Raw genomic sequence first — 223,251 nt, forward strand, 5'->3', positions numbered from 1 at the left:
TAGATAAATGGAGTGATTTTCTTATCCTTTTTGACATAGAGAAAACCAGAGCCTTTTGGCCCATGAAACTTGTGTCCCCCAGCAACTATTGCATCTACGGGTAAGTTCTTGAGATCATGCACATAATGTCCCATGGTCTGCACGGTGTCAGAATGAAAAAACGCATCATACTCCCTTGCGAGATTACCGATTGCTGTGAGGTCATTGATGTTCCCGATTTCATTATTGGCATGCATGACAGATACCAAGCTTTTTGGGTTCGCTCTGAGAAGGTCTTGTAAGTGATCCAGGTTGATTTCTCCTTGATCATTTACTTCTAGTAGACTGAGTTTGACCATGCCTTTTTTGGCACATTCTTCAAGTGTATGCAATACAGCATGATGCTCAAGTGGAGAGGTAATCGCATGCTGAATCCCATGAGTCTGAATACCGCAAACGATGGCCGTATTATCTGCTTCCGTTCCACCAGAAGTGAAAAAAATCTCAGCAGGCGTAGTATTCAAAAGCTCCGCTACCTTTTTCCTCGATCGCTCAATGGCGGTACGAACTTCACGTCCATGACTGTGTACGGAAGATGGATTACCATAATGCTCTTTCATAAATGGCAACATGGCTGCTATCACCCTGTCATCCATCGCCGTAGTGGCCGCATTGTCGAAGTAAACTCTCATGATCTTTGTTAATATTTGGGCTGGGTTTGAAAATATAAATAGGCTCAGTCAGGACTGAGCCTAGATTTAGGAAGCAGTCACTACTTCTTTGATATCTGTGATGAGCTTATTAGCCAAATGCTCAGCAGTAGCCAAGCTTTCAGATTCAGAATAGATTCTGATGATCGGTTCTGTATTTGACTTGCGCAGGTGAACCCACTCTTTATCAAATTCAATCTTTACTCCATCAATGTCATTGATAGGCTGCTTGGCGTATTTCTTTTTGATAGCCTCCAGGACCTGATCCACATTGATATCCGGGGTAAGCTCAATTTTATTTTTGGAAATATGATAGTTGGGATAGGTAGCTCTCAACATAGAGATAGACTTCCCGAATTTAGCCAAATGTGTCAAAAACAAGCCTATACCCACCAAAGCATCTCTTCCATAATGTGACTCAGGATAGATTACCCCTCCATTTCCTTCTCCTCCAATGACAGCATTGGTCTCCTTCATCTTGTTGACGACATTCACCTCTCCCACTGCTGCTGCTTGATATTGTCCTTTGCGTTTTTCTGTCACATCTCTCAATGCTCTCGTAGAGCTGAGGTTGGATACTGTATTACCTGGAGTCTTCGAAAGCACATAGTCTGCTACTGCCACCAAAGTGTACTCTTCACCAAATGGAGAACCATCCTCGTTCATAAAACAAAGTCTATCTACATCTGGATCTACTACGATTCCAAGGTCAAATTTACCTTTCTTGAGCTTTTCGGAGATATCTCTCAAATTCTCAGGAAGTGGTTCTGGGTTGTGAGGAAAATGTCCATCAGGTGTACAATACATTTCCTCAATCTGATTCACTCCCAATGCTCTCAAAAGCTTCGGCAGTGCAATTCCACCTGTAGAATTGACACAATCAATCACTACCTTGAAGTCCCTAGCTGCAATGGCTGCTCTATCTACCAAATCTAGCCCCAAGACATGCTCCACATGCCTATCAATGTAATCATCGATCACAGTATAAGAGCCGAGCTTCTTGACCTCTGCAAAGCTGTAGTCATCATTTTCGGCACGAGTAAGTACGTCCTTGCCCTCCGCATCAGAGATGAATTCACCTTTGCTATTGAGTAACTTCAAAGCATTCCACTGAATAGGATTGTGGCTAGCCGTGAGGATAATTCCTCCACCAGCTTGCTCCAATGGAACAGCCAACTCTACGGTAGGTGTCGTGCTCAAACCTAGATCAATAACGTCAATACCCAGACCTTGCAAAGTAGCTGAAACCAATTTGGACACCATCTCCCCTGAGATTCTAGCGTCTCTACCGATGATGATTTTTGGATTACCCGTATTTTGCAATACCCAGGCACCGTAAGCAGAAGTGAATTTGACAACATCTAGTGGGGTCAAGCCCTCGCCTGGTTTGCCTCCGATGGTACCTCGAATACCAGAAATTGATTTTATTAAAGCCACTGGGAATTATTTAAGTTAGCATATAAAAATCCCGGCTAAACCGGGAATGAAAAACCTGAATGAAAGTTTATTTGAACTTGGCAAGTACCTTATCGACTTCATTGTCTGGATTGCCACAGCTGCTATTAGCATCTACGGTTTTGCCACAATAGGTACATGTTCCACCATCTTTGTTAAGGTAAGGATTTTGCGAAGCACAGGTGCCTTTGAATTCGCCATTTTTTAGAAATATCAGCCTCACAGACATCATGATAAAGAATAATGCGATGAAACCTAATGTTAAATACAGAGTTGCCATATCAAATTAATTTGCACAAATTTACAGATTACTTTCCAAACGTCCACACATTCCAATTAGTTTCCCAGACATGTCTGAATCACCGAATAGAAAAGCCCAGTTAGATGCATTTGATCGACTTTTGACCATCATGGATGAATTGCGTGAGCAGTGCCCTTGGGACAGAAAACAGACCATCGAAAGCCTCAGGCACCTGACTATTGAGGAGACCTTTGAACTCTCGGATGCCATCTTGGAAAATGACATGGAAGAAATCAAAAAAGAACTCGGTGATATCCTGCTCCATATTGTTTTTTACGCCAAAATCGGCTCGGAAAAAGAGGCTTTTGACATCAGTACTGTTATCGATAGCTTATGTGAGAAATTGATCAGGAGACATCCTCACATCTATGGAGACACCGTAGCGGATGACGAAGAAGCTGTCAAGCAAAATTGGGAGAAAATCAAACTCCAAGAAAAAGGCAATTCTTCTGTCTTGGGAGGTGTGCCCAAGTCTCTGCCTGCATTGATCAAAGCCATGCGTATTCAGGAAAAAGCCAGAGGAGTGGGTTTTGACTGGGAAGAAAAGCAGCAGGTATGGGAAAAGGTAGAAGAAGAGATGCAAGAATTCAAAGCTGAATTTAATGCAAGTAGTGAGGAAAGTATTGACAAAGAGAAGGCCACTGGAGAGTTTGGTGATCTGTTGTTTTCGCTGATCAATTACGCTCGATTCATCGATATCAATCCTGAGGAAGCTCTAGAGCGCACCAATATCAAATTCATCAAACGATTCCAATACTTGGAAACTGCTGCCAAAAAAGCAGGCAAGAAAATCGAAGATATGAGTTTGACCGAAATGGATGTGTATTGGGAAGAAGCTAAAAAACTATGATTTTTTACCGTTCATAGAAAAGTCTAGACCTAGATTAAACACTTGTGTCATAAAGAGGTCTATAACATAAATCACAAATCCAAATATTATGAAAATAATGATCCTAGTAAGCCTATTGGCAATGATGTGGACTGGCCAACCTTCCGAATCAGAGCTTGCCCTTCTAAATATCAATAAGACCGAAAGTACAGTAAGCTGGAAAGCGGCAAAGGTCACAGGAGAGCATTACGGAAAAGTGGCTATTTCCGATGCAAAATTAGATTATGAAAATGGCAGGATACAAGGCGGCAGCTTTGAGATCAACATGACTACCATCACGGTGGAAGACATCAAAGATGCCAACTCAAACAAAAGGCTTGTTGACCACTTGAAATCAGACGATTTCTTCTCAGTAGAGAAATTTAACAAATCATCCATGACCATCACTGAAGCAAAAACCAGCAATGGCAAGGATTACGAAATCAAAGCCAATCTGATCATCAAGGGTATCAGCAACCCTGTCGCATTCCCTGTGACTGTGTCAGAAGAGGGAAATAAAGTCATTGCGACTGGCAAGATTACTTTTGATAGAACCAAATACGATATCAAATACCGTTCAGGAAACTACTTTGAGAATCTAGCCGATAGATTGATTTACGATGAAGTGACTTTGGATGTGAAATTGGTTGGGATGAAGTAGGGGAATTGATATTGAAGATATTAAATCAAATAGAAGCTGTCTTGATTAGGCAGCTTTTTTATTTATTATGGATATTCAGACATTTGCCAATAGTATTACAAAATGCTGTTTTATCTAACTTCGGATCCGCCTCACCGGACAAGTTATTAATTGATACCTACCCAACGCAGGCGGGTATGATACTTATGGATAACTTGTTCCGATTTTTCGGAATTGACCGTTAGCAACCTAAAGAGCCAATGGATTGAGGTTACTGACAAAGAAGCGTAAAATCAGATTATTTATTATTTTTCAATAGAATAATCTATTAAAAATTGGTCTTATAGGTTAAATTTCTGCCTCAATCACCAACTAAATCCTTTAAAATTCTCCAAAGCTTACCCTTAAAGAGGGGGCTATCCACAAAAAAACCACAAACTTTTCAGCTTGTGGTTTTCAAAATATTAAATGACTTACTGCACTATAGTTTGGTCACCAATCACTCAATAACTGATAACTAAATAACTTTTTTTACTTCCCTCCAAGTGCATTCGCACCAGCAACGATCTCAAGGATTTCGTTGGTGATGGCTGCTTGACGAGTTCTATTGTACATCAACCTTAGCTCTTTCAGCAATTCTCCAGCATTCTCAGTTGCTTTGTCCATCGCAGTCATCCTCGCACCATGCTCAGAAGCATTGGATTCAAGAATCGCTTTGTAGAATTGGATTTTCAAGGATGTAGGTACAAGCTCCTCTATGATATAAGCTCTAGATGGCTCTAGGATATAATCTGTCTCAGACTTCTTTGCTCCATTTTCAAGCTCTTCTGATGCCATTGGAAGGAATTGTTCTGTCATCACTTCCTGAGTAGCTACATTCTTAAACTGATTGTAGACGAGTACTACCTTATCAAAGGTGCCATCTACAAAGGCATTCATTGCGAATTCAGCAGCAAATTTGACATTGTCAAAGCTTACATCAGAGAAAACTTGGTAATAATCAGCAATAACATTTTGTTCTCTCTTCTTGAAAAACTCGTAGGCTTTCTTACCCAACGGAAGTACAGTCACATTCAATCCAGCAAAGTCATTTGCAATAGCATGACTAGCTGCCTTCAGCACATTGGTATTGAAAGCACCACAAAGCCCTTTGTCAGAAGTAACAGCTACGACCAGGACATGCTTCACCTCACGTTTTTCTGCAAATACGATATCAGCTTGTCCTTCACTAGCAGCAGATACATTGTTCAAAATTGTAGTCAGCTTCTGAGAATAAGGACGCATCTGCGTGATTTTGTCCTGCGCTCTTCTCAACTTCGCCGCAGCCACCATTTTCATGGCTTTGGTGATTTGCTGCGTAGAGACAACCGAGTTGATTCTTTCCTTTACTTCCTTTAAGTTAGCCATACTTGAGATTGATATGGAGGGGTATTATTTATAAGCACAATCTTGGAGGCTTTGCCTCCAAGATTGATGATAAATCAATAATTATTTAGCGTATTTAGGAGACAGTTCCTTAGCTGCTGCTTCTAGCAATTTACCAGCTGTGTCTAGATCACCTTTCTTGATCGCTGTAAGCGCCTCAGGGTAGCTAGCTGCAAGTAGTAGGTAGAATTCTTTTTCAAACTCCCTGGCTCTTTCTACAGGAACAGCATCCATCAAACCTTTGGTAGAAGCATAGATGATTGCTACTTGGTTTTCTACTGCTACAGGAGCATACTGCGCTTGCTTCAAGATTTCCTGATTTCTTCTACCTCTTTCGATCGTTCTTTTAGTAGAAGCATCTAGGTCAGAACCGAATTTAGAGAAAGCCTCCAATTCACGGAACTGAGCTTGGTCAAGCTTCAAAGTACCAGCAACCTTCTTCATAGATTTGATCTGTGCAGATCCACCTACTCTAGATACCGAGATACCCACGTTGATCGCAGGTCTGATACCTGAGTTGAATAGGTTAGTCTCCAAGAAGATCTGACCATCCGTAATAGAAATCACGTTAGTCGGAATATAAGCAGAAACGTCAGATGCTTGTGTCTCGATAATAGGAAGTGCCGTCAATGAACCACCACCTTTTACCAAATGCTTGATAGACTCAGGAAGGTCATTCATCTCACTAGCAATCTTGTCTGAAGCATTGATTTTAGCTGCTCTTTCTAGCAATCTGGAGTGCAAGTAGAATACATCACCTGGATAAGCTTCACGTCCTGGAGGTCTTCTCAAAAGAAGTGAAACCTCACGATATGCTACAGCCTGCTTAGACAAATCATCATAAACAACCAAAGCAGGACGTCCGGTATCACGGAAAAATTCACCAATCGCTGCACCGGTAAATGGGGCGAAGAATTGCATTGGCGCAGGATCAGCAGCAGAAGCAGATACCACAACAGTGTATGGCAATGCACCACCTTTTTCCAAAGCAGCAACAACACCAGCCACAGTAGAAGCTTTCTGTCCGATCGCTACATAGATACAGAATACAGGCTCACCTCTATCGTAAAATTCTTTTTGATTGATAATCGTATCAATTACAACAGCAGTCTTTCCAGTCTGACGGTCACCGATCACCAATTCACGCTGACCTCTACCGATTGGAATCATGGAGTCGATAGACTTGATACCTGTTTGAAGTGGTTCGTTTACAGGCTGTCTGTAGATTACACCTGGAGCTTTTCTTTCCAATGGCATATCATATAGCTCACCAGCTAAAGGACCCTTACCATCGATTGGATTACCCAAAGTATCCACTACTCGACCAAGCATACCCTCACCTACTTTGATAGACGCAATTTGCTTAGTTCTTTTAACAGTGTCACCTTCCTTGACCTCTTTAGAGTCACCGAACAATACGGCACCCACATTATCTTCTTCCAGGTTAAGTACCATTGCTTTGAGTCCGTTTTCGAACGCAAGCAATTCCCCAGCCTGAGCTTTGGAAAGTCCATAGATACGGGCTACACCATCACCTACTTGAAGGACGGTACCCACTTCTTCCAGTTCAGCCTCAGTTCTAGCGCCAGAGAGTTGTTCTCTCAATATTGCCGAAACTTCATCAGGTCTTACTTCTGCCATTATTGAATATGATTAAATGTTATTGCTATGATTTAGATTTTACTTTCGTAGTGATTTTGAGAAAACTCAAGCCTCAAAGCTCTCAACTTGCTGCTCAATGATTCGTCTAATTGTCTGTCGTTTACTTTCAAAACAAACCCACCAATCAGATCAGCATTGATTTTCTCGTTCAATTCTACTTTTTCCAAGCCTGAGATTTCCTTTACAGTAGCAATGAATTTAGCTCTAAGCTCTTCCGTAATTGGAAAAGTAGTAGTCAAATCAGCTACTTGAATTCCCATATGGAGATTGTATTGCTTCTGAAATTCTCTGGAAATGTCCAAAAGAAGATCCGCTCTATTCTTACGCGCTACGATATCGAAGAAAGCCAGTGTAATGGCATTGCCAGTTGTTTCAAACAAAGCCTTCAATACTTTTAATTTTTTATCAAAAGTGATAATGGGGCTTTTCAGGCAAAGTCCAAGTTCTCTATTCACATTGGCTATTGCATCCAGTTGCTTCATATCAGCAAGGACACCTTCCAAAGCGTTTTTTTCTATAGAAAGCTCCAATAAGGATTTAGCATATCTGCTGGAAACTCTGAATTCAGACATCTTAGTTCAGGTTAATATCTTTTACCATATCTTCTACCAGCTCTTTCTGAGCAGCATCAGATGATAGATTTTTTCTCAATAGTTTGTCAGTTACTTCTAAAGTAAGCTGTGCTACTTGATTTTTGACTTCAGACAATGCTGCTTTCTTTTCATTCTCGATCACTGCTTTGGCAGCTTCGATCATTTTTGCTCCTTCAGTAGAAGCTGCTGTTTTAGCGTCTTCTATCATTTTGGTGGCAGCATCATTGGCAGTTTTCAAGATATTGTCTCTCTCTAATCTTGCCTCTTGAAGTAATTTCTCGTTCTCAGCTTTCAAGTTAGCCATTTCAGCTTTCGCTTGCTCGGCAGCCTTGAGCGCATTTTCAATACTATTTTCTCTTTCTTCCAAAGAGCTTAGAATTGGCTTCCAAGCAAATTTGATCAAGATATACAACAAGGCAAGGAATCCGATCAATTGCCAAAATATAAGCCCAGAACTAGGTAATATAAGATCCATTATATGTAGGTGTTATAATTTCGTGTTTGTTCAAATCAAGAGAAGGGATTGGCCTAGCGCCAATCCCTCTTTTCTTTTGTTCTTAGAAAGTAAGACCACCTGCGTTCAATGCAATAAGTAGACAAACTACTACCGCAAACAGGGATACTACCTCAATAAGAGCTGCAATGATCAACATGGCAGTCTGAACTTTACCAGCAGCCTCAGGCTGACGAGCAATAGATTCCATAGCCTGACCACCAATTCTACCGATACCTAGACCTGCGCCAATCGCTACAATTCCAGCACCGATACCTGCACCCATAAGTGCTAATCCAGCAGACAATAATAATGAAGTTAACATACGTGTGTATTATTTATAAATTGAACAAAGAAATTTCAAATTAATGATGCTCGTGCTCCGCTACAGCTCCACCGATATACATCGCAGTGAAGAGTGTAAAAACATAAGCTTGAATAGTAGCTACCAAGAGTTCGATTACATTCAGAAATGTCACCATCAAGGTACTCACTACGCCAATCGCATAAGATTCAAAGATGAACACCAATGCTATGAATGCCAAGATCACAATGTGACCTGCTGTGATTGCCACAAAAAGACGGACCATCAAAGCAAATGGCTTTGTAAACAAACCAATAATCTCTACTGGAACAATTACTAGAAGCAATGGCACAGGCACACCTGGCGTCATGAATACGTGCTTCCAGTATTCTTTATTTCCATTGACATTGACAATGATGAATGTCAATACAGCAAGTGTAGCAGTTACAGCAATGTTACCAGTCAAGTTGGCTGCACCTGGCAACAAGCCCATCAAGTTGCCTATCCAAATGAAAAAGAATAGCGTCAACAAATAAGGGACAAATTTCTTGTATTTAGGACCAATGGATTTATGCGCTATTTCGTCTCTCACAAATATTACGATTGGTTCCAAGAAAGATGCGATACCTTTTGGAGCACTTACACCATTCTTTTTGTAGTGAGAAGCAGCAGAAAGCACCAAGTAACCCATCACTATGACAACCAAAAATAGCATGGCTACGTTTTTGGTGATGGAAAAGTCAATGAAACTTCCCCCATCTGCTCTGTGTAGGTGTTCGTGATCATCGATGAAATACACATCTTGACCATAAGCCTCGCCAAATTTGTGCGTCTCAGGATCTTGAAAGTCTGATGACATGAAAAATTCCAGCCCTCTATCAGATGAATATAAAATCACCGGCAAAGGAAGCGTCACATGCGTATGACCCATCGTAGCAAAATGCCACTCGTATGAATCCTTTATGTGATGCATGATAAAACCAGTCTTATCTTCTTCATCACCTGCTGCGAAAGTAGGAGTGGAGAAAGTCAGCAAAAACGCTGAAAATAAAACACTTAAGCAAAGAAACTTACGGAACATCAAATCGTATTTTTAAGACCTATTTTGAATGCGGGCGCAAATTAGCTATTAACCCGTATATATCAAATATTAAGTAGAACAAATAAATGATAAAGAAATTAATTACAAACAGAATTATATTCTCGACATCTAGGAAGAGATAGATGACTATAAAGCCTAGGCTTGCCAAAAATCTAATGGCAGTAGCCCCCAAAAGGATATTCGGCGAATTTTCTTTGCTCAATTTTATTAAATAATGCACAAAAGTTCCTGTAACCCAGGTCAACAAAGCGAAAAATGAAAGAATCTTCCAAATGGAATCATGGATCCATGCAGGTTGAATATAATTTTGAAAGGCATAGATAATACCACCCAAAATTAAGGTTAGAAGAAGAATTCTTATCGTAAATATTTTTATGCTGGACATGCCTTTCAAATGAAGGCGCAAAATTAAGTCTTTTTTCTTTTATCTTCTATCTTCTCGTCATTTTTAAGTGATTGGAAAAGTTGATAAAAAGCTAAAACGATGGACAAAAAGCAAAAAAGCAAAAGCCAAACTGGAAATTTCAATTGGCTTTTGCTTTGAATATACCATCCTAACCAAGTTCCTAAGCCAATGACAGCAAAGAGCTGGAAGGATAATCCAATGTATTTGATAAATGTAGGATAACTATCCTGCGATGATTTCTTCTTCAGGTGTTGCACTTTTCGCTTTCCCGTTCAATGCCTTCGATTGTTCTCCCATCTGACATCTACCATTGAAGGTAGCTCCATTTTCCACGACCAGCTTTTGAGTGAAGATATCTCCATTGACAATTGCTGATTTTTTTAGGAATAGTACTCCAGAACAATGCACCTCCCCTTCTATCTTTCCCGAGATCTCAGCTTCTACCGCCTTGAGATTCCCAATCAATAGCGCGGAATCTCCGATGACTATTTTATTCTTTGAATCTACAGTACCTTCTACACTACCTTCGATTCTGATATTGCCTTGTGCTCTGATATCGCCTTTGATGACAGTTTCTTTTGAAATCACATTGCTGGAATTGACCATTTCCACAACTGACTTGTCGTCTTGTTTTTTGAACATACTAATTAAACGTTATAAATTCTTGGGGATTGAGTGGGCTACCTTTATACCAAAGCTCAAAATGTAAATGTTGACCTGTGGTTAATTCTCCAGTATTGCCAATGATTGATATGATCTCACCTCCTCTGATCAGATCTCCCACACTTTTCAATAATACGGAATTATGCTTGTAAAAGGAAACTAATTCATTGGAATGCTGTATCCCTATTACATAACCAGTCTCAAGTGTCCATGATGACATGATGACTGTGCCATCAGCGATAGCCTTGACTGGTTCATTCTCTATAGCTACTATATCTACACCGAAATGGTTGGCTTGGGGCTCAAATGCAGCTACCACTATTCCCTTGATGGGTGGGAAAAAGTAGGTTTCTGTAAAGGTGTTTGACATCATAATAGGTGAGCTGGAAAAATCCATCGGTACTCCTCTAAACTCCTCCTCTATGGCTCTGGTGGATTCACTTTTTTTGAACAAGTCTATCTCCTTGCCAGATCCGCTTTCCAAAGAAACAGAGTCGCCGAGTATTACCCCACTCTCCGTTTCACCGGCTATGACCATTTGAATATTACGAACATATAGGTCCCTTTGCCTGACTTCCATCAACAGTGAATCTATGCTATCCGATAATTCAAGTATCCTTGCTGTATTTTCAGTCTCTAGATACTCTGGATCAAACCATGCCTTTAGAAAGGTCCTCGAAGCAAATAAAGAAAGTGCAAAACATAAAAACAGAAACAAAACGAAAATCAAGCCCACCTTCAGCTTGGTAATACTCAGGGAAGTGATCACAGAGAAATCTTCCTCTTTTCTGATTACAAAAAGAAATTTTGTGTCAACCCAACTTTTTGCTTTTTCTCTAAGTCCCAACTTACGTGTATTAAAGTGATTGAATATTGACCCCCAAATGGATGGTGTTTGAGCAGGAATTGTCTGCAATGTCAGAATTGCTCAGGCTAATTTGAAGTAATTCGAATTCTCAAAAATATAATATTAATCCAAACCGTTTAATAAATTGATCCAAATCCTTTATTTTGGACACTTATATTTGAGACCTCAGCAATGAAAACGCAATTCGCCTGCATTATTTTATTTTTGCCCCTGCTTTTTTCGGCATGCTCCTCTGAAAAAAACACTTTTACCAATAGACTCTATCACAATACCACGTCGAGATACAATGCTTATTATCTCTCTAACCAAAAGATTCAAGAATTAGAAAATATCATCAAGAAAAACCACAAAGAGGATTTCAGCCAAGTGCTACCAGTATTTTATCCCATCGATAGTGCGACCATTGATCAGCATAGAGAACTTTTAAAAGACGCCAGGGAGCTCTCCTCAAAAGCTATTGATTGGCACAGGATCAGCAAATGGGTAGATGACAACTATTACTTGATCGGCATGGTGGATTATTACCAAGCTGATTTTGATGATGCTATCAATACTTTCAAATATCTCAACGTCAATAGTAAGGACAGAAACTTAAGACATCGAAGTTTGATCCAATTGATGCGGATCTTTATCGATCTCAAAAGCTATGATGATGTGGTATTCGTGATCGATTACCTTTCCAAAGAATCAAGAATCAACAAAGAAAATAGATTCCATCTTTTCAAAACTCTGGCATATTACTATGATAGTCAACAAGACGTGGAAGGAAAAATTGGTGCTTTGGATAGGGCTTTGAATTATACCAAAGACAAGAAAGAAAAATCTAGAATCAATTTTATCCTTGCGCAACTTTATCAAAGAGAAGGCTTGGATGCTCAAGCATATAACCTCTACAATGAAGCTCAAAAAGGCAATCCACCTTATGAAAGAAGTTTCTTTGCGCAATTATACGCACAACAAGTAGCCGAACTCAACCGCTCGAAAGATGTACGAAGGGTGAGAAGCTATTATGATGACCTCTACAAAGACAGCAAAAATAAAGAACTCAAAGACGTTGTACTTTATGAAAAAGCTTTGTTTGAGTTGAAACAAGATGAAAAGGAAGAAGCTGTCAATTTATTGATTAGAGCAGCACAAGAGCAAGGAAATAACCCCATACAGAAAGGCTACATCTATCAGAAATTGGCCGAGATCAGCTTAGACTTTGACAAGGATTACAGAGCGGCCAAATACTATCTAGATAGTGCCTTGATGAATTTCAGGCCCATAGATCCTGCTTTTGACCAAATTCAAGCTCAGAAAGGTATTTTGGATGATTACGTCACCCATTTTGAGACCATTAGCAAAAATGACAGCCTAATCAGAATCAGCAAACTGAGCCCTGAAGAACAAGAACTGGTCGCAACCAACTTTATCAAATCAGAAGAAGAAAGACTGATGAGAGAAGCCGCAGCAAAAGAAAAAAACAAAAGTAATAGCGGTATTTTTGATAATTTATTGGCTTTTGGCGGTCGAGGAAGTGGAGAGAGCTTCTACTTTGACAATGCTGTGGCAATGCAACAAGGGGCAATTGACTTTACCCGAAACTGGGGCAATCGTCCACTTCAGGATAACTGGAGGAGGAGTAACCAAAGTTTTGCTACAAGCAGCGGTGAAGTAGAAGAAGAGCGTGAAATAGCTGAAGAGGAAAGTAATGAAGAAAGCATCTTTGAGCAAATCCCTACCAAAGAGTCATTACTCAGTCAAATTCCAAATTCTGAAGAAGACGTTAACCGACTCAACAATCAGCTGGAAATAGCTTATTTCGAGCTTGGCAAACTACTGTTTTTTGATTTCAAGGAACCTGAATTATCTATAGATAACCTCGAAAGTCTAATTACCAGCTATCCCAATACGATCAAAAAGCCTGAGGCCTATTATATACTTTACTTGGCACAAAAAGAACGAGGGGGAAATGCCGACCTATATAGCCAAAGACTCAACCGTGAATTCCCAGAGTCACCCTTCACTTTCTCGGTCAATAACCCCGACCGAGTATCAGGAAACAGGGCCTATATAGCTTCTTCCAATCAGTACAAAATCGCATATGAATTGTATCAGAATAGAAATTATACTGAAGCTAGAAAAATACTCCGCAGTACATTAGAAGAATACCCGCTTACTAGGAATACTGATAAGTTGCTACTGTTGGATGTGATGATCTCGGGAAAACTTGATGATCGAGATAGATACAAAACCAGACTTGAAACCTATATTCAAAATACAGAAAATCCAGAGCTGTTAAAAATGGCAAGAAATATGCTAATAGCACTAACTGGAGAAAAACCTGAGATAGAAAAAGTAGCAGAAGAACTTCCTATAGAAGCTAAAACCGATACGGAGGCAGATTTGGAAGATGATGAAGAGGTCGAGGAATCACCTTACAAAGAAAATCCTAACCAAACACATATCTTTGTCATCGTCTTAGAGCCAGAAAAGTCTCGAGATGCTAAGAGCCTCCTCGGTGATTTAGAAAGCTTCCACAATGCGAACTTCTCCAACTCAAGACTTCGAACAGGCAATATGAACTTGAATAGAGAAAATGCGATTTATATTGTCAGCCCATTCAATAATGCCGAGAAAGCGCTTGAATATAGAAATAAGTTCATGGAGAGCTTCACTACTGAATCCATCAGTGGTGAGGATAAAGCAAATAGCTTCTTGATTTCAATAGAAAACTTTCAAGAGCTCAACAAAAGGAAAAACATAGAAGAATACAGAAACTTCTACAAGAAAACGTACAAATAAAATTAAACACCTTCACCTCATTGAATAATGACCCAAAAATTAATTAAGTATATCTGGATCATATTTGCAGCTGGCCTGTTGGGCTTTATCATTTTTGTCTGGTCCGTAAGTATCAATTTCTTGGGGCTATATGGCGAACTCCCAAATTTCAAATCACTTGAAAATCCTCAAAGCGAACTTGCCTCAGAGCTATATTCAGCTGATGGGGTGCTTCTCGGAACATACTTCAGAGAAAACAGGAGCCCAGTGACCTACAATGATCTAGCACCAAGCTTGATCAATGCCCTGATCGCTACAGAAGATATTCGATTCAAAGAGCATTCAGGTATCGATTTCCAGAGTATGGGCAGAGTACTATTCAAATCCTTGATCCTAAGACAAGGCGCCGGAGGAGGAAGTACACTATCCCAACAGACTGCAAAAAACTTATTTAAAACTAGGACTTCGGAGTCTCAAGGGCTACTGAGTAAGGTTCCTGGCTTACGCATGCTGATTATCAAAACCAAAGAGTGGATTGTCGCGGCCAAGCTAGAAAAAGCCTACACAAAAAATGAAATCCTAACCCTATACCTCAATACCTCTGAATTTGGAAGTAATGCATACGGGATAAAAACTGCCGCGAAGACATTTTTTGATAAAACACCGAATGATCTCGACATCCAAGAGTCAGCCGTTTTGGTCGGGCTTTTCAAAGCGCCTACCTATTACAGTCCGGTATTTAACCCAGAAAACTCCTTAAGAAGAAGAAATACTGTTTTGGCACAGATGGAAAAGTACGATTTCATCACCAAAGCCGAGTTTGATTCCTTAAAAGCGCTACCTATTGAATTGAACTACAAAGTCCAAAGCCACAATGAAGGCCTAGCTCAGTATTTCAGAGAAGTTGCCAAAGCTGAATTGATCAAATGGACCAAAGAAAACCTCAAGCCAGACGGAACTAGCTATGACCTCTATGGAGATGGCTTGAAAATCTATGTAACCATTGATAGCCGGATGCAGCGCTACGCAGAAGAGGCAGTAGACGAACATATGCGAGATCTTCAGAAGAGATTCGAACAAGAAATGGGCAATAGAGACCCTTGGATCGATGAAAATGGTCGAGTAATTCCAAACTTCTTGGAGACACAAGTAAAAAGGACAGAAGCATATAGAAATCTCGCTCGCCGATTTGAATCTCATCCAGATTCGATACAGATCAAGCTCAATGAAAAGAAAAGGATGAGGATTTTCTCATGGGATAAAGGCGAAATAGACACCCTGATGAGCACCATGGATTCCCTTAGACATTACAAGAAACACCTGCAAACTGGTTTCGTATCCATGGATCCAGAGACAGGACATATCAAAGCATGGGTTGGTGGCATCAATCAGAAATACTTCAAATATGACCACGTAAGACAGGGGAAAAGACAGCCTGGATCTACTTTCAAACCATTCGTGTATGCAGCTGCAATAGAAAATGGATACAGCCCATGCTATTCAGTCATCGATCAACCTGTAGAAATCAATATCCCAGGACAGCCTACTTGGAGCCCTAAGAATGCTGATGGTAAATTCACCTATGAAAAGATGACGATCCGTCTAGCTATGGCTCAATCCATCAACTCAGTCACAGCTTACATGATGAAAAAGCTCAGTCCAAAAGTGGTGGTAGAAACTGCTAGAAGACTTGGAATCACCAGTGATCTAGAAGAAGTACCTGCATTAGCCTTAGGGACCAATGATGTTTCTATTTATGAAATGATTGGAGCATTTGGCACATTTGTAAACAAAGGAGAGCATATCACTCCATTCTTCATTGATAGAATTGAGGACAAAAATGGCAATCTACTTCATCAATTCACTCCAAGAAAACGACCAGCCATGTCTGAAGAACATGCTTATCTAATGGTCTACATGCTCAGAGGTGGATTTGAAGAAGAGCGAGGCACCTCTCAGGGTGTGCCTTATGCGCTACGTGAAGGAAATGAACTAGGTGGTAAAACAGGTACCACCCAAAATGCATCCGATGGCTGGTACATGGGAATCAGCAAAGACTTGGTGTCTGGTGTATGGGTCGGTGGTGATGATCGAGCCATTCATTTTAGAAGCTGGGTCAATGGCCAAGGTGGTAGGACCGCTAGGCCAATTTGGGTGAAGTACATGGAAAAAGTCTATGCTGATCAATCTTTGGGAATTACCAAGGGACCTTTCCCAAGACCCGAACGACCGCTGAGCATAGAAATCGACTGTGATCAATATGAAAGACAAAGCAATAGATTCAGTGACTTTGACTACGATGCTAAAAAGAATGATTTCTAAAAATAAATAATCCAGCAATTCAAATTAACAGCCTCTAGTGAGGCTGTTTTTTTATATTTGTAAACCTATGGAAGCATCTTTTTACACTCCTGAAGAATACAATTTACTCCCTGATCAACCGGGAGTATACAAATATTACAATGAATCCAAAGAGCTCATCTATGTAGGGAAAGCAAAAAGTCTAAAGAAAAGAGTTGCCAGTTACTTTGTCAAAAACACAGGTGTCAATCACAAGACCCGTAGAATGGTCAGAGAGATTCGACAGATAGAAATCACCCTGGTAAACTCTGAGTTTGATGCGCTTCTTTTGGAAAATAACTTAATCAAAAAGACGCAACCCAAGTACAATATCTTACTCAGAGATGATAAGACCTACCCTTACTTGCTACTGACACAAGAGAATTTCCCTCAAATCTTTCCCACTAGAAAAATGATCAAAGGCCGAGGAACGTACTTTGGCCCCTTTGCAAGCGTCAAGGCTATGAACAATGTCCTTGATTTGATCAGAGGACTTTTCACTATCCGTACTTGTAAGCTAGATCTAAGCCCCTACAAAATTGCAGAACAGAAATATAAGGTTTGTTTAGAGTATCACATTGGTAACTGTCTTGGGCCATGTGAGGGGTTACAAGGTGAGCCTGCCTATATGAAAGACATAGAACAAGCCAAGCATATTCTCAAGGGTAATCTGGGCATTGCAAAAAGCTATTTCAAGCAAAGAATGCAAGAAGCTGCAGAAAAGTACGAGTTTGAGATGGCTCAAAGATTTAAAGATAAATTGGACCTATTGGAAAAATACCAAGCAAAGTCAATGGTCGTCAATCCAAGCATCAGAGATTTGGATGTATTTACCATTGTGACAGATGATAAATTGGCCTTTGTAAACTTCCTGAAAATCAAAAATGGCAGCATCAACCTAACAAAGACCGTCGAGCTAAAGAAAAAACTAGATGAAACAGAATCCGAATTGCTTCTCACAGCTATCGTCAGGCTGAGAGATCAATTCAATAGTGAGTCCCCAGAAATTCTGGTAAATATTGAACTAGAGGAAGCCATAGAAGGACTCAATATTTTAGTCCCAAAAATTGGAGATAAAAGGCATCTAGTAGACCTTTCCTTGAAAAATGCCAAATACTATAAAAAGGAGAAGGCCTTGGCCGCCGGAGATGTTCAGGACAAAAAGTTCAGGGTACTCAAACAACTCCAATCAGACCTATCACTCAAGGAGCTTCCCGACCACATCGAATGTTTTGATAATTCCAATATTCAAGGGACAAATCCGGTAGCCTCTATGGTATGTTATATCAATGGCAAGCCAGCAAACAAAGAATATAGGCATTATCATATCAAAACAGTCGAAGGACCCAATGATTTTGCTTCCATGACAGAAGTAGTAGGAAGAAGGTATAAAAGACTCTTAGAAGAAGAAAAACCATTACCCAAACTGATTGTCATCGATGGCGGTAAAGGCCAGCTATCCTCTTCTGTGGAAGCCTTAAAGAATTTAGGTATTTATGGGCAAGTTCCCATCATTGGCATAGCCAAAAGGCTTGAGGAAATCTATTTCCCAGAGGACTCCTACCCAATTCATATCGATAAGAAATCAGAGTCTTTGAGGTTACTTCAGAGAATCAGGGACGAGGCACACCGCTTTGCTATTACCTTCCATAGAGATGTTCGAAGCAAAAATGCCTTTGGGACTCAGCTTACCGAAATCGAAGGAATTGGATCAGGCACTGCAGAGAAACTCTTGAAACATTTCAAATCTCTAAAAAAAATCAAGGAAGCTAAGTCAGAAGAAATCGAGCAGGTAATCGGAAAAAATAAAACAGCAATTTTGCTAGAGGGACTAAATAAAAAAAGCGGCGATTGAAATCAATCGCCGCTTTTTTTATTACCATTCCCAAAGGGCATTTTCCCAATCGAGAAGTCTATATTCGAAATCTAGAGCATCTAAGAAGGCCTGTAATTCTTGATTTGGATGATTTGGATTAACCATATCCACAATCAAAGCATCATCTTTATTAGCATACTTTCTAACTACTGATCTGAACAATCTCAAATCAAAGGCTTGATCATATCCCAGTTCCTTTGACGCATTTTGAAAGTTGATCCACTTGGCTTCAGGATGATCTTGGAAATGATTGTAGAAATCCTTGAATCTAATGAAAGCAATAGTCTTCTGACCTGCATTGGAATTAGTCTCTGAAGGCATGACTAGTTCAATATACTTCACATCAAATTTCGTCTGGGAATGATGCCTATCAAATAGAAAATCTTCTCTGAAATCTAAATAATACAAGTTCTTCATGAAGATACTATCTCCATTTGCTGCTATCCAGAAATTATTCTGAAACTCAGCAATAGAAAGTGGCTTAGTGAAGTCCTCATCAGCAAATACTTCCAAAGCATTGTCTTCAACTACAGCTTTGTAAATATTGGTCATGATTCCGTTGGACTTCGCATCTCCAGAACCATAGAGCGGCAAATTGTATTTTTCTCTTAGATCTATTCTTCTCCAAACCGCAATCTGATACAATTTATCATCTTCACGAATTGGTCTAATAGAAAATACAGTATCTTTCTTGAATTGCCTATCTCCTCCACCTGATGGGTTCATGCTCGTAGGCACTTGAGCCATCAAATCTGTATTAAGATAAAATCCCAAGAAGATTAACAGTCCGATTAATTTAGCATGCTTTTTCATATGCTGTATGTTTCACGCCGTAGCGTATGTTTACTTGATAATAACATTTGAAATCTGTGGAGATGACAAAGGCATTTTAATTTTTCTATTCTGGAAGTTTGTTCTGGTAATTTCTGTTACTCTGATCACCAAACGATCTCCAGGTCTTGCTTGCTCTGCTAAGTTTCTAATGCTTACAGATTCTCCTGAGATACTTACAGAACCTCTAGGCACCTCACTTCTCACTAGCGTAATTTCTCCACCAGTCACCTCGAATTTCGCATCTCTAGCCATAGTTCTTGCGAATGTAGGCTCAGCTTCTGCTTTGATCAAAATACTCTGAATCGGAGAAATACCCTGACTCATGTCTATCGGACCTTGTGTAGTAGAAGGCACGATGGTAGGCATAGGTACAGGCTTGATATCATAGCTCACATCATCGATTTTATTGCCACCACTACTTACTCCGATCACTGTCTTTCCAGAAGGACCAGGTATGATAGTCACTTGGCCTGGTCTAGCACCAGCGATAGCAGTACCATTAGATACAGAGAATGATGGTGAATAGCTATTACCTAATGCAGGAACATCAATAAATAGATCGTTAGCACAATCAGCATATAGCTGGTTTACTACCTCAGAAGTCACTTTAACCACAGGCTGAGCTACGAAATATTCGTATTCAATATCCAATACTTGATCCTCTCCACCTACATTGGTGATGATTTCACCCTTGATTACTCTTCGAGATAAGCCTCTATCATCGTATGAACCAGGACTAGCTGTAAATTCAATCTTACCAAAACCATTTGTTACTGGTACTTCTCTACCGTCCACGAGCATTTTTGGGACATCTGATGAAGAACTTGAAGCGATGAACATATCGGCTTCAAATTTAGTCCCAGCGGCTACTACATTAGACAATGCGGCTATTCTTGCTTGAACGATATCTGCTTTGTAATAGAACGAACCAATGGTGTTAGTAATTGCAACCAATGACTCACTTTCTACATTCAATACCTCATTCTGAAATTGAGATATCAATGTCAGAACTGCACCTATTGGAGATTTGACAAATGTCAAATTCACAAAATCTTTGGTTCTAACATCGGGATTATTCTTAAACAAGTCTATCTCTTTGGCATCTTTAGCGATCGGCTGAAAATTCATATCAATGCCAATTTCTCTTAGCATTGCTGACACTTCTTCTGGATACTTGTTTAGGATTTCCTGCATTTCATAACCTTTGCGGTTATTATTGAAGATGTTGCCTGGGATATCTACGTTCTTCAATGCTGAAGTTTTGAACTGACCTTGATCATCCACAGCATTGGAAGCTGTGATCAATTCTTGCTTCATAGACTCCAAGTAAGTGAATACTTCAGCAGACTTCTTACGAATTTCCTGAGCTACTTTTACTTTTGGAACATCCTTCTCATTATTACCTTGCTGCTCTACAGTACCAGCTATAGACTGCACTGCAAATTCATTCTTCTGTATATAATTCTTTGATGTTCTTTCTAGTCCATCATTGATCAATACAAATTTTTGTAGGATTTGATTGGATACCTGAAGTGCTAACAATGCCGTCAACACAAGGTACATCATCCCAATCATCCGTTGTCTAGGGGTTTCTTTACCTCCGGCCATATTATTTCTCTAAAAGATTAAACATTTTGCTACAAAATGGGGCTTAACCTTTCATGGCTGATAACATACCACCATATATTTTATTCAATGAACTTACGTTGGCGTTCAACTTAGCCAATTCATTTTTGAATGCTTCAGTTTCCTTACCAGCTTCATTCAATCCTTCTAAAGCAGAAGTCATATTAGAGTAGAACTTATTTAAAGTCTTCACATGAGAATTTGCATCCTGCAATTCCATTTCATACACATTATTCAGTGCTGCCAAATTCTTGGTCACTGCTACTACTTGCGTATGGTATTCTTTAGCATCTGTAGAAGCGGAAGACATTTCAGTCAAAGCTGCAGCAGTCTTTCCATAGGATTGATTGATATCAACCAAGGTTTTAGAAGCTGTTTTTACATTTTCTGCATATTCATTAGTTGCAACCGCTGCGTCAGATAACTTACCCATTTTTTCAGCTGAGGAAGCAAGATTTTGCATCCCTTTTCCTAAGCTCTCAATCAATTCAGGGCCAATTTTAGCTTTCTCAAGCATTTCGTCTAATTGCTGGGTAGAACTAGGGCCTGCTGCAACTTTAGCGGCTGCTCTTCTCTCAGCTGGAGTGTCTCCCGCTAATTCGGGATAAACCTTCGTCCAGTCTAATTCTTCATGCTTTGGCTCAAATGCAGAAAGAAAAAATATAACTGCTTCTGTTGAAAGGCCGACACCGATCATCAAACTAGCAAAAGGCCAATCTAAGATTTTGAACATCGCACCAAGGATAACGACCGCTGCACCGATACCATAAATCTTTGGCATGATAGAGCCATAAAATTTATACTTAAATGATTGTTTGTTCTGTTCCATTTTAATTAAAAGTGTAATTGTACGTGATTAAGTTATTTTTAGAGTTGTTTATTATCGTTGTCTTCTTCTATTGTTGTTGACATTCATAGAACCTGATCTTCCAATGAAGGTCATTGTAGTTCTAAATCCAATGTGTGCTGTTTTCACATCCTGGTATTCATAAGTTCTAGTACTTGTCTCAAGGTAGTGTGCGATATCTTTCCAGGACCCACCTCTTACTACTTTTCTAGATTCACCTTCTTTGGTAAACTTAGGGTCCAAGTCCCATGTCAATGCTGTACCAACCTCACTGTAATCATCTAGTACCCATTCAGAAACATTACCAGCCATATTGTACAATCCAAAGCCATTTGGAGCATATACATCTACAGGTGCTGTGTAGGAGAATCCATCATCGATATAGTTACCTCTACCTGGTTTGAAATTTGCCATCAAGCATCCTCTCTTGTTTTTCAAGTAAGGACCTCCCCATGGATACTTGGCCACATCCTTTCCTCCTTTGGCAGCATATTCCCACTCTGCTTCTGTAGGCAATCTGAAAGGAGGCATCTCGTAGTTAGATTTATCATTGGCATTCATGTGATAAGTTCTCCAGGTGCAGTACATATTAGCCTGCTCCCAACTTACACCTACTACAGGATAATTGTCAAATGCAGGATGGTCAAAATAAAACTCCATCAATGGATCACCATAATGATAAGAGAAACTCGAAGTCCAAACAGTTGTGTCAGGAAGCACTTCGTCCAAATTGAACTGTGGTGGATCCTTCAATGTAGTAGGTGTAGAATAGGAATATTCTCCAAGTCTAACCGCTTCTACAAATTGTCTGTACTTATTGTTGGACACTTCATATTTGTCCATGTAAAATTCCGAAATGGTAACCTGCCTATTGAAGGCTGATTGAGTGGTGGCGATATCTTCATCCGCCTGCCCCATCCAGAATGTACCTGCCTTGACAGCCACCATATCGATTGGAAGATTCTGTTGCCAACCGACACGCTTGGCGACACCGGTTACTTCCCCTCTTCTGTTATCCTTTTCACTTGCAGATCCTTTCTTCCCAAAAAGTCCACAACCTTGTAAAAACGAGGCTGTTAAAAGCATCGCAATCACTGGAAAAAACCTTGAAATCATTTTTTTATACATAAATGACAGTAATTAAGTTATGTAAATAACTGATAATTTTCTATTTACAACGAAAGCGAAATTTAAACGAAAATTTGACAAAAACACTAATCATTTGTCAAATTTTACGCATTTTCTTTAGAACCTATATCTAGGTGTCCGCTGTATTGCTCTTTGAAATTCCCTAGAAACCTGTGGCAAATTGTAGGTCAACATGAACTCGTGACTCGTAGGAGATTTGGCTTCGAGCCCTCCTACTACCAAGTCAAATGCATAACCTATTCTCAATGAATTGTCTCTCAAAAGACTATATCCTACTAGTAACGATACCGATTCTTCCCCTCTATAGGCTAGACCTGCACTTACTTTTTGATTATGTGTGGCTATAACGCTCAGGTCATATGAAAAATTATTAAATGAAACCGTTTTTAAAAGAAAACTTGGCTCAAAAGTCCAAAATGCAAATGTTCTTATTCTGTATCCTGCATTCAAATAAGAATGATTCCTCAACTGATTCCCTATTGCTCCTTCTCCGAAATCAAAGCCTGGCTCATTCAAATGACGTGAGCTGATACCCACGTAGAAATTTCTTTGATCATAAATTGCTCCAAAACCCACGTTGAAATTCATTTGGGTTTCTCTTCCTCCAGCAGGTACTGCTCTATCTGGGTTGACTAAGTTCCATTCATCATATTTGAGCGTACTGGAAAAAACCCCAGCAGAAGCACCCAAACTTAACACCCCTCTACGTAGCCTCAAGTGATATCCCAAAGAAAGGTTGATTTCCTGATTGGTGGTTGGCCCAATATTTTCATTGACAAATGACAAACCATAACCCAGGTTGGTATTATCTAAAGAACCTGATGCTGTTAGTAATTGTGTAATAGGTGCAGGGCCATTTGCTCCTGAATAGTTGGCCCATTGTGTTCTGTGTAAAGCTGAAAAATTGTAACCTTTTTCTTTTCCTGCAAAGGCAGGATTATAAAAAAGCCCATTATACATATATTGTGTAAACTGGGCATCTTGTTGAGCATTGGTCTCAGGGCTATATAAAACAACCAAAACCAAAAATGGTAAAAATCTAAGTGTGAAGTCTTTCAGCTTAACCATGTATTAAAAGATTTTATCTTTTGAATTCCTATTCTACACATTTAAACTGAAAAACCCCACAAAAGATTAAAAAGATGTTATAAATTATTTGCCTTCTTAATATATAACTCTAATGCACCGGTCATACTTGGCGCATTTGGCATAGGTGCTTCGATATCCAAAATCAAGTTTTGCTCTCTCACAGCCTCTGCTGTAGTCGGTCCAAATGCAGCAATTCTGGTATTGTTCTGCTTGAAGTCAGGGAAGTTGGTCATCAATGACTTAATTCCTGAGGGGCTGAAGAAAGCTAAAATATCGTATTTAATGTCTTTCAAATCAGACAAGTCAGCCGCTACGGTATGATAGATGATTGCTTCTGTATACTCTATGTTATTTTTAGCCAAGTAAGCAGGAATCTCATCTTTTCTAATGTCTGAGCATGGGAAAAGATATTTTTCGGATTTGTGCTTTTTGAAGTAATCAAACAAATCAGAGGCTGTCTTAGTCCCTACGAATAACTTCCTTTTTCTGATGACAATGTATTTCTGTAAGTAATGTGCGGTTTGATCAGAAATACAGAAATACTTCATATCAGCTGGCATTTCTATTTTGAGCTCTTTACAAATCGTAAAAAAATGATCAATGGCATTTCTACTTGTAAAAATTACAGCTGTATGTTTTAAAATTTCAATTTTTTGTTTTCTAAAATCCTTGATAGAAACTGGCTCTACTTGGATGAAAGGCCTAAAGTCTATTTTGAGATGGTATTTTTCAGCCAATTGAAAATAGGGTGATTTTTCATCACTCGGCTTGGGTTGAGAAACTAAAATACTTTTTACCGGGCTGAACCTGTCTTTAGTAGATTTACTCATCTTTTATAATTCTTTATTTATCCGAACTTGAATATTACTACCCTATGATAAATTTCGAAATTATCAAAAAAGGCACTAATTCCGCGGTGCAAATGTAAGCAAATAAATGGTAATTATTAAAAGACACGCGATTCATCATAATGAGCATCAGGAAAAAAATACCTATCAAGTATGCCCAGAAAAAACCTGAAAATGTAAGAGATATAATATATGTCAGATTTTCAGGGCTATTTAAAGCATAAATTGAGATAAGCAATACTATCACAACTAGTAAAATAGACACTATCCGCAGCAAATAAAAAAAGTGTGAAAATTCATTTTTCCCCAAATCATATACAAAAGTCATAAACTTGATAAAAAGGAATTTTAAAATCGTCACTACAAACAAAATTAAAGTCAAAACCAGCCAATAAAAGAAAAGTGAATTGAGTCCGCCAGAAACCATCGGCATTAACAATTCAAACTCAAATTCTTTGACTCCGACCAATACAATCAATGATGAAAGTAAATTGATGATAATCACATAAAAAATCACATCCAGTGAAAAAAACTTCTGTAGCGCATTAGTCTCTGAAAAGTCTTCGGCAGTAAGCAATGACTGTGGATCTATAATGTAATAGAGTACAAGTGGATAAATCAACTTATACAATCCTATCAAAAACAAGATCACAACGAGTGCTACAAAGAAAAATTCATAAAATCGGCTAATCTCGCGTTTCTCAAACCCTGTCAATTCCTTTTCTACGCTAGAGTAGTCAACGACTCCATTAAAATAACCTTTATAAATGCTTACATCTGAGGTCTGAATCCCCTTTTTCAACACTGATATAAGAACTTTTTTCTTATCCCCCAACGAGAATCGATTCTTTAAATCTGATATTTCCATGGTCGTTAGGGTGTCTTGAGATGCATAAAACCAAAGAATATCATCTATAAAAACCGTAGCTCCCTCGGGTAACCCAATTTGGAAACTTGAGTTTGGGAATAAAGAAATATCCAAAGAGACCTGAATCATTTCTGACGACCTGAACCATCCCCGTTGCTTAGCAAATGCTAATTCATTTTGATAGTTTTCTAATACCTGAGCATTACTGGAAAGATTATAACCCAATAAAAAAATCTGAAATAAAACAACCTGAAAATAAATCTTCATAACTCTAAAATCTTCCTGTATAGCCAAAATGGATTTTTGATAGGTTCAGCGCAAAATCTTGTCCATTTGCACCTCCCATAGCGTAGATAAAATTGAATATCCCACTTCCTGTCTCTAAACTAAATCCTAGTCCCGCAGCATAAGGATAATCTATGCTCAAACCTTGAACACTGTTTTCTAATCTTCCACCATCGACAAAAATCATAAAATATGAATAGGTATCAAAATAGAATCTAGGTTCTACGTTGAAATAGACATAATTATTTGCAAAAAAGAAATTCTCATTGAATCCACGGATACTTTTCAAACCTCCCAATCTATAAAGATCATTGACCAATAAATTTTTGTTTTCCATCAAGCCCCCCGACAACTTCGCCATCAATCCCCAATTTGAATTGAAGTAGACATGCTTCATCAGCTCGCCTCTGATGTAAAACTGGATTGTCCTTAGGTCTATCCCTTCGTAAATACTGGGGGGCAATCCAGTGTTCTCTAGAATGACCTTGTTCCCAATAGCAAACTCCAGTTCTCCAAAATGCCCTCTTCGAGGTAAAAAGATATCATCTAATTTGAACAGTTGATATTGAACTCCATAATTATTAAACCTGAAATCGGCTGTAGGGGGCAAAGCCTCTACTTCTCTAAAACTAGCAGTAGCCAAGAGGTCTCCAGCCTGCCTTCTCCCAAAAAACTTTAAATAATTATCCGACTTAAACCTATACCCAAAGTCTAGTCTGAAGTCTCTATTCAAGAAAGTAGTATCTTCTTTGAGTAAGAAAAAACTCGCTCCAACATCTATCATGGAACCTAACACCATTGGTTCTAAGGCAGATACCCTTAAATTTTGAGAATACTGGCTCAATCGCTGCCAATTGAGTTGATAATTCCGCCCTTTTCCACCGACATTAAAGAGTCCTAGATCAAATTGTCCGGTAACCAAAAGCCTATTTTCTTCAAATTCATTCGGCAAGAATCCAATGATACCATCTAATGTGTTGATTTTTCGATCATTGATAGGCAAATAAAGTGTGGCTTCTTCATTCTGAAAACTGATCTCTGGCTCTCCAGACCATCTCAAGTAGGGAAGGTTCTTGATTTGCCTGACAGCTTGCTCGACTTTTTTTTGTGAAAAAGGCTCTCCTGGCAGTATCTGAAGGAATCGAGCTAGGTAAAGTCTATTTGTTTTGGAGTTGCCACTGATTTTTAATGTATCAAAGGTGATTTTTGGGCCTAGGTCCATCTTCAATACTCCTGAAAAATCATTTTCTACCCTTTCTATACTATCCAATTTGATAGAAGCAAAGGGAAACCCTTCATTTTCAGCCTGTGAAATCAATTGATCAAAAAGTCTTGCGACTTCTTCATACTGAAAAGGTTTATTCTGAAACCTCCGTTGATCAAATCCCGCTTTTAATAAAAGTACTGGATCAACGTTCCCAGTATTCAAGGCCAGCCAATTGAACTTTGTTCCAGTCGCGATTTGCACATGAAGTGTATCGCTTGAATATGCACGATCATAGATGGTAGCACCCAAAAAACCTTCTCTGTACAATTCCGCAACTACAGCCTTGAGCTGCACTTCTCTTGTCAAACTATCTTGAAAGAATTGCACAGCAGATTTATTGATTTCTCCTATTACTCGATATGACAAAGTCATACCGCTTTCTTGCCCAAAACTCTGGAAACAAGCAAAAAACAAACAGGAATAGATCAATATGAAACTTTTATGTCGCGTCAATACTTTAGGTTATAGTCAGCTAAAATTAAGGTAGTTTTTGAAACTTCTTGACATCTCTTCTATCTTTATCCATTCAAATAGCATCCATTGGCAGGTATTTATATTCATATTCCATTTTGCAAGCAGGCTTGCCACTATTGTGATTTCCATTTTAGTACCAATTTGAGTCGCTCAGAGGATATGGTACAGATGATCAATAAAGAACTCTCTCTCCGAAAAGATTATCTCCAAGGAAATACACAAATCAAAACGATTTACTTTGGTGGTGGGACGCCCTCTTTGCTATCAGATTCACAGCTTGATTCGATATTGAATACCATTCATCGTAATTACAATTTAGCTATTGAGGAGCTTACCATTGAAACTAATCCCGATGATCTGAGTCAGAAAAAGCTCAAATCATTGAAGCGATTGGGATTTGACAGATTGAGCATTGGTATTCAAAGTTTTCAAGAAGATATTTTAAAATTTTACAATCGAGCACATCAAGCTAGTGAATCCCTACAGGCAATAAGCTTAGCAAAAGATGCTGGCTTTTCTAAATTGTCTATAGACTTAATCTATGGGTTTCCAAACCCAGACCACAGAAAGTGGGAACAAGATTTAGCAATAGCAATCGCCCAAGATCCTGGTCATATCAGCTCATATTGCCTGACTATAGAACCAAAAACTGCGCTAGGTAATTGGGCTGATAAGGGGAAATTTCAACCTGCATCGGAGGATTTTGGGGCAGAACAGTTTGAAATCTTGCAAACTGCTATGCAAACCTCGGGTTACATACAGTACGAAATTTCAAATTTTGGCAAAGAAGGACATTTCGCCATACACAATACCAACTATTGGAGAGGGATTCCTTATTTGGGTATAGGTCCAAGTGCCCATTCCTTTGATGGAAATGAACGCGGAGCCAACATTTCAAACAACAATAAGTACATAGAGAGTCTCAAAGCAGACAAACTTTCTTTTGAAGTTGATCATCTGACTCCAGAAGATCTGGTCAATGAGTACATTCTTACCTCTTTGAGGACAATTTGGGGAACAGATCTCCATTACTTATTACAAACTTACCAGATTGACTTGTTACAAGACAAATCATACATGATTCAAAAGTTGAACGAAGAAAAGCTTCTTGAAATTGATTATACAAGTTTGAAACTTACAACAAAAGGAAAGCTATTGGCGGATAGTATTGCAAGTGCTCTGTTTATTTGATGAAAAGGCTTACTTTTGAATCAGGATGGAAAAATACAGAGACAATTCGGGAAGAAAAAAGGAGATTGCGCCTCTACAAGAGGCATTTGAGGAATTGCTCAAGGCATATCGATTAAAAGACAAGTATGACGAGCGCATGCTGATCCAAGCTTGGCCCGAAATGATGGGGAAAACCGTGGCCAGTAGAACTACTTCTGTCTATATTAAAGAAAAGAAACTTTTTGTAAAAGTCACTTCTGGAGCCATTAAGAATGAAATGTCGATGAATCGCTCAAAAATCATCGAAATCATCGAGCAAAAATTTGAAAAAGGTGTGATTACAGATATTGTCTTTCTGTAATCACACCTTTATGCATTTTAATAAAACCGAATTAATCCTGAGCTCCAAACACTCTACGCATCAAAGCACTTGTTCTAGCTACGGGATCTTTTCTGATGTTTTGTTCTTCTTCTGCGATTAGTTTGAAGAGTCCGTCTATAGCCCTGCTGGTCACATAAGCATTCAAATCAGGATCAATTTTTCTATTAGTTAGGGGAATGGCATTATAAGTACTTGCGATGTCTCCATAGTATTTTGTTGCACCTACTTCATTGAGAGATTCTTGTATTCGTGGCTGAAACAATTCGACAAGTTGAGTTTCAGTAGTTCTCCTCAAAAACTGTGTGGCGGCATCCGGTTCTCCTCTCAAGATATTGAAGGCATCTTGGATGGTAAGTTGTCGAATCGCACTGATGAAAATTGGTTTTGCCTCCTGAGCTGCTCTCTCAGCACCTCTATTGATTGCCAATAGCGCTCGATCTACCTCTGATCCAAGTCCAATCTGCCTCAATGTAGACTCCACTCTTCTCGCATCCTCAGGAAGCAAAATCTTGATCAGCTCATTTTTAAAAAACCCATCAGTCATAGAGGCTTGGTCTGCACCCTTGCTAATCCCTTGGATCAAAGCTTCTTTGAGTCCTGCTGATACCTCCGTTTGTGTTAGTGGTCCTTGGCCACCGGCAGTTTGCAATATCCTGTTGACGTCGGCTGCTGTACATGAAGAAAGGATGATCAGCATGATCAATGAAATGCGGAGCGTGAATCGAATCATATTCTTTAAAGATTTTAACATTTATTTATACTTATACAGGTAATGCCTATCAGGAAATTTGCATTGTATTGTGTATACTTGTGTCCTACAAAACAAAATGTTCAAACTCCCGAACTTAAATATCGGCAAGATAAGTCTTTTGGTCGCGATAATGACCTGGCTATCCTTACTTTTCGTTGATATTACCAGACTTTTTGGCACAGTCAATCAAATGGAGTCAGGAATAGCACCTGAGATTTCTTACATACTTCAGGTATTATTTTTTATCATGGTCTATCTTTTCTATAATTATTCTATCAATAATAGTGAAAAGAGTAACTTCCTTGATCTGATTTGGAGAGGTGCAAGTACAGGCATAGTAGCGACCAGTGTTTCCATTTTTATTTCAATTTTCTACTACCTTTTGGGAGAAAGTAGGTTGGCATCAGATCCTATTTTGAGAAACGTATTCTACCATGTAGATTTTGCCTTTATCACATTGTTCTTAGTTTCCTCCACACTTTTATGGAAGCATTTGATACTCTACCAAAGGACTAAGCGCGTAGTCAATCAGTGGCAAGGATTCGAAATCGGGCTTTTAATCAGTATGTTTTTTGTGTTTTTCAATCAGAATACGCTAGACTATAGTTTTTTGTTCGGACTTTCTGTGTTGATAATTTTCGGAGCATCTCTTTCAGTCAACCTAAAGTGGATTCCTTATTTGACATTCAAGGAGAAATGGAAATCAATTCTTTTTCTCGTAATTATTCAAATTTCCTCTGCTTACCTATTTATACAAGTGCTCTCTTATAGCGGTAGCATCACCCCCTATCTTAACTTAACGGATAATCTATTTCTACTTTCCTTGTTTGGGTTTGTATTTATCTATTCGATATTCAGTTTCTTGGTGACGCTTTTCAATCTACCAACCTCCTCTGTATTTGAGCAAAAGCTGGTAGAGGCCATCAATTTCCAACGCCTCAGCCAATCCATAAAACCTGGAGAAAATGAAAATCAGGTATTAGATATTTTAATGGATTCCTGCATGAGTGCAGCTTATGTGGATGCAGCTTGGCTAGAACTGAAAGACACTGAGGGTAACAAAAATATCATTCACCAAAGATTCATCAGTAACAAAGAGCGTAAGATCGTTCAAGAAATCATCCAAGACAGCAAGCCTTTTTCAGATTTTACATGGGAGAGTAATACCAATGACAACAAAACATTTGTAGGTAAGCTTCAAGATTTCAAGTACAAATCTGCCATGGTCATTCCTTTGGTTGTCAATAAAGAAACTGTAGGAAGGATTTTTCTTCTTAAAGAAGTCAAAGATGGGTTCAACAAAGAAATGACCAACATCATTTCCACTTTTGTAGGTCAGGCATGTATCTCTGTTGAAAATTATCGCTTACTCAACGAGGCCATCAAAAATGAACGATATAAAGAAGAGCTTCAAATCGCCCAAAGAGTACAAAGAAGTCTCCTTCCATCCATGCTCCACAAGGATAATACATTTCAAATCCATGGATTCTCAGAAGCTGCTGATGAAGTTGGGGGCGACTATTATGAGACTCAAGCACTTGGTGACAGCCAGTTTGCCATTATCATAGGCGATGTGTCTGGAAAAGGCACCTCCGCGGCATTCAACATGTCTCAGATGAAAGGTGTATTCCATAGCTTGGTACAACTCAATCCCAGTCCACGAGACTTTTTGATCAAAGCTAACGCTGCCTTGAGCCATTGTTTGGAAAAAAATCACTTCATCACCACCTCTTATTTTGTCCTCAATACCAAATCAAGAACCTTTAAGTATTCTCGAGCGGGCCATTGTCCTACGCTATTTTTCAATGCTGAGAAAAACAATTCTGAGTACTTAAGTATTGATGGAATGGGGCTAGGTATCTTGAGGAATAAGCTATATGAAAAATATGTCCATGAGAAAGAAGTCAGCTACTCAGTAGGAGATATTTTGATTCTTTTTACAGATGGAATAGTAGAAGCCAAAAATGATCAAAATGAGGAATTTGGTTATGAACGATTGAAAAAAACAGTCAACAAATACAAGGATCTCAATGCAGAGCAACTTCAACAAAAAATTATTGAAGAGCTATACAGTTATATTGGTAAGTCTACACTGCCTGATGATGACTATTCATTGCTCGTAATCAAATTTATACAATAACCCACAATGCTTTAAAAGCGTATATTAAAACATGCTTAAAATCGAAACTACAAAAGAGTCAAATCACATAACACTTCACCTTATAGGGGAGGTGGATGCTAGTAATTCCGTGGAACTAGACGAAAGCATTATTGCTCTGATGGAAGGTGGTGAGAAAAATATCCTAGTAGATGGTACTGATCTTCAGTATATTTCGTCTGCGGGATTGGGGGTTTTCATGTCCTACATTGAGGATTTTCAAGAGAAAAATATTTCCTTGGTCATCTATGGACTGAACGAAAGAGTCTATCAAGTATTTAGAATTTTAGGATTGGATCAATTAATCATAATCAAATCCAATAAAGAAGATGCCTTGCAAGAAATATGATGAAGCACGAGCTGAAACTATATTGTGATACCACAAGGCTTACAGACCTGAGGGTTTTTTTGAATGATATTCTGAGAGATACCTCTCTATCTGATATCGAACAACATCAAGTCACCTTGGCCGTAGATGAAGTCTGTGCCAATCTTATCATCCATTCTCATGGCTGTAATCCCCAAGAGTATATCCAAGTGGAAGTAGAAAAACAAAATGGCATCTTGAAAATCGAAATTAAAGATCAAGGTGAAGGCTTCAATATCATCGAATACAAAGAACCAGAAATCACACAAGTGAAAAAGGCCAAAAGAAAAGGAGGCTTAGGTATCATTTTGGTCAAAAGAATCATGGACAAAATTGAATTTGAAAAAATCGGTTCTCAAAACACTTGTAGACTTTTCAAAAATCTCAAATCCAAATAATTGTTAATTTGTCATTCTTTAATGCCTCTAGCCGAATATTTGTTCCTATAAATTTGTAACATTGCATTGTAATTTTCGGCATGCCATCAATATGAATATCAAATATTTCTACTTCTGCTGCTTGGCTTTTGCATTTGCGTGTAGTCCCAAACCAATCATTCAGCCTGCGGACAAAGAGCCCTCCGCTCCTGTACCTCTGATGACTATCGGAAATGAAGAAGTCTTTGCAGACGAATTTCTTCATATTCTTTCCAAAAACAGGGCTTTTCAAGAAAAGGAAGCCATCATGGATCAAGCGATATTTGAAGAGAATTTTGAGCTTTTTGTCAACTTCAAGCTGAAAGTGAAAGAAGCTGAAAATAGAGGACTAGATCAGACTGAAGAGTTTGAAAGAGAATTTTCTATATTCAAAGAAGATCTGATTAGACCTTTTTTGATCAAAAATTCCCTGCAAGAAGGTGAGCTGATGAAAGCATACAACCGCATGCAGGAAATCGTAAAAGCTAGCCATATCCTGCTCCAATTCCCTGCGAATGCAAGTAGGGAAGATACGATAGCAGTCTTTCGCATGGCTCAAAAACTCAAAACTCAATCTGAAGAAGGAGCTGATTTCAATGAATTAGCATTGGAATATTCTGATGACCCTTCTGCACAAGAGAACAAGGGTAGTCTAGGCTACTTCACCGCATTGCAAATGGTTCATCAATTTGAAGATGCTGCATTTGGAATAGAAGTAGGAGAAATTTCTGAGCCTATTTTGACCAATTATGGCTATCACATCATCAAACTTGAAGACAGAAAACCCAATCCAGGAGAAATCAGAGTCTCACACATTCTTGTCAGGTCTCAATCAGGGGATCCGGTAGCAGAAGAAAGAGCTCTAAGAAGAGTAGGCGACATTTATACAGAGCTACAGAAAGAAGAAAGTGTTTGGGAGGAAGTTTGTGCACAATACTCAGAAGATCAAGGAACAAAAAATTCTGGTGGTCTACTTCCTTTTATAAGTATTGGTTCCGTGATTCCAGATTTTGAGAAAGTTGCTTTTAGCTTGACTGAAATTGGGGAGATCTCTCCACCTGTCAAAACCCCTTACGGCTACCATATCATCAGACTTGAAGATAAAAAACCTTTTGCCACATTTGAAGAAATGGAGCCTATGATCAAGTCGAAGATTCTTAGAGATAGTAGGTCCACGCTAATCCAATCTCAAGTCACCTCTATTCAGAAATCAAGATTTAATTTTGAGGAAAATGAAGCGCTAGTTGATTCATTGATCAGCAAATTCGAAAATCAGTCCAGAGCCATGATAGAGCAGGAGCTTGAAAATCCAAATTTAGAAAACCAACAGTTGTTTTCTATCAATGGAGTGCCTACTGAATTGTCAGATCTCAGAGAATTCATACAGTCCAATACTCAAACCATCCGACCAGGTACGCGCAATTACTTCGCAACATGGTATGACAAGTTTGTAGAAGTCAGTCTCAATCAATCAGAAGAAAAATACCTAGAGGAAAATAACAAGGAATATCAACTCACGCTCAAAGAGTATAGAGATGGTATATTGCTCTTCACATTGATGAATGAAAATGTATGGCAAAAAGCACTGGAAGATAGTCTTGGGCAGGTTTCATTCTACGAGAAAAATGTAGACCGCTATCAATGGAAAGAAAGAACTGAGGCCCTTATCGTCAAGATGGCCAAAGACAATGTAAGTGCTGGGGTTAGAAGATTTCTTAGTGATAAGTCCTATCAAAAAAATCTAGTGAGTAGATTGGAGAATACGTTTTTGAATGACGATCCACTTGCATTCACCATTGATAACAATATTTACGAGTTTGATTCTCACCCAATCCTTAGTAGAGTAATGGATAAAAAATCCCTCCAAGAGATTAAAATTGACAATAAAACCCATTTTATTCTGTTGGGTAATAAGATACCTGCAGGCCCGAAGAAATTTGATGAAACTAGAGGAAAAGTCATTCAGGATTATCAAGAATACCTCGATAAGTCTTTGCTAGAAACCTTGAAAGCAAATTATATTATCAGAATAAACGAAGAAGAAAAAAATAGAGTCTACGAATTTGTCACCAATCAGTAAGATCATATTCCCTGCTATCATTTGCCTCTTGCTTAGTTCTTGTGATTTCTTCAAGTTCAAGTCAAGTGCTGAAGATGAAGATGATGAAGTCGTAGCTTCTGTAGGCAATCAAATGCTGAAAAAATCAGACTTGAACTTCCTCTCTGCTCAAAATAATTCGGAGCAAGATAGTATTAGCATCACCAATCGCTACATTCAAAGCTGGGTTAGAAAACAATTGATGATCAAAGAGGCTGGAAAAACAATGAGCTTTGATGAGGCAGAGCTTAATAGGAAATTACTCGATTATCGATATGCACTGATGGTCTATGAATTCGAAAAGGCCTATGTGGAAGCCAATACCGACAGAAATATTAGTGACGTTGAAATTCAGGAATATTACGATCAGAATAAGGAAAACTTCAGCTTGAAAGAAATCATTGTGAGAACAAACTTTTTCAAACTGGAAAAATCGAGCAATCAAAATAGAGGGTTGGAAAGACTACTCAATTCAAACAAAACAGGTAGTGATTCGGATATCCGACAGATAGCGCTCAACCATGCTTCCAATTATTTCCTAGAAGATTCGACATGGGTCAGATTTGAAGACATCATCATCAACACGCCCATTGCAAGCAACAACAATAAAGTCCAGCTCCTAAGAAATAATAAATTGATCAAAGCAGATGATGATGCTTACACCTATTATTTCAAAATATTGGAATATAAATTGCAGGATCAAACTCCTCCACTAGACTTTGTTAAAGAGGAAATTTCTAAAATACTCCTCAACAAAAAGAAAATTGCTTTGGTGGAACAATTACAAAAAGACATTTACAATAGAGCACTAGAAAATAATGAGTTTAAAATATATGAGTAAATTCAAAGTACTTCTCGCATTCTCTTGCATGATGATGACAGCAAGTCTTCTATTTGCACAAGAAGAAGAAAAGAAAACCACACCAGCCACGGGACAGGTTCTAGATAGGATTGTTGCTAAGGTGAATAACTATATCCTTCTAGAGTCTGACGTACAAAAAACTTATCTAGAAGCAATCGCTAGCTCACAGCAAGGATTTGAAGCGCCTACTAGATGCGATATCTTTGAGTCTATGCTTATCAACAAATTAATGGTGGCAAAAGCGGAGATAGATTCAGTCGTCGTAAGCGATGCAGAAGTGATGATTCAAGCAGATCAAAGGTTCAACATGATGATGGCTCAGCTTGGAGGTGATGAAAATACACTTGTAGAAGTATATGGAAAAACCAGTGAACAGTTGAAATCAGAAATCACTGATGCACTTCGTGAACAGATGATTGTACAGCGTATGCAAGGCAAAATCACGGAAGGCTTGACCGTTTCTCCAGCAGAAGTCAGAAGGTTCTTCAATTCAATTCCCAAAGATTCTCTTCCTTTCTTCTCAGCAGAAGTGACGGTAGGGCAAATTGTGAGAAAACCTGAAGTAAATGAAAAAGCAAAAACAGAAGTAGCCAACTTTCTGTCTGGCTTAAAGCAACAGCTCATGGATGGTACTTCGGATTTTGCTACATTGGCAAGACAGTATTCACAAGATCCAGGATCAGCGATCCAAGGTGGTGAATTAGGTTTTTTTAGAAGAGGTGAACTTGCTCCTGAATATGAAGCGACTTCTTTGGCCCTAAAACCTGGAGAAATATCAGACCCAGTAGAAACAATGTTTGGCTTCCACATGATTCAGCTTCTTGAAAGAAGGGGTAATACATTCAATACCCGTCACATCTTGATCAAACCAGAGCCTAGCGAAGATGATATCAAGAGAACTGAACGCTACTTGGACAGCTTGAGAAATGTCATTTTGGATGGGAAGATTGAGTTTGCAAAAGCTGCTAAAGAATATTCTGAAGACAGAGAAACTTCTGATAATGGTGGGTTCTTTGCTGATCCAGGATCGGGGTCAAACAGACTAACTTTAAGAACACTTGATGATCCGGTTCTGTATTTCACGCTTGATTCTATGAAAATTGGCAGCATCACGCCTCCGATGAGGTTTGAAGATCCTAGAGAGGGAACAAAGGTCAGAGTATTGTTCTATAAGGAAAGATTCCCTGCACATAGAGCAAACTTAAACGATGACTATGAAAAGCTTAAAGCTGCCACCAGAAGAAAGAAAGAAGACGAACTCCTTGGCAAATGGTTTGTCACAGCCAAAGAAGATGTCTACATCGACATTGATCCAGCATATGATAGGTGCAATGTACTTCAGGATAAATAAAGCCTAAAGAAGGAAATCGAAAGCCCCATGAAATTGAATTTCATGGGGCTTTCGTATTTTAAAATTGATGATTAGAATTTACAGAATGTATTTGAAACAATCAATTTCAATCTTTGATCTCTTCATAATCCACATATTCACCACTTTTACCTAGGTCTTTGGATTTGCGTTTATGTTTTTCAGGAATATGATCAACCCTGATTTCTCCATTTGGATTTGTCTGATGATACTGCTGACGTTGTTGCTCTTTTGCTGCTTCATTTACCTGCTGTACAAATTTCGCGAGCTTCGTCCGCAAGAAGTACCTCACCAACTGACCCAACAACCAACCAATTCCTAAAATGATGATAATATATTTCACGCAACAAATCTATTTGTAAAGTAGCCGGCAATTGCGTCACCGACTACCTTAAATCCAAACTTTTATCTACTCAAGTAAAGGTTTCTCTCTGAATAAATCTTTAAGAAATAATCATCCATCAAATCTTCAATAAAATAGATGGCCTCTCCTGTGGATTTCATTTCAGGACCCAATTCCTTATTTACATTCGGGAACTTGTGGAAAGAGAATACTGGAACCTTGATAGCATAACCATTTTTTGTCGGATTGAATTCAAAGTCAGTGACCTTTTTCTCACCCAACATCACTTTAGTGGCATAATTCACATAAGGCTCCTGATAAGCTTTACAAATGAATGGTACGGTTCTAGAAGCTCTAGGGTTAGCTTCAATGATGTACACCTTGTCGTTTTTGATCGCAAACTGAATATTAATCAGACCTTTGGTTTTCAAAGCCAGTGCGATCTTTTTGGTATAAGTCTCAATCTGCCTGATCACCAAATCTCCCAAATTGTATGGAGGAAGTACTGCATAAGAATCTCCCGAATGAATCCCAGCTGGTTCTATGTGCTGCATAATACCGATGATATAGACATTTTCTCCATCGCAGATTGCATCCGCCTCCGCTTCGATTGCTCCCTCTAGGAAGTGATCAAGCAAAATTTCATTATTTGGAATATCGCGAAGCACATTTACTACATGCTCTTCCAGTTCTTTCTCGTTGATGACAATCTTCATACCTTGACCACCCAGCACATAAGAAGGTCTCACCAAAAGAGGGAAGCCTATTCTCTTACATAGCTCAAGCGCTTCATCTGTGTTATGGATTGTACCAAACTCAGGATAAGGCACATCGTTTTCTTGGAGTAAAGTAGAAAACCTACCTCTGTCCTCTGCCAAATCTAAAGCTTCAAAACTTGTCCCAATGATCTTGATTCCGTACTTATCTAATTTTTCAGCAAGCTTCAGCGCCGTCTGACCACCTAGCTGAACGATGACACCTTCTGGCTTTTCTTGAAGGATGATTTCATAGATATGCTCCCAAAACACCGGCTCGAAGTATAATTTATCAGAAATATCAAAATCTGTGGAGACCGTCTCAGGGTTACAATTAATCATGATGGTTTCATAGCCACATTCCTTAGCAGCAAGTACCCCATGCACACAAGAGTAGTCAAACTCTATCCCTTGTCCTACTCTGTTTGGTCCCGAACCTAGGACTACCACCTTCTTTTTGTTGGTAGCAATTGATTCATTTTCTTCACCAAATGTTGAGTAATAGTAAGGTGTCTGCGCTTCAAATTCAGCTGCACAAGTATCTACAAGCTTATAAACTCGCTTGATACCCATCTCTTGGTATCTTTTATCAAAAACCTCACTTTCCAAGCATCCTAACAAATGCGCGAGCTGCCGATCTGCATATCCTTTTCTTTTGGCCAACTCCATCAAGTCTCTTGGAATGGAGTTCAGATCATGCTTTTCAATTTCTTTCTCAAGCTGAATCAATTCCTCAATCTGCTTCAAAAACCACTTGTCGATTTTAGTAAGGTCTTGAATAGTTCTAAAGGAAATTCCTAACTTGAATGCGTCATATACATGGAAAAGTCTATTCCAGCTGGGGTTAGCCAGGCTATAGAGAATCTCCTCTTGATTTTTTAGCTCCTTACCATCAGCTCCTAAGCCATTACGCTTGATTTCTAGGGATTGACAGGCTTTTTGCAATGCCTCTTGGAAATTTCTACCGATCCCCATCACCTCACCTACAGCTTTCATAGAAAGTCCCAGTCTTCTGTCTGAGCCTTTAAATTTATCAAAATTCCATCTTGGGATTTTGACAATTACATAGTCAATGGTTGGTTCAAAAAATGCTGAAGTGGTACCAGTAATAGAATTAGAGAGCTCATCCAAATTATACCCTATCGCTAACTTGGCAGCTACTTTGGCAATTGGGTACCCTGTTGCTTTGGAAGCAAGAGCCGAAGACCTAGATACCCTTGGATTTATTTCAATTCCTACAATATCCTTATTATCTGGGCTGACTGCAAACTGCACATTACATCCCCCAGCGAAATTCCCTATGCTATTCATCATTGTGATCGCATAGTTTCTCATTCTTTGATAAACTGTATCTGGAAGGGTCATCGCTGGAGCTACCGTGATAGAATCTCCTGTATGTACACCCATTGGGTCAAAATTTTCGATGGAACAGATTACAATCATGTTCCCAATATTATCACGCATGACTTCCAGCTCGTATTCTTTCCAACCAAGAATACTCTGCTCTATCAAAACTTCATGTACAGGAGAAGCTTCAAGTCCTGCCATCAAAAGCTTCTCGAAATCTTCTGCCTTCTCCACAAATGCACCACCTGCTCCACCAAGCGTATAAGATGCTCTGATGATCAATGGGAAGCCGATTTCCTGGGCTATTTCTTTACCTTGTAAAAATGAGGTTGCTGTATCTCCTTTACAAACACCCACACCAATTTTTTCCATCAAGGCTTTGAATTTTTCCCTGTTTTCAGCGGTCTCAATGGCATCGATATCTACACCGATCATTCTGACACCAAACTTCTTCCAAATACCAGCTACATCACAGTCAATTGCCAAATTGAGCGCAGTTTGACCTCCCATAGTAGGAAGTACACAGTCAATTGTTGGATGTTCTTTGAGGATTTGAACGATAGATTTTTTCTCGAGGGGGAGCAAATACACATTATCTGCTGTCACTGGATCCGTCATGATAGTGGCCGGATTGGAATTGATCAAAGTGACTGTGATTCCTTCTTCCCTAAGCGATCTGGCTGCTTGAGAACCTGAATAGTCAAATTCACAAGCTTGTCCGATGACGATGGGACCTGAACCGATGATGAGAACGTGTTTAATGCTGCTGTCCTTAGGCATTACAAGTGAGGGTTTAAGAGGATTAAATACTTATGGCTAAATTGGTGCAAATTTAGACAAATTATTTAAAGTAGCCCGATGATATCAGAAATGCTTGGGAATAAACAGTAATAAAATAATCAACCTTTCCAACGAAAACTCTTATCATCTATAGCGCGCATGGTACAAAGCACACCATCCAAGTGATCATATTCGTGTTGAACCAATTCAGAAATGGCACCATTGACATCCCAGGATTGCTTTTCCCAGTTTTCATCTAAGTATTCCAAAGTAAGCGATTGATGTCTTTTGACTTTAACTAATAGATTTGGGAAACTCATGCAATCATCCCATAATTCAAACATTTCTTTACTCTGATTTTTTAAAAATGGATTGATGATGATATAAGGCCTATCGAGATTCAAGTAAAACAAACGCTTCATGATACCAAGCTGAGGTGCCGCGATTCCCCTACCAAAACCATACACCTTACGAATATCCTCCATAGCTTCATGCATATCCTTTACCCAATCCTTAACAAGATGAAGCTCCTCCTTCAGTACTGGTTCACAAACTTGATACAATCTTGGATCTCCAAGCTTCACAATATCATCTATTGTCTTCATGCTTTGATTTTTGTTGAAGAACTAACTAACATTTATCTTTAATTTAATCTAATTATCTAAAATCCATTATTTCCACATCTACTTTTATACTGGGCCTACCCATGACGGAATTCCATTCTCCCAAACTACTTTCTCTGGACAAATATTTCCCTAAAGGAAACTTGACTGGTAAAGTTACTATCCCTCGTACATTTTCACCATGAAAATCTACAAACTCTATTGTAACCCAAGATTTTTCGCTCAAAATTATGTTCTCACTTTTAAGTGATACAGAATGAACACCATTACCTTTTTCTGTCACTTCATAAATTTTTTCCGAAACCTTTTCGCCCGGTTTATCCTTAAGAATTGCATCTTCTTTATAAATATTAACCCTGTAAGTTATATGTCCAATTTGATTACTTTGTATTGCAAAACTAACCTCATTCACTCTCATTTCTTTACCATCGGGATCAATCTCAATTCCCAACTCTCTTCCTAAATTTGCCCTTGCATCTGATTTCATTGGATTAAAAGCAAATGCAAATCGAGATTTTAAAGGCAAAATACCGAATGACTTCTGACCTTCAATATAATCCTCATTTACAGTGAATTCATTCAAGTCTATCATGTTTTGTTTGATGGAGATTATAATAGGTTCTGAATCCGAAAATCCGAAAGCAGCAATAGGCGCTTTTATTTTTTCATAACCAATCCTTGAAATTTCGATTGTATCTGAATTTGTAGATTCTGATAATTCAATTGAAAAATAGCCTTGATGATCTGAGACAGTCCCAATAAATTTATTTTTGATTCCAATATTGGTATAAGGAATTGGCATTTGTGTGTCTCTATCGATGATCAATCCCGAAAGCTTCAAACTTTGTTGAGAGCTGGCATTGTTTGAAATGGAAACAATGAGAAATATTAAAAGTGTCAGCGAATTTGATACTAAGTTCATATTTCGCCAATATCGTGATTTTTAGAGACTCACAAAGAATGGCAGTTTTTAAAATTGATAAATATAAAAAATATTAGCTTTTTTTAACTTTCATTCCAACCTTTTTTAAACAAGATGACTCTTTAATTTGAATATGGGAAAAATATACCTCACTGAAAAAGACTTGATCAATGCTTGTATATCGCAAGATAGCCAAGCACAATTCGAGCTTTTTGAAAGGTATAAGGTAGCGATGTTCAATTTGGTGTATCGAATAAGCAACGATTATGATGAAGCCAATGATCTACTTCAAGAAGGTTTTATAGAAATCTTCAGACATATCAAAAACTTCCGTCAAGATTCCACTTTGGGCGCTTGGATCAAAACCATCATGGTGAGAAAGGCCTTGAAAGGCATCAGGACACAACAAATTTATGAAGATTTAAATGAAGCAATAGTATCCGATGAACTCCTACTCGATCAGTGGATTGATGCTGAAATGCTCGATCAGGCTATTCGAAGTTTGCCTGAATCTAGCAGAGCGATTTTTGTACTCTATGAAATAGAAGGCTACAGTCATGAAGAAATCTCAAAGCTCTTGAATATCCACAAGGGGACTTCAAAATCTCAACTGCATTACGCCAAGAAATTATTGCAAAAGAAACTCTCTAAAGACTATCTATCAAAATGAAAAATCCTGAAAACAGTAGGTGGAACAAGCGCTTACCAGAGCATCTTCCAGATGAAAGTCTTTGGGGCAAAATTTCATCAGAAAAATCGTTGGAGTCACAAATCAAAAATCTAAAAGGAAACCTACCTGTAAAACATCCAAAAGAAAATCTTTGGATGGGCATTGAAAAAGGCTTGAAGAAAAGAAAAATCATTGCCCTTTGGAGTAGGATCGCTTCGACAGCAGCTATATTTCTGATTGGAATTTGGGGAATTATCTTACTTGATTTTTCGCCCTCTGAACCAGAAACACGCTATTTACAAACCAATATTTCGCAGGAATTAGAAATAGATATTTCAAATATCGAGCTCGTCTTCATCTCGGCAAATGAGGATAAGTCGGTAAAGGATATAATACCAGAATTAGAAAATTTATCTACTCAGGTGATTAAGACTGATTCACCTGTTGATATGAAAATCCAAATTGACATCCCAGTAGAAGAAATATTCATAGCTGAGGTGATTAGTAATAAAGACTCCATTCATGAAATTTCAATAATTCCTTACGAAAGCAAAAAAACCATTGCAGTCAAGTGGGATAAACCAGATCGAAGAATCAAAATTGATGGGTTCAATGTGGAACTTTCTGAAAAGGAATTAGAAGCAATAAACGACTTAAACAATAGAAAGAAAGGCAGACTCAGACTTCAAATCAATGAACTGACAGCCCGACTTTATGAACAATAAAATCAGCTGAATACCTAAAATCCTGTGCACAGGGATTATTCAACCAAAACACACAAACCAATGAAAAAACTGATCATTCTCATCTTCTTATGTAGCTTCAGCTACCTTGCACAGGCACAGTTGAAAGATAATACGCCGAGGTATATTTCTTCTTTTAAAAATTTTGCAAAGAATAATCCAGAATTCTTTACAGATACCCTGGTATTCATCATGCCTAATAAAAGTAAGGTAGAGGCCATATTCAATAATAAGGACTATCAAAAGGAGCAAATAGAAGAAAAAATATTCAATACTTTAAAATCAGCGAAAAACATCAAAGAAAATGAAGTCAGAACATATTATCTGCATTCTGATTGGGTAGAAAACACAATTATGGCAGCTTTGAGAGATATCTATATCCAATATGTCCCTTACAAGCCTGATTTTACACTTGGTATTCCTTTCGGGCTCGATTTCATAGGTGGAAAGTTTACTCCTGAGATGGGGTTTAGGGCTGTAGTTAATTTAAAAAAAGTAGGCTTAGGAGCCTCAATTACAAATTCGGTTTTCTTCTCTGACAAACCAGATGGCGGAGTCAATGTGTTCCATAATCCATTTATAAATGCTGAAATTGTACTTAGCCCCAGTAAAGCTCCATGGGACACCATTCAAATTGGTTATCTGTTGAATGATTCAGGGCCTGTTTTCCAAGGCACTACACTTAGAGCTTCCTACAGGTACAATATAAAGGGTAATTTCCAGCTAAACGCAGGCTTTATTTTCACTGATGATGTCAAAACGATAATCCCAACAATTGGAGTTAGGTTGTTTTAAAAAAATCTACCTACTCTAATTTACCAAGTGAACTTTGATCATCTTTCTCTTTTTTTATCGGTGTATATTTCGTTAAAGATATAGAGATTCAACCCTTTTAGGGTTTTTCCTTCCCCCCTTTACTTAGTTCATTGTACTTCGTACTTCGTACCCCCTCATCCTTTCTCTTTGTCATATATTATGTATTTTTAGACACTAAGTAATGTAAATGAAGCAAGAACTACTCAATCAAATCTTCAAAGAACTTCATCGCGAGGCTTATCTCTGGTCTCGGCAATGTTGTAGTTTTGATGATGAGCTTGCCAAAGATGTGCTCCAACAGGTTTATCTGAAGATTTGGGAGGAAAAGGCGAAATACAATTCCGAATCAAAAATCAAAACTTGGTTGTTTTCTGTCATCAGGTTTACAGCATTAGAATGGTTGCGAAAAAATCAGCAAGTGGTACCACTACACGCTGATTTTGATTTGGTAGAAGAAGAAAGAATCCCTGAGACAGCCTCGCATGAAGATCTGATTCAATTACTCCCAGAACGGCAAAAAGAGGTAGTACTGTTGGTCTTTTACCATCAAATGACACTGGAAAAAGCCGCAGAAGTAATGGAAGTCAGCATAGGAACAGCACGAACTCATTATGATAGGGGAAAGAAAAAATTGAAAGAACTCATCCTAATAAAACAGACTTATGAAGCTACAAAATGATATCAATGACAAGGAGCTCGACATCTTTTTTGCGGAGCTCAGAAGTCAAGACAATCACATACCTATACCAGCATTCAATCTACCTAAGAAAAACGCTACCAAGATTTGGAAACTCTTACCAATAGGTATAGCCGCTTCCCTATTGTTGGGATTTTGGATATGGAATCATGGAGAAATTGAAACGCCATTATATCAGGACTTGATCATCATTTCTTTGGTAGAAGATGAAAACCAAGAACAGAGATTTGTAATAGAACAGACTTCTTCCATGGATGTATGGGAATCGCCTACAGCATCCTTATTAGATACTTACTAAACCAATTATACGATGATGAAAAAATTATTCACAGTTTATTTATTGCTCTTTGCCTGCATGGTACAGGGACAGGATTTGTTCCAAGGAAGTTTGTTCTCTGCTGATTTGGTGATGAAAAACAGGGATAAGATCTCTCTTTCTGATCAACAAGCAGATAAGATCAAGGCTATTCATAGCAAGAATGCAGGGGAATTCAGTACCCTCAAATGGGATTTGGATGCAGAGCATGAAAAGCTCAAAAAAATACTCCAAGAACCAAAGATCAATACAGATGCTGCAATCAAGCAAATGGACAAGGTCCTAAATCTTGAAAACCAATTGAAGAAGAAGCAATTCAGCAATTTGTTGGCGATACGAGCGGAGCTAAGTGAGGACCAAGCAAAAACTTTAGCAAATTATTCCAAAACAGTAAGTCCTTTTGTAGTTACCACGAGAGGAAATGCCAATAATTCTACCGTAGTAGCTGGGTCAAGTGATACCAAAAGCACATCTATCAAATTGACAGGGAAAAGTACCCTGTCAGGAGATAAACAACCGCTATATATTCTCAAACAAAATGGCAAGGATGTCATTTTAAAGGGCTTTGAGGATATCAAGCCAGATGATATCGATAGCATTACTGTTCTAAAAGATGCAGCCGCAGTCAATACCTATGGCGTAAAGGGCGAAAATGGTGTAATTATTATCACCTTGAAAAAGGATAATAACCCTGATTTAGAGAATTAAGAATTAAAAAAGCCCTTCAAGCTAATGTAATGCTTGAAGGGCTTTTTTAAGTAGGTTTTATTTTAAGATTTGACTAATATCTTGTCTTCCTACAATGGTCATTATTAAAACATTTGATGCCAATTTACATCACTATCGAACCAATGTAAATTAAAATTTTCAACCAAATTCAAATTTTCAAATCTCAACCAGCAGCTGTAGATGACACATCTGGATAATCTTTGGGATATTGTTTTCTTCTAAAATCATCTAAAAATAAAGTGAGTCTCTCAGTTTAACCTTTTTGATAGTATCATTTGATACTATCAATCCTCTTTCAGTGTCATAACTTCCAAAAAATAATAATCCATCAAATCCTCACTGCTTTGTGATTTGGCTTTGATCAAGAGTTTCCCAGTGAGCGGAATCGTAAAATTGCTGACATTCGGATTGATTGCTGACAAGTTTACTTCGTCTGTTTTCTCCAAGTTTTCATCAAACATTTCCAAATAGACATCAAAGTCCTGCAGTTTTTCGCTTTTCATCGGACCTTTTACAGTTCTATAAAAACAGCCACAAGATTCCCATTGTTGCAATTCCCCAAAAGCAACTTCTCCCTCTCTTTCATTGCTTAGCTCCCATGCTTGTCTGATTGTAGCACCTAGTGGAAATACAGGTTTGATCATTTTCCGATTGGGATAATTAGCAGTTTGGGATTCATACACAAATGATTTTTGGGTATTCAAATCCAAAACCTCAATCTTAGCATCATAATCAATATGAGATGATAAGTCTATTGTTATCAAAAAGAATAAAAGGAAGATGATCTAAGCTGAAGCCTTGATATTGGATTTTTTGACTTTTTATAAGCGCCTTATCATAAAAAGTAGGCAATGCTTCTAGTCTTCCATTCGCTACATCATAGGAAAATAAACCTATCGAGTCATCTAGGGTATCAGTAGCAAACAGATATAGCCTATCACTAGAGTTATCAATGCCATTAAAAGCCAAACCAATTTGGAAGCTATTTGGTCCTTTGAAGTATGGGGAGTCATATTCTTTGATGATGTCCAATTCATTATGGCTTACTTTCTTCAATAATGCCAGCTTATTGTCATAGAAATTAACTTTTTGTGAATTCCAAATGCCAATATGATTTTTGGAAATAGTCAAGAAAAAAGGTGTCCCATTTACACTTTCGCCAAACTCTTCAAAGGCTCCAATTTCATCATACCTGAAGTCGTCTTTCACCAGTTTAAGACTAGCTAACCCTAATGTAAATGAATTATAAAAAACGATGGAATCACTTTTTTGAAATACTTGATAAGGAGGAAAGGGATATCCTGGCACCAATGAGAGTTGATCCAGAACAATCGACTTCTTTTCAGAAAGCTTGTAAGAAAAGTGCGGGTCTTCCTTTTGAGGAGCGGAGCAGGAAAAGAGGGTTAAGATGAAAAGAATATTTTTGACCATGAATCGAATTTTACAAAGAAAAGCTCAATTCATCAAACTTGCTGAAAATTAAACTATCATATTGAGCGTATTTATTGAATAAACTAGAAAAAACCCCGATAATCTCCTATAGATATTCCCGGGGTTTTCAAAACTCAAATTTTCTCTGCGTCTCGGCGTGAACAAAATTTCCGCGCCCTCTGCACCTTAGCTTTACTTCGCGAGAGCCAGACTTATATCATCCCAACAGAACGCTTCACAAATTCCGTCAAGTCCTTTCCTGTTAGCAAGCCTTGGGCAAGGAGTGCCAAGTCGAAAGATTGCTTGGCAAGCTTGGTTTGTTCTTCTTCGCTTTCGGCTTTGAGGATTTTGTCGATGACGCTATGATTTCCGTTGATCGCTACTTTGTAGCTATCAGGGAGTGAACCGTAGAAGCCCATTCCGCCGCCTGTTGCAGCCATGTCTTTCATTCTGCGCATAAACTCATCCATCGTCACAGTCACCGGAAGTTCCTCAGGATTTAAGCCCTCCACTTCTACACTGTAAGATTTGTTGTCGATCGCTTTTTCGAAGATTTCCTTCACTTTGGTAGATTGCTCTTCTGAAAGCAAGTTCGCATAAGCATCGTCCTTTTGAATCAACTTTTCTATCACATCAGCATCTACACGCTTCAGTTGTGTTTTCTCTTCCTTGCCTTCCAAATGTTGGATAAAGTGGCTATCGATTGGTGAATCCATCACCAAGACATCATAATCTTTCTTATTGGCAGACTGTATGAAAGCATCTTGCTTATTGACATCCGTAGCATATAGATAGATCGTCTGCTCGTTTTTGTCCGTTTGGATAGCTTGTACTTTTTCTTTGTACTCAGGAAGTGTGTAGAATTCCCCTTTGGTGTTTTTCAACAAGACGAAATCCTTTCCTTTTTCGGCAAATTTCTCCTCAGAGATCATTCCGTACTTTACAAATAGACCGATATCGTTCCATTTCTCTTCATAGACTTTTCTGTCCTTCTTGTAAAGCTCCGCCAACTTATCAGCAACTTTCTTGGTGATGTAGTTGTTGATTTTCTTTACGTTGCCATCAGCCTGCAAGAAGCTTCTAGAAACGTTCAATGGAATATCTGGAGAATCGATCACCCCATGTAGTAGCATCAAGAATTCAGGGACAATGTCCTTCACTTCGTCCGTGATAAATACCTGTCTGCTGTAAAGCTTGATCTTGTTTTTCTGGAAATCGAAGTCATTTTTCACTTTTGGGAAATACAAGACTCCGGTCAAGTTGAATGGATAATCCACATTCAGGTGAATCCAGAAAAGCGGATCTTCACTCATTGGATAAAGCTCCTTGTAGAAAGCAAGGTAATCTTCATCTTTCAGATCATTTGGCGACTTGGTCCAGATCGGTGAAGTAGTATTGATGATGTTGTCAACTTCTACCGACTTCCACTTTTTCTTGCCTTCTTCATCCACACCATCTTCCACACTTTCGGTCTTTGTTCCGAACTTGATCGTAACAGGAAGGAATTTGCAGTATTTGTCCAAGATTCCCTGAAGCTTCCATTTGTCTAGAAATTCTTCAGACTCTTCGTTGATGTGAAGGATGATATCTGTTCCTCTCTTAGTTCTACTACCTTCGGAAATCTCAAAGGATGTACTGCCATCACAGGTCCATTTGGCAGGCGCAGCACCTTCTCGATAAGAAAGGGAATTGATCTCCACCGTATGGGCTACCATAAATGCTGAGTAGAAACCCAAACCAAACTTTCCGATGATTTCATTGGCATCTTTGGCGTCTTTGAATTTCTCCACAAACTCCGTAGCACCAGAGAAAGCAATCTGATTGATGTACTTTTTGATTTCTTCGGCCGTCATTCCAAGACCTCTATCAGAAATAGTGATGGTCTTTTTGTCTTTGTCAAAAGACACTTCGACGGTGGTATCACCTAGTTCTCCAGTGTATTGACCTAGTGTGGCCAATCTTTTGATTTTTTGGGTGGCATCTACCGCATTGGAAACCAATTCGCGGAGGAAAATCTCATTGTCTGAGTATAAGAACTTTTTGATGATCGGGAAAATATTCTCAGTATGAATCGAGATGGTTCCTTTTTCCTGCATAGCTATATAGATTTTTAATTATTGATAAACATTTTTGACAATACAGCCTTATCAATGCCTGTTCCAAAGGGTAAAAAATGTCATTTTGGCAGTTTTATAGAAAAGATACTCTTGGATATTTACTTCGTGATACTGATTGATATTTGGGGAGTTTAGTTGAATGATGGAGGAAATACGATTGAATTATACTTTGTGAAATATAATAGAAATATGCCTCTTCCTATCGATAGTCAGGTATGGCGAAAAAATATTGAAGTATGGAATAAAAGATACTGGTAGATATTTACTTTGTGATGTTAGTTGATACTAGGGATTTATTGTTGAAATACCTATTATACAAGTCCTTTAACTTTTAAGATGCCTAGTGTAACTCCTACTGTGAACATTAGGAAGATTAATAGAAAAGTTAAGCAACCTCCTTTTTCCGCTTCTATGATGGGTTTGTCATTTTTGTAGAAGTCATAGATAACTCCATTGATTCCCAAGGAAAACTTGAATTGATAGTGATTTAATTCCTCTTCTTCTTTTAAAGAAAAATGATGATCAGCACCGAAAATGGAGTACTTTGATGAAACAATTTGATCATCTACTTTTATGGTTTCTTTTCCTAAAAGAGAGTTGAAAATTTCTATTTTCTTATTGTCGAGATAGATTGTTGTGTATTTCATTAAATTAAAGAATCTTCGTTTTCTTCTTTTTTAGGTAAAAATCCAGCGATAATTAATGGCGTAACAATACAGATGATGCCTATGATTGATTTGATTTCAAAGTCATGCAGAAAGTTCATAATGAACACGTAAACCCCACAACTAAGAAAGGTGAGTTTCAGCGCAGGTTTGTCAAAAGCCCAAGCCATTGTTAGATGGAGGATACCTATCAAACAAAACATGATCGTCCACAAGATATCAATGAACTTTTTATTAAAATCTATAAAGTGTCTTGAAAAAAGAACTATCAAAACCAAGAATAAGGTTGCCCTATAAATTTGTATAATGTGTTTTTTAAAGAAATCCATAAATATACTTTTCGTGGATCAACTAAATAAAGACTTCAATATAAAAGATTCAAACTAAATTCAAAAGAATTTCTTTGCTCAAATATTTCAAAGTTTTTCTGCCATATTTCTATTTATTTCCATGTTTATCAAGATCTTGAAAAATATCCCAATATCCAGTTATATCCAATAATATCCCCAATATATTTCTACCCTATTTCTAATTATTTCTACCATATTTCATTGAATATCAAATTCTTGATAAATATCTCAATATCTATGAATATCAAAAAATATCTCCACCATTTCATCACCTCAATATCTTCTCCATTTTCTTTCCTTTAGCCAATTCATCGACCAATTTATCCAGATATCTAACTTGCTTGGTGAGTGGGTTATCAATCTCTTGGATCTTGTAGCCGCAGATGGTTCCTGTGATCAATTCAGCATTGGGATGAAGCTTTGCTTGCGCAAAAAACTGCTCAAAAGTAACCTTTTCATCGATCAAGGTCTGAATCTTCTTATCATCAAATCCTGTCAGCCAGGTGATCACTTCATGCAGTTCTTCTTTGGTTCTGTCTTTCTTTTCCACTTTGGCAACATAATGTGGATAGACTGAAGCAAAGGTCATTTTTGCCATTCTTTCATTGTGCTCTGAGGTAGGGATCATAATCTACATTACTTTTTCATGGAGTATAAATTTAGGATTCTTTGAAATAAAGTGGAAATATAACCTCCAAAAATGCAGGGAGGTTCGTGAAATATGGTTGAAACATGTTCTGGTTTAGGGAGAAAAGAAGTTCTAAGTTCTTTATTCACGAAATGGACGCAAAGGCATAAGCCAAGAATCCGCTGCGCTCGTTGCGCATTTCGTAGCGCTCGTCGCGTGAACTAACAAGCTCAAATCTTATTTCAATCTTATTTCTACCTTGTTTCTATAAATTTCTATTTTTCAAACCTTAACTTTGAACTTCAATTGATCCACATGCTTCGACAGATTCGGACTTTAATGCTAAAAGAATTCACCCTTGAATGGCGTCAGAAATATGCCCTGAATGGGATTTTGCTGTATGTGGTCTCAGCTGTATTTATCACTTACCTAAGCGTAGGTGCCAAGCAAGGTAATATAGGAGCACCCACTTGGAATGCATTGTATTGGATTATTATTCTTTTTTCGGCAGTGAATGCAGTGGCCAAAAGCTTTGTACAAGAGCATCAGGGTCGGCAGTTGTATTATTATATGATTGCTTCTCCAGAGGCGATTATCGTTTCTAAGATCATTTATAATTCAATATTGACACTGGTTTTGGCACTTTTGGGCTATTTGGTCTTCAGCGTCATTTTGGGGAATCCTGTTCAGGATCAAGGCCTATTTGTATTGAACTTGGTGCTTGGTGCTTTAGGTTTTTCAGGTTGTCTGACCATGGTATCAGGTATCGCTTCCAAAGCCAGCAACAATGCTACTCTCATGGCGATATTGAGTTTTCCTGTGATCATCCCCATACTCTTGATGGCAATCCGAGTTTCCAAAAATGCAATAGATGGATTGGACTGGAGCGTCAGCGTAGACAAAATCATCACCTTATTGGCTATCAACGCCATCATTTCTGCCACAGCTTATATTTTGTTTCCGTATTTGTGGAGGAGTTGATATCGTAAAACTATCTTTTCATCCACATTCCTTTGGCACTGCTCAAATAAGTAACAAAAAGCACAGGAATCAGGAACTTATGCCTTATTTTTGCCCCTGAATTGTGAAATTCTTACCTCATATGGCTCAGTAAATCACATCATAAAACAGAAAGTGATCCTGCTGAGGATGGACTTCAAATCAAACTGCCTACTTACACAAGCATGATTGAGTCTAAGGTAATTACCATCAAAATACAAACGAAATAAAGATGAAATCAAGCTGGTGGAAAATTCTCACTATCGCATTGCTGGCTTATACCCTCATCGCAGGTCTCCTGCTAGACGTCCCTAGACTTCCTATCCTCAATGAGACGATCCGAGCTTTGTATTTCCATGTCACCATGTGGTTTGGAATGATCATCATGTTGGTCGTGGCAGTGATCTACAGCATCAAGTATCTTAAGAGCAATGACCTCCGCCATGATGATGTCGCCATTGAATTTACCAATTCGGCCATTCTTTTTGGGGTATTGGGAATCGTGACGGGGATGCTATGGGCGAGATATACGTGGGGGGATTACTGGTCAGGTGATCCCAAGCAAAATGCCTCTGCCATTGGCCTATTGATGTATTTTGCTTATTTGATTTTGAGAAACTCACTTACAGATGTACATCAGAGAGCCAGAATTGGCGCAGTATACAACATCTTTGCCTTTGCAGCATTTATCCCCTTGATATTTGTACTGCCAAGGCTTACCGACAGCTTGCACCCTGGCAATGGAGGGAACCCTGGATTCAATGCTTACGATTTGGATAGTAACTTAAGAAAGGTGTTTTATCCTGCAATCATTGCTTGGACCCTGCTTGGGACTTGGCTCAGTGTAGTCAGGGTAAGATTGAAACGTGTGGAAAGAAAAATTGAAGACAAGTTAATCAATCAGGTCTCTTAAATAGCATTACAAATAATATCATGGTGCATCAAGTCTCACAGCGATAGGTGCGCTATCATCAACTGAAAATATTATGAAAAAGTGGTTTGTTATTTTATTTCTCCTTGTGAGTTTACGTGGTATCGCACAGGATAAAATTGCCATTACAGATGAAGATTATCAAAATACGAAAGTAGAGATGGCCGACTTGATGCGGTCTGAAGGCAAAATTTATGTCTTGGTAGGTATTATCGGGATTGTTTTTGCCGGAATCTTGGTTTATGTAATCAGTACAGATCGCAAAGCTGCTCGATTGGAGCAATTGATCAAAGAAAAATAGTATCCAATAACTTCAAATTTGCGTAAGCAATTGCTAGTGATAAATAAATAGAAAATGAAAAAAGGACATATTCTAGGCTTGGGGATCATCGCCATCGCGATCGTCATCATCGTTTCCATGTTGGGAGATGCGAGTACGTATGAAAGCTTTGCTACAGCAAAAGCGATGAAGGAAAGAGGAGAAGATAAAGCTATTCACGTAGTAGGTCAGTTGAAAAAGACAGATTCAGGCCAAGTGGTGGGCATAGAAGTCAATGAGGATAAGACCTCTTTTTACTTTATGATGGTAGATAATGATGGTACAGAGCAGCGAGTTTTTTACAACGAGCCTGTCCCAGCCGATTTTCATAGATCAGAGCAGGTTGTTGTGATTGGTGGCTACAAAAGTGATGAGCTATTTATGGCAGATAAGATCCTGATGAAATGTCCATCCAAGTATCAGGAGAACGAGGTGAATACTGCCGGAATGTAAACCCGAATTCAATTAAGTTATGATCAATACCTTTGTGGGTAATCTAGGCCATTTCGCCACTATTCTTGCTTTTGTGAGTGCAGTGCTGACGGCCTTTTCCTATTATAAATATCATCAAGCCAATGAGCTTGAGAAGTCCAATTGGAGGAATTTCAGCAGAGTACTTTTCTATATTCATGCTGTCGCCTCGGTAGTCATTGCGGCGACTCTTTTTGAGATCATCTACAATCACCGATTTGAATATTTCTACGCCTATTCTCATTCCTCCATGGCACTTCCTGTGCATTACATGGTGTCGAGTTTTTGGGAAGGACAAGAAGGTGCATTTATCTTGTGGATAGTTTGGAATGTTGTACTCGGTCTAGTCATCATACATACCAATAAAACATGGGAAGCACCCGTGATGGTAGTATTCGCATTGGTTCAGGCATTCTTGGTTTCTATGATTCTGGGAGTGGTGATTGGAGATTTGAAGATAGGTAGTTCACCATTTATTCTCCTGAGGGACGCCGTATCGGCTCCTATTTTCCAGATCAATCCTGACTTTGTACCAGAAGACGGTACAGGGTTGAATCCGCTACTACAGAATATTTGGATGGTGATTCATCCGCCTACTTTATTCTTGGGCTATGCCAGTACCTTGGTGCCTTTTGCTTTTTTGATGGCGGGTCTTGCTTCCAAGAGGTATTCAGAGTGGATTCGTCCAGCATTACCATGGGCAATATTTTCTGCCATGGTATTGGGTATGGGCATTATCATGGGCGCTTACTGGGCTTATGTGACTTTGAACTTTGGGGGCTACTGGAACTGGGATCCTGTTGAGAATGCAGTCTATGTCCCTTGGCTGATCTTAGTGGCAGGTATACATACCATGATCACGTACAAGAAGAGTGCAACTGCACTCAAGACTTCTATAGTCTTGATCATTGCTTCATTTATTCTGGTGCTATATGCCACCTTCCTGGTGAGAAGTGGGGTATTGGGAGATTCTTCTGTGCATTCATTTACTGATTTGGGGCTGTCAGGACAATTGTTGATATATATGCTTTTCTTCTTGTTCGCTGCTATTTTCTTATCCGCTAGGGCATGGAAGCATATCCCTAGTTCTGAAAGAGAAGCTTCAGTGTATTCTAGGGAGTTTTGGATTTTTATAGGAGCGACGACTTTGGGTCTGATGGCATTTCAAGTGATCCTGCCTACCTCTATTCCTGTGTGGAATGCAATTGTTGAAAGTTTTGGTGGAATTTCTAATATGGCTCCTCCGGCTGATCAAGTTGGTTTTTATACCAAATTTCAGCTTTGGTTTGCTGTAGCATTGGCGTTATTGACAGCGGTAGGGCAGTTTTTCTGGTGGAATAAGATGGATTCTAAGACGCTGAAAGACACCTTGACTGTTCCCTATGTAGTTTCTGTTTTGATTTCTGCTGCAATTATTGTTATGGGCAAAGTCTATGATATCAGTTATATCGTCGTGGTTCTTGCTGGGACATTTACCATTGTTGCAAATGCTACTATTTTGACCAAATTGATTAGAAAATCCACTTTCAAACTTGCAGGAGGATCTTTGGCACATATTGGTCTTGGGATGATTTTGATCGGGGTGATGTTCTCATCAGGATATTCAGAGGTGATTTCTTATAACCTTTCTGGCTTGACTTATAGCAATAGCTTCGAAGACGAGATCAACAAAGAACACGTTTTACTTTGGATCAACAAGCCTACGCAGATCAAAGATTATACTGCCATCTACAGAGGAAGACAGAAAAAAGTAGTGGGTGTGCCAGGGCTCGTTGAAGCCAAATTGCTCAAATCCACTGGAGAGGTCAACCAAGCAATTGCCCTTGCAGATATCGTTGTCAATGGCAAAACATATCATAGAGAAGGAGAATTTGTCAATATTGTTTTGGAGGAGAATGACTACTTCAAAATAGACTACTACCAAGAAGATGATTTCAAATTTTCCCTGAGCCCGATGGCCCAGTACAATACTTCTATGGGGCTGATTTCTTCTCCTGATTCTAGAAGATTTCTAAACAAGGATTTGTACACCTTTGTCTCAGTCATCAACGATTTTGATGACCCTGAGTGGCGGGAAGACGAGCTTTTCGAAGTGGCACCTGGAGATACTTTCTATCTCGCTGATATGGTGACCAAGTTTGAAAGCGCTGATGTGGTCAAGGAGCTGGACGGAATGCAATTGTTTGATGGAGACGTAGCTGTCAAAGCAAAATTGACAGTACAGGATTATGATGTAGAGAAGATACTAGAGCCAATATTCATCATAAGGAACAATCAAGTAGGGCGTGTTCCTGTGATAGAAAATGAATTGGGGCTCAAGGTAGAGTTGACCAATATCCTGCCTGAGGAGAATAAATTCGTATTTACCGTCAACAGAAATCAGAAAGATTATGTAGTGCTCAAAGCGATGGTCAAGCCACAGATCAATATCCTTTGGGCTGGTACCATCATCATGTTGATCGGATTCTGTGTAGCGATTTACAGAAGGTACGATGAATTTTCAAAAATGAGGGATAAAGGATTAGAATAAAAAAATGGTATTGGAACCCTCTTATGGTTTCAATACCAGTTATGATTATACATTACTTTATCAGTAAAATAAAATACAAAAATAATGTTTGCATTTGTTCAATGTCAACAAGTATCTAAACATCAAATCATATCTAAATAAATCAATGACCAGCTATAAATCATCCTACTGGTATCATTCCATACACACATTATACCAAATATTAAAGAGCCTAAAGTCGAGAGTTAATCGAGACTTTAGGCTTTTTTGATGACTTTTTTCCAATACATGTACCCTAAGCCAACTGTGGATAGAAAGAAAATAAAAGAAGTCCACTCATAGGTTCTTTTACTGCTTTTTCTTTCAACGATATTTTGCTCCTTTTCCTGTAATGCTCGTTTTAGTGTAGCAATTTCACGCTCCTGTTTTCTTGAGATGAATTTGTAATCATTTTTTTCGTAGGTGATTTCTGTCTTTTCAATCTCGCTGAGCATCTTAAGCTCCTCCATGATCTGATTGTCTTTATTGATGATGCGTTCCATCCAGTTGTTGGTTTCGATCATGTCCTTTTTTGTTCTATTGCCAAAGATGCCCGATTTCTTACTTTCGGAATTTTGCCATTGCTGATGAAGGGCTTGTCTTTCCTCCATGAGTTTTTCTAATTTGGCTTGTGAAAAAGCGAGAATGGGTGCAAAAAAGAAAAGAAGGAATAAAGTCTTTTTCATAAATAGAAGATTTTATTCCTTCAAAAAACAAATAATGTGCCGAGTATCTTAATCGACTCAATAGCCTAAAAGATTAACGCATCTTCATATTCTTACCTGCTCTTCTCTTAAATGCTCCTTGTTTCCTTTTGTTGTTTGTATAAAAGTTGTACAAAAAGTTTACTGCAAATACAGTGATGGTCAATGGAATGAAAAATCCTGCCGCCATAGTCTTGATACCCAATAGAATCAAAAGCGAGGCGATGATGCCCATCTTGAATGAAGTATGACTCTCTGGATAAATTTTACCCACCAAATAAAGGCTTAGAGATTCTATAAAAGCAACTAAAATGATAAGGTAGAAAAGCATCTGAGCCATAGTAGTGTCGGCAGACCATACCACCCATGCAAGTCCAGCTGCAACCAATATTAAGCTGAGGGATTGAATTGATGTGTTTAATCTTTCTTTCATAGGTTTTAATTTCGGGGTTATGCCAAATAAGTTATACATAATACCCCAAATAAAAAAACATACTTCTATGAAAAGAAAAGCCCCATTTGAAATTCAAATGGGGCTACATGAGTTTTTAAAGCTTTCTCGTGATGAAATCTGTCATCATATTGTATAGATGCCAGCTGGTATTTCCACCTGAGATCCCATGATTTCTATTGGGATAATAGAAAGATTCAAATTGCTTATCTGCCTTGATCAATGCATCTACAAGGTCGACAGCATTTTGAAAATGTACATTGTCATCTCCTGTACCATGGATCAACAACAAGTTGCCCTTCAATTTGTCGACATGGGTGATGGGGGAATTGTCGTCATAACCTGATGGGTTTAGTTGTGGAGTTTGTAGATAGCGCTCAGTGTAGATCGTGTCATAGTATCTCCAAGTGGTCACTGGTGCCACAGAAATAGCAGCCTTGAACACATCATTGCCGATCATCAATGCCAATGATGACATGTAGCCGCCATAGGACCAACCCCATATACCAATTCGGGATTTATCTACAAATGGGAGCGTGCCCAAATGTCTTGCACCAGCAATCTGGTCTTCAGTTTCGATTTTTCCTAAGTTGGCATAGGTGCTATGCTTGAAGTCTCTGCCTCTAGCGCCTGTACCTCTATTGTCTACACAAACCACAATATAGCCTTCTGCGGCCAGGTGGTGATGCCAAAAGTCCCTAGTTCCTCCCCAACTATTGGTAACATTCTGGGAGCCGGGACCGCCATATACGTACATCAATACAGGATATTTTTTTGCTGGATCGAAATCCGCAGGTTTGATCATGTAAGCATTGAGCGAAGTGCCGTCCACAGTTTTGAAATCGAAGAATTCCTTTTCAGCCAAGGCAAAATTCTTCAATTTATCTCTCAGCTCTTGGTTATCTTCCAATACTTGCAATTCTTTCCCTGCTGCAGTATTCAAAGTAATTCTTGCAGGACTATTTGCTTGTGTATGGGTAGCGATGTAGTATTTGAAATCCTTACTCATGTTGATGCTATGCGTACCGCTAGCAGGGGTTAGGATCTTTTTATTTTTGCCATCCATGTTGATGACGTAGAGGTTTCTTTCAAGTGGGGAAGCTTCCGTAGAAATGAAATAGATTTTTTTGCCTTTTTCATCTACACCGATTAAGCTACTTACTTCCCAGCTGCCGCTTGTGATTTGCTTGATCAGCTTACCAGACATGTCATGGTGGTAGATATGCTTAAATCCATCCTGCTCGGAGGTTCGAATGAAACCTTTATCTCCTGCCAAGAAGTAGAAGTTGTCATTGTAGTTGAGATCAACGTAGGTTTTTGATTTTTCCTGTAGGATCAAATTGCTTTCTCCAGTAGCAGTATTGGCAGCAAAAAAATCAAGCTGGTTTTGAAGTCGGTTGAGTCTAATATACGCTAAGATATTTGAAGTAGCAGTCCAGTAGATTCTAGGTAAGTAGATGTCTTTTTCTGTACCAGTGTCTACTTTGATGGTGTTTTGAGAAGCCAAATCATAGACGTGGATACTCACCTCAGCATTTTTTTCCCCTGCTTTAGGATATTTGAACCTATAATCTTGCGGGTAAAGCTCGCCCCATGTTTGCATATTGAATTCAGGAACATCGGTTTCATCAAATCGGATAAAGGCAAGTTTCTTCCCATCTGGAGACCACTCAAATGCTTTGGACATGGAAAACTCCTCTTCATAAACCCAATCAGCAGCCCCATTGAGGATGTGGTTCCATTTACCATCCTCGGTTACTTGAGTGATCTGGTTATTATCAAGCCTTACAATAAAAAGGTTATTATCCTTTACGTAAGCGACTTTGTCATTATCTGGAGATAAGGTAGCGTACATGATTTTTTCACCATTCACGAGCAGTTGTGCCTCGCCTGTCTGTAGGTCTACCACATGGTTGACTGCCATGCTAGATCTTCTGTAAATACGCTCAATGTTAGAGGATAGTAGCGCTTTGGTTTCATCTGCATTGAAACTGTAGCTGGAAAAGTTGACGCCGATTTTTGTGCCATCGATCAGAGTAGCTTCTTGTTTTCCAGTAGCCACGTTGATTTTTACCACAGATGGGCCAGATGCAGATCTTACAAGTGAACTATAATATTGCCCATCTTTCATCCAATTGATACCATAGACTCCCTTCGCAGAGAATGAATTGGACTTGAATACGTCCTCTAAGCTTACTTTTTTCTTTTGTTGGGCAAGAGCCGAAAAGCACAGCATAAGCAATGCAAACAGTGCCCAAGTTTTTTTGATTTGGTACATATTTATATTTGAGTTTATGATTTTCGGGAAAATTATCTGAACGTAAAAAAAGTCAATTATTAACAATTAACCCAAACTTTTACAGCAGAGGTTTTTATTTCAAATTCAAGCCAATCAAACCAGCTCAAACATAGCCTCAATTTCTACGGGAATATTATCTGGAAGTGAATTGAAACCCACTGCACTTCGAGTTCCGATACCATTTTCCTCACCCCATACTGCTGCAAAAAGTTCACTACAGCCATTGATGACATAGGGATGCTTTTCAAATCCATCAACACAATTGACCATTCCTAGGACCTTGATGACTCGCTTGACCCTATTTAGAGAACCAAGATTTGATTTGATAGTAGCCAGCATAGCAAGTCCCACTTGGCGGGCAGCCATCTTTCCACTTAATATATCCAAGTCTTTACCCACTTTGCCAATGATCAAACTCCCATCTTCCTTGAATGAACCATGACCTGACAAATAGAGATACTTACCGTCGACAAGGCACGGTCGGTATACGCCAATTGGCTTAGGTGGTGGAGGTAGGACTAATCCCAAAGCTTCGAAATTGGATTCTGGACTATTCATCATTTGATTTTTTTAAATTGATCAAAAGATAGTTAAAAAATTAAAAAGCAGTTAATTTTTGATCAGTTTCAATACTTCAAAATGCTTGCCGTCAAAAGCATGGATCAGATACATGCCGGCTTGTAGTGAATGTCCTTCGAAACTCAAGTTAAATTTTTCGAGACTGAGTTCATCAATTAAGGTTCCTTTTGAGTCATAGATTTGGATGGTGGAAGATGCTGGATCAAAATAGTTAGGCAGGCTCAGGTGTAATTGTTCCGTTTTGACTGGGTTGGGATAGATGCTCGCTTTGGAACTGTACTCGCTTACTCCCTCTAGTCTGAAAATACGACTGTAAATACGCTTGCCCTCAAGGTTGGTGAATTTGATTCTAAAGAATGTCCTTCCTGTGGGTTCTTTCCAAGCATAGAGATAGTGATTAGATAATTTGTTTGTCTCAGCAGGTAGCTTTACGATACTTTTGAAATTTGCTACCTGATCTATGGACTTTTCAATTTCATAGATTCCTTGCTCTTCGTTTGCTGCGACTTCCCAAGTGATGTTTACCTCACCTGATTCCCAGATTGCTTTTTGATTGATAAAGTTAATTGGGAGTATGGAGAGGTATCGGTAGCTACCTATGGTAAATGTCCGATTATTCAGCTGATCATAAGTAAGGCTTCTCCTCGCCCATAGGGTATCTGCATCTACCCCTGGCAAATGTAAACCTGGAGCTGGGGTACCATTGCTTACAATCCTCAAATCGTCCACTGCATCTACAATCAAATTATCAGCTGCAAGTTCCATTTCGATAGCATCTGATCCAGCAGATAGACCTTCGATTTCGAAGTAAGAATTGAGTTGATAGAGAATGGGAGTTCCGTCGGTATCATCGAAGCCTGGTTCCCAATTTGATCCTGGTATCTCAATGTATCGCACTTGGAAGTCACCACCAGGAGATGTCCCAGATAGTCGTAGTCTCCTCACTCCACCCTGATAGACATCTTCAAAAGGAAAATGTGCATTTTCTTTGGTCAATACTGTAGGGAAATTAGTATAAAAGAACCTGTGAATATTTCTCCAAGAGCCCCCTGTGTACTGAAAAGTCCCTATGCCATCTGTATTGATATATAGGTCGTAGCCATTGAAGTCTATTTGCCCGCTTTCCATGATCCAGTTGCCAAGACTTCGAAGATCATTGAAAGTGACAATTCTGCCGCTAGGTTTGGCCACATGTATTTGACTTAAATCCAGCTCCCAGTTGACAATTTGTTGCTCCGCGGTACCCTGAAACCTGAGCATTGAAGGGCCGTCATTTGGAGTTGGCCCAGTTAGTCTTCCAATATCTCCAGTGAGAAAAACTGAGTCGGGAAGAAGTTTTACGGCAGCATTTTCGAATATTAAATTGTGATATGTTTTTGGATTGCCAGAACTGGCAAAAGTAGTGCTGACCAAGCGTTGTGTACCTGCATTGGAGCGGTAGTAAGTATTGCCTTCAAACCGAAATTCAGCCACATCCATTTGCGGGTTATTGCCAAGCAGTACGAGATTAGCCCCTGGTTTCAGGTGAAAAAGTGCAGCGGGGATCGTATTCGTTCGTCTGATTATCTGCTCTTGAGGAGGTCCCGGGCATTGAGAGACAAAAGTAGCGCCGGGTTCTATGATAAAGTCTCCATAAGGGCCTGTACCATTGAACATCGCTTGTACATTGTAAGAAAAAGTAGAGCAAGCTGGAATACCATCTGTGTTAAGTGTTTGAACTACTGTTCCCGATTCAATAACGAAAGCATTGGCTTTGAAACCTGAATTGACGGTGAGTGTTTGTCCAGGATTTGCCCTGAATCGAACTTGGAATCTACTGTTCAATGTATTCGCACTCCAAGATTCTCTATCTACTACATTTCTATTGTTTCCTATGAAAACAATACTTCCTGTTTGTGGATAAATCCAATCCGTAGTGGCATTGGAGACATTGTTGATTGTGAATTGCCCTAATTCCAATCTAAAAGCTCTCAGGGCTCCATTAACTCTAAGTTCAAAAGTTTGTAAGTTCAAAAGCCTTCCTGGGCTAGCGGCACTGAAAAGATAAAGGTTGTTGACTGATTCATTTGCTCTTATTCTGACTTCATTACCTTGTTGAAAAAACACATTATTCCCAATTTCAGGCTTAGTAGCTGCGGGTAGCCATGCTGTCCCGTCCCACCTTTCCCAAATGGCAGGATTATCAAAGTCTCCAGAACTGATTGTTCTGTAATCTCCTATTTCTAAGGCTATCTGAGAAAAGCTAACGTAGGAATAACCCATCTCTAAAAAAATAAACAAGATAATCCTGTAAATTCGTGCTGAATTTAAGGTCAATTGCATGCCATATTTTCTTTTCAAAAAGTTCATGTTTTAAAAAATAGTCAGACTCATAAAGTTCGTTATATGAAAAACCTTTTGAAAAAAGTTCTGCTCAGTTATTCGTTTATTTATTCGACTATTTTATTTGCCAATGCAGAGCAGTATCAAATCAGTCTACTTACCTGTGATCCGGGAGATCAGATCTATTCTGTCTTCGGTCATAGCGCCATTCGAGTTCTCAATCAAGAAACTGGTGAAGACTTGGTTTACAATTACGGCACATTTGATTTTGATGCCCCATTTTTTGTGGTCAAGTTTACCCAACGGACTCTAGATTACATGTTGACCGTTACCACTTTTGATAGGTTTCTATACGAGTATCAGTACTTTCAAAGAAATGTTAGAGAACAGATTTTGGATTTGAATCCAAAACAAACAGATGAGGTGATTCACTTTTTGAAAATCAACCTTTTACCAGAAAATAGATTTTATCGCTATGATTTCTTCTTTGATAATTGTGCTACTAGAATTAGAGATTTGTTTGAAGATATTCTTGGAAAACAGCTAGTTTGGTATGACCCTGCCGAACCACAGGATCAAACCTTCAGAGAGTTGATTGACGAATATGTCTACCCACTTCCCTGGTATGATTTGGGGATTGACTTGGCCTTGGGTTCTGTCATCGACGCCAAGGCATCAGAGCGGGAAAAGCAATTTTTGCCAGATTACATGGAGGCGGCTTTTGCTCGAGCAGAGATAGAAGGAGATGGACCCACAAGACCTTTAGTCAAAGATGCTAGAACTGTTTTGCAGTTTCCTGACAGGCCATCCGAAGGGAGCCTTTTCAACCCTTATGCGGTGATGTGGCTTGTGGCAATTGTCTTTATGGTAATTACTTTTTTGGGATATAAGCGAAGGCGTTTATACGTGGGATTTGACGCGGTGCTCTTTACAGTACTTGGTTTAGTAGGTTTATTGGTTTTCGTGCTTTGGTTTTTGACTTTTCACTCGCAAACCAAATGGAATTGGAACTTACTCTGGGCTTTCCCTATGCATTTGGCTTTGGTTTATGGCTTGTTAAAAGAAAAGATTCTGCCTTGGGTAAGAAGGTATTTGATGTTTGCTTTGATCATGGCTGATGCAGCAGTTATCTTTTGGATTTTGGGTTGGCAGTCATTCCACCCTAGTTTGATTCCTATTTTACTGGTGGTGATTCTGCGAACTAATTTTCTTTACTATAATTTCGAGACATTTAAGCAGGCTAGGCAAATAGGAAATTCGTGATTTGATAAACTATTATGCAGTCTGAGGGTGTTATCTTAAGCTAGTCAAGAAAAAAATGGATTTCAATTTACAATCAGAATACAAACCTACTGGAGATCAGCCAGAAGCAATCAAACAGCTTGTTCACGGACTCAATGAAGGAGATCCTGCACAAGTGCTTTTGGGGGTGACGGGCTCAGGAAAAACTTTTACCATTGCAAATGTGATCCAGCAGGTACAAAAACCTACCTTGGTTTTGAGTCACAATAAGACCCTTGCCGCACAGCTTTATGGGGAGTTCAAGCAGTTTTTTCCTGACAATGCCGTGGAGTATTTCATATCTTACTATGACTACTACCAGCCAGAGGCTTTTATTCCCACAAGTGGGACTTACATAGAAAAGGACCTTTCTATCAACGAAGAAATAGAAAAACTCCGACTCAGCGCTACCTCTGCCTTGCTTTCAGGAAGACGAGATGTCATCGTAGTAGCTTCTGTTTCCTGTATTTATGGTATAGGAAATCCTGAGGAGTTTGGGAAAAATGTCATCCGACTTCAGGAAGGTGACCGAATCCCAAGAAATCAATTGCTTTTCAAATTGGTAGATATTCTTTATTCTCGGACCAATCATGACCTGACGCATGGCACCTTTAGAGTGAAGGGAGATACTGTGGATATTTTCGTGGCCTATGCGGATTTTGCTTATCGCATTTTCTTCTGGGGAGATGAGATCGAGGCGATTCAGCGGGTAGACCCTGCTACAGGTAAGAAGATTTCTGATGAGAAGCTCATTTCCATCTTTCCTGCTAACCTCTTTGTGACAGGTAGAGATGTGATAGATACAGCGATTCACGAGATCCAGGATGACTTGATGGCACAAGTTTCTTTTTTTGAAAAAGATATGAAGCTGATCGAAGCCAAGCGATTGAGAGAGCGGACTGAGTTTGATTTGGAGATGATTCGTGAGCTTGGCTATTGCTCTGGGGTGGAGAATTACTCACGGTATTTTGACAGAAGAAATCCAGGAACAAGGCCATTCTGTCTTTTGGATTATTTCCCTGATGACTATTTATTAGTGATCGATGAAAGCCATGTGACAGTACCACAGGTGAGAGCGATGTGGGGAGGAGATAGGTCTCGAAAGGTGAATTTAGTGGATTATGGCTTTAGGTTACCATCTGCCCTAGATAATAGACCATTGAAATTTGAGGAATTTGAGGATCTCACCAATCAAGTGATCTATGTGAGTGCCACACCAGCAGATTATGAGCTGGCCCAGACGGAAGGTGTTGTTGTAGAACAGATCATCAGGCCAACAGGACTCTTGGATCCATTGATCGATGTGAGGCCTAGTGCCAATCAAATTGATGATTTGTTGGAGGAAATAGATCAAACCATCAAGTCTGACGCAAGGGTTTTGGTGACTACTTTGACCAAAAGGATGGCGGAAGAATTACAGAAATACTTGGAGCGTGCTGGTGTCAAAAGCCGCTACATCCACTCTGAAGTCAAGCCACTGGATCGAGTTGAAATCCTTAGAGAGCTGAGATTGGGTGTTTTTGATGTATTAGTTGGGGTGAACTTGCTAAGAGAAGGATTGGACTTACCTGAGGTTTCTCTTGTTGCCATCTTGGATGCGGATAAAGAAGGCTTCTTGAGAAATGAAAGGAGTTTGGTGCAGACCATTGGTCGTGCAGCACGTAATTCAGAAGGTCGGGTGATCATGTATGCAGACACTACCACCCATTCGATGCAGCTGGCAATTGACGAGACTCTCAGAAGAAGAGCGCTTCAGATTGCGTATAATGAAAAGCATGGCATCACTCCTAAGACGGTGATTAAATCCAGAGAGAAGATCATGGGGCAAACTAAGGTGGCAGACAGTAAGAAAAATGCAAAAACTTATGCCGAACAACAGGATCAAGAAGCATTGGTAGCGGCGGATCCAATCGTGCAATATCTGAGCAAGGACAAATTGGAGAAATTGATTGCTTCCACACAGAAGCAAATGGAAAAAGCTGCCAAAGAACTCAACTTCATGGAGGCAGCTAGGCTGAGAGACGAGTGGCAAGGCATGAAAAATAGACTTGCTGAATTGAATAGAGGCGTTTAGAATATGACACTTCAGGATATTCATAAGTATGCACAACAAGGTGAAGGCTTGACTGTAGAGTTCAAGAAAAAGGCTGCCTACCCTGACAAAATCGTCAGGGAGATGATTGCTTTGGCCAATACCGAAGGAGGTGTACTGCTTATCGGTGTGGATGATGATGGGACGGTATCGGGTCAGCGCTTTATTGAAGAAGAGGTTTTTGTGATGGAAAAAGCCATCAAAGACTTCATTTTTCCTGATTTGAACTATGAAGTGGAGGTTTTCAAATTAAATCCCAAGAAGGGCGTTGCTGTATTCTCTATTCCAAAGTCAGCAAATCGTCCACATTATATCAAGGAAGAAAAACAAAGACGTGCATTTATTCGAGTAAAGGATAAGACCGTAAAAGCCAGCAAAGAAGTATGGGAAATCCTTCGAAGGGGAAAGCATCCAAAAGACATGGTTTTTACCTATGGAGACAAGGAAACCGTATTGATGCAGGCGCTTGCCGAAAAAGGTGTATTGACACTTAAAGAATATGCTTCACGAGCAAAGTTGCCTAGATTTTTAGCTTCCAAGACTCTTGTACGTTTGGTGTTAGCCAATGTTTTGGAAATCATCCCACAGGAAATCGAGGATCAGTATAGGTTGAAAGAGTGAATTTTTTAAAGACCTCTTTAATAGGTATTAATGGTTTATTTGATTTGGAAGCCTTTTAGATGAATTAGAGTAGAAATACTTTGAAATATGGTTGAAATACAAATGAAATATAGGGATGTGGCTATACGGAACTTTGCAAGTAAATCATATAGCTTAGCATAGATATCAATAGGTATTGGATACTTGTAGATATTGGTTGATCATACCGGCGAATTGAAATGATTGGCAAGGAAACGTTTAATCAGATATAAGGATGTATTGTCAGAGAGGTAGAGAAGTACCGAATCTTTGGTTGAAGCCAGCGAGGCCTTGGAGTCCGCCAGTGTGGAGGATTAGGATTTTGGAACCTTTGGGGAAGTCTCCATTTTTGATTTTTTCGAATACGCCATAGCACATTTTGCCTGTGTATATAGGCTCTAGTACGATTTGAAATTCACCGTAAAACCAACGAATAAAGGCTAGCAAATCAGCATTGGTTTTGCCATAGCCACCAAAATGATATTGATTCTCTATTTCTATTTTGCCTTTCGGGGCAATCTGATGATAGCTGAATAGATCGGCCATCTCTTGATAAATAAAATCTCCTTTGAGCGAAGAGAAGCCAAGAAGTACTTGGTGGGGGCCCAAGCTTGCTGATATGCCTGCAAAAGTGCCTCCTGTTCCGATTGAAGTACAGATATAGCTATATTCATTGTCCTGAACAGACAAGATTTCAGAAGTTCCTTTGATAGCTAGGCTATTGGTCCCTCCTTCAGGCACCTGATAGAAGTCCCCATGTGTTTTCCGAAGCTCGTTTAGAAATTCCTCCTCTTTTTTGTTCCTGTAATCTCCTCTAGACACATAATGCAGCTCCATTCCTTTTTCTCGAGCAGCAACTAAAGTAGGGTTGAGTGGTAGTGTTTCCTCACCTCTTATTATCCCTATTGATTCAAATCCAGCCGCATGACAGGCAGAGGCTGTGGCATAGATGTGATTGGAATAAGCTCCTCCAAAGGTTAAAATTTTCTTTTTGCCCTCCCGCTTAGCTTGCACCAAGTTATATTTAAGCTTGAAAAATTTATTACCTGATGCAAGGGGGTGTACTCGATCTAGTCTTTTGATAGCCACACTAACACCTAGCCTCTCCCATAAAGGATGGTGAAGGGTGTCATTAGATATTTCTTGTGGAATAAGCATGAAACTTAGTTTTAATTCTTTACCGTTAATTTTCCAGTCTAATTATTCGCCTCTTTCCAATATTTTCTTTGATCGCAATTGGTCAATATCAATAAGTATCTAATATCATATTTAAGTTTTATGTGTATCTGCTTACTAACAAGTAGAACCTAAATAATGGAACAAACCTGTGATTTATAGCCAATATCAATGAATATCCAATATCAATTAGTATCGGATTTATTCCTTATTTAAATTGGTTAGTTGTATAATTGCGGATAATCATATTAAGTTTTATGTGTATCCGCTTTCGCACCAGTAACCATAATTTATTACGCACACACCTTAACTTCAGCTGTTGTAGACTATCAACTGTCGTCCGTCGACGATTATCCGCTTGATCCTTTTGTTTTATTGAATTACTGGTGTCATTGCGGATAATCATTTTATCTCTTCAAATATCCGAAATATTATGAAACTAGCCTTACTTTTGTTCCATGGCAGAGGATTTAGATATTGATCAGTTTGACGACGAAGAAGTAACGCTTTTTGAGCATCACCACATGGTGATAGATAAGAAGCAATCTATGGTGCGAATCGATAAGTACCTGACGGATAAATTAGCCAATGCTACAAGAAACAAAGTGCAGACTGCTATTGACAATGGGCACATTACTGTAAATGGGAAGACTGTCAAGTCCAACTATAAAATCAAGCCCGGTGATGAAATCAAAGTGTTTTTAGAAAAGCCTGTGATGCATACTGAGGTGATTCCTGAGGAATTGCCTTTAGACATCATATATGAAGATGACTATTTGTTGATCATCAACAAGCCCCCAGGCATGGTCGTGCATCCTGCGCATGGTAACTGGACGGGCACTTTGGTCAATGGGCTGGTGCATTATTTTAATCAACTGCCGGAGCTACCGGGTAATAGTGGTAGGCCAGGATTGGTACATAGAATAGACAAGGACACTTCTGGCTTGCTTGTGATAGCTAAGTCAGAGGCTGCGATGACCGATTTGGCCAATCAATTTTTTCATCATACCATAGATAGAACTTACATAGCGCTGGTGTGGGGTGAGCCTGAAGCTGATGAAGGTACCATCAATGCCCATGTTGGTAGAAGTGCAAAAGATAGAAAGGTTATGATGGCTTTTCCTGATGGTAGTCAAGGTAAGCATGCCATCACACATTACAAAGTTCTCAAGAGACTCAGGTATGTATCATTGATTCAGTGCAACTTGGAAACGGGTCGGACGCATCAAATCAGAGCACACATGAAGCATATAGGCCACCCACTGTTCAATGATACCATGTATGGAGGTGATAAAATCAGGAAAGGAACGCAGTTCTCAAAGTATAAATCCTTTGTTCAAAACTGCTTTGACTTGATGCCAAGACAGGCTCTTCACGCCAAATCTTTGGGCTTTGTTCACCCAATTACCAAGAAACACGTGTATTTTGAGGTGCCCCTGCCTGAGGATTTCTCTAGTGTCCTTGAAAAATGGGAGCAGTATGTTGTTTTTGAAAAATAGAGATTGGCCAAATTTTCATTCAAATAATAGTTTGATGGCCTTTCAATGCATCTGTTTTTAAATATCATAAAAAATCAAGTAGTAATTATTGATGATTTTTAAAAATTAGCCAAAAAATTGATGATTCTTCAATAGGAAACCAATATATCATTATCAAGTTTTCAAAATTTGAATTTTCGCAATCGTTATAATTTTTGATCAAGAAAATAATAAGGTATGATTTTAAAAATAATGTAAATTTTTAGCTATTTTGTTATATTATTTTCAAGAATAAAATTTGGTGCGTACATTTGTAAAAGAAATCAGAGGTAAAAAGTGCTTTTGAAATGTTTGAAGCGAGTCGGTCGTGATTCTGAAAAGAAAAGAGGTTCGAATCCTTATCAATCATCAGGTTATTTTGGGTTTATTGTTAATTGACTAAGCTATGAAATTATATTTCATAGCTTTTTTTTATGGAATCAGTTTAAAAATTTGTTCCTCCTTGAGTTCTTCGTACTTCTAGGCTTCTATTATCTTGTATTGACTAATCACCCCTCCTTTACTCCACTAATAATTTACATTAAAATGAAAAAATGATTTTACGTGTAAACACCTATTGTTATTTTATTGTAAAATATCCATCTTGTATTCACATAGAATGAAAATGTGTGCTACAATTGATTAGTCATTTACTTCATCACTTTTTCATCTGGTAACCGTAACTAACCACAAATGAATAATATCAATGAATTTGAAGCCATCCTATTGGTGGATGATGATCCGGTGATCAATATTCTAAACTCAAAATTCTTGAGACGTACCGGGTATCTTCATAAGATCTGGAAGTTTGAGAATGGCTTGGAAGCATTTTATTATTTGGGACAGATCATCAAATTGCAGGAGAGCATGGTGACTAAAAATCCAATCTTGGTACTCTTGGACCTGAATATGCCAGATTTCAACGGATGGGATTTCTTAAGGCTTTACAATGACCTGGAAGAGCACATAAAAGATTCATTTAGAATCGTAGTACTATCTAGTTCATGTAATCCAGCTGACATAGACCGAGCTAATGCAGATCCGAATGTCCATGGGTATATCATCAAGCCCTTCTCCATAGAGTCAATCGATGCTATAGAGAAGTTTTTTAGTTATTCTTAAAATAATTCCATATCCCCCAAACTATATTTCCACTGATCTATAAATTCAGACTCAGCTGCAGCTGTCATATTCAATTGCTTAAAGGTAAGCACTGGCCCAATTCGATCATTTTTGATCACCCAGAAACTTTTAAAATATTCGGAAGCTTGCCTGATGCTATAGGTAGTAATATTCGTTTTTTGCTGGAGCGACTGTATTTGCATGCTAAGTGATTGCTGATCAATTTTTTGACTCTGATCAATATGTAGCAAATCGACAATTCTAAGTTCTACACCAAACCTCATGCTCCGCTTTCTGTAGATTAAAAAATAAGTCCGATAGTCTGTCAAAAATCCATAACGTAGAATTGGATTAATTGCATACCGCCAAAAAAGATATGTTTTTGAAATTTGGGTCTGGAAACCCTTGCTACATCTAAATTCCAATCCTTTTAAGCATGACTCCCAATCCTCCGTCGTTGGTAAATCTCCTTTACTTTCTGACTTAGGAATTAGGCTATTAATTTCAAAGCCAACTCCCACTTTGCCAAGTTTCTTCCATCCCAGCTTCAAGTAACCAGGGAGACTTTTTTCATTGGGTGTATTGAAAATGAAATGATATCTTCTAATTCGCGCTTCTTCAGCGAGTGCAGCAGTCAATTTAGAAAAAATCCCCTTGCCTTGATGGTTTGGGTGTACTGCTGTGTCCACTGCTCTCAAGGCTTGGAATTCTTTGTCTTCATTCACCCAGCTCCATTGTAAAAATGCCCTTACACCTAGAAGTTCTCCATGCTCTTCTGCGACAAACACCAAAGAAGGACCAAAAGGATTTTCCAAATGCTTCCATCTCCAAAGAGTTGTTGACTTTGGAATTTTCCCCTCACCTAGTGCCAATTGAAGTAAGGCTACAATCTTTGGAATATCTCCGACTTCTGCTTTTCTGATGATCATAAATAAGGATTAAAAACACATGTACAATTATCGCTTTAAAAAATTACTAATAAAATAAATATAACTCCTTTTGATTTCTGTGTCTAACTTTTAATGCAATTTTAGAGTTTCAAATTATGTTACAGTTTGGCATTAATCAATCTGCCTAGGCTTTTTCCTAAATCAACTATCCCCTTTTTGTCCCGAGGTCAATTCTTTCCCTCACTCCACAGGATACCCCTTTGCAGCCCACCAAATGCCTCCAAGGATGTGTTTCATAAAATTATCGTCTTGAAAAGCCCAATCTGTATGACCTAGGGCAGTATAAAAAATGCGCCCACCATCATACTCATGGGTCCATGCAATCGGATGGAATTCTCCCATACCTTCTTTCGCATCATAAGTGTTTTCGTCAGCTGTGATCAGCACATTCACATTTTCGTTGAAATTTTTGAAGGCATAAATCTCGTCAGACCATACCCATTTTTCAGGTAGGTGGTAAGTCGCTGGATGATTCCTATCGACTACATTGAGCTTGAGCGTCTGCTGATGGGGATGGTTGAGAAATTGCGCTCCAATCAGCTTGGTGTACCAGCCCCATTCGTATTCTGTATCTGTTGCACTATGAATACCTACTATTCCCTTTCCGCTTTGGACAAATTTCTCAATACTTTTTTTCTGCTCAGAGTTGAAAATAGTCCCAGTTGTACTCATCAAAATGATCACGTCAAAGCTTGCTAGGTTTTTGTCGGTGATAAAATCCTCATCTTCGGTAGTATAAATCTGGAATGCATTATCCCTAGCCAATTTTTTCAAGGCGACTACTCCATCTGGTATGGATTGATGACGGAATCCCTTTGTTTTGCTAAAGACCAAAGCCTTGAACTGATTCTGGGAAAAGCCCTCTGAACTCGAAACCACGATCAGAAATAAGGACATAAATGGGATGATAAGGTTTTTCAATTTCATAATAGGTTTGGGTTAATTTTAGATTGTAGATCTTAGATTATTCCTCTCGCAAAGGTTGCTAAGGTGCTGAGAGCGCTAAGATTTTGAATTGATATTTAATCCAGTGTCCATCCGTGTTTATCTGTGGTAAAATAAAATCCGTGAAATCTGCGAGCTCTACTTTACCATGCCGAATTTTTCAGCAGCTTCCTTCCTGGAAAAAGCATTGAAATGCCACCACTCAGATCCAATGCCCGTGAACCCACCATGCTTCATCACTTTCCTGAGAATTTCTCTATTTGCAATATGCTCTTGTGTGATTTTTCCTTCTCTGAGCATCTGACCTTCTCTATCAGGATAGGCGGGATATCCAAAATAATCATAACCAGTGCCCATATCCAAAGCCTCACCTGTTTCAGAATAGGCCAATGTCAAATCCACGGCAACTCCGAAATTATGCAATCCCCCGACTTTGGGATCAGCAACGTAAAGTGGCTTGATGCTATCAGGCTTATCCAAATTATCCCATAAGATCTGCTGTACTGATTGTGGTCTGACACCATCATAGATCAGGAAAGTCAATTCAGGATGTGATGCTTTTAATGCCTCATAAGATTTTTTTAACATTTCAGCTACAACAGGCTGAAGGTAGCAGCGCTCCAAATCTCCATAGACATCTTGTCCGAAGAAATTATCCGTCGTAGAATACTTCAACTCGACGAATACATCTGAGATAACCTGCTCAATATTCACCAGCCCCGCATCAATCAAACTTTGCTCCAACTCACCAACCAGTCTTTCTTCCTCCCTTTCAATTCCGACTTCTACCTCTTGGCCTAAATCCTCCAATTCTAATTCATAGTTGGACTCATACTTTTTTACACAGGAAATTATAAGTAAAAAGCTCAAAACAAAAATCAATAAGTGGTATATGCGTATCATAAGAGGTTCTTTTTGACTAAAGTAGCAGAAGCTTGGGCAGTAGGTAATATGACAATATCAGCCAAGACTACATGCTTGGGCCTGCTCACAGCAAAGGCAATGGTATCTGCAATATCATCAGCCAAAAGTGGCTCGTACCCTTGATATACGGTCTCTGACCTTTCGGCATCACCTTTGAATCTCACCAGAGAAAACTCAGTAGCAACAAGACCTGGATGAATCCCAATAACTCTTACACCATGCGGATTCAAGTCCATCCGCATACCCTTGGTGATCGCATCTACGGCATGCTTGGAACCACAATAGACATTTCCATTAGGATATACCTCTTTGCCTGCGATGGAACCAATGTTGACAATTGTCCCAGAATTTCGAGCAACCATCCCTGGTATGATTTCATGGGAGACGTACAATAGACCTTTGACATTGATATCTATCATGGCATCCCAGTCTTCAAGAGAACCACGCTGTATAGGATCTAAGCCATGTGCATTCCCTGCGTTATTGACAAGGACATCAATGTTTTTCCAATCATCAGGAAGGGAAGAGAGCTTAGATTTCACGGCATCTTTATCTCTGACATCAAATGTCAAAGTAAGTAATTCTACATCAGAAGAAAGCTCGGATCTCAAAGCTTGAAGCCTTTCTGTCCTTCTTCCCGTAGCAATGATATGATAACCTAGCTGAGCAAGTGCTATTGCCGTAGCTTTACCAATACCAGAAGTAGCCCCAGTGATTAGCGCAATTTTTCTTTCCATGCCCTAAGCTAAAAATATTTCTTCAGGATAGAAAAGTAAATCGCCCTCGCTTATTGATGAAGTGGATTTTCTGGGAAACTATCGATGACATTACCATCTGAGTCTACGGAAATCAGACTGAACTGCCTTCCTTCTATGGTCAAAAGTGTGAATGCATTGATAGATTGAGCTTTTTTGAGGTACCAAGTACCAGCTACATCATGGATTGGTCTGGGTTCTGTCCCCCAAGAGCCATCTCCTACATAAACTATCCCAGACTGATCTACTTGTCCAGCTCTGATCGGAAAGGTTCTCTTATATGCATGATCATGATTCTCGAAAGCAATCTTGATGTTATACTTTTCAAAAATCGGTACCCAGTGATCTCTTACCAATGATTGGGTTTTTCCATCATATTCTCTTACAGATGGATAAGCAGGCACATGGTAGATAGGAATGGTATGTAAAAAATCTATTTTAGCTTCCAAGGTTTTTTCCAACCACTCGGTCTGTTCTCCCGCAATGGGGTTGGAATGCTCAGTATCCAAAATAATCAAGCTGAGATATGTTCCAAAATCCAAAGCTTGATATCCCGGTTGTCCTGGAAAAGGAAATAAAGCGTAAAAGTAAGGCGCAATCCTATTTCTAAAGGAATTGGTCTGCTCGTACCCTTCATTTCTGCCATAATATCCTCCCACTACCTCGTGATTGCCAATAGCTACTATACATGGTAAAATTCTACCATCTTCTGTGACTAGGGTATTTTTGTAACTATCAAAAAAGTCATAAATCCTATTTAGGTTTTCAGCTAAGCCATTTTCATAGGCCATATCGCCTCCTATAATGATAAAATCAGGATCGTAAGAGGCGACTACCTTGTTGGTCTTTTCTAGCCATTCTTTTTTGTGCATGGAGTCACCACCTATTGCGATTTTGATAGGCTGCTCATTGATGTTTTCAGGCATAGTCCTGAAATAATAAATCTTATCTGAACCTGGAAATTTGATTTCATAAGCTGTATTTGATCGGAGCATTTGAAGGCTTACACGGTGTACTGTACGATCTGAAAATGGATAAGGCAAAACATCACTTTCCATGGCAGCCCAATTCTCTGTTCCCTTTCTCCTGATCTCCAATGCTGATGGTTGGGCATCATCGCTATGCCAATCTACAGTCATCGTACTTGTAGGATCCTCCACCCATGTCAGATAAAAAGCATGGGGGGCTGATTGGGATACTCCCCAAAAACTGATTAAAAAGAAAGAAAAGGTTAAAATAATTTTAAGATTATTATTTTTCATGTCAGTGCAAATTTTATAGGTATTCTAAATCGTACATTTACTGGCTTCCCTTTTACCATTGCTGGATACCATTTATCTAGTGTTTTTATTACTCGAACTGCTTCATTATCGGTATTTCTAGAGATCGACTTCAGAACCTCAACATCAGACAATTCCCCATTTTGATTAACGATGAAACTAACTAAAACTGTGCCTTCAATCCCCAACAACCGTTCTGTTCTAGGATACTGGATTTCTTCACTAATTTCTTTAAATATTTGTTCCATGCCTCCAATGTACATCACATACCTTAATGGTTTATCCTTCCTCGTAGGGTTAGTAATGAAAGAGCCTTCAAGCTCTACGTATCCTAGCTTTTTCAATTCTCTATTGCTTGATACATCTTGAGAAGCCGCACAAGCACTAAAAGTAAGTACTATCAGAATTATAAAAACTTTTTTCATCTCAAAATATCTAATTCTTTTTCAACCAAGCCTTCATCGCTAAGTATACTCCATTACTCCAACCAAAGCCGTCTTGAATCGGATATTCTCCACCGCCTGCATCTAAGCTTAGGTCTTCTACATTGTACTTTTCCATCATCTTTCCAGTTCTGGCAAATACGTCTTCGTTTAGCTTTGTCCATCGCTCAGCCAAAGATCTGGCCAAGTCCCCCCTACCATAATTCAGCATAGCCTGAAATCCAATCCACTGTAATGGAGCCCAGCCATTAGGAGCATCCCATTGCTGACCAGAATTGATCAAGGTAGTGACTAATCCACCGGGTTTAAGGAAATTTTTTTCTACAAAATCGAGTACTCGATTTCCTTGTTCTTTAGTTGCTGTTTTTGCCCACAGTGGATAAAGCATAGCCAAGGTTGGCCTGTCATTTTTTTCCTTGAACTTGATATGATAATCCAAAAAGATGCCTCTTTCTTCATCCCAACAGTAGCGCTCAATACCTTCGATTCTGTTTTTACGGAAATTTTTCATCCGATTGATGATAAAATCATCCTCTCCAAATTTCTCCATGGACTCAATGATGATGCGCTCCGTCTCAGAAATTAACACATTCAAGTCCACCGGTATCAAAGCGATGGTCTGTATAGTTTTAAGCTCTGTTGGTTCGTACAGCCATCTGGAGCTAAAATCCCAACCAGATTCACAGGCAGCCCGGATATTTCTGAATATCTTTTCTGGGTATCTACGACTTTTTTCAGAAACCTCCACATCTTCTATGTAGGATTCTGCGCGTGGTTCATTTTCATCATCCCAATACCTGTTCAGAGAAGTGTCATCATCCATTCGTACTACGCGATGGTAATATTTCCCTGGCAGAGGAATTTCTTGCTCACCTTCTATCCAATATAGGTATTCTACCCAAAGTTCAGGAAGATAGGTTTCATATACTCTATCATCTCCTTTGGCCTCTGCGAGCAATTCAACCATTTTTCCAAAAAAAGGGGGCTGGGATCGAGAAATGAAATAGGTACGATTCCCATTGGGGATATGCCCTAGAGTCCTGATCAAGTAGGCAAAATTCTCCACCATGGATTCAATCAGATCAATCTTCCCAGACTCCTTGAGCCCAAGCATGGTGAAGTAACTGTCCCAATAATAAATTTCGCGGAATCTACCCCCAGGAACCACATAGGGATTGGGTAACGGAATCAGGCTCGAACCCTCCAATTCTTCATCAGCATCCCTTCTTAGCACATCCCATTGCAGTTTCAATCGCTCTTCCAAACTGATGTCAGCTGGAAAATCAATTTTGACGACATCCGCTTCCTTAGGGATTATGAAGTTTTGAGCCAGAAATCCTTTAAGGTTAAGCCTCCCCGACCTCACTGACCTGTAGAAATCTGTGATGATATCCTTTGGATCTCTCTTGGGGATGGCATCTACAAAAGTCTTGGAGTCAGGAAAAAGTCCACTGCCCTGAACCAATTCGAAAAGTCCTGGATATATATATTCTGGTTGTTCGTAATATTTCATGCTACTTGCATTTTGACTTGTCTATTCAATAATATCAACACCAAACATAGGGCTAATATGGGAATCAATGAAAAATAAAAAGCATTGGTTCCACCATAAGCCTCAAAGATATGCCCTGTCACTATCGAGCCTGTGGTGCCTCCCAAGGCAGAAAATACCACAATCAATCCTGACATAGAGCTCTGCATATATCGAGGTAGCGCGCTGAGCACTACTGAGTTGATTGTAGGATAAATAGGTGCTAGAAAAACTCCTAAAATCGGAAAAAGGTAAACCACAAAAGGTGCATTGAACCATGTGATGGCCTCTGTAAGTTCGGGCTGATTGGCCGTCAGTGGCAAAGTCAACAAAACACAAACACCCACTAAAACTGTACATACCAGTGTAAATGTCAACCAATGAATCCGCCTTAAGACAAACCCCGCCAAAAGCCTGCCAATTGCTAATGCCCCAGCTAAGACTGCTCCTGCTTGGATTCCCATGCTAGCAGGTACTTGTAGTACATCTTGATAGAAGGTAGGCGTCCATGTCATAAAACTCTGCTCTATCAATACAAATAAAAACGCCGATGCAGCAAATACCAATACCAATGGCTTGATCACCAAACGCAACATGTCAAGAAATTCCTCTTTGGCATTCGTATCTTCTCTTTTGGATTCTGATTCATTGATCTGTGCAAAAAACAATAATCCGGCTGCCAATAATGTCATCGCTCCCAAGTACCAATAGATGTTCAGCCAAGTCCTTGAACTTGGATCTGCGTCATTGACAAATAGGCTAAAAAACACATTGCCTAGCAAGACTCCTACCATAAAGAAACCTTCTATCGTACTCATCAAACTACTATGTTCCTTCGTATTTTCAGTCACTAAGCCGATCGTAGCAAAAACCGATACCTTGATCACTGCAAAAGATATCCCCACCACAGTAAAGAGCATCTTGAAATACCAAAATTCATCAGCCACCACAGGCATCAAAAAACACAAACCAGCAACTGCAAACAAGGCAATCAGCATTCCCTTTCGGATGCCTACTTTTGGTAAAAAAGAAGCTACGATGAAAGAAAATATAGCAATAGGCAAGTCCTTGAAACCTTCTAAGACTGAAGCTTCAGCCTTGCTCACATCAAAAGTTCGCTGTACCTGAAGAATCACTGCTCCTACCGAGTTGAGAAGGACAGCGAAGACCATATAATTGAAAATCAATGAAAGTCTAACGAGTAATTTTGAATTCATACAATAGGGTTTATCGAGATGCTAAGTTTCAATTTGAGAAAATAATTGGGAAATTGAAATCATTTGAAAAAATAAGATCAAAAGGTGTCTTTGATTTCAGGTAGCGTGATTATATTTAGACTGATGAATAAGGATCAAAAATTCTACGAAGCTTTTAAAAAACACCTCCCTGAAGGAGCTGTCAACTATTGTTTTGATCTTTGGAAAGCTGATCCTTTTAATTTTTATATTACAAGAGAAAGGCAGACCAAATTGGGAGATTTCAGATACAGGAGTGATCAAAAAGTCCAAACCATCACCATCAATCACAACCTCAATCCCTATCAATTTCTGATCACTTATGTGCATGAAGTCGCCCACTACAGGGCCTTCACTAAATATGGAACTAAAATCAAGCCGCATGGCATAGAATGGAAGCGCGCATTTCAAGAGCTGCTGGATCCACTACTAGACCCGCAAATTTTTCCCAGAGATATACTTATCCCTCTCAAGAGATACATCATCAATCCTAAAGCAAGTACAGGCGCGGACCCATGGCTCATGATGGAGTTGAGGAAATTTGATGAAAACAATGGAAATACAGGCCTACAGTTTCTACAACAAATTAAAGTAGGTTCCCAATTTGAGATAAAGGGTAGAATATTTGAAAAGCTGGAGGTAAAAAGAACCAGGGTGCTTTGTTTGGAAATCGATTCTGGAAGAAAGTTTTTGATCTCAGGACATGCTGAGGTAAAGTTGAAAAAAAATTAATCTTTTGCCTCGCCTATTTGATTTTCTTCAGTATTGAAATCTTTTGGTTGTGGCAGGTCAGAGATGGCATTGATACCAAAATACTCCATAAACTTTTCACTAGTTCCATAAAGTATGGGTCTGCCTATGCTGTCTGATTTACCTTTGATAGTAATCAATTCCTTTTCGAGCAGTTTTTGAATAGAATAATCGCAACTTACGCCTCTAATTTGTTCAACTTCAGTTTTTGTGACAGGTTGCTTGTAAGCTATGATAGAAAGTGTTTCAAGCTGAGCAGTAGAGAGTCTTTTTTGTGATTGTTGCTTGAGCAATATTGAAATACTGCTCTGATAGGCTGGTTTTGTCAAAAACTGATAACCTCCAGCAATTTGCTCTAAGGCAAAAGAAAAATCATCAGCTTCATATTTTGACTGCAACTCAGTGATTGCGGTCAAAATATGATCTGTAGGGACTTCTGACTCAAACATCTCGGATAAGCACTTTTGAATCTCATCTACCGATATAGGTGATGGAGAGCAAAATACCAGCGCCTCAATATGTCTATGTAAGAAATCCAATTTATTTTTTAGCCAATTTAGCCTCTATGGAATGCATAGTATGAGGCACAGCTCTCAATCTTTCCTTGGCAATCAATTTCCCAGTATCAACACACACACCATAAGTGCCATTTTTGATTCTTACCAAAGCATTCTCAAGGTTGATGATAAACTTCTGCTGTCTCCCAGCCAATTGGCTTAAGCTTTCTCTTTCTAATGTATCAGCACCATCTTCCAATAATTTTGAAGTTGAAGCTGTATTGTCTGTACCACTATCGTTACTCTTACTCAGTGTTTGCTTCAATGAATTCAACTCTTCTTTAGCCACACTCAATTTCTGTAGGATGATCTCTTCAAACTCCTTCAATTCATCAGGAGAATAAGCTGTTTTTTCTTCTGCACTCATAGCTTTCTAATTTATTAGTGGTATACTAGATAAACCCACCCCGGGTTTTAAAAGCCCCTAAAATACAGCTAGGTTTTGGATTTCCAAAAATAAAAAAACCGCCAATTTGGCGGTTCTTAATTCACTGACAGATTCTGTAATCTCTTTTCTAATAACTTTTCATCCATGATTAGATGATACTTCATGCGTAAGTATCTCTGTATCAATTTGATGGTCTTTCCTTTTTCGAGAAAATAAGTTCTCAAGGTTTGGGCGATTATGTCGTGGTTCATTTTGGATAGGTTTTTACGGTTAGAGCAATGAAAATAAGGAGAATATTCCATTGATAAAAATTTTTACCTGATTTTTGTACCAACAATAACAGTTTTCTTTGTTTGAGATACATTTCCAGTTAGGTCAAACACATCCGCGATCAAGATGTAATAGCCCGTTCTGACTTTTCTCCCTGAGGAATCTGTTCCATCCCAAATGTAAAAACCTGAAGTACCCCAAATTTCATTTTGACAAATCTCTCTGACCAAGGAACCATTTGTAGCAAAGATCCTCAGCGTAGCCAAACACCCAGGCTGATCAACTTGATAGCTGATCGTAGTAAAATTCTGCTCTCCAGCAGCATCAGGCACAAATACTTTAGGATAGATTTCAATTCCAAACCTTTCTGAACCTTCAAAGGTGTTGGAATTTTTGAAGCCTGGGCTAGCAAATCCTACCGCTGCTGAGGCCGATTGCCAATTATCTACTTGGTCTACTGGTGCTGTCCCACTCAATCGCTCTAAAGACACCCCTCTAGGTTCGCGCAGCAATCGATGGTGCATGCGCTCCGAATAGGTGAAAATCTCTGGAAAATTCTCTTCTGGATCTAGCCAAACCACATTGCCTTGAGATTGAGGATAGCTGGGAAGCGTATTGAGCTGTATAAAGTTTGTCTTTTCTCCTTTTGGATATTCACTCAAAAGTCTGTCTGAGTCAGTAGTAAAAACTAAAAAGCCAAAAGGCTCCATAATCAAATCAACCGTAGCAACAATCCTTCTATTGGCAATTTCACCATCGCTATTTAAGTTAGCCAGTTTCCAATCTTTCAGATTGATGAATTTATTGGATTGATTGTATACCTCAACAAATTTTGGCCCTCCCGTTCTAGCATTGAATAGCACCTCATTGATCACGATATCACCAGCCTCGGGTGCTGACGGGATGGTGAAGAAGAATGTCTCTTGACCTGCCTTGATCTCGTTTCCTACACAATCTCTAAGTCCCTTGATTTTCCCTTCATACTTGATACCTTCTTTTAGCTCGGCATCAAAAGATAATAGTATTGTCAATTGATCTGGACTCAATTCAATACTCCTTAAACCAAGGTTTGATGAAAATTCAAAATCCAATATTTGCAGATTTGGACTTAGCACTTTAGAAAAAATAATTGCTACTCGATTATTTTCCAATACTCTCGCGCCAATAATTTCTGGCGAAGTCTGGTCAGGAGATTCATCAAATACCGCATTTACCCGACCAGGCGTTCCCCTTGCTGAACTGGTTGATGACTTTAGATTAGTACTGAGGTTGCAATCAAGATAAGGGTTGACAATTTCTAGACTGTATCCGCCTGAAGCAAAAGAACTCCCTCCAAAGCTGGCTGTTGTATAATTCAAGCTATCGATAATTTGTTCGGTCGCATCCCAAAGCTTTATTTGATCTGCACTATTGAGAAGCGTTGGCCAATTTGTCAAGCCTATGACTCTACCATACGGAGCAAATTCAGCTGCCCTAGTCCTCGGACAAAGAATTACATACTCATCAGGAAGCAAAATTTCATTTGGAATAGTAGTAGTCCTCCTAGAATTTGCCAATTGAAACCCACCCAGATTGACAGCGGCACTACTTCTATTGTACAATTCTACGTACTCTACATTGGGCAGTGAGTTTCCAGCTCGGGGAGCCGGCATGATTTCATTGATTATGATGGACTTAAAACCAATCTGAGGGGGTAATTCAAAGGTAAAATCAAGGTTGAGTACCTCTGAAAAATTTCCTACAAGGTCTGCTATTTGGTTGGCTGAAATATAGTAGGTTTGACCTTCATTGAAATCAAAATCCCAAGAAAGTAAAACAGCAGAGCCACTTTCTTGTAATTCCGCTTGGATTGGCTGATGATTTTCGATGGCATAATTTCCTAATATGCCAGCATAAATAGGATCTAGAGGCTCTGAGAACAATAGTATTAGCTCTCGCCTGCCCACTATCAGTACTTGAATCAGTTCAGGTGCAGTGGCGTCCCATACAAAGTCTCTGTAGCTCCCATGCAATAGTTTCCCCCGAGTTGTCCACCTAGGTGGAATAGCCAATGTATAATTGATGTTTTCCTCAAATACTTCATTTGGAATTAAAACAACTTGATTACTTTCTTGACCTTGTGCTTCCGAAAAAGTAATCTCAGATTCAAGTAATATAAAATCAGAAATTGAAAAAGTGTTTCGATTCAGGGACTCTGAGTGACCTATCAATAGTCTTGAGTCTGTTAAAGCAAAAATTTCTGCAATGCCATCTTCGTAGAAAAGCCGAAATTCTGACGGCTCCCCCATCAGCTGATTTTTATTTTGAATAGCCTCAGATTCTACCTTGATTTCTTGTGCAAGACTTAAAGCTTGAGACAATTCCAAACTCATTGAAAAACCATCATCTGAAAGGGTCAATCCAGAGGGTATAGCTCCGTTGACGCGAAATTTGCTCGCTTGACTGACAGATGATGCATCGTAAGACTGAGAAAAACTCAGCTCAATCAATTCAGGGTTTTTAATCAAAACATCGCCCAATCTGATGAATCGATGATCAAGTTCAATATCGATAGCCGTTGTCATTTGACCACTCAGAGCTTCTATGTCAACCAACTGTAAATTGAATTTCTCAGCTGGAACCTCTGATTCAAACTCAATCACTGCTTCATGATCCTGAGGAAAATAAAGCCCACTAATTCTCGGACTTGAGAAACTGATTTGACGCTGTTCAAAGGGTCTGATTGGCCGATCAAAAGACAGGTTTAGTTCAAATGGATTGCGCATGCTTGCGTTTAAGACTTTGATGGGGTCTACCTGCTCGTCTATCTCATAAAAACCAAAATCATCCAAAAAAAATCTAGCAGCAGAGCCTGTTCCAGGCCCATATTTGACTTCGATTTTAATAAATACCCGCTTATTCCAAAACTCTACAGGCACCTCCAGGTCAAAGAGCTTATAATCAGTATGCTGATTAGGAAAAGTGTTATTATCACCAATTTGTACTGCTTGCCCATAACCGCCCAATTCTACCCCAAAGGAAACAAAAACAGTAGCAGGTCTATTTCCAGAGCCATTTTGATGAGTTTTTGCAAAAAATGCGATTTTGGGTATTTCAAATCCACTAAGGTCAAAGCTAGTATAAATCTCCCCATCAAAAGTGGAAATGGGTTGTACACCTAGCGCTTTAGAACCATTTCTTCCTTCGTCGTTGGCTTGAAAGACACGTGCAGCCGTACTTCTCACCTCATTTGCAGACCAAAATGGCAAAAACTCATCAGGATGATTGACGATCTCAAAATTGCTTTCGAAGTCCTGAACTTGGGCAAAAATCTCAGCCGAATACAAACAGCTGAAACCTAGTATGGAAAAAGCAAAGAAACTCCATACATCTTGGAATATCCTCATGCCATTAAATTAAAACTCAGCCAATAAATAAACGGTAATTGAAACGACTAATTGACATTTGTTTTAAAAATGGCAAAACTCTGGACATTTATTTGATGTTTAGCTAATTGTAAAGGTAAAAAGCATTCATTTTGAAAATTCTTACCTTACCTTTGCCTTTCATTTCAAAAAATTAATTCTAAAACTTTAAAAATGAAACTAGCCGTTGTAGGAGCTACCGGATTGGTAGGCTCAGAAATCCTAGAAGTGCTGGCAGAGCACAATTTCCAATTTGATGAATTACTCTTGGTCGCAAGCGAAAGATCCGCAGGGAAAAAGATGACTTTCAAGGGTAAGGAATATACGGTAATTGGACTCAAACAGGCTGTTTCTGAGAAGCCTGACATCGCTATTTTTTCGGCTGGAGGTGATACATCTAAAGAGTGGGCACCACAATTTGCCGCAGCAGGTACTATTGTAATTGATAATTCTTCTGCTTGGAGAATGGACCCAACCAAAAAATTGGTCGTACCTGAGATCAATGCCAAAGATCTAAGAATAGATGATAGAATCATCGCTAATCCTAACTGCTCTACCATACAGATGGTATTGGCATTGGAGCCATTGAGAGCTAAATATGGTATCAAGAGAATCGTGGTATCCACTTATCAATCCGTGACAGGCACTGGCAAAGCTGCTGTGGATCAAATGATGGCAGAGCGTGCAGGGGAGCAAGCCGAAATGGTCTATCCACACAAAATTGACTTGAACGTACTCCCTCATATCGATGTGTTTCAGCCTAATGGCTACACCAAAGAAGAGATGAAGATGATCAATGAAACCAAGAAAATCTTCAACGATGATAGTATACAAGTAACGGCTACTACAGTAAGAATACCAACCATGGGTGGTCATTCTGAGTCAGTCAATGTGGAATTCCACAAAGATTTCGATCTTGAAGAAGTGAAAAGTCTACTTGCAGCAGCACCAGGAGTGATTGTACAAGACGATCCTGCCAACAATGTGTATCCTATGCCATTGACTGCTCATAAGAGAGATGAAGTGTTTGTAGGAAGGCTGAGAAGAGACGAGTCCCAGGCAAACACACTCAATATGTGGATAGTCGCTGACAACCTCAGAAAAGGAGCTGCTACCAATGCGGTGCAGATTGCGACATACTTGGTAGAACACAATTTGGTTTAATTTGGATTTAAGCCAATTCGATACTGAAACCTTTAAACAATTTGTGCAGGATCATCTTCATGAAGATCCTGCACAATTGCTTTTAAAATATGCTGATAAGACTGATTTTGACCTCAGATTTGCAGTGCAGCAGATTCATGCGAGGCAAAAAGCAAAGCATAAAATTCCCTCGTGGGCTTCAAATTTCAATTTACTTTTTCCTGCATCTATTTCTATGGAACAAGCATCTTCCGAAGAGACGGCACTTTTCAAAGCGGACTTGGTTTGTGGTAAATCCATGATTGACCTCACAGGAGGCTTGGGTGTAGATACTTACTATCTAGCTAGTAACTTCGAACATGCCACTTATTGTGAACGACAAGAAGTATTAGCAAAATTAGCTGAGCACAATTTCAAGCACCTGTCTCCTGATAAATTCACCATTATGAATGGTGACAGCTTGGATTTTCTATCCAAAACCTCTTCAAACTTTGACCTGATCTATGTCGATCCAGCTCGTCGAGGTGGGCATAATCAAAAGCTCTACAAATTAGCAGACTGCGAGCCTGACATAGTAAAACACTGGAACTTGCTGAAATCCAAGGCTAAAACCCTATTAATCAAAGCTTCTCCAATGCTTGATATCAAGCAAGCGTTGGTAGAAATCCCCGAAATTCAACAAATATGGGTAGTTTCCCTTCGCAACGATGTAAAAGAAGTTTTGCTGTTGTGGCAGGAGGAATCCGTTGTAACACAAAGGATAATTCACTGTGTAGACCTACATCCAGCTGGTAGTCGATCTTTTACTTTTACTTTTGAAGCTGAGGAGTCTTTTGAGAGTGAGTTTGGTAAGCATAGCAATTATCTGATTGAACCCATGGCTAGTATACTCAAAGCTGGAGCTTTTAAGTCATTTGGCAACAAGTATGGACTGAAAAAGCTGCATCCCAATAGCCATCTTTTTACTTGTGATTCTTTACCAGAAGTACAGATTCCAGGACGGATTTTTAAAATTTTACAAGAAGTCCAAAACCCCAAAAAGGAATTGAAACAGCTAGTTCCTTCTGGAAAAGTCAATATCATCACGAGAAATTATATACTCTCCCCAGACGAGTTTAAGAAGAAATATAAATTGAAGGATGGTGGTACACAGTTCTTAATTGGGACCAAGTCAGGGGAAAGACAAGTCTTATTTTTAGCTGAATTGGTGTTTCAATAATCTAAAAAGGACTTAGATTTTGTCAAAATCTAAGTCCTTTTATTATCAATATTACTTGTACTTCAATTTAAATAACCAATCAAAGCATCGGCCTAAACTGCCTCAGGAATCTGACATCATTCTCAGTGAAGAGTCTTAAATCTTTGATTTGATACTTGAGCATGGCAATTCGCTCGATTCCCATACCAAAGGCAAAACCAGTGTATTTTTTGGAATCTATCCCGCAATTTTCAAGGACATTAGGATCTACCATGCCTGAGCCACCGATTTCTACCCAGCCGGTACCTTTACATACATTGCAGCCTGATCCTCCACAGAGTTGGCAAGAAATATCAATCTCTGCGCTTGGCTCAGTAAATGGGAAGTAGGAAGGTCTGAACCTTACTTTGGTCTCTTTTCCAAACATCTCCTTGGCGAAGTGATAAAGGGTATTTTTCAAATCAGCAAAACCTACATTCTCGTCCACATATAGTCCTTCTACTTGATGAAAAATACAATGTGCTCTTGCTGAAATAGCCTCATTTCTATATACCCTTCCTGGAGAAAGTGTTCTGATAGGTGGCTTTTGATTTTCCATCACCCTCACCTGTACGGAGGAAGTATGCGTTCTTAGCGCTATATCAGGATTTTTTTCGATGAAGAAGGTATCCTGCATCTCTCTAGCTGGATGATTCTCCGGAAAATTAAGGGCTGTGAAATTGTGCCAATCATCTTCTATCTCAGGACCCTCAGAAAGATTGAAGCCAATTCTTTCAAATATTTCAATGATTCGCTGACGAGTAGCTGTCAGAGGATGAATCCCACCCACAGAGATATTTGTAGGAGGTAATGTTAAGTCGATGTCTTGAGATTTTGATTGTTTCTGGCTGTTGTTGACCTTATCGATCAATGCTTGAAACTTCTCTTCAGCAAGTACCTTGACCTCGTTGATCAGCTGCCCATAAGCTTTTTTATCTTCATTGGGGATATTTCGCATTTCAGCAAAAAGCTCTCCCACGACACTCTTTTTACTTATATATTTCATTCTGAAAGCCTCAAGCTCTTCTGCATTGTTTGCATCAGCTGCTGCTAGTTCAGATTTTATCGCATCTATTTTCTCTTGTTGCATTGGATCAAGATTTATTGAAAACACAAATCTAAAATTTTCTGATAGAAAGGGAGGGACTTTAATAAAGAAAAAGCGCCCTAATCCTTCTTTTTGAGTTTGGCGATATAGAAGCCATCAAAACCACTTTCTTGTGCCAGTACCTTTTGATCTTCGATCAGCTCAAAGGTTTTACCTTTTTCTGAAGTCAAGAATTTTTCTATCTGATGTTGATTTTCGCTAGGAAGGATGCTACAAGTCGCATAAACCATGATTCCACCGGGTTTCAGCATGACAGCATAGTTTTGGAGAATTTCCTGTTGAATTTCTTGCACCTTGGCAACTGATTCTGGAGAGATTTTCCATTTGGTATCAGGATTTCTCCTCAATACTCCAAGACCAGTACATGGTACATCGAGTAGCAATCTATCAGCAGATTCTTTGAGTCTTTTGATGGTTTTGTTACCTTCAATAGGTCTTGGTTCGATGATGCTGATACCGTTTCTTCTTGCCCTTAATTTCGTGTTCTGAAGTTTCCAGCCCTCTACATCCATGGATATGATTCGGCCTTTGTTTTCCATCAAAGCAGCCAAGTGTAGGGATTTGCCACCTGCACCTGCACAAGCATCGATCACTCGCATTCCGGGTTCTACCTCTAGGGCTTGGGCTACAAGCTGAGAAGAGGCGTCTTGAACTTCAAATAGCCCCTCTTTGAATGCTGCGTTTTTGAAAATATTCTGCCTTCTTCCAAGTACAAGGGCATCTTTGTAGCCTTTTGGTGCATAAGTGTCAATATCGTCTTTAGCCAATCTATTCATCAGGTCTTCACGACTGATTTTTAGGGTATTGACTCTGAGTACTACATCAGCTTGGGTATTGAGGGTGCTGAGTTCTTCTTCCCATTTTTCTCCAAGAAGCTCTTCCCCCATTTTGTCTAACCATTCTGGGATCGACTGCAAAGTAGCCCTATCTGTGATCCTTTTGTATTTTCGCTCAACTACCTCGGCATTGATTCCTTTAAACTCCCTCCATTCTGGTAGTTCTTTGCCTTGCAATAGCCAATATGTTCCGAAAAGATGAAAAGTATCGGAAGATGGGCTGACAGCATTGATTAATTTCCACCAGCGAACCATATCATAAACAGATTCTGCAATAAAGCCTCGATCTCTTGCTCCCCATTTGGGATTTGATTTAAGCGTACGCTCGATAACCTTGTCGGCATATCTATTATTTTTGAATATTTCGTCAATTGCTGTGACTACGCCATTGACAGTACTGGTATGGAGTTTCATAATTCTGATTTTGAACTCGCAAAGATAGGAAGAATTGAAAGGATAAAGGTGAAATTCAAAAATTCCAAATAAAATACTGAGCCTTGGTTTGATATTTGAAGCTATTTGGATAGGTATTGGACAGTACTTTTAAATCAAAAAACTTAATTTTGAATTATGGGAGAGAAAAAATGCCCTCATTGCGGGGAATGGTCCAAATGGACAACTGATGTAAATGATACCTGTGAACACTGCGGTAAACCACTTGGTGGTCGTGATTTGGAATATAAGGAAAAGAGAGAGCGTGACACCAAAGCCAATGAAGAGCAGTGGATTTTCTACATCAAAGAGACAGATTCTGATTTTGTCAAAGGAATGAAAAAAGTCGGAAACTTTTTTTACACCATCTATATGGCCATTATCACCTTTTTGGCTTGGGTTGTAGCTGCACTTCCAGGATAAATGTCAGTCATCAGTAATCCATTCTTCCTTTTCTGTTGTCTATTGTTTTGGGTCAACCAAGCCATAGAGCGCCTTTGGGGAATATTTATTCCATGGATTCATGCTTATTTGGATGATTTGCTTGCCATGCCTGTGATATTTGGCATCACACTTCAAATATTCAGATGGATTCATCCTTTAAGAAATCAATTTGTATTCACTAAGGTACAGTTGCTTGTTGGTTGGTTTTATTTCTCCTTGATATTTGAAGTATTCTTGCCGAGAAGGTCAGATATTTACACAGCAGATCCTTGGGATGTCTTATGTTATGCCATTGGTACCCTATTATTTTACAAATTGATCAACTTTCCAATTTCAGATCCTAAATGACAACATTGAGACAGTTATATCGACATTGTGTGGAGCAGCTTGAAACTATCTATGATCCTCAAGAAGCTGAAAGTCTCAGTATGTGGCTGCTAGAGGAATTACTCTCAGTGAAACGTTTCGATATATTGAAGGATATTGAAATACAGCATCTTCCCGATAACTTTGATCAAGTCTTAGAACAATTATTACAGAAAAAGCCAATCCAATATATTTTTGAGAAGGCGCCATTCTATGGAAGAGATTTTTATGTCAATGAAAATGTTTTGATCCCGAGAAATGAAACCGAAGAATTGGTCCATCTGATCATTCAAGAAAATAAGGAACTCAATTTGCGGGTTTTAGACATTGGCACTGGCTCGGGTTGTATTCCTATAAGTTTGGCATTAGAAATCCCTTCGTCCAAGGTCTTTGCATTAGATATCAGTGAGCTTGCTCTTGAGGTGGCTCAAAGAAATGCCAATACACTGGAAGCCAATATTGAATTACACAAAATAGACATATTAGCCGAAGACATACCAGTCAGGGACTTGGATATCATTGTAAGTAACCCTCCTTATGTCTGTGAATCAGAGAAAAACCTGATGCATGACAATGTGCTCCAATATGAGCCACATTTGGCCTTGTTCGTTACAGATCAGGATCCGCTTCAATTTTATAGGATAATTGCGACAAAAGCAAAATCAAATCTAAAACCAGGTGGAAAGCTTTATTTTGAAATCAATGAAGCGCTAGGGATAGCTACCAGGAACCTTTTAGAAAGCTTGGGTTACCAAGATGTAAAAGTACTCCAAGACCTCAACGGGAAAGATCGCATGGTAAAGGCAAATATAAAAAGTTGAAATTTTTACAAAAAAACACTTATCTTCATTTTCACTTCATTTACAGTCATTTACTTTGAATTGTAAATTATAAGTAAAGTCATGAAAACGACAGCAATCATCCTATCTATCTTTCTCTTTGTAGGTTTGGCAAAGGCTCAAACTGAAGAGAAGGTGGAAACTAAACCAACTAAGACGGAACTTCCTGAAAAAGCAGAAAAGGGTTCTGATATAAGCGAAATGGCTACCACACTTGAAGGTGGTAAAGAAAAAGGACTTAGCATTTCAAGTGCTGCAAGAAGAAGTTCTTTGCTACGTGAAAGAGCAGCAAGAGGAGCTGAAAATGCGGAGGCCGGTAAAGAAAGAGCTGAAATGGGAGCTGCAAACTCAGAAAAAGGTAAAGAAATTTCTAATAAGGCAAGGACTGGTCAAATGAGACCTGATAGACCGGCCAATGGTGCTAGACCTAATATAACAGTACCACAAGCTAGACCAAATCTGCCTATAGTTCGCCCAGGCAAGCCTGCTACGCCTCCAGGTAGACCTGCCACACCTCCAGGTAGACCGGGCGGGGTTCCAGGAGGAATTTAAAAGCATAATCAATTAATCATCCTTATATTAATTCCAACAGGTGCCTTTTTATAATTGGCACCTGTTTTTATAATTTAGCTTAGATTTAAAGTAGTATTTCAATTTACCTCTATGAAAAACCACTTATTAGTATTCCTACTTGTTGTTTTTTCTTTTGGCTTTCCTTCAATGGCACAAGAAAACGACACAACTGAGCAAGAATCAAAAAAAGAGGTATATGATTTTATTCTACTAAGCTCAAGGTATCAAAATGCCTTTAACTTTTTAGGAAGAGACTTCGGAGCAGACATTGATCTAGTTTCTACAGATTTGATGTATTATTTCAACTCTGGAATTTATTTCAATATATCTGCGATCAAGTTTCTACAAGAAGGTCTACCTTGGCAATATGGTGGTACCTTGGGTTTCAATAAAGATCTAGGAGCAAAAACAGATATTAACTTAAGCTATTCTCAATTTTTGATCGATGGGCAAAGTGAAGTTACCGGTATACAAGATTTAGGCTTTGCTCAAGCTACTTTTGGATGTGAATGGGGATTCTTATATAGCACCATCCAATTTCAGACACTCTTCAATGAAAGGACTGATTACTTCATCAACTCAAGTCACTCTAGATACTTTGAATTTGATCAAAAATTATTCAAAAAAATCACGATCTCCTTTGAGCCCAAATTTACTTTGATGTCGGGTACATCTGAATTCTATAGAATGGGAGGATTTGACTTGACTGTCGAAGACACGTCTAGTTTTCAGAATTTCCAATTATTAAACTGGGAAGCCATGCTTCCTATCACTTTTGGAATAGGGTACTGGGATCTAGAATTCCAAGCTAGGTATATCAATCCCCTGAATCTTCCAAATTTTGACGAGTCAAATAACCGGTTCATTTTTGGTTTTCAATTGTCTTATGCTATTCCAATCAAAAAAACCAAATCAAAATGAGAGTATTACTGATAGAAGATGAAAACTCTTTAGGTAAAGAAGTCAAGAGATTTCTAGAAGAAGAGAGCTTCTTATGTGATTGGGCATCATCCTTAGCGGATGCATCGGAAAATATTGCGATCAACCCTTATGATTTCATCTTATTAGATCTTGGGCTTCCAGATGGTGATGGATTAGATTTGATGGAAGAAATTCAAGAAAATCAAAAAGAAAGCTCAGTAATCATTCTTACTGCAAGATCAGAAATCAACGATAGAGTAAAGGGACTAGAAAGAGGTGCTGACGACTACCTATCCAAACCTTTTTCACTTCTTGAGCTGAAAGCAAGGATGCAGGCAATCTCTAGAAGAAAAGGTGGATGGAATACAAATACACTAGAAATAGGCGATTTTCAGCTTGACCTAAGCGCAAAGACAATTCAGTTTGAAGATCAAGAAATCCCCCTGACAGCAAAAGAATACAAACTGCTACATTTCATGCTGATCAATAAAGGTAGAGTTCTCAACCGCTTTCAGCTTGCCGAACATTTATGGGGGGATCATTTGGATGATGACCACCAATCCAACTATATTGATGTACATATCAAAAACATCAGAAAGAAATTAGGAGATTTTGCTCCTACTGACTGGCTACAAACAGTAAGGGGATTGGGCTACAAGATTCAAAAATAAAGCTATGCGGCTATCGGCAAAACTGCTTATTTATAATTTGTTAGCAAAAGGACTTATCCTTTTGATTTTTATTTCTGCCGCACCTTTTGTTCTCAAATATTTCGCCGTCAAAAACACAGACAATCAACTTCGTGAAAAAAGAGATGAAGTAATCTCTATCATAATTGAAGATGGGATGGAGAAATTTATATCTTCTGAAAACCCTGAAATTGGTTTTGGTTCTTATAATATTCTCAAGGAAGAATATATCTTACTCGAGCTATGGGAACAAGGCTTAGTCGTAGATACAATCTTCGTAGAAGATAGGATTCTAGAGCGGGAGACGGTCACCTACCGTGTCTATTCAAATACTTTCGAATACGAAGGAGATACCTATATCCTTGAAATCGGACGAAGTCTAGAGACAATCAAAGCAATAGAAAGGATTATTTACAACATCCTGATTGGGACTTTGATCATTTTCCTAGCCCTCACATTCTTTTTGGACACCGCTTTTACCGAGAAAATATTACAACCATTCAAGAAAATCATCAATCAAAAGATATCTCAAATCAATGAGCCTCAGCAGTTCTCATATAAACCTATCAAAACTAATACTGAAGAATTTAGGCTATTAGATCATGCCATTTCAGATATGATGCGAAGAATCCAGAAAGCTTTTAATCAGGAAAGGATCTTCATTTCTCATGCATCGCATGAATTAAAAACCCCGATTTCAGTTCTTCAAAGTAAGGTGGAAGCGCTCTTTTCGAGCGAGGAAATTAGTGATTTGGAAATGGAAAAATTGCTGGATATGCAAGTAACTATTCAGCAAATGAAAAAGACCGTCAATGCTCTACTTTTGATTTCTAAGGTAAACAATGCACAATTTATCAAAACAGAAAGTGTGCAGGTCAATCAACTGATTGACGAAATGATGGAAGAATGGAAGGATTATGCAGAGGATAAGGAGATTGTTTTGACAATAGAGCGAAATGACCCTTTTACCTTTGAATCATCTAATGAATCATTGTGCCGAATGATGATCCAAAATGCCCTCATCAATGCACTTAAATACACTCCAAAAGGAGGTAAGATTAGCGTCATTAGTACTTCAACAAATTCACATCATCAGGTGATCATCAAAGATACTGGGCCAGGAATCAGCGATGACTTACTGAATCAAGTGAAAGATGGGATCGTCTTTTTAAAAGATGCAGAAAAAGACAAATCTGGTTTTGGGCTACAAATCATGCTTAAGGTTGCACTCTATCTGGACGTCATGGTTGATATCAAGAGTAGTACAGATGGCACAGCGATTACTTTTACTTGTCCGATTCAGCAAGACTAGGCTTCTGCAACAAACTCACCAATCCAGAAAACCTGATTAGATTTTAAAGTCAACAATCCTTCTTCGACTTCGATAAAGGTGGCATAAGAAATTTGATGGATTTGGTTTTGATCTTCTGCTAATACTTCCACAAAAGTACCCTCAGGCGCATGAATTTGGATTGAACAAGTAGTAAACCACTTTTTGAACTGGCCATTTTTTACAGGAAAGTACCGAAGGGGAGCATCCCAAACCACCAAATCAATAAACTCCAGCTTTTGCTCCAAAGTGAATACTTCCTGATGTGGAAAACCAATAATATTGACTGCTCCATGCTTGGTAGCTACTAGATATTGAAGTGCCTCTTCTAAATAAGCACCCTCTGTTACCCCAATAAATTTGACGGGGTACTGCTCTTCCAAAAGCCTATAATTTGCCTGCTGAAAATTCAAATCAGCTAAAATGAAATCTATCTTAATCCCCCATGAAATCACTTTATAAACTTCTTCTTGTGCAACCATCACAGTCGGAGACCATTCCAAGAGAGAGGCAATCGTATCGTATTCAAAGCCCTCGGTGCTCAATATCAATAGTGCTGGTTCCTGCTGTTCTTTGACAAAATGATGTGAAGACATATTTGCTTAATTTACAAATGGTCAAGCCCAAGTTTTAAGGAAAAATGACTGTGCATTTTGATATGCAAGTTTTTCCAATTGTTCCTTCGATAGTTTTTCAGCCAAATTTTCCAATAAAGAAGGATACTTGCTGGCATTTTCTACAATTGGAAAATAAAATGGATGTCTACTCTTATCAGGAAAATCCTTTGTGTAGAAAAAATCAGCCCCGAAGCAGATTTGATCTCCAAAACCTCTTTCAAAAGCGTAAAGAATATGATCTAAAATTCGCTTAGGTCTATCATTATCCAAGAATGCCCTTAAGAAATTTACACCAATGATTCCCCCTCTCTGCATGATTTCTTGAGCAAATTCATCACTCAAGTTACGCTTATGATCCCAAACCCCTCTAAAATTAGAATGACTGGCAATCACTGGGATATCCAAGTGTTCGAGATCGATATGGTTTAGAATTCCTTCAGCCAATAGATCTGAGGTATGGGAAAGGTCAATGGCTATCTTTTTTCCTGACATGTAGTCCAAAAGCTTTTTTCCATCTTCTTTTAATCCAATCCCTTCTGTATAATTCCCCCCTCCAAATCTATTCTCCGTATGATGGGTCAAGCTGATATACGCTATTCTTCCTGTCTCTTTGATCAAAACATCAAGATTTTCGACAGCTGCTTGAATAGGAGCATCTTCTGAAGCCAAGCCCGCAGCATTTTCTATAGCAGCCACTACTGATATCCTATCTTCTTCATTTATGCGCTGGAGGAACTCTACATTTGCATGACAAAGCTCTTCTTTAAACTCTTCTAGCAATTGTTTGAATTTTTGCCCTTGTATACTAGCTATATCCATACTTCCTGGAAATACATCGGTATAAATCGCCAACACTTGCATTTTTACATTTCCTTGCTGCAACAAAGGCAAAGCACAGGCAATGTCCTCTGCATGATCAGCCCTAGCATCAGGCACCTTAGCAAGGTAGGAAAGTAAATCACAGTGAGTATCAATGATGGGAAGCTTCATGGGAATAAATCTTTTGACAATTCAAAGAAACTCAAAAAATGAGAGTTTTTTCATACTTTTAGGCTTCTTTTGAGTTAGTAAGATAGAAATACAACAAATCACAAACCACGACATCATGTCAATCACTAAGCCTATCAATTTTACCAAGTGGATCGAAGACAATCGGCACCTACTCAAACCACCCATCGGCAATCAGCAAATATTCAAAGACAATGAAGACTTTATCGTCATGGTGGTAGGTGGACCTAACGCTAGAAAGGATTATCACTACAACGAAGGGGAAGAGTTCTTCTATCAAATCGAAGGAGACATCACGCTTAAAGTCATCGAGAATGGCAAACCAACTGATGTGTCGATCAAAGAGGGAGAGATTTTTCTATTACCCCCTCGTACTCCCCACAGCCCAAGAAGGCCTGCAAATACCATTGGATTGGTTTTTGAACGTTACCGAAGAAAAGGTGAAAAGGATGGTTTCATCTGGCATTGTGAAAATTGCGGCAATAAACTCTATGAAGAGTATGCCGAAGTCTCAGATATTGTCAACCAACTCCCTCCAATCATGGAACGCTTTTGGTCCAACCCAGCCAATACTACTTGCAAAAGCTGTGGCACAGTCATGACTAAATAGAAGCTAAAGCAACAATAACCCACCCCAAATTCATGAGTACTTCTACAAATTTTGAATTTAGCTACTCCTTTGCAAAAAGTATGGATGAAGCAGACCCGCTTCGATCATTTCGCCAAAAATTCATTTTCCCAAAAGTTGATGGAAAAGAAGCGATTTATTTTTGCGGTAATTCCTTAGGACTACAGCCCAAATCGACACAAAATTATATTCAAAAGGAGCTGAATAACTGGGCTGATAAAGCCGTAGATGGTCATTTTCATGGTGAAGATGCTTGGTATCATATCAGGAAAAAATCAAAGCCAGCCCTTGCCGCAATAGTTGGAGCTCACGAGCATGAAGTAGTGGCTATGAACAACCTTACTTCAAACCTACATTTCTTGATGGTCTCTTTTTATCAACCAACAGATAATAGGTTTAAGATCATCACAGAAGCTGGAGCATTTCCTTCGGATATGTACATGCTAGAGACACAGGTTAAATTTAGAGGCTTGAACCCTGATGAAGTTATTATAGAACTTTCGCCTAGAGCAGGTGAGCATACGCTTAAAACAGAAGATATCATAGCAGCCATTCAGGAAGCAGGAGACAGCCTTGCCCTTGTTATGATGGCTGGATTGCAGTATTACACAGGGCAGGTTTTTGATATGAAGGCCATTACTGATGCTGCTCATCAAGTTGGAGCAAAAGCAGGTTTTGACTTAGCTCATGCCGCTGGCAATGTGAAATTAGCCCTACATGACTGGGAGGTTGATTTTGCTACTTGGTGTAGTTATAAGTATATGAATTCAGGCCCTGGAAATGTTTCAGGCATATTCGTTCATGAGCGACATGCTGAAAGGCCTGATTTGGTTCGTTTTGCTGGTTGGTGGGGACATGACGAAGGGGAGCGCTTCAAAATGGAAAAAGGATTCAAGCCGATGTACGGTGCTGACGGTTGGCAGCTCGCCAATTCTAATGTCCTTGCTTTGGCAGCACATCAGGCAAGCTTGGATATTTTTCAAGAAGCAGGAATGGACAGTCTAAGGGCCAAAAGCGAAAAACTAACTGCATATTTGGAGTTTTTGATTCAAGAAATCAGTGGAGATAGTGGTGTTTTAGAAATAATTACCCCTAATCACAAGGATGAAAGAGGCTGTCAGTTATCTTTGCTGGTTCATAAAGGAGGGAAAGCTGTCTTTGATGAGTTTTATAGAAATGGAATTGTTGGAGATTGGAGACATCCAAATGTCATTCGCATAGCTCCAACACCCCTGTACAATAGCTTCATGGATGTCTATCAATTTGCGGAAATCCTGAAACAATCCCTCCAAAAATTCGCTTAAACTTTAAGTGGAATCTGAATAAGATACAATGAAAAAAAATGAAATAAGCATCCTTGGTGCTGGGCTGATAGGTTCTCTTTTGAGTATTTATCTCAAAAAACGTGGGTTGGATGTAACCATATATGAAAAAAGGGCTGACAATAGAAAAACCTTCTACAAAGAAGAGGGTCGATCTATCAACATGGCCTTGAGTGACCGTGGATGGAAAGCGCTTGAAAAAATCGGCTTGAAAGAAAAAGTCATGCCATTAGCAATCCCCATGTATGGCAGAAAGGTTCATGACGAGCATGGTAATACTACTTTTATTCCATATGGAAAAGATAATCAGGCCATTTACTCGATTTCAAGAGGGAATTTCAATAGAATATTGATAGACGAAGCGGAAAAAGTTGGCGTAAAGCTAGAGTTTTCTCATAAATGCGAAGACGTCAATCTTCAAAAAAGCAGCATCAAATTCCTCAACGGAGAATCAAAGCAGGAGGTAGAGTCAGAGGTAATCATCGGCTCGGACGGTGCGTACAGTTCCCTGCGCATGGCTATGCAAAAGCAAGTAAGGTTCAATTACCTTCAAGAGTATATTTCTCATGGATATAAGGAATTGACCATTCCTGCAACAGCAAATGGGGAATTTGCAATGGATCCTAATGCACTTCATATTTGGCCAAGAGGAAAATTCATGCTAATTGCTTTACCTAATCCAGACAAGTCTTTTACATGTACTTTGTTCTTACCTTTTGAGGGAACAAAAGTATGTTTTGATAAAATCAATGATAAAAAAGATATTGAAGGTGTATTCAGAACTTATTTTGATGATGCCTTTCAATTGATGCCAAATTTGGTAAATGAATTCCAAAACAACCCTACTTCAGCTCTTATAAACATTGAATGTTATCCTTGGGTACAAAACAAAGCCTTATTAATTGGTGATGCTTCTCATGCCATGGTTCCTTTCTATGGACAAGGTATGAATTGTGGATTCGAAGATGTCTTTATCTTGGATAGCTTGATTGACAAATTAGGAACCAATGTATGGGATTTGGTTTTCGCTAAGTTCCAAAAAATCAGAAAACCTGATACAGATGCCATTTGTCAATTAGCCTTAGAGAATTTTGTGGAGATGAGAGATTCTGTGGCAGATCCAAAGTTTATGCTCAGAAAAAAAATTGAAGCCAAACTTCACGATCTCTATCCAAAAGATTGGATTCCCCTTTACACCATGGTTACATTCTCGAACATGCCTTACTCTGAAGCGCTTGCTCAAGGAAAACTTCAGGAAAAAATCATGGATAGAATTATGTCCAACCCCCTGATTACTCAAAACTGGGACAAGCTGGATTACGAGGATATTATAGATCAATTAGATGCTGCTAAAGCGGTATAAAAAAAGGGCTGATTTGAAGATAAATTAGCCCTTTTTTATTTTTTCATTAGTCAGCTTTGGTCCATTTGATAGTACAACCGATAGCCTTGGTTGTTTCTTGTGCTATCTTATTTCCTGAAAGCAAAGCATCCATTGCATCCTCTACATATTTTTCTGTCACAGCTGAGGCATCCTGGTAGTTGTTGTCAATAGCTCCAATATATTTCACTACAAAATCATTCCCTTCTTTATTTAAAAGATAAACATGCGGGGTTCTAGATCCTCCGTAAGCTTTGATGATGTCTTGAGATTTGTCATAGACATAAGGGAATGGAAAACCTTTTTCCTTAGCCCTTTCCTGCATTTTCTCGAAGCTATCACCTGGACTGACTTTGTCATCATTGGAGTTGATTGCAATGACAGGATACCCTTTTGCTGCATACTTGTTATGTAAGTCGATCATTCTGTCTTCGTACGCCACTACATAAGGGCAGGTGTTGCATGAGAAGATGACAATGGCTCCTTTGGCTCCATTGATTCCTGCCAAAGATACCCATGATTCATCTACACTTTTAAGATTAAAATCCGTGGCTTTGTCTCCGACTTGATAGCCTTGAGTTTGCGCATTGACCAATGGTGTTAAGGCAAACATGAACATCAGTGCTAATAATGTGTTTGATAATTTTTTCATGATTTAGATGTTTATGGTTTATTTTATTTAATACCTGCAATTAAGGCTTTGAGTTCTGATTCATTGACTTCTCCTTCATGGAAAACTTTACTTCCATCGGATTTGATAAAAAGCGTAGCTGGAATGGCGCCCGACCAATCTTCGCTGATTTTATCAATCCATTTATTGTAATCTACATCGTTGAGTAAATATACAGGAGCTTTTACATTTCTTTTTTCTATAAAATTGGTAACTCTTTCTGGCTTGCGACCATCATCCATAGATATAAAAATAAGTTCGATCTCAGCATCATCGGCAGCTACCTTTTCAAAATACGGCATTTCCTTCACACATGGAGCACACCAAGTCGCCCAAAAATTAAAAACTCGTAGCTTATCTGATTTTTGATTCATCATCTGCTCAAACTCCTCAAAAGTGATAATCTCAAATATTTTCAGATGTGGCTTTTCATCAATTGTAAATGAAGATAGGCCTAGTATTAACGAAAAGGTAATGATGACCTTGAACAAGCCGCGAAATTTGATTTTAAAATCCATATTTGTACTATTTCAACTATGATATAGATATTTTAAACTTGATTTTTATGAATTTGCTAATCAAATTCAGGACCTTAAAATGATCATGTTTTTCAAACAAAATTTTATTCTATTTGAAATTCGAATAATTGATTGCAATTATGCTACGCTTTAATCGAATAATTGTTTAGCCACTCATCAAAAACCTGTATTCTAGCCCGTATTTAATGATGTTAAAAAGCAAGCTTTTTTTATCCACATTTATCCACACTTATCCACACACCTGTGACAAAACCTATTTAACTGCTGATTATCAAGTACTTATGTCCAAGAACAAAAAGCAGGATTTGTGGATAAAATACTGTAAATGAGTTTTTTACTTTTTAAAAAAAATTCAAACAAGTGGACAAATGAGAGAAACAAAATTTTATTTCACGTCAGTCAATCTTGATTTTGTCTAATTTCAAGATACTCACTTTTTCAAGTAATATACACCAGTATCTTTCTCTTGATAGATTTCCGCTAGTAGTGGTATCCTCACTAATAGGTTAGCAAATAATCCTTCTTGATCAATTACCAATTCGGGTTTTTCGATCAAAAACTGTTGGTAGACAGACGCCATATCAGCATAATCATCAAAATCTGTTAAAATCCTAGCAGAAAGCTTATGATTCAAATATGATGTCGCTAAAGATGCATGCTTGTAATAGGCAATATCATCACCTAAGACAACAATTGATTTCCCTTTGGAGATCTCGTGTTCAGAATTTGTTTCTACAATGTAAGTGGAAAGTTGTTCAGTTTGCAAACCCAAAATTAACCATGAATAACCAGCTATTGGAACGCCGACAAATAAAAGCACAGAGAAAATAGCTAGGGCTCTTTTATTACTCAAATAGATGAAAATCTGTGTTATAAAATATGTCAATGCTGGTAAAATAATCAAAAACTGATAAGGTGTCTGCCTGTTAGTGAGCAGAATCGAAAAAAGTGCAAATATCAAATAAAGGAAGATTAACTGCCTTTGCTTTTGTTGGTTGACTGTAATCATCTTGAACAAAAGGCCTACAAAATACCCAATCATCGCCAATACTAAAGGCAATGCAAAGGCAATAAGAATATAAAATAGACTCACATGGGCATAAACATCCACAATCCTAGTGGCAAAGAGGTATTCAAGCACAAACTCAGGCAAGCTGTCTATCCAAAAATAATAAAGTGCACACAGAAAAATGGGTAAGAAATAGCCAAACAAGGAAAGTATAAACTGTCTGAAAGTAAATCCACTAATAGTAATACCAGCTACTATCAAAAAAGGTAAAAACACAATCAGAGGAAAATGAAAAAGAACAGCAATCCCTCCAAACATCCCTACTAATAAAACGGAGTCTGAGCCTTCTTTTTGTAGTACTGTTTGCGAAAAAAGCTGACCCAAAGCCATGATCAAAAATGTACCTCCCATCAACGAGGGTGACAATGTCAATAAATCAAAAGAAAGATGAAATAGCACCAACATGACTACAGCTGGGATGTATGTATTTTCTTCAAATGACTTATATCGAATGAACAAAGCATTGATATAGATAACTTGGAAAACAATCAAAATAGCAGCGAGGAATTTATAAATGAATAAGCTCCTACCAAAAATCAGGTGTATGATCCAATATGTACCAACAGATAGAGGTCCTGTATCATCAACAATATCTTTGTACATATGAAGACCTTCACTAAGCCTCTCACCTGCCAGCATCCAAATCAATTCTGGCTGTATCATGGGAGCTTGCAAGATAAAATAATAAATTCCACTGTATACCAACAGTAGTACAAGAATTCCAATCAGTCTGAAAGGGTCGTTGATCTTAAAAAAACGTAGCAAAATATATTATTATTGAGAGGTGGGACAATCGTAACTCACGAAATTAAAGGTAACTCATTTAATTCACTAAATTTGTACCAACAATTATTGATATGGAAAGTAAAAGACAACAGAAATACTCCAAACTCATACAAAAAGAACTGGGAGAAATTTTTCAAAAAGAAGCAAAACACATGGTGGGTAATGCCATGGTAACTGTAGTAAGGGTATTGATGAGCCCAGATTTAAGTGTGGCTAAGGTGAATTTGAGTTTTTTATTAGCCAATAACGAAGTGCTCTTTGAGAAAATCAATGAAAATAAAAAGGAGATCAGAAAGCATCTTGGTTTGAGAATTGGGAAAAGTGTAAGGATAGTACCAGAATTAGCATTTTTTATGGATGAATCAGCTTCTTATGCACAGCATATGGATAAGATCATCTCATCTTTGGACATTCCCGAAGCTTCTGACGAAGATGAGGAAGAAGAAGATTAATTGCACTTTATTTGAATCTTTCATTTTTCATAGCGTCCCGGTATTTCCGAAGTAAGAAAAAGCGGAATTTCATCACCATTCTGTCTCGCATTTCAATGATCGGGGTGGCAGTGGGTACGATGGCCTTGGTGATTGTTCTCTCCGTATTCAATGGTCTTGAAGATTTGGTCAGAGGTCTCTATGCTTCTTTTGACGCCGAACTCAAGATTGAAGCTTCACAGGGCAAGTCTTTCCAAGTGGATGAAGTTTGGCTCAATAAAATCAAAGATACAGAAGGAGTGGCAGTATTGACAGAAGTGATTGAGGACAACGCGCTTTTCAAATACAGAGACTACCAACACTTAGCCAAAATCAAAGGAGTAAGTGATAATTATCTTGACCAAGGAAGATTTCAGCAAGGCTATGTTTGGGGAGATTTAAGCTTGGGTACAAGCACTCAACCTCAAGCTATTATTGGCCGAGGCGTAGGTTTTTTTCTTTCCATAGATCTTGACAATGAGTTCGAACTCCTTCAAGTTTTCTATCCCAAGGCACCTAGAAATGCGGGTACTTTAGATCCTAGACAACTTTATTCTAGGGAAGTTATCAAGCCAACCGCTTTTTTCAGCATTGAAAAAGAATTCGATGACAACTATATCATCGCTCCTCTTAGTTTTGTCCAAGGTCTTTTGAATTATAGCAATAAAAGAACATCCCTAGAGGTGAAGGTGCAGGAGGGAACCAAGATTTCCACTGTCAAAAAAAGGCTCAATGCACTCCTAGGTGAGGAATTTACGGTAAAGGATACAGATGAGCAGCATGCTAGCTTGCTCAGGACTATTAAAATAGAAAAGCTTTTTGTGTTTATCACGCTTAGTTTTATTCTCGCAGTGGCTTCATTCAATATTTTCTTTTCGCTTTCAATGATGGCCATTGAAAAGAAAAAAGATACCGCCGTATTATTTGCCATGGGCGCAACAGAAAAGCTAATACGCCAGATCTACATCAAGCAGGGCGCTATTATCGCATTCTCAGGAGCCATTATTGGCTTAGTATTGGGTTATATGATTTGTTGGATTCAGGACAACTATGGCTTGGTTACTTTGGGAATCAGCTCCTCAGTGATAGATAGCTATCCTGTCAAAATGATCTGGACAGATTTTTTATGGACGAGCATTGCAGTAATCACCATTACATTTCTTGCTTCGTACAGACCTGCTGTGATCGCCGCCAAAGTCAAATTGACAGAGCTTTAAATTATAAAAAGTTATCAAATCAATTTCAGCACTTCATCTAGGTGCTCACGGGTGTTGGAAAGTCTGGGAACTTTATTCTGACCACCTAGCTTACCACGGGAGCGCATCCAAGTTTCAAAAACTCCTTCTGATACCAAATGAACCTTGGGCTTAGTCAGTGCCATATCCTTGTATCGCTTGGCATCATAATCAGAATTGATCTTTCTGAGAGTTTCATCTAGACATTGAACAAAAAAATCTTGGTCTTCTGGCATTTTTCTAAACTCTATGACCCATTCATGCGCACCCTTTGACTTGGAATCGCCGAAATAAACTGGAGCCGCTGTGAAATTGGTAATCGTAGCGCCAGTAGCATCAGCAGCTTCTTGAACTGCCTTTTCTGCATTTTCGACAATCACCTCTTCTCCAAATGCATTGATAAAATGCTTAGTTCTACCAGAAATCTTTATCCTGTAAGGCTCAATACTGGTAAACTTCACAGTATCACCGATTTTGTATCTCCACAAACCTGCATTCGTTGTTATCAAAATCGCATAATTCTTACCTAATTCTACTTGACTCAGAGGGACTACCTTTGGATTTTCACGCTCCCATTCTTCCATTGGAATAAACTCATAAAAAATTCCATAATCCAACATCAGAAGCAATTCATCAGAATCTCTTTGATCCTGAATACCAAAAAAGCCCTCCGAAGCATTGTAAGTTTCCATATATCGCATCTTCTCAGAAGGAATCAACTCTTTGAAAAGACTTTTGTACGGGCCAAAAGCCACAGCTCCATGGAAAAAAACTTCAATATTGGGCCATACTTCTAGGATGTTGTTGGCCTTTTTCAATTCTAGGATACGCTGAAGCAATACGATCGTCCATGTGGGAACCCCTGAAATACTGGTGACGTTTTCATCCATTACCTCGCGTGCCATTTTATCAATTTTGGTCTCCCATTCATCCATCAAGGCCGTTTCCAAACTTGGAGTGCGAGCCATCTGAACCCAAATCGGCAAGTTGTGGGTTATCACGGCTGAAATATCACCGACCTTACTTTTGGATCTTGAAGCAAGGGGATTTTCTGACAAGCTTCCTCCGATCGTCAGCGCCTTTCCTGAAAATAACTTGCTGTCTGGGTAATTATTGACGTAGAGGGATATCATATCTTTCCCTCCTTTGAAATGGCATTCTTCTAAAGCTTCTTGAGACACAGGAATATACTTACTCCTACTAGAAGTTGTTCCGGAAGATTTGGAAAACCACTCAATCTCCGTTGGCCAGATGATATTCTGCCTCCCTTTCATAGTCTCTTCAATGTAGGGCTTCATCTGTTCGTAATCATGAATAGGAACTTGCCTAGCAAAATCAGCATATGTTACTATATCAGCAAATCCATACTTTTTCCCAAAATCCGTTCTTCTTGCTTCTTGGATGAGTTCAAAAAGTATCTCATTTTGTATGGCTATAGGGTTTTCCTTAAAATTTTCGATTTGACCTATACGGTTTTTGAAAATCCAGGTCATAAAAGTGTTGACTACCTCCATCAGTTAAAGATTTTTCGTTTGAGTTCAAAATGCTGACCTAGATATACTCTTCTCACTTGTTCATCTGCTGCCAAATCTTCTGCTGTACCTGCCTTGAGCAGCTTTCCTTCAAACATCAAATAGGCCCTATCAGTGATTGAAAGTGTCTCGTTCACGTTGTGGTCAGTGATCAAGATACCTATGTTTTTGTTTTTGAGCTTGGCTACAATCGTTTGGATTTCCTCTACTGCAATAGGGTCAACTCCAGCGAATGGCTCATCCAATAACACAAATTTTGGATCAACAGCAAGTGCTCTAGCAATCTCAGTTCTTCTACGCTCACCACCGGAAAGAACCATGCCAAGATTCTTTCGCACATGAGTCAATGAAAACTCCTCCAAAAGACTTTCTACCTTTTCCTTCCGCTCAGCTTTTGGCATCTTCTTCATCTCAAGCACTGCCATGATATTTTCTTCTACGGAGAGTTTTCTGAATACACTCGCTTCTTGAGCCAAATAGCCTATCCCCAATTGAGCACGCTTATACATAGGAAGTGAGGTGATATTCTGATCATCTAAAAAAATCTGGCCTTGATTGGGTTGGATCAAACCCACTATCATATAAAAAGAAGTCGTCTTACCAGCACCATTAGGACCAAGTAGCCCAACGATTTCTCCCTGTTTGACCTCTACAGATATGTTATTTACTACCTTACGGCCTTTGTAAATTTTGACAAGGTTATCTGCCTTTAATATCTTCATATCAATCGAATTTGATGTCTTTGACGTATAGTTGCAAGCTACTATTATTGCGGAAAGTATTTTCTCTTATTTCAAAAGCCAAATCAAAACGCATTTTTCTTTTTAACATTTTATAGACTATCTCGTCTTCGTATTTTGTTCGGTCAGCCATCCCAAAAGCTATACACACCGGCCGAGTTACCTGACCATCCTGTACGACATTGAAGCGAAGATGTTTGTCTTTGAGAATTCTCACATCTTCTGCATAAACTTGATTGGCATAGAAAATCGGCTCTGGATTACCAGGTCCAAATGGCGCCATCTGCTTCAGAATATTGTAAAACTTATAATTGATCTGATCCAAAAGAATCTCATCGTCCACTTCCAAGACAGGCATCATGTGGACATCTTGAATTCTGGCACTCACCACTTGCTCAAACTTCTCTTGAAAAGCGACAACTTTATCCACTGACATGGTCAAACCCGCAGCATACTTATGACCACCAAACTGCTCCAACAAATCGCTACATTCACTTATTGCCTCGTAAATGTCAAAATCATAAACTGATCTCGCTGACCCAGTGGCCTTATTGTTGGACTCAGTGAGGATAATGGTAGGTCGGTAGAATTTCTCTATACACCTTGAAGCTACGATGCCAATGACCCCTTTATGCCAATCTTCTTTGAACAATACCGTGGATTTCATCTCTTGTATGGCATTCCGCTCCTCAATCATCATCAAGGCTTCCTTGGTGATGTTTTCATCGAAGTTCTTTCTTGCTGCATTGACAGTATCCACAGCCTCTGCCTGTCTCAAGGCATCGTCTAAGTCTTTGGCGATCAATAATTCTACAGAGGCCTTAGCATGTTCTAGACGTCCAGAGGCATTGATTCTTGGGCCAATTTTGAAAACTATATCAGAAATCTCAATTTCTTTCTCAATCTTACTCTTCAAAATCAAGGCCTTGATTCCCGGTCTTGGATTATTGTTGAGTCTCTCAATTCCATAAAATGCCAGCACTCTGTTCTCACCAGTGATTGGCACAATATCCGCAGCAATACTGATCGCTAATAAATCCAAATATGACATCACAATGGCTGCATCTCTTCCTGTATGCTGAGCATAGGCTTGAACTAACTTAAAGCCAACCCCACAGCCACTTAACTCTTTGTAGGGATAATTACAATCTTTCCTCTTCGGGTCTAGGATAGCCACTGCAGGAGGGAGTTCCTCGCCTGGCGTATGATGATCACAGATGATGAAATCTACACCAAGCTCTTTACCCAATTTAACTTTCTCTATGGCTTTAATTCCACAATCCAAAGAAATTATCAATTTGAAATTATTGCTCGCAGCATAACGAACTCCCTTTTCAGAGATTCCATAACCCTCCTTATACCTATCTGGAATATAAAACTCCAAGTGTTGATAAAACTGACTTAAGTAACCATATACCAAGGCGACAGAGGTAGTTCCGTCCACATCATAATCTCCATAGATAAGAATCTTTTCTTCCTGCTGAATTGCCTGAATGAGTCTATCGATGGCTTTGTCCATATCCTGCATCAAAAAGGGGTCATGCAGCTTATCCAAATCAGGTCTAAAGTAATCCTTAGCCTTTTGAAAAGTATTGATACCTCGGTTGACCAACATATTGGCTAGGGTAGTATTGACATTGATCTCTTTACTTAGAGCTGTCACACTCCCCTCTTCTGCTTTCTCTCTGATCTTCCAGTTGTACTCCATGTGGCTAAATTACTAAACTGCTCGGCTATTTTGGTAAGCCTTCTGAATAATTTTGATTTCCGATCAATTTGAATGAAAATGGAAGCCCTCGATGAATAAAAATAAAAAAAGAAGCCCTAAAGTGCTTCTCTTTCTAAGAATCAATAAACCATACATTATAAGGTGATTGATAGCATTGCCTGATTACCCTACTTTGACAATTTAAAACTTAGATGTACCATTTGACTGAAGCACAAACTGGAAAGTATAGTATCCACTAGGGGTTGTTCTTGGATCGATTTGTTCCACTGGTGGATTTCCTCGGTAGTAACTCAGAATTTCGATCTTAGCATAATTATCAGCTGCTGTCTTTACCAAAATCACCCTTCCAGGTATAGGAGTTACGGTAAAAGTTGCTGAATTGTAATTATACCAACCATTTCCACTTCCTGTAGGTATGGCAAAACTGTTTGCAGTATCTGTATTGAATTTAGCAGATGCTGGAACTTCGGTAATTTCTTCAAATACCCCACTCACAACCGCTGCTGTTACATTTTTTGAACTGTTAACCCGAATAGTGGTTCCTTTGAAAGCTATATCCCAGTTCTCGTTTTCTTCCACCAATTCATTGAGTTCTAAACTGAAATATTGAAACGAGCGTGCCTGAATTACTTCGCCTGTATTTCTGTCAATTTCGTCATTTGGTGCAGCCAAGTCTTCTACTAGCGTCACCTCCAATGGTGTCAATGGTCCTAAGTCTTCAGCATTGTCACAAGAGATCAAGAATGCTGCTATTAAGCTTGTAAAGATTAGTTTTTGGATAGTTTTCATTTTAATTATCTGTTTATAAGTTTAAGTATTGGTATTTTCATTCCTATGAATAAGACTCTTCCTGGATTATTTGGCTGTGCAGGCGTAGCTGTATTGAGCAGATTAGTGCCGCCAAGCTCCAAGAAAAGGCCGTTTTCAAAAGTCTTGGACGCGGTCAAGTTATAGCTTACCCATGCAGGAGCGTACTCCCTATCGTCATCCAAAATCAAATTTCCATTGATATCCCCAAAGCCAAATCGACCTCGGTAGATAGCCCTAAACGCCAAGTCTATACCGCTGTAATTTTCTCGGTAATTCACCTTGAAATTCCCGCTATGACGACTTCTATTGAAAAGCCCACCATAGTCTGCTCGTGTGACTCTTCGCGTTTGGTTCTGTGCATTTCTCTTGAATATTTCCCCGTTGTCAATTCGATCCAAGACATCTAGGTCCCTAGCATCTAAAAATGCGTAACCTCCACTCATGGTTAGATTTTCGAGTAGCCTAACTTGAACATCCATCTCTACCCCTTGTGTAATCACACTCCTGATGTTGAAGTAGGAAAAGGCAATCTGACCTGTGACCAATTGTGCAATTGGTGCTGTCTCAATCAGGTTGTCTATGGCATTTCGATAAGCATTGATGTGAATTTGGGTATTGCTGCTGGGCTTCCATCTGAATCCTGTATTGATCGCTCTAGAGGTTTCGGCATTTAATTGGCCAATGGTCTCGGGATTGATCAATATTTGCGCAACAAGCCCCTGCTCTTGAAGCCTAGCAATTCCATCGGCCGCTAGGTTTGCCCCAAACACATAGTATCCAGCAGCTGCATTATTGAAATTCAATAGCAATTGTCTAAAATCAGGAGCCTTGAAGCCAGCTCCTAGGGAGGCTTGCCAACTCAGCTTTTCGGAAATTTGATATTGCCCAGAAATTTTCGGACTTAGCCTATTGCCAAATTGACTATGAAAATCAGCCCTTAGACCTGTGACAATGTTGACTTTGGATACAGGATCCCAGAGATGCTGAAGGAAAAAATATCCTGCATCAAATCTATTGAGCGCATCATATCTAGTCGCATCTACGGTTTCTTTCACTTGGCCCAGTCCTAATGTGAAGAGATTTTTGGCATTAGCCATGTAGTCAGTCTGCAATTCAGTTCTATGGAAAAACTGACTGAACTCCTGAAAATCAAAGGCTTCACCACTGCTCCTAAAGTTTGTCTCTGATAGCGTACCAAACCAAGAACTCATACCTCTCAAGGTGATCGTCCAATCAGCATTGGGTTTGAATCGCAAAGTGGGATTGAAATTGATATCTCGCCTTTGATTACCTAAGTCCAGAAGTTGAGCTCCAATAGCACTACCTGTCTCTAATATTCCATCTGATACTTCCTGATATGCCCTCCCAAAAAGGCTGATTTTGAATTTTTCAGAAAGCTCACCAGATACTTTCAATTGAGCAGTGGATGCTCGATATGGATTTTGTGTTTGGCCTACTACCTCTGATCTAAGGTCAAAACCATCAGTCTGAAAATGATCTAAAAATAGCTGTGTATTCCATTTTCTATTTCCCAATCCCATTTCCAAATATGGATTCCAAGAATTGAAAGACCTATGCCTCAATCCAAGATTCAAATCTGATTGATTTTGGTATGACTTGGTGATGATATTGATCACTCCGCCCATGGCTTCACTTCCATAGATGGCGCTAGAGGGGCCACGTAGAATCTCTATGCGATCTATATTAGAAACAGAGATTCTATCCAAATCAAAGGTCCCCGCAGTTCTCCCTATGAGAGGCTCTCCATCGAGTAATATTAAAATGTAGTCTGAATCCAAACCCTGCATTTGTAAACCTGAGCCATGATTCGATGTTATCTGAAGTACTGTTTGTTCCCTGAGAATCTCAGACAATCGGATTCCTCCAGTTTCCTGAATCTGCTCAGTAGTCAATACTGTCACGGGAATTGGAAGCTGCTCTACACTTCGCTCTGTTCTCGTCGCAGATACCACTACTTCTTGGAGATTCCCAGATTTTTCTTTTAAGATGATTTCTTCTCTACTGACCCACTCCTCCCAACTCAATTGCAAACTTTCGAAACCCATCGCAAAGACAGTCACTTTTTCTGCCATCCTGCCTTGAGGAATTTTACCTAGTTCATCTACAAGCATTGCTTTTTGACCTTCTAGTTTGACAAGCGCATGAGGTATTATATTTCCATTGCTATCCAATATCCTTTTGTCAGCTTCAAAGGAGGCTGCCATAGAAAGCTCTGAGAGTAATAATAAAAAGATCAGTTTAATTTTATTTAGATTAAATCTAATCATATTGGAAAATTTTTTTACCGGGAGGGATGCTCCCGGCTTTTGTTGATTTAAAGACTATCTACCAGGTTTTTCCATGCTGTAAGTTGAGGAATTCCGGGCTTTCTCAATCCGAAAAACTGAGCGATCATTTCGCCTTCTTGATCAAACAATTCAAGTGAAGAAACCAAGCCATCTGTAGTCTGCTTATGCACCACAAAAGCATGGGCAATCAAATCTTCGTTGAGATGCATATTGAATTGAGGATCTAGTACATTAAGCCAATTCCCCATTTGTCTGATAGTTCTCACTTTTCCTTGATGGATCTGTATGTTTCCTTTATTACCAGCAAAAATCATAATCGGCATTTGCTCTGCAGAGGCAGTTTCTACTATTTTCCTTGCAGACAACCTATCTACTTCGTAAGCCCATTTATCATCAATCCACTTTACAGCATCCAGTCTGTGTACTTTATATTTTCTTAGCATTCCAAAGAAATCGTGGGTATCCTCCATATTTTCCCAATCTTTAGTAAATGCCTCCATATCAATGTGCTCAGCATAGACAGGATTTGCAAATTCTTCTGTTTCTAAGTTGGTATCTTGATCAGCTGATTTATACTGGTCAACTAGCTCCTGAAAAACATCTACTTTGGAATCATCTTGCAGGTACACTTTCAAAATGGCCGTTCCTACTTTATCAAAAAACTGAAAACTTCTCATCGTACCCCTTGGAGTCTCATTGACTACAGCAAATCCAAATTTCCAAGCAGAGAAGAAAATACGCTGCTCTATAGGACCAATTACTGTAGCGACTTGATGAGGAGCATTTCCTTCAATATTGATTTTTTGAAAATTACCTTTATGTTCCAAGACACAGCCATTACTTCTGCAAAGTGACATGACTTTACCTAGTTTTTTGAATGCTACGAGGAGTGAAGACCACTCAGGGTTCAAGCGAATCACTGAGTCTCCAACTTGAGTAGCTAGCAATTCTGCTTCCGATACTCCCAATACTTCCGCTGCGTCCCTTATCCTGAGATTAGGCTGCTCCGTTTTCAATTTTTCCCATGCACTTTTCAGCGCAATTTCATGATTCAAAGTTGTAGTTTCCATATTTATTATTGTGCTTGTATTAATCTTTGATTGATATGATGAAGCGGTAGGCTATGAACCAGCATACCCAAACCATCGTCGTATTTTTTTACTTTTATCGGATAGCCAAACAAGTATTCAAGGTTTTGACTGGTAAAGACCGCTGAAACTTCTCCTTGAAATGCTACATCACCAGCTTTCATCATGATCACCTGATCGGCATAATTTGCCACCAGACTCAAATCGTGCAACACTGAGAGCACGCCGATATTTCTTTTCTTGAGAACATTGAGTAAGTCCAAAACGAGGTGTTGCAAAGAGACGTCCATGCTAGAAATTGGCTCGTCTAAAAGAAGAAATCTCGGGAATGCCTGCTTTTTCCATATTTGGATTAGGACTCTTCCCAATTGTACCCGTTGTTTTTCTCCACCAGAAAGTAAGTTGTATGCTCGGTCTCGAAGATGCCATATTTGGAGTTTTTGCATGACCTCCGTGATTTCCTCTTGGCCAATTTCTGTCGGGGCATTGAGTGTACCCAGTTCCACTACCTCCCATGCGGAAAAGGGGAAAGAAACAGCACTATGCTGCGGCATTACTGCGCGGATTCTGGCGAGCTGTTGACTTGAATAGCTTTTGATTGATTTTCCGTTATATAAGACCTCTCCTCTACTACAGGCTACATCGCCTGAGAGTATTTTGAATAGTGTAGATTTCCCTGCTCCATTAGGGCCTATGATTACCGTGAACTTTCCTGGCTCCAACTTGATATCTACATCGCCGATGATTGGCTTATCACTGATACAGAAGTGTATATTTTTTCCTTGTAGCATGTTAGTACTTTACTTTTTTGAAATTGACAATCAGATAAATGAAAAATGGAGCTCCCAACAAAGCTGTAATGATACCGATCGGGAGCTCTGCAGGTCGGACAAGATTCCTAGCCAAAAGGTCCGCTGCGGAGAGCAAAATCGCTCCCAGCAAAAATGACCCTGGCAAAACCAATCTATGATCAGCACCAAATCCTAACCTGATCAAGTGTGGGACAACCAAGCCAACAAACCCTATCGTACCACTCATGGATACCGCGGTTCCCACTATCAAAGCAGAGGCTAAAAAGAGCACATACTTGACATATTGGATATTTACTCCCATGTGATAGGCTTCGCGCTCCCCCAAAGCCATGGCATTAAGCTGGGGAAATAACCTCAGAATAAAGATCAGCGCAGGTAAAATCAGTATAGCAGCAATACCCAACTTGGACCAATTACTTCCTCCTAGATCTCCCAAACTCCAGAAAGTAAAGTTTCTCAAAGCAGCATCATCTGCATAAAAAAGGACCAAACCAATCAATGCCCCCATCAGCGCATTGATCGCAACACCTGCTAATATCAAAACAGAGATATCTGTTTTTCCGGAGTAACTGGAAATATTATATACCAATAAGGTTACTAAAAGCCCTCCTAAGAAAGCAAATAGAGGCAATCCAATTAGAGAAAATAAAGGGGTAATGGAAGTAAGGCTTGCTCCAAACACTATAAATACCACAGCAAAAAAGGCACCTCCAGAACTGACACCAATCAACCCTGGCTCTACCAATGGATTTCGAAAAAGCCCTTGCAAGGCAGCTCCAGCCAATCCCAATCCTCCTCCAATAAGTATTCCCATCAAAATCCTTGGAAGTCGAATTCCCATTAGCACATTCGCTTCAGCTACAGTAAACTCCCCTAAGTTCAATCCAACAATGTTGAATAGAATGGATATCACAGACTTGAGTGAAATCTGGTATGCTCCAATTGATGCCGATAGCAAGACAAGGGTAATAAACACCAAACCAAGAAAAACAAGGACTGTGTTCTGAACCTTATGCTTGCTCTGAGGAATACTCGCCTGTAAAGTCTTAATCATGGTAAGCATTTTTGGCCAACTCCAACGCAACCTCAGCCACTCTCGGTCCAAATCCAGACAGTAATAAGCCGTCAAAAGCTAATATTTGATCTTTTTGAAAAGCCAGTGTCTGTTCCATCCCTCTAATTTTGGTTAAGCCAGTCTTTCCACCCAAAGAGGCCAAACCTGAGTCAAAGAGCAGTATATAATCGGGATTGAATTTGGCTAGCGCTTCAGGAGTCAATGGAATGAAATCTTTGAAACCTACTGCGGTGGGTCTTAAGCCCGCTAGTTCTATGATAGAAGAAGCAAATGTGTCATCACCTCCCACGAAAATCATGTCTTCTCCTCTAGCCATGATAAATAGTGCAGTTGGTTTAGCCTCCTGATTTTTATCAGCCAAATATTGATTCAGTTCGGCTAATTGTTCTTGAATTTTTTGTTTGATTTTCAATCCCTTTTCTGGCACCTCCAAAAATTCAGCTAGCTCTTCGATCAAGGTAAATGTACCTTCAACCGTTTTCGGCTTTTCAAAAAAAAGAACTTCCAGCCCTGTTGCTTTCAGCTGAGCTACCACATCGGGCGTGAGATAGTCCGTTTCTGCTAAAATCAAGTCAGGCGACAAGGATAGTATGCCTTCTGACTTGATTTGATTGCGATAACCTATAGAAGGGAGGTTTTGCATCCCCGAAGGATAAGTAGAAGTAATATCCGTCGCAATGATAAAATCGCCAAAGCCCAATTCATGGACAATTTCTGTAATTGTTCCACCTGCTGTGATGATGCGTTTGGCATTTTTTTCTTCTGCTTGTTGAGGAGCACTACAAGCACTCAAAAGGAATAAGAATAAAATCAGCTTTGCTTTCATTTATTTAGATTGATTTAAAATAACATGACAAATGTCACATTATTTAGATTAAATCCAAATAAATATTGATTGATTTTTTCTATGATATCTATAAGTGCATTAAATCTTTATGCATAACTGAATGGATCTAATAAGCAGCCAACAATGGGCTAAATCTTCAATTTCAAATGTTATCAATTAAATGTCCAGCTAAAAAAAAGAGGCGTTGAGAACCCTAAGCGTGAAAAAATCTAAATCCACCCTGCTCCCAAAGCAAGAGAGATCAAAATCAACATGATGGCAACGGTAACCTGCAAAAACTTCAAGGTCACTTTTTTCAAAAGCTTATTCCCCAAATATGCTCCGGCAATTGCAGAAAGTGTGGCTATTGCTACCAGTTGGATGTTGTCAATAAGGTCTGTTTGGGCAAATCGGGTCGCATAGACACTGAGCCTGGTGAAGTCTACAAATGTTGATACCACTACCGCCGTCCCAATAAAAGCCTCCTTAGAAAGTCCTGCTTTGATCAGAAATGCAGAACGCAGCGCTCCCTGATTTCCAGATAATCCTCCAAAAAATCCGCTCAGAGTACCACCTATGGGGAGTTTTTCCTTGCCGAAGCTTAGGTTTTGGAAATAGGGGGTCAAGTCCATCAAAGCAAAAATGATCAGTAATATAGAGATGATGAATTTCACAGGCTCGACGATAAAGGTTCGGCCAAACATTTCATAACTGAAGAGCGATTCCAGGTCAGTGATATTCAAGAGCACCCAGGAACCCGCAAAAGCAGCAATTACCGCAGGGATCCCAAATCTGATCAATACTGATTTATCCGCATTTCTTCCTACCAAAAAGAGTTTGAAGATATTGTTGAAAAAATGCACCACGCCAGTCAAGGCTATCGCCAAGTCAACCGGAAAAAATACCATAAACACCGGAGTCAATATCGTTCCCAAGCCAAAACCTGAAAAGAAAGTCAGGATGGCTACTAGGAAAGCGGTGAGGGAGATGATGATGATTTCCATGGTACATTGTTTTAACCTTTGGTACCGTACGTACGGTATCGAAGATTTTTAATTGTTTCACGCAACGAGCGCAAAGAGACTCGAAGCGATCGAAACGTGGGTTTAACTGTTAATTTATGTTTTCCCTCGCTGCGATCGCTGCGTCACCGTTGCGACCGCTGCGAGAAACTATTATTTCTTATGAAACTTAAACCCAACACCTACAGACCAAAGCCATTCATCAGTTGTATCAAAATGATAGAAGGGCACAAAGAATACCCAATTTTTGATATCTAATCGAGGCGCAACTCCAAGCTTGGCTCCGGTTTTTCCATCTCTAATATAAAAACAAGTTTCGGATTCAACCCAAGGCTGGAATATCAAAGATGATATAGAATATCTAGATTGATGAAGAAGGGGATGAGTAGGTTATGAATTTCGGTTTTCTTATCAGCCTGAGCATGCAGAAATTCATAGAAGTGAATCAGAAGTCGGGGCGGGCTAGGAATTTGAGTAGGGCCGTAAGGCTTGAATTTTTTGACCCTGTGATCTAGTGTCAGACCTGTCAGGTTTTGAAAACCTGACAGGTCTAAATGGATCTCATTCGTTTCGTCGGCCATTTTTATTAAATTCACACTTCACTTATTATGAACCACAATGCCTATTTTGCCTTCCAAATCAAGACTTGCCCATATCGTCTTCGAACATGATGACAAAGCTTCCAAAAATTTTGATTTAGCCATTCTGATATTGATTCTGGGAAGTCTTATCGTGGTGATTTTAGATTCTGAGCCCAGTATATACCGTGACTACCATCGAGAGCTCTTGATCCTTGAATGGGTATTTACAGGACTTTTTACTGTAGAGTATGGATTGAGAATTTGGCTCAGTAAAAGAAAATGGGGATATATCTTTAGTTTTTATGGACTGGTAGATCTTTTGGCCATAGTACCTACCTTTTTGAGTCTAATTTTAGCGGGCACACAGTTTCTAGTGGTGATCAGGGCATTGAGGCTACTTAGAGTTGTGAGGATCCTCAAGCTTGGCCGATACATGAAAGAAGCGGAGGTCCTCAAGTCAGCCTTGAAAGCAAGTAAACTCAAAATCCAACTTTTTTTAGGAACGGTTGTGACCATAGTATTGATTGCAGGCACACTTATGTTTATAGTGGAAGGTCCAGAAAGCGGATATACCAGTATAGGAATGTCTATGTATTGGGCCATTGTGACGCTGACTACAGTGGGGTTTGGTGACATAACACCCTTGACTCCTCTAGGTAAATTTTTGGCTTCTGTTATCATGCTTTTGGGTTATGCAATCATTGCCGTACCCACAGGTATCGTTACGTCAGAACTTGCCATAGCCAATACCAAAAGCAAGAAAAAGCAAGGGAAAACTTGCAAAAATTGCGAAAGCAAAGGGCTTGACTTGGATGCTGCATTCTGCAAGTATTGTGGAAAAGAAATTTAATACTATTTCTTTAAAAGCCTCATTTTACTCATAAAGTCCCACAACCCTATTCCCAAAGTCACTGAAATATTGAGAGAGTGCTTGGTTCCAAGTTGTGGAATTTCAATGACATGATTGGAGGCCTCAATCACTTCCTCCTCCACCCCAAAGACCTCATTACCAAATACCAAGGCATACTTCTTATCAGCCAATGCTTCGAACTCGTGCAACTTGATACTCCTATCCACTTGCTCGAAGCTACAAATTTCAAAACCTTTCTCTTTCAACTCTTCCAAAGCCTCCAAGGTAGTTTCTTTGTATTCCCAGTCAACCGATTCCGTTGCTCCAAGGGCGGTTTTTTGTATATCGCGATGGGGTGGAGTACCGGTGATCCCACAGAGGTAAATTTTCTCGATCAAGAATGCATCTGATGTTCTGAAAGCTGAGCCGACATTATTGAGGCTACGCACATTATCTAAAACTATTACGATTGGACTTTTTTTTACTTCCTTAAACTCCTCTACTGAGAGCCTGCTGAGCTCTTCCATGCTTAATTTTTTCATCGGGCTTTGTTTACCTTTCTTTATATTATAATTTCAAGCTTTCAAGCAATTCAAAATTAGCACAAAGATTTAATTCAGGGAGCATATGGCCAAGGCGAAGGCAAAAGAAGTAAAAGAAACCCCATTGATGAAGCAGTATAATGCCATCAAAGCAAAACATCCAGGGGCTTTATTACTTTTCAGGGTTGGAGATTTTTACGAGACATTTGGAGAAGATGCGATCACTGCCAGCCGTGTATTAGACATTGTATTGACCAAAAGAGCCAATGGGGCAGCATCTCACATAGAGTTAGCTGGCTTTCCGCACCACTCTTTAGATAGTTACCTCCCCAAACTCGTGAGAGCTGGCAATCGAGTTGCGATATGTGATCAACTCGAAGACCCCAAGGAAGTCAAAGGAATCGTCAAAAGAGGGGTGACAGAATTGGTCACACCAGGCTTGTCTTTCAATGACAATGTCCTAGACAAAAGAAGAAATAACTACCTAGCTTCAATATACTTTGGTAAAGAAACCTTTGGAATTGCTTTTCTCGACCTTTCTACCGGTGAATTTATGTGTGCTGAGGGCTCTCAGTCCTACATTGAAAAACTACTTCAGAGCTTCACCCCATCTGAAGTCATCTACTCCAAAGCAGCAAAAGCAAGAGCAGCTGAAATGCTGAAAGACAATTATTCTACTTTTCATTGTGAGGATTGGGTTTTTCAGTATGATTACACTTATGAAAAACTCACCAATCACTTTGCAACCAAAAACTTAAAGGGATTTGGGATTGAAAATCTAGATCATGGCATCATATCGGCTGGAGCAATTCTATACTATCTAGAGGAAACCGAGCATAAGGACGTCAAACATATCTCTCAAATCTCCAGAATAGCAGAAGAGAAGTATGTATGGCTAGATAAGTTTACCATTCGAAACCTAGAACTCGTCTACCCTCAGCAAGATGGTGGCATCCCTTTGATTTCCATCTTAGACCATACCGTCACACCTATGGGTTCAAGGATGATGAAAAAATGGATGGTACTTCCACTCAAAGAGAAAGAGCCCATTGAAGAAAGGTTGAAAATTGTAGAGCACTTTTACACAGAACAGGAAGGTGCCGAAGAGATATTATCCCACCTTAAGCATATTGGTGACTTAGAAAGGCTGATTTCAAAGGTAGCTGTTGGGCGAATCAACCCAAGAGAAATGAATCAGCTGAAGAAAGCGCTTAAAAATACCCTTCCAATCAAAGATCAATTAAGAAACGCTACCAATGATTCTTTGAAAAAGATAGCAGATCAGATCAATTCCTGTGAATTTTTGCTAGAGAAAATCGAAAAAGAGCTTCAAGAAGATGCTCCAATGCTAACCCACCAAGGTAATATTATCAAGGATGGTGTAGACCCTGAACTGGATGAATATCGTGGACTTGCCAATACAGGAAAAGATTATCTCGTCCAACTCCAACAAAGAGAGGTACAACGCACAGGAATTAGCTCCTTAAAAATTGCCTTTAATAAGGTCTTTGGCTACTACCTTGAGGTGACCAATGCACATAAAGATAAAGTACCCAATGAGTGGATCAGAAAGCAAACTCTGGTTAATGCTGAAAGGTATATCACACCAGAACTTAAAGAATATGAGGAAAAAATTCTCAATGCAGAAGAGAGAATGATTGCAATTGAGCAGAAATATTTCCTGGCACTGGTACAGGATGCTTCTGAGTATGTGACACAAATCCAACAAAACGCAAGAATTTTAGCGACGGTTGATAGCTTGCTTTCTTTTGCAACTGTAGCAAGATTGAATAAATATTCTAGACCAAAAATATCCGATACAGATGCATTGGAAATCAAAGATGGACGCCATCCTGTGATCGAAAAACAACTTCCTGCAGGTGAAGCATATGTACCCAATGACATTTACTTAGACAATGAAACCCAACAAATCATCATCATCACCGGGCCAAACATGGCTGGTAAATCAGCCTTGCTAAGACAGACAGCTTTGATTGTACTTATGGCTCAGATGGGAAGCTTTGTTCCAGCTTCTTATGCTCGAATCGGAATTATTGATAAAGTTTTTACTCGAGTAGGAGCATCAGATAACCTTTCAAAGGGAGAGTCAACTTTTATGGTAGAAATGACCGAAACTGCGAGTATTCTAAATAACCTTTCAGACAGAAGCTTGGTCTTGATGGATGAAATTGGACGTGGCACCTCCACTTATGATGGGATTTCCATAGCTTGGTCCATTGTAGAATTTCTGCACAATCATCCAAAAAGTAGGGCTAAAACACTATTCGCCACCCACTACCACGAGCTCAACCAACTAGCAGAAGAGTTCCCAAAGATCAAAAACTTCAATGTCTCAGTCAAAGAAGTTGGCAACAAGGTAATTTTCATGCGCAAACTCAAAGAAGGAGGAAGCGAACATAGCTTTGGTATACATGTGGCACAAATGGCCGGCATGCCAAATCCTGTAGTGCTGAGGGCTTCTGAAATTATGCTTCACTTGGAAAAAGACAAATCTCTAAATGAACAGAAAGAAAAGATCAAGGAAATGCCCAAAAACAACTATCAATTGAGCCTTTTCGAAATAGACCCTAAATTCAAAGAAGCACAGGAAATGCTCGATGCAATTGACATCAATACCATTTCACCTGTAGAGGCCTTAATCAAACTCAATGAAATCAAGAAAAAACTTGAGAATTAATTGTATTTGGGACTTTTTGGTTATAGTTTGGAGGGTTAATAAATAAGGAGTATCAATCATATGGATAGTTTTTTACGGGATCGGCTAAGAAAGCAAGGAAAGTTTTCTGATTTTTTTATAGAGTGGAAGGAACGAGAGTTTACGGAGACTGACATTGATGAAGATAAACTACTCAAAGACTTAGAAATACTCAGCCAAAACATGGGTATGAAAGAGGGCATCATCATCGGCTGTATTGATTATAGGGATTTGAGTCTGGCATTTTTTACAGATAATGTGGAGGACATTATGGGATATCCAAGTTCTTTTTTTAGAAAAAAAGGCATGGAAGCTGTTCTCAGCATGCTACATCCTGAGGATGTGCCAGAGTTGGCCAAATTCCAAAAAATCGTTTTTGACCTTCTTCAAGAACTCAGCAGGGAAGAAATGGATACCTTCGAATTTACCTATATGGTGAGATGGGTGCATAGAGATACAAAAGAGATCAAATGGTTTGCTTGCAAAGTAAGACCCTATTTGATCGATAGGAACAAGAATGTGGTATTTGATCTTCATGTTCTACTGCTCTTGACGACTCCTCCGCAAGTCAGTAATTTTGACTGGAGCTACTCCTACACTTCCAAAGACGGAGATAAAATCCATGCGAGTAAGCGAGAGCCAAAAACAATCAATTTCAAATTAACCAGAAAGGAAAGTTTAATATCGGATATGATCTTGGAGGGAAAAAGTTCGATAGATATTGCCAATGATTTGAATATTTCAAAAAACACAGTCAATACCCATAGAAAAAATATCCTAAAAAAGCTCAATGCTAAAACAACGGCTGAAATGGTGAAAATTTTGCTCAACACAAGGATGAATTAATCAGCTGAAAATCAATCTTACAGCGAATAGAAGTAAAAATATTTGATTTTTTTTGATTCCCCCTTTTGCAAATTTAGAAAACTGCTATACCTTTGCACACACAAAAGACGAAGATACAAGATCAAAGTCTCAAAATAACAAAAGCGAAAGTAGCTCAGCTGGTAGAGCACGACCTTGCCAAGGTCGGGGTCGCGAGTTCGAATCTCGTCTTTCGCTCACAAAAGCCCTTGAATAAGGGCTTTGTTGTTTACAAGTAGCTCAGACATCCGTCAGAGTGAAGCCGGGATGGTGGAATTGGTAGACACGCAAGACTTAAAATCTTGTGGCTTCACGGCCGTGCGGGTTCGATTCCCGCTCCTGGTACATAAACCTCGTAGAAATACGAGGTTTTTTGTTTTATAATACATTTCTAATTCCAACTCCCATCGTTCTTCCTTAACTTTAAGGCATGACTGCTGCAAAAATACTTGTTATTGAAGATGATGTACGTCTTGCTTCTATCCTTCAGAGAGGTCTCGAAGAGTCAGGGATGCAGGTATTGATTGCATATGATGGCGAACTTGGACTCAAATTGTTCGAAAGCTATCACCCAGACCTCGTCATTACAGACCTTATTCTACCCAAAATTAATGGATTGGAGCTATCCAAACAGCTAAGAGCAAAATACCCTCAAGTCCCCATCATTATGCTCACTGCTTTGGGGACGACAGATGACAAAGTAGAGGGTTTCGATGCTGGAGCAGATGATTACCTGGTAAAACCATTTGATTTCAGAGAACTTTTGGCTCGGGTCAAAACATTACTTAAAAGAACTAAGGGGAAAAGTAACTATAAACAGCCAGAGACCATAGCATATGCAGATCTAAAAATAAACCTCCAGCTCAAAAAGGCCTTTAGAAAAGAGGAGGAAATTACCCTAACTCCAAAGGAATTCAATTTACTCTCTTATTTGATCCAAAACCCTGATAGAGTACTCTCAAGAGAAGAAATCGCCCAGGAGGTCTGGGGTGTCAATTTCGATACAGGTACGAACTTCATTGATGTATACATCAATTATATTCGGAAAAAAGTAGATAAACCTTTTGAAGAAAAATTGATTCACACAAGACCTGGTATGGGCTTTATTTTAACAAACCAATGAATATCCAACAAAGGATAACTTTTCTATTCACTGCAGTGTGCGCTGGGATTCTAGGCATTTTTATGCTAGTTGTATACCTCTCTGCCTCAAAAAACAGGGCAAATGAATTTTATAATATTCTAGAAAAAGAAGCCATTACCAAGGTTAATTTATTAATAGAGACACAGCTGGATTCATTCACCCTACAAACAATCTACAGGAACAATAGAAAAATCCTCTATGAGGTAGAGACAGCCATATATGATGACCAGTATAACTTGATCTACCACGATGCTGTAGACATTGATTTTGTCAAAGAGACTCCAGAGATGCTGAGTGAGATTCTCGATGCCAAGAGGATTCAATTTACTCAGGAAGATTGGCAAGTGATTGGTATAGTACATCATTCAAAAGGAATGGATTACTTGGTGACTGCTGCGGCATTTGACGGCTATGGATTTAGTAAGCTAAATAACTTACGCTCTACCATGATGATTACATTTATCATTGGTTTGGTTGTTATTTTCATGACAGGAAAATACTTCTCTAAGAATTCTCTGCTCCCACTATCCAAAATGTCTGAGGAAGCCAGAAAAATCTCTGCTAGCAACCTTGACCTTAGACTCAAAGAGGGAAATGATGAAATAGGAACCATGGCAAAAACTTTCAATGCTATGCTCGAAAGATTAGAAAAATCTTTCGAATCGCAAAAGCAATTTGTCTCCTACCTGGCCCACGAGTTCAGAACTCCATTAGCGATCATCATTGGTGAAGTAGAGCTTAGCTTATCCAAACCTCGTCAGGCAGAGGACTATCAACAAACACTTGAAACAGTCCTGAAAGATTCCAAAAAAATTGCGCAACTCTCTGAATCATTTCTCGATTTAGCCAAAGCTAGTTATGACAAAGCAGAGGTGAATTTTCAAAAAGTAAGGCTTGATGAATGTCTAATAGAAGCCAGTCAAAAATTACAAAGGAATCATGCTAACTATCGAGTTGAACTGGATCTTGACGAAAGTATCGATGAAGGAACTATTACGATCAATGGCAACAGCTACTTACTTAGCACGGCATTCAGAAACCTCCTTGAAAATGCTTGCAAATACTCAGAAAACAACTCCTGCAAAGTCCATATCACCTCAATAGATAAAAAATGTCATATCTCCTTTTCAGATCAAGGAGTAGGAATCTCAATCGATGAATTGGATGACATTTTCAAACCATTTTTTAGGGGGAGCAGTAGAGAGCTTTCAGAAGGATCAGGTATAGGCCTCTACTTGGTAGAGAAAATCATCCAACTTCACGAGGGAAAAATCTTCGTGGATTCTGAAGTTGGTAAAGGGAGTACATTCACGGTCATCTTGTAGATTCTAATAGAATTCTAATTTTTTTCTAATTGTCCTCCAATTAAGCTTTGCATTAACCAGAAGTATTTTTGTATTCTCAAATTAAAACTAAAAACACCTATTTGAGACCCGCCTTTTTTTGAATTTCATAAAACCACAAGATATGAAAAAATTAGCACTACTATACCTGCTTTTATTAGCGGGGATGGCCTCCGCGCAAGAAGCTGCAATTGGTACTAGAGATCCAGAAGCTCACAAAAACACTGACCGTTTAGCCATTCTAGACACCATCAGCTTACCCTTTGACCTGTCTGATGAAAAGAAGCTATCCCGAGAAGATATCCTCAACAAAAAGGAGGGTTTTTTTGTGACAGGCTTGCCAAGGTTTGAATTTGATCCTATCCGTGGATTTGGAGTGGGTGGAAATGTGTTTTTCTTCCAGAATAAGACTAAAGAAGATCCTTTCTTTTATTATACCCCTTACCGTTACAGCATCAACACAGAATTCTTTGTATTCGAAAATGGTAGGATCAAGGCGGCTGTAAACTTGGATGTACCCTATATCTTCAATTCAAAGTGGAGACTTCGCGCCGATGCAGTAGTCTGGGAAGACCCCAATGCCCAATATTGGGGTATAGGTCGGGAATCACTCAATAACCTGAGTTTTCAGGATAAATCAGCAGGAGCTGAAGGAGGAGTCCGACAGTTCAACAGAGTAAATGACTACGAAGAAAATCTGAAAATCGCGGTACCCGGTAATGGCGGCAGACTTCAGACGGACACTCACTACAATCAATTTATCCAAAGAGAATTGCTTTTCAATGCACTTGGTGAAAGGGTAGAAATGGGGGGAAAGCTGCGCTTAATGTTTGGATATGAGGCTTTGTTTACTGCATTTGAAGATTATACAGGCCGTATAGCTGAAGAAGCCTTTCTGCCAGATGGCACAGAAGTCGAGGCCGTTCAAAGACAGACCTTAGTCAATCAACAAATCAATGACGGGACATGGGATAGGTTTAACCTGTCTGGATTCTCCGATGGCTTCAAATTTACTTCTATGCTAGCAGCAGCATTGATTTATGACACCAGAGATTTGGAACCAGATCCTTCTAAGGGTGTTTTCTTACAGTATTCCCACGAGTATTCTGCTCCTTGGTTGGGCTCTGACTTCAACTTCAACAAGTTCATGGTGCAGGGACAGGTTATCCATACATTCCACCGATGGAAAAACAATCGAAATAGATTGACTTTCGCAGGCTTGGCGGCCTTTGGGCATATCTTCGGCCCAAATATCAACTTTATCGAAATGTGGGATCTGTCCTCACAGGCTGAAGCCGGAGGGATTTTGGTTCTTGGAGGTGGTAGGTCACTGAGAGGCTATAGAGAAGCTAGGTTTATGGCTCCTACAGTTGGCTTGGTCAACTTGGAGATGCGTGCGAGATTGTACGATTTCAATGCCTTTAATCAGCATTTTGCACTTGGGGTGACACCATTCTATGATTTTGGTACTGTATGGGAAGGATTGAGCGATGTTCAGCTCAATAATTTCAGAGGAGCTCCAGGTGTGGGAGGAAGAATCGCCTGGAACCAATCGACTGTATTACGTTTAGACTATGCCCAGAGTAGAGAGGGAGGTCAGTTCTTCTTTGGCTTTGGTCATATTTTCTAAAACTCAAAATAATTAAAAAAGAGGGAAGGCTACGGTAGCCCTCCCTCTTTTATTCTTCTAGTATAGATACTTTCCCTGTATCCACATCATATATAGCGCCGACGACTCTTAATTTCTTAGCTTCAATCAGTTCATTGACCAATGGGACTTTGTTTTTGAGTTCGTGAATGCCATGCATTATATTAGCTTCTATGGCTTTTTCATAAAAATCAGGTAAATCTCTAGAAAGTGCTTTTTCTTCCTCTTCAGCATCTATAAAATCTATGATCTTTTGGATGTATTCGGAGTAATGATGTGAATGGTCATGGTCATGATCTACAAACGCACCAATAGCACCACACTTCGTATGGCCCAATATAATGACTAAAGGAACTTCCAAATGCTCAATGGCATATTCCAAGCTTCCAATTTCATAATCTCCAACAATATTCCCGGCATTTCGAATTACGAATAAATCTCCTAAACCTTGATCAAAAATCAATTCTGGTGGCACCCTAGAATCCGAACAGCTGACTATAGCTGCCACAGGATGCTGACCTACAGAAAGATCCCTCAAGCGAGCCAATGTCTGATCTGGGTGAATGGGATGATCTTCAGAAAATCGCTCATTCCCTGCCAAGAGTACATTTAGCAGATTCTCTTTCGGAACATTCTCTAGATGCTGGTCTAACTGCTCTGATTTACAGGAAACAGCAAGAATTATCAGGAAAATGACATATATAAAGCTTCGCATACTCATTTTTTTTGAAGTAGCAAATCTCTACATTTTGATAGAAATGAATCGTGATATTAGTCACTCAAGAGTATTCAAAAATTAAAAACTTTTAAACTAATTTCTTGCTTCTTACTTACTTACTTACTTACTTACTTTAAGCATAAGTCAAATCATTTATCATTTCAATAAACATAAAACTATGCTCAAAAAATTAAAATTTATTTTAACATCAATCTTATTACTGACAAGTTTTGTATTGTTAAATACGGAAACAGTCATGGCAGATTGTAATCCAGGCCATTATTCAACGGGAAATCAAAGTTATGGTGGACCAAATGGTAGATGGGAGTTAGTTTGCGATGAGGCACATGCGGCAATTTGTTGTATTTCTCATCCTAGTGAGGAAGAGGAGGAAGAAACCTTAAATTAAATCTTTAGGATCAGATAAAAATTATCTGATCCTAATTTCATATTTTAATTTTATTATGTTAAAATCGCCGAGTATTCTTATTGTAATTGTCTTGTTATTTTCTTGCTCAATAAAAAACACTGAAGTAAATCAAGACGGAATTAAGAGAATTTCTATGGAAGCGGAATTCTCAAATACAACTAATTACTTTACTGATACATTGTTTATTCCTTTGGAATTCTGTGAAAATTGTATAATTGGCAACATTGACAAAATTTTAAAAGTAAGGGATGGATTTATAATTTCCGATAAAAACATTTCTAATGAAGTTTATAAGTTTGACGAAAGTGGAGCATTCCAATTTAAAATTGGTAATAAAGGAGATGGGTTAGGTAATTATGTATTGCCATTTGATATCAGTTTAATTCCTTCTACAAATCAGATTGCGATTTTAGATCAAAATCAAAGAAAAATTATTTTTTATTCATTGGAAAACGGAAGTTTTCTTAGAGAGCTACCTATAAATTTCCAAGCAAGATCTATCCATTTTCTTTCTCCTAGTACTATTGCAGTTCATTTTGACGGTCAATTTTCTGGAAATGAAATGGATTATTTAGCGGGTATCCTTGATTTAGAAAAAGGTGAGTTTATATACAAAGGAGTTAATGATTTCTCCAAAACAGATCAAAATAAAACTGCTGGGGATTTTTACTCTTCAGGTCATGATCTCATTTTTTCGAAGTCTTTAAATGATACGATTTACAATGTTTCTGAAAAAAAATTCACTCCTAAATATTTTATTGATTTTGGTGAGAAAAAAGTTTCAAGAGATATAAAAAATCTTCCTTTGATGGATATGCGAATGCGTATGATGCAAGAATTACCTCATTATCATAACGGTAATTTTATTGAAAATGATGATTTATTATTTTTCCTATGGTGGGGAGATGATGATTTTGAAAATCTTGCTTTTTATAATAAAGCGAACGATAAGCTTGACCTTTTAAAAGGGCGTTATCAAATAATTAAGCGACCTTTTTTTATCGATAATGAATATCTATATTCTTTTCTTACAAACTCAGACTATGAAAGCTTAAACAGCGAGCCTTTTTTTGGATTATCTGAAAATCAGGTTATTATTAAAGTTAAACTTAAATGATTAAGTTGAAATTTTATTATAGAACTCTTCGGAATTATAAACTTACCTGAATTATTATATAAAAGCTGATGAAAATGGTTTTTTTTACTTATAAAAGGCATATAGGTGGGTAAACACATACACGTGCCAATAATAGATTTTATCTAACATTTTCTTAATGAGAAAGGCCGCTTAATTTCATTATAAATTCAAGCTAATTTTTTATAGACATAAAATTTTATCGTAATATTGCGATGTAATTAAATTCATACTTCATCCTTCTAAATTCTATCTTCCACCATGGGTGTCACCAAAACAGATCTCTTCACAGAAAAGCAAAACGAACTGGCCAAAGTAGCCAAGGTTTTTGCGCATCCGGCACGTGTAGCCATCCTTGAATACCTGATCCAAGCCAACTCATGTATCAATGGAGATTTGGTTCAAGAACTGGGATTGGCGCAGGCAACCATTTCCCAGCACCTCCGTGAACTCAAGGAAATCGGGCTGATCAAAGGAAGTATAGAAGGTGTTTCAGTGAACTATTGTATTGACCCCATTCGATGGGCAGAAGTGCAAAACCTATTTCAGGACTTATTCAGCGGTTTTCCTAAGATATCGGGATGCTGTTAGGAATTGTACGAAGTACAATGTACCAAGTACCAAGTAAGGTGCAGTCTTGGTACTTTATACTTGGTACCTGGTACAAAAAATACAAACTATGAAAACAACCGAATTCACCAAAATCCTTCAAGAAAACCCTGAAAAGGCCCTTTTTTTTGAATACCAGTCTGGGCAATATGTCAGAACGGACTACCACATTACGGAAATCAAAAACGTGAACTTCGATACAGTAGACTGTGGAGGAATCCGCAACCAATGGTCAGAAGTGCATATCCAACTCTGGGAAAATGAAGTTCCTGAGCCGGATCATGCTGTGGATACAAGCAAGGCCATGAAGATCTTTGATGTAGTCAATAAGGTGAGGGAAACCTATCCCGATGCAGAGATCAAGTTCGAATATGGCAATGCTGTGTTCCCTACCGCCGTACTTCCAGTTCACAATATAAAGGATAGCGGAAATGCCCTGATCGTACAACTCACACCTGACCAAACAACTTGTAAAGCAAAAGACAGAGCTACTACTCCTGAAGAAAAAGCTGCTGCTTGTTGTGGACCTGTTTCGGAAAAGCCAAAAATCAGAGTTTCACTTGCTTCTCTCCAGTCAGCAAATAGCTGCGAACCTGGATCGGGATGCTGTTAATTTATTGTACGAAGTACAAAGTACCATGTACCAAGTAAGGTGCAGTCTTGGTACTTCGTACTTGGTACTTGGTACAATACACTATGAACTTATACCCCACTCTCAAATCCCACATCGAGCAAGCGCAGACGCTGCCGATTAGCGAAGAACGCAAAGCCGTACTTCAAGTTCTGATTGACTATGTTCAGCAGAAAGCCGATCAAAATCAGGAAATCAACCTGAATTTTATCTGTACACACAATTCCCGAAGAAGCCAGTTTTCGCAAATCTGGGGGAAAGTAGCTGCAGCCTTTTTTGGCATAGACATCAACTCCTTTTCAGGAGGTGTGGAAGTCACAGCCTTCAATGAAAGGGCGGTGGCTTCGATCAAAAGATTTGGATTCAAGGTCAGCAAAAAAGGTGATGGCAATCCCAAATACTTTGTGTTTTATTCAGAGGAAGAGGCCCCAATTGTAACCTTCAGCAAGGTATATGATGATGCCGCCAATGCTCCTGATGGATTCGCCGCTGTGATGACCTGTTCACATGCTGATGAAAATTGCCCTTTTATCCCTGGCGCTGAAGCCAGAATTCCCGTTCGCTACGAAGATCCAAAAGCATTTGACGACACCGATCAGGAAGCTGAAATGTATGATAAAAGGTCTATGCAGATTGCCTCTGAAATGCTATTCGTTTTCTCAAAAATTCATAAGAAATAAAGTAGAAATACCCCGCTGGCGAAATAAATTAGAAATATGCTTTGCGAAATATGCCTACGGCGATATAAAGTAGAAATATACTTCGTGAAATATGTTTTCGGAGAAATAAATAGAAACCTAAGCTTGAGGGAAGGTCCCGAGAGCATATAGATTCGGGATATGCTCTTCGGAGTATAGTGAAATCTTATTTCTTATATATTTCCACAATATATCTACAGTATTTCAATCATATTTCTACACTATTTCCTTTAATATCAATTGAAAAAAAATGTCTGATACTAAGAAGATCGCCTTTTTCGAAAAATATTTAACCCTATGGGTTGCCTTGTGTATAGGTGTGGGGATTCTGATCGGTCATTTGGCGGGAGATGATATCTCGGTCTTGTCGGGTTTGGAAATCTACAATGTCAACCTACCTATTGCCATTCTGATCTGGCTGATGATTTATCCCATGATGTTGCAGATTGACTTTGGAAGCATCAAAGGAGTCGGCAAAGCGCCAAAGGGATTGATCTGGACATTGGTTATCAATTGGCTGATCAAGCCTTTCACCATGGCCTTTTTCGCATGGATTTTCTTTGACCAATTGTACTCGGCTTACATCGAACCGGATATGGCCGGTGAATATATTGCAGGTGCAATCCTCTTGGGCGTGGCGCCTTGTACCGCTATGGTATTTGTTTGGTCTTACCTGACAGATGGAGATCCCAACTATACCTTGGTGCAGGTTTCTGTCAATGACCTGATCATTTTGGTAGCCTTTGTGCCATTGGTAGGTTTTCTATTGGGCATTACCAATGTGACTGTACCTTATGAAACCCTGGTGGCCTCTGTAGTGATATTTGTGGTGATTCCATTGATAGCAGGGGTCATTACCAATAAAAGCCTGATTGCCAAAAATGGAGAGGAGTGGTTTAAAAATGAATTCCTGCCCAAATTCAAACCGGTAAGCATCATTGCCTTATTACTGACCTTGATCTTGCTTTTTGCCTTCCAAGGACCCAATATCCTGAATAATCCATTGATCATCTTACTGATTGCTGTACCCTTGATTATTCAAACCTACTTTATCTTCTTCATTGCTTGGTTTGGAGGAAGGAAATTAAAGCTTAGACATGCAGTATGTGCTCCAGCTTCCATGATTGGTGCGAGTAATTTCTTTGAACTGGCTGTGGCCGTAGCCATTGCCTTGTTTGGCTTGGACAGCCCAGCTGCTTTGGTCACTGTCGTGGGTGTGCTTGTAGAAGTCCCAGTAATGCTACATTTGGTAAGTTTGGCGAATAAGTGGAGATATTAAAACTTGAGTTTATTTGAATGAAATAAATTTCAATTCTTAATTTTAGGCCAAATATTTAGAATATAATCGAAAAATTAGGCCTAATTTTTCGATTATAAATTTTTTCTTCTATATTCGAAGTGACTAAAATATACGAATATGCTAAGAAGGGATCTAATGGAAAGTATCATCAAAAGTTGCTTTCATGGAAAAATCATCCTTCTCTTTGGTGCCCGTCAAGTTGGCAAAACCACACTTTTGCAAGAATTGGTATGCCAGTTGAACCTGCCAACTTCTTGGCTAAATGCAGATGAATCCGATGTGTTCGAAGCTTTCAACAATGCCACCACTAGCACTCAACTGCTACAATTGATTGGTCAAAACAATAAATTAGTGGTCATCGATGAAGCTCAACAGATACCTGAAATTGGGAAAAAACTCAAACTGATATTTGATAGCAAAGCGGATATTCAGGTCATAGCTACAGGTTCTTCGGCATTTGAACTGCAGAACCAAACAGCAGAACCACTTACAGGAAGAAAAAAAAGCTATCATCTTTATCCCATCAGTTATAAGGAAATTGTAGCCAATAGCTCAATCTTGGAAGCCAAGCGTCTATTGGATACACGCTTGGTGTATGGCTCCTACCCAGATGTGGTTAATAATCCTGGCAGAGAAAAGGAAATATTGGTAGAAATTGCCCAAAGTTACCTTTACAAGGATGTTTTACAAGTTGATAATATTAGGAAACCAAGTCATATAGACAAATTGCTTAAAGCTTTGGCTTTCCAGGTTGGAAGTGAAGTCAGCTATCACGAACTCGCACAAACCATAGGTAACATTGATACTGCAACAGTTGAAAAATACTTAGATCTTTTGGAGAAAGCTTTCGTCATTTTCAAACTACCGGCATTCAGCAGAAATCTGAGAAATGAAATTAAAAAGGGCAAGAAATATTATTTCTATGATAATGGGATTCGAAACGTATTGATCAGCAATTTCTCCCAACCTGAAATGCGCTTGGATAAAGGCGCACTCTGGGAAAACTTCTTGATTTCAGAAAGGATGAAAATCAATAATTATCAAGGAAGGTTTGTCAACTCTTATTTTTGGAGAACACATGATAGGGCAGAGATTGATTACATTGAAGAGATTGACGGAATCCTCCATGCTTATGAATTTAAATGGAAAGAGCAAAAAGTCAGGTTTCCAGCGTCTTTTCTGACTACCTACCCTGAAAACGAAACCGTTTTGGTCAACAGATCCAATTTTGAACAATTTCTCTTATAAAAAGGAACTTTTCCAAACTTCAAAACTTTGGAAAAGTTAAATCTCTTAAAAAAAAATGCCTAATATTTCAAACGTATTCTAAAAATCAGGCCGAATATTTAGAATATAATCGAAAAATTCGGCCTGATTTTCTTATTTCAACCTCAGCTTCACTCCCCCATTGATCACAAATCCATCCAGTGGTGCATAGATTTCTCTGAAAGTTGGGGCATCGATGCTTCCTGTGAAAATGGTATCAAAACGGGTCTGACGGGCATCTAGGAAATTTTCGAAATTAATAAATACCGAAAATTTCTCCCAAATCTTCTCCGCCATAAAACCCATGATCCAATACGGTCGGCCAACAGCCCCATCACTCAACTGCTGCTCACTGAAATAATAGGATTCCCAGCCGATTTTCCACTGATCATGCACTTCGTAGAACAGCACTGAATTGATCCTATGTCGCGGAGTCAGGGGATTTTCTCTGATATCTCCATTACTCACAATTCTGGCATGGGTATAGGTATATCCCATAAACCACTTGAAATCTCCCAATTCCCATTTGATATTCGTTTCTGTACCCTTGGTATCACTGTAGCCATCAATATTCACAAACCTGAATTCATTTCCTCCAAGTGTCTCCAAGAATAATGGATTGTTGAGATATGTGTAGAAAAACAAATGGTTGACACTAAAGAAAAGCCGATCATCGAAAAGAGAAGTCTTGTAATTCAAATCCCAATTGAGTCCATAACTTTTCTCCAAAGTATTGAAATCAGCATCGATTGGCTGGATATTCTGATATTGCAACCTTTCACTTTCTTCTGTGAAAATCGTAGGAGCCTTATAGCCCAATCCTCCACCTAATCTGGAGCTGAAGTTGATGTTGGCTCGATAAAGCAAGGCAATTCTTGGCAACACTGCCCAGCCATAATCCAATACATAGTCTGTACGCAAGCCAGACTCCAGTACCCATTTTTCACTGAGATTGGTATTGTTCTGAGCAAAGGCACCGAGCGTGTTCATGGTGTAATCACGTATGGGGAAATTGCCGCCAGGCTGCTCTACAAAAGCCTCTGTCCATAGATTCCCTCCAAACACCCAGTCCGATTGCGTTCCATCCAACTGATAATTGACCTCAGTAAAGGTGGAGTGCTGCACTGCATTGAAATCATAATCTCTTGTACTTAGTCTTCTGTCGAAGTAGTTGTAACTATTTTTTACCTGTAATCTTTTGCCTTCTTCGAGCCTATGATTGAGTACAAACTGAGAACTGATCCGCTCACTTTGATTACTTTCAAAAAAGGCAAGAGGATTTTCCCTCTTTCCTCTCAAGAAATCCATGTTTCCACCGATGCGGTCTTCTACCGAAATGTTGACGCCCAGCTCAAGGTCAGTACGCGAGGATGGATAGAGAAATAGCTTTGGGTTGAAAGTAAATCGGTCAAACTTTGGGATGGCGCTCAGCCCAATGTCTGATGGGTCAAAGGGAGAGTTGGTATTGTAGGCCGCAAAAAGTGTGGTACCCACCCTGTCTTTTCGCTTGCCATAAAAGCCTGAAGCATCAAATCCCCCTGCATTGGTTCCGTTGAAGACAAAATCAAGGTTGCCCTTTTCAGTGGGTCTTTTGGAAATCAAGTTCACCAATCCGGCTATTGCCCCACCACCGTAAAGTGTGGAAGCGGAGCCTTTGATCAGTTCCACTTGCTGAAGATCAAGCGGTGGAATCTGTAATAAGCCCAAACCGCTTGCTGCTCCTGAATATAGCGGAAACCCATCTTTCAAAATCTGGGTGTACCTTCCATCCAGTCCTTGGATACGAATTGACGCATTGGCAGAGGTAGGAGAGGTGACCTGCACCTGAATACCCGTACTCTCACTCAGGAGCACCCTGATGTCTCCCGGCTTCATGTTCACTTTTTCATCCAATTCTTCCCCTGCTATGAATTCCACACGGGTGGGAATATCCTCTATCGTTCGTGAACTCCTGGTGGAAGTGATGGTGACCGTTTCCATGTGGTCGTGTTCCTCGTGTAGCAGCACGTCCATTGGCATCTTTGCGAGGTCTTCAGGTAAGTTGATGACCAGCTGCTTGCGCTCGTAACCGATCAACTGAAACCTGATGGTATATTTCCCATCAGGTAATGATGGCAAGGTTACATGGCCATTTTCATCGGAAACATCCCCTTTTCTATTTTCCAATATCAAGGCAGTCGCACCCATCAGTGCCGTGCCTTCATGCTCGTCCATGATGACGAACTTCATTTCCTGTGCAAAAGCAAAGGCGTATAGTCCCAAGCCCAAAAGGCAGGACATAAATATTTTTTTCATTGATATACTTGATCTGATTTAACATAGTACTGGCTGCTGAGGAGACTGAGCCTCAGTAGCATGGCTTTGAAACCCTTCTTTTCTATTAGGTTTACTAGGAAGCTTCCCAATGAAAATCAGGGTAAAAAAGACTTTCAGAAAAAAATCAAATCAACTGAGGGGGTTGCCATATTGAAAAACTGGTTTCCTGAAAAACCGGCATCTTAAGCAAAAATTCACTAGAAATAATCCTGTCTGGCACGATGGCTTCAAATTGAAAACGAACTTGGTAAATGAAAATAGAGCAGACCTTGCAGAAAGAAAAGGGCGGGCAGCATTGGTTCTCAGCATGCTCAGAGGCATGCTGCTCTGTATGCCCTACATGGTCGCAGATATCTTCTCCATGGACAGGAGTATACATCAAAATGCTCATGTATAAAATTAAAAGTATAGAAAAGACACTTTTCATATTATAAAAATAATCAAAAAAATAACGGTGAAAGCAAATCCTTGAATAAAAGTAAAAAGTTGCTGTACAATCTACTTCTTGCTACAAGACATTTACATTTCACCGAGTACCACCAAACTGATCATAGATTGAGTTCTGAAGTGCTAATCCATCTTCTTTGGCTGATGTCAAAGGATACTCTTGAATCAGGAAATTCTATGTATTCTTCATCTCCCGAATTTTGTGGATAATAAGGGCTCAAATCTTTACCCTGTACCATCAAATCAAAAAGGAACATCCCTTTTTCTAACATTTCTTCTTCCTCAAACTTCCAAGTTCTAAATACCTCTTCATAATACTCAAGTGCTCCATCTGAATTTCTTTTCATTTTTACACCTATGGCAACTTTCTTAACTTTCAAAGAAGGAGCAATTCTACTGGCCATAAAAAATTCATATTCTCCCTCCTGATGGTAGGCTTCCACTGTATAATCAAGTGCAAGATTGCTGTAGTATTCATCAAAAACAAGATCAAATTTGTTGTCATGAGTTCCCTTTTTAGGCAAATGACCCATGTACCTGATCACAGACAGCATAACCTGATGTTGTTCTTGCGCGCTCAGATGCTTATCTGCTTTATACTTGTTAGAGGCAGTACAACTCGCCATCAGCAATATGGCTAGTACAAATATTTGGATAGCATATTTCATTTTCCTTGCAGTTTTAGAAAAAAGACTTGCCCCTTGCACATAGCAAAAGACAAGTCTTAGGTTTAATCGGTTGTGTGATTATTGTTGTTTGTAAACTTTGTTCAATGGAGCAAACTCAGCCCATCCATCTGTCCAATCTGTAGATCCAAATGCACCAATATATGGAACATTTTTATCGAAATAAGTGGATCTACCTGCTTCAGAGAATTTAGGGTCATCAAACTTAGCTCCTGTGGCCAAAGTACCATTAGCTAAAAGGGTGAAGTTTGGATTATTTGGATAAGTTGATACAGTATATCTTGCGAAGAAATTTTCAGGTCTCAAACCATAGGTTCTATAGAAATCCTCCCAAGGACCATCAGCAGCGGGCAGGGAAACTGTAGTATTTTTTGCTTCCCAGATTGATTGTACATCAGCTACTGCTGCACCACCACCTGCTGCATAGTTTGCATTTGGATTGATAATGATGTTGTTGGCAAGAACACCTGTTCCAGCATTGTATTGATCTGTTACTGATTGCGTATTGAATCTTACCCCTGTTGGGAAACCAGTAAATACAGAGTTGAAAATCGAAACAGCTGTTCTTCTTCTCAAGTCAATCGCATGAAAATTATTGCCCGAAATCGATCTGCCTACTCTGTCTCTTGGTCCGTAAACAGTTACGTTTGAAAATGTTCCAGTAGTATATGGTTGTACATCGTTGTCATTTGGCCCGTTGTCACATTCAAATGCGTTGGATTGAGATTGATCTGCATAAAATGGATTTCTTACTACAAGAGCCCACTGAACATTACCAGAATATCCATAATCCACATCCAAATCATCATCCCAAGTAGAGTGAGAAATTAGATATCTAGCATCCACATTTCCACCAAACCACTCAAAACCATCATCTCCACCGAAGGAAACCATCAAATGCTCCATGAAAGTACCTTTACCTACACCAGCCATGGTAATGGAGTTGGTCTCGTTATTTGGTGTCAATTCGATTCCTGCATATTCTACTCTCAAATACTCATACTCACCTGAGCTATCATTGTCATCAGTTCCACCAAAAATCAAGACCGGATCAATCCCTTCTACAGCTGGATCTACTTGGTTTGTTCTAGCTCTACCTGCGATTACCAATCCTCCCCAGTCTGATCTATCTCTTTCACCTTCGGCTTGAGCAGATGTCATGATAATCGGATTTTCTTTTGTACCTCTTGCGATCAATTTACCCCCTCGATCAACGATCAAAGTGCCTTTGGATCTTTTTTCCCCATAAATCACTGTACCTGGCTGTATGGTTACAGTCTGGCCACTTCTTACAAAAACCTGACCTTGCAACAAATATTGTTTGTCGGCAGTCAAAGTTTGAGTGGACAAATTACCCGATAAAGCTACCAATTCGTCCTCTGGCTCAGGAGTTACAATTGGTTCTGGATCCTCGCTACAAGCAAAGGAGAACGCTAACAAAGCGGCAATTGCGGCAAATTTTAGATTCTTTTTCATTTTAATTGATATTAGATAAAGTTTAGTGTGTTTATTTTATTCTGTAAGTCAGTGAACCTGTGAAAAGCGTACCTCTTCTCCAGAGATACATAGGATCATCGATTGAAGTATCTATTTTTCTATCAAAATTGGAATCCTGATAGAATCTATACTGGAAGTTCAAGAGATCCTGAATACCAAACTTGAAGGTTGTCCTGTCCCTGAATGTCTTGGACACGGTCAAGTCAATGGTATGTCTTGGTAATTCGTAGATTTCAGGATTATTTGCATTTCCCGCAACAAAAATTCTAGGACCAGTTACATTGTAAGCAATACTCGCCTGTAGGTCAGTGACTGGATTGATGTAATACATTGCTGCATTTATCATATAAGGAGATTGACCTTGAAGGGCTCTTCTACTATCTTGGAAAGCAACATCATCACCTAGAAACACCTCCGACCATATCAATGATGCATTGACATTGAAGGATAGATCTCTTATGAAAGGGGTAGAGCTTATAGTGGAAAGTGCCTTTCTTCCTTCTACTTCTAGCCCATAGACCGTCGCATCGATGGCATTGGCATAAGTAAACTGCAATTGCTCAGTAACATTCTGCTGTACAGTCTCAATAGGTTTATCAAAAAACTTATAAAATGCTCCAATGCTAAAGGTCTCTCCTTCATTAGGATAGATTTCATAACGGAGGTCGATGTTATCTATTCTAGCCATCTGGAGATTTGGGTTTCCAAAGAAGCCAGCTAAGTACTCAAAACTGTAATACAAGAAAGGAGCAAACTCTCTAAACTCAGGTCTATTGAGTGTCCTGCCGTATCCAGCTCTGATCAAAGACTTTTTATTGAAGTTATAATCTACATTGAGAGAAGGTAGAATGGCTAGTTCTCTATTGTTAACCCTTACTGGTCCTAGGTCATTTTGAGAATCGAGTTGCTGATTGCTATATTCTGTTCTCAAACCACCTGAGAAATTAAACTCTCGAATAGGAAATACCCCTCCTACATATCCAGCAGAGATGAAAGTAGAAGCATCATAATTATCTGTTCGCCTGGTTCCTTCTTGGATCAACCATCCATCACCAGTCCTATAATTTTCTGGAGCAAAAGCTTGATCAATTGGAAGTCTAATCAAAGCTTCCTTAGACTGCACATCATGAAATCCTGGGTAGTAAGTAGTAATATAACGCGCATCAAAATTTCTGGCTTTGTAATCTACTAAGTAACCTGCCCTTAGAATTCGAGGCCTGTCTTTTTCTTCACCTTTGAATTTCCTTTCGTAATTAAGGCCTTGACTTAAACCATAGTCTTTCAAATAGCCATAGTATCTACCCAAATCCTGTGGGCTTGATGCTGGTGGATCGATGATAACAAATTGTCCTTCAGAGCCCTCTTGACTAAAAAACGTTCTTAATCTTCTGAAATCAGGCTCTTCATGATACATATAATTACCACCTAAAACCCAGTTCAACTTTGTTTTTTCTTCATTAAAAAGGTGAGTACCTTCCAATTGTCCTGTATAGATAAGTTTGGATTCATATCTAAATGCATAATCCCTAGCACCCTCAGTACGCTGCACAAAATCCTTCCCCTCTCTGAGCACCGTTTCATTGAGACCTGATTGGTTAAATAGATTTCTAAATTCAATTTTATTGTCTGGATTAAGTCTCAACATCCAGTTTGACATTACTCCAATTTCATTGGTTTTTGTAAAAAAATCGTCAAAGTACTCATCTCTCTTTTCGGTAGGCTGGCCTGGTACGGGGAAAAAATATCTATTCCTTTCCGCTTGAAAATATTGGAAAGACTGACCATAGCTCATGCTCGTAATGGTTGATAGTCTTTTTCCTCCTAACAGCCTCCAAGTTTTGCCAAATGCCAAACCTGTACTGAAATCTGGTAATGCTGTTGAAGTCTCTACACTATAATTATTATCTAACATCCTACCAGCCTCGGCTCTTAGAGGTGAGCCTCCCCCAGCATTCAAAAGTTGATCAGTGGTAGGAAACCCTGCAGGAAGATCTCTTGATGTATCAAACCCTAACCAATCGGTTTTTGATCCACGAGTTTGCTTGTAATCTTGCAGGGTAGTATTCTGCCTATATCCTGCACCCATGCCAAAAGTGATGAAATCTTCATCAGGAGCATTCTTGGTAAAAACCTTTACCATTCCACCAGCAAAATCTCCAGGTACTTCTGGTGATGGTGACTTGTAAATCAACATCCTATCCAAGCTCTCACTAGGAATCAAATCAAAAGAAAAAGTACGCTTATCAACCTGAGTACTAGGAGCTAAGGCGTTATTAATCATCACCACATTGTAGCGATCATCCACGCCTCTTACTCTGACAAATTTATTATCAACAATGCTCACACCTGAGACACGCTTCATAACTTGCGCAGCATTGCCGTCTTGAGACAGTTTGATCTGATCTGCAGAAATCCCACTGACTACTTGAAGGGATTTCCTTATTTCAGAAACTACAGCGACATTGGAACCAGATTCTCTGGTAGCAACTACTACCACTTCACCTAGGTCGCCGAAATCTTCTTCAAGAAGCACGTCAAAAACGGTAGCTTTTTCACTAACTACCTGCACATCTTCGTATTGTACTGTTTTGTAAGAAATAAAAGATACGATAACCGTATAATTTCCCGGCTCAACTCTAGAGATCTCAAAATCCCCATCCAAGCCAGTAGCTACCCCATAACCTGTATTTTCGAGCCGAACATTGGCTCCTATGATAGTCTCTCCAGTCTTGGAGTCTTTGACCACACCTCTGATAGATCCAGATTGAGCGACAGCATACCCAATTGTGATCAGTGTGATAAGTAATGTAAATGTGTACTTTTTCATACGATAGAAAACACTTGTAAACGAACGCCACAAATGTCACTATCCAATATGAATTGACAGGGTAGAGAAAATTAAGAATTAATGAATTTCATACCTATAAAAGAATAGCCGACATCACAATTTTTTCATATTGCAATGACGGCTATGGTATTACAAACAACTCCAAATAAGAAATTACTGAAATTTAGCTTATTTGAATGTTACGTTTTTGTTAATCGGTATTTTATCCAGAATAATACGTATCAGATCACGAGTATTGATGTTGTCAGCTTCGGCCTCATAATTCAAGATAATTCTATGGTTCAAGACATCTTCAGCGACCTCTTTGATATCCTCTGGTAGCACATAATCCCTACCATCCATAAAGGCTGCCGCACGAGCTGCTAGGTTGAGGTTGATACTTGCCCTAGGTGATACACCAAACTGAATGTATTTCGCTTCTTCCTTCAACCCATATTTCTCTGGGAACCTAGTCGCAAATACCAATTCTATAATATAGTTTTCCAAAGGTTCTGCAATTTGCACCTCATTGATTTTGGCACGAATAGCAAAAATATCTTCCTTGGAAAGAATCGCATTTACTTCTGATGCAAAAGACATATTGGCCATACGGCGCATTACTTCAAGTTCATCTGACTTGGATGGATAGTCTATATGCACCTTCATCATAAACCTATCCACCTGTGCTTCTGGCAATGGATAAGTCCCTTCTTGATCTACAGGGTTTTGGGTAGCCAATACTAGGAAAGGCCTATCCAATTGGTAAGTTGTCTCACCTATGGTAACCTGCTTTTCCTGCATGGCTTCTAATAGAGCCGACTGAACCTTGGCAGGGGAGCGGTTCACTTCATCCGCTAAAATGATATTTGAAAAAATCGGTCCTTTCTTTACTTCAAAGTTTGATTCTTGCTGGTTGTAAATCATCGTACCTATCAAATCTGACGGTAACAAATCAGGTGTAAACTGAATTCTTTTGAAATCCAAGTGCAAGACTTTTGCGAGCGTGTTTACCGTCAAGGTTTTCGCCAAACCCGGCACACCTTCCAATAAAATATGACCATTGGTAAATAAGCCGATCAAAAGTCTGTTGACCATTCTATCCTGACCAACGACTATCTTTTTGACTTCATCTATGACCTGCTTGATTTTTTCCTGATGCATGGAATATGTTTGTTTAAATTCTTTCTTATCAATTAACTCCCTAAAGCAACGAAAAGTCCCCATTGATCTTGTCTTTGGAAGGACAGAAAGTGTTAATTGATGCTTTTTGGGAAAAGTGTTGGCTAAATTAGAACAAATTCAGCTTTCTGCAAAAATGTAAGTGATAAGTGGAGGCAGATCACTCTGATAAGCGCTGAATGCGAAAGTAAAGATCATTATCAGCATCATAATCCCAGCCTTCCAAGCGCATCATTTTGGTAACCAGATCTTCTACTTCATCATCCTTTAGACTCGGAAATATGGCTTTTGTAGAATCAAATCGGAGCTGAAACTCCACATCAAAAAGCGCCGCAGAGCGATACTCCTCCAGACTTGGCTTCTGATTGATCGATCGTCTCTTTGGTTGATTAGGCTCTAAAGAATACATACTAGGGCTTATCTTTCAGGTATTGATTAGCAGCATTGGCAATCGCCATTTTAGCTTTACTGATTTGTCGAGCCGCAAGTGCCAGATCTATATTCAGTGTATTTTCTAATGCTTGATTTTTAATCCAAGTATCAGGATCTTGATCTCGAAGTGAAGCTAGTACTTCTGTATGAGTCACGATGACATTAGAAGGGCAATTGATTACCTGTGCGATTTCTTCTTCACTGAGTACAGCTTGGTATGTTTCACAAATCATTTTTGGACTGTAGATGTAGCCAAATTCGAACGAATCATCCGCCCAAAGGAGTTTGCCTGTAAAAGCATCTTGATAGATCGCTCTTCCTTTGCCTTGATTGATGGCCTGAGAAAGCATCTTCGACTTGACCAATGAAAAATGCTTGAAGACTTCCATACAAATAGCGTTATGGGATTGACTGTTGCTCAATTAAGCTTCCTTATTTTGATTGAACTTGCTAAAAAAAATAGCTTCCGTCAGCTCAATCGCCTTATCAGCAATCACATTCACAAAACTGAAATAGGGCTGTGGCTTATCCTCTACAGAAATGTGATTCTCTAAGCTTTGGATATTTTCTTCTTGTTGTAAGGTTTGATTCATAGTATGAAATTGTAATTGACTCCAGGAATAATACCTATTTGATTTAAAAACTACCTTGTCTCAATTTCAAAAGTAAAACAATAGCCGTTCAGTTTTTTAGTCAATTCATATCCGCAGGGTTTGACTTCATATCCGTAGGGTTTTTGACAAAATCCGCAATTTAGCGACGGTGTTCTCGCAGAGGAAAGCAAAGGGGCAGAGCTTGCTGAGGAGGGTGGAAGGAGTTGAAGAAAGCTACATGAAAACACCTTATATTGATAAAAGGCAGGAAGCACTAAAAACTAAATTTCTTAAAGTTTGTGGATTTTAACGCGCCTCATTGATTTACAAGGTCATTACAAAATTGTCAAGTAAAATAAGCACCAAAAAAACCTCCAAGAATTTAATCTCGAAGGCTTAAAAGTTAAAATATCTTTGGGTATGAAAATTAACTTCCACAACCAATACAATCGATATGGCTGTCCATGGGTTTGACACCTTTGAGTTGCATTTCTAAATTATGAATCTGATCACGGGTGTCCATATCCTGAAACATGTCCCCGGTCAAGGATCCTTTCAGTTCTTCGATTTTCTTCTCCAATGAAGTTTGCTGTTCTGTAGTCATGATTTATTTGGTTTTAAGTGGTAAGCACCTTACAAAATAAAAAAGTTCTATAAAATTTTCAGCCTCTTGATGCTCAGAATTATAAAAAAACCAATTCATTTCTGTACGCCGGAACAATCCCCGCATAAATTTTGTCAATCTATTAGGTATTCTACAATTTTGATTTTTAACAACAGCTATTTTCTTATGGATCAAAAGTCCTTCCTAAAACTCAAAAATCTCCGTCATACACTCCACCAATACCCCGAAGTATCAGGTGAAGAAAAACAAACTGCCGAGCGTATTTTAGATTTCTTCGAACCACTACAGCCTGATCAAGTAATCAGAAATATCGGAGGACATGGGTTAGCATTTATTTTTGAAGGGAAGGAAAAAGGCCCCACTTCACTCTTCCGCTGTGAACTTGATGCCTTGCCAATTTTAGAAAAAAACAACATCAAACATCAATCCACAATCCCAGGCAAAGCACATCTCTGTGGACATGATGGTCATATGGCAATTATCTCAGGATTGGGTTTATTCCTACATCAGCAGAGACCACAAAAGGGACGCGTCATTTTACTTTTTCAGCCAGCAGAAGAGACTGGCCTAGGAGCAGCAGCCGTAATCGAAGATGCCAAATTCAAAAAAATCAAACCCGATTATGCCTTTGCCCTTCACAACTTGCCAGGCTACGAACAGCATCAAATCATCATCAAAAAAGGCACTTTCACGGCCGCATCCGCAGGCTTGATCGTCAAGCTCAAGGGTGAAAACTCACATGCTGCCCATCCAGAAGCTGGAAATAGCCCCGCAGAAGCCATGTCCAAAATCATCGTGGCACTTCAAAAACTTCCTGATGCCATGAAGAAATTTAGTCTGATTACGGTTATCCATGCCAGATTGGGCGAAGTAGCCTTTGGTACCACGCCTGCTGATGCGACCATCATGGCTACCTTAAGGGCTTTTGAAAATGACACACAAGTCCTCCTTCAACAGTATGCAGAAAAGCTCTGCACCCAGATTGCCAAAGAGTATGGCCTTGAGATCAGTTTTGAATATACAGAGGAGTTTGCGGCCAGTCACAATGATGTAGATGCTTGGGAGTTTGGTAATGAAGCTGCCAAAAAGCTGAAGCTCAAAACCAAACACATCCGCTTACCTTTCAGGTGGTCTGAAGATTTTGGGCTATTTTCTATTCATACCAAGACGCTCCTTTTTGGGCTTGGTTCAGGAAAAAATCACCCCCAACTACATGAAAATGATTACGACTTCCCAGATAACATCATTCCTACGGGAGTGAAAATGTTCGAGGAAATCATCGATCAAATTCATCATTAAGCTTCTGATCAATCAATTTTAAAATTTATTCTAGCATCCCTTTCATGAATCATACTTCATACATAGAAATCAGTAAATCAGCCTACAAAAAAAATATTCAATTTCTCCGGCAGGAAGTAGACGAGCAGACGACAATCTCTGCGGTAGTCAAAGGCAATGCATATGGACATGGCATAGAACATATAGTCCCCATTGCAGAAGCAGCTGGAGTGAGACATTTCAGTACTTTTTCAGCTGACGAAGCTCTTCGGGTCTTTGAGGCCAGCAGCAAAAAGTCAGAAATAATGATCATGGGGATGTTGGAAAATAGTGATTTGGAGGAGTTGATCAGAAAGGGTATTAGTTTTTTTGTATTTGAGTTTGACCGGTTAGAAAAGACCATACAAGCTGCTAAATCTACGGGAATCAAAGCCAAAATACACATTGAAGTAGAGACTGGCTTTCACAGAACTGGCTTTGAATGGGCTGAAAGAGAAAAGCTCCTTGAAATTCTACGGGAAAATGAATCGCATTTATATTTGGCTGGACTTTGTACGCATTATGCAGGAGCTGAGAGTGTCAGCAACTATGTGCGTGTAAGGGAACAAATCAAAAAATACCATCAATTCAAAGATTGGTTTACTGAGAAAGGTATGTCATTCGAGAGATACCATACCGCATGCTCTGCAGCGACTTTTAGCTATCCCGAAACAATTATGGATATGGTCAGGATTGGAATTGCTTCCTATGGGTTTTGGCCAACCATGGAAACTTACATGTATAAGTTCAAAAGTCTACCAGAAAACAACAAAAACCCTCTCAAAAGATTGATTTCTTGGAAAAGTAGCATCATGAGTTTGAAAAAAGTCAAGATGGGAGATTTTATAGGCTATGGCTCTAGCTACATGGCTCCAAGAGATATGACCATTGCTCTGGTTCCAATTGGCTATTCCCACGGCTATAGCCGGTTGTTGAGCAACCAGGGTAAGGTGCTGATCGCAGGGAAAATCGTCTCTGTGGTAGGCACTGTCACCATGAATAGTATAGCTGTAGACATCACAGACTTAAAGAATGTCAAAAAAGGAGATGAAGTAGTTTTGATCGGTAAGCAAAAGAAAAACGAAATCACAGTTGCCTCCTTTGGTGAGTCTACCCAGCAAGTGAATTATGAATTACTCACCAGACTACCCATGGATATTCCCAGGAAAGTTGTCAAGTAAATAAAGATGAAAGAGCTGCTTATTGGGCAGCTCTTTTTAAGAATTTGTAATGTGAATGCAAGGCCATAGACAAAGTCTCGTGCTCATGATATGGTAGACCGTGTTCTAGTGCTGTAGTCCTGACGATTTCAGACATGGCAGGATAGTGAATATGGCAGATTTTTGGAAAAAGGTGATGCTCTACTTGGAAGTTAAGCCCTCCACAGAAGAATGCCGCCATTTTACTTTTCCTAGCAAAGTTAGAAGTAGTTCTCATCTGATGCTCAGCCCAAGACTCTTCAATATTTTCAGACTCTTTGGGGTGAGGAATAGTGGTCTCCTCTACCAAATGTGCGAGTTGGAACACCAAGCCCAAGACCAAACCCATGGTAAAGTTCATCGCCAAATAACCAATCAAAAACTGCCACCAATTGATATCCATCACCACCAAAGGCAAGACGATATACATGCCATAGTAAAGCAATTTGTAAAAGAATAGATTGAAATATTCGCGCTTTGGATGGTCATTGGTATGACTACCAATCTTTTCCTGGAAGAACTTCACATAATCTTTTCTAAAGAACCAGGAAATTGAAGCAAGCGCGTAAAGAAAAAACGCATAAATATGCTGAAAGCGATGAATGAATTTCTTTTTCTCATCTTTAGATATTCTGATCAATCCCGGAGCAACATCCAAATCCCCGTCATGCCCCATGATATTGGTATAAGTATGATGAACTTTATTGTGGGTGATTTTCCAAATATAGACATTGGCCCCGATCAGGTTGAAAATATAGCCCAGCGCATCATTCACCCACTTCTTGTTAGAATAAGAGCCATGTAATGCATCATGACAGATATTGAAGCCTATAAATGACATGGTCGCACCCAATCCTATAGCTAGCAGTAAGCTCCCCCAAAGAGGAAATACCTCTAGTAGTATCAAAATATAAAAACTGACAAATAGCAATAAATAGAAAACAGTCTTAAAGACCATTGCACTATTAGCCGTTTTTGAAATTTGATTGTTTTGAAAATAGGCTTCTACTCTTGATTTAACTGTAGGGTAAAACGCTGACTTTTGGGTATCGACAAACTTAAGGGATTGATTCATGAAATATGGAGGATAATCGGAAATTTAATTGGGTAATCTAAGTCAACGTATGCTTTAATAATGATTCAAAACCAATTTAAGTTCAATTGAAGATTGTCATAACTCAAATAATGGGGACTGCTCGTTACAAAGCACATCTAAATCAATATGCTTTTTAGATCCGCTGGAGAATAATTCACAGACTTGAGTGTTTTTCGGTCTCCTGCCCTGAAGACCAGGTACATTTCACCTTCTTTTTCATAAAAACAATCTACTCCCTGATTTTGATAATGCGCCACAGTGGCCTCTGCTTCTGCCAGGTCTTTACAAGCTTTGCTCATATTGGAGCGCTGTACTTCATCAAAGAGGTCTTTGAACTTCTCTGCCAATCCAAACTCTAGAATAGCTCCAGATAAAACATATTGTATATCACAAAGTGCGTCAGCAATCTCTACAATATTCTGATCTGCGATAGCTTCTTCCAACTCCTTGAGCTCCTCGGCAATTAAAGACACTCTAAGCTCGCACCTTTTTGCGTCGGGGATTTTTGGCTGGGAAAGAATGGGGTGCTTGAATGTCTGATGAAAAGCGGCTACTGAGGTAAGTGATTTGGGGTCTTGCATAGGTTTGATTCTATTTGTAATGCTAATTTTTGGACATTGATCAGTCATTTGAATGTCCATTGAATAAAGAAACAAAACTTTATGCATATCAGGAAATGAAATATTCAAATCAGCAAGAAAAATCCCCCAAGGAACTTCCAAGGGGGATAAGATTATTGAATAAAAAAATCGGTGAGATAGTGGTTATTTTCTTTTGAGCATTACAGCGGTCTCAAGGTTACTTTCAATTCTAGTCAAAATAGCTGCATTACCATCAGCACTGTTTGGGCCGATGTCGATTCTACCATCACCATTAGCATCTACAGCAGTATTGAAATCAATCCCTGCAAATAATTTATCCATATCAAAAGATAAAATCATCTCAGTATCACCATCCACTTCTACTCCAGCAGCATTTTGAGACCTTGCTTTGATCATCTTCTCAGTAGTCAACCAAATGGTAGAAACTTTACCATTGATCTCCCCTGCTATCCAAAGGGATTTTTCGTACATAGGATCATTGGAACTACCGTCTGTTTTCTTAAATAATCTAAAATTCACCTCAGTGTAATTACCTTGAGGGCTTCTTCCCTCCGCGATAGTTGACACCCTAACGTCTCCATTGTTTACCAAAATTACATTTCTCGACTTGGAGGCTTCATTGTGAAATGAGGTGTTCACATTGGTTCTCAGAGAAATATTACCAATGCTGATACCTGCCAAAAGATCTGCTTTAGCTGCGTAGCGCATTTCTACATCTTTTGTCCCTACTGCAAATTGACTAGTTGCAAAACCATTCACGATAACTCTATCGTTCATCCTTGCATTGGAAGAACCACTGCTCTCTGTAGTTGCACTCAGCGCAACATTGCTTTGTGGTTCGTCCATGTTGGCATCATCATCTTGAGAACAAGAAAAAGTTAGGAATCCAAGAGCCATAATGAATGCCAGTTTTTGAATGTGTTTGATTGAATTTTTCATTTTCATAAATAGTTGGTTTACGATAATGAATTACGCAATGCCTGTGCCAACGGATCGGGTAAAAAATGACAAAATATTTGTATCCGAAACAATTTATGGTCTTAAAAACCAGAAATTGGATTTAAGTAAAAAAACGTTACTTAAATTCTATTTATAACAGTTCGTTTATATTTTTAGTCGTTTCATATATTTCATCCATCCTGTCCAATATAAATAAAAAAAGCCTCAGAGAGATCTGAGGCTTTTTAATCATTCAAGGTAGTAGTAATTAAAGTTCAATATTTGCTATTGTAACTTGCCTGCTATCAACAGTCACATCGGTTACAGTTTGAACTACAGTTGGTACGCCTTCAGCATCAATTTCAGCTACTATTAAGTCATAAGACTTAGGTGCCAAGAAGGCAAGTATATAATCTCCGTTATCTTCCGCACGAGTACTAGAGATGGCATTTGGAAATCTTACTTCTTCGCCTTCTGGATCATCACTTTCAGATTCATCAAATGACCCCGCTTCATATGCATATACTACATAAGCGCTTTCAGCATTTCTGTTTGAAATATTTCCTCTGATATCACCAGCTTCATTATTGACAATCACTCTGATCGTAGGTTTCAAAAGATACATTCCCGTTACTCCAGCTTTTGTAACTGATTTCCTTAGATCAAAATCAGCTGTAATTTCAACAGTTCCATTAACAGGAACGGTAAATTCACCAACCGCCTTATATCCAGTCTGCTCTCCACTTGGCACAAACAATGGCACTTGCGTTCCATCTTCAAAAGTAATGTAACAACCTGGATTAGAAGCGGTGCTTCCTCTAGTAGCAGCATCTAGCTTGAATCTCACGCCAGTGTATCTTCCAGCGCCTGCTGTAAAATCACCAAGAAGCTCAGTTCTACCATTTTGCAATTCCAACAAATTAATGGTTACTGGCCCTTCGAATTCCTCAGCAGTTTGCCAAGATCCTCCTTCTTTTTGGTATTCGATTCCCAAGAAGGTAATATATACGCCTGTCACACCTTCTTCATCTATAGGAGCATCAGTAATGTTCATTTTAATCTGCCCCTCCCCGTTGATGTCTTCATCATTTGAGCATGAGAATAGCCCAAAACTGATCACCGAGATAAACACGACAATCATTCCGAATAATTGGTTCTTTGTTTTCATGGTAATTATTTTTTGTTTTCTATTCAAAGTAACACCATGATAATGAAGTGGGCATGAAGGTGAAATGAAGACAAAATGAAATTCAAAAAAAAACGCAAAGTAAATTCACCTTACTTTGCGTTTGAAGAAATTAATCTAATATCTCTTATTTTAAAGCATCGTAGCGCTCCGCCACGGCATCCCAATTGACCAAATTCCACCAGTTGCCGATGTAACCTGCTCTATCACTGGTATACTTCAAATAGTAAGCGTGCTCCCATACATCTATCCCCATCAATGGGATGCCTTGGAAATCTGATACATCCATCAATGGATTATCTTGATTGGGTGTTGAGCCTACCGCTAGTTTTTTATCTGCATCTAAAACCAACCAAGCCCAGCCGGAGCCAAATCGGGTTTTTCCTGCATTCTCAAATTGTGTTGCGAAATCTGCAAAACTTCCAAAGGACGCATTGATAGCATCTGAAAGATCTCCAGTTGGCTCACCACCACCGTTTGGTGACATGATCTTCCAAAAAAGCTCGTGGTTATAATGTCCCCCACCATTATTCCGCATTTTGGTAGAATATTTAGAAATATTCATCAATACTTCCTCTAGAGGAGCACTCACATCTACACCCTCTTCAGCGGCTGCCTCTCCAAGATTTTTTGCATAAGCTGCTGCATGCTTTGTATAATGAATCTCCATGGTCATGGCATCAATATGTGGCTCTAGTGCAGTATAATCATAAGGCAATGGCGTCTGTTCAAATCCAGTTCGTAAAATCACTCCGCCCTCTTCTGTAGATCCCCCACCACAGGCCGTCAAGAAAGCAGAGCCTATCATAGATGACCCTATGCCAATTGCAAGCGTGGCCTTTGAAGTTCTTGAAATAAAATACCTCCTGGATACTTTAAAATTTGAGTTTTTCATTTTTTTAGGGTTTTATCCTTTGGTTTTGTTTGTTCAAAATTGTACAATCGATTAGTGTTTTAGATATACCTTCTTGAAGTATTCTTTGGTTTTGATATACATTGATATATCAATAGCCTCCTAAATTTCTCAAAATCCATAACACATCATTTTATCTAAATGCCTAAGTTAAAGATTTCATGGCGATAATAAAACCATAAATCGGACAATAAGTCTGATTTTATGACAAGATGTTTATGTTTGCAAAACCAAAAATCAATGGTTTGGTTTTTGAAATAATGTTTTCTTGAAACAGGTACCTTACAAATGGAATTTTCTTTTTACAAATATCAAGGCACGGGCAATGACTTCATCATGATTGATGACAGAGTTGAGAATTTCCCTGAGCAAGACCTTCAACTTGTACAAAATCTTTGCGACCGAAAGTTCGGAATCGGAGCAGATGGATTGATTTTGATCAGAAATAAAGAAGGATTTGATTTCGAAATGATTTATTTCAATGCAGACGGATCTCAAAGCATGTGTGGAAATGGCGCACGATGTGCAGTAGCATTTTCTAAGTTTTTGGGAATCATCTCTGACCAAACCCGCTTTATGGCCATCGACGGCCCACATACCGCCAATATCGCAGATGAATTAATAAGCCTAGAAATGAGTCCTGTCAATAGCTTATCAAACGCTGGGCAAGATTATTTCGTGAATACAGGATCACCACATCATGTGAGATTTGTAGAAGATGTAATCACATACCCAGTCGTAGAAGCGGGAAAAGCCATACGCTACAGTGAAGCCTATCAGCCTAAGGGCACCAATGTGAACTTCATCACACCAATCAGCGAAAATGAGATCCATGTTCGCACTTACGAAAGAGGTGTGGAAAACGAGACCCTCTCTTGTGGTACAGGCGTGACAGCATGTGCCTTAGTCTATGGGTACCAAAACGAGCTGAACGAAGTAAAAATAAAAACTCCAGGAGGAAATCTCAGCGTCAATTTCACTTCAGCAGCAGACGGAAGTTTTCAAAACATCATCCTAACAGGCCCAGCCCAGCAGGTCTATCAAGGCAAGTGGAAATCCAAATAGCTTAATGATTCTTTAAGTAACCACAGGCGACTGGGAAAAATGAATCCCTGATCAATGCAATACTAATTTCCTATTGTAATAAAAACGAAGTAATTTTATAGCCCAATTATAGAAACCGAATATGTTAGAAATTATAGCCAAAGGACTGGCAAAAGTTTTTGGAACGAAGTCAGATAGAGATATAAAAGAATTGACCCCTAAGGTCGCCTTGATCAATCAAGAATACAGCAAGCTTCAAAGCCTAAGTGATGAAGAACTTAGAGCCAAAACGGCAGAGATCAAAAATACTATCAATAGCGATTTGAAATCGTTTGATGATAAAATTGCTGATTTTAGAGCACAGATTGAAGCACTTGCACCAGAAAAAGTCCACGAAAAGGATGCCCTCTACAATGAAATAGACAAAACCGAAAAAGACAGAGATGAAGCTTTGGAGGTGGTCTTGGAAAAAGTCATGCCATTGGCCTTTGCAGTAGTAAAGGAAACAGCCAGGAGGTTCAAAGAAGTAGGTAGCCTTAAAGTCAAAGCCAATACCTATGACAGGGAGCTTGCTGCTAAGAAATCTAATGTGGAGATCACAGGTGATGAAGCCATTTGGCACAACAAATGGATGGCTGCAGGCACCGAGGTCGTTTGGGACATGGTTCACTACGATGTACAACTCATCGGTGGTATGGTGCTTCACAAAGGAAAGATTGCCGAAATGGCTACAGGTGAGGGGAAAACCCTCGTTTCCACTTTACCAGCCTATTTGAATGCCTTAGCAGGTAGGGGTGTACACCTTGTTACTGTCAATGATTATCTTGCCAAACGAGATTCCGAATGGAATGCTCCACTTTTTGAATTCCATGGATTGACAGTAGATTGTATTGATAAATATCAGCCCAACTCAGAAGGAAGAAAGAAAGCCTACCAATCAGACATCGTCTATGGTACGAACAATGAATTTGGTTTCGATTATTTGAGAGACAACATGGCTCGTGATGCGGGTGATTTGGTTCAAGGCAAGCATCACTTTGCGATGATTGATGAAGTTGACTCCGTATTGATTGATGATGCGAGAACACCTTTGATTATTTCAGGTCCGGTACCAAGAGGAGATCAGCACGAGTTTATGGAGATGAAGCCGAGAGTTTCCACTTTGGTAGAAGAACAGAGAAAGTTGATCCAAGGCTATCTAGCTGACGCAAAGAAATTAATCGCTGAGAAAAATGAAAAAGATGGCGGCTTAGCACTTTTCCGTGCATTCAGAGGAATGCCAAAATACAAGCCCTTGATTAAATATCTGTCTGAGCCGGGTATCAGAGTGATTTTGCAGAAAACAGAAAACTACTATCTGCAGGACAACAAAAGAAACATGCCTGAGGCAGATGAGCCTTTATTGTTTACCATCGACGAAAAAACCAATTCTGTGGAGTTGACTGACAATGGAATCGAGGTAATCACCAAAAAAAATGAAAACCCTAACTTTTTTATCCTTCCAGATATCGGTGTAGAAATTGCCGAAATGGAGAAAAACCCGGATCTAGATGACAAGGAAAAACTCATTCGCAAGGAAGAGATCATCAAAGATTATGGTGTAAAAGCACAAAGAATTCATACAGTCAACCAGCTTTTGAAAGCTTACTGTATGTTTGAAAAAGACACAGAATATATCCTTGTAGATGGCAAGGTGAAAATTGTCGACGAGCAAACAGGTCGTGTGATGGAAGGCAGGAGATACTCTGATGGCCTCCACCAAGCAATAGAAGCCAAAGAAAATGTAAAGGTTGAAGATGCGACGCAGACCTATGCGACCATCACTTTGCAGAACTACTTCAGAATGTACCACAAACTCTCAGGTATGACTGGTACTGCTGAGACTGAGGCTGGTGAGTTTTGGGAAATCTACAAATTGGATGTGGTAGTAATCCCAACCAACAAACCTATTGTAAGACAGGATAGGGATGATAAGGTCTATAAGACTGTAAGAGAAAAATTCAATGCAGTAGCAGAAGAAATAGTAGAGTTGACCAATGCGGGGCGTCCAGTCCTAGTAGGTACTACCTCTGTAGAAATTTCTGAATTGCTCAGTAGAATGCTGACCATCAGAAAAATCAACCACCAAGTATTGAATGCCAAGCAGCACGCCAAAGAGGCAGATGTAGTAGCTGAAGCTGGAAAACCAGGTACAGTGACCATTGCCACCAACATGGCGGGTAGAGGTACAGATATCAAGCTAACCCCAGAATCAAGAGCTGCGGGTGGTTTGGCTATCATCGGTACAGAGCGCCACGAGTCTAGGAGAGTTGACCGTCAGCTGAGAGGTAGATCAGGTAGACAAGGTGATGTAGGTTCTTCACAGTTCTTTGTCTCTTTGGAAGATAACTTGATGCGATTATTTGGCTCCGAAAGAATTGCCAAATTGATGGATAGAATGGGTCTGGAAGAAGGAGAGGTGATTCAACATTCAATGATCTCCAAATCCATAGAGCGAGCACAACGCAAAGTTGAAGAGAACAACTTTGGAACTCGTAAGCGTCTCTTGGAATATGATGATGTGATGAATTCTCAGAGAGAGGTTGTCTACAAGAGAAGAAGAAATGCATTGATGGGAGAGCGCCTTGAGTTAGACATCTTGAATATCATGTATGATGTTTGTTTTGACATCGTTCAAATGGCCAAGTCTACCGAAGATGTTGAAAATATGAGAATGAACATCTACAGCTCTTTGGGCGTAGATCGTCCATTTACCTTGGATGAAATTCAATCCAAAGACACCGCAGTCTTGACCCAAGCGCTATTTGATGCGGCATATCAAAGCTATGTGGGTAAGAACAATCGAATTTTGGAACGGGCTTTGCCTATTCTCAGCGATGTCTACGCACAAAGAGGTGCTACTGTGAAAGAAATCATGGTACCAATCACCGACAGCTTGAAGCAAATAGGTGTGGTAGTCAATCTGGAGTCTACTGTCAACAATAAAGGTAGAGATCTGATCAGGGCAATTGAAAAGAATGTCACCTTAGCCATCATCGATCAAAACTGGAAAGAGCATTTGAGAGATATGGATGACTTGAAACAATCTGTACAGAATGCTGTCTATGAACAAAAAGACCCGCTTTTGATTTACAAATTTGAGGCTTTTGAGATGTTCAAGAGATTTGTAGGCAAACTGAATGAAGATGTGATCTCTTTCTTGGCCAAGGCTGAGCTTCCTACACAGGATCCAAGTCAGGTAAAAGCTGCTCAAGCTCCACGTCAACAGGAAAATGTACAAGCATCAAAAGCTGAAGTTGGTAGCAGTCTCAATCCTGGAGCCGCTAGACAAGCTGCTGCAGCCACAGCCAACCGATCAGCTGAAACACAAGTAGTCGCTCCTAGAAAAACTGATAAGGTCTATGGAAGAAATGACCGAGTGACAGCGCAGTATGCAGATGGAACTGTAAAAAAAGATGTAAAGTATAAAAGCGTGGAGCAAGATGTGACATCAGGCAAATGCGTAATCATAGAAGGATAAAAACAACAATCATGGGAAGATCAATATTAACAGGAGTCGTACTTTTATTTTTGATGGGTTCTTGTAACCTGATCAAAAAAACGAGTGGTGATGCTGAAAAATATGATTCTTACAGTGAAGATTTGGCGTTAATCAGAATTACCTTCCCTGACCTGTCAGAGCAGGCTGTCACTGAAGAGCCTAGAAAAGAAAGTACTGGAGCACTCGCTGTAGACAATGACCTCTCCTTTGCCATGGAAAGTTTTATAAGCAATAATAAGACAGAGCGATATTATTCGGGTTTTACAGTTTTGGTATATAGTGGTGTAGACAGAGACGCTGCCTTCAAAACAAGAAACGACCTCTACACATCTTTTCCAGACATCAAGGCTGACATGCAATATCAACAGCCCCGCTACTTAGTCAAAGTAGGCAAATTTATCAATAGAATAGAGGCTCAAGCCCATTACCATATGCTCAAGGAAACATTCCCAATGGCTAGAATCATTCAAGATAGGTTCCAGCGAGAAGGTTTTGTTAATCCTGACGAATTCAACAACAATGATCAAGGACAAAATTAAATCACTAGCAAGCCAGTACAAATCAGAAATAATAGCCAACAGAAGGCATCTTCATGCCAATCCAGAGTTATCTTTTCATGAACATGAAACGGCCGCATTTGTCCAAAATCAGCTCAAATCTATTGGCATTACTGAGCTGGAAACCAAGGCAGATACAGGTATTGTGGCATTGATCAAAGGAAAAAATCCAGATAAAAAAATCATCGCGCTACGTGGTGACATGGATGCTTTACCGATTTTTGAACAAAATGAAGTCTCTTACAAATCCACCAAACCTGGAGTCATGCATGCCTGTGGACATGATGTTCACACTGCTTCTTTGCTAGGTGCTGCCAAAATCCTGAATGATGTCAAAGAAGAGTTTGAAGGTACAATTAAGTTAATTTTTCAACCTGGAGAGGAATTAATTCCCGGTGGCGCCTCTTTGATGATTAAAGATAAAGCTTTAGAAAACCCCAAGCCTCAAGCCATCATAGGCCAACATGTGATGCCTTTGATACCAGTGGGAAAAGTTGGATTTCGTAAAGGCATGTATATGGCCAGTGCGGACGAGCTTTACATCACGGTAAAAGGCAAAGGTGGTCACGGTGCCATGCCAGAAACCCTAGTAGATCCAGTGCTTATTGCAGCGCATATGATCGTGGCTTTGCAACAAGTAGTGAGCAGAAATGCTTCTCCAAAAATCCCTTCGGTGCTTTCCTTCGGAAGGATTGAGGCGCTAGGTGCTACCAATATCATCCCCAATGAGGTCAAAATCCAAGGTACTTTCCGTACGCTAAATGAAGCATGGAGAGCCAAAGCCCATCAACATATGATCAGCATTGCTAAGGGAATTGCTGAAGGAATGGGAGGAGAAGTAGACTTTGAAGTAAGAAAAGGTTATCCATTTCTGAAAAATGCCGAAGAACTCACCAACCGTGCTCAAAATGCAGCTATAGAATACCTAGGCAAAGAAAATGTCGAAGACTTGGATATCTGGATGGCTGCTGAGGATTTCTCCTATTATACACAAGAAATGGACGGCTGTTTTTACAGATTAGGAACCAGAAATGAGGCTAAAGGCATCACTTCTGGCGTACATACTCCCACTTTCGATATTGATGAGGATGCGCTAGAGATAGGAGCTGGATTGATGGCATACTTGGCAGTAAAGGAGTTGGATGCTTAAAAAAACACAAGGAATATAGTTGAAATAAGCTAAGTAAAATAATCAATAAATATTTGAGTATTTCTCAAGCTTCTATTTGTTCCTAGCTTATTCTCTCGTAGCATATTTCAAATTATATCCACTGTATATCTACCATATTTCAATAAAGCACATGAAACAAATCAAATCACTTTCTCTAGCCCTTGTTTTGGTGATGGGATTGCAGACTCAAACTTTTGCTTGGGGAGCTATTGGGCATTATGTCATCGGTAAACTTGCCGAGTGGCAGATGAAGTCCACGACTGTGGAAAGAGTCGAAGAAATCTTGCAAAAAGAATCTATCTCAGGTGTGGGTGTTTGGATGGACAACATCCGTTCAGACAAAAACTACAACTACACCAATACTTGGCATTGGGTGACTACTGCCAATGGAGAATATGATAAGTCTATCCAGGAAGAAGCTGGAGACGCTTATGAAGCCTTTTTGAGAATCAAAGAAAATCTCAAGAAAGGAGGATTATCTACTCAAGAGGAGCGGGATCAACTCCGCATGCTAATTCATATTGTGGGGGATTTGCATCAGCCATTTCACGTGGGCAAGCCAGGTGATCGTGGCGGCAATGATGTGAAAGTAAGTTTCTTTAACAAAGAGACCAATATTCATGCAGTTTGGGATTCTGATCTCATCGCAAGTAAAAATATGAGTTATTCTGAGATCGCAACAGAACTTCAGAAAAGAATCAATCCAAGCCTAATAGACAAGTATACCAAGACTACACCAGCCGATTGGTTGAAAGAGGCAGTTGCTATCAGGCCAGCCATGTATGACATTCCAGAAAATGGAAGAATTGGCTATGAGTATATTTACAAGTATTACCACCATACGGAGGAGCGTTTGATAGCAGCAGGCATCAGGTTAGCGCAGGCTCTGGAAGAGATTTATGGATGATTAGACTTTTAATCACCTTTAAAAAACAAAAAGACCGACTTGAAAACTCGGTCTTTTTGTTTTTCTACATTGTACATGCACCTTGCTGAGCATTAATCCAAAACCTCAAAAACATCAGTCAAAACCCTCCAAACCTTCCCATCGAAGTGACTTTGCTTAACCTCATATTGACCAGTAAGTTTAGATGAATAAACGGAAGTATTACCTTGGTTATTCTTTGGGTTCCAATAAAGTTGATTCCTGAAATCAGGAAAATTTGCCTGCTGTTTTTCTAAAATGACTTCATTTTGAAAAGGCAAAAAACGGGGTGCAAATTTGTAATAATCAAGATACAAGGCTTCAGAAGGAAGCTCAAACCCTCCAAAATCTCCTTGCTTTGAAGTTAGACTAATGACCCCGGCATATACTTGATCATTGAAATAAAATGTACGGGTGATCAAATCTATGCTAGCAATTTCCTTAGGATCAAAAGCAGCGAAGGCATTGGCATTTACAACAGGCATATTATCGATGAGTAACAATGGGTTTTCTTGAAAAACCAACCCTGTCGGACTATTCATTACTTTGAAAAGTACTTGTCTGTTTGACTTTCTCACGTAGACTTCGGACACATATTCCTTGAGCGTCACTTCCATACTTTCAAAGCGATTATAGTCATCTAAAAAGTACGTCTTATCAGCCTTGAGTGCAGTATTGATAAACCGGTTTCCCTGTATGTCTGGTCTGAAGTAATAGTCTTCAACCTGGCCAGCCAATATCAAATCATTCAAAAAAGCTTCATCATCGCGCAATAATTTCAAAGCAGGAATTTGAAAATCCTCAGATAAGTCCAAAGAAATAAATGGAGAGATCAGCTCAAAATCCATGGCAGAGCTTTCGTCCTCTTTTTGTACCAAAAGGAAGTTCAAATCACGAAAAGCGGCTAACTCAAAAAATAACTCTCCCTGAGCATTACTTTCTGCAATGTTGAAATAATTTTGACGCCCATGCGCTGAGAGGTAATAAGCCTGCTTTGTGTTTTCATTTCTAATCTTTGCATGAATGATATGACCATAGGGTTCGGGAATAATATTTTTTGGCTCCCATGTAGACTTATAAATCCTATTATTTAGCCTGCCTTGATATTTTTCTTCTAAAAATGGATTCTTCAGAGATACTGATAGTATTCCTTCTTCGGGTAGCTTCAATGCTACCACTTCGCTTTTTGAAACAGATTTTTGCCTAGTGAAACCAGCCTTCAAATCACTATCCTTGATAAACTTTTCAAAGTTAACATCTCCCGATACGGCAGGAGCAGGTTTCTCTGGATTGATTATAGTAATCAACTGGTTGTAAAGACCTTCATCGCCGGTAAAGGGGCTACTACGCGTATAAGATCTAATCAGGTAATGATCAGATATCAAAGTATGAGGTGCTTTGAGAATGGCACTACCTTTACCCTCTTCTAATGGAACAAGTAGCTGATATACTGATTGTCCATTGCGATTGATCAGCTCTACATAAGCCATGCTTGGACTGAAGTCTGAGGAAGTAGTCCTGACATCTATAGCCAGCCAAACAGGCTCTCCAGTGGAAGCTATACTTTTCGATACATGCATGTAAACAGACTCTTTCCAATTAGGTTGTTGGGCAGAGACCGTTAAACTGCTAGCTAATAATAGGATGAATATGTTTATAATCTTTTTCATTAAATTCTCAACTTAATCTTCCCAAAAATCAGGTTTTACGTTTGTACCTCTTTGCGTACAGTCAACACAGAATGCAGGCGCAGCTCTAAAAGCAATAGGAAAAGGGCCATCGCCAAATATTGGATTGACAGGCATGAAATTCCCAGACTGAAAATACTCGGCATATCTACTAGGTGGAATTGTGTCAGGTCTAGCCGAACAGTTATCATATTCAGAAATTCTCACTGGCCATGGGGCCACTTCTTCTGCAGTGATAAAAATTCTTTTGGTGGAAGGAATACCCATACTGATATAACCAATAACTGACACATTAGAATCTCCTACTTTTTTGATATTACCACCAATTAGAGAAGGTAAAGGACTAAATATCCCTCCAATATCTTCCGAATTTTTTCTCATAATCTCCCAGAAATCAAAAGCATTTCTATCAATAGCATATTGCTTCACCAAAATACTATACCTAGCGGATAGCTTCTCTGATAGATTTGGAATGAGATTGATCTCTTTATCACTTATCAAATCTCCATTAAATCTACGTGAATTTTCTATTGCAATGCGCTGGATTCTACTGTCATTCCAGCAGCGTGATACATCAGTCTCAGGAGTCACCTCTTCGATCCTTCGCGTCTCTCGGTCATATCTGTAAAATGTTCCTATTGCTGACCGAAAAATCCAATCTTCTTCATACTGCCACAAGAAGTACTGTGCCTCAGCTGTCCCTTGGGTATTGACTCTGATGCTGACTCCCGAATCCCCTTTGCTCCAAGTTACTTCGTCGAGCTCAGGTGTACTGATGGGGGTTAGTAACTCAGATTCATAGGTCTCATTATTTCGCAATCGGATATTAAGTCTATACTCCTGATTAACAGGAAGTATTTCTGAAATGGAATAAACACCAGCCTCTAACTCCTGAAAAGACCAAGCGCCAGATTCTGTGCCTATCAAACGCAACACAGCACCCGACTCTATTCTGAATTGTGCTTGATCCAGATTTCCTGTTCTACTCAGCTTAATGGTAGAAGTGCTACCATCGATAGCGATGTAACCCTCTACTACCAAAAGATTAGTATCCATGGGGTTGACCTCTGGATTAAACTCTTCTCTACAGGCCACCAACAAAAAGGTCGCTAGTAGAAACGTTATAAAAATTGGCTTGCTCCAGTGTATTTTCATCAGATTCTGAAATTGTAGGTAATAAATGGAATAGGTCTCGCAAATATGGATAATTGGTATCCTTGCAGCACGCCATTGACAGGCGTGAAGAATACGGAGTAGGGGTTTTGCCTACCTAATACATTGTACACTCCCAAAGACCAAGAGGAGTGTGCCAGTTTTCGAACTTTATGATTTCCTTCTAAATTGATAGAAAAATCCATTCTGAAATAATCGGGAATCCTGTATGCATTTCTTTCAGAGAAAAATATGCGTTCAGAGCCAGCATATTCAAACTTAGCCACAGGTAAGGTGATTGGTCTTCCTGTATTGTAATTGAAGTTCAATGAAGTACTGACACGCTTGCTAAGCTCGTAATTCCCCATCACTGTCACGTTGTGTGGTTGATCAAAATTATTGGGGTACCAGTCTCCATTGTTTATTTTTTCAGCTTGCTCGTCAGCTGCAGTTCTGAGTAATGACCTTGCATAGAAATAACTGATCCAACCATTTAGCTTCCCACTATTTTTTCTCAGCATCAACTCCATCCCGTAGGACCTTCCTTCTGTCCTTAGAATCTCCTGTTCGACTTGATCATTGAGCAAAAGCGTCGCTCCAGACCTATAGTCGAGTAGATTTTTCATATTCCTATGATAGACTTCTGCCGAAAATTCATAAGTATCTCTCTTGAAATTTTTATAATAACCTAAAGAAAGCTGATCCCCCCATTGAGGAGCTATGTTATTATCTGATAGCTTCCAAGTATCTGTGGGTGCTATCGCGGCATTATTTGTCAACAAATGAATAAATTGTCTATTGGTATTGTAGCCAAACTTGATGGAAGCAGTATTGTCCAGTAAATATCTTGCTCCTAGCCTAAATTCTGGTCCCTGATAACTTTGAATTACCTCGCCTGATGCAAAACGCTCCTCTCTCAAAAAAGTATTTTCCGAAGGAGATTCACCTGCTTGATAAAATCTCGCGGTACTTGGACCAAGATAATTATACAAGGCATACCTCAATCCTAAGCTAAGGTTTAATTTGTCATTGATCTCTATATCGTCAGACACATAAATCGCAGATTCCAACGCTCGCTCAGGATTAACCTTCCTAGCCAATATCCCTGACTCATTCCCAAATGGATCTAGTTGACCTGCATTGAGGTTGTATTCTTGTGAGCTGAGTCCATAGGTGAATTTATGTCTGAATCCCACCTCTTGCTTGAAGTTAAGTCGAACAAACTTCTGTCTAATTCTATATCCAAGATTATATGCCGTGCTAGGTGTATCCCTTCCCTCAATACCAAAATTATACTCGTCTTGCCCAACAACCAGCTCAGACTCTAATCTTTCATTGATAAAATAAGTCCAAGAACCATTATAATTCAAATTCTCATAGCCAAACAAAGTATCTGCATCAAATTGAAAACTATCCTTGCTTGCATATACATTGAGTCTCAGCGCATGCTTATTGGTCAGTTGGTGAGCAAGGTTGAAGTTAAAATCATAGAAATTGGCTCTGCCATTACTGAAAGATGTATTCTCCTCTAGCAAATTGAGCAACCAATCTGAATAAGTCGAGCGGAGTCCTGATGCCAAAGTTGTCTTCTTCCCAATTGGTCCATCTACACTTAGTCTTCCTGTAAGCAGACCAATTCCTCCATTTACTTTAATTTTTTCAGCATTTCCATAACTGCCATTGACATCCAATACCGAGGAAAGTCTGCCTCCATATTGGGCAGGAACTCCTGCCTTGTACAATTCTACACCATTCACTAAGTCTGCATTGAAAGCAGAGAATAAACCAAACAAGTGAGAAGGATTATAAACTGTTGCATGGTTATAAAGAATCAAGTTTTGGTCAGCAGCACCACCACGGACATTGAAGCCTACACTAGCCTCCCCAACAGTCTGTACTCCTGGAAGCGAGAGCACACCACGAATGACGTCTACTTCTCCAAGTGCAGCTGGTATTTTTTTGATAGAGGACATGTCCAGCTTCTGCACACCCATTTCAGTTCTACCTATGTTATTATTCTTTTCAGCTAAAAGCAGGAATTCATCCATGCTGATGATATTTTCTTCTATCATCAAGTCCAACTGTCCATCTGCATTTAGCTGAACTTGTCTTTGCTCTACAAAACCACCTAAATTTTGAACAAAGAGTGTATGTCTTCCAATTGGTAAAGTGATATTAAAATTACCATTTGAATCAGTCACGGTACTGATGGTTTTGCTTTGTTCATAAATCACTGCTCCTGGCACTGGGTTTCCAGTGTCATAGCCCACTACTTTCCCTTTGAGGGTAGCAGTACCAGTATTACTTTTTGCATCGCCGATGACATAGAGTTTATTCTTGGAGAAAGTCCTATCCCCATCACTAAGCCCAGCAGCTGTACCTTGTTGGGAATTTTCTAGAAAAAAAGTAGGGCTTAGCCTCAGGGTCAAATTTCTCCCTTTTGTGATAAAGACCCTATCACGTTCATCAATTGAGTATTTGAAATCTGTCTTTTCAAAAATCGCAAACAAGACGTCTCGAAGGTTACTATTTTCCAATGAAAGATTGACTCTAATGTCAGTAAGCTCCTCGGCGTCAAAATAAAATTGATAAGGCGTACTAGCCGATACAGTCTCGGCAAACTCCGTAAAACTTTTGCCTACAAATATCCCAGAGATCGTCCGCCCAGTATTGGAACTTTGTTGCGCTACTGAGGCCGATGATAAGCCTGTTAATAGGGCTAAGAAGAAAAATATCCTATTCATTTCGAAGTGTTTTTTGGTAGGCTTGTACAATAGCGGTTTGATAAGCCCTACGATCTAGTCTGTATTTTAAGCCTTTTTCTTTAATGACCTCTCTAGCCAACTTTTTCTCCATTCCAAGAATTCGAATCGCACTTTGTTTTGTTTTTAGGGGGTTTAGTTCTCCTCCATGAAAAAGCAATAAGCTTTCAGATTGGTCAAACCTGGTGTTTCGCTCTAGCTCCTTAATTTCCCTTTGAAGGGATTTTTGGTGATAAGCATATAGACCATCCTCCACAATTTCCTCCAAAAATATATCAGCATAGTCTCCTGCTACAACCTTGGTACTTCCTTTGACAAATTTGACATCTCCGAAATCACTGTGGATTATAAATTCACTTATTCTGTTTGATTGGAGAATGACCTTTTTGGCATGAATGGGATTCAGTGCTATCAAGTTCTGACTGACCAAATCATAGAGCAATGGAATGTCTTTGTAGACTATACCATTAAACACAATATCAGCATAGTTATAGGCCGTACTTTGAAAGAAAGCGTGACCAATATAAGCACTGGGATATTCTACATATTCTCCACCATTGAACACCTCAGGAGTCATGGAGATTTTTTCTCTGTAAAGTGCTTCAGGACCTATTTCCTGCCCCTGATTAGTAGCAATGAACGCAATAAAAAAAGCTAAGCTAAACAAGGGTTTAAGAAGAACAATATTTTTCATGTGCTGGTAATGAAATAATTTCCTTGCAAGCTACAAAGATTCTCCTTGTCAATTAATTTCAAAATCTTAAATAGTCTTTGAATTTTACAATTGGTGAAAAATGGCTCTGAAAATCTGAAAAAAGGGAATAATCGGCTTTGATTTATGATGAATATTGGAGCATTTTCAAAATAGACTTAGCATTTTCACATCCTATGGTTTAATTTGTACTTTTTAAACCTAAAGTGATTAGCATTGTCTGGATTCTTTGATACCAAAATCGAATACTTGAAGGGAATGGGGCCACAAAAAGCGGCCTTATTTAATAAAGAGCTCAATATTTTCACTTTTGGTGAGCTGATTCAGCATTACCCTTTTCGCTACGAAGACCGAACCAAATTTTTTAAAATCAAGGACCTCCATGAAGACCTTGAGCATGTACAAGTCATCGCTAGAATTCGAAGTGTAGAGACCATAGGAGAAGGACGAAGAAAAAGACTTATTGCCCATATCTTTGATGATACGGGTGAGATGGAACTCACTTGGTTCAAAGGTATCCAATGGGTGATCAAAAAGCTCGTGCCTGGTGCAGCATTTGTGTTCTTTGGCAAGCCTGCAAAATATGGAAGAAAATTTAGCATAGCTCATCCAGAGATGGACGTACTCACTGCTGCACAGGAGGAGCGCAGTTTCTTTCAACCTGTCTATCCTACTACTGAAAAACTTAGGGCCAAATTCTTAGACTCTAAGGGAATCTCGAGAATCATGGAAGGTCTGATAGCTACTGCCTATCCGCAGATTCAAGAAACCCTGCCTACTGGAGTGCTTCAGCGTTTTAATTTGATCCCAAAGCGGGATGCACTCAGACAAATCCATTTCCCGGAAAATCCAGAAATCCTCAAAAGAGCGAGGTATAGGTTGAAGTTTGAGGAGTTCTTCTACGTTCAGCTAAGGTTACTCAAACTTAAGCTGACACGTACCGAAAAGTCTCAGGGACAGATTCTGAATCAAACAGAATTGGTCACAAAGTTTTATAAGGAGCATTTACCATTTGAATTGACAGAAGCTCAGAAAAGGGTAATTAGGGAGTCTTTTGCTGATATGAAATCTGGTAAGCAAATGAACCGTCTCATTCAAGGCGATGTGGGGAGTGGCAAAACCATGGTCGCTTTTATTTGTATACTGATCGCAATCAGCTCTGGTGCACAAGCCTGCTTGATGGCCCCTACAGAGATACTGGCCAATCAACATTATGAAGGGCTGAGGGAATATGCGGATATGATGGGTCTAAATATCGCCTTGCTGACAGGTTCGACCAAAAAGTCAGTCCGCAAAGTGATCCATGAAATGCTACTTTCTGGAAATCTACACATCATCATTGGAACCCATGCCTTGTTAGAAGATATCGTTCAATTTAAGAATCTTGGCTTGGCGATAGTAGATGAGCAGCACAGATTTGGTGTCGCGCAGCGGGCTAAATTATGGGCTAAAAATGAAAAATTCCTTCCTCATGTACTGGTCATGACAGCTACACCTATCCCTCGTACTTTGGCGATGACCTTGTATGGAGACTTGGACATCTCAGTGATTGACGAAATGCCCTTGGGTAGAAAACCCATTCAGACAGTTCACAGGTATGATAAAGATCGCTTGAAGGTTTTTGGATTTATGCGCAAGCAGATCGAATTGGGAAGACAGATATATCTCGTGTATCCATTGATCGAGGAGTCCGAAACTTTGGATCTAAAGAACCTAATGGATGGCTATGAAAGTATCTGTCGGGCATTTCCTGAATATCCGATCAGCATTGTACATGGCAATATGAAAGCTGCCGATAAAGACTTCGAGATGCAGCGCTTTGTCAAGGGAGAAACCAAAATCATGGTAGCTACTACAGTGATCGAAGTAGGCGTGAATGTGCCCAATGCTTCTGTGATGGTGGTAGAAAATGCCGAGCGATTTGGACTTTCTCAGCTACATCAGTTGAGAGGAAGGGTAGGAAGAGGTGCAGATCAGTCTTATTGTATTCTGATGAGTAAATACGAACTTTCCAAAGACAGTCGCATTCGATTGGATACCATGGTCAGGACCAATAATGGCTTCGAAATTGCCGATGTGGACTTGAAGCTCCGTGGACCGGGTGACTTGATGGGTACGCAGCAAAGTGGAGTGGCAGACTTATTAATCGCTGACTTGAGCAAAGATGCACCAATATTGACACTTGCAAGAGACGCTGCACAAGAACTCCTCCAATCCGACCCCGATCTTTCTCAACCTGAAAATGCCCTAGTTCTAAGACAAATTCGAGATCAGAAGAAACACGAGATCAATTGGAGTAGGATTAGTTAGGGAGGTTTGGCCTCAGAGGAATGCAGGTGAACAGGGGTTTAGACTACCATAGATTTTAAAAATTATTGAGATTTAGACATACCAATTAGGACTAGTGATGTGGAATTCAGTTGGAAGGTTAAAGTAAATTTTGGAATTATACAGAGAAGTTGGATGATTTATTGTAAAGTACAGTTCCTTCTAAAAGGAAAATTTTTGTAAATTTGATAGGGTGTAAATATTTAATTATGAAAGCGATTGATTTAAAGTTAGTAGATAGTTATTTCAAGTTGTTAAACGGATTAAGTCCTGATAATAAATTGGAGTTGATATCGAGGCTTTCTAAGTCTTTAAAGTCAGAGGAGAAGAAAGAAAAAGTTTCTTGGAAAAGTCTATTTGGGGCTTTGAAGCTTGATCAACCAATTGATGAATTTTTGACAGAATTGAAAGATGACAGAAAATTCATACGAAAACAAATTGACATTTGAAAAAGTATCTATTAGACACGAATATTTGCGCCTATTTTTTGAATGGGAAATTCGATCTTGAAAGTAAAATCGAAGAAATTGGGATTGAAAGATGTTTTGTTTCAGAAATCACGATCGCTGAATTAAAATACGGAGTTGCAAAAAGTACTTTTAAAGAAAAAAATAAGAAGACTCTTGAGCTTTTTCTAACAATGTTTAATATACTTCCCATTTTTCCCGCTCTTGATATTTATGCTAAGGAAAAAGCTAGATTAAAAACAAAAGGGAAAATTTTAGATGATTTTGATCTTTTGATAGGCTCAACAGCAGTGTTTAATGATTTGATTTTGGTAACAAAGAATATTAGTGATTTCGATAGACTTGAAAATATCACTATAGAGGATTGGACAGTTTAGAAACAATTAGAACTACCAAATTCAGTAATTGCAGCCTCAGCATTCACTCATAAATTACCTTTGTTAACAGGTGATAAAGAATTTGCTAAGATTTCAGAATTGGATGTTATCCTTTTTGAAATTTGAGAAATCAACAAAAAAATTCTAGAATTGGTAAATCAATTTTTCCCTTTTATTCCAATTTCAACTTATATATCGGGTTATCTTCATTCATTGGATTGAAGCCATACATAATACCATTTGCTTCGTCAATAGTGATGAAATTTAAAGGATGATCTAATGCTATGTTTTCTTTTAACTTCCCACTCCAGTCAAATACCAACAAGTTACATTGACTAGGATTTTCCAATTCAGTGACATTTTTCCCATAATAGACAGCATAGATGTTTTGATCAGTACTTGCGATGGCGGTGAAGGCAATATTTGTCTGATCTGCATCATATAGCAAGTCCCCAAAGAGTGTTTCGTGAAATTTAGTTTGCTTTCCATCAGTGATTAGAAGCTCATCATAATAATTGAAAACTGCTGCATAGCGCTCTTCGCTTGGCTTTTTGGTCAGGTAATTTGATGAAAATGTCAGCTTTCTAGTATTATCTAGACCTTGGAAATGAGCATTTTTGACTGAAAGCGAAAATGAACTTTTGGCCCCCCTGACCTCCCTAGCCATCTTGGTAAATAGGGTTTGGTATCCTCCTGGCTGAAAAATATATTCAGTCTCCGACACTGCTATTATTTCCTCCACAATATCAGATTCAGGAATCAGAAATTGTTCCTGCAATAAGCTCCCTTCTTCAAGGTCTAAGCTGAAAAGCTTGTTCCGAAACCCATCAAATACATAGACTTGCCCATCATCTCCAATTGACAAAGAAGGATAGCTTGAGAACTCATCAGGTCCTTCCCCTAGTTTACCCAAGCTATGAAGTACTTTCCAGTCCTGATCCAGGACCTTGATAAAACCATGGATCCCAAACTCATCTATGATGACCATTTTTCCATTACCAGTGGCTTTCATCTGGCTCGGGTTTCTAAGGAAGTCCTCTGATATGATGTTTTCTAAGCTTTTTTCTGTTACAATTTTTGCAATATTGCTTTCTGAGCAACTTGAAATAAAGAAATATACTATAGAAATTACTAGTTTATATCTATGCATAAAATACGACATCATTAAATTCTTACAAACCATCAACATCCAATTCAACCACATCTATAAGATACTCCTCGGCATCCATATTTCCTCTTTTAAAATAAAATCTACCTTCCTGATCTATGTAGGAAAAGTTTTTGTATTCTTTTGGTAACAAATACTCCTTCCAAACATGCGGACTTTTCTGATACAAATCGACAATTTGAAAGATGTATTCATGAACAAAATTATTGGTCAACATAATATCAGATACTCCTACTTGCTCCCCTAACTTCATCGCCTTTCTTACGGCTCTGATAAAATATTTTCTATCTGATAAATTTAAAATATTCTTAGAAATTAGGTTAAAATCATTTTGGTTATAGTACACTTCCACTTGATGATCCCTGATAAAATCTGCTTGATTCATACCAAATTGAACTCCAGTGGGTTTTTTATTCAATTTTCCATCATAAGTATAGAGTCTATACTCCTCTGAATCTTCAATAAATGAATACAAGTTGGGATCAAAAGAGAAGCTTGCGTAATAAACTCCATTATCAAAAATATAATAAGGATCCTCGTCTCCCCAGAATAAATTATTTCTATAAGAACTTTCTTGTGGATACTTGAAAAACGTTCTACTTTCTCCTGTTTTTAAATTTAGCTTTATAGCAAGGAAGGAAGTTTCATAGTGTTCCTTTTGACTAGAAGAGTATTTTTTGCTTGTTGCAGATAAAGTTATAATCGGCTGATCATCTGTGGCTTCAAAATTAATGATTTGTGTTTTGGATGCGGTGTAAAATTGCTCTTCTGTTAATCTATATACATTCCAAGAGTTCTTGATTTTCAGATCTGAATCGAGTAAAAGTAAATTCCCTAATCCCATTTCTAGTGCAAAAACAGAATCTTCATTTACCAAATATAACCCTCCTAAATATGTTAAATTCACTTCATTTATTCCCTTTTGGAATCGATTTGAACTTAAAAGTTTTCCTTGACTATCATATTTAAAAACCACAGCATTCATAATATCATAAGCATAAATCAAAGAATCATTGAACAATTCAAAATCGAATCCACTAGGTGTAAATTGTTCATTTTCAATTTTTATCGTCTTGACAATAGAAAATGGTAAGTCTTCAAATTCAGCCTTAGGTGTAGAACATCCAGCAAGCAATAAAATCATTGAACTTAGAAAATAAAAATATCTCATTGAAGTATATTGTTGATGAATAATAAAATAGTTAACGCTCCTTAATTTAATAAGTTTTTGAGCTTTACAGAATCTTTGCAAAAAGATAATGTGTTTAAAAGTAGTCCATTTTATACAAATAGTAGCTAAAAAATGAAACCCAGCTCTGAACTACGAGCAAAGATGAAATAGTCCCTGAGTTTATAGAAATGTTTCTTACTATTTAAATTTGAAAGTTGATAAATTTGAACAATGTTACCAATTTTTGGTAACTTCGAAATATTAATCATTTCAATAAATTAAAATGGGACGTAATACATCAGTTTCTTTAGGGAGTTATTTCGAAGATTTCGTTGAAAGTAAAATATCAGAAGGACGGTTTAAAAATGCAAGCGAGGTAATTAGAGCTGGTCTGCGACTTTTGGAAGAAGAAGAAGGTAAGATTAAGTTACTAAAAAATGCAATTCAAGAAGGAATAGAAAGTGGAAGAGTAAAAGATTTTGATTCTGATAATCATTTAAAACTTTTAAAGGCAAAGCTCCAAAAGAATGGGTAAATATTTTTTAACTGCTAAAGCGCTGAGTGATTTATCGGATATTTATGAATACACCTACTATTTTTGGTCAGAAAATCAGGCAGATAAATACTATCAAAATTTGATCGATTGTTTTCAAAGCTTAGCAAAAAACCCCAAGAATTGGAAGAGCGTATGACGAAATAGATCTTGGCTTGCTTGGATTTCCAATGAGGAAACATGTGATTTTTTACAAACTTTATGCTGAAGAAGAAATTGAAATAATAAGAATTCTAAGTTCAAATATGGATTTGAAAAAGCTTATCAAAGAATAAACTCTATGCCACAAAACCGCTACTTTATCATTTACAAACCTTTTGGTATACTGAGCCAATTCAGTGGTGATGCCAATACTTTGAAAGTACTTGGTGATTTTCCTTCTGATGTCTATCCAGTGGGCCGTTTGGATAAGGATAGTGAGGGCTTGCTGCTGATCACTAATGACAAATCCCTCAATCATCATTTGCTTAATCCTAGATTTGCCCATCAAAGAACATATCTAGCACAAGTAGAAGGTATTCCTACCGCAGAGGCGATCGCACAACTGGAAAATGGTGTGGATATCAATGTAGATGGGAAAATGTACCATACTAAAAAAGCCAAAGCCCAATTACTTAATGAAGCACCAACTCTCCCTCCAAGAAATCCGCCCATTCGCTATCGCAAAAATGTGCCCGACTCTTGGGTCCAACTCAGCCTGATAGAAGGCAAAAACAGACAAGTCAGGAAAATGACCGCCGCTGTGGGCTACCCCACCTTGAGGTTGGTCAGATATTCCATGGAAAATCTGAACATTGAGGGATTTGATGTAGGAGAGGTGAGAGAGTTGGACAGAAACACGATTTACAAGGCTCTGAAGCTCTCCTAAGGGCGAGGAAGGAGATCTTTTCTGATTTGTACAGTTTGGATAGTCGCGGTATCTTCGCTATCGTCAGTCCAAGCCAAAATCACATGATGCGCTTCATCTGTCATTTGTGGAAAACCACTTGACCTAGTACCTGAAATATTCCCGACTAGCAAAGGCTCAGATTTTTTCCCAGACTTATCCACAGTTCTAAGATAGATACCTCCTTCTTCCAGCCAAGACACCAAGGCCACGTTATCTTCGAGCATCAGCATATCAACCCTTCCAGTTGGTTTTCCTAGATCAATCAAGATTGCTTCTCCAAAATGATTTTGTGCCTTTTCAAAGAAGGCTGTTTTGACCGTTGATTTCCCTTTGGCTCCACTAAACCAAGTCACTGCTGACTGCCCATTCAGACTTGCTGATCGGGGTCCATTGACAGGGCATCCAGCTATCTCCCAGAAGTCATTGTAAATTGGCATTGGGCTAGACCAGTCTGTGCCTTCATAAGCAACCCAATAAATATCCCTTACCTCCTCTGCTGAGCGATCTCTATAAAAAACTACAGGCCCATCTGCTCCCATTGAGGAAGTGGTCTGACAGCAATCACATACCCGATCATCCAATTCCCACTCTACCAGTTTCGCTCCTTCAGTATTGAGCACTGCCGCACGTAGGGTCATCGCTCCACCATGATCATGATCATGATGTCCACCACCAGAAGTATGGCGCCCATCCAGCCAAGTAAAAAACATATTTTCTCCCCAAGGAAGCATCGAGACAAATCCGTGTTCGGTATGGGTACCATCATCGTGTAGAGCAAAAGGCTCAGACCAATTTTCGCCATCCAATGAAAATGTCAACATGATGTCATAAGAAAATGTGCTTGGACTACTCTTCCGAAGATAGAAAGCGACCAAAGTCCCATCTTCAAAAGCAGCCAGTTGTGGATAATCTGCCCAATTCACAAACCAGTCAGTTCCAGTTACAATTGTCCTCGGAGGGCTCCAGTTGCCATCTGAGCGTTCGGAGTACATCATTTTATTGACTTCATTCACACGCTCTATCCATGACAGGTATACAACACCAGAAGGAGCGGTAAAAAGGTAGGGCTGACCAAAAACCACACCCGGCTCCGAAAAAGTATAGAGTTCTTGTACAATTTGAGGAGAGGAAACTTCTTTCTTGTTTGGATTGCAAGATAGTAGTGAGAGAAAGATAAAGAGAAAATGAGTTTGTTTCATGGAAGTGAAGCGCTTAATCTTCTGGAAGGGATTTTAAATAAGCTTTTACTTTAATTGTTCGCAAGTAAATTGTAATCAAAGGGATTAGCCATAGCAATTCTGTAAATACTACATGAAAAATGGTCCGCTTATTCCATCCTAATTCAGGGATAAAAAATAAGACAAACCATACTGACAAAGTGAGTTTACCCACTATGCCCACCACAATCAGGTAATTCCAAGAGATCGGATAAAAAGCACTTAAAAAAACCAAGAAACCAATCAACATCCCAAAACTCCCCAGAGCAGTAGCGCTCATATCTACCGTACTCTCCATATTCATAGCCTGCCATTTCAATAAATCTTCTCCAAAGTATCGAAAGAAAGCTGACCAAGCAAAGGTGTACATTCCCGTCAGTAACAGTAGTCCGCGCATCGGCATTGGGAAGTTTGGTGTAAGTGTATTTTTCTCCATTCTATGAATTGATTATATTCCAGACGATTTTAACAAATGATCTCAAAAGAGGTTTTCACCCTATACAAAACTACATGAAGGATTTTACAAACAACCGAAAATGGGGAATTATTCTATTAATTCCCACCCTACTACTGCTGGGCTTTGTGGTCGGCAAGAAAGTGGGAGAAATCAATGCCCCAGCCATTGAAGCTGCGGAGGCTCTTGTTGGATTGGAATTTACCCCTGCGGAGCGAGATAGCATGATCCAAAACCTGAAGAATTATCGAAATGGTTATGACAATATGCGCAAGCAAATCATCGATAATTCAGTCAGTCCATCCATGTCATTCAACCCTCTTCCTCACGGATTCTTACCAAACCAAAACCAATCAGATCCAAAGTGGGGACTACCTTCCAATGTGGCATTACCTGAAAATGAAAATGACATTGCATACCTCAGTGTGGCAGAGTTATCCACATTAATTAGGACTGGCAAATTGAGCTCCGAGCGATTGACAACAATATATCTCAATAGAATCAAAACCTATGGAGATACACTCCAAGCAGTCATCACAGTAATGGAGGAAGAAGCATTGATGCAAGCCAGAGCGATGGATGCTGAGATCAAAGCAGGTAAATACCGAGGCCCTCTTCATGGCATACCTTATGGCATCAAAGACCTCCTTGCTGTCAAAGGAACCAAGACTACTTGGGGAGCCATGCCTTACAAGGATCAAGTCATCAATGAAACAGCTACTGTTGTGGAAAAGCTCAATGATGCTGGAGGAGTACTCTTGGTGAAATTTACCTTAGGTGCCTTGGCCATGGGAGATGTCTGGTACGGAGGAGTAACCAAAAACCCCTGGAATCTCAATCAAGGCGCTAGCGGGTCTTCGGCAGGCTCGGCATCGGGGGTCAGTGCAGGCTTGGTTCCTTATGCCATTGGTACCGAAACACTCGGAAGTATCGTATCACCATCGACCCGAAATGGCGTGACAGGCTTGAGACCTACCTATGGAAGAGTTAGCAAGCATGGAGCAATGGCATTGAGCTGGAGTATGGACAAAATCGGCCCTATATCTAGGTCAGCCTTAGACAATGGGATTATCCTTCATGCCATCAATGGTATGGATCATAAGGACAAAAGCACCATTGCAGCAGCCCTTAACTACAATGTGGATAAGTCAGTCAAATCACTAAAAATTGGTTATTTTGAAGATTTCTTCGAAGGCAACCGCCCGAATAATGAATTTGACAGAAGAGTATTGGAAGATTTGAAGCGTATGGGTCTTGAGCTCCATCCGGTCAAATTGAGTACATCTGTTGACGTCAGTAGTATGTTGATAACTTTGTATGCAGAAGGCGCAGCCGCATTTGATGACCTCACTAGAATGGACTTGGATGACCTGCTAGTCGCTCAAGGCAGAAATGCTTGGCCAAACCTATTCCGTTCAGCTAGATTTATCCCAGCTGTGGAATACATTCAAGCGAATAGGTTTAGATCCATCCTAATTGAAGAAATGCATCAACTTTTCCAAGCGTATGATGTCATCGTTACACCATCTTATGGTGGAAATCAATTGCAAATCACCAATCTTACAGGACACCCAGCTTTGTGTATGCCTAATGGCTTCTTGGAAAATGGCAGCCCCACTTCAATCACTTTCTTAGCCAATCTTTTTGATGAAGAAAAATTGATCATGCTAGGAAGAGCCTATCAAGAAAGTACTGATTGGCAAAATAAAAGACCGCCATTATTTGATAGATAAAATGGTTATAATCAAATATACTTTTCCAAAGTTTGGTTAAACGTAAAAGTAAACACAAAGCACAAGACTGAACTTTGGAAAAGCTACCCTCTAATTAAGTGTTATTTGACAAAAAATGTGAAGAACTTTGATAGACAGGCTCCGAGAAAAGTTTTCTTATTGCTTATTGAAGCCAAGTTGCTGCAATGATTTTAGTAAGTACATCTGATTTTTTGCACGGTCATAGTTTTGATTTTCGTATTTGATCTGATAGTAAATATTACCATTCAAATAATCTGTCAAAAAGCGCAGTCCCATGATATAGATCATCATTTCTCCCCCAAAGTGTAGTGAGGCGATTTCGTCTTTGGTCAATGTGTCTATGCTTCCTTCAAGAAAACCTTCATATAAAGCTTGGTATTTATCCACAATGACTTTAAGAGAATCAAAATCCAGAGAATTTTCATCCAAATTACAGGCAACAGTTCTCACCAAATCCCCAAAATCATTGAAAACATAACCGGGCATCATGGTGTCAAGGTCTATGATTGCCTCTACTTTTGTCAAATCAGCTGAGAAAATCAGGTTATTGATTTTGGTATCATTGTGGGTAATTCTTTTTGGTAGAAGCTTAGTCCAACTCTGGTACTGATTTACTAAGTCATGTTGACTTTGGTAAAAGACTACTATCTTTTCAAGTTCTCCATGCAAGGAAAGAGATGTTTTCTTCAAGGCTATTTCGAATTGATGGTACCTCATGGACAAATTATGGAAGTCAGGAATTACTTCTTGAAATAAATTTACATCTAAAGAACTAGCAGTAGCAATCAAAGAAGAGAATGCTTTAGCCGCTAGGTATGCTTGCTCAGGGGCTTGAATCTCTTGAAGGCATATCCCAGGGACAAAAGGTAATATGCGATAATATTCACCATCCAAGAGACAGAGTGTTCTCCCTTTGAGATTCGGAATAGGTAATGGGAAATCAAAATCCAATTCATCAAAAGCTAGGTGATCAATCAGAAGTTGATGATTGTGGGCAATCAAACCAGGGTTTTGAAACACTTTGCTATTGAATTTCTGAATGATATAGCTACTTGAGTCAGTAATGGCAAGCCAAGTTTGATGAATATGCCCTGCTCCAAAAAGTGAAACTTTAGCTGTGGATAAGTCTAAAGGGTACAAATCATTGAGCTTTTGAACAAAATGGAGATCTTTCATTGAGTCTGGTTTGAATTACAATGATAAGTGAAAAGCAGCAGATCACAGAATCCAGCTAACTTATTTGCAAATCCTAGAAAAGCCAGTAGATTTAATGGATAAAATTATTTGTATGACTATTTCCCATTTGGATTGGGCCATCATCGGAGCCTTTTTTGTGATTTCTTTATTGATAGGTGTCTTGACCGCTAGAAAAGCTGGTTCTTCATCCAAAGAGTTTTTTCTCTCAGGTAGGAACATGCCTTGGTGGCTTTTGGGTGTTTCCATGGTGGCCACCACATTCTCTGCGGATACCCCCAATTTGGTCACAGACATTGTCAGAACGAATGGCGTATCTGGAAACTGGGTTTGGTGGGCATTTCTCCTTACAGGCATGCTTACGGTATTTGTCTATGCCAAATTATGGAGACGATCTGAATCCACGACAGATTTAGAATTTTACGAAATCCGCTATGGCGGCAAGCCCGCAGCATTTCTGAGGGCATTTAGGGCCATCTACTTGGGTGTGTTTTTTAATGTAGTGATTATGGCCACAGTAGCCCTTGCTGCAATCAAGATCGGGGGAGTGATGTTGGGCTTGAGTCCTATTGAGACACTTTTGATTGCTTCCATCGTCACAGTGATCTACAGTTCACTAGGGGGACTCAAGGGGGTATTATTGACAGATTTTTTTCAATTTTTCATTGCCATGGCAGGAGCGATTTGGGCCGCTATACATGTCTTAAGTTTACCAGAAATCGGTTCATTGGATAATTTGCTCACCCACCCAAATGTATCTGATAAATTGAACTTTATACCTGATTTGAGTGATGCAAACTTATTTGTCCCTTTACTATTGATGCCTTTGGCGATCCAATGGTGGGCGACTTGGTATCCGGGAGCAGAGCCAGGTGGTGGTGGCTACATCGCTCAACGTATGCTTTCTGCCAAAGATGAAAAAAATGCGATTGGAGCGACGCTTCTTTTTAATATTGCCCATTATGGTATGCGACCTTGGCCATGGATCATCATTGCTTTGGCTTCCTTGGTGATCTTTCCAAATATCTCGGATATGCAAGCAGCTTTTCCACATATCCCAGCAGGTAAACTTGGTCATGATCTGGCCTACTCAGCCATGCTTACCTATCTTCCTGTGGGCTTGGTAGGCTTAGTCTTAGCCTCACTGATTGCAGCGGTGATGTCTACCTTATCCACACACCTCAATTGGGGCTCTTCTTATGTGGTCAATGACTTCTATCAGCGCTTTATCAAACCACAAGCTTCTGAAAAAGAATTGGTATTGGTAGGAAGGTTATCCACAATAGGCTTGATGTTCTTGGCTGCATTATTGGCTTTGGAGTTGAATAATGCACTTGAAGCCTTCAATATATTATTGCAAATTGGTGCCGGTACTGGGGCGATTTTTATCCTCCGTTGGTTTTGGTGGAGAATCAATGCTTACACCGAAATCGCAGGTATGGCGATTTCGTTTTTAGTTGCTATTTTCTTCGAAAAAATCAATCCAGCTTATGAACTTATCCACATTGAAGAAAGCCAAGCTTATCTTAAAATCCTCTATGGGGTAGGTATTACGACGATAGGCTGGGTTTTGGTTACCCTCTTTACGCAACCAGAGCAAGATCAAGTGCTCCTAAGTTTTTATCGTAAGATCAAGCCAGCTGCTATCGGCTGGAATGCTCTTCTGAAAAGATATCCACAGGAAGAAACTGAACAAGGGAGGTTGCCAAAGGAGATAGCACTGATGCTAGTCGGGTCGGTAATGGTCTATGCTGTCTTATTCAGCGTAGGTTTTTGGATTTATGGAGAAAGATATGAGGCTACAATAGCAGCTATGATCGCGCTTATTGGTGGAGGGATCATTTTAAAAAGTTGGAAGGGATTGAAATAAAACCATTTACATTGAAACAGCTACTTATATGATATCACCTTATTTTTTTAACTCAAAAAATCTAATCCTTGAACTTTTGAAAATAAGCCATATCCACATCAAAAACCTTTCTTTCTTTAACGCCTAGCTGAACTTTTTCAAACATTTTTACCAACTTTTGACCGTCTACTAGTTCGATTTGTGGTGCTCCATCTCTTGATGCTTCTTTTTCAGCTTCACGAGTAAATGTTCCAGTGGTTAAAATAATTCCCTTTTCTGCTCTTCCGATCATCGCGTTTCTAAAATCTCCAACTTGGGATCTAGACACTGAGCATTTATATCTTTTGCATTGAAAAATCACTTTAAAACTAACGAATGGATTTACTTCTAGAACACCATATCCATCTATCCCTCCATCATGGGACCTACCTACAACTTCAACGTTTTCAAAATCATGCTCTCTTAAAAGTTCTTTACATACATTTTCAAAACCACTCGGAGAAAGACTCTGCAAAATTTCCAATAAACTATTTTCAGCCTTGATTTCAACTGAATCTGGATCATTTTCTTCCTGCTCTTCTATAACTTCTGATTTTGATTTATTAATTCTAGCTTTTTGGTTAATAGCTACCCATTTCAAAAATATTTCTCGAGATTGTTCATCGTTCAAGTAGGTATTTTTCCCCTTTTCTGTAAGTTTCCAGGTTCCTCTTACAGAGGAATCTAACAATCCTTCCCAAGTTAAATACTGTCTAGCCCAAGCTACTTGATTATGAAATTTATTGGTACCAGATTTCAATGTTTGATCTAAGAACTCTTCTTTTAAATTTAAGTTTTCAGCTATTTTATCGGATACTTCCTTTGGCTTTCCAGAAAACCCAAGTTCTCTTAATGCATCTAAAAGTGGGCCAAACCAATTGATAAATTCAGATTTCGATTTTCTTTTTACCATGAATTCATAACATTTAATTCCATCAATTTTTAAACTCCAAAGTATTGATCAGGTGCATCATGTCGATCTTGATGTGTTCAATCACTGGTGCTAGAGAGTCATTTTTCATGGCAGTATCGAAGTAAAGCGCGCCACGGAGAAAGTGCTTAGTTGAATCTGTCACAAAGAATTGAAACTGGGTAGGTACCTCCCCAGACAATTCTGCGACTACCCCCGTGTATCCTTTGGGAGTCAAAAGGACCGACTCCTCGATTCCATAAGCTTTGATTTGATGTTTGGCAGTCAAATTGATCGCATCATTGAGTACCAATTTGACATCACCACCCTGACTACCTAGGGGCAGATAGGTCAGGTGGACTTTGGCCCCCATATCTTGGTAATGTAGATTGATCCAAGCTTCTTCCTTCAAGTTGAAAGTATCCTGTTCCACCGTGGCAGCTTGAGGCTTTTCAAATAGGTACGGAAAAGAGTCAGAAAGTGACTCAAAAGTGTGTTCAGGCAAATCAATTCTATTGTAACCCATCGGGCGAGGCAAGTAATCTCCGCCGCAACCCGTCAAAAACATCAGCACCAAAATACTGTTTAAAAACCTACTAGACATAATTCAAAGTTATCATTTTGCTTTGATTTGGATCAGAGATAATTGAAATTTAAATAAAAAAGGAAACTTAGCCATGAAAAGATTAAAAACAATCGTAACTCTAGCACTATGCTATGCAGCATTTGTGCTCAATCCATTGCAGGCACAAACCAACTTGGAAGAATTCATACTCAAGTGGGATAATGGTAAAGCTTTTACACTAGAAGTAGTGGACAAAATGCCTGAGGAATTGCTCAATTATAAGCCTCATGATACCGCCATGAGTTTTACAGAACAAGTGACACATTTATCTTCGGCAATTGTGGGCATCAGTCAAGGATACCTCAATGGTGGTAATCCTGGCTTTCAAGTTTCTGTCAAACCAGCAAATAAAGCAGAATTGAAGGCTTTTGTAGCCCAGTGCTTTGATTATGGGAAAGAAACTTTCTCAAACCTGACAGAACTAGAATTGGCAGAAAAGATCGATATTTTTGGCATGAACGGTAGCAGAAGACAGGTTATTAGCCTGATAGATGACCATGTCACCCATCATAGAGGAGCTGCCGTCTCTTATATCCGAGCCAATGGTATTGAGCCACCAAGATTTAGAGGTATGTAAGCAAAAAAGCCAAGCGATAAACTTGGCTTTTTTTAGATGATAATACAGATTCTAAATTTACGCTGTTTTACTTGTAAATCGATTAATTGGCTTAAGCGATTTCAATTGGCCAATATCAATTAGTATCTTGTATCTATAATTAATAGAATTAAGCTATTTGGTTTGAATTTTATAGTTACTGGTAAAATTCAGTTTATTCATATTGTAAACTTATCCTCTTACCCACTCTACCTTCTCTTCAATAGGTCTGCGTTTTCCTTGTGGATACCTGTCTGTAGCTGGCTTTGCCACATAGAAGAATCCCATCATCATATCTTCCTCTTCCAGTCCAAACCATTCCTTGGCCTCAGGCCAGAAAGTCGGCCCTCCAGTTCCCCAATAAGCAGCAAGTCCATGAGCAGCAGCAGTGAGGTACATATTCTGAACAGCCATCGCTACTGCGGCAATTTCCTCCATGACAGGAAGGTTTGCTCGTATGTCACGCTTCATTTTGATAGCGATCACGTGAGAAGCTTTGAGCGGATTCTCTTTGAATTTTTGGTAAGTCGCTTCTATGAAATTTCCATTCTTCTCAGCTCTCTGCTTATACAATTCGGCCTGAAAGTCAGCAAATTTTTTCAATCCGTCCCCAGAAAAAACCGTAAAACTCCAAGGTTCTGTCAGTTTGTGGGTTGGTGCCCAATTGGCATTTTCGAGCATCTCTTGAATGATACTATCATCCACGGGGTCATTTTCTTTGAACTGCGCTATAAACATGGACCTACGTCCACGGATGATTTTATTTACTTCTTCGATATTGAATTCAGGTCTTTCCATATATTTCTTTGGGTTGATTTACTTTTTTACACAATGTAAAATGCGAAAAAATGGTTTCATTAAGCTGGTCGTTCTGTTAAGTAATTACACAATATTTACTAAAAAGAATAACCCAGCTTAACACCTCCATAGTAATTTCTCAATGGGGCAGGCTGGAAGAATCTGTTAGCAAATGCATTCAGGTCATTTCCTAGGCTGTAGACTTCATTGAGTAAGTTATCCACACCAAGGTAGATTTCTGCATCCCACCCTTTCCCAAGACTATTTCTCCAACCCAATCTGGTGTTGACAAGATGATAGGTATCCTGAAATACGGTATTAGCATCATTCAAAGGCAACTTATCCACAAATTGATGTGTGAAGTTTAAATATATACCAGATCTTGTTCGTAAGTCAAACTGATTGACCAAAGTATTTGGTGCTACACCGGTAAGCTGATTACCTGAGAAATCATTGCCTCCACTGACAAAATCTGCAAACTCAAAATAATGACCAGTAAATGCATGAGCAATTTTGACCTCTTGGAGCCAAGCTTGTTGATTTCTCCAAGGAGCATAGTCCACACTAGCCTCTATTCCTCTCTGATTTGTACTTCCTGCATTTCTGAATAAAACCACTCCTTGTTCATTGGTAAAAGAAGTGATGGTCTGACTCAATTTGAAATAAAAAGCAGTGATATCCACATTGAAAATCCCATAACTTGCTCGATACCCAACCTCATAATTGATCCCTCGCTCTGCCTCTAAGTCCAAATTGATGCTTCCTTCGTTGGTGCGGACTTCAGCAATACTCGGTGGAGAGAAGCCAGAGCTTATACTTCCATGGATACCTGAGCGCTGAGACAGTTGGTAAGCCATAGCCAATCTAGGGATGACTAAGGGGTCAAATCTTCGACTATTACGTGATGGTTCATTGGCACTGGCGTCTACACTTCTGTTGATGTCATATTTGGAGAAATTCTCACTAAATGCCAGCGTCATCAGGAGTTTATCCGTCCACTCTATTTCTATTTGTTGAAAAAGGAATGCCTGAGTAGTAATCAGGTCATCGCTAAATCTAACGGTATCTGCTTGTCCATTTCTATTTCCAAAGTTTTGGGCAGCAGTATAACCATATTGATATTCACCACCAGCAATGAACCTAATCGGAAATCCCCCAAGTCGATCATCACGTGTAAACTTGGTTCTACCGCCATGGCTGAAAGCTGTCTCCCTTTTGTAATCCAATATAAAAGGATTCTCAAATTCCGTGGTATTGATATAAAGAGCTGTCTCATTTGTAACCTTGTCCGTGAAATCATACCGATGTGAAATGGTTCCATATACAGATTTCTGCGCAATTGAGCTGTTTTGTTCAATGGATCCAGGCCGAGCTTGTCGTGGATTCTCTTCCAGTTGGGTTCCATTCAGTGCGCCTGGAATCTGATATTGTAGATCACTGAATAGAATTTGAGTAGATAAGGATTGTCTCTCTGATGGATTAAAGTGAGTAGCTAGTTGAAATACTTTCCTATCAACTGCGGAATGCTCTCTGAAACCATCGGACTTTTGATGTACATAAGACGCGCTGATGCCTCCACTGCCTATTTGCTGATCTATGCCAAATCGATATCGCATCAGACCAAAGTCACCCACATTCAAATCAGATGCTATCCTATTTTCCTCAATGGTTCTCCTACTTTCAAAACTGATCACTCCACCATTGCCCGCACCATAAATACTTCCTGCAGGACCTTTGATGATTTCGGTTTGTTGTACATTACTTAGATCTAATATATTTAAAGGTGTAGTACCATCTGGCGCAGTAAATGGAATGCCATTCCAATAAACCTTCACATTCCTCACACCAAAAGGCGATCTCAAGGAACTACCTCGGATAGATATTCTATAGCTAGCTGGCGCACGCTCTTCTACTCGTATACCTGGCTTGGTATTAAAGGCATTGACGATAGATGTTTCATTGAAGCGATAAAGTTCATTTTCCAAAACTCTACTCACAGCGCCTGCCTGCTGCAACAATGGTCTATCTGACTCAAAAGCAGCAACTGTAATGGCCGAAAGGTCATTTGTTGTCGGTTTCAGTTTTATGATTTGATCTTGAAAAGAAAGAATTTCTACTGTTAATTTCTGAAAGCCTAAATGCGAAAAATTGAGTTTTTTAGATTGTGTCAAATCTATTTGTGCAATCCCTTCTTCATTGGTAATAGTATTTTTAATTCCCACTCCAGATATCAAAACACCCGGAATTGGTTTAAGATTACTTGAATTTACAACCTTGATGGAGGTTTGGGCAAAAAGACTGAGCGACAGGAAAAAGAATAAAGGTATTATCGTTGCTTTCATTCGATTAAAATTATTGATCGTCCACATTTTTGTGCTCTTAATTTATTTCTCTTTAACAGCCCTTAGCTATAAATGATTAAAAAAACCTGATAAATATCTTTACCAGGTTTTTTTAATCGTAATTCTTATTCAAAATAGATTTAGAAAATCTAGGATAGAAAGTTATTTTCTCTGAGCCCTCTTCATTGGGTTATCACCCGTAGAAACGCCTCTTGCTCCACCTGCACTTTTAAATAACTCAAATCTACTAGGAGCGAAAGTTCTTGGCCAATAGTTGTTGGACTCGTCAATATCTGCTGTCTCTCTGTATGGATCTAGCACGATATTTTTTACTTCCTTTTTCTTAGCAAATACCTTAGTGACTTCTTTTTCATTGAGTCTCCATATTTCAGCAGGTATTCTATCCACCTCAGATGTACCATCAGTATAATTGAACTGAATGATCAAAGGCATCACTAATCCGCCTTCATTCTTAAATTTCATCTCATAGAAATTTAAGCCACTGTTTAAGAGGTCTTTTTCTTGTTGGCTTAGCCTTGCCATGAAGTCCTTGTATGCTTTTTCATCATCTGGCGTGACAGAGAATGGATTGTAGCTATTGTAGAAGTCTCTAGTCGCAGGATCAGCTTCTACGATTGTCTGCTCGATATCCTTGGCATTATAGGTTTTAGATACGTAAGACTCTTCTCTATCAAATGCTTTTTTTGCATCGGCTTTTTTCTCAGCAGGAGTTCTATTGTCTAATTTATACCAACTCACTTGCTCAATAGAGATATCCACAGGGTCCGTCCCAAAGAACCAACCCCTCCAGAACCAATCCAAGTCTACACCTGAGGCATCTTCCATTGTTCTGAAGAAATCTTCAGGAGTAGGATGCTTAAACATCCACCTTTTGGAATATTCTTTAAAAGCAAAGTCAAACAACTCTCTGCCCATGACAGTCTCTCTCAGAATATTCAAAGCTGTCGCAGGTTTTGCATAAGCATTTGGGCCAAACTGGATGATATTCTCAGAATTGGTCATGATCGGCTCAAGCAAGCTCTGATCACTTCTCATGTAAGGCGCAATCTTGTGCGCAGGTCCCCTTCTAGATGGATAGTCTCTGTCCCATTCTTGTTCTGCCATGAACTGCATGAAGGTATTGAGTCCTTCATCCATCCAAGACCATTGTCTCTCGTCAGAATTTACGATCATTGGGAAGAAATTATGTCCCACTTCATGAATGATCACGGAGATCATTCCGTATTTGACAGCATCGGTGTAAGTACCGTCAGCATCTGGTCTTCCGTAGTTAAAACAAATCATCGGATATTCCATACCGTTGCTAGCTTCTACAGAAATCGCTACTGGATATGGATAATCAAAAGTCTTCTCTGAGTAAGACTTGATCGTGTGAGCTACAACTCTTGTGGAATACTGCTCCCAAAGTGGATTCCCCTCTTTGCCATAATAAGACATGGCCATTACGTCTTTACCACCTTGTTTTACCACCATGGCATCCCAAATGAATTTTCTTGAAGAAGTCCAAGCAAAGTCTCTCACATTTTCGGCATGGAAAATCCAAGTCTTCTTATCTTTTGCTTTACCTTTTTCCAATCTTTCTGCTTCTGCCTGAGTTCTGATCACTACTGGCTTATCGTAAGACTTTTTGGCTTGCTCCCATCTCTGAAGCTCAGTTGCTGAAAGTACTTCTTCAGGATTTTGCAACACTCCTGTTGATCCTACCATATGGTCTGCAGGAACGGTGATTTTCACTTTATAATCTCCAAAAGTCAAGGCAAATTCACCCCTGCCAACAAATTCTTTGTTTTGCCAGCCTTCGAAATCAGAATAAACGGCCATTCTCGGGAACCACTCTGCCATGGTGTAGAGGTAATTGCCATCCTTCTCAAAGTATTCATATCCTGGACGGCCACCGATAAAGCTCATTCTATCATGAATGTTGAAACTCCAGTCCACGGTAAACTCGAAAGTTTCGCCATTTTTCAAAGGCTGGGGAAGATCCACACGCATCATGGTATTGTTGATGGTAATCTTGAGGTCATCACCCCCCATGGTTTTCACACTGTTGATCTTGTAGCCTAAGTCTTGGTCATGCCACACAATGTTTTCGATTTGTCGCATGTTCATTCTAGCATTGATGCTATTTTGAGCCATCTTAGGAGTTCTAGAATCAGCCGCTCTCTCGTTTTGATCCAACTGAATCCAAAGGTAGGTAAGTGGATCTGGAGAATTGTTGTAATAAGTCACCTTCTGCCAGCCTTTGATCGCTTGCTTTTCATCATCAAGCTCTACCTCGATCTCGTGATCAGCTTTTTGTTGCCAATACATATGACCTGGGGCTCCAGAGGCAGTTCTGTATACATTTGGCGAACGTAACATCGTTCCCAACTGCTCAAATCTCTCAGCATGGTTTCTCTGTGCATCTACGCTAAAAGTCACCATTAAGCCAAGGATTACTAGTGTAAATATTCTATTCATAGGTTATTTTATTTTACTAGACAATATGCTTACAAGTTAATTAATATTTTACCAAAACTTGGTATCAATCATCATCATGATTGACATCCCTAATACCACTGCGGAAATCACTAAAGTCCATTCTTTACGATTCACCCCTATCAGGCCTACTAAGAGTGATGAAGCCAACAGAAACAAGGCAACGATCAGCAGCTGTCCCACCTCAAGACCTATATTGAAAGCGAGGAGTGGCTGAAAGATAGAAGCCTCTCTTCCCAGCAATGACCTGAGGTAATTGGAGAAACCCATGCCATGGATCAAACCAAAGAAAATTGCGAAGATATAATTCAATTGTATGCCCCTGCTGTTGCTAGGCTTTGGTTTGAAAATATTTGCTAGCGCAGTAATTGCGATGGTCACTGGAATCAAAAACTCAATCAAATCAGAATTTACTTTGATCACATTGAGCGTAGCGAGTGCTAAGGTAATGGAGTGTCCAATGGTGAATGCGGTTACTAGGATGAGGATTTTTTTCCAATCTCTAGCCAAATAAATTGCACAAAGCGCAATTACAAATAAAATATGATCAAAACCCTTAAGGTCTAGGATATGCTTATATCCTAATTCAAAATATAACTGGAATTGGCTCATGCTTGCCTTTGGTGATTAAATTTATTTTAACTGGTTTTTAGGGAGTGTAATTATAATGCATAATTTGCACAAAAAGTAACAAAGAGCGTTTCAAATGGTCTATAATTATATTTTCATGTTTATACTGGGATGGAAGGTTATGTTCCACCCTTTTTATATCAGCTTGACTGACATTCGTTTTAATGATAAAGAAAAGTCGATAGAGATCGCTCAAAAAATCTTTTGGGATGATCTTGAAGTAGCACTAGCTAAAACCTTTGATACGAAAGTAGACTTCATGAATCCCGATTCTCGAAATAGATTAGAAGATATGATCAAAAAATACCTTCTGATGCACAATCAAGTTACCATCAATGGGAAGCGAGTGAAACTTGAATATCTTGGATATGAAATAGAGGACGATGCGGCCTGGTTTTACATGGAAGGTAAAGCTGTGGAAAAGCCAATAACAGTAGAAATCTACAATTCATTATTAGTCAAAGAATTTGCTGAACAGCAAAACTTGATTAATTTTTATATTGATAAAAAACCTAAAAGTCTCATTCTATATAAGGATAAAACTTCAGGTATATTGAAGTTTTAGGTTGTGAAAAAAACTTGATATACTACCTCCCACCTACCCTCTATACGCTTCAATAAAGAAATACTGTCCACTTGATCTTGAGCTTGAATGGATAAAGTCGAAAGGAAACTAAAATATAGATCAAACTGTCTCTCTTTGATGTCCTTGAAGGCTATGGTCATGTGTGGATGATAATTTCGGTCACTTAACTCAGACACTAACTTCAATTCTTGTTTACAAAAAGTTGTCAAGCTACTTTGCAAAGCAATCAAGTCTTTGTTTTCATTTACCCTCACAAATATGACCCGCTTTCCAAATCGATCAAAGCCATCAATTTGAATGGAAAACGGTTTCAAGTTATTGGAGAATTCTTTTACTTTCTCAATTAATATACCTTCTTTGGCTTCATTCCAGCTAAAAGGCATTTTTAGCGTGATATGAGGAGGAGATTTTAGTGCATATTTTAGCCCAAAAGTATCTTTAAGCTTCAGTTTTAATTGATGAACTTGATCAAATAGTGCTTCCGAGGGAACCCATGCAATAAAATATTTGCTGATAATTTTCGCCATTTGGCACAAATATATTGGAAATAGGGATGACAAGACCGAAATTGGTATTGGAATCACATTCTTTTGAATTTTAAGACAAAAAATCAAAAGAATATACAGGTAACCTAAGACAGAAAAGCAGACTATGAGCAAATTCCAAAAAGCAATGATAGGGTTGGATCTTACCGAAATGGATGAAATCCTCCTAAAAAAAGTTGCCTTTATCTCTGATACAATTGGCTTTGAGAAATTATATTTTGTACATGTGGCAAAGGATCTCTCCTTGCCAGAAGACATTAGGAAAAACTACCCAGATCTTCTAGCCCCAATTGATGAATCTATCAAATCTGAAATTCGCAACATCATTTCAAAATCTGACTTTGATCCAAAGCTAGATTTTGAAATCATAGTATTGGAAGGAAATGCCTTTGAGACATTTATTCGTCAAGCGAAAATCAAAGATGTTGATCTGATCATCATGGGTAGAAAGGATGTGTTGCCGGGTAGTGGCTCTTTAGCCAAAACTATGGCTCAAAAAGCTCCATGCTCAGTGCTTTTTCTTACAGAGAAAGGGGCAATTCAGACACCCAAAAACATCATGATTCCTCTTGACTTTTCTGGTCACTCTTTGATGTGTTTTAAGTTTGCAGAGGCTTTAAAAAACTCCCTCGATGTCAAAATCATTGGGTTTCATATTTACGAAGTTCCTATCGGATACTACAAAACGGGAAAGTCATTTGATGAATTTGCAAAAATCATGGAAGACAATGCACAGAAAGACTGCGAAGCTTTTATCAAGAAAAATAACTTATCTCCTTTTGAATGTAAGTTTGTACTCAAACAAAATGGAAATGATGGTCGCCATATCCTTCAGGCAGCCAAGTCTGAGCATATAGACCTCTTACTGATGGGTAGTAGGGGACGTACGAATTCAGCAGCAATCTTACTAGGTAGTACAGCCGAAAAACTCGTTCAGGTCAATAATGAAATTCCGATGATTATCTTCAAACAAAAAGGTGAAACCATGAACTTCTTGGATGCACTTATGAAAATATAATATGTATTTCTGCAATTAGACCAGTAACTAATTTATTGTCTGTCTTGAATCAAGCCGATATTAATAGATATTGGATACTCATTGATATTGACTATAAATCTAAGGTTTATTTTATAATGAAAACTCCACTGGTAAGAAAGCGGACAATCATAAAATGTAATATGAGTATCCGCAAAGTTGCACGTTAAGGAAAGAGAGGCATTATATCATGGGGAACTCGTCCACAGAACAGCCCATAGCTCGTGCGCGGTGCCGTAGTCAACTGAAGGTAAAATCATACATTCTTCTATTAATTGTTCGGCAAGGTGCAAGTAATCGGAAATATATAAAGTAAAGTTCATCAAAAAAGGCTTCCTTTTCACGGGGAAGCCTTTTTTGTTTTATTTTTAGCTTAATCAGAGCTTTGTACAGAAAAATAAAATCAATATGCATTTTCTCTATTGTAGAGCAACTCTCCGATAGTTTTGTAACAAATACTCAAATCCATCCAAATGGACCAATTTTGAATGTAAAAGGAGTCCAATCTCACTCTAGATCGAATTTGTCTAAGGTTTTCAATTTCTCCCCTGTAACCCCTAACCTGAGCAAGCCCTGTAATTCCTGGCTTGATTTTATGTCTAGAATTGTATTTCTCTACTTGCAATTGAAAATTTTGATTCATGGGGATCGTGTGTGGTCTAGGCCCCACAATAGACATATTTCCAAACAGAACATTTAAGAATTGTGGCATTTCATCCAAAGATGATCTCCTGAGGAATGAACCGATTCTTGTAACTCTAGGATCATTTTTGGTTGCTTGATGGGTATCTGCATAGTCGTTTGGCGTCATGGAGCGGAATTTCAGACACTTGAATACTTCATTATTCACTCCATTTCTTTCTTGAATAAAGAATATAGGCCCTTTAGATTCCCATTTGATCAAAATGCCTACCAAGGGAATCATCCAACTAAGTATAAATACAGTAACGAATAAAGAAAAAACAATATCAAAGGACCGCTTAAGAATTCTATTTGGAATACTGTCTAAAGGGATGTCATTGACATTGATGACAAAAAACTCTCCATACTTTGAAAAAGACAAATTCTTTTCAAGTTGAAGATTGCCATTAGGTATGATTTTTACTTTGAAATACCTTTCATCCGCATAATCCATCACTTGTCTAATCGTACGCGCATCCAAATCTTCGCTTAGATAAACGAGATCCAAATCGAGAGATTCAGCTTCTTCAAAGAAGGCTTCCAATGCCCCACGAGAGTTAACATGATTCGTAGAAAGTTGATCATAGAACCCTAAAAAGTTAATACCAAAATCTCTTCTTTGTTTGAAAACTTGAGCAAGTTTATTGCTAGCGCTATTTCTTCCTAAGATAACTGCATTCCTATAATTTTTTCCTTGTATCCTATACTGTTTGAGTAGTAGATGCACACTTACTCGGTAGATGCTTAAGAAAATTACTAATGTTACAGCAACCCCTACTAGAAAAAATATACCCAATGGATGCTCTTGTGTTGGTATCCAGAATATAGCCATCAACCCTACAAGCCAAATCAATGACTCAGGGATTTGTTTTAGGGTATAGCCTAATTCAGCTGTCCTTCCAATCTTGTAATCTCTTCTGCCTACCGAGATAAGCAGCCAAAAAAAGATAAAGTAAGCAAACAGTTTTACAGTAACTTCTGGGTAGCCAATGAAGTACCTGAATAAAGCCACTGATAATGTCAGCCCTAATACTAGAACTAGTAAATCCCCTATAACAAAAAGCCATGGGAAATATTTGTGAAAACGTCTTTTCATAAAAATCTTTTAATTCCTTTGTCCAAATACGTGGAAACTAGTAGTAATAGTTTTCAATCTTATTTGGATTATCTGAATTTTAAACTTCAAATAGTTAAATTTGGTCGTAAAATTAAAAAAGATTTACAAAGCAGTATTACTTTTGAGGTAATTAATTTGTTAATTAAAAATATATTTTGAGCCAATAAATCAGGCTGTTCCAATCATGAAGAAATTAAGAAACTTACTGGACGCTTCACACAATCCAGAATCTATAGGGAATAAGTTCAGACATAGACGCTTTTTTGTATTTGAAACCTTGATAGCTAAAAATTTCCCTGCCGGAAGGAAGCTTAAAATACTCGATGTTGGGGGAACAGCGTACTTTTGGAAAGACAAAAATTTTTTAAAAAATTATCAAGTAGAAATCATTTTACTCAACTTAGATACCTCAGAAACAGGACATCCACAGCTTCGAGCAGTCAAAGGTGATGCTACTGACCTGTCGGAATTTGGAGATGATTCTTTTGATTTAGTTTTTTCTAATTCTGTGATAGAGCATCTTTATACATTCGAGAATCAAGAAAAAATGGCTCGAGAGTGTATGCGCGTTGGAAAGAAGTTTTTTATCCAAACTCCAAACAAACACTTTCCCATAGAGGCACACTATGCGCTTCCTTTTGCTCAGTATCTCCCCAGTAAATGGGTATATACCATCCTGACTAAAACGAAATTAAGCCGACTTCATCGCTGGAGGCCTGAAAAAGCCCAACAATATTTAGAAGAAATCAGATTACTATCTATGAAAGAATTGATAAAACTCTTTCCCGGTTCGACTTTATTCAAAGAGAAATTCTTGGGAATGAACAAATCATTTATTGCACACAATCTTTAAGACTTTTCTCTCAATTCATAAATGTAATAGCACTGATAATCTTTCTCGTACTCGTGCAATTCAGCCTGATCACCATATTGCAAATAGCGATTTGGTCCTACATTGAGTAATATCTTACCAGGTAGCGTCCACTCAATCGGCTTACCTACTTGTACACCATCTCTGATCAAAAAATGATACTTCTTTCTGGAGTTAGTCTCCAATTGTTGCTGCTCTTCACTTGGGTTTTCGAATACAGTGTTAGGATCTGATCCAGTTCTGTAGCCAACTATAACTTCATCTCCATACCCAACGATCTCGGAAAATGCTCCACCGAATCTATTATTGTTTGCTCGATGCTCTTGTACAGCAGCTCTAGTTGCTTCTTCCCAAGGTACAGTGATCAATTTATTTGGTGCAATTCTTTCTAAGTGGATCTTATTGGCAATTTTAAAATTATCATTGGGGTCTAACTGATACAATATAGAATCTCCCCAAAGCATTGATGAAATAAATGTAGAGTTCAAGTCGGAAAAGTAAATTGGGTTATCCATGAACGGTATAAATGCCCCTTGCTTAAATGCGCTACTTTCATCTAGCTTGCCACCTTTATTGACTTCTCCTGTTCGAGCATTTTGCAGGTGAACCATATTGAGTGTATCAAAATAATCCTCAGGATATCTTTGAAGAAAAGCATCATTCATATTTACTACAGCAGCTATTGCCCCATCATTAGTTCTGAATGTACTCAAGTTATCACGCGTGAAATTGATCAACCTAAACCTAATGCCCTGCTCAAAAGTAAAGCTTCTCTGTACTTTCAGGTTTAGATCATACAAGTAGGTGCTCCCCTCAGTGACTACCATGATTTCATCTCCTACAAAGCCCATTCTCGCAGTCACAAGCCCAAATGAATCTGGACCCTCAGCTAATGTATTTTCTGCCACCACTTCCCCAGCCTTATCAATGATCATAAAATGCCCTTCCATGCTCATTTGAGGAACTATCAAGTAAAGTTCTTTTTCGGGATGAAAATCAAGTATTCGGACAGTTTTTAAAATGTCTATGACCAAGGAGTCTACCATGACAAATTCAAATTCTAGGTCTTTATCGTTCCTAGAAGAGCGCTCTCCACAAGAACAGATGCTTCCAATTAGAATAAAAACAAAAATAAGTAGGTTGGATTTTTTCATCCCTAAAACTACTTCTGATTTAGTTAATATTCAACTAAATCTCAATCAACTTCACTTTCCAATGATAAATGACGAGATTCACCAAATAAAAATTAATTGCTATGAAGCATATTCTTATAACCATCCTATTGAATATTTCAATTCTCGGACTGAGTCATGCGCAAACTCAGCCAACTCTCTCCTTAGAGCAGGCTACTAAAATCGCTGATGCAGCCCAAAAGAAAGCCCTTTCCGAAAATTGGGATGTGGTCATTGCTATTCTTGATCAAGGCGGGAATTTGATTTTGCTGAGAAGAATGGATGGCACACAAATCGGAAGTATAGAAATCGCTCAACTCAAAGCCAAAACTGCTTTTGAATTCAAGCGTCCTACAAAAGTATTTGAAGAGATGATCAAAGGCGGTGCAGTACATTTGACTACCATGCCTATCACAGCAATAGAGGGAGGCCTACCAATATTCAAAGACGGTATCATCATTGGTTCCATCGGGATATCTGGAGTGACCTCCGCCCAAGATGGAATTATCGCTGAAGCTGCTTTGAAGGCTGCTGGATTGATGTGATTTAGGTCAATTGTTTGATGATTTCTACATGCTGGGGAAATCTGTCTAATAGCTCTTCCCTTTCAAACAGCCTAAAATCTTCGAAATCAAAACCTGGTGCAACGACACAAGAAACTAAGGAATAAGAATTGTTTTCATCTACTGTAGAACCAAAAATCACCCCTGCAGGAACCAATTGCTGGGGTTTATTTTTTTCACCAACGGGTCCCACTTTTATCTTTTCATATTGACCTTTTGAATCAATTACGTGCACCGTCAGTGGTGATCCTTCATGATAAAACCACATCTCATCACTCTTAATCTGGTGAAATTTCGAAATGTTCTCAGAGGTCAACAAAAAATAAATTGACGTCATGATACTTCTTTCTCCAGAGTCCGTGCTGACTCCCAAATTAGCTCTATAAAATTCTTTATAGAATCCCCCTTCTGGGTGTGGGATTAAATCCAATTGAGCAACAAGCTCCTCTATTCTCCTCTTGCTCATCCGTATATTTCTAAAATTTTATCAACGATTCGTGCTGCTGTTTTTCCATCCCAAAGCGGAATGCCTTGATAAGTTTTCCAGTCACCTTTCATCAGTTTTTCCATGTATGGTCCTAAATGCTGCGGATCTGTACCAACCAATTCATTTGTACCCAGCTGAATAGTTTCTGCTCTCTCTGTATTATCTCTCAGTGTCAAGCAAGGCACATTCATCACACTTGCCTCCTCAGTAATTCCTCCAGAGTCTGTGATGACAGCGAGGGCATTTTCTACCAAGTAATTGAACTCTAGATACCCCAATGGATCTACCATGAATAAATTCTTATGTGATATTCCAAGGTTTTCCAAATTTTTAGCGGTCCTAGGATGTACTGGAAAAATAATCGGCATGTCATTACTTCCTGCGATGATAGCATCAATCATCGCCTTAAGCTGTCCCTCCTGATCTACGTTGGCTGGGCGATGCATGGTGAGAACAAAGTATCTTTGGGCTTCTAGTTGTTCAAAAATCTCTCCTTCTGGTCTTTTGAATCTGGATCTATTCGCTAATAGTGTATCTATCATTGTATTTCCAACAAAATGAATTCTTTCTTGTCCAACTCCAGCCTTGAGCAAGTTTTGATTGGCTATTTCTGAAGTAGTGAAAAAATGATCACTGATGCTATCAGTTACCATTCTATTGATCTCTTCTGGCATGCTCAAATCCCCAGAGCGAATTCCTCCTTCAACATGAGCCACGTCAATGCAAAGCTTCTTAGCCGTAATAGAGCAAGCTAATGTAGAAGTCACATCACCAACCACTATGACCAAATCAGGTTTATTTGCCAATAATTCTTTTTCAAAGGCTATCATAATTGTGGCTGTTTGCTCCGCTTGTGTTCCTCCTCCAGCGGCTAAGTTGGTATCAGGTTCTGGAATATTCAACTGCTCAAAAAAATCACCAGACATTTTTTTATCATAATGTTGGCCTGTATGAATTAACCTAAAACTCAGTTTAGCTCCTAAGTTGCTACGTCGCTGCAAACTGTGGATGATCGGAGCAATTTTCATAAAATTAGGTCTTGCACCTGCCACCAATGTAATCTTCACCATTGTCTTTCGTTTATAGAAAAGCTAAATTAGAGATTATCTGGAGTCTTAACAAAGGCTTAGACTAGGGAATAAACTTTCACAATAAGACATTTTGCAGATTTATTTCGTTTATTTGTAGGTCAATAATTAAAAAAAGTGAATTTCACTTTTCTTTAGAAATTACAATAATGCAATGCTACAGGTCAGGAGACTAATTACTATTTTGATTACTTACATTTTTTTGACAGTTACCTCAAGTTCCTGTGTTGACGAGCTTTTAAGCGAGACACTTGTTTATTCTAATAATTTTAGCACCCTAGATCTTAGGAATTTTACCAATGCAAGGTTGTTCGTGTTTCAAGGTGATACAGTAGCTGGGTTTTATCACAATGAAGAACTTACCGTGAAAGTGCTTGAACTACCGCCACACAATGCGCTTAGGATAACAATAGATGTATTAGCACATGACAGTTGGGACGGTAATGTAGATGATGGTATTTCGGGGCCAGACTTTTGGTATTTCAAGATTGATGATGAAGAAGTTTATCGAACTACTTTTTCAAATACTGTTTGCGTAAGTAGCTTTTGTTTGCGGCAATCATTTCCACAAGAATATTTTAGACAGAACTTCCCAAAGACTGGCGCAATACAAACCTACAATGTGGGAAGATGTAATACAGGCCCCAATAACCTTGGGACAACAAAGTATAGGGTCACAAAAATAATCCCACATTTCGGTAACGATGTGAAATTAACCATGGGTGATGAGTTGCTCCAATTGAATGCAAATAGTCCTCTTTGTGATGAAAGTTGGTCTGTTTCAAAGATTGAGGTAAGTGCAATGGAGGTAAGATAATTATGCAGAAAATTAAATCAGCTTTTATAGGAATTTTCTTCTACTTTGGGCTAGTATCAGTACTTTCTGCTCAAACAATGCCTTTGAATACTCCTGGAGTAGATGAATACTTGAGGAGAAAACAGCTCCTTGGAGAAATCTCAGGCACAAGCTCTTTTGCTATCAGACCGCTTTATCCGGTTGAAGCTTTCGAACGCTATTCGGCATTTGATCTTGATAGTACATTCCAAGATTATGATCATTCCGTTGTCAATCGAAAATTTGGAAAAAAGAATCAAGGCACTTTTTTAATGATGCCTATGTCTATCCAAAGCCAGTACAATTCCGAGCTTAGTTTTGGTATCAATGACGGAGCCATGGTGCCTAATAAGGGCTGGCAATCATTATACAGGATGGGGTTTTTTGCAAGCTATGGCAAATTCAGCGTACAGATTCAGCCTGAATTGATTGTAGCACAAAACCTCGAGTTTGTTGGAATGCCTCTAACACATCCTGCGATTGTTTTTGTCCATTTTGAGCATATGAATAGGATAGACCTACCAGAGCGAATGGGAGATAGGCCTTACAGAAGATTTCTACCTGGCCAGTCAAGCATACGATTCAATCCTGGAGACTTCTCAATTGGTATTTCAACAGAGAATCTTTGGTGGGGTCCTGGTAGAAGATCTTCATTGCTTTTAAGCAATAATGCACCAGGCTTTACCCACTTAACATTTAATACCAGAAAGCCTGTTCAGACTCCTTTGGGTCATTTTGAAGGTCAAGTTATCGCAGGGCACCTTTACAGTACTGATTACCCCATCCCACATCAAGACTTAAGATGGCAACAGAGCCATGCCTATGTACCTAAGCGAGAAAATGGTGATCGATACCTTTCGGGTATGATATTGACCTATCAACCAAAATGGGTTCCTGGTCTTTCTATCGGGTATGCTTCAACCAACCATATGTACAGAGCAGATATGGATCGGTTCAGTGATTATCTGCCAATTTTCAATGGGGAAAAGGCAAATGCCAATGTATTCAATCCCAAAAGAGAACAAAGACAGCAATTCAGTTCGGGGTTTTTTCGCTGGATAAGCCAAGAGGGCCACTTTGAATTCTATGGAGAATATGGAACCAATGGCAATTCTAGAAGATTCAATGATTTTATCATTACCCCCGAGCGCAATAGAGGTTTTACTTTTGGATTTAGTAATCTATTTACACTAAAGAAGCCTCAACAATACATCCAACTTAGCGCAGAAATGACCCAAACAGGTCAAACGATTCGAGAAGGTATCCAAAACTTTGAAACTTGGTATATTCATGATCATGTAAGGCATGGCTATACGCATCAAGGCCAAGTGTTGGGTATGGGCTATGGCCCGGCTGCTAATGTCAACTGGATGGAAGTAGCTTGGGTGAAAAACTTCAATAGAATAGGTTTCCAGTTTGAAAGAATCGCCTACAACAATGATTTTTACTATTACATGTTTGAAGGATCTCGAGACTGGAGAAGAAAGTATATTGATCTTGTTCCTGGGCTATTTACTGATTGGAAAGTTGGAAATCTACTCCTATCTGGAAGTGTCCAATATGTCAATACATGGAATTACAAATGGACACTAGAGAATGACCCTAACCAATATTTTGTACCAGGTGATGATAGGCAGCATTTCATGGCTAGATTTGGTATCTCTTATATCATCAAATAATACTTAGAGCACTTCATTCAAACCAAAATAAAAAGCACGCTGATCTCCATAGGCAATATCAATTCTGATGTTCAGTCCATCTGGATTTAGTCGGTAACGGAACCCAATCCCCCCTCCAAACCGGGTGCGGTCCCAACCAAAATCACTGACACGATCTGCTACCTGGCCCGCACTTCCGAAAAACACCAATCCAAAATTGCGATAGACAGGAAGTCTGTATTCCAGCTGTTGAACGATCGCGTGATTGTCCCTATATCTTCCCTCAAAATACCCACGCATCAAATCACTCCCTCCAATCAGAGAAATGTGCTGAAACGGAGGATTTCCTGTGGTAAAACTCAAATAGCTTTGTATCGCTAAAACTTGATTATTGTAGGTGCTGATATATCTTCTAATGTCTATTGCATATTGGTCAAAAGTAAAATTGCTACCAATTGCAGATTGAAAGCTCATCCAAGAAAAGCTATTATTCCAACCTTTTTTTGGTTGAAATATATTGTCTCTTGTATCATAATTCAAAACCAACCCCAAACCAGAAAGTCTCTGTCCATTGGCTCCTGCTACGAGATTATTGTCGAGTATACCTCCCTCTTCCTTTTTGTAAATGTCATCTGATCGGAATTCATACCTTGGTCCCAAATAGAGACCCTTTACTAATTGCCGCTCATAATTTATATGGAAATAAATATATCGTGTAGCATAAAATTCTTCATTAGCTACGTCCAGATCATTCCCTATTCCATAAAATTTGAATGGATAATCAGTCAGTTCCAATCGAGCATTTAGATATTCCTTATTTTGATTAGACCAAAGCTCCAGCTCTGTTGTGAAAATGGCTTGGTTGTTCAACGTATACAAAAATGTAATTGGCAATGAAGATGGCCGAAGTAGTGGGTCTAAGTCTCCTTTATGTCTAAAAATTCTAATAGCTCTAGCTCCCAAGCCTAAGCTAGTCTCAGGGGAATATACCACTGCGGGAATAAAAGACCATTTTTCACCAGAGATAAGGTCAACTGTATTGTCTGCAAAATCAAAAAGTTTCTCAATAATCCTTGACTTGTGATTACCTGTATCAATTGAATCAAGCTCTTGAGCAAAAAGAGAAAAGCAAAAAAGCCATAAAAAAACTGCCGATATATATTTCATCGGCAGCAAAGTTACGGCTTCAGCTTATTCATACAAGCATTAAAATTCAATGATAATTCCAATGGTGGGCAATACAGTTCCAGCTGTGCTTCTGACCGATCTAATCAAGTACCTATTGGTATCATTGGGGTCAACATTGATGCCACCCTCTGGATTCCTGTTGGGAATCAATTCATCTGGTTGTTGTGCTTTGAAATTGTATGCGTTTTGTACATCAAAGTACCAGTTGAGATTCCACTTGTCGAAGAAATACTTTTTGTCAATTCTCAAATCCAGCTGATGAAAAGAATCTAAGCGTTGACCATTGATATTATTAAAATCCAATATTCCTCCTCCTCTCAAGTCCCAATTGCTTCTCAATGTAGAGGCCTGTATGTCGAATGGCGTATACGGCGCACCGCCTAAGAACCTCCATCTTCCTCCTATTTCCCAGTTCTTTCCGAATCTTTTACCTGCAGTCATGGTCACTATGAATCTATTGTCCCAAGAAGAAGGAATGAAGCCGTCTGTATTTGGATTGGTAAATTCACTTCTCACCAAGGTCACTGCTGCAATGCCATAAAAATTATTGAATAGACGCTGCTGAGCTAGAAACTCTATTCCATAAGCTCTTCCTTCAGCATTGGAAGCTACTGGTTCATTGCCTATCACTCCAAAATCAGCTCCTAAATTTGCCAGGGCAATGCCATTTCTGATGGAGGTTGGATAGTTATTGTAGTGCTTGTAAAATGCTTCAATTGTAAATCTCCTGTTTTTCTCGGGTAAAACTCTTTCGATTCCAGTGATCAGTTGACTTGACCTGATGAATCTGATATCATTTAGCTGATTGACCAATTCTCCCTCATTATTTCTAAACCCAAGAGCTGTGTAAGGTGGTTTTTGGTAATAAATCCCTCCATTGGCTGTCCAAAATAGATTGGGTTTAAATTGATAAGAAACAGAAAGTCTAGGACTGATCTGATTCAGGGGGTTTTGAGCTGTGAGTCCAAAATCACTTCCATCCATTCTCACCCCACCAGAAAGTAAGAGCCTCTCATCCTTAAAGGTTTTAGTTCCCGAAACAAAAGCTCCATAGCTATTAAAAAAAGCTGTATTGTTAATATTGATGATGCCCCCATCCTGCGAAAGTGAAGCCCTGTCAAAATTATTGATCAGGTATCTAGCAAATTCGTAATTGACGCCATATTTCAAGCTATAACCTTTACCGAAAATGCTGTTCTCTGCTCTAAACTTGTTTTCACTTTCCTGAGAAGTGTAGTCAAAGAGTAAGTTTGCCGCATCACTTTCGTCGTTATTGAGATATTTGTAGGCTTCATTGTTAAGCATATTCCTACTGAGAATAAAAGTCCAAAAGCCGTTTTGTCTGTATCTTTTCAGTTTAGCTCCAGTAGCATAATTCCATTGAGATGAAATCGGCAAATTGTCTAGTCTAAAAAGGCGCTCCTCTCTTTCTTCTTCTGTTTCATTATTTGGAACATCGAAGTTCAAGGCAAATTGATCAATGGCACCGACACCAATCAAGGTCAACTCTGTCTTGTCATTAAATTTTGTAGTTGTTTTGAATTGAAAGTCATTGAATGTAGGTAAAAATGGCAAACCCAAAAGCCTGAACAACCCTTGTAAGTAAGACCTTCGAGCAGATACAAGGTATGTGGTTTTTTCGCCTAAAGGCCCTTCATTAGAAAGCGTAAGTTCGCTTGCTCCTACTGTTAGTTGGGTAAACATTTTATCTCTTCGGCCCTCTTTGAGCTCAAATTCAAAAAATGAACTGAGTGCATTCATTCGGTTGGCTGGAAATCCACCAGTAACTACCTCTACATTTTTGATAAGGTTTACATTGAGGATGCCTACAGGGCCGCCAGAAGAACCCTGAGTAGCAAAGTGATTGATCACAGGAACTTCAATTTCGTCTATGAAGAATTTGTTTTCATTTGGAGCTCCACCTCTAATGATGATATCATTTCTGAAGCTAGCAGTACTCGCTACTCCTGGAAGGGATTGAATTACCCTGCTGATATCTCTATTGCCTCCAGGGTATCTTTCTATTTCGTTGGCATTCAATCTTCGGACAGAAAGTGGGGTTTCATCTGACCTGGAAAACTCCGAACTGACCACTACTTCATTCAAGTCCGAGGCTTCTTCTTCTAATTCAAAATCCAACTGGACGGCACGTGCACGCGTTACTTGGACTTCGAAAATAGTTTTGGACTTGAAGCCTACGAAGCTAGCCCTGACATTATATAATCCAGGATTAATTCCTTCAATCCTATATTTACCATTTTCATCTGAGACAGTGCCGATTTCAGTGCCTGTTATGACAATATTAGCAAATGGAACAGGTTCATTATTTACAGGATTTTTGACTGTACCTTGGATGATTCCACCTTGTCCGTATAAGTTTGAAGAAATAAATAAAAAGCAGATAATCGAGTATATAAGTTTCATAGGCTGAGATTAACAGATACCTAATCTATTTCAACTTATAAAAGTTTAGAAAATTACTGGTTTTTTTCTGTGAGTTGGAGATTCTCCTCTTTGACTTGCCACAATCTCCACCATGGAGTGCCTGGAGAATCATGATGCTCGAAGTGATATCCGAAAAAATAACAGGTCACAAAAGCCCATAAATGATTCTTTTCTTGCGTATGCGAATGATGCACATTGTCAGATTCACCCATGTGTGGTCTGTATGTTCCAAAATAAAATAGCTGCAAGGTGGCCAAAATCGCCGGTAGCATCCAAAATACAATTAGGTTTTCAGTGGGAAGAAAAAGTTTGAGGATATTGAACGTCACAGCCATAAGCAAAATTTGCCATATGGTAACGTATTGCCTGATAAAGCTCAAATACCAAATGAAGAAATTTCCAGAAGCATGGTAATCTGGGTCTTTGTCAGTAGCGACGTATCGGTGATGTTCGTGATGCTTCGGAAAAAGCTTCCAATAAAAGTTATAAGAAAATAATATGGCACTTAACCAACCAAATGCATGATTGACTCTCTTATTCCTTGATACCAAGCCATGCATCGCATCATGGGCAGTGATAAAAAGCCCCGTGTACAAATGGGTCTGAATCAAAATACCCAAATAGGTGAGCGGATTCGTCCAGTTCAATTCAAAAAAAAGCAATATGACTAGGGAAATAGCCCACAAAATGATGATTAAAGAGGCGATGATAATTCCCTTGGGATCTATATCAGATGTATGATTGATGAATTTAGGCACAAATAAAGGTAAGCAGAATCTTGGTTAGAAAGTATCCAATTTTGCTTTTACTTGCTCCATCAGCCACATGGGTGTAGAAGTGGCGCCGCAGATACCAACCGTGTCATTAGGCGAAAACCAAGTTGGACATACTTGATCTTGATTGGAAACAAAGTAAGTGTTAGGATTCTTTTCTTTACATACATTATAAAGCACCTTCCCATTGGAAGACTTGGTTCCACTGACGAAGACGATTTTATCAAACTTCTCGGCAAAAGCTCTCAGTTCTTTGTCCCTATTCGAAACTTGGCGACAAATGGTGTCATTGGTATTGACTGTGATGCCATTGTCTTTCAGTATTTCATTGATTTCGTAGAACTTATCAGTGCTTTTCGTAGTCTGACTGTAAAGTGTCAAATTTTTTGGCAGAGACTCAATGTCTAATTCTGAAATATCCTGAAAAACTACCGCTTTGTTGTTGGTTTGTCCCAGTAAGCCTACTACCTCGGCATGACCGTGCTTCCCGTAGATATAAATAGTTTCTTCTTTATCGAAAGAATTCTTGATCCTATTCTGAAGTTTCAATACGACAGGGCAACTGGCGTCTATAAGCGTTAAGTTATTTTTGATAGATAGTTCGTAGGTAGACGGTGGCTCACCGTGAGCTCTAATCAAAACTTTTTCATTGACCAAGTCATGTAATTCATCATGATTGATGATTTTGAGACCTTTGGCTGTTAGCCTATTTACCTCTTCGTCATTGTGAACGATATCTCCAAGACAATACAGATAACCCTGCTCATCGAGGATTTCTTCTGCCATTTCAATAGCATACACCACTCCAAAACAAAAACCTGAGTGTTGATCTATATGTACTTGAAGATTCATCATAGGCTATTAACTTAAAGCTTGTTCAAATGTTTCGATGGATTATATCAGTGTTCTGTTAATTAATTCGATCTTTATTGATAATTCTATAAGAAAGAAAAAAACTCCCTTAAGCCCAACCAAGCTTCATACCGAAGTAAGTGCCGAGCAATAGTGAAAGTTTTCTAGCATTTGGAATTCTGATTCTTTGTTGTGTGATGGTTTCAGGAGGCAAAGCTTTGATTTTATCGAAGAGCTTTTGATAATAGAGATAAGCTACTTTTACACCCATTTTTGCACCAGATGGGAGCTGATTGATTCCAATCAAAGCTTCATCAAAATCTTTTTGTATATCCTCTTCGATCATCTCTTTGGCAGACTTATCAAAAGTCATGAAGTCCACACCTGGAAAATAGACTCTCCCTCGCTCTTCATAATCACTCTTGATATCTCTCAGGAAGTTTACCTTTTGAAATGCTGCGCCCAACTTACAGGCTGGATCTTTTAACCTCTGATATTTTGCTTCGTCCCCTTCGCAGAATACTTTCAAACACATCAGACCAACAACCTCAGCAGAACCATAGATATATTCGTGGTACTTGGAATCATTGTAAGTTTTGAAGTCCAAATCCATTTCCATGCTATGGAGAAATGCTTCAATCAAATCCCTATCAATATTATACTGGTTGACAATTATTTGAAATGCATGCAGCACTGGATTGAGACTAATTTTTTCACTGATCGCTTTGTAAGTATCCTGCTTGAATAATTCCAACAAGGATTTTTTGTCCTGATCGTGAAATGTATCTACAATTTCGTCTGCATATCTGACAAACCCATAAATAGCATATATAGGCATATGGTACTTCTTATCGAGTGTTTTGATACCCAAAGTAAAGCTTGTGCTGTACCGTTGTGTAATCAGCCGACTACACTCGAAGGTGGTTTGGTCAAAAAGCGCTTTTGCATCCATCATGGATAATATACCATTTTATTTACAAATTGTTTTCTTTCATCACCTCTTTGGCCACAACATGTCCAGAGATCAAGGAAGGTGGAACGCCTGGACCTGGTACTGTCAGTTGACCTGTGTAATAGAGGTTCTTAACTTTCTTGTTTTTCAATGAAGGCTTCAATATAGCAGTTTGTAACAAAGTATTCGCAAGACCATATGCATTTCCTTTAAATGCATGATAATCAGACTTGAAATCTTTGTGGGCATAGGATCGCTTATATACCACATGGCTTCTTACTTCTTGTCCTGTGAGCCGCTCAAGTCGGTCCATGATAATATTATAATATTTCTCTCTCATCTCTTCAGTATCTTCCAAATCTGGAGCTAAAGGAACTAGTAGAAAAAGGTTTTCCATTCCCTCAGGAGCTACAGTAGGATCGGTCTTTGAAGGAACTGAAGCATAAAACAATGGTTTCTCAGGCCATCTTGGATTGGTATAGATGGCATCCGCATGAGGCCCTAGAGGTTCATCAAAAAAAAGATTATGATGACGAAGGTTATCAAGCTTTTTATTTACCCCTAGGTAGAAAAGCAAGCTACCCGGAGCCATCACACGTTTATCCCAATATTTTTCATCGTAGTTTCTGTAAGCAGGCTCTAATACTTTTTGATCGATATGATTATAATCAGCACCAGCCACGACCACATCTGCGTCAAACTTTCTTCCATCTTTGGTAAATACAGCCTTTGCAATGCCATTTTGAATGCCTATGGAAGTCACCTCAGCATCATAATGGAATTTCACACCTTTTTCCTCAGCCAGCTTCACCATACCTTCTATGATCTTGTGCATACCGCCATCCGGATACCAAGTTCCTAATGCGATATCAGCATAATTCATCAAGGAGTAAAGTGCAGGTATATTTTGTGCTGTTTCCCCTAAGAACAAAACTGGGAACTCCATAAGGCGGATGATTTTGTCTTCCTTGAAAAACTTGCGGACATGCTTGGACATGGATTGGAAAATATCCATTCTAATCATGTCTAATAAAAGACCAGGACTTGTGAATTCAAAAATTGAGCGACTTGGTCTATATACCAAATCTTTTATTCCAACTTCATATTTATAAGCTGCCTGCTTCAAAAACTCATCTAGTTTAGGGCCAACTCCTGGTTCTATTGTCTCTAACAGGGATCTGAATGCAGCAAGATTCGCAGGAATATCCATAAAATCATTGTCACCAAATACTACCGTGTAAGAAGGATCCAACCTGATGAGATCGTAGTAGTCCGAGGGCTTCTTGCCAAAATGTCCAAAATAAGTTTCAAAAACATCTGGCATCCAATACCAACTAGGACCCATATCAAAAACAAAACCCTCGGCTTCGAACTTTCTGGCTCTACCACCGGGGGTACTGTTTTTCTCAAGGAGTGATACATTATAACCTTGATTTGCAAGGTGTGTGGCGGCTGAGAGTCCAGCAAAACCAGACCCTATGACCACTACATTTTTTATTGACATATGCTTAATTTTTGTGTCTGTACACGTGAAGATCGTCTTTTAAAATCTTTCTGGCAATATGTATTCTATTTTTTACTGTTCCGATTGGAATCTCAAGTTTTTCGGCTATTTCGTGATATTTAAAACCACGGTAATGCATCATAAAAGGAGTTTTGTAGACATCATCTAGGTTTTCGATGGCTTCATAGATATCGTCCATTGCAAAATCTCCATAGGCTCCATTTTCAACCAGAACATCACCTGAATTGATGTAGTGTAAGTTATCAGTAGTATCAACAAAAGTACCCCTTCTTACCATTCTTTGATAATTGGTAATGAAGGTGTTTTTCATAATCGTATACAACCAAGCCTTCAAGTTAGTACCCTCAGTAAATTTGTCTCTGTTTGTGAAGGCCTTCACCATCGTGTCTTGCATCAAGTCGTTTGCATCATCCATATCTCTGGTCAATTTCAAAGCAAATGGCTTCAAAGAGCTAGAGAGCTTGTTTAGTGAGTAACTGAATTCTAGAGTTGTCATGGCTTTTTGTTTTTGTTGAATCAAATATATAAATGATTAAACAAACTCCAAAACATTTTGTGGAATATTTTTTATTTTTTGTTAAACAAAAAGCCTAGTACTCATAACATAGAATTAATATACTCCTCAAAATCGCCTTTTTAAGTGTATATACATGCTTTTTAATAAAAAAACAGACCTGAAGGTCTGTTTAACTTTTTTTGTTAATGTTTAATTATTTTTCTTGAGATATCAATTCCATCTCTTCTATATACTCTTTGATCTCTCGGATGTAATTCATGGTTTTGACATTTTTCGGGAATCTCAAGTCTTGACCGATGATCTGGTAGCCTGACAAGATTATTTCAGACTCTTGATACATAGAGGCAAGGTTATCAATATACTCTTGTACCTGCTCAGCACTAGGTGCTGTAGTGATTACAGTCATCAGGTAATCCGGCTTGTGCATCTTATACACCAATTCCAAATCAGCCCTTGGCGTACTTTGACCCAAATAGATTACTTTATGTCCTTTCAACTTGATCAAATAGGCAGCAAACAACAAAGAGATTTCATGTAGTTCACCTTCAGGCAAGAATAGTAAAAACTTTTTGCCTCCACCTTTATAAACTTGACCATCTATGGCAACGATAAGCTTTTGTCTAACCAAGTTACTGATGAAGTGTTCTTGTGCAGGGTTGATCGCCCCGGTCTGCCATAGTACACCTATCTTGGACATGAATGGATAGACAATGTTTAACATCGTCTGTTCAAAGCCAATTTTTAGGATGTTTGTAGAAAGCACTTTATCAAATCGCTCCTCTTCCATTTCGATCATAGAAATAGTAAGCGCATGAATCTGATCATCGTGGGTAAGTGTTCGCTCTGTAAGTTTTACTACCTCTTCACGAATTTCAGCAATATCCATTTTAGCAATCTTACTGATTTTATAGCCATTGTCATTGAGTAGGGCTACATTCAGGATCAGCTTCAAATCATCATCATCGTAATACCTGATATTCGTATCCGTCCGCTTGGGAGAAAGCAAGCTGTAGCGTTGCTCCCAAATACGAAGCGTATGTGCCTTGATGCCAGAAAGCTGTTCAAGATCCTTGATAGAATAGGTACTTACGTTCATCTTATTTAAAATATTTTTTTGGTACTATAAACAACCCAAAGGACACAGCATCATTTTTTTTATTGGTAGCATGATGCGCCTGATGGGCTTTGAAAATCCCCCTAAGAAAAGAATTCTTAGGTTTATCAAACCATTTCAATCTGCGATGAATCAATACATCATGCAAAAAGAAATAGCTGATTCCGTATAAACTAATTCCAGTCCCCATCCAAAACCTATAATCAAGTTCTGATAGTCCAAGTATTATCAATATGATAGCGATGCTTCCAAAAAGCAAAGAAAACAAGTCATTGAGTTCAAAATAGGACTTTGAAGGCTGATGATGTGTCTTATGAATATTCCACAAAGGTCCATGCATGATGTATTTGTGAATAAACCAACCGGAAAATTCCATTACAGCAAAACCCAGTATAGTAAATAAGATCGCATTCATCATAGGGGTAACTAGTTAGGGGGTGTTTTGTTTAAGCTTGTTTTTTACAACAAAATATTCAGCAAGATAAAGAATATCGTGAGATTGATCAAAAGATATAGAGACAGTGGATTTTGCTTTTCAAAACTCAATTTTCTATAGATCAGGTGAATAAGAAAAGCAACACCAAACCATCCGATAAAATTACTTAGTGGGATGACATCATTTTCCCAAGTCCAAAAATCTAGCTTCACAGCTACTGGCTCTATCAAATAATCCAACACAACCATCATCAGTGACGCGATGGCAGCCGCCAGAAAGTTATTGTGTATTTTACCGTGCAATACACCTCCTGTCAAGTAGACCAACAAAAGCCAATTCACTCCTATTAACAAAGGCACTTCAAGCATTTGGAAACCTAAGACAGGACCGTAACTATAGTTTCCAAACGGAAACCCTGTATGTACGCCCATTACTTCCGAGCCATACCCAATTGTGAAGGAGATGATCATAAAGCCAATAAAGGCCTTATTCCATTCTTTGTGAAATACTAATAAAAGTATGGTACTCAAAAGCAAATGAAAAGGAGTCAGAAGTTGAAAGTAAGGTCTCAACACTGGTAGACTCATTCCCATCACTCCTACCAAATGAAAAATGGTAATGGCAATCTTAAAAAGTAAAACTTTATTGCTGAAGATAGCAGTCAATCTATCTGAAAGTGTATTGTTTTTCATGTGATGCTGAGAATCTGTACTTGCTCTTGGGAGGATTATGCAGGAATAAACAGGTCAAACCAATAAATGTTGGTAAATTTGTGCCGTAAAAATAAAGATTAAAACGGATGATACTATATAATATAACTGTCAATGTAGAAAAGGATGTGGAACAAGACTGGGTCACTTGGATGAAAGAAACCCATATTCCAGAAGTACTAGCCACAGATAAATTCGTAGAAAATAAGCTTTTTAGAATCATGCACGACTCAGAAGATGGTGGGGTGAATTACTCTGTACAATACTTTGCCAAAAACATGGAGCAGGTGATGGCTTATCAGCATCAATATTTTGATCAGCATAATGCAGTGGTACAAAAGAAATTCCCAAAAAAATTAGCGATCTTCATGACCTTACTGGAAATGGTCTAATATGAAAAACTGGCAAAAACTCGTCATTGCAATCTTAATCCCACAAGTTTCTGGGGTATTGGGGGCATTGGTCACAGTGTCCTCTGTAGGAAGCTGGTATCAGACGATCAATAAGCCTAGCTTCAATCCTCCTTCTTGGATCTTTGGGCCTGTATGGACGTCCTTGTATATTATGATTGGAATTTCACTTTATTTGATATGGAAATCCAATCACCCTTTCAAGAAAAAAGCGATGTGGCTGTTTGGAATTCAGATGGTGTTGAACACACTATGGTCTCCAGCATTCTTTGGATTAGAGTCCCCGCTCTTAGGATTGATAGTTATCATTCCACTTTGGGTTTCTATTTTGGCATGTATCAAGGTATTTAAACCCATCAGCAATTTGGCTGCTTATTTATTTATCCCTTACTTTTTATGGGTTAGCTTCGCGACATTGCTCAATGCTAGTATTTGGTACTTGAACTGATAGATATGCCCATCCTCCCTCAAGACCCCAACAAATATAGATGTCCATGGTGCATGGGCTTTGAGGAATATATAGCCTATCATGACAAGGAGTGGGGTGTACCTGTCTATGATGATCGTGTTCATTTTGAGTTTTTGATATTAGAGAGTGCGCAGGCAGGTTTAAGCTGGTCCACTATTTTGAAAAAGCGAACAGGTTACAAAGAAGCATTTGCTGATTTTGACTATAAAGTAGTTGCAGACTTGCCAGAAGGTTATATTCAAGAATTGCTCAGCAACCCTGGCATCATCCGCAATGAACTTAAGATTCGCTCAGCAGTGAATAATGCGCGCCGATTTATGGAAGTTCAGAGTGAATTTGGGAGTTTTAGCCATTATATCTGGGACTTTGTCAATGGCAAAGTGATTGATCGTGCTGCAAAAAGTATGGAAATGGTACCTGCAACCACGCCTGAATCTGATCGTTTGGCCAAGGACCTCAAAAAGCGTGGGTTTAAATTTCTCGGCAGTACTACAATCTATGCCCATATGCAAGCCACAGGATTGGTAAATGACCACCTAACTTCTTGCTTTCGCTACGAAGAGGTCAAATTACTGGCTAGGTGAACAAAACTACTTACTAGTACACAGAGCTTTTCAATATTTACTTTCTTTTAAATAATCTTACAAGTGTTTTTCCTATCTCATCCAACTTTTCAAGCGGCTCTATAAAAGTTGGGTTTTTCAAATCAATAGAAGAATCATCAGTGACACCAGCCTGCATAGGAAAAATAAGAATGTAGCTGGTTTCTTTAAAGTATTTATTAAGATACAGAGGGATTTTATTCATGTTATTGTGGTAGGAAGCCTTATCCTTTCTGCTCATCACAATGATTAGGTTATCATTTTTATGAAAATCTCTTGACAAAATTAAAAAGTCATCCCATTCATCAAAGTCGTGCATTTCAGCTTCTATAGGATGTTTGGCTTGAATTTCTTTAATCATAGCTAAGCTTTCACCAGTAGCATAAAAAACCAGTTTTGCACCAGAGTTTCTAGCAATATTCCATACTTTGATGATCCAAAATGGAAATCCTATTTCCCTTTCGGCATGCTTTGGAACTATAATGATATGCCTTTTAATGGTACCAAAAGGCTGAGCAGGTTTATATATTAATGTAGTGGTATTGCATTTCGTCAAAATGCCTTCTGTAAGATGTCCTAGGAAAGAGTCTGATATTCCCTTTTTTACATGTAATCCTAGAATAAGGTCTGTGATTTTGTGTTCTTTTACAACACTCGTAATTCCATTTACAATGTTTAAATCATAACGAAGCAGCTGATTGAGGTGATTATCTGTAGCTGATGCGGTAACGGCGGCTTGATTAAGTATTTTTTTAGCATTTTTGTCAGCAGTTCCATCCGTTGAATTGTTGTCAATAATACTTAGTCCATAAAGACCACTATTGTTTATTTTTGATTTGATTGTAACGCCAAGATTTACAAGTTCATCTGTAGTCTCAATATTACTGATGGGGATCAATATTTTTTCTTGACTATCTTGATCATCTATTTCATTCTCTGTGGCTTCCGACAAGGCGATATTCTTAGCTCCTTTTTGAGCTACAAAAGAAGCAATAGTACAAGTAAATAAGATCATCAAAATTGTTCCATTTAAGATACTTTCGCTGAGCAATCTTATAGGTTGGCCTGAGGCGCTTTCACCTAACACAATATTATAACCAACCAATACAGCTGCTAAAGTTGCTGCTGCTTGTGCATTACTCAATCCAAAAATCAAACGTCTTTGATCTAATGTGAAATTGTAGGTTTTCTGAGTTAACCAAGCTGCTAAAAATTTGGCTAATGTCGCTACTATAATCATTACTGAAGCAACCTTGATCGTTTCTAAGTCTTTGAAAAAAGCTCTATAATCAATTAGCATCCCTACACCAATCAAGAAAAAGGGAATAAAAATCGCATTGCCGACGAACTCTATCCTATTCATCAAAGGCGAAGTATGAGGAATCAAGCGGTTCAATGCCAAGCCAGCTAGGAAAGCACCAATAATAGCCTCAATACCTGCAATTTCTGCGAGCACAGCCCCTAGAAAAACCATTACCAATACAAATATATACTGAGACACATTGTCATCGTATCTTTTGAAAAACCAACGCCCAATCATTGGAAAAAGCAACATGACAACTAAAGCAAATACTGTGATTGACAAAGAAAGCTTGACCCAGAACTCAGTATTTACTTCTCCTGTGGTCATTCCTACTATTACAGCCAGCACCAATAAGGCAAGTGTATCTGTAATCATTGTCCCCCCGACTGTGATATTAACCGCTTTGTTTTTTGCAACTCCTAATTTACTGATCAAGGGATAAGCAATAAGTGTATGAGAAGCAAACATACTTGCAAGCAGTATAGAAGTGTAAATTGAAAAATTCAGGATATACAAACCTGAAAGTGTACCTAGTAACATAGGAATAATAAATGTATATAATCCAAAGACAATACTCTTCTTACTGTTTTTCTTAAAATCAGCTAAGTCTATCTCTAAACCTGCTAAAAACATAATGTATAGCAGTCCCGCGGTGCCTGAAAGTATGATGCTACTATCTCTTTGCATCAGATTAAACCCATTTGGACCAATGACAGCCCCCGCAATAATCAATCCCAACAAATGTGGTATCTTGATCTTATTGAGAATAATTGGGGCAAACAAAATGATAATTAGTATTAGAAGAAACTTCAATACTGGATTTGTAAGTGGCAGACTCGTGTCAAAAGCAAGTAGAAATAACATCGAAGTTTTAAATTATTTGGAAAATTCTAGCCAAAAAATATCCCAACCAAATAAAGTTGGGATCGAATTTTTAGACTAGGAATAGCTTTATCAGTTTGGCTTTGTATAAGCATCTGCATACTTGGACCAGATTTCATAGATTGGACTTCCTGTGGAACTCATTCCGCTATGGTGCCATTCTCCATCGATCACTTCATAATTGAATTCTAAGCTAGCACCAACACGACTATCGTCTCTAGAGAAGTACTCAATGTTTTCTACATATTTTCCATCCTTGGCTGTATAAGTTCCTCCACCTGTTCCTGAAAACTGCTTGGTTTCTGAATTGAAGGCAATCCATTGAAAATGTCCACCACTAAGAATTTTCACAGTTCTCCTTGCTCCTGGTGTGGATCTACTTATTTCACCATCTCTTTGTCTACCAGTAAAAACCCAGTTTCTTGTCAGGTCATCTTTAGCGTCACTTATTTTTGACCAGATCTGCACATCAGCTTTCCCTCCTTTTTCTACAGAAGTGACAATTTTGCCATCTACCATATCAAGGGAATATTCTACTGTTATTCCGATCAAATCTTCCTCTTCAGTATTGAAGTCAAATGTTTCGGTGTAGTAATTATCTCGAAGTGAGAATTCTCCTCCACCAGCCCCTAGAAATTTATTGGTTAAGGACTCTTTGGATCCATAGGAGAAATAACCGTCTTGAAAGATTTTTACCACTGTTTTCTCTGTGACTTCTTTTCCATTTTGATGGGTCAGTTTCCAAGCACCTTCTAAGGTCTGACCGATAACTGTACCCATTACAAACAAAAGCGGTAGTATCAATATTTTTTTCATTAGATGTATGGTTTAGGTTTAGATTTCTAAATTACCAATAAATAAGCGCAAAATGAAAACATTTACATTAGGCCGAAGCAACGAAGAGGTAATGGAAATTATCCCTAATAAACGGATCAAGCTCTTACAAGTTGGGTCAAGAAAAATCTGCATCACCAGGATAAACGAGACTTTTTATGCCTTTGAACAACTCTGCCCTCATCGCAAGGCCTCTCTTCATCAAGGATTGATCACTGATTTTGAAGAAGTAGTCTGTCCGCTTCATGAATATAGATTCCATATGAAATCTGGCGAAGTAAAAGCGGGTTCTTGTGGAACATTAGAAACCTATTCGATCAAACTCACCGATTCCGGATTAGTAATAGAGCTACCTTAGTGTAGCTTACCCCCATTTGGAACTGGGAAATCTACCGTGGCTAGCGCAATAGCCCCATCTCCATTATCAAAGCCGGTCACCAAAACCTCAGACATAAAGTCTGCGATTTGTCTGGGTGGAAAATTACAGACACAGATTACTTGCTTCCCAATCAAATCTTCCGGTTGATAAAGGTCAGTAATCTGGGCGGATGATTTTTTGACACCTAAGTCACCCAAATCGATTTTTAGTTTATACGCGGGCTTACGGGCTTTTTCGAAAACCTCAGCATGAATGATCGTCCCAATTCTTAGGTCTATCTTTTGAAAATCTGAAAGCACAATCGTTTGCATTACTATTTATTTTTTATACTTTTACAAACCTTATACGCTAAATCACAGTTACTTAATCAGACTAGAGCCACAAATGATGTCAGAGCAAAATATTATTTCTTCTATCAGCACAAAAGGTTTCTTATTCGCAATAATGTTCTGTGTAATTGGTACGATCAATGCACTAGCTCAAGGTGAGAAAGAAAGGCCAATTACGGATGTTCAGAAAAACTCTGATGCAATCAACACTTTTGAGAGCCCAGAATCAAATTCTGTTGAACTTAAATCTGATTTTTATCTGAGGCAAAGTACTCAGAATCCTTCAAAGGATGTTAAACCAAGCGTCAGTACTCAAGTTAGAAAGGAAAATCCACTATACAAACAAGGTGGTGAAAAAGACAACAAGAAAGAAGGCATGTCAACCTTGTCTTTTAACCTTTTCTTGTATGTCGTAGATAAATTTAGAGAAGATAATTAAGCAAATACCAATAAACCTAAATGCGTTAAGGCTACTTCAACAGAGGTAGCCTTAATTTTTTGGCAATTTTTTGCCACAGGCAATCCAATTGAGAAAGTCTTCTCGTATTTGCTTTCATCTAAAACAAAACACTCTTATTATGAAAACTATTAAATTATTATCCTTGGCGTTTTTTGCCATGATTGCTTTAAGTGCTACAGAAACTTTTGCACAGAAAGAAAAAACAGTTACTGTAGGTGGGGCTCCTATGTACCCATCTAAAAACATCGTAGAAAATGCGGTGAATTCTAAAGACCATACTACCCTTGTAGCGGCAGTACAGGCAGCTGGATTAGTAGAGACCCTACAGACCCCAGGTCCTTTCACGGTGTTTGCTCCAGACAATGCAGCTTTTGACAAACTACCTGCTGGAACGGTTGAGACTCTTGTGAAACCGGAAAACAAAGCTACACTGACTGGAATTCTTACCTATCATGTGGTAGCGGGCAAATTAGGCTCCAAAGAAATCGCCGAAGCAATCAAAAAAGGAAATGGTAAAGCTACATTGACCACAGTACAAGGAGGTAAACTCACTGCTTGGATGCAAGGAAAAGACCTTTACATCACTGATGAAAACGGCAATAAATCAAAAGTAACCATTGCCGATGTGTATCAGTCAAACGGTGTCATTCACTCCATTGATACTGTAGTGTTACCTAAGTCTGAATAAGTCTTTTAGAATATTGGGCAATAAAAAAGCCGACCTCAAAAGGGTCGGCTTTTATCGTTTTAACCATTATCAAATTAATCTATTACCAGCTTCTTCCGCCACCACCTTGCATCATCCGCATCATTGGGTTACCACCTTGCTCTCTAGCTGGCTGTTTGAAGCTTCCGATGTTGTAAGTGAAGGTCAATAGTGCATATCTTGTCAGTACTTGAGTAAAGGTATCTGTGATAGACACGTCATTGATCGTTCTAGCAATGGCATTGTTTTGACGTAAAAGATCAAATACTGTCAACTTCAACTCACCTTTGTTATCCTTCAAGAATCTGTAACCACCTTCGATGTTCCACAACCAAACCTGCTGATCTAAGCCTGCAGAGAGACCTCTATAAAGTGCATTGTTCACTACATTGGACACAAACAACTTTCCGTTGTTTGGGGAGTAGTACAACCTGATATTGGAGTTCTGAATGTAGTAGTTATTGTTCAGGTTGGTTTGCAATGAAGAATTCACTATCGTATAAGTACCAGTGGTAGACAAAGTGAAATCAAAGTCCTTGCTGATGTTGGACGTCAAAGTCACACCTTGACTTAAATCAATATTGTCATTTTGGTTTCTTTGTCCATTGATGATCCCTGGGGTTCTATTGAATGACACGGAGGTGTTCATATTGAACTGAGACTTGATCGCCTTGATCGGAGCACCATAAGTTGAGAAAATTCTACCATTGAATCTTCCACCCAGGTTTTCTGGTCTACTTAGCTGACCTCCTGGTCTCAAGAGTACTTCACCATTGATCAAAGTATCTGTTTGGGCAACAAAAGTAGTATTACCAATGAAGTTCTCTGTTAAGGATGCAAATGCAAACACAAAGAAGGTTCTAGATTTCTCAAGATTCAATTTACCCACATTCACAAATAAATTGTGATTGAATGATTGCCCTAGGTTGGGGTTACCTACACTTAAGTTGAGTGGATTGGAGTTGTTGATTACGTTTTGCAATTGATTTACACTTGGCTCTTGTGTAGAAGTTCTATATCTCATTCTGAAAGTAGTCCCTTTCATCATGTTTCTATAGTTCAAGTTCACTGCTGGTAAGAAATTGCTGAAGCTTCTGTTGAAAACTCTTTCCAATGGAAAAAGCGCTTCGTTGTCTTGCACTGCATACTGGTAATCCAAATTGGCATTGATATTCCAATTTTTGTAGTTGTATCTATAGCCAACACTTGGTCTTTGTACTACAAATTTATTGTCAAACACGTTACTCAATGCAGTATCCAATACCATGATTCCTGCTTCAGGAACCAAGCTGAATACTTGTTGATCAGCAGAAGACTTATTGTTTGAAACTTGATAAGAGAATGTCATCAAGCTATTTTCTTTCAAAGGCTCTGTCCACTGCACGTTTGCTCTATAATTGAACCCGTCAGTTAAACCGAACGTTTCCTGATTGATGGTATCACTGATATTTCTTATAAAATCTCTATTGGCTGCAAGTAATTCAGAATACGAATCTCTTTCGTTTAGCGCAGTAAATAATGTGGTCGAGAGCGTTCTTCCTTGCTTTTCAAACTTGTATCTATAAACCAAGTTATTGGAAAGGTTATACCCTCTTGATTCTGAACCTGAGATCGATCTTGTGCTACTCAGTGGGTTCAGGGCATTGTTTACTGTGAAAGCATCTCTGTCCGAAAAAACATTACTTGTTGTGTAATTCAAACTAGGCGTGATGATGATCGCATTTTTGGGATTGACATCATACTCAATTCTTGCATTGGCTCTGTGGTTGCCAGATTCTACTGTATTGATCAAATCTTCGGTGTAGAACTGCCTGTTTGTCTCAGAAAGAATGATTTCTCTATTGGTAAAACTGCTCAGGTTATTTCTTGAATTGGAGTAGAAGTAACTACCTGTCACATTCATTTTATCACCTACCTTATCAGAGTAATTCAAGCCCATGCTATTGGTGGTGATGATACCGTTATCTTGGCCACCACCGAAGTTAGGTCCTCCTCCAGGTCTTCCTCCACCTGGGCGACCGCCTCCACCTCCACCAAGATCTTCCTGGGAGAAGTTTTGTTGGTTGATATTATTGAATAGACCTACTAGGGAAATTCTTCTATCACCTTTAAAAATATTGATGCTTCCACCTGCGGAATATCTGTCATCAGTACCATAACCACCATATACTCTTCCAAATACGCCTTGTCTTCTGTCTCCACGGGTTACGATGTTGATGGTTCTTGAGTAATTACCATCATCAAAACCTGTCAATCTTGATTGATCTGATCTTTGATCAAGGATCTCGACTCTATCTATCACATCAGCTGGAAGGTTTCTCATGGCTAGAAAAGGATCATTTCCGAAGAATTCTCTTCCATCTACCAATACCTTTTGCACTTGCTCACCTCTAGCTTGGATTTGACCGTTTTGAATGGTCACACCAGGTAATTTTCTTATCAGGTCTTCTGCATCTGCATTTTCTCTGGTTTTGAAAGCATTGGCATTGAAAGAAGTGGTGTCTCCTCTTTGTTCTCCAACAACTATTTGTCCTTCAATGACTACCTCACCGAGGAGTTTGCTATCTTCATTCAATGCAATGATTCCAAGATCTAAGCCATCTCTCATACCCATTTCTTTGGAGAATTTTTCGTAGCCTAAGAAAGTGATTTCCACTTTTACATTCGGAATCCAAGGACGGGTAACTTCAAAATTACCGTCAACATCAGTAACTGTAGATGTCAATAAGGAATCAGTAACTGTCTTCACAAGGACATTTGCTCCTATCAAAGGTAATTTACTAGGCCCTTCGATAACCTTTCCCTTGAATTTCAGGTCTGGCCTTTGGCCTTGTTGTCCTTGACCTCGCTGTGCTGAGGCCTCAAGCGAAAGGCCTGTTAATAACAACAAGAAAAATAATTTGTAAATAATTTTCATTCGTTTTGGTTATTTAAATCCACTCTTAGACAGCGCGAGTTACCAAATAGTTTAACTCAAATATTGAATTAATTTTGAGTGGATAAAAAGCAGGTTAAATGGCAAAAAAAGAGGATCAAACGAAAAGGTTTTGTCAATAAAAAAGGACTAAAACAGAACTTCTAACAACTCCTAAAAAGCTTGTAATCTGTCACTTAAACCATCAACCGGCTAATAAATCATTGACTACTACTGAAGCACAAGAGCATCCAAATGCAGCAGGTAAAAAGGACATGGTTCCATAGGCTGATTTCTTAAAATTACGACCATCCGTCATCATCAAACTGTCTTTTAAATAAAGTTCAGTAGAAAATACTGCCTTGAAGCCCGAAGCTATTCCTTTGTTCTTAATTCGCTTTCTGACATGCTTGGCTAATTTACAATTGTAGGTCTCGGAAATATCTGCGATTCTAATTTGTGTAGGGTCTACTTTTCCTCCCGCTCCCATGGAGCTTACCAATGGAAAGCCTCTCTTGTAAGCACTTTCAATCAAATGAAGCTTTGGGCTGAAGCTGTCGATGCAGTCGACTACATAGTCGTATTCGTTATCTTGAAGGAGATTATACATGGCATCTGGCTTGAGAAATTCACGAATGACGTGAATTTTCAAAGCTGGGTTGATTGCTGTCAGTCGCTCTTCCATCCAGTCTGCTTTGAGCTGTCCCACATTTTTTTGTGTGGCTGGTAGTTGTCTGTTACAGTTGGAGACATCCACGGCATCACCATCGATGATGGTCATCTCACCAACACCACTCCTACAGATAAACTCCGCCGCAAAGGACCCCACTCCTCCGAGACCGACCACCAGCACGTGTTTTGTTGCCAATTTCTCCAAACCCGCTCTACCTACAATCAATTCCGTTCTGGAAAGCCAAGCCAAATCATTCATGTATTTTTCTTTTTGATATATGATTCCAATTTTCTATCACCTGTCTAGCCAATTTCTCTACAGGAAGGCGCAAAATTAAAGAAGCTTTTGAAAAAACCTGCTCTATGGTCAATTCTGAATCATCAGTTTCGAAAAAAATACGCTCTAGTGGTAAAGCTTCAAGGGAAGCAATTGTCTGTTTGTGGTTTTTGCAAATGGCTGCACCGAAGGAAAAGTAAATTGGAAAGTTCATTAGACTTTGAAAGCTACTAGATTTACCCATAAAGCCATGCCAAACTATGGGAGGAGGATCTTTGAAGTGCATGAGGGATTGTTGTAATACATGCAGTCCTTTCACTTGGTGCATGATGATAGGAATTCCCAGTTCTTTGGCCCAGTGCAGCTGTGCTTCAAAAGCTGCGATTTGGATGGCTTCCTTTGGTCCTTTGAGCAAATCAAACCCACACTCTCCAATGGCAAAGAGGTTTGGGTCATCACTTTTCGTTTTCATTTCTTGTAAAAGAGATTCCCAGTTGGTATCCAAGTACCAAGGATGTAGACCGAGGCTATAGCAATACTTGGTTTGCTGTGTGGCAGTCTCTTGGTTGAAAATTGCATTGGCTTGATTCGGCCTATGGGTATGTATATTTAATAGCTTCAATTTTGATCTCAACTTTTTACTTATTAGTTTAGAAGAAATTCTTAGTCCTATGAAAAACTATTTACTACCATTTGCATGTGTCCTGTTTTTACTTTCCTGTGGGGAGAAAAATACTGAAAATATCACGAATGTCGAAAATTTGACTTTGACTAAAGTGGATTCTATTCAGGTTCCATACTTTGGTTTATTGAATTTCATGGATATTCATCCTGCAACCGAACGCGTGTTGTTCTTTGATCAAAAGAAAGCTTCATTGGTTGTCAGTAATTTTACAGGAACAGAAATTTTTGAGATCAAAAAAGACCGTGAGGATCCAGATGGATATGGTTCATTTCCACTTGGTGCAGGAAAATTCAGTGCTGATGGACAAACATTCACGATTGTTTCCAATCAAGGAGTCTACACCTATGATTTAGAGGGGAATTTGGTTCATGGAGGAAAACATCAGCGAGAAAAAATGCCTGCATTCTCTGGAAGGGCTTCTGCAGATACCGAATTTTACTGGGTAGGAGATAGAATTCTAACTACGGGTTCTGGAAGAGGAGATTATCAAAGAAATACTGCTGAGTTTTATGAAAACTACACTGCCTTGGCTTGGTTTGACACCTTAGAAAGAAATGTGGAGCAGTTTATGTATCTAGACGAAACCAGCTTTTTTAAGAATGGAAAAGCACACGATATTGCCCACCTAATACCTAGAGTAACCACAGACACCGAAAGAATCTATTATATAGTCGGGATAGAACCAGCTTTAAATATTCACGATGTAAATACTCCTTATAAACAAATCAAAAGAATTCCGCTCAATATTCCTGATTATCATTTTAACCAAGGAGAGCCATTTGAAGAGGCAGATCCTAGAATTATCAATCCTGATATTTTCTCAGGGAGATTTGATAATATCAAAGTCACTGATAAGTACATTCTAGTTTCATTTTTCCCAGGAATCTCGGAAAGGGATCAAGACAAATATGAAAATATGCATTGGAGTGAATTGATGAATAAAACTCGTAAGGACTATCCAAGCAGGCTTTTGGTGATGGATTTAGAAGGTGAATTGATTAAGCAACTAGAAATCCCAGTTGAATTAGATGATACCCAATGGCTAGTCAGGGGTGATTTTCTTTATTTCAAAAGCAGCATTAACTTAGAAGAGGAAGAAGACTTCGTTAAGATTTATAAGGTGAAGTTGGAGTGATGGGGGGAAAGAAAATGTTTAACTGCCCAGAAGTGTCGGGGTTGCTTAATTGTTTAGGGAGAAGGGAATTAGTTATTAAGTTGATTGAGTTAATTAGGGGGAAGGGGTGGAGAGGGGAAAGGAAATGTTTAACTGCCCCGAAGTGTCGGGGGTGCTTAATTGTTTTAGGGAGAAGGGAATTAGTTATTAAGTTGATTGAGTTAATTAGGTGAAGGGGTGGAGAGGGGAAAGGAAATGTTTAACTGCCCCGAAGTGTCGGGGGTGCTTAATTGTTTAGGGGGAAAGGAAGGAGGAATGTTGAAGGATAAAGCAGAAAGGGACCACAAATTACACGAATTGAACTAATTAAATAAATTATTTTGGGTTTGGGAGGGTAGAGTTAATTGACAAAGTTCAAATTTGCTTGTGGCGTTTTTCAATTTGGAGCGCTTAAGCGCTGGGATTGACACGAATGGATCTCGAAGAGGGCGGCCAAGGTGCTAAGGGTAGAAAGGGAAAGCGAAGGATGAAGGAGGAATTTTGAAGGAGGAATGGACTACCTGAATGGAGGCAGGCGGCAAGACGTAGATTATTTTGAGAATCTGTTTGGGGGGATTTTAAATTTCAATTTTTGTTCATTCCCCAAATCCCCATATTCATTTGGTATTTTCCTTGGTTCATTGGAAAGGGGGAGGGTTTGGTGAGCAGTCATGCTACTTTTGGAGCATGAATTTCAACATAAACCTCAACAATATGAACAGAGAATTAGTAGTACTCAGGAGTTTTTCGACCGCCATGGCTTTGGGCCTGGTCTTAGTCGCAACGGTGGCATTCAAAAACAATGGCCATCATCAATTTGAAGAGATCGATGTGCAGCGCATCAACATTGTAGAAGCAGATGGGACAGTCAAAATGATCATTACTAATGTGGACAAGTTTCCAAATGGAGATACGCAAATCAACAATCGCCCAACCAATGCAGATAGGAAAAAACGCTCAGGGATGATCTTCTTCAATGAAGATGGGATCGAATGTGGTGGCTTTATCTATGATGGAGCTTTGACTGAAAATGGACATAGTGCTGGACTCTCCCTGACTTTTGACCAGTATGATGGGGATCAGGTGATGCAGCTCTTGACTACTGATTCCAAGCAAGGAGATCGTAGAAGGGTGAGCAGTAGCTTGGTATTTATGGATAGAGCAGAAAATGAGAACCAACTCAAAACCATGGAAATCATGGCTGAACTGCAGGAATTGAGAAAAACAGATCCTTCAGCAGCTCGTGCCAAGATGATGGAGTACCAGGAGCAAGGTCTAGTCGGTGGTGCCCCTAGAGTGATGCTAGGCAAAACAGGTAGTCAAAATAATGGACTTTTCCTCTTTGATGATCAGGGTATGCCTAGGGCGATGTTCTATGTGGATCAAGAGAATCAAGCCAAGCTGGATTTCTTCAGTGAAAATGGTGAAGTCTTGTATTCTTTCCCTCCTGCTCCTGAAAAGTAATCGTAATGTTTTTAGCCCTTTTTCCGAAAAGGGCTATTTTTACCTTTTAGATACCCCACCATGAGACAGTTTTTCGCATCCTTTTACCTGAATAAGTACTTTCTGGCATTCATAGTCATTTTTGCCTACTTAGAGTCTGTTCAGATCAGGTATTTCTTTGGAAGGAAGGTGGACTGGTATTTATTTACCCCAGAGGCAGCTGTGGCACAACTCTTCAATGCCATGCTTTTGTTTGTGATCATTGGGATAGTGATCAAAAGATTTGATGAGCAGGTCTCCCTTTCTAGAGCGATTCGGGTTTTTGTTATTTCACTTCTGATCTATGTTTTGGGCAATAACCTGCTTTCCTATTTGGTTGCGCTTTCCTTTGGGACGGTAGCGCGAAACTTCAATGAAGCATCACTCACTAGCTCCAATATCAAGTATGTCATGGATGTATTTGTCTATGGGGGGTTCTTTTTGGCGCATTACTATTTTCAGAAGAACCAAGAGGATAAAGCCAAGCTGGCCAATTTGGAAAAGACACAGATGCAAAGTCAGCTGGCTCAGCTCAAAGCGCAACTTGATCCACATTTTCTTTTCAACAACCTCAATGTACTCGATCAACTGATAGAAGAAGATCAAGCACAGGCATCCGCATTTTTACATGATTTCTCAGATATCTATCGCTATGTATTACAGTCGTCGGACCAGCAGTTGGTACCTTTAGATGATGAATTGGCCTTTGCACAGCGATATTTTAGATTGATGCAGCAGAAATATGGGCAGGCTTATCGATTGGAGCTCAGCGGAGAGGTGCCAACTCAGGCTTTTTTGCCTGCACTTAGTTTACAATTGCTGATAGAGAATGCCATTGAGCATAACCTTGGCACTGAGCTGTCTCCTGTGGCTATTCAATTGAAAATTAGCGAAATGTCTTTGAAAATTAGTAATGTACTAAAGCCCAAAAAGCAAGTGAAAAAAGGTGGGGGCAGGGCTTTGCAGAATTTACGTACACAGTTTGAGTTGCTTGGCAAATACAGCATGCACATCAAGCAAAATGAAAGTACTTTTGAAGTTACCATTCCTTTAATATTTGAAAATGAACATTGATATCTTGATCATAGAGGACGAGTTGCCGGCTAGGAGGAAGCTGAAGCGCTACTTAGAACAATTGACTCAGCCTGTGCAGGTGGTATGTGAATGTGCTACGGTGGAAGAGGCGATCGTATTTTTTGAGCGTGGAGGTCAAGTGGATCTGATCTTTTCTGATATCGCTTTGCAGGATGGGAATGCATTTGAGATTTATCAAGAAATTGCCTTGAAGTCCCCCGTGATTTTCACAACTGCTTATGATGCGCATATGCTCGAGGCTTTTGAAAGCAATGGGATCGATTACCTATTGAAGCCCTTTACGTTTGAGCGTTTTGAGAAAGCTTGGAAGAAATTTCTACTTTTTACCAAATCGGAGACGAGTATCAAGCTGGATAAGCCAGCGTATAAAGGTAGGTTTACCATCCATACGGCCAAGGATAGTTACTTTCTTGCGGTGGAGGAAATTGCTTATTTCTTGGCTGAGGAGGGTGTAGTCAAGGTGATAGATCTAGCTGGAAAAAGCCACTTGATGGGCTTGTTTACTTTAAAGGAGCTTGAGGAGCGCTTAGATCCAAGTAGGTTTTTCCGAATCAACAGGGCCGAGTTGGTTCATAAGCGGGCAATTCAGCGTATGGAGCGCTATGGGAAGAATAGTCTAGCCATTCAGGTTGAGGGAGCCAAGCAGAAGTTGATCACGAGTCAGGCGAATACTGCTGCTTTTCGGGATTGGGTGGAAGGCTGAAGGTCTAAGGGTTGAAAGGGGAAAGGAAAAAGGGGAAAGGGGTACGAAGTACAAAGTACAATGAACCAAGTAAAGGAGGAAGGAGGGAAGGAGGAGGAATTTTGAAGGGTGAAGGAGGAATAGGGGAAAGGGATTCTCGCAAAGGTTGCAGTATCCCTTACTTTGGTATTACTTTGGTGTGTCTTTAATGTTACTTTGGTATGGCTTTGCTAGTAGCATGGCTTAGAGAAAATACCAAAGAGGTTGGCATTTGTATTATTTTAAGAATTCATATAAATGGGAGCCTTGTTTTTGTTACGGGGTCTACTCACGGGGTCAGACTATCCCCAGCTTTACCCCAGCTTTGATACTACTTTGATGTAGCTTTGGTGGTAAGGGAGAGGGAGAAGGGGAAAGGAATTAAGAAGGATGAAGGATGAAGGATAAAAGGTTAAAAGGGAAACCACAAATTACACGAATTGAACTAATTAAATAAACTATTTTAGGTTTGGGGGGAAAGAGTTAATTGACGAAGTTCAAATTAGCTTGAGGCGTTTTTTTATTTGTAGCGCTGAAGCGCTGGGATTGACACGAATGGATCTCGCAGAACTTGTCCTGATACGGGAGGGCGCGGAGGGGCAAAGAATTAAGAGGGTAAAGGGTAAAGGGGTAAAGAAAGATAAAAGGTTAAAAGGGAAACCACAAATTACACGAATTGAACTAATTAAATAAACTATTTTAGGTTTGGGGGGAAAGAGTTAATTGACGAAGTTCAAATTAGCTTGAGGCGTTTTTTTATTTGTAGCGCTGAAGCGCTGGGTTTGACACGAATGGATCTCGCAGAACTTGTCCTGATACGAGAAGGCGCGGAGGGGCAAAGAATTAAGAGGGTAAAGGGGAAAGAGAAAAGGTTAAAGGGTACGAAGTACAATCCGCCACGGCGGACAAGTTGAACCAAGTAAGGCGGGAAAGAGGAAGGGAAAAGATAAAAGGTTAAAGGAAAAAGGGAACCTGTCTGCCGCCAGGCAGGAATTTTGCGAATTTCACGAAGGGGAGTTTTAGGAGTTTGAAATGTAGGTGAGGCTTGAAGTTGTAGCAATGGATTTAAGATGTTTTTGAATTTTGAGTGCTGAAGGGCTGTGATTGGTGCGAATGTATCTAGAGGATTAAAAAATAGTCACAATATGGTTGGAGGTTTATTTTAGTGAGAGGGGTGGTTTGGGATAGTTCATTAAACTGTGTCTAAGGTTTAATCTTTCTTTCAGCCTACTGTCTTAGTTGCCTTAAGGAAACTAAGACAGTAGGCTGAAAATTC

Annotated in this window: 210 protein-coding genes and 2 tRNA genes (1 of these 212 running past the window's edge); 93 read left to right on the forward strand and 119 right to left on the reverse strand. The window is 39.1% G+C overall.

What is annotated here, in order from left to right:
- The 3 genes from BW935_RS01065 to BW935_RS01075 form a co-directional block, all read right to left on the reverse strand.
- Positions 1 to 671, reverse strand: partial view of a cysteine desulfurase family protein gene (locus BW935_RS01065; RefSeq protein WP_076497685.1) — the 5' portion only. The gene continues 472 nt to the left of window position 1, outside the view; only the first 671 of its 1,143 coding nucleotides appear in the window; it begins with the start codon at positions 669 to 671; the stop codon falls past the left edge of the window.
- Between the two features lie 66 nt (positions 672 to 737).
- The gene (gene glmM / locus BW935_RS01070) at positions 738 to 2,126 is read right to left on the reverse strand and encodes a phosphoglucosamine mutase (RefSeq protein ID WP_076497688.1); all 1,389 of its coding nucleotides are present in this window, start codon (positions 2,124 to 2,126) and stop codon (positions 738 to 740) included.
- 67 nt (positions 2,127 to 2,193) lie between these two features.
- Positions 2,194 to 2,424: a hypothetical protein gene (locus BW935_RS01075; RefSeq protein ID WP_076497691.1), complete on the reverse strand. Its 231-nt coding sequence runs from the start codon at positions 2,422 to 2,424 to the stop codon at positions 2,194 to 2,196.
- A 70-nt stretch (positions 2,425 to 2,494) separates the two neighbouring features.
- Here BW935_RS01075 and mazG point away from each other — a divergent pair, with 70 nt between their 5' ends.
- Both mazG and BW935_RS01085 read left to right on the forward strand, forming a co-directional pair.
- A complete protein-coding gene (mazG, locus tag BW935_RS01080; RefSeq protein WP_076497693.1) occupies positions 2,495 to 3,295 on the forward strand; it encodes a nucleoside triphosphate pyrophosphohydrolase in 801 nt (266 codons plus the stop codon).
- 88 nt (positions 3,296 to 3,383) lie between these two features.
- The gene (locus BW935_RS01085; protein WP_076497695.1) at positions 3,384 to 3,974 is read left to right on the forward strand and encodes a YceI family protein; all 591 of its coding nucleotides are present in this window, start codon (positions 3,384 to 3,386) and stop codon (positions 3,972 to 3,974) included.
- 510 nt (positions 3,975 to 4,484) lie between these two features.
- Here BW935_RS01085 and atpG read toward each other — a convergent pair.
- The 9 genes from atpG to BW935_RS01135 form a co-directional block, all read right to left on the reverse strand.
- Entirely contained in the window at positions 4,485 to 5,360 is an 876-nt protein-coding gene (atpG, locus tag BW935_RS01090) for an ATP synthase F1 subunit gamma (RefSeq protein ID WP_076497697.1), read from the reverse strand.
- Between the two features lie 81 nt (positions 5,361 to 5,441).
- Entirely contained in the window at positions 5,442 to 7,019 is a 1,578-nt protein-coding gene (gene atpA, locus BW935_RS01095; RefSeq protein ID WP_076497699.1) for a F0F1 ATP synthase subunit alpha, read from the reverse strand.
- Between the two features lie 32 nt (positions 7,020 to 7,051).
- On the reverse strand, positions 7,052 to 7,612 hold the full coding sequence (atpH, locus tag BW935_RS01100; RefSeq protein WP_076497701.1) for an ATP synthase F1 subunit delta: 561 nt from the start codon (positions 7,610 to 7,612) through the stop codon (positions 7,052 to 7,054).
- Between the two features lies 1 nt (position 7,613).
- Positions 7,614 to 8,108, reverse strand: a complete 495-nt coding sequence (locus tag BW935_RS01105) for a F0F1 ATP synthase subunit B (protein WP_076497704.1) — start codon at positions 8,106 to 8,108, stop codon at positions 7,614 to 7,616.
- Positions 8,109 to 8,190: 82 nt separating this feature from the next.
- On the reverse strand, positions 8,191 to 8,451 hold the full coding sequence (gene atpE / locus BW935_RS01110; RefSeq protein WP_014771320.1) for an ATP synthase F0 subunit C: 261 nt from the start codon (positions 8,449 to 8,451) through the stop codon (positions 8,191 to 8,193).
- A 40-nt stretch (positions 8,452 to 8,491) separates the two neighbouring features.
- On the reverse strand, positions 8,492 to 9,511 hold the full coding sequence (gene atpB, locus BW935_RS01115) for a F0F1 ATP synthase subunit A (protein ID WP_076497706.1): 1,020 nt from the start codon (positions 9,509 to 9,511) through the stop codon (positions 8,492 to 8,494).
- Between the two features lie 429 nt (positions 9,512 to 9,940).
- Entirely contained in the window at positions 9,941 to 10,195 is a 255-nt protein-coding gene (locus BW935_RS01125) for an AtpZ/AtpI family protein (protein WP_076497710.1), read from the reverse strand.
- Positions 10,161 to 10,580, reverse strand: a complete 420-nt coding sequence (locus BW935_RS01130) for a bactofilin family protein (RefSeq protein ID WP_076497712.1) — start codon at positions 10,578 to 10,580, stop codon at positions 10,161 to 10,163. Before BW935_RS01130 ends, BW935_RS01125 begins: the two co-directional genes overlap by 35 nt.
- Before the next feature lies 1 nt (position 10,581).
- A complete protein-coding gene (locus tag BW935_RS01135) occupies positions 10,582 to 11,448 on the reverse strand; it encodes a M23 family metallopeptidase (RefSeq protein ID WP_076497714.1) in 867 nt (288 codons plus the stop codon).
- A 192-nt stretch (positions 11,449 to 11,640) separates the two neighbouring features.
- Between BW935_RS01135 and porW the strand changes: the two genes are divergently transcribed.
- The 3 genes from porW to uvrC all read left to right on the forward strand — a co-directional run bounded on the left by porW (position 11,641) and on the right by uvrC (position 18,430).
- Positions 11,641 to 14,256, forward strand: a complete 2,616-nt coding sequence (porW, locus tag BW935_RS01140) for a type IX secretion system periplasmic lipoprotein PorW/SprE (RefSeq protein WP_076497716.1) — start codon at positions 11,641 to 11,643, stop codon at positions 14,254 to 14,256.
- 27 nt (positions 14,257 to 14,283) lie between these two features.
- A complete protein-coding gene (locus BW935_RS01145) occupies positions 14,284 to 16,557 on the forward strand; it encodes a penicillin-binding protein 1A (protein ID WP_076497718.1) in 2,274 nt (757 codons plus the stop codon).
- Between the two features lie 67 nt (positions 16,558 to 16,624).
- Positions 16,625 to 18,430, forward strand: coding sequence for an excinuclease ABC subunit UvrC (uvrC, locus tag BW935_RS01150; RefSeq protein WP_076497720.1), 1,806 nt, complete (start codon positions 16,625 to 16,627; stop codon positions 18,428 to 18,430).
- Positions 18,431 to 18,451: 21 nt separating this feature from the next.
- On the opposite strand, the gene porN is transcribed toward uvrC, so the two are convergent.
- The 8 genes from porN to BW935_RS01190 all read right to left on the reverse strand — a co-directional run bounded on the left by porN (position 18,452) and on the right by BW935_RS01190 (position 27,636).
- Positions 18,452 to 19,264, reverse strand: a complete 813-nt coding sequence (gene porN, locus BW935_RS01155) for a type IX secretion system ring subunit PorN/GldN (protein WP_076497722.1) — start codon at positions 19,262 to 19,264, stop codon at positions 18,452 to 18,454.
- Between the two features lie 30 nt (positions 19,265 to 19,294).
- On the reverse strand, positions 19,295 to 20,893 hold the full coding sequence (porM, locus tag BW935_RS01160) for a type IX secretion system motor protein PorM/GldM (RefSeq protein ID WP_076497724.1): 1,599 nt from the start codon (positions 20,891 to 20,893) through the stop codon (positions 19,295 to 19,297).
- 43 nt (positions 20,894 to 20,936) lie between these two features.
- The gene (gene porL, locus BW935_RS01165; RefSeq protein ID WP_076497726.1) at positions 20,937 to 21,740 is read right to left on the reverse strand and encodes a type IX secretion system motor protein PorL/GldL; all 804 of its coding nucleotides are present in this window, start codon (positions 21,738 to 21,740) and stop codon (positions 20,937 to 20,939) included.
- Positions 21,741 to 21,791: 51 nt separating this feature from the next.
- Positions 21,792 to 22,886: a T9SS ring complex lipoprotein PorK/GldK gene (gene porK, locus BW935_RS01170; RefSeq protein ID WP_076497728.1), complete on the reverse strand. Its 1,095-nt coding sequence runs from the start codon at positions 22,884 to 22,886 to the stop codon at positions 21,792 to 21,794.
- 117 nt (positions 22,887 to 23,003) lie between these two features.
- The gene (locus BW935_RS01175; RefSeq protein ID WP_076497730.1) at positions 23,004 to 23,975 is read right to left on the reverse strand and encodes a PorP/SprF family type IX secretion system membrane protein; all 972 of its coding nucleotides are present in this window, start codon (positions 23,973 to 23,975) and stop codon (positions 23,004 to 23,006) included.
- A gap of 77 nt (positions 23,976 to 24,052) precedes the next feature.
- On the reverse strand, positions 24,053 to 24,826 hold the full coding sequence (locus BW935_RS01180; RefSeq protein ID WP_076497732.1) for a uroporphyrinogen-III synthase: 774 nt from the start codon (positions 24,824 to 24,826) through the stop codon (positions 24,053 to 24,055).
- Between the two features lie 37 nt (positions 24,827 to 24,863).
- Positions 24,864 to 25,979, reverse strand: a complete 1,116-nt coding sequence (locus BW935_RS01185; protein WP_076497734.1) for a DUF4271 domain-containing protein — start codon at positions 25,977 to 25,979, stop codon at positions 24,864 to 24,866.
- 4 nt (positions 25,980 to 25,983) lie between these two features.
- Positions 25,984 to 27,636 carry a BamA/TamA family outer membrane protein gene (locus BW935_RS01190; protein ID WP_139325471.1) on the reverse strand — a complete coding sequence of 551 codons (1,653 nt, stop codon included), beginning with the start codon at positions 27,634 to 27,636 and terminating at the stop codon, positions 25,984 to 25,986.
- 168 nt (positions 27,637 to 27,804) lie between these two features.
- Here BW935_RS01190 and hemW point away from each other — a divergent pair, with 168 nt between their 5' ends.
- Both hemW and BW935_RS01200 read left to right on the forward strand, forming a co-directional pair.
- The gene (gene hemW / locus BW935_RS01195; protein ID WP_076497736.1) at positions 27,805 to 28,929 is read left to right on the forward strand and encodes a radical SAM family heme chaperone HemW; all 1,125 of its coding nucleotides are present in this window, start codon (positions 27,805 to 27,807) and stop codon (positions 28,927 to 28,929) included.
- A gap of 25 nt (positions 28,930 to 28,954) precedes the next feature.
- Positions 28,955 to 29,269: a DciA family protein gene (locus tag BW935_RS01200; RefSeq protein WP_076497737.1), complete on the forward strand. Its 315-nt coding sequence runs from the start codon at positions 28,955 to 28,957 to the stop codon at positions 29,267 to 29,269.
- Between the two features lie 31 nt (positions 29,270 to 29,300).
- On the opposite strand, the gene BW935_RS01205 is transcribed toward BW935_RS01200, so the two are convergent.
- Positions 29,301 to 30,020: a DUF4197 domain-containing protein gene (locus tag BW935_RS01205; protein WP_076497739.1), complete on the reverse strand. Its 720-nt coding sequence runs from the start codon at positions 30,018 to 30,020 to the stop codon at positions 29,301 to 29,303.
- 97 nt (positions 30,021 to 30,117) lie between these two features.
- Here BW935_RS01205 and BW935_RS01210 point away from each other — a divergent pair, with 97 nt between their 5' ends.
- The 6 genes from BW935_RS01210 (at position 30,118) to BW935_RS01235 (ending at position 37,293) form a co-directional block, all read left to right on the forward strand.
- Positions 30,118 to 32,181 carry a GAF domain-containing SpoIIE family protein phosphatase gene (locus BW935_RS01210; RefSeq protein ID WP_076497741.1) on the forward strand — a complete coding sequence of 688 codons (2,064 nt, stop codon included), beginning with the start codon at positions 30,118 to 30,120 and terminating at the stop codon, positions 32,179 to 32,181.
- Positions 32,182 to 32,212: 31 nt separating this feature from the next.
- Positions 32,213 to 32,548 carry an STAS domain-containing protein gene (locus BW935_RS01215; protein WP_076497743.1) on the forward strand — a complete coding sequence of 112 codons (336 nt, stop codon included), beginning with the start codon at positions 32,213 to 32,215 and terminating at the stop codon, positions 32,546 to 32,548.
- On the forward strand, positions 32,548 to 32,964 hold the full coding sequence (locus BW935_RS01220) for an ATP-binding protein (RefSeq protein ID WP_076498145.1): 417 nt from the start codon (positions 32,548 to 32,550) through the stop codon (positions 32,962 to 32,964). Before BW935_RS01215 ends, BW935_RS01220 begins: the two co-directional genes overlap by 1 nt.
- Positions 32,965 to 33,055: 91 nt before the next feature.
- The gene (locus BW935_RS01225; RefSeq protein WP_076497745.1) at positions 33,056 to 35,062 is read left to right on the forward strand and encodes a peptidylprolyl isomerase; all 2,007 of its coding nucleotides are present in this window, start codon (positions 33,056 to 33,058) and stop codon (positions 35,060 to 35,062) included.
- A complete protein-coding gene (locus tag BW935_RS01230) occupies positions 35,046 to 35,921 on the forward strand; it encodes a peptidylprolyl isomerase (protein WP_245802616.1) in 876 nt (291 codons plus the stop codon). The genes BW935_RS01225 and BW935_RS01230 overlap by 17 nt, the downstream gene beginning before the upstream one ends.
- Positions 35,914 to 37,293, forward strand: a complete 1,380-nt coding sequence (locus tag BW935_RS01235; protein WP_076498147.1) for a peptidylprolyl isomerase — start codon at positions 35,914 to 35,916, stop codon at positions 37,291 to 37,293. The genes BW935_RS01230 and BW935_RS01235 overlap by 8 nt, the downstream gene beginning before the upstream one ends.
- Before the next feature lie 106 nt (positions 37,294 to 37,399).
- Here BW935_RS01235 and BW935_RS01240 read toward each other — a convergent pair whose 3' ends face one another.
- The 4 genes from BW935_RS01240 to BW935_RS01255 form a co-directional block, all read right to left on the reverse strand.
- Complete coding sequence (locus tag BW935_RS01240) at positions 37,400 to 37,654, reverse strand: DUF4834 family protein (protein ID WP_076497749.1); 255 nt, start codon at positions 37,652 to 37,654, stop codon at positions 37,400 to 37,402.
- Positions 37,655 to 37,716: 62 nt separating this feature from the next.
- Positions 37,717 to 40,536, reverse strand: a complete 2,820-nt coding sequence (carB, locus tag BW935_RS01245) for a carbamoyl-phosphate synthase large subunit (RefSeq protein WP_076497751.1) — start codon at positions 40,534 to 40,536, stop codon at positions 37,717 to 37,719.
- A 119-nt stretch (positions 40,537 to 40,655) separates the two neighbouring features.
- Positions 40,656 to 41,141, reverse strand: coding sequence for a peptide deformylase (locus tag BW935_RS01250; RefSeq protein ID WP_076497753.1), 486 nt, complete (start codon positions 41,139 to 41,141; stop codon positions 40,656 to 40,658).
- Between the two features lie 52 nt (positions 41,142 to 41,193).
- A complete protein-coding gene (locus BW935_RS01255; RefSeq protein WP_175606618.1) occupies positions 41,194 to 41,985 on the reverse strand; it encodes a carboxypeptidase-like regulatory domain-containing protein in 792 nt (263 codons plus the stop codon).
- A gap of 229 nt (positions 41,986 to 42,214) precedes the next feature.
- Here BW935_RS01255 and BW935_RS01260 point away from each other — a divergent pair, with 229 nt between their 5' ends.
- From BW935_RS01260 to BW935_RS01285, 6 genes are all read left to right on the forward strand, one after another.
- The gene (locus BW935_RS01260) at positions 42,215 to 42,751 is read left to right on the forward strand and encodes an RNA polymerase sigma factor (RefSeq protein WP_076497757.1); all 537 of its coding nucleotides are present in this window, start codon (positions 42,215 to 42,217) and stop codon (positions 42,749 to 42,751) included.
- The gene (locus tag BW935_RS01265) at positions 42,748 to 43,476 is read left to right on the forward strand and encodes a hypothetical protein (RefSeq protein WP_076497759.1); all 729 of its coding nucleotides are present in this window, start codon (positions 42,748 to 42,750) and stop codon (positions 43,474 to 43,476) included. The genes BW935_RS01260 and BW935_RS01265 overlap by 4 nt, the downstream gene beginning before the upstream one ends.
- 60 nt (positions 43,477 to 43,536) lie before the next feature.
- Positions 43,537 to 44,289, forward strand: a complete 753-nt coding sequence (locus tag BW935_RS01270; protein ID WP_076497761.1) for a hypothetical protein — start codon at positions 43,537 to 43,539, stop codon at positions 44,287 to 44,289.
- A 208-nt stretch (positions 44,290 to 44,497) separates the two neighbouring features.
- On the forward strand, positions 44,498 to 44,989 hold the full coding sequence (locus BW935_RS01275; protein ID WP_076497763.1) for an RNA polymerase sigma factor: 492 nt from the start codon (positions 44,498 to 44,500) through the stop codon (positions 44,987 to 44,989).
- Entirely contained in the window at positions 44,973 to 45,305 is a 333-nt protein-coding gene (locus BW935_RS01280) for a hypothetical protein (protein ID WP_076497765.1), read from the forward strand. Before BW935_RS01275 ends, BW935_RS01280 begins: the two co-directional genes overlap by 17 nt.
- Before the next feature lie 12 nt (positions 45,306 to 45,317).
- Complete coding sequence (locus tag BW935_RS01285) at positions 45,318 to 46,031, forward strand: Spy/CpxP family protein refolding chaperone (RefSeq protein ID WP_139325473.1); 714 nt, start codon at positions 45,318 to 45,320, stop codon at positions 46,029 to 46,031.
- A gap of 305 nt (positions 46,032 to 46,336) precedes the next feature.
- Here BW935_RS01285 and BW935_RS01290 read toward each other — a convergent pair whose 3' ends face one another.
- From BW935_RS01290 to BW935_RS01315, 6 genes are all read right to left on the reverse strand, one after another.
- A complete protein-coding gene (locus BW935_RS01290; protein WP_139325474.1) occupies positions 46,337 to 46,696 on the reverse strand; it encodes a hypothetical protein in 360 nt (119 codons plus the stop codon).
- An 88-nt stretch (positions 46,697 to 46,784) separates the two neighbouring features.
- A complete protein-coding gene (locus BW935_RS01295; RefSeq protein ID WP_076497769.1) occupies positions 46,785 to 47,483 on the reverse strand; it encodes a hypothetical protein in 699 nt (232 codons plus the stop codon).
- Between the two features lie 212 nt (positions 47,484 to 47,695).
- Complete coding sequence (gene htpG / locus BW935_RS01300) at positions 47,696 to 49,579, reverse strand: molecular chaperone HtpG (RefSeq protein ID WP_076497771.1); 1,884 nt, start codon at positions 49,577 to 49,579, stop codon at positions 47,696 to 47,698.
- 332 nt (positions 49,580 to 49,911) lie between these two features.
- On the reverse strand, positions 49,912 to 50,247 hold the full coding sequence (locus tag BW935_RS01305) for a hypothetical protein (protein WP_076497773.1): 336 nt from the start codon (positions 50,245 to 50,247) through the stop codon (positions 49,912 to 49,914).
- Positions 50,247 to 50,435: a hypothetical protein gene (locus BW935_RS18145; RefSeq protein ID WP_139325475.1), complete on the reverse strand. Its 189-nt coding sequence runs from the start codon at positions 50,433 to 50,435 to the stop codon at positions 50,247 to 50,249. The genes BW935_RS01305 and BW935_RS18145 overlap by 1 nt, the downstream gene beginning before the upstream one ends.
- A 448-nt stretch (positions 50,436 to 50,883) precedes the next feature.
- Entirely contained in the window at positions 50,884 to 51,243 is a 360-nt protein-coding gene (locus BW935_RS01315; protein ID WP_076497778.1) for a DUF2200 domain-containing protein, read from the reverse strand.
- Between the two features lie 315 nt (positions 51,244 to 51,558).
- On the opposite strand from BW935_RS01315, the gene BW935_RS01320 reads away from it, so the two are divergent.
- The 5 genes from BW935_RS01320 (at position 51,559) to ccsA (BW935_RS01340) (ending at position 56,493) form a co-directional block, all read left to right on the forward strand.
- Complete coding sequence (locus tag BW935_RS01320) at positions 51,559 to 52,224, forward strand: heme exporter protein CcmB (protein WP_076497780.1); 666 nt, start codon at positions 51,559 to 51,561, stop codon at positions 52,222 to 52,224.
- A gap of 250 nt (positions 52,225 to 52,474) precedes the next feature.
- Positions 52,475 to 53,155: a cytochrome c biogenesis protein CcsA gene (ccsA, locus tag BW935_RS01325; protein ID WP_076497782.1), complete on the forward strand. Its 681-nt coding sequence runs from the start codon at positions 52,475 to 52,477 to the stop codon at positions 53,153 to 53,155.
- 73 nt (positions 53,156 to 53,228) lie between these two features.
- Positions 53,229 to 53,474: a CcmD family protein gene (locus BW935_RS01330; protein ID WP_076497784.1), complete on the forward strand. Its 246-nt coding sequence runs from the start codon at positions 53,229 to 53,231 to the stop codon at positions 53,472 to 53,474.
- Between the two features lie 54 nt (positions 53,475 to 53,528).
- On the forward strand, positions 53,529 to 53,945 hold the full coding sequence (locus BW935_RS01335; protein WP_076497786.1) for a cytochrome c maturation protein CcmE domain-containing protein: 417 nt from the start codon (positions 53,529 to 53,531) through the stop codon (positions 53,943 to 53,945).
- A 19-nt stretch (positions 53,946 to 53,964) separates the two neighbouring features.
- The gene (ccsA, locus tag BW935_RS01340; protein ID WP_076497788.1) at positions 53,965 to 56,493 is read left to right on the forward strand and encodes a cytochrome c biogenesis protein CcsA; all 2,529 of its coding nucleotides are present in this window, start codon (positions 53,965 to 53,967) and stop codon (positions 56,491 to 56,493) included.
- A gap of 236 nt (positions 56,494 to 56,729) precedes the next feature.
- Here the strand turns inward: ccsA (BW935_RS01340) and BW935_RS01345 are convergent, their stop codons facing one another.
- The 5 genes from BW935_RS01345 to BW935_RS01365 form a co-directional block, all read right to left on the reverse strand.
- Positions 56,730 to 57,197, reverse strand: a complete 468-nt coding sequence (locus BW935_RS01345) for a Clp protease ClpB (protein ID WP_076497790.1) — start codon at positions 57,195 to 57,197, stop codon at positions 56,730 to 56,732.
- A gap of 73 nt (positions 57,198 to 57,270) precedes the next feature.
- A complete protein-coding gene (locus tag BW935_RS01350) occupies positions 57,271 to 57,648 on the reverse strand; it encodes a hypothetical protein (protein WP_076497792.1) in 378 nt (125 codons plus the stop codon).
- Positions 57,649 to 57,763: 115 nt separating this feature from the next.
- On the reverse strand, positions 57,764 to 59,944 hold the full coding sequence (locus BW935_RS01355; protein ID WP_076497794.1) for a S9 family peptidase: 2,181 nt from the start codon (positions 59,942 to 59,944) through the stop codon (positions 57,764 to 57,766).
- Between the two features lie 114 nt (positions 59,945 to 60,058).
- Positions 60,059 to 60,523, reverse strand: a complete 465-nt coding sequence (locus tag BW935_RS01360; RefSeq protein WP_076498151.1) for a RidA family protein — start codon at positions 60,521 to 60,523, stop codon at positions 60,059 to 60,061.
- Positions 60,524 to 60,574: 51 nt separating this feature from the next.
- Positions 60,575 to 62,893 (reverse strand): T9SS type A sorting domain-containing protein, encoded by a 2,319-nt coding sequence (locus tag BW935_RS01365; protein ID WP_245802617.1) that lies wholly within the window; start codon positions 62,891 to 62,893, stop codon positions 60,575 to 60,577.
- A gap of 36 nt (positions 62,894 to 62,929) precedes the next feature.
- Between BW935_RS01365 and BW935_RS01370 the strand changes: the two genes are divergently transcribed.
- From BW935_RS01370 to BW935_RS01380, 3 genes are read left to right on the forward strand one after another with little or no spacing between them, the layout of a single operon-like run.
- On the forward strand, positions 62,930 to 64,129 hold the full coding sequence (locus tag BW935_RS01370) for an Lnb N-terminal periplasmic domain-containing protein (protein ID WP_076497796.1): 1,200 nt from the start codon (positions 62,930 to 62,932) through the stop codon (positions 64,127 to 64,129).
- Between the two features lie 55 nt (positions 64,130 to 64,184).
- Positions 64,185 to 66,221, forward strand: coding sequence for an excinuclease ABC subunit UvrB (uvrB, locus tag BW935_RS01375; protein WP_076497798.1), 2,037 nt, complete (start codon positions 64,185 to 64,187; stop codon positions 66,219 to 66,221).
- A 3-nt stretch (positions 66,222 to 66,224) separates the two neighbouring features.
- A complete protein-coding gene (locus BW935_RS01380; RefSeq protein WP_076497800.1) occupies positions 66,225 to 66,860 on the forward strand; it encodes an AlbA family DNA-binding domain-containing protein in 636 nt (211 codons plus the stop codon).
- Between the two features lie 261 nt (positions 66,861 to 67,121).
- Here the strand turns inward: BW935_RS01380 and BW935_RS01385 are convergent, their stop codons facing one another.
- The gene (locus tag BW935_RS01385) at positions 67,122 to 68,036 is read right to left on the reverse strand and encodes a 1-aminocyclopropane-1-carboxylate deaminase/D-cysteine desulfhydrase (RefSeq protein WP_076497802.1); all 915 of its coding nucleotides are present in this window, start codon (positions 68,034 to 68,036) and stop codon (positions 67,122 to 67,124) included.
- A 476-nt stretch (positions 68,037 to 68,512) separates the two neighbouring features.
- Here BW935_RS01385 and BW935_RS01390 point away from each other — a divergent pair, with 476 nt between their 5' ends.
- Positions 68,513 to 69,553, forward strand: coding sequence for an RluA family pseudouridine synthase (locus tag BW935_RS01390; RefSeq protein WP_076497804.1), 1,041 nt, complete (start codon positions 68,513 to 68,515; stop codon positions 69,551 to 69,553).
- A gap of 711 nt (positions 69,554 to 70,264) precedes the next feature.
- Positions 70,265 to 70,693 (forward strand): response regulator, encoded by a 429-nt coding sequence (locus BW935_RS01395; protein WP_076497806.1) that lies wholly within the window; start codon positions 70,265 to 70,267, stop codon positions 70,691 to 70,693.
- Here BW935_RS01395 and BW935_RS01400 read toward each other — a convergent pair.
- From BW935_RS01400 to BW935_RS01435, 8 genes are all read right to left on the reverse strand, one after another.
- The gene (locus BW935_RS01400; protein WP_076497808.1) at positions 70,690 to 71,622 is read right to left on the reverse strand and encodes a GNAT family N-acetyltransferase; all 933 of its coding nucleotides are present in this window, start codon (positions 71,620 to 71,622) and stop codon (positions 70,690 to 70,692) included. The two genes, BW935_RS01395 and BW935_RS01400, sit on opposite strands and share 4 nt — an antisense overlap.
- A gap of 201 nt (positions 71,623 to 71,823) precedes the next feature.
- On the reverse strand, positions 71,824 to 72,570 hold the full coding sequence (locus tag BW935_RS01405; RefSeq protein ID WP_076497810.1) for a ThuA domain-containing protein: 747 nt from the start codon (positions 72,568 to 72,570) through the stop codon (positions 71,824 to 71,826).
- 156 nt (positions 72,571 to 72,726) lie between these two features.
- A complete protein-coding gene (locus tag BW935_RS01410; RefSeq protein WP_076497811.1) occupies positions 72,727 to 73,491 on the reverse strand; it encodes a M15 family metallopeptidase in 765 nt (254 codons plus the stop codon).
- Positions 73,488 to 74,249, reverse strand: a complete 762-nt coding sequence (locus tag BW935_RS01415) for an SDR family NAD(P)-dependent oxidoreductase (RefSeq protein ID WP_076497813.1) — start codon at positions 74,247 to 74,249, stop codon at positions 73,488 to 73,490. Before BW935_RS01415 ends, BW935_RS01410 begins: the two co-directional genes overlap by 4 nt.
- 50 nt (positions 74,250 to 74,299) lie before the next feature.
- Positions 74,300 to 75,529, reverse strand: a complete 1,230-nt coding sequence (locus tag BW935_RS01420) for a purple acid phosphatase family protein (protein WP_076497815.1) — start codon at positions 75,527 to 75,529, stop codon at positions 74,300 to 74,302.
- The gene (locus BW935_RS01425; RefSeq protein ID WP_076497817.1) at positions 75,526 to 75,972 is read right to left on the reverse strand and encodes an energy transducer TonB; all 447 of its coding nucleotides are present in this window, start codon (positions 75,970 to 75,972) and stop codon (positions 75,526 to 75,528) included. The genes BW935_RS01420 and BW935_RS01425 overlap by 4 nt, the downstream gene beginning before the upstream one ends.
- Before the next feature lie 10 nt (positions 75,973 to 75,982).
- A complete protein-coding gene (gene treF, locus BW935_RS01430; RefSeq protein ID WP_076497819.1) occupies positions 75,983 to 77,503 on the reverse strand; it encodes an alpha,alpha-trehalase TreF in 1,521 nt (506 codons plus the stop codon).
- Complete coding sequence (locus BW935_RS01435; protein WP_076497821.1) at positions 77,500 to 78,738, reverse strand: MFS transporter; 1,239 nt, start codon at positions 78,736 to 78,738, stop codon at positions 77,500 to 77,502. The genes treF and BW935_RS01435 overlap by 4 nt, the downstream gene beginning before the upstream one ends.
- Positions 78,739 to 78,861: 123 nt before the next feature.
- On the opposite strand from BW935_RS01435, the gene BW935_RS01440 reads away from it, so the two are divergent.
- Positions 78,862 to 79,488, forward strand: a complete 627-nt coding sequence (locus BW935_RS01440) for a SprT-like domain-containing protein (RefSeq protein WP_076497823.1) — start codon at positions 78,862 to 78,864, stop codon at positions 79,486 to 79,488.
- On the opposite strand, the gene scpB is transcribed toward BW935_RS01440, so the two are convergent.
- The 4 genes from scpB to BW935_RS01455 form a co-directional block, all read right to left on the reverse strand.
- Positions 79,485 to 80,045, reverse strand: coding sequence for an SMC-Scp complex subunit ScpB (scpB, locus tag BW935_RS01445; RefSeq protein ID WP_076497825.1), 561 nt, complete (start codon positions 80,043 to 80,045; stop codon positions 79,485 to 79,487). The two genes, BW935_RS01440 and scpB, sit on opposite strands and share 4 nt — an antisense overlap.
- Position 80,046: 1 nt before the next feature.
- Positions 80,047 to 80,430, reverse strand: a complete 384-nt coding sequence (locus BW935_RS01450; RefSeq protein ID WP_076497827.1) for a TraR/DksA family transcriptional regulator — start codon at positions 80,428 to 80,430, stop codon at positions 80,047 to 80,049.
- Positions 80,431 to 80,546: 116 nt separating this feature from the next.
- On the reverse strand, positions 80,547 to 80,702 hold the full coding sequence (locus tag BW935_RS18260; RefSeq protein WP_175606619.1) for a hypothetical protein: 156 nt from the start codon (positions 80,700 to 80,702) through the stop codon (positions 80,547 to 80,549).
- A 63-nt stretch (positions 80,703 to 80,765) separates the two neighbouring features.
- Positions 80,766 to 84,107, reverse strand: a complete 3,342-nt coding sequence (locus tag BW935_RS01455) for a lamin tail domain-containing protein (protein ID WP_076497829.1) — start codon at positions 84,105 to 84,107, stop codon at positions 80,766 to 80,768.
- 192 nt (positions 84,108 to 84,299) lie between these two features.
- On the opposite strand from BW935_RS01455, the gene BW935_RS01460 reads away from it, so the two are divergent.
- The gene (locus BW935_RS01460) at positions 84,300 to 85,289 is read left to right on the forward strand and encodes an aspartate-semialdehyde dehydrogenase (RefSeq protein ID WP_076497831.1); all 990 of its coding nucleotides are present in this window, start codon (positions 84,300 to 84,302) and stop codon (positions 85,287 to 85,289) included.
- A gap of 43 nt (positions 85,290 to 85,332) precedes the next feature.
- On the forward strand, positions 85,333 to 86,487 hold the full coding sequence (locus tag BW935_RS01465; protein WP_245802618.1) for a THUMP-like domain-containing protein: 1,155 nt from the start codon (positions 85,333 to 85,335) through the stop codon (positions 86,485 to 86,487).
- Positions 86,488 to 86,566: 79 nt separating this feature from the next.
- On the opposite strand, the gene pheS is transcribed toward BW935_RS01465, so the two are convergent.
- Both pheS and BW935_RS01475 read right to left on the reverse strand, forming a co-directional pair.
- On the reverse strand, positions 86,567 to 87,595 hold the full coding sequence (gene pheS, locus BW935_RS01470; protein WP_076497835.1) for a phenylalanine--tRNA ligase subunit alpha: 1,029 nt from the start codon (positions 87,593 to 87,595) through the stop codon (positions 86,567 to 86,569).
- Between the two features lie 77 nt (positions 87,596 to 87,672).
- A complete protein-coding gene (locus tag BW935_RS01475; protein ID WP_076497837.1) occupies positions 87,673 to 88,863 on the reverse strand; it encodes an RsmB/NOP family class I SAM-dependent RNA methyltransferase in 1,191 nt (396 codons plus the stop codon).
- A 156-nt stretch (positions 88,864 to 89,019) separates the two neighbouring features.
- Here BW935_RS01475 and BW935_RS01480 point away from each other — a divergent pair, with 156 nt between their 5' ends.
- The 7 genes from BW935_RS01480 (at position 89,020) to BW935_RS01510 (ending at position 94,025) form a co-directional block, all read left to right on the forward strand.
- Complete coding sequence (locus BW935_RS01480; protein ID WP_076497840.1) at positions 89,020 to 89,304, forward strand: hypothetical protein; 285 nt, start codon at positions 89,020 to 89,022, stop codon at positions 89,302 to 89,304.
- Positions 89,305 to 89,673 carry a magnesium citrate secondary transporter gene (locus tag BW935_RS01485; RefSeq protein WP_076497842.1) on the forward strand — a complete coding sequence of 123 codons (369 nt, stop codon included), beginning with the start codon at positions 89,305 to 89,307 and terminating at the stop codon, positions 89,671 to 89,673. It abuts the gene before it with no gap.
- Positions 89,670 to 90,512 carry a peptide chain release factor N(5)-glutamine methyltransferase gene (gene prmC / locus BW935_RS01490; protein ID WP_076497845.1) on the forward strand — a complete coding sequence of 281 codons (843 nt, stop codon included), beginning with the start codon at positions 89,670 to 89,672 and terminating at the stop codon, positions 90,510 to 90,512. The genes BW935_RS01485 and prmC overlap by 4 nt, the downstream gene beginning before the upstream one ends.
- A gap of 81 nt (positions 90,513 to 90,593) precedes the next feature.
- On the forward strand, positions 90,594 to 91,082 hold the full coding sequence (locus BW935_RS01495; RefSeq protein WP_076497848.1) for a hypothetical protein: 489 nt from the start codon (positions 90,594 to 90,596) through the stop codon (positions 91,080 to 91,082).
- 111 nt (positions 91,083 to 91,193) lie between these two features.
- Positions 91,194 to 92,024: a hypothetical protein gene (locus BW935_RS01500; protein ID WP_076497850.1), complete on the forward strand. Its 831-nt coding sequence runs from the start codon at positions 91,194 to 91,196 to the stop codon at positions 92,022 to 92,024.
- A complete protein-coding gene (locus BW935_RS01505) occupies positions 92,021 to 92,695 on the forward strand; it encodes a response regulator transcription factor (RefSeq protein ID WP_076497852.1) in 675 nt (224 codons plus the stop codon). The genes BW935_RS01500 and BW935_RS01505 overlap by 4 nt, the downstream gene beginning before the upstream one ends.
- A 4-nt stretch (positions 92,696 to 92,699) precedes the next feature.
- Positions 92,700 to 94,025, forward strand: a complete 1,326-nt coding sequence (locus BW935_RS01510) for a sensor histidine kinase (protein ID WP_076497854.1) — start codon at positions 92,700 to 92,702, stop codon at positions 94,023 to 94,025.
- Here the strand turns inward: BW935_RS01510 and BW935_RS01515 are convergent.
- Together BW935_RS01515 and BW935_RS01520 are read right to left on the reverse strand one after the other, a co-directional pair.
- Positions 94,022 to 94,639 (reverse strand): thiamine pyrophosphokinase, encoded by a 618-nt coding sequence (locus BW935_RS01515; protein ID WP_076497856.1) that lies wholly within the window; start codon positions 94,637 to 94,639, stop codon positions 94,022 to 94,024. The two genes, BW935_RS01510 and BW935_RS01515, sit on opposite strands and share 4 nt — an antisense overlap.
- A gap of 21 nt (positions 94,640 to 94,660) precedes the next feature.
- On the reverse strand, positions 94,661 to 95,650 hold the full coding sequence (locus BW935_RS01520) for a dipeptidase (protein WP_076497858.1): 990 nt from the start codon (positions 95,648 to 95,650) through the stop codon (positions 94,661 to 94,663).
- A gap of 115 nt (positions 95,651 to 95,765) precedes the next feature.
- Between BW935_RS01520 and BW935_RS01525 the strand changes: the two genes are divergently transcribed.
- From BW935_RS01525 to BW935_RS01535, 3 genes are read left to right on the forward strand one after another with little or no spacing between them, the layout of a single operon-like run.
- Positions 95,766 to 96,278: a 3-hydroxyanthranilate 3,4-dioxygenase gene (locus BW935_RS01525; protein ID WP_076497861.1), complete on the forward strand. Its 513-nt coding sequence runs from the start codon at positions 95,766 to 95,768 to the stop codon at positions 96,276 to 96,278.
- Positions 96,279 to 96,310: 32 nt separating this feature from the next.
- Positions 96,311 to 97,600 carry a kynureninase gene (gene kynU, locus BW935_RS01530; RefSeq protein WP_076497863.1) on the forward strand — a complete coding sequence of 430 codons (1,290 nt, stop codon included), beginning with the start codon at positions 96,311 to 96,313 and terminating at the stop codon, positions 97,598 to 97,600.
- Positions 97,601 to 97,628: 28 nt separating this feature from the next.
- A complete protein-coding gene (locus BW935_RS01535) occupies positions 97,629 to 98,981 on the forward strand; it encodes an FAD-dependent oxidoreductase (protein ID WP_076497865.1) in 1,353 nt (450 codons plus the stop codon).
- Positions 98,982 to 99,027: 46 nt separating this feature from the next.
- Here BW935_RS01535 and BW935_RS01540 read toward each other — a convergent pair whose 3' ends face one another.
- The 3 genes from BW935_RS01540 to BW935_RS01550 all read right to left on the reverse strand — a co-directional run bounded on the left by BW935_RS01540 (position 99,028) and on the right by BW935_RS01550 (position 101,940).
- Complete coding sequence (locus BW935_RS01540) at positions 99,028 to 99,651, reverse strand: thioredoxin family protein (protein WP_076497867.1); 624 nt, start codon at positions 99,649 to 99,651, stop codon at positions 99,028 to 99,030.
- A gap of 23 nt (positions 99,652 to 99,674) precedes the next feature.
- A complete protein-coding gene (locus tag BW935_RS01545; RefSeq protein WP_076497869.1) occupies positions 99,675 to 100,187 on the reverse strand; it encodes a TlpA family protein disulfide reductase in 513 nt (170 codons plus the stop codon).
- Positions 100,188 to 100,638: 451 nt separating this feature from the next.
- The gene (locus BW935_RS01550; protein WP_245802619.1) at positions 100,639 to 101,940 is read right to left on the reverse strand and encodes a hypothetical protein; all 1,302 of its coding nucleotides are present in this window, start codon (positions 101,938 to 101,940) and stop codon (positions 100,639 to 100,641) included.
- Between the two features lie 194 nt (positions 101,941 to 102,134).
- On the opposite strand from BW935_RS01550, the gene rbfA reads away from it, so the two are divergent.
- Together rbfA and BW935_RS01560 are read left to right on the forward strand one after the other, a co-directional pair.
- Positions 102,135 to 102,515, forward strand: coding sequence for a 30S ribosome-binding factor RbfA (gene rbfA / locus BW935_RS01555; protein ID WP_076497873.1), 381 nt, complete (start codon positions 102,135 to 102,137; stop codon positions 102,513 to 102,515).
- A gap of 11 nt (positions 102,516 to 102,526) precedes the next feature.
- Positions 102,527 to 103,750 (forward strand): ABC transporter permease, encoded by a 1,224-nt coding sequence (locus tag BW935_RS01560; RefSeq protein ID WP_076497875.1) that lies wholly within the window; start codon positions 102,527 to 102,529, stop codon positions 103,748 to 103,750.
- Between the two features lie 14 nt (positions 103,751 to 103,764).
- Here BW935_RS01560 and BW935_RS01565 read toward each other — a convergent pair whose 3' ends face one another.
- From BW935_RS01565 to BW935_RS01620, 11 genes are all read right to left on the reverse strand, one after another.
- Positions 103,765 to 105,282 (reverse strand): GH3 auxin-responsive promoter family protein, encoded by a 1,518-nt coding sequence (locus BW935_RS01565; RefSeq protein WP_076497878.1) that lies wholly within the window; start codon positions 105,280 to 105,282, stop codon positions 103,765 to 103,767.
- Positions 105,282 to 106,022, reverse strand: a complete 741-nt coding sequence (gene lptB, locus BW935_RS01570) for an LPS export ABC transporter ATP-binding protein (RefSeq protein WP_076497880.1) — start codon at positions 106,020 to 106,022, stop codon at positions 105,282 to 105,284. Before lptB ends, BW935_RS01565 begins: the two co-directional genes overlap by 1 nt.
- Before the next feature lies 1 nt (position 106,023).
- Entirely contained in the window at positions 106,024 to 107,748 is a 1,725-nt protein-coding gene (gene recJ / locus BW935_RS01575) for a single-stranded-DNA-specific exonuclease RecJ (protein ID WP_076497882.1), read from the reverse strand.
- Positions 107,749 to 107,949: 201 nt separating this feature from the next.
- Positions 107,950 to 108,558 carry an HmuY family protein gene (locus BW935_RS01580; RefSeq protein ID WP_076497884.1) on the reverse strand — a complete coding sequence of 203 codons (609 nt, stop codon included), beginning with the start codon at positions 108,556 to 108,558 and terminating at the stop codon, positions 107,950 to 107,952.
- A 5-nt stretch (positions 108,559 to 108,563) separates the two neighbouring features.
- The gene (locus BW935_RS01585; RefSeq protein ID WP_076497886.1) at positions 108,564 to 110,867 is read right to left on the reverse strand and encodes a TonB-dependent receptor plug domain-containing protein; all 2,304 of its coding nucleotides are present in this window, start codon (positions 110,865 to 110,867) and stop codon (positions 108,564 to 108,566) included.
- 47 nt (positions 110,868 to 110,914) lie between these two features.
- Positions 110,915 to 111,958, reverse strand: a complete 1,044-nt coding sequence (locus tag BW935_RS01590) for a hemin-degrading factor (protein WP_076497888.1) — start codon at positions 111,956 to 111,958, stop codon at positions 110,915 to 110,917.
- Positions 111,959 to 111,963: 5 nt separating this feature from the next.
- The gene (locus BW935_RS01595; protein ID WP_076497890.1) at positions 111,964 to 112,767 is read right to left on the reverse strand and encodes a heme ABC transporter ATP-binding protein; all 804 of its coding nucleotides are present in this window, start codon (positions 112,765 to 112,767) and stop codon (positions 111,964 to 111,966) included.
- A gap of 1 nt (position 112,768) precedes the next feature.
- The gene (locus BW935_RS01600; RefSeq protein ID WP_076498155.1) at positions 112,769 to 113,842 is read right to left on the reverse strand and encodes a FecCD family ABC transporter permease; all 1,074 of its coding nucleotides are present in this window, start codon (positions 113,840 to 113,842) and stop codon (positions 112,769 to 112,771) included.
- A complete protein-coding gene (locus tag BW935_RS01605; protein ID WP_076497892.1) occupies positions 113,835 to 114,689 on the reverse strand; it encodes a heme/hemin ABC transporter substrate-binding protein in 855 nt (284 codons plus the stop codon). Before BW935_RS01605 ends, BW935_RS01600 begins: the two co-directional genes overlap by 8 nt.
- Positions 114,690 to 114,919: 230 nt before the next feature.
- Positions 114,920 to 115,693: a sulfite exporter TauE/SafE family protein gene (locus BW935_RS01610; protein ID WP_076497894.1), complete on the reverse strand. Its 774-nt coding sequence runs from the start codon at positions 115,691 to 115,693 to the stop codon at positions 114,920 to 114,922.
- Positions 115,694 to 116,052: 359 nt separating this feature from the next.
- On the reverse strand, positions 116,053 to 116,292 hold the full coding sequence (locus BW935_RS01620) for a hypothetical protein (RefSeq protein ID WP_076497898.1): 240 nt from the start codon (positions 116,290 to 116,292) through the stop codon (positions 116,053 to 116,055).
- A gap of 37 nt (positions 116,293 to 116,329) precedes the next feature.
- Here BW935_RS01620 and BW935_RS01625 point away from each other — a divergent pair, with 37 nt between their 5' ends.
- A complete protein-coding gene (locus BW935_RS01625) occupies positions 116,330 to 117,142 on the forward strand; it encodes an ion transporter (protein WP_076497900.1) in 813 nt (270 codons plus the stop codon).
- Positions 117,143 to 117,144: 2 nt separating this feature from the next.
- Here the strand turns inward: BW935_RS01625 and BW935_RS01630 are convergent, their stop codons facing one another.
- Complete coding sequence (locus tag BW935_RS01630; RefSeq protein WP_076497902.1) at positions 117,145 to 117,684, reverse strand: RNA methyltransferase; 540 nt, start codon at positions 117,682 to 117,684, stop codon at positions 117,145 to 117,147.
- 85 nt (positions 117,685 to 117,769) lie between these two features.
- Between BW935_RS01630 and mutS the strand changes: the two genes are divergently transcribed.
- The 7 genes from mutS (at position 117,770) to omp85 (ending at position 125,381) form a co-directional block, all read left to right on the forward strand.
- Positions 117,770 to 120,382, forward strand: coding sequence for a DNA mismatch repair protein MutS (gene mutS / locus BW935_RS01635; RefSeq protein ID WP_076497904.1), 2,613 nt, complete (start codon positions 117,770 to 117,772; stop codon positions 120,380 to 120,382).
- 60 nt (positions 120,383 to 120,442) lie between these two features.
- Complete coding sequence (locus BW935_RS01640) at positions 120,443 to 121,246, forward strand: LuxR C-terminal-related transcriptional regulator (protein WP_076497907.1); 804 nt, start codon at positions 120,443 to 120,445, stop codon at positions 121,244 to 121,246.
- Positions 121,247 to 121,389: 143 nt separating this feature from the next.
- Positions 121,390 to 121,462: transfer RNA gene (locus BW935_RS01645), tRNA-Gly, on the forward strand.
- 63 nt (positions 121,463 to 121,525) lie between these two features.
- A tRNA-Leu gene (locus tag BW935_RS01650) sits at positions 121,526 to 121,609 on the forward strand.
- An 85-nt stretch (positions 121,610 to 121,694) separates the two neighbouring features.
- Positions 121,695 to 122,387 carry a response regulator transcription factor gene (locus BW935_RS01655; protein ID WP_076497910.1) on the forward strand — a complete coding sequence of 231 codons (693 nt, stop codon included), beginning with the start codon at positions 121,695 to 121,697 and terminating at the stop codon, positions 122,385 to 122,387.
- Positions 122,384 to 123,733 carry a HAMP domain-containing sensor histidine kinase gene (locus BW935_RS01660; protein WP_076497913.1) on the forward strand — a complete coding sequence of 450 codons (1,350 nt, stop codon included), beginning with the start codon at positions 122,384 to 122,386 and terminating at the stop codon, positions 123,731 to 123,733. Before BW935_RS01655 ends, BW935_RS01660 begins: the two co-directional genes overlap by 4 nt.
- Before the next feature lie 142 nt (positions 123,734 to 123,875).
- Positions 123,876 to 125,381: an Omp85 family outer membrane protein gene (gene omp85 / locus BW935_RS01665; RefSeq protein WP_076497916.1), complete on the forward strand. Its 1,506-nt coding sequence runs from the start codon at positions 123,876 to 123,878 to the stop codon at positions 125,379 to 125,381.
- A gap of 49 nt (positions 125,382 to 125,430) precedes the next feature.
- On the opposite strand, the gene BW935_RS01670 is transcribed toward omp85, so the two are convergent.
- Positions 125,431 to 126,114: a carbonic anhydrase gene (locus BW935_RS01670; RefSeq protein WP_076498157.1), complete on the reverse strand. Its 684-nt coding sequence runs from the start codon at positions 126,112 to 126,114 to the stop codon at positions 125,431 to 125,433.
- A 181-nt stretch (positions 126,115 to 126,295) separates the two neighbouring features.
- On the opposite strand from BW935_RS01670, the gene BW935_RS01675 reads away from it, so the two are divergent.
- The 7 genes from BW935_RS01675 to BW935_RS01705 all read left to right on the forward strand — a co-directional run bounded on the left by BW935_RS01675 (position 126,296) and on the right by BW935_RS01705 (position 132,168).
- A complete protein-coding gene (locus tag BW935_RS01675; protein WP_076497919.1) occupies positions 126,296 to 126,526 on the forward strand; it encodes a hypothetical protein in 231 nt (76 codons plus the stop codon).
- Positions 126,527 to 126,680: 154 nt separating this feature from the next.
- The gene (locus BW935_RS01680; protein ID WP_245802620.1) at positions 126,681 to 127,664 is read left to right on the forward strand and encodes a 6-bladed beta-propeller; all 984 of its coding nucleotides are present in this window, start codon (positions 126,681 to 126,683) and stop codon (positions 127,662 to 127,664) included.
- Between the two features lie 279 nt (positions 127,665 to 127,943).
- Positions 127,944 to 128,273 carry an ArsR/SmtB family transcription factor gene (locus BW935_RS01685; RefSeq protein WP_076497924.1) on the forward strand — a complete coding sequence of 110 codons (330 nt, stop codon included), beginning with the start codon at positions 127,944 to 127,946 and terminating at the stop codon, positions 128,271 to 128,273.
- Positions 128,274 to 128,361: 88 nt separating this feature from the next.
- A complete protein-coding gene (locus BW935_RS01690) occupies positions 128,362 to 128,904 on the forward strand; it encodes a DUF6428 family protein (protein WP_076497926.1) in 543 nt (180 codons plus the stop codon).
- A gap of 83 nt (positions 128,905 to 128,987) precedes the next feature.
- Positions 128,988 to 129,602 (forward strand): low molecular weight phosphatase family protein, encoded by a 615-nt coding sequence (locus BW935_RS01695; protein WP_076497928.1) that lies wholly within the window; start codon positions 128,988 to 128,990, stop codon positions 129,600 to 129,602.
- Positions 129,603 to 129,870: 268 nt separating this feature from the next.
- On the forward strand, positions 129,871 to 130,899 hold the full coding sequence (gene arsB, locus BW935_RS01700; protein ID WP_076497931.1) for an ACR3 family arsenite efflux transporter: 1,029 nt from the start codon (positions 129,871 to 129,873) through the stop codon (positions 130,897 to 130,899).
- A gap of 138 nt (positions 130,900 to 131,037) precedes the next feature.
- On the forward strand, positions 131,038 to 132,168 hold the full coding sequence (locus BW935_RS01705) for an ATP-binding protein (RefSeq protein ID WP_076497934.1): 1,131 nt from the start codon (positions 131,038 to 131,040) through the stop codon (positions 132,166 to 132,168).
- A 132-nt stretch (positions 132,169 to 132,300) separates the two neighbouring features.
- Here BW935_RS01705 and BW935_RS01710 read toward each other — a convergent pair whose 3' ends face one another.
- On the reverse strand, positions 132,301 to 134,481 hold the full coding sequence (locus BW935_RS01710) for a TonB-dependent receptor (RefSeq protein ID WP_076497936.1): 2,181 nt from the start codon (positions 134,479 to 134,481) through the stop codon (positions 132,301 to 132,303).
- Positions 134,482 to 134,734: 253 nt separating this feature from the next.
- On the opposite strand from BW935_RS01710, the gene BW935_RS18265 reads away from it, so the two are divergent.
- Positions 134,735 to 134,899: a hypothetical protein gene (locus BW935_RS18265; RefSeq protein ID WP_175606620.1), complete on the forward strand. Its 165-nt coding sequence runs from the start codon at positions 134,735 to 134,737 to the stop codon at positions 134,897 to 134,899.
- A gap of 151 nt (positions 134,900 to 135,050) precedes the next feature.
- Here BW935_RS18265 and BW935_RS01715 read toward each other — a convergent pair whose 3' ends face one another.
- The 8 genes from BW935_RS01715 to BW935_RS18275 form a co-directional block, all read right to left on the reverse strand.
- Entirely contained in the window at positions 135,051 to 135,617 is a 567-nt protein-coding gene (locus BW935_RS01715) for a hypothetical protein (protein WP_076497938.1), read from the reverse strand.
- 78 nt (positions 135,618 to 135,695) lie between these two features.
- Positions 135,696 to 137,111: a hypothetical protein gene (locus BW935_RS01720; protein WP_076497940.1), complete on the reverse strand. Its 1,416-nt coding sequence runs from the start codon at positions 137,109 to 137,111 to the stop codon at positions 135,696 to 135,698.
- Positions 137,112 to 137,142: 31 nt separating this feature from the next.
- On the reverse strand, positions 137,143 to 139,959 hold the full coding sequence (locus tag BW935_RS01725; RefSeq protein ID WP_076497942.1) for a TonB-dependent receptor: 2,817 nt from the start codon (positions 139,957 to 139,959) through the stop codon (positions 137,143 to 137,145).
- Positions 139,960 to 140,148: 189 nt separating this feature from the next.
- The gene (locus BW935_RS01730) at positions 140,149 to 141,120 is read right to left on the reverse strand and encodes an AAA family ATPase (protein WP_076497944.1); all 972 of its coding nucleotides are present in this window, start codon (positions 141,118 to 141,120) and stop codon (positions 140,149 to 140,151) included.
- Positions 141,121 to 141,298: 178 nt separating this feature from the next.
- Positions 141,299 to 141,547 carry a hypothetical protein gene (locus BW935_RS01735; protein ID WP_076497946.1) on the reverse strand — a complete coding sequence of 83 codons (249 nt, stop codon included), beginning with the start codon at positions 141,545 to 141,547 and terminating at the stop codon, positions 141,299 to 141,301.
- A 1-nt stretch (position 141,548) separates the two neighbouring features.
- Positions 141,549 to 141,959 carry a hypothetical protein gene (locus BW935_RS01740; protein ID WP_076497948.1) on the reverse strand — a complete coding sequence of 137 codons (411 nt, stop codon included), beginning with the start codon at positions 141,957 to 141,959 and terminating at the stop codon, positions 141,549 to 141,551.
- Positions 141,960 to 141,992: 33 nt separating this feature from the next.
- The gene (locus BW935_RS18270) at positions 141,993 to 142,163 is read right to left on the reverse strand and encodes a hypothetical protein (protein WP_175606621.1); all 171 of its coding nucleotides are present in this window, start codon (positions 142,161 to 142,163) and stop codon (positions 141,993 to 141,995) included.
- 427 nt (positions 142,164 to 142,590) lie between these two features.
- Entirely contained in the window at positions 142,591 to 142,767 is a 177-nt protein-coding gene (locus BW935_RS18275; protein WP_175606622.1) for a hypothetical protein, read from the reverse strand.
- Between the two features lie 186 nt (positions 142,768 to 142,953).
- On the opposite strand from BW935_RS18275, the gene BW935_RS01745 reads away from it, so the two are divergent.
- Positions 142,954 to 144,087 (forward strand): amidohydrolase, encoded by a 1,134-nt coding sequence (locus BW935_RS01745; protein WP_076497950.1) that lies wholly within the window; start codon positions 142,954 to 142,956, stop codon positions 144,085 to 144,087.
- Positions 144,088 to 144,131: 44 nt separating this feature from the next.
- Positions 144,132 to 145,286, forward strand: coding sequence for an alanine racemase (gene alr / locus BW935_RS01750; protein WP_076497952.1), 1,155 nt, complete (start codon positions 144,132 to 144,134; stop codon positions 145,284 to 145,286).
- Positions 145,287 to 145,305: 19 nt separating this feature from the next.
- Here the strand turns inward: alr and BW935_RS01755 are convergent, their stop codons facing one another.
- From BW935_RS01755 to BW935_RS01775, 5 genes are all read right to left on the reverse strand, one after another.
- The gene (locus tag BW935_RS01755) at positions 145,306 to 146,379 is read right to left on the reverse strand and encodes a fatty acid desaturase family protein (protein ID WP_076497954.1); all 1,074 of its coding nucleotides are present in this window, start codon (positions 146,377 to 146,379) and stop codon (positions 145,306 to 145,308) included.
- A gap of 137 nt (positions 146,380 to 146,516) precedes the next feature.
- Positions 146,517 to 146,981: a pyrophosphohydrolase domain-containing protein gene (locus tag BW935_RS01760; protein WP_076498159.1), complete on the reverse strand. Its 465-nt coding sequence runs from the start codon at positions 146,979 to 146,981 to the stop codon at positions 146,517 to 146,519.
- A 183-nt stretch (positions 146,982 to 147,164) separates the two neighbouring features.
- Positions 147,165 to 147,941 (reverse strand): hypothetical protein, encoded by a 777-nt coding sequence (locus BW935_RS01765; protein ID WP_076498161.1) that lies wholly within the window; start codon positions 147,939 to 147,941, stop codon positions 147,165 to 147,167.
- A gap of 268 nt (positions 147,942 to 148,209) precedes the next feature.
- The gene (locus BW935_RS01770) at positions 148,210 to 149,109 is read right to left on the reverse strand and encodes a DUF4382 domain-containing protein (protein ID WP_076497956.1); all 900 of its coding nucleotides are present in this window, start codon (positions 149,107 to 149,109) and stop codon (positions 148,210 to 148,212) included.
- Positions 149,110 to 149,254: 145 nt separating this feature from the next.
- Positions 149,255 to 150,022, reverse strand: coding sequence for a superoxide dismutase (locus BW935_RS01775; RefSeq protein WP_076497958.1), 768 nt, complete (start codon positions 150,020 to 150,022; stop codon positions 149,255 to 149,257).
- A gap of 306 nt (positions 150,023 to 150,328) precedes the next feature.
- Between BW935_RS01775 and dapF the strand changes: the two genes are divergently transcribed.
- The 5 genes from dapF (at position 150,329) to BW935_RS01800 (ending at position 157,260) form a co-directional block, all read left to right on the forward strand.
- A complete protein-coding gene (gene dapF, locus BW935_RS01780; protein WP_076497960.1) occupies positions 150,329 to 151,105 on the forward strand; it encodes a diaminopimelate epimerase in 777 nt (258 codons plus the stop codon).
- 121 nt (positions 151,106 to 151,226) lie between these two features.
- A complete protein-coding gene (gene secA, locus BW935_RS01785) occupies positions 151,227 to 154,604 on the forward strand; it encodes a preprotein translocase subunit SecA (RefSeq protein WP_076497962.1) in 3,378 nt (1,125 codons plus the stop codon).
- Positions 154,605 to 154,615: 11 nt separating this feature from the next.
- Positions 154,616 to 155,164, forward strand: coding sequence for a hypothetical protein (locus BW935_RS01790; protein ID WP_076497964.1), 549 nt, complete (start codon positions 154,616 to 154,618; stop codon positions 155,162 to 155,164).
- Positions 155,145 to 156,332: a M20 metallopeptidase family protein gene (locus tag BW935_RS01795; RefSeq protein ID WP_076497966.1), complete on the forward strand. Its 1,188-nt coding sequence runs from the start codon at positions 155,145 to 155,147 to the stop codon at positions 156,330 to 156,332. The genes BW935_RS01790 and BW935_RS01795 overlap by 20 nt, the downstream gene beginning before the upstream one ends.
- Positions 156,333 to 156,483: 151 nt before the next feature.
- Positions 156,484 to 157,260, forward strand: coding sequence for a S1/P1 nuclease (locus BW935_RS01800; RefSeq protein WP_076497968.1), 777 nt, complete (start codon positions 156,484 to 156,486; stop codon positions 157,258 to 157,260).
- Positions 157,261 to 157,352: 92 nt separating this feature from the next.
- On the opposite strand, the gene BW935_RS01805 is transcribed toward BW935_RS01800, so the two are convergent.
- From BW935_RS01805 to BW935_RS01820, 4 genes are read right to left on the reverse strand one after another with little or no spacing between them, the layout of a single operon-like run.
- Positions 157,353 to 158,948 carry a hypothetical protein gene (locus BW935_RS01805; protein ID WP_076497970.1) on the reverse strand — a complete coding sequence of 532 codons (1,596 nt, stop codon included), beginning with the start codon at positions 158,946 to 158,948 and terminating at the stop codon, positions 157,353 to 157,355.
- Positions 158,949 to 158,960: 12 nt separating this feature from the next.
- Complete coding sequence (locus BW935_RS01810) at positions 158,961 to 160,121, reverse strand: DUF4249 domain-containing protein (protein ID WP_076497972.1); 1,161 nt, start codon at positions 160,119 to 160,121, stop codon at positions 158,961 to 158,963.
- Complete coding sequence (locus tag BW935_RS01815; RefSeq protein ID WP_076497974.1) at positions 160,121 to 162,862, reverse strand: TonB-dependent receptor; 2,742 nt, start codon at positions 162,860 to 162,862, stop codon at positions 160,121 to 160,123. Before BW935_RS01815 ends, BW935_RS01810 begins: the two co-directional genes overlap by 1 nt.
- A complete protein-coding gene (locus tag BW935_RS01820; RefSeq protein WP_076497977.1) occupies positions 162,855 to 163,574 on the reverse strand; it encodes a hypothetical protein in 720 nt (239 codons plus the stop codon). Before BW935_RS01820 ends, BW935_RS01815 begins: the two co-directional genes overlap by 8 nt.
- A 234-nt stretch (positions 163,575 to 163,808) precedes the next feature.
- Here BW935_RS01820 and recG point away from each other — a divergent pair, with 234 nt between their 5' ends.
- From recG to BW935_RS01835, 3 genes are all read left to right on the forward strand, one after another.
- Positions 163,809 to 165,902, forward strand: coding sequence for an ATP-dependent DNA helicase RecG (recG, locus tag BW935_RS01825; RefSeq protein ID WP_076497979.1), 2,094 nt, complete (start codon positions 163,809 to 163,811; stop codon positions 165,900 to 165,902).
- A gap of 227 nt (positions 165,903 to 166,129) precedes the next feature.
- Positions 166,130 to 166,369, forward strand: a complete 240-nt coding sequence (locus BW935_RS01830; protein WP_076497982.1) for a hypothetical protein — start codon at positions 166,130 to 166,132, stop codon at positions 166,367 to 166,369.
- The gene (locus BW935_RS01835) at positions 166,366 to 166,764 is read left to right on the forward strand and encodes a type II toxin-antitoxin system VapC family toxin (RefSeq protein WP_076497984.1); all 399 of its coding nucleotides are present in this window, start codon (positions 166,366 to 166,368) and stop codon (positions 166,762 to 166,764) included. Before BW935_RS01830 ends, BW935_RS01835 begins: the two co-directional genes overlap by 4 nt.
- Positions 166,765 to 166,936: 172 nt before the next feature.
- Here the strand turns inward: BW935_RS01835 and BW935_RS01840 are convergent, their stop codons facing one another.
- The gene (locus BW935_RS01840) at positions 166,937 to 167,914 is read right to left on the reverse strand and encodes a BF3164 family lipoprotein (RefSeq protein ID WP_076497986.1); all 978 of its coding nucleotides are present in this window, start codon (positions 167,912 to 167,914) and stop codon (positions 166,937 to 166,939) included.
- A 22-nt stretch (positions 167,915 to 167,936) separates the two neighbouring features.
- The gene (locus tag BW935_RS01845) at positions 167,937 to 169,184 is read right to left on the reverse strand and encodes a hypothetical protein (RefSeq protein WP_217695339.1); all 1,248 of its coding nucleotides are present in this window, start codon (positions 169,182 to 169,184) and stop codon (positions 167,937 to 167,939) included.
- Between the two features lie 202 nt (positions 169,185 to 169,386).
- Between BW935_RS01845 and BW935_RS01850 the strand changes: the two genes are divergently transcribed.
- Genes BW935_RS01850 through BW935_RS01860 form a run of 4 tightly spaced genes read left to right on the forward strand, consistent with a single transcriptional unit; the run spans position 169,387 to position 170,524 of the window.
- Positions 169,387 to 169,638: a type II toxin-antitoxin system ParD family antitoxin gene (locus tag BW935_RS01850; RefSeq protein ID WP_076497990.1), complete on the forward strand. Its 252-nt coding sequence runs from the start codon at positions 169,387 to 169,389 to the stop codon at positions 169,636 to 169,638.
- Complete coding sequence (locus BW935_RS18745) at positions 169,631 to 169,795, forward strand: type II toxin-antitoxin system RelE/ParE family toxin (protein ID WP_262484345.1); 165 nt, start codon at positions 169,631 to 169,633, stop codon at positions 169,793 to 169,795. Before BW935_RS01850 ends, BW935_RS18745 begins: the two co-directional genes overlap by 8 nt.
- A gap of 31 nt (positions 169,796 to 169,826) precedes the next feature.
- Positions 169,827 to 169,931 (forward strand): hypothetical protein, encoded by a 105-nt coding sequence (locus BW935_RS18750; RefSeq protein ID WP_262484347.1) that lies wholly within the window; start codon positions 169,827 to 169,829, stop codon positions 169,929 to 169,931.
- Between the two features lie 5 nt (positions 169,932 to 169,936).
- The gene (locus BW935_RS01860) at positions 169,937 to 170,524 is read left to right on the forward strand and encodes a pseudouridine synthase (protein ID WP_076497992.1); all 588 of its coding nucleotides are present in this window, start codon (positions 169,937 to 169,939) and stop codon (positions 170,522 to 170,524) included.
- Here BW935_RS01860 and BW935_RS01865 read toward each other — a convergent pair.
- Complete coding sequence (locus BW935_RS01865; RefSeq protein ID WP_076497994.1) at positions 170,521 to 171,744, reverse strand: hypothetical protein; 1,224 nt, start codon at positions 171,742 to 171,744, stop codon at positions 170,521 to 170,523. The genes BW935_RS01860 and BW935_RS01865 overlap by 4 nt on opposite strands.
- A gap of 13 nt (positions 171,745 to 171,757) precedes the next feature.
- Complete coding sequence (locus BW935_RS01870) at positions 171,758 to 172,198, reverse strand: hypothetical protein (protein WP_076497996.1); 441 nt, start codon at positions 172,196 to 172,198, stop codon at positions 171,758 to 171,760.
- A 74-nt stretch (positions 172,199 to 172,272) separates the two neighbouring features.
- Here BW935_RS01870 and BW935_RS01875 point away from each other — a divergent pair, with 74 nt between their 5' ends.
- Entirely contained in the window at positions 172,273 to 173,949 is a 1,677-nt protein-coding gene (locus BW935_RS01875; RefSeq protein WP_076497998.1) for an amidase, read from the forward strand.
- A gap of 156 nt (positions 173,950 to 174,105) precedes the next feature.
- Here the strand turns inward: BW935_RS01875 and BW935_RS01880 are convergent, their stop codons facing one another.
- Positions 174,106 to 175,146, reverse strand: coding sequence for a phosphotransferase enzyme family protein (locus tag BW935_RS01880; RefSeq protein WP_076498000.1), 1,041 nt, complete (start codon positions 175,144 to 175,146; stop codon positions 174,106 to 174,108).
- A gap of 112 nt (positions 175,147 to 175,258) precedes the next feature.
- Here BW935_RS01880 and BW935_RS01885 point away from each other — a divergent pair, with 112 nt between their 5' ends.
- Positions 175,259 to 177,034 (forward strand): sodium:solute symporter family protein, encoded by a 1,776-nt coding sequence (locus BW935_RS01885; RefSeq protein ID WP_076498163.1) that lies wholly within the window; start codon positions 175,259 to 175,261, stop codon positions 177,032 to 177,034.
- 61 nt (positions 177,035 to 177,095) lie between these two features.
- On the opposite strand, the gene BW935_RS01890 is transcribed toward BW935_RS01885, so the two are convergent.
- Complete coding sequence (locus BW935_RS01890) at positions 177,096 to 177,965, reverse strand: restriction endonuclease (protein WP_076498002.1); 870 nt, start codon at positions 177,963 to 177,965, stop codon at positions 177,096 to 177,098.
- Positions 177,966 to 177,987: 22 nt separating this feature from the next.
- Complete coding sequence (gene gldD / locus BW935_RS01895; protein ID WP_076498004.1) at positions 177,988 to 178,566, reverse strand: gliding motility lipoprotein GldD; 579 nt, start codon at positions 178,564 to 178,566, stop codon at positions 177,988 to 177,990.
- Positions 178,567 to 178,639: 73 nt separating this feature from the next.
- On the opposite strand from gldD, the gene BW935_RS01900 reads away from it, so the two are divergent.
- A complete protein-coding gene (locus BW935_RS01900) occupies positions 178,640 to 179,164 on the forward strand; it encodes a DinB family protein (protein ID WP_076498006.1) in 525 nt (174 codons plus the stop codon).
- 210 nt (positions 179,165 to 179,374) lie between these two features.
- On the opposite strand, the gene BW935_RS01905 is transcribed toward BW935_RS01900, so the two are convergent.
- The 4 genes from BW935_RS01905 to BW935_RS01920 all read right to left on the reverse strand — a co-directional run bounded on the left by BW935_RS01905 (position 179,375) and on the right by BW935_RS01920 (position 185,433).
- Positions 179,375 to 179,980 carry a nitroreductase family protein gene (locus BW935_RS01905; protein WP_076498008.1) on the reverse strand — a complete coding sequence of 202 codons (606 nt, stop codon included), beginning with the start codon at positions 179,978 to 179,980 and terminating at the stop codon, positions 179,375 to 179,377.
- 98 nt (positions 179,981 to 180,078) lie between these two features.
- Complete coding sequence (locus BW935_RS01910) at positions 180,079 to 182,322, reverse strand: TonB-dependent receptor domain-containing protein (RefSeq protein WP_076498010.1); 2,244 nt, start codon at positions 182,320 to 182,322, stop codon at positions 180,079 to 180,081.
- Positions 182,323 to 182,484: 162 nt separating this feature from the next.
- Complete coding sequence (locus tag BW935_RS01915) at positions 182,485 to 184,803, reverse strand: M1 family metallopeptidase (protein ID WP_076498012.1); 2,319 nt, start codon at positions 184,801 to 184,803, stop codon at positions 182,485 to 182,487.
- Between the two features lie 48 nt (positions 184,804 to 184,851).
- Positions 184,852 to 185,433 (reverse strand): HupE/UreJ family protein, encoded by a 582-nt coding sequence (locus BW935_RS01920; protein WP_076498014.1) that lies wholly within the window; start codon positions 185,431 to 185,433, stop codon positions 184,852 to 184,854.
- Between the two features lie 94 nt (positions 185,434 to 185,527).
- On the opposite strand from BW935_RS01920, the gene BW935_RS01925 reads away from it, so the two are divergent.
- Positions 185,528 to 186,016: a DUF6702 family protein gene (locus tag BW935_RS01925; protein ID WP_076498016.1), complete on the forward strand. Its 489-nt coding sequence runs from the start codon at positions 185,528 to 185,530 to the stop codon at positions 186,014 to 186,016.
- Here BW935_RS01925 and BW935_RS01930 read toward each other — a convergent pair.
- Positions 186,013 to 186,564, reverse strand: a complete 552-nt coding sequence (locus tag BW935_RS01930) for a 2'-5' RNA ligase family protein (protein ID WP_076498018.1) — start codon at positions 186,562 to 186,564, stop codon at positions 186,013 to 186,015. The genes BW935_RS01925 and BW935_RS01930 overlap by 4 nt on opposite strands.
- 124 nt (positions 186,565 to 186,688) lie before the next feature.
- On the opposite strand from BW935_RS01930, the gene BW935_RS01935 reads away from it, so the two are divergent.
- On the forward strand, positions 186,689 to 187,600 hold the full coding sequence (locus BW935_RS01935) for a universal stress protein (protein ID WP_076498020.1): 912 nt from the start codon (positions 186,689 to 186,691) through the stop codon (positions 187,598 to 187,600).
- Between the two features lie 421 nt (positions 187,601 to 188,021).
- On the opposite strand, the gene BW935_RS01940 is transcribed toward BW935_RS01935, so the two are convergent.
- The gene (locus BW935_RS01940) at positions 188,022 to 189,395 is read right to left on the reverse strand and encodes an exopolysaccharide biosynthesis polyprenyl glycosylphosphotransferase (RefSeq protein WP_076498022.1); all 1,374 of its coding nucleotides are present in this window, start codon (positions 189,393 to 189,395) and stop codon (positions 188,022 to 188,024) included.
- Positions 189,396 to 189,600: 205 nt separating this feature from the next.
- Between BW935_RS01940 and BW935_RS01945 the strand changes: the two genes are divergently transcribed.
- Positions 189,601 to 190,269: a methyltransferase domain-containing protein gene (locus BW935_RS01945; RefSeq protein ID WP_076498024.1), complete on the forward strand. Its 669-nt coding sequence runs from the start codon at positions 189,601 to 189,603 to the stop codon at positions 190,267 to 190,269.
- Here BW935_RS01945 and BW935_RS01950 read toward each other — a convergent pair.
- On the reverse strand, positions 190,266 to 191,441 hold the full coding sequence (locus BW935_RS01950; RefSeq protein WP_076498026.1) for a hypothetical protein: 1,176 nt from the start codon (positions 191,439 to 191,441) through the stop codon (positions 190,266 to 190,268). The two genes, BW935_RS01945 and BW935_RS01950, sit on opposite strands and share 4 nt — an antisense overlap.
- Before the next feature lie 101 nt (positions 191,442 to 191,542).
- On the opposite strand from BW935_RS01950, the gene BW935_RS01955 reads away from it, so the two are divergent.
- On the forward strand, positions 191,543 to 192,004 hold the full coding sequence (locus BW935_RS01955; protein ID WP_076498029.1) for a GlcG/HbpS family heme-binding protein: 462 nt from the start codon (positions 191,543 to 191,545) through the stop codon (positions 192,002 to 192,004).
- 1 nt (position 192,005) lies between these two features.
- On the opposite strand, the gene BW935_RS01960 is transcribed toward BW935_RS01955, so the two are convergent.
- Positions 192,006 to 192,488, reverse strand: a complete 483-nt coding sequence (locus BW935_RS01960; protein WP_076498032.1) for a cupin domain-containing protein — start codon at positions 192,486 to 192,488, stop codon at positions 192,006 to 192,008.
- Positions 192,485 to 193,579 (reverse strand): non-hydrolyzing UDP-N-acetylglucosamine 2-epimerase, encoded by a 1,095-nt coding sequence (gene wecB, locus BW935_RS01965; RefSeq protein ID WP_076498034.1) that lies wholly within the window; start codon positions 193,577 to 193,579, stop codon positions 192,485 to 192,487. The genes BW935_RS01960 and wecB overlap by 4 nt, the downstream gene beginning before the upstream one ends.
- A 172-nt stretch (positions 193,580 to 193,751) precedes the next feature.
- Here wecB and BW935_RS01970 point away from each other — a divergent pair, with 172 nt between their 5' ends.
- Positions 193,752 to 194,414: a hypothetical protein gene (locus BW935_RS01970; RefSeq protein ID WP_076498037.1), complete on the forward strand. Its 663-nt coding sequence runs from the start codon at positions 193,752 to 193,754 to the stop codon at positions 194,412 to 194,414.
- Positions 194,415 to 194,416: 2 nt separating this feature from the next.
- The gene (locus BW935_RS01975; RefSeq protein WP_076498039.1) at positions 194,417 to 196,111 is read left to right on the forward strand and encodes a capsule assembly Wzi family protein; all 1,695 of its coding nucleotides are present in this window, start codon (positions 194,417 to 194,419) and stop codon (positions 196,109 to 196,111) included.
- 3 nt (positions 196,112 to 196,114) lie between these two features.
- Here the strand turns inward: BW935_RS01975 and BW935_RS01980 are convergent, their stop codons facing one another.
- The 10 genes from BW935_RS01980 to BW935_RS02025 form a co-directional block, all read right to left on the reverse strand.
- The gene (locus BW935_RS01980; RefSeq protein ID WP_076498042.1) at positions 196,115 to 197,257 is read right to left on the reverse strand and encodes a BamA/TamA family outer membrane protein; all 1,143 of its coding nucleotides are present in this window, start codon (positions 197,255 to 197,257) and stop codon (positions 196,115 to 196,117) included.
- Between the two features lie 39 nt (positions 197,258 to 197,296).
- Complete coding sequence (locus BW935_RS01985; protein ID WP_076498045.1) at positions 197,297 to 199,702, reverse strand: TonB-dependent receptor; 2,406 nt, start codon at positions 199,700 to 199,702, stop codon at positions 197,297 to 197,299.
- A gap of 53 nt (positions 199,703 to 199,755) precedes the next feature.
- Positions 199,756 to 200,481 (reverse strand): fatty acid desaturase, encoded by a 726-nt coding sequence (locus tag BW935_RS01990; RefSeq protein ID WP_076498048.1) that lies wholly within the window; start codon positions 200,479 to 200,481, stop codon positions 199,756 to 199,758.
- Between the two features lie 24 nt (positions 200,482 to 200,505).
- Positions 200,506 to 201,351 carry a 4-hydroxy-3-methylbut-2-enyl diphosphate reductase gene (locus tag BW935_RS01995; RefSeq protein ID WP_175606623.1) on the reverse strand — a complete coding sequence of 282 codons (846 nt, stop codon included), beginning with the start codon at positions 201,349 to 201,351 and terminating at the stop codon, positions 200,506 to 200,508.
- 106 nt (positions 201,352 to 201,457) lie between these two features.
- Positions 201,458 to 202,300 carry a phytoene/squalene synthase family protein gene (locus BW935_RS02000; RefSeq protein WP_076498051.1) on the reverse strand — a complete coding sequence of 281 codons (843 nt, stop codon included), beginning with the start codon at positions 202,298 to 202,300 and terminating at the stop codon, positions 201,458 to 201,460.
- Positions 202,301 to 202,322: 22 nt separating this feature from the next.
- Positions 202,323 to 203,804, reverse strand: a complete 1,482-nt coding sequence (locus BW935_RS02005; protein WP_076498054.1) for a phytoene desaturase family protein — start codon at positions 203,802 to 203,804, stop codon at positions 202,323 to 202,325.
- A 4-nt stretch (positions 203,805 to 203,808) separates the two neighbouring features.
- Positions 203,809 to 204,321 carry an RNA polymerase sigma factor gene (locus BW935_RS02010; protein WP_076498167.1) on the reverse strand — a complete coding sequence of 171 codons (513 nt, stop codon included), beginning with the start codon at positions 204,319 to 204,321 and terminating at the stop codon, positions 203,809 to 203,811.
- Between the two features lie 214 nt (positions 204,322 to 204,535).
- Positions 204,536 to 205,438, reverse strand: coding sequence for a MerR family transcriptional regulator (locus tag BW935_RS02015; protein ID WP_076498057.1), 903 nt, complete (start codon positions 205,436 to 205,438; stop codon positions 204,536 to 204,538).
- A 1-nt stretch (position 205,439) separates the two neighbouring features.
- The gene (locus BW935_RS02020; RefSeq protein WP_076498058.1) at positions 205,440 to 205,874 is read right to left on the reverse strand and encodes a sterol desaturase family protein; all 435 of its coding nucleotides are present in this window, start codon (positions 205,872 to 205,874) and stop codon (positions 205,440 to 205,442) included.
- Between the two features lie 41 nt (positions 205,875 to 205,915).
- Positions 205,916 to 206,584, reverse strand: a complete 669-nt coding sequence (locus BW935_RS02025) for a carotenoid biosynthesis protein (RefSeq protein ID WP_076498061.1) — start codon at positions 206,582 to 206,584, stop codon at positions 205,916 to 205,918.
- A 107-nt stretch (positions 206,585 to 206,691) separates the two neighbouring features.
- Between BW935_RS02025 and BW935_RS02030 the strand changes: the two genes are divergently transcribed.
- From BW935_RS02030 to BW935_RS02040, 3 genes are read left to right on the forward strand one after another with little or no spacing between them, the layout of a single operon-like run.
- A complete protein-coding gene (locus BW935_RS02030; RefSeq protein ID WP_076498063.1) occupies positions 206,692 to 206,994 on the forward strand; it encodes a DUF4286 family protein in 303 nt (100 codons plus the stop codon).
- A gap of 1 nt (position 206,995) precedes the next feature.
- Positions 206,996 to 207,460, forward strand: coding sequence for a TspO/MBR family protein (locus BW935_RS02035; protein ID WP_076498065.1), 465 nt, complete (start codon positions 206,996 to 206,998; stop codon positions 207,458 to 207,460).
- A gap of 5 nt (positions 207,461 to 207,465) precedes the next feature.
- Entirely contained in the window at positions 207,466 to 208,065 is a 600-nt protein-coding gene (locus BW935_RS02040) for a DNA-3-methyladenine glycosylase I (RefSeq protein ID WP_076498067.1), read from the forward strand.
- Positions 208,066 to 208,102: 37 nt separating this feature from the next.
- On the opposite strand, the gene BW935_RS02045 is transcribed toward BW935_RS02040, so the two are convergent.
- Positions 208,103 to 210,250, reverse strand: a complete 2,148-nt coding sequence (locus tag BW935_RS02045; protein ID WP_076498069.1) for a cation:proton antiporter — start codon at positions 210,248 to 210,250, stop codon at positions 208,103 to 208,105.
- Between the two features lie 90 nt (positions 210,251 to 210,340).
- On the reverse strand, positions 210,341 to 211,084 hold the full coding sequence (locus BW935_RS02050) for a hypothetical protein (RefSeq protein ID WP_076498073.1): 744 nt from the start codon (positions 211,082 to 211,084) through the stop codon (positions 210,341 to 210,343).
- A gap of 52 nt (positions 211,085 to 211,136) precedes the next feature.
- On the opposite strand from BW935_RS02050, the gene BW935_RS02055 reads away from it, so the two are divergent.
- On the forward strand, positions 211,137 to 211,460 hold the full coding sequence (locus tag BW935_RS02055) for a Rieske (2Fe-2S) protein (protein ID WP_076498076.1): 324 nt from the start codon (positions 211,137 to 211,139) through the stop codon (positions 211,458 to 211,460).
- On the opposite strand, the gene BW935_RS02060 is transcribed toward BW935_RS02055, so the two are convergent.
- The gene (locus BW935_RS02060) at positions 211,457 to 211,792 is read right to left on the reverse strand and encodes a tRNA-binding protein (protein WP_076498079.1); all 336 of its coding nucleotides are present in this window, start codon (positions 211,790 to 211,792) and stop codon (positions 211,457 to 211,459) included. The two genes, BW935_RS02055 and BW935_RS02060, sit on opposite strands and share 4 nt — an antisense overlap.
- A gap of 73 nt (positions 211,793 to 211,865) precedes the next feature.
- On the opposite strand from BW935_RS02060, the gene BW935_RS02065 reads away from it, so the two are divergent.
- On the forward strand, positions 211,866 to 212,249 hold the full coding sequence (locus BW935_RS02065; RefSeq protein WP_217695340.1) for a hypothetical protein: 384 nt from the start codon (positions 211,866 to 211,868) through the stop codon (positions 212,247 to 212,249).
- A gap of 139 nt (positions 212,250 to 212,388) precedes the next feature.
- Positions 212,389 to 212,958 carry a fasciclin domain-containing protein gene (locus BW935_RS02070; protein WP_076498084.1) on the forward strand — a complete coding sequence of 190 codons (570 nt, stop codon included), beginning with the start codon at positions 212,389 to 212,391 and terminating at the stop codon, positions 212,956 to 212,958.
- Between the two features lie 82 nt (positions 212,959 to 213,040).
- Here BW935_RS02070 and BW935_RS02075 read toward each other — a convergent pair whose 3' ends face one another.
- The 3 genes from BW935_RS02075 to BW935_RS02085 all read right to left on the reverse strand — a co-directional run bounded on the left by BW935_RS02075 (position 213,041) and on the right by BW935_RS02085 (position 217,461).
- Positions 213,041 to 215,893, reverse strand: a complete 2,853-nt coding sequence (locus BW935_RS02075) for an outer membrane beta-barrel protein (protein ID WP_076498086.1) — start codon at positions 215,891 to 215,893, stop codon at positions 213,041 to 213,043.
- Between the two features lie 202 nt (positions 215,894 to 216,095).
- Positions 216,096 to 216,821, reverse strand: a complete 726-nt coding sequence (locus BW935_RS02080; RefSeq protein ID WP_076498089.1) for a tRNA threonylcarbamoyladenosine dehydratase — start codon at positions 216,819 to 216,821, stop codon at positions 216,096 to 216,098.
- Positions 216,814 to 217,461, reverse strand: a complete 648-nt coding sequence (locus BW935_RS02085) for a TatD family hydrolase (RefSeq protein ID WP_076498170.1) — start codon at positions 217,459 to 217,461, stop codon at positions 216,814 to 216,816. The genes BW935_RS02080 and BW935_RS02085 overlap by 8 nt, the downstream gene beginning before the upstream one ends.
- Positions 217,462 to 217,510: 49 nt before the next feature.
- On the opposite strand from BW935_RS02085, the gene BW935_RS02090 reads away from it, so the two are divergent.
- The 4 genes from BW935_RS02090 (at position 217,511) to BW935_RS02110 (ending at position 221,957) form a co-directional block, all read left to right on the forward strand.
- Positions 217,511 to 218,659, forward strand: a complete 1,149-nt coding sequence (locus BW935_RS02090) for a hypothetical protein (protein WP_076498092.1) — start codon at positions 217,511 to 217,513, stop codon at positions 218,657 to 218,659.
- 732 nt (positions 218,660 to 219,391) lie between these two features.
- The gene (locus BW935_RS02100) at positions 219,392 to 220,141 is read left to right on the forward strand and encodes a hypothetical protein (protein ID WP_076498173.1); all 750 of its coding nucleotides are present in this window, start codon (positions 219,392 to 219,394) and stop codon (positions 220,139 to 220,141) included.
- 60 nt (positions 220,142 to 220,201) lie between these two features.
- Positions 220,202 to 221,233: a sensor histidine kinase gene (locus BW935_RS02105; RefSeq protein ID WP_076498097.1), complete on the forward strand. Its 1,032-nt coding sequence runs from the start codon at positions 220,202 to 220,204 to the stop codon at positions 221,231 to 221,233.
- A complete protein-coding gene (locus BW935_RS02110; RefSeq protein WP_076498100.1) occupies positions 221,223 to 221,957 on the forward strand; it encodes a LytR/AlgR family response regulator transcription factor in 735 nt (244 codons plus the stop codon). The genes BW935_RS02105 and BW935_RS02110 overlap by 11 nt, the downstream gene beginning before the upstream one ends.
- Positions 221,958 to 223,251: the final 1,294 nt, after the last annotated feature.

The organism is Belliella pelovolcani, from assembly GCF_900156785.1.
Taxonomy (GTDB): domain Bacteria; phylum Bacteroidota; class Bacteroidia; order Cytophagales; family Cyclobacteriaceae; genus Belliella; species Belliella pelovolcani.

What these genes read in the sequence shown, in the direction of transcription:
- BW935_RS01670 (WP_076498157.1), bottom strand. Translation starts at nt 126,114, where the DNA reads ATGCGAAGCTTTATATATGTCATTTTCCTGATAATTCTTGCTGTTTCC.
- porM (WP_076497724.1), bottom strand. Translation starts at nt 20,893, where the DNA reads ATGGCCGGAGGTAAAGAAACCCCTAGACAACGGATGATTGGGATGATG.
- BW935_RS01725 (WP_076497942.1), bottom strand. Translation starts at nt 139,959, where the DNA reads ATGAAAAAGTACACATTTACATTACTTATCACACTGATCACAATTGGG.
- BW935_RS02005 (WP_076498054.1), bottom strand. Translation starts at nt 203,804, where the DNA reads ATGTCAATAAAAAATGTAGTGGTCATAGGGTCTGGTTTTGCTGGACTC.
- BW935_RS01400 (WP_076497808.1), bottom strand. Translation starts at nt 71,622, where the DNA reads ATGATCATCAGAAAAGCAGAAGTCGGAGATATTCCAAAGATTGTAGCC.
- BW935_RS01435 (WP_076497821.1), bottom strand. Translation starts at nt 78,738, where the DNA reads ATGAATTCAAAATTACTCGTTAGACTTTCATTGATTTTCAATTATATG.
- BW935_RS01295 (WP_076497769.1), bottom strand. Translation starts at nt 47,483, where the DNA reads ATGGTCAAAAATATTCTTTTCATCTTAACCCTCTTTTCCTGCTCCGCT.
- BW935_RS01820 (WP_076497977.1), bottom strand. Translation starts at nt 163,574, where the DNA reads ATGAAAAATATTGTTCTTCTTAAACCCTTGTTTAGCTTAGCTTTTTTT.
- treF (WP_076497819.1), bottom strand. Translation starts at nt 77,503, where the DNA reads ATGAAATATTACGAACAACCAGAATATATATATCCAGGACTTTTCGAA.
- pheS (WP_076497835.1), bottom strand. Translation starts at nt 87,595, where the DNA reads ATGCAACAAGAGAAAATAGATGCGATAAAATCTGAACTAGCAGCAGCT.
- BW935_RS01320 (WP_076497780.1), top strand. Translation starts at nt 51,559, where the DNA reads ATGCTTCGACAGATTCGGACTTTAATGCTAAAAGAATTCACCCTTGAA.
- porL (WP_076497726.1), bottom strand. Translation starts at nt 21,740, where the DNA reads ATGGAACAGAACAAACAATCATTTAAGTATAAATTTTATGGCTCTATC.
- BW935_RS01675 (WP_076497919.1), top strand. Translation starts at nt 126,296, where the DNA reads ATGCTCAAAAAATTAAAATTTATTTTAACATCAATCTTATTACTGACA.
- BW935_RS01610 (WP_076497894.1), bottom strand. Translation starts at nt 115,693, where the DNA reads ATGGAAATCATCATCATCTCCCTCACCGCTTTCCTAGTAGCCATCCTG.
- BW935_RS01395 (WP_076497806.1), top strand. Translation starts at nt 70,265, where the DNA reads ATGAATAATATCAATGAATTTGAAGCCATCCTATTGGTGGATGATGAT.
- BW935_RS01290 (WP_139325474.1), bottom strand. Translation starts at nt 46,696, where the DNA reads ATGATCAAACCTGTATTTCCACTAGGTGCTACAATCAGACAAGCATGG.
- prmC (WP_076497845.1), top strand. Translation starts at nt 89,670, where the DNA reads ATGACAACATTGAGACAGTTATATCGACATTGTGTGGAGCAGCTTGAA.
- BW935_RS01745 (WP_076497950.1), top strand. Translation starts at nt 142,954, where the DNA reads ATGGATCAAAAGTCCTTCCTAAAACTCAAAAATCTCCGTCATACACTC.
- BW935_RS01765 (WP_076498161.1), bottom strand. Translation starts at nt 147,941, where the DNA reads ATGAAAAATTCAATCAAACACATTCAAAAACTGGCATTCATTATGGCT.
- mutS (WP_076497904.1), top strand. Translation starts at nt 117,770, where the DNA reads ATGGCCAAGGCGAAGGCAAAAGAAGTAAAAGAAACCCCATTGATGAAG.
- BW935_RS01535 (WP_076497865.1), top strand. Translation starts at nt 97,629, where the DNA reads ATGAAAAAAAATGAAATAAGCATCCTTGGTGCTGGGCTGATAGGTTCT.
- BW935_RS02050 (WP_076498073.1), bottom strand. Translation starts at nt 211,084, where the DNA reads ATGAAAAAAATATTGATACTACCGCTTTTGTTTGTAATGGGTACAGTT.
- BW935_RS02020 (WP_076498058.1), bottom strand. Translation starts at nt 205,874, where the DNA reads ATGATGAATGCGATCTTATTTACTATACTGGGTTTTGCTGTAATGGAA.
- BW935_RS01630 (WP_076497902.1), bottom strand. Translation starts at nt 117,684, where the DNA reads ATGAAAAAATTAAGCATGGAAGAGCTCAGCAGGCTCTCAGTAGAGGAG.
- BW935_RS02080 (WP_076498089.1), bottom strand. Translation starts at nt 216,821, where the DNA reads ATGAATGATTTGGCTTGGCTTTCCAGAACGGAATTGATTGTAGGTAGA.
- BW935_RS01850 (WP_076497990.1), top strand. Translation starts at nt 169,387, where the DNA reads ATGGGACGTAATACATCAGTTTCTTTAGGGAGTTATTTCGAAGATTTC.
- BW935_RS01580 (WP_076497884.1), bottom strand. Translation starts at nt 108,558, where the DNA reads ATGAAAACTATCCAAAAACTAATCTTTACAAGCTTAATAGCAGCATTC.
- BW935_RS01980 (WP_076498042.1), bottom strand. Translation starts at nt 197,257, where the DNA reads ATGAAATATATATCGGCAGTTTTTTTATGGCTTTTTTGCTTTTCTCTT.
- atpB (WP_076497706.1), bottom strand. Translation starts at nt 9,511, where the DNA reads ATGTTCCGTAAGTTTCTTTGCTTAAGTGTTTTATTTTCAGCGTTTTTG.
- BW935_RS01495 (WP_076497848.1), top strand. Translation starts at nt 90,594, where the DNA reads ATGAAAACGACAGCAATCATCCTATCTATCTTTCTCTTTGTAGGTTTG.
- BW935_RS01985 (WP_076498045.1), bottom strand. Translation starts at nt 199,702, where the DNA reads ATGAAACTTATATACTCGATTATCTGCTTTTTATTTATTTCTTCAAAC.
- BW935_RS02070 (WP_076498084.1), top strand. Translation starts at nt 212,389, where the DNA reads ATGAAAACTATTAAATTATTATCCTTGGCGTTTTTTGCCATGATTGCT.
- BW935_RS01840 (WP_076497986.1), bottom strand. Translation starts at nt 167,914, where the DNA reads ATGCATAGATATAAACTAGTAATTTCTATAGTATATTTCTTTATTTCA.
- BW935_RS01410 (WP_076497811.1), bottom strand. Translation starts at nt 73,491, where the DNA reads ATGATACGCATATACCACTTATTGATTTTTGTTTTGAGCTTTTTACTT.
- BW935_RS01730 (WP_076497944.1), bottom strand. Translation starts at nt 141,120, where the DNA reads ATGCATCAGGAAAAAATCAAGCAGGTCATAGATGAAGTCAAAAAGATA.
- BW935_RS02105 (WP_076498097.1), top strand. Translation starts at nt 220,202, where the DNA reads ATGAGACAGTTTTTCGCATCCTTTTACCTGAATAAGTACTTTCTGGCA.
- BW935_RS01920 (WP_076498014.1), bottom strand. Translation starts at nt 185,433, where the DNA reads ATGAGCCAATTCCAGTTATATTTTGAATTAGGATATAAGCATATCCTA.
- BW935_RS02000 (WP_076498051.1), bottom strand. Translation starts at nt 202,300, where the DNA reads ATGGATGCAAAAGCGCTTTTTGACCAAACCACCTTCGAGTGTAGTCGG.
- BW935_RS01390 (WP_076497804.1), top strand. Translation starts at nt 68,513, where the DNA reads ATGGCAGAGGATTTAGATATTGATCAGTTTGACGACGAAGAAGTAACG.
- BW935_RS01950 (WP_076498026.1), bottom strand. Translation starts at nt 191,441, where the DNA reads ATGAAAAAATCCAACCTACTTATTTTTGTTTTTATTCTAATTGGAAGC.
- BW935_RS01510 (WP_076497854.1), top strand. Translation starts at nt 92,700, where the DNA reads ATGCGGCTATCGGCAAAACTGCTTATTTATAATTTGTTAGCAAAAGGA.
- BW935_RS01415 (WP_076497813.1), bottom strand. Translation starts at nt 74,249, where the DNA reads ATGGAAAGAAAAATTGCGCTAATCACTGGGGCTACTTCTGGTATTGGT.
- BW935_RS02025 (WP_076498061.1), bottom strand. Translation starts at nt 206,584, where the DNA reads ATGAAAAACAATACACTTTCAGATAGATTGACTGCTATCTTCAGCAAT.
- BW935_RS01540 (WP_076497867.1), bottom strand. Translation starts at nt 99,651, where the DNA reads ATGAAAAAATTATCAAACACATTATTAGCACTGATGTTCATGTTTGCC.
- BW935_RS01365 (WP_245802617.1), bottom strand. Translation starts at nt 62,893, where the DNA reads ATGAACTTTTTGAAAAGAAAATATGGCATGCAATTGACCTTAAATTCA.
- BW935_RS01235 (WP_076498147.1), top strand. Translation starts at nt 35,914, where the DNA reads ATGAGTAAATTCAAAGTACTTCTCGCATTCTCTTGCATGATGATGACA.
- porK (WP_076497728.1), bottom strand. Translation starts at nt 22,886, where the DNA reads ATGTATAAAAAAATGATTTCAAGGTTTTTTCCAGTGATTGCGATGCTT.
- atpG (WP_076497697.1), bottom strand. Translation starts at nt 5,360, where the DNA reads ATGGCTAACTTAAAGGAAGTAAAGGAAAGAATCAACTCGGTTGTCTCT.
- BW935_RS02090 (WP_076498092.1), top strand. Translation starts at nt 217,511, where the DNA reads ATGAAAAACTATTTACTACCATTTGCATGTGTCCTGTTTTTACTTTCC.
- BW935_RS01695 (WP_076497928.1), top strand. Translation starts at nt 128,988, where the DNA reads ATGAACTTATACCCCACTCTCAAATCCCACATCGAGCAAGCGCAGACG.
- BW935_RS02060 (WP_076498079.1), bottom strand. Translation starts at nt 211,792, where the DNA reads ATGCAAACGATTGTGCTTTCAGATTTTCAAAAGATAGACCTAAGAATT.
- BW935_RS01870 (WP_076497996.1), bottom strand. Translation starts at nt 172,198, where the DNA reads ATGGAGAAAAATACACTTACACCAAACTTCCCAATGCCGATGCGCGGA.
- BW935_RS01350 (WP_076497792.1), bottom strand. Translation starts at nt 57,648, where the DNA reads ATGAAAGAAAGATTAAACACATCAATTCAATCCCTCAGCTTAATATTG.
- BW935_RS01505 (WP_076497852.1), top strand. Translation starts at nt 92,021, where the DNA reads ATGAGAGTATTACTGATAGAAGATGAAAACTCTTTAGGTAAAGAAGTC.
- BW935_RS01180 (WP_076497732.1), bottom strand. Translation starts at nt 24,826, where the DNA reads ATGAGTAAATCTACTAAAGACAGGTTCAGCCCGGTAAAAAGTATTTTA.
- BW935_RS01225 (WP_076497745.1), top strand. Translation starts at nt 33,056, where the DNA reads ATGAATATCAAATATTTCTACTTCTGCTGCTTGGCTTTTGCATTTGCG.
- BW935_RS01735 (WP_076497946.1), bottom strand. Translation starts at nt 141,547, where the DNA reads ATGTATTCTTTAGAGCCTAATCAACCAAAGAGACGATCGATCAATCAG.
- BW935_RS01485 (WP_076497842.1), top strand. Translation starts at nt 89,305, where the DNA reads ATGTCAGTCATCAGTAATCCATTCTTCCTTTTCTGTTGTCTATTGTTT.
- BW935_RS01585 (WP_076497886.1), bottom strand. Translation starts at nt 110,867, where the DNA reads ATGATTAGATTTAATCTAAATAAAATTAAACTGATCTTTTTATTATTA.
- omp85 (WP_076497916.1), top strand. Translation starts at nt 123,876, where the DNA reads ATGAAAAAATTAGCACTACTATACCTGCTTTTATTAGCGGGGATGGCC.
- BW935_RS02040 (WP_076498067.1), top strand. Translation starts at nt 207,466, where the DNA reads ATGCCCATCCTCCCTCAAGACCCCAACAAATATAGATGTCCATGGTGC.
- BW935_RS01640 (WP_076497907.1), top strand. Translation starts at nt 120,443, where the DNA reads ATGGATAGTTTTTTACGGGATCGGCTAAGAAAGCAAGGAAAGTTTTCT.
- BW935_RS01440 (WP_076497823.1), top strand. Translation starts at nt 78,862, where the DNA reads ATGAATAAGGATCAAAAATTCTACGAAGCTTTTAAAAAACACCTCCCT.
- BW935_RS01775 (WP_076497958.1), bottom strand. Translation starts at nt 150,022, where the DNA reads ATGAAAAACTCAAATTTTAAAGTATCCAGGAGGTATTTTATTTCAAGA.
- BW935_RS02075 (WP_076498086.1), bottom strand. Translation starts at nt 215,893, where the DNA reads ATGAAAATTATTTACAAATTATTTTTCTTGTTGTTATTAACAGGCCTT.
- BW935_RS01280 (WP_076497765.1), top strand. Translation starts at nt 44,973, where the DNA reads ATGAAGCTACAAAATGATATCAATGACAAGGAGCTCGACATCTTTTTT.
- atpE (WP_014771320.1), bottom strand. Translation starts at nt 8,451, where the DNA reads ATGTTAACTTCATTATTATTGTCTGCTGGATTAGCACTTATGGGTGCA.
- BW935_RS01130 (WP_076497712.1), bottom strand. Translation starts at nt 10,580, where the DNA reads ATGTTCAAAAAACAAGACGACAAGTCAGTTGTGGAAATGGTCAATTCC.
- BW935_RS01900 (WP_076498006.1), top strand. Translation starts at nt 178,640, where the DNA reads ATGAAAAGATTAAAAACAATCGTAACTCTAGCACTATGCTATGCAGCA.
- BW935_RS01420 (WP_076497815.1), bottom strand. Translation starts at nt 75,529, where the DNA reads ATGAAAAATAATAATCTTAAAATTATTTTAACCTTTTCTTTCTTTTTA.
- BW935_RS02055 (WP_076498076.1), top strand. Translation starts at nt 211,137, where the DNA reads ATGAAAACATTTACATTAGGCCGAAGCAACGAAGAGGTAATGGAAATT.
- BW935_RS01275 (WP_076497763.1), top strand. Translation starts at nt 44,498, where the DNA reads ATGAAGCAAGAACTACTCAATCAAATCTTCAAAGAACTTCATCGCGAG.
- BW935_RS01315 (WP_076497778.1), bottom strand. Translation starts at nt 51,243, where the DNA reads ATGATCCCTACCTCAGAGCACAATGAAAGAATGGCAAAAATGACCTTT.
- BW935_RS01250 (WP_076497753.1), bottom strand. Translation starts at nt 41,141, where the DNA reads ATGAAGACAATAGATGATATTGTGAAGCTTGGAGATCCAAGATTGTAT.
- BW935_RS01330 (WP_076497784.1), top strand. Translation starts at nt 53,229, where the DNA reads ATGAAAAAGTGGTTTGTTATTTTATTTCTCCTTGTGAGTTTACGTGGT.
- BW935_RS01690 (WP_076497926.1), top strand. Translation starts at nt 128,362, where the DNA reads ATGAAAACAACCGAATTCACCAAAATCCTTCAAGAAAACCCTGAAAAG.
- BW935_RS01960 (WP_076498032.1), bottom strand. Translation starts at nt 192,488, where the DNA reads ATGAGCAAGAGGAGAATAGAGGAGCTTGTTGCTCAATTGGATTTAATC.
- BW935_RS01875 (WP_076497998.1), top strand. Translation starts at nt 172,273, where the DNA reads ATGAAGGATTTTACAAACAACCGAAAATGGGGAATTATTCTATTAATT.
- BW935_RS01590 (WP_076497888.1), bottom strand. Translation starts at nt 111,958, where the DNA reads ATGGAAACTACAACTTTGAATCATGAAATTGCGCTGAAAAGTGCATGG.
- BW935_RS01360 (WP_076498151.1), bottom strand. Translation starts at nt 60,523, where the DNA reads ATGAATAGTCCAGAATCCAATTTCGAAGCTTTGGGATTAGTCCTACCT.
- BW935_RS01285 (WP_139325473.1), top strand. Translation starts at nt 45,318, where the DNA reads ATGATGAAAAAATTATTCACAGTTTATTTATTGCTCTTTGCCTGCATG.
- BW935_RS01450 (WP_076497827.1), bottom strand. Translation starts at nt 80,430, where the DNA reads ATGAGTGCAGAAGAAAAAACAGCTTATTCTCCTGATGAATTGAAGGAG.
- BW935_RS18275 (WP_175606622.1), bottom strand. Translation starts at nt 142,767, where the DNA reads ATGACTACAGAACAGCAAACTTCATTGGAGAAGAAAATCGAAGAACTG.
- ccsA (WP_076497782.1), top strand. Translation starts at nt 52,475, where the DNA reads ATGAAATCAAGCTGGTGGAAAATTCTCACTATCGCATTGCTGGCTTAT.
- BW935_RS01890 (WP_076498002.1), bottom strand. Translation starts at nt 177,965, where the DNA reads ATGGTAAAAAGAAAATCGAAATCTGAATTTATCAATTGGTTTGGCCCA.
- BW935_RS01565 (WP_076497878.1), bottom strand. Translation starts at nt 105,282, where the DNA reads ATGGAGGTAGTCAACACTTTTATGACCTGGATTTTCAAAAACCGTATA.
- wecB (WP_076498034.1), bottom strand. Translation starts at nt 193,579, where the DNA reads ATGGTGAAGATTACATTGGTGGCAGGTGCAAGACCTAATTTTATGAAA.
- BW935_RS01385 (WP_076497802.1), bottom strand. Translation starts at nt 68,036, where the DNA reads ATGCTTATTCCACAAGAAATATCTAATGACACCCTTCACCATCCTTTA.
- BW935_RS01915 (WP_076498012.1), bottom strand. Translation starts at nt 184,803, where the DNA reads ATGAATAGAATATTTACACTAGTAATCCTTGGCTTAATGGTGACTTTT.
- BW935_RS01815 (WP_076497974.1), bottom strand. Translation starts at nt 162,862, where the DNA reads ATGAATAGGATATTTTTCTTCTTAGCCCTATTAACAGGCTTATCATCG.
- BW935_RS01520 (WP_076497858.1), bottom strand. Translation starts at nt 95,650, where the DNA reads ATGAAGCTTCCCATCATTGATACTCACTGTGATTTACTTTCCTACCTT.
- BW935_RS01190 (WP_139325471.1), bottom strand. Translation starts at nt 27,636, where the DNA reads ATGACTTTGTCATATCGAGTAATAGGAGAAATCAATAAATCTGCTGTG.
- dapF (WP_076497960.1), top strand. Translation starts at nt 150,329, where the DNA reads ATGGAATTTTCTTTTTACAAATATCAAGGCACGGGCAATGACTTCATC.
- uvrB (WP_076497798.1), top strand. Translation starts at nt 64,185, where the DNA reads ATGGATTTCAATTTACAATCAGAATACAAACCTACTGGAGATCAGCCA.
- BW935_RS01085 (WP_076497695.1), top strand. Translation starts at nt 3,384, where the DNA reads ATGAAAATAATGATCCTAGTAAGCCTATTGGCAATGATGTGGACTGGC.
- secA (WP_076497962.1), top strand. Translation starts at nt 151,227, where the DNA reads ATGTTAGAAATTATAGCCAAAGGACTGGCAAAAGTTTTTGGAACGAAG.
- BW935_RS01605 (WP_076497892.1), bottom strand. Translation starts at nt 114,689, where the DNA reads ATGAAAGCAAAGCTGATTTTATTCTTATTCCTTTTGAGTGCTTGTAGT.
- BW935_RS01715 (WP_076497938.1), bottom strand. Translation starts at nt 135,617, where the DNA reads ATGAAATATGCTATCCAAATATTTGTACTAGCCATATTGCTGATGGCG.
- BW935_RS01550 (WP_245802619.1), bottom strand. Translation starts at nt 101,940, where the DNA reads ATGATACAGCCAGAATTGATTTGGATGCTGGCAGGTGAGAGGCTTAGT.
- BW935_RS01940 (WP_076498022.1), bottom strand. Translation starts at nt 189,395, where the DNA reads ATGAAAAGACGTTTTCACAAATATTTCCCATGGCTTTTTGTTATAGGG.
- BW935_RS18260 (WP_175606619.1), bottom strand. Translation starts at nt 80,702, where the DNA reads ATGAACCACGACATAATCGCCCAAACCTTGAGAACTTATTTTCTCGAA.
- BW935_RS18750 (WP_262484347.1), top strand. Translation starts at nt 169,827, where the DNA reads ATGAGGAAACATGTGATTTTTTACAAACTTTATGCTGAAGAAGAAATT.
- BW935_RS02030 (WP_076498063.1), top strand. Translation starts at nt 206,692, where the DNA reads ATGATACTATATAATATAACTGTCAATGTAGAAAAGGATGTGGAACAA.
- BW935_RS01600 (WP_076498155.1), bottom strand. Translation starts at nt 113,842, where the DNA reads ATGATTAAGACTTTACAGGCGAGTATTCCTCAGAGCAAGCATAAGGTT.
- BW935_RS01525 (WP_076497861.1), top strand. Translation starts at nt 95,766, where the DNA reads ATGTCAATCACTAAGCCTATCAATTTTACCAAGTGGATCGAAGACAAT.
- BW935_RS01995 (WP_175606623.1), bottom strand. Translation starts at nt 201,351, where the DNA reads ATGATGAATCTTCAAGTACATATAGATCAACACTCAGGTTTTTGTTTT.
- BW935_RS01545 (WP_076497869.1), bottom strand. Translation starts at nt 100,187, where the DNA reads ATGGATTTTAAAATCAAATTTCGCGGCTTGTTCAAGGTCATCATTACC.
- BW935_RS02065 (WP_217695340.1), top strand. Translation starts at nt 211,866, where the DNA reads ATGATGTCAGAGCAAAATATTATTTCTTCTATCAGCACAAAAGGTTTC.
- lptB (WP_076497880.1), bottom strand. Translation starts at nt 106,022, where the DNA reads ATGAAGATATTAAAGGCAGATAACCTTGTCAAAATTTACAAAGGCCGT.
- BW935_RS01425 (WP_076497817.1), bottom strand. Translation starts at nt 75,972, where the DNA reads ATGAAAAAAGTTTTTATAATTCTGATAGTACTTACTTTTAGTGCTTGT.
- BW935_RS02035 (WP_076498065.1), top strand. Translation starts at nt 206,996, where the DNA reads ATGAAAAACTGGCAAAAACTCGTCATTGCAATCTTAATCCCACAAGTT.
- BW935_RS01930 (WP_076498018.1), bottom strand. Translation starts at nt 186,564, where the DNA reads ATGGCGAAAATTATCAGCAAATATTTTATTGCATGGGTTCCCTCGGAA.
- BW935_RS01305 (WP_076497773.1), bottom strand. Translation starts at nt 50,247, where the DNA reads ATGAAATACACAACAATCTATCTCGACAATAAGAAAATAGAAATTTTC.
- atpH (WP_076497701.1), bottom strand. Translation starts at nt 7,612, where the DNA reads ATGTCTGAATTCAGAGTTTCCAGCAGATATGCTAAATCCTTATTGGAG.
- BW935_RS01265 (WP_076497759.1), top strand. Translation starts at nt 42,748, where the DNA reads ATGAAAAATCCTGAAAACAGTAGGTGGAACAAGCGCTTACCAGAGCAT.
- rbfA (WP_076497873.1), top strand. Translation starts at nt 102,135, where the DNA reads ATGGAAAGTAAAAGACAACAGAAATACTCCAAACTCATACAAAAAGAA.
- BW935_RS01720 (WP_076497940.1), bottom strand. Translation starts at nt 137,111, where the DNA reads ATGAAAAAGAATCTAAAATTTGCCGCAATTGCCGCTTTGTTAGCGTTC.
- BW935_RS01475 (WP_076497837.1), bottom strand. Translation starts at nt 88,863, where the DNA reads ATGAAACTCCATACCAGTACTGTCAATGGCGTAGTCACAGCAATTGAC.
- BW935_RS01455 (WP_076497829.1), bottom strand. Translation starts at nt 84,107, where the DNA reads ATGAGGATATTCCAAGATGTATGGAGTTTCTTTGCTTTTTCCATACTA.
- BW935_RS01660 (WP_076497913.1), top strand. Translation starts at nt 122,384, where the DNA reads ATGAATATCCAACAAAGGATAACTTTTCTATTCACTGCAGTGTGCGCT.
- BW935_RS01685 (WP_076497924.1), top strand. Translation starts at nt 127,944, where the DNA reads ATGGGTGTCACCAAAACAGATCTCTTCACAGAAAAGCAAAACGAACTG.
- BW935_RS01945 (WP_076498024.1), top strand. Translation starts at nt 189,601, where the DNA reads ATGAAGAAATTAAGAAACTTACTGGACGCTTCACACAATCCAGAATCT.
- BW935_RS01270 (WP_076497761.1), top strand. Translation starts at nt 43,537, where the DNA reads ATGAAAAAACTGATCATTCTCATCTTCTTATGTAGCTTCAGCTACCTT.
- BW935_RS01740 (WP_076497948.1), bottom strand. Translation starts at nt 141,959, where the DNA reads ATGGAAGTCTTCAAGCATTTTTCATTGGTCAAGTCGAAGATGCTTTCT.
- ccsA (WP_076497788.1), top strand. Translation starts at nt 53,965, where the DNA reads ATGATCAATACCTTTGTGGGTAATCTAGGCCATTTCGCCACTATTCTT.
- BW935_RS01925 (WP_076498016.1), top strand. Translation starts at nt 185,528, where the DNA reads ATGGTCTATAATTATATTTTCATGTTTATACTGGGATGGAAGGTTATG.
- BW935_RS01370 (WP_076497796.1), top strand. Translation starts at nt 62,930, where the DNA reads ATGAAAAACCTTTTGAAAAAAGTTCTGCTCAGTTATTCGTTTATTTAT.
- mazG (WP_076497693.1), top strand. Translation starts at nt 2,495, where the DNA reads ATGTCTGAATCACCGAATAGAAAAGCCCAGTTAGATGCATTTGATCGA.
- BW935_RS01335 (WP_076497786.1), top strand. Translation starts at nt 53,529, where the DNA reads ATGAAAAAAGGACATATTCTAGGCTTGGGGATCATCGCCATCGCGATC.
- BW935_RS01220 (WP_076498145.1), top strand. Translation starts at nt 32,548, where the DNA reads ATGAAGCACGAGCTGAAACTATATTGTGATACCACAAGGCTTACAGAC.
- BW935_RS02110 (WP_076498100.1), top strand. Translation starts at nt 221,223, where the DNA reads ATGAACATTGATATCTTGATCATAGAGGACGAGTTGCCGGCTAGGAGG.
- BW935_RS01805 (WP_076497970.1), bottom strand. Translation starts at nt 158,948, where the DNA reads ATGAAAAAGATTATAAACATATTCATCCTATTATTAGCTAGCAGTTTA.
- porN (WP_076497722.1), bottom strand. Translation starts at nt 19,264, where the DNA reads ATGAAAAAGCATGCTAAATTAATCGGACTGTTAATCTTCTTGGGATTT.
- BW935_RS01935 (WP_076498020.1), top strand. Translation starts at nt 186,689, where the DNA reads ATGAGCAAATTCCAAAAAGCAATGATAGGGTTGGATCTTACCGAAATG.
- BW935_RS01910 (WP_076498010.1), bottom strand. Translation starts at nt 182,322, where the DNA reads ATGAAAGCAACGATAATACCTTTATTCTTTTTCCTGTCGCTCAGTCTT.
- recJ (WP_076497882.1), bottom strand. Translation starts at nt 107,748, where the DNA reads ATGGAGTACAACTGGAAGATCAGAGAGAAAGCAGAAGAGGGGAGTGTG.
- carB (WP_076497751.1), bottom strand. Translation starts at nt 40,536, where the DNA reads ATGCCTAAGGACAGCAGCATTAAACACGTTCTCATCATCGGTTCAGGT.
- BW935_RS01405 (WP_076497810.1), bottom strand. Translation starts at nt 72,570, where the DNA reads ATGAAATTGAAAAACCTTATCATCCCATTTATGTCCTTATTTCTGATC.
- BW935_RS18745 (WP_262484345.1), top strand. Translation starts at nt 169,631, where the DNA reads ATGGGTAAATATTTTTTAACTGCTAAAGCGCTGAGTGATTTATCGGAT.
- BW935_RS01145 (WP_076497718.1), top strand. Translation starts at nt 14,284, where the DNA reads ATGACCCAAAAATTAATTAAGTATATCTGGATCATATTTGCAGCTGGC.
- BW935_RS01800 (WP_076497968.1), top strand. Translation starts at nt 156,484, where the DNA reads ATGAAACAAATCAAATCACTTTCTCTAGCCCTTGTTTTGGTGATGGGA.
- BW935_RS01260 (WP_076497757.1), top strand. Translation starts at nt 42,215, where the DNA reads ATGGGAAAAATATACCTCACTGAAAAAGACTTGATCAATGCTTGTATA.
- htpG (WP_076497771.1), bottom strand. Translation starts at nt 49,579, where the DNA reads ATGCAGGAAAAAGGAACCATCTCGATTCATACTGAGAATATTTTCCCG.
- BW935_RS01200 (WP_076497737.1), top strand. Translation starts at nt 28,955, where the DNA reads ATGGAAAAATACAGAGACAATTCGGGAAGAAAAAAGGAGATTGCGCCT.
- BW935_RS01790 (WP_076497964.1), top strand. Translation starts at nt 154,616, where the DNA reads ATGGGAAGATCAATATTAACAGGAGTCGTACTTTTATTTTTGATGGGT.
- uvrC (WP_076497720.1), top strand. Translation starts at nt 16,625, where the DNA reads ATGGAAGCATCTTTTTACACTCCTGAAGAATACAATTTACTCCCTGAT.
- BW935_RS01755 (WP_076497954.1), bottom strand. Translation starts at nt 146,379, where the DNA reads ATGAATCAATCCCTTAAGTTTGTCGATACCCAAAAGTCAGCGTTTTAC.
- BW935_RS18145 (WP_139325475.1), bottom strand. Translation starts at nt 50,435, where the DNA reads ATGGCTTGGGCTTTTGACAAACCTGCGCTGAAACTCACCTTTCTTAGT.
- BW935_RS01795 (WP_076497966.1), top strand. Translation starts at nt 155,145, where the DNA reads ATGATCAAGGACAAAATTAAATCACTAGCAAGCCAGTACAAATCAGAA.
- BW935_RS01760 (WP_076498159.1), bottom strand. Translation starts at nt 146,981, where the DNA reads ATGCAAGACCCCAAATCACTTACCTCAGTAGCCGCTTTTCATCAGACA.
- BW935_RS01210 (WP_076497741.1), top strand. Translation starts at nt 30,118, where the DNA reads ATGTTCAAACTCCCGAACTTAAATATCGGCAAGATAAGTCTTTTGGTC.
- BW935_RS18270 (WP_175606621.1), bottom strand. Translation starts at nt 142,163, where the DNA reads ATGAATCAAACCTTACAACAAGAAGAAAATATCCAAAGCTTAGAGAAT.
- BW935_RS01770 (WP_076497956.1), bottom strand. Translation starts at nt 149,109, where the DNA reads ATGAAAACAAAGAACCAATTATTCGGAATGATTGTCGTGTTTATCTCG.
- BW935_RS01105 (WP_076497704.1), bottom strand. Translation starts at nt 8,108, where the DNA reads ATGGATCTTATATTACCTAGTTCTGGGCTTATATTTTGGCAATTGATC.
- BW935_RS01655 (WP_076497910.1), top strand. Translation starts at nt 121,695, where the DNA reads ATGACTGCTGCAAAAATACTTGTTATTGAAGATGATGTACGTCTTGCT.
- BW935_RS01680 (WP_245802620.1), top strand. Translation starts at nt 126,681, where the DNA reads ATGGAAGCGGAATTCTCAAATACAACTAATTACTTTACTGATACATTG.
- BW935_RS01515 (WP_076497856.1), bottom strand. Translation starts at nt 94,639, where the DNA reads ATGTCTTCACATCATTTTGTCAAAGAACAGCAGGAACCAGCACTATTG.
- BW935_RS02100 (WP_076498173.1), top strand. Translation starts at nt 219,392, where the DNA reads ATGAACAGAGAATTAGTAGTACTCAGGAGTTTTTCGACCGCCATGGCT.
- BW935_RS01380 (WP_076497800.1), top strand. Translation starts at nt 66,225, where the DNA reads ATGACACTTCAGGATATTCATAAGTATGCACAACAAGGTGAAGGCTTG.
- BW935_RS02045 (WP_076498069.1), bottom strand. Translation starts at nt 210,250, where the DNA reads ATGTTATTTCTACTTGCTTTTGACACGAGTCTGCCACTTACAAATCCA.
- BW935_RS01810 (WP_076497972.1), bottom strand. Translation starts at nt 160,121, where the DNA reads ATGAAAATACACTGGAGCAAGCCAATTTTTATAACGTTTCTACTAGCG.
- arsB (WP_076497931.1), top strand. Translation starts at nt 129,871, where the DNA reads ATGTCTGATACTAAGAAGATCGCCTTTTTCGAAAAATATTTAACCCTA.
- BW935_RS01500 (WP_076497850.1), top strand. Translation starts at nt 91,194, where the DNA reads ATGAAAAACCACTTATTAGTATTCCTACTTGTTGTTTTTTCTTTTGGC.
- BW935_RS01215 (WP_076497743.1), top strand. Translation starts at nt 32,213, where the DNA reads ATGCTTAAAATCGAAACTACAAAAGAGTCAAATCACATAACACTTCAC.
- BW935_RS01705 (WP_076497934.1), top strand. Translation starts at nt 131,038, where the DNA reads ATGCTAAGAAGGGATCTAATGGAAAGTATCATCAAAAGTTGCTTTCAT.
- BW935_RS01460 (WP_076497831.1), top strand. Translation starts at nt 84,300, where the DNA reads ATGAAACTAGCCGTTGTAGGAGCTACCGGATTGGTAGGCTCAGAAATC.
- BW935_RS02015 (WP_076498057.1), bottom strand. Translation starts at nt 205,438, where the DNA reads ATGAACGTAAGTACCTATTCTATCAAGGATCTTGAACAGCTTTCTGGC.
- BW935_RS01865 (WP_076497994.1), bottom strand. Translation starts at nt 171,744, where the DNA reads ATGAAACAAACTCATTTTCTCTTTATCTTTCTCTCACTACTATCTTGC.
- BW935_RS01905 (WP_076498008.1), bottom strand. Translation starts at nt 179,980, where the DNA reads ATGGAAAGACCTGAATTCAATATCGAAGAAGTAAATAAAATCATCCGT.
- BW935_RS01970 (WP_076498037.1), top strand. Translation starts at nt 193,752, where the DNA reads ATGCTACAGGTCAGGAGACTAATTACTATTTTGATTACTTACATTTTT.
- BW935_RS01880 (WP_076498000.1), bottom strand. Translation starts at nt 175,146, where the DNA reads ATGAAAGATCTCCATTTTGTTCAAAAGCTCAATGATTTGTACCCTTTA.
- BW935_RS01975 (WP_076498039.1), top strand. Translation starts at nt 194,417, where the DNA reads ATGCAGAAAATTAAATCAGCTTTTATAGGAATTTTCTTCTACTTTGGG.
- gldD (WP_076498004.1), bottom strand. Translation starts at nt 178,566, where the DNA reads ATGTCTAGTAGGTTTTTAAACAGTATTTTGGTGCTGATGTTTTTGACG.
- BW935_RS01205 (WP_076497739.1), bottom strand. Translation starts at nt 30,020, where the DNA reads ATGATTCGATTCACGCTCCGCATTTCATTGATCATGCTGATCATCCTT.
- BW935_RS01620 (WP_076497898.1), bottom strand. Translation starts at nt 116,292, where the DNA reads ATGGCCGACGAAACGAATGAGATCCATTTAGACCTGTCAGGTTTTCAA.
- BW935_RS01355 (WP_076497794.1), bottom strand. Translation starts at nt 59,944, where the DNA reads ATGTACCAAATCAAAAAAACTTGGGCACTGTTTGCATTGCTTATGCTG.
- BW935_RS01480 (WP_076497840.1), top strand. Translation starts at nt 89,020, where the DNA reads ATGGGAGAGAAAAAATGCCCTCATTGCGGGGAATGGTCCAAATGGACA.
- BW935_RS01860 (WP_076497992.1), top strand. Translation starts at nt 169,937, where the DNA reads ATGCCACAAAACCGCTACTTTATCATTTACAAACCTTTTGGTATACTG.
- atpA (WP_076497699.1), bottom strand. Translation starts at nt 7,019, where the DNA reads ATGGCAGAAGTAAGACCTGATGAAGTTTCGGCAATATTGAGAGAACAA.
- alr (WP_076497952.1), top strand. Translation starts at nt 144,132, where the DNA reads ATGAATCATACTTCATACATAGAAATCAGTAAATCAGCCTACAAAAAA.
- BW935_RS01595 (WP_076497890.1), bottom strand. Translation starts at nt 112,767, where the DNA reads ATGCTACAAGGAAAAAATATACACTTCTGTATCAGTGATAAGCCAATC.
- kynU (WP_076497863.1), top strand. Translation starts at nt 96,311, where the DNA reads ATGAGTACTTCTACAAATTTTGAATTTAGCTACTCCTTTGCAAAAAGT.
- BW935_RS01830 (WP_076497982.1), top strand. Translation starts at nt 166,130, where the DNA reads ATGAAAGCGATTGATTTAAAGTTAGTAGATAGTTATTTCAAGTTGTTA.
- BW935_RS01885 (WP_076498163.1), top strand. Translation starts at nt 175,259, where the DNA reads ATGACTATTTCCCATTTGGATTGGGCCATCATCGGAGCCTTTTTTGTG.
- BW935_RS02010 (WP_076498167.1), bottom strand. Translation starts at nt 204,321, where the DNA reads ATGACAACTCTAGAATTCAGTTACTCACTAAACAAGCTCTCTAGCTCT.
- porW (WP_076497716.1), top strand. Translation starts at nt 11,641, where the DNA reads ATGAAAACGCAATTCGCCTGCATTATTTTATTTTTGCCCCTGCTTTTT.
- BW935_RS01185 (WP_076497734.1), bottom strand. Translation starts at nt 25,979, where the DNA reads ATGAAGATTTATTTTCAGGTTGTTTTATTTCAGATTTTTTTATTGGGT.
- BW935_RS01345 (WP_076497790.1), bottom strand. Translation starts at nt 57,197, where the DNA reads ATGAAAAAGACTTTATTCCTTCTTTTCTTTTTTGCACCCATTCTCGCT.
- BW935_RS01175 (WP_076497730.1), bottom strand. Translation starts at nt 23,975, where the DNA reads ATGGTTAAGCTGAAAGACTTCACACTTAGATTTTTACCATTTTTGGTT.
- BW935_RS01075 (WP_076497691.1), bottom strand. Translation starts at nt 2,424, where the DNA reads ATGGCAACTCTGTATTTAACATTAGGTTTCATCGCATTATTCTTTATC.
- BW935_RS01710 (WP_076497936.1), bottom strand. Translation starts at nt 134,481, where the DNA reads ATGAAAAAAATATTTATGTCCTGCCTTTTGGGCTTGGGACTATACGCC.
- BW935_RS01625 (WP_076497900.1), top strand. Translation starts at nt 116,330, where the DNA reads ATGCCTATTTTGCCTTCCAAATCAAGACTTGCCCATATCGTCTTCGAA.
- BW935_RS01955 (WP_076498029.1), top strand. Translation starts at nt 191,543, where the DNA reads ATGAAGCATATTCTTATAACCATCCTATTGAATATTTCAATTCTCGGA.